This window comes from Helicobacter canis, from assembly GCF_900451095.1.
In the GTDB taxonomy this organism is placed as follows: Bacteria; Campylobacterota; Campylobacteria; order Campylobacterales; family Helicobacteraceae; genus Helicobacter_B; species Helicobacter_B zhangjianzhongii.
The window spans coordinates 918,255-1,148,940 of the sequence record NZ_UGHV01000001.1 but is presented as its reverse complement, the minus strand read 5'-3'; the positions used below and the strand labels follow the sequence as shown (position 1 = coordinate 1,148,940).

The window sequence follows — 230,686 nt, the reverse complement described above, 5'->3', positions numbered from 1 at the left end:
AGCTGTTTTTGCAAAGCCTGCAATCGGCTAGAATCTACTTTATCTTTTGTGTTTTTTGCTTTTTGGCTACGATTATCCCCACTTTCTTTGGCGGGTGCCATCATATCTGGAATTGTTGAAAAAATATCTCTAATACCAGTCCCTTCAAGATGCGTGCCAGAATCCTTTTTATTTTCTTGAGTCATCTCCATTGGAACAATATCAATGCTTACAGCCTGCTCCATTGTTGTAGTAATATGAGATGTGTATTTCGTCGTAAAAATAGAAGAAAATTTCAATAATAAAACAAAAATAACACAGTAAAAAAACAATGCACCTATACCACTCCAAACAAGCAATGCTTTCTTACATTCACCCATTTGTCACCAAAGAAATTTTATTAAATCCTGCTTCTTTGACACTTTTTAAAATATAAATCACACTCTCATAACTCAAATCCTTATCAGCTCGAATAAAAATTGATGTGTCTTTTTTACTATACTGTTTTGCTAGTAGATTGAAACTATCTGGAAACATTTTATATTCATAAGTATTGTTTTTAATATAAATTTTTTTTCTCTTGTCAATACGAATTTCGAGCATATTGTTTTGAGTTTTTTTTGCCGACTTACTACCCTTTGGTAGAGTAATATCTTCTTGATACACTATGGTGGGTGTTGTAACCATAAGAATTGCTAGTAAAACAAGCATAATATCCACAAGTGGGGTAATGTTTAACTCTGGCTTATCCTCCCACAAAAACTGATCATCCATATAGCAAGTCACTTATTTTGCAGATGACAGATAATCAATCTGCATTTGAATATAAACACCTAAATCATACACCTTGCGCTTAAGAATCATAAAAAAAGTATATGCTGGAATTGCCGTTAATATACCAGCTGCCGTAGCAACTAATGCCTTAGAAATTACAGGCGCAATAACATCAAAGGAAACCTGCCCACTATTACCAAGCCTACCAAAAGCATCTAAAATCTCAACAACAGTCCCAAAAAGCCCTATAAAAGGAGAGGTAGAAGCAATGATACTTAAAAAAGCAAGCCCTGTAGTAGAATGCTTAATGGCTTTATTCTTCCACAGAGAAAAAATATTGGGAGAAACATCGCGATGATCCGCACTGATAAAAATTGCATCTCTTGGAAATCTCTGTTCTCCTTGTAAAATAGCCTCTAAAGAATCCTGCTCATCTTTTACCATCTTTGCGAGACTAATATACTTATAAAAGAAGATCCAAAGTGTTGCAAAACAATACGCAGAAAGCCAACACAATGCAAGTAAAGTAATTAGGCTTGACTCTTCAAGAAACTGAAAAACAGAACCCATTAGAATCGGCTTTTTGCGGCGTGCTCAATTCTAGAAACAACAGAATATATGGCAACCTTATCGTTTGATGCACTCTCAAGCAACTCCCTAGCACTTGCGATAGCTTCTGACACCCCACTCTCACTCTGCCCCCCAATTGCAACTGCGCCATTTGCAATAATATCTACTTTCGAGGATGTTACTTCAGCATACCCCCAATCAATGGCAACTAAATCTCTAGATTGTCCTTGAGAAATCTCAATAACACCTGCTTTCAATAAAGAAAGAAGATTGGAATGCCCATGCAAAACACCAAACTCCCCATCCACTCCAGGCATAGTTACGCTATCCACCTCACCAGAAAAAATCTCCCCATAGGGAGTAACAATACTAACAGCAAGCTTTTTCATCACTTTTCTCTCTAAGATTTTTTCATTTTCTCTGCTTTTTCTATAACTTCTTGAATACTTCCAACCATATAAAAAGCATTCTCTGGTATGTGGTCATATTTGCCTTCCAAGATTCCTTTAAAGCCATCTAAAGTCTCTTCAAGCGTAACATATTTTCCGGGACTGCCTGTAAAAACTTCTGCAACAAAAAATGGTTGAGACAAAAACTTCTCAATTTTTCTTGCTCGTTCAACAACTTTCTTATCCTCTTCTGAAAGCTCATCCATACCCAAAATTGCAATGATATCCTGCAGATCTTTGTATTTCTGGAGAATTTGTTGAATTCCTGTTGCAATCTTATAGTGTTCCTCTCCAACAATTTGTGGATCAAGGATTCTCGATGTAGAATCCAATGGATCGACAGCTGGGTAGATACCCTTCTCTGCAATTTTTCTATTCAAAACGGTTGTCGCATCAAGATGTGAAAAAACAGATGCCGGAGCTGGGTCTGTTAAGTCATCGGCTGGCACATAAACTGCCTGAACAGATGTAATAGAACCTTTCTTTGTAGATGTTATACGCTCCTGTAGTTTTCCCATCTCACTAGCAAGCGTAGGTTGATAACCCACAGCAGAAGGAATTCTCCCTAAAAGTGCAGACATTTCCGCACCGGATTGCGCATAACGGAAGATATTGTCAATGAACATAAGAACATCGAGCCCTTTCTCATCGCGGAAATATTCCGCCATAGTAAGTCCTGTAAAAGCAATTCTATTTCTTGCCCCTGGTGGCTCATTCATCTGCCCATAACACAAAGCAACTTTATCCAAGACACCACCTTCTTTCATCTCGTGATACAAGTCATTTCCCTCGCGTGTCCGCTCCCCAACTCCAGCAAATACAGAATAGCCACTATGTTTATATGCAACATTATGGATTAGTTCCATAATAACAACTGTTTTGCCCACGCCAGCACCACCAAACAATCCAACTTTACCACCCTTAGAATACGGAGCCAATAAATCAACAACCTTTATCCCTGTCTCAAACATTTCTGTTTTGGTACTTTGATTTTCAAACTTTGGAGCTTCTCTATGAATTGGCCATTTCAAATCTGTCTCAACGGGATCGCCGCCATCTACGACATCACCAACAACATTAAAAATCCTGCCAAGAACTTGCTCACCAACAGGCACTTCTATCATTTTTCCTCTAGCCATAGCAGACTGCCCTCTCGTTAAGCCTTCAGTCATATCCATAGCAATAGTTCTAACCCTATTGTCCCCTAGATGCGCAGCAACCTCTAAAACTAAACCTTTTTTCTCACCATCAAAATCATATACCACATCAAGTGCTTCATTGATAGAAGGAAGATATGAATCAAAATCCACATCAACCACCGGACCCATTACTTGAACAATTTTACCTTCCATACTCATACTCCTTTTTGGTTTATTTCATCGCTTCAACACCAGCATTAATCTCTACAAGCTCTGTTGTAATAGATTCTTGCCGTGCTTTATTATACGAGATAGTTAAATCCCTTACAAGTTCGCCAGCATTTTTCGTTGCCGCATCCATTGCCTGCATTCTAGCACTATGTTCAGCAGCTAGAGAGTCTATCAATGCATAATACATGTTATACTCAATATATCTCTGTGCTAACTGATCCAATACCACATCTTCTTCTTCATCTGGTTCAATATTCACACTATTATAAGTAGTATGTTGCTGTGCAGCACTACTTGATTCATTAAGATCAAACCCTAGAGGTAATATACTTTTAATCTTAAGCTCTTGGGAAATCTTATTTCTAAAACCATTATGAACCAAAATCACCTCATCAGTCAATCCATCTAGATAATCTTGCGCTACTTTACGGATAAAATCACTCGACTTTTCATAGTCTGGACTCGAACTAAGCCCAATAATCTTATCAAGAATTTCTATCTCATTAAAAGTAAAATAGGCTATGCCTTTTTTCCCAATACCACGCAATCTAACCTTGATGCCCCTACTCTTAAGATCTGCTATAAGCCTAAGAACCTCTTTGATTGTTGTTACATTAAAACCACCGCACAACCCCTTGTCGGCAGTTACAAACACAATATCAACTTTCTTAATCTCTCTATGTTTAGCATCAACAAAAAAACTACTATTGATATTTTCAAGACCTCGCACCTGAATCTTTGAGACAATATCTTCAAAAATCTCATTAAGTTTATTTGCATAAACACGAGAGCGTTTCGCCATTTCTTCAGCTTTTTTCAACTTCGATGTAGAGACCAACTTCATTGCGCGCGTAGTTTTTTGGGTATTCTTCACGCTATCAATTTTTGTCTTTATCTCTTTTAGATTATTTCCCATTTCCTACTCCAAATTATTTAGCTGAAACTAAGCTTATATTCTTCAATAGCCTTCGTTAAAACAGCTTCCAACTCTTTGTCTAAAGCCTTTTTACTACGAATCTCTTCAAAAATCTTAGGATATTTAGCTTCTATAAAGGGGTAAAGATCATTCTCAAACTCCACAACTCGACCCACTGGAATATCGTCTAAGAATCCTTTGGCACCGGCGAAAACTACAACGACCTGCTTCTCAATAGCCAAAGGAGAATATGGCGGTTGCTTAAGAACTTCAACCATTCTTTGCCCGCGCTCTAATTGCTTTCTGCTTGTCTCATCAAGATCCGAAGCAAACTGTGAAAAGGCTTGAAGCTCACGATACTGAGCTAAATCAAGACGCAATGTTCCAGCAACTTGTTTTGTGGCTTTAATTTGCGCAGCACCACCAACACGAGAAACAGAAAGTCCTACATTGATAGCAGGGCGCACCCCAGAATTAAACAGATTTGTCTCTAAAAATATTTGCCCATCAGTAATAGAAATGACATTTGTAGGAATATATGCCGAAATGTCGCCAGCTTGGGTCTCAATAATTGGTAAAGCTGTCAGTGAGCCAGCCCCTTTTTCATCAGACAACTTAGCCGCTCTTTCCAACAAGCGAGAATGAATATAAAACACATCACCAGGAAATGCTTCACGACCAGGAGGTCTGCGCAAAATCAAACTCATCTCACGATATGCAACAGCGTGCTTGCTCAAATCATCATAAATAATAAGAGCGTGCCGTGCATTATCTCTAAAATACTCACCAATAGTTACGCCTGTATAGGGAGCAAGGTATTGCATAGCTGCAGAAGAAGAAGCAGGTGCATTAACAATAACGGTATATTCCATAGCACCGTGCTCCTCAAGTTTGCGCACCACCTGCGCAACAGTTGATTCCTTTTGCCCTATAGCCACATAAATACAAATAACATCCTGTCCCTTTTGATTTATGATAGTATCAATAGCAACAGTTGTCTTACCTGTCTGTCTATCGCCTATAATAAGCTCTCTTTGCCCCCTACCGATTGGCACAAGAGCATCAATCGCTTTGATACCAGTCTGCAATGGTTCATGAACAGACTTTCTATCCATAATCCCAGGTGCTTTTTGCTCAACAAAACGAAATTCACTCGACTCAATAGCACCTTTGCCATCAATAGGATCACCGACCGTATTAATCACGCGACCAACAACACTATCTCCCACAGGCACTTTCATAAGACGCTTGAGACGTTTTACAGACATCCCCTCGCGGATATTATTTCCACCTCCAAGAATAACAACCCCAACATTTCCCTCTTCTAGATTAGATGCTAGTCCAAGATCGCCAGTTTCAAATTCAACCATCTCATACGACATAACATTTTTCAATCCATACACCTTAGCTACACCATCAGCATAGCCAACAACCTTGCCTGTTTCGGATATATCAACACTCACATCAAAACTATTGATCTTATCCTTAATAATTGAGCTAATTTCCTCTGCTTTTAATTTCTGTACCACTTACACTCCTTGCTATTGAATTAAATTATATGGATCTTAAGATATGAGACCTAAGATCATCAAAAAATCTTTCTTTAAGGAAAGACACCTCTATCCCCAAGTCTTGCACAGCCAACCTAATACCATCAACCTTGGTAGAAGACTGCTCAATATGCAGCTTAACTCCAAGCTTGGCAGATAAGCTATCGGTAATATTAGAAATTGTGCTAGAATCCAAATTTTTAGGTGCATACAAAATAGCTTTATAGCTATTGTCAAGCGCACGCAAATATCTCTCTAAAATACTACTCACAAACGGAATAATATCTATGCGCTTGTTCTCTATAAGCAGATCCAAAAACGCACCTACCTGCTCATCATCACTAAATAAAGCAATCAATAATCTCTTTTTTTCCATCTTTGTCATATAGGGCGAATGAATCATATCCCTAAATTTCTCCACACAAAAAGCCTGTGAAGCCTGCAAAAACAGATTAGATAGATCCTCTAGCTCATCTCTCTTGAAACACTGTATAAGTGCGTGGGCATACTTCTTAGCAATAATCTCTTCCATCTACGCCACCTTCTTATTTAAAATTCTCACATATTCCTGCGTGTCAATATCAGCCGCATTACTATTGAATAACTCCTTCAATACTGACTCTACGAGTTCCACACGAGCCTTTCTCTGCTCAAAAAACATCAAAGACTCGCTCGATTTAATAAGATTCTCTATGTCTACACTACACTGCTCTTCATACTTTTGCGCAATCACAACAGCCTCTTTCCTTGCCGTAGCGATAATATCAGCAGCCTTCTTCTGTGCTTCTTCCAATTGCTTCTGTGCCTGCTCTCTACCTCTTTTTGCTTCATTGATCCTATCTTGAGCCTGCTCGAAACGACTACTAATTTCTTGTTGACGACTTTGAAGCAAAGCCTTAAGTCTATGAGCACCCAAATACCACAAAATAGCAAGAAAGATAATAAAATTTATGATCCTTTCACTAAAATCCGTATGAGATATATCCACCGCACCAGATGCATACGAGACCCCAAGCAAACAACCAAATACCACGCCATATCGCACACAATACTTCATACTTTATCTCCCTATATTTGCTGAACTTTAGACTTCAAAGCCGTTTCGAAAACGCCTAAATCCGCCAACAACTCCTGTTTTGCTTGGTTTTTTTGATTCTCAAGATCAACCCGAAAACTATCTATTCTCCCTTGGACTTCATTAGCCTGTTTTTCCATTTTTTCATCATATTCAGCCTTGGCTTCTATAGTTGCACTCTCTATGATACTACTTGCCTGCGCTTTGGCATCAGCAAAAATAGCACGAATCTTTTCTTGAATTTCCTGAACCTCATTATCATCGCTCATTGCAGATTCCATATCCTTGCGTAAGGAATTTTCGCGCTCATCCATAAAGCCAATCAAAGGTTTAAAAAGCCAAGAATTAAGCAAAAGCATTGTGATAATAAACACAACAAAAACCAATAACATCAACCAAGGATCAGGGATTGTAATACTCATTTATGTCCTTTCCAACGATCAGCTGTTTTAATTCTAACAGCCCAAACCTTAAATCAAGATTTTAATTTTTCAATTAACTGCACCACTGCTTCTTTTTGTGGCTGAATAATAATCTTACCTTGAGAAATCCTAGCCTGCACGCCAAGAGCGGCAAAAGCAGCACAAAGCTCACCCAATACTTCATTATCCACACTAGAATCTAGCTTTTTAATGGCAACATTCTGTTTCTTACTAGAATCTTCTTGCTTGAGATCTTTCACCAGCTGCTCTGTCTCTCGAACAGAAAGTTTCTGCCCCACAATAGAATCCGCTAGCACTTTTTGCTCACGCTCCTGCAAGCCTACCATCACCTTAGCGTGCCCTTGTGTAATTTTGTTTTGAACAATGAGATCTTGAACATACTCACACAAATCCAAGATACGCATTGTATTGGTAATTTGTGCGCGGGATTTCTTTAGTTTTGTAGCAAGCTCTTCGTGGGTGATCTTGTATTCATCAATAAGCTCTTGATAAGAATGAGCAAGATCAAGCGGGTTTAGATTCTCTCTTTGGATATTTTCAATAATCGCTAGCTCACGCAATCTACTTCGATCGATGTATTCATTTGCCACAACAGCCTTTATCGTGCTCTTCCCAGCGATTTTACTAGCCCTTAATCTACGCTCTCCAGCAATGAGAAAATAATCGCCCCCATCATCATATACAAGTATAGGCTGCAAAAGTCCGTGCTCGGCAATGGATTCTGCCAAATCATTAAGCGCACTTTCATCGAAATTTTTTCGCGGCTGGAAAGGATTTGGCTTAACGACATCAACACTAAGCTCAATGATGGATTCTGTATATTCACCTAGGTTTTTTTCATACGCATCTTGCACTTCACCTAGAAGCTCTCCAAGTCCGCTGCCAAGGGCATTTTTCTTTGCCAATCTATGCTCCTTGCAAAATCGCTTGAGCGAGATCTTGATATGCTATGCTACCGCTTGATTTGATATCATAAAGCAAGATTGGCTTCCCAAAGCTTGGGGATTCTGCAAGTTTAACATTACGAGGAATGATGATATAAGAATCTTCACCTTTGTCTGCTTTCTTAAACAATTTAGAATCAAAATGCCTTGATAAGTCCGTAAATACTTGCTTAGAGAGATTATTTTGTGCAGAAAACATCGTAGGAAGTAAGCCACGGATTTCAAGCGTTGGATTTATGCCATTATCTTTAAGCAATCGAATCGTATTGATAAGCTGAGCCAACCCCTGTAGCGCATAATACTCACATTGAATAGGGATAATCACAGAATTAGCCGCAGCAAGTGCATTGATCGTAAGCGGTCCCAGAGCAGGAGGAGAATCTATAATGATGAAATCATAGTTATTTTCCACTTCGGCAAGCTTTTTCTTCAAAACTAGCTCGCGCCCACTTTTATTGGTGTAAAAGCTTTTTTCAATCCCTACAAGACCAATATCAGATGGCACAAGATCCATAAATGGGACATCTGTCTTTTTTATCACTTCAGAGATTGTCTTACTTCCCATAAGCACATGATAGACATTAAACTCTATATCCGAGCGGCGCAAGCCCAAGCTTGTTGTCGCGTTTGACTGCGCATCAAAATCAATCAACAACACCTTTTTCTCCGCAAGAGCTAGTGATGCAGCAAGATTTACAGCCGTAGTTGTTTTGCCAACACCACCCTTTTGATTTGCCACGGTAATTACTTCATGCATAGCCTATACCCCACACTCTCGTAAATTATAAACCACCCTCCCTCCAATATTCACGCCGCCATCTTCTAGCAAAAATGCATCGCGCAAGGAAACAAGCTCATCTCCTATATGGAAGGAAAAAGGATAATTCCGCCAAAATTCTAGCTTATAGTTGCTGAAAATTTGCTTCCAGCTTGGAGGATTTTGCAAAACTTCAAATAATCTAGCAAAAAACTTTTCTTCATCAAGCGCAATATCGATCTTACCGAACCTCTCGCTAGCCACATTGATCCCAACACCACAAAGCAAAACCCCTTTCACACGCTCAATGAGAATACCTCCAGCCTTTTTGTCCAAGACATATAAATCATTAGGATATTTTAGCCACGCACTAGAGCCAGACTCTCGCAATATATCCCTTATAATGCAGCCTAGAAATATCGCCACGCTCTGCGCTGGCACATCATCTGGCAAAATGAGTGGGGCATTATAGGCAAATGAAAACATCAAAGCCTGCTCATTTTCCCATACATTGCCCCGCGACCCTCGACCCTTGCTCTGCGACTGCGCCACGACACACAGCGGCTTGTGTAAAAAAGTGGATTCTAGCCGCCGGCGCAGCTCATCTTGAGTAGAATCCACTTTTGTCATTTGTATTACTTTGACACCTGAGAGCATAGCTTATCGCCCTAGCATAGCTTATCGCCCACTTGTAGCCCCCTAGAGCGGAGAAAGACACTAGCATTAACGCGATTTTTACTAGGAGCTTGCAGCTCTCCAATCACCAAACACTCCCCATCGCCACACGCGATCACGCAAGGCTCGATATGGCAAATCTCTCCGGCACCTGCTAGCCCCCCTCTAGTAGCAAGCTCTTTATTGAGATCTTGCGAGATAGCCTCACTATATCTCAATAAATCTATATCAAATAGCTTTAGTCCGCTTGTGAGATATACTCCGGGCCACTCATTAAAGGCAAGCCACTTTTTATACACCAAGCGCGCAGAGCTAAAATCCACCAAGCCATCTTGCTTGCTAATCTTTTTGCAATAAGTCGCTTTGCTGTGATCTTGCGGCACAGGCGTGATCTCGCCAAGCTTTGCCAGCACTTCACACAGCGTATCCCCTCCAAGCCTAGCTAGATTCTGGCTTACAATCGTGTAAGTTGCCCTATCATCTCTAGGCATTGTTTCTATGGCTAAAATCTCTCCGCTATCTAGCCCAGAATCCATACGCATAATGCTTATGCCATACTCTCTATCATCACTCAAAATCATCTGCTGAATAGGACTTGCCCCGCGATATGCTGGGAGAATAGAGGCGTGGAGATTGATACAAGGCGCGATGTGGAGTATAGATTCTGGCAGGATCTTCCCATACGCCACGACGATAATTGTCTCCGCCCCTAATCGCGCGAGCTTCTCACTCACACTAGAATCCAGTTTTTGCGGCTGTAGCACAGGTATGCCACGCGCAAGCGCAGCAAGCTTCACTGGCGGTGGAGTCAAAATCTGCTTGCGTCCTACTGGCTTATCTGGCTGCGTGCAAACCGCCACAATCTCATATTTTTCACAGAGCTGCTCAAACACCACGCGTGCAAACTCCGGTGTCCCCATAAATATCACTCTCATCAGCTCTCCTTGCATTCTAGCTAGAATCCACTTTTTATAGCAAATGCCTCTTTGCCATCTTATCTATCACGATGATCAAAGCACGCGACTCAAGCCACTATTTTTATTTTAAATGCATATAACCAACTATGCACAAAAGTGGATTCTACTTCGCAGAATCACTCTCTTGCTCACTCGCTGCGCTATCTAGGACAGATTTGATCGTTTTTACACTACTTGGCGAGCTAGAGAGAAAAATCTCTACGCGATTGTTTTTCGCGCGATTTTCTAAAGTCGTATTTGGTGCCACAGGGCTGTATTTCCCATACGATGAGTAAGACATTTTCTCCGGATTTACACCATTATCGAGTAATTGACTCATCACCGCATACGCCCTAGCTGAAGCAAGCTCATAGAGATCTTTGTATTTTGCGCTACTTGCTAAAGGCTTATCATCTGTGTAGCCTCTCACATCGATTTTCACCTCAGGCGGAAGCTTATTGATAATTTCAGCAATCCGCCGCACATAGGTGATCATCTCTTCATTATTCAAATCCGCTCTTCCTTCTTCAAAGAGCAAATCTGCTGGCAAGCGCAGTATGATCCCCTGCTCGATTTGCTCTAGCACGCCTCCTTCTTGGATTAGCATTTGGATTTGCGCGATACTATCTTTCACCGCGACAGCTGAAGCAGTGCCATCTGCCGTTTGAGGCTGCTTGCCTTCGGTGTTTTCACGCACCTCGCCCGGATCTGGTGGTCGCTGAAAGATAGGCTGAAATATCGATGATCTAGGAGGATTGGAAAAAGCTGTAACAAGTGCCTGACTCAACGCTTTTGCTTTGGAGCTTTCTGTGCTAGAAATAGCCCAAAGCGCGATAAAAAGTGCGAGCAAAAGTGAGAGAAAGTCCGCATAAGGGACCGCCCACTTCTCACCAGCTGGACACTCTTGCTGTTTTTTCTTAGACATTAGTATCCCCTACTCAAATTGAGAGATCTTAGGCTGATCTGGGCGCAAGAATCCAAGCAGCTTACTCTCAAGATTGCGAGGGTTTTCGCCATTAGCGATCGCCAAAATCCCCTCCATAATGACAACTTTCTCCTGCACAAGGTAGAAAGAGTTGTTTTTGATCTTATTGCCCAATGGTCCAAAGATAACATACGCACACATAATCCCCGTAACAGTCGCGGTAAATGCCCCAGCAATCCCTGCCGCCATAGCAGTGGGATCTTCAAGCAGCTGGAGGGCTAGCATAAGCCCCATAACCGCCCCGACAAGCCCCATAGTCGGCGAAGTCTCCCCAGCTGTGATCCAATAATGCGCCGCGCCGTGATAATAATGCTCTAACTGCTCTATTTTGATCTCTAAATCTTCTTTCACAGATTTTGCATCGCGCCCATCGATCACCATACTAAGCCCATCGCGGAAGAAATCATCCTCTATCTGTGCCGCACGCCCCTCTAGTGCCAAAATCCCATCGCGCCTAGCAAGGGAAGAAAACTCGACAACATCTTTTATTGTCTTAGAGAGATCAAGCTTAGGTCCCATAAATGCCAGCCCAAGCTCCTTATAAGCTGCCTTAATCGCCGCAGAATGCGTAGAAACCATAGCAGCAAACAAAGTAGTGGGAATAATGATAATACAAGAGCTAAGGTGGATAACATGCAGCGGATTCCCACCTTCTAAAATATCCCCAATCGAGATAGAAGTGATCGCTAAAATAATCCCTAGTAATGTAGATAGATCCATAAATACACTCGCTGTGGTGATCTATTGTGTCCAAAATGATCATCTCTAAGATGATCCAAAACACAATGCTTGCCAAGACTTCGAAGCAAAAAATATGCCAAGAAGCAAGCCTTCCATTCTAGCTAGCAAACTACAAGCCAATACTAGAGACTCAAAAAGACTTCAAAATGACTTTGGGAAAATCGGCACTACTTAGGACTTCTTAAAGGACTTCTTAAAGCTTTTTTGAATGCTTTATATGGCTTTATCGCGTAAGGTGGCGACATTAAGCGCGTTATAACAAAGCTCATTTTATACTTCGGCATTTATTCCACATCTAAAGGATAACTATGAAGGGCAAGATTCTAGCAGTAGGCTTAATCAGCGGTGAAGATGGCAATCGCTACACTTTTGAAGCAAGTGATGTGTCAAATCTAGAGGGTAGAAGTATGGAGCATCTCACGGGCTGTGAGGTGGATTTTGAAGTGAGTGAGAATATGGCAAAAAATATTTTCATCACGGGCAGAAGTATCAATATGGCAAATATTCAAGGGCAGCTTATGGCAAATGACACACAAAGCATTCGCTTTAAGTTTTTACTTGGCATTGGACTTTATTTTGGTGGGAGCTTTATTTCTTTGATTCCATTTTTAGGCTGGGTGCTTGGAGGTGTGTTGCTAATTGCTGGGTTTGTGGTTTTTGTGTTGGCTGTGCTTGGGACAAAACGCACAAGCGAAAGTCCAACTTTGTTTAAAAACTTTATTCTCTCTATCGCGATTGCGGTGGTGGCACTTATTTTGGCTATGATTTTTGGTGGAACTGCGTTACTTGGGGGTATGGCTGGGTATAGCTCGGCTGGTGGATTTGGGCTTGTTGTAGCGGTGATATTGCTTATTGTTGGTAGTATTGCGGCACTTGTATATAATCTTTTGTTTTTTAGAGAATTAGCTTTTGTTACCGAGCAGAAATTCTTGCTTTGGGCTTTCTATGCGAATATTCTTGGAAGCATAACAGCAGTTATTTTTATCGGTTGGTTGGTTATTGTTGCGGCTGTTGTGTTGTGGATTATAGGATTCTATCAAATGAAAACTATCCGCAAACGCACAGAAACTGATGTAATGCCTTGGTTTTAAAGACTAGCGAGGTGTTGCCTCGCTGGAGTTAAATCTAGGGTTTTACTAACTTCTTTCTAAATTTCATTCTGCTAGAATCCACACGCAAATTCCTACTCATAAAGGTGTCTATATGCTACATTCTCCGCACACACATAGTGTTGAAATTTTGGTTTTAGATTTTGGCTCACAATACACACAACTCATCGCTAGAAGATTGCGTGAATATGGCGTTTATACGGAGATAGTCCCCTACTTTGAAAAGCTAGATTCTATAAAGAGCAAAAATCCCAAGGGCATTATCCTTAGCGGAGGACCTGCTAGTGTGTATGAAGAGGGGGCGTATAAGCCGGATTCTGGCGTGTTTGACTTGGGTGTGCCTGTGCTTGGGATCTGCTATGGTATGCAGTATATCGCGCATTTTTTTGGCGGAAGCGTGGTGAGAGCTAAGGTGCAGGAGTTTGGCAAAGCGGTGCTAGAAATTAGCGATTTGCACACGCCATTGTTTGAAAATATCAAGCAAGATTCTATCGTGTGGATGAGCCACGCGGATAAAGTGGAGTCTTTACCTAGTGGCTTTGTGGAGTTAGCCAAAAGTGGAAATACGCATTATTGTGCTATTGCGGATTTTAAGCGGCAAATTTATGCGCTTCAGTTTCACCCAGAAGTGGTGCATAGTGAGTGCGGCGGGGAGATTCTAAAAAATTTTGCTGTGAAAATTTGCGGAGCAGATACAAGCTGGAATATGCGGAATTTTGCGGAAAGTGAGATTGAGAGATTGAGAGAAAAGGTCAGCAATGGCGGCAAGGTTTTATGTGCTGTGAGTGGGGGAGTAGATTCTAGCGTGGTGGCAACGCTTTTATATCGTGCCATAGGAGAGAATCTCATCCCTGTTTTTGTGGATACCGGGCTTTTACGCAAAGGCGAGAGAGAAGCAGTAGAAGAAATGTTTAGAGAGAATCTAAAAGTGCCTTTGATTGTAGCAGACGCAAAAGAGCTATTTTTAGGGCGATTAAAGGGGGTAACAGAGCCTGAGCAAAAGCGAAAAATCATCGGTGAATCGTTCATAGAAGTCTTTGAAGCTGAGGCTAAAAAGCATAACACAAAAGGCGAGATAAAGTTTTTAGCACAAGGCACACTTTATCCTGATGTCATAGAATCTGTGAGCGTAAAAGGACCAAGTAAAACGATAAAAAGCCATCATAATGTCGGCGGACTGCCCGAATGGATGAAGTTTGAGTTAATCGAGCCTTTAAGAGAGCTTTTCAAAGATGAGGTAAGGGCATTAGGCAGGGAGCTTGGAATGCCAGAATCTATGCTTATGAGGCACCCTTTCCCCGGACCCGGACTTGCTATACGCATTATGGGCGAGGTGAATGCGGCGGATTTGGAGCTATTAAAGGAGGCAGATTCTATTTTCATAGAAGAGCTACATAAATGGGGCTTGTATGATTCTGTATGGCAGGCATTTTGTGTGCTTTTAAATGTGCGAAGTGTGGGCGTAATGGGCGATAACCGCACTTATGATAATACTATTTGTATCCGGGCAGTGGAGGCAATGGACGGAATGACAGCGAGTTTCTCACACTTACCCCACGCATTTTTAGAATCTGTTTCAAATCGCATAATCAACGAAGTAGCAGGGATTAACCGCGTCGTATATGACATTACCTCAAAACCCCCGGGAACTATTGAGTGGGAGTAGGGAATGACTGCAAAGCAAAATGTATTGCCAAATTTATTAGTAGAAATTGTGGAATTTTTACAACAGCAAAATCTACATTTAAGCCAACAAAGTCGCGATGGGCAAATTAACTCTGCTTTTAATGAAGATGAGATTTTTAATCTTTTAGATTCTAGTTTTGCGATAAATCGTCCTAATATGCAAAGGGATTTTAGTGTTATGGGTGGATTTTAGTTTTTATGAAAATGATGTGTTTTATCCTGTGAATATCAAAGTTAGCACGACAAAAACGACTGATAATCTCAACTGCAAACTTGGAATCTACTATGCTTTAACAGGTAAAATTCCACCTTTTGGCAATGGGGTAAGCTGGGAAACATACTTTAAAACCCTAAAAGAAAACTTAGCACCAAATGATAGGGATTATTATTTTTTAATCATCAATAAAGACAATCCTAGCGATGTGTTTGCCACATCGCTTAAATGCTTAGAATCTATCTTACCAAATGGCAATAATCTGCCCTTTCAAGCAAAATGGGATAATAATCGCCAAATCATACAAAGAGATTTTGTAGAAGTGAAAGAATTTTTATTAGGCGCATTTGAGCAGTCTTTAAAACTTAGAGCTGATGCATATTTGCATTTTAGGACATACTTTTATGAATCTTGATATTGAAAGCTTAGGGCAAGTCTTTACCCCACCACATATTGTAAGCGATATGTTAGCCTTAGTGCAAAATAATGGGCGATTTTTAGAACCAAGCTGTGGAAATGGGGCGTTTTATAAGAATCTGCCTAGTAATAAAGTGGGGATTGAGCTAGATTCTAGCATTGCTTGTGAAGGGGCGTTGCAACTTGATTTTTTTAACTATCCTGTGAGTGAAAAGTTTGATACCATTATTGGCAATCCCCCTTATGTGAGATTCCAAGATATTAGGGCTCACACAAAGGAGCTTTTAACGCCATTTATGTCTATGTTTGATGAAAGAAGTAATTTATATTTGTTTTTTATTTATAAATGTATTTTGCATTTAAATGATGGTGGGGAGCTCGTTTTTATCACACCCAGAGATTTTTTAAAAAGCACTGCGAGTGTAAAGCTTAATGAGTTTTTATTTCGCACAGGAAGTATTACGCATTTTGTAGAGCTAGGGGATAGAAAGATTTTTGCAAAAGCCCAGCCAAACTGCGTAATATGGCGTTTTGTTAAAGGGGATTTCACGCGTAAAACACAATGTTTAAAAGAATTTTCCTGCATAAATGGGCAGATTTTATTTACAAAAAAGGCTTACACGACTCCTTTTAATTCATTATTTTTTGTAAAAGTTGGGGCGGTGAGTGGGGCAGATTCTATCTTTGGAAACGAAAAATGGGGTAATGTAGAATTTGTCGGATCACAAACTTGCAAAAGTGGCAAAACAAAGAAAATGATATATGGTGAGTATGGCAGGGATTGTGCATATTTACAGAGCTTTAAAACGCAATTATTACAGCGAAAAATTAGAAAGTTTAATGAAGCAAATTGGTGGGAATGGGGGAGAGATTATCATAAAAGCGAAATGCCTCGCATTTATGTCAATACCAAAACGCGTAATAAAAAGCCCTTTTTCCTACACCCTTGCAAAGCTTATGATGGCTCGATTCTAGCAATTTTTCCAAAGTTTAAAGTGGATTCTATAATGCTACAAAACTTATGCGATAAGCTAAATGACATAGATTGGGAAGAGCTTAGCTTTGTGTGTGATGGGAGGTTTCTCTTTTCACAAAGAAGTTTAGAAAATGTGATGCTAGATTCTAGCTTTAATGCGTTAAACTCCCTAAGTGTCTAGACTCTATTATGAAAGATTTGTGCTAGAATCCACTACACCCAAACAAAAAGGCTTTATAATGAAAAAATTTGCACTGATTTATGGCGTTATTGCCACACTGCTTTGGCTTTTTTTGTTGGTGTATTTGCTGATAGACTTTAAAGACTTAGCAAAAGATTCACACAAAACCACCACCAACTCTCAAGCCTAGCTCCTTTTGACAAAGCCCTGCAAGCGTGTATCAATAAGCACAATACCTATCTTAAAGAACTCCTGCAACTTGGCAAGGAAGAAAATCTAGAGGTGAGCTTTATGCTCCAAGCTGACACTTGCGAGATTCACTCTCTCACATTTGATAAGCCCAAAAGTGAGTTTGCTCCACATATCACAAATGTGCTTCACAAAGCTAAAGCCTGCATAAAAACGCAATGCCAGAGCATACAAGAAAACACACAATACACTATTCCATTTTTCTATCGTTTATCGCCCGATGAGTAAAGCTTATCCTGCCTCTCTACAAGCTCTATAAGCTACCTTAATCCACTTCTAGTAATAGATTCTACAATCCCACATAGCCTAAAGCGTATTAAATAAATCTGTTGATAAATAACGCTCTGCTGTGTCATTAAGCATTGTCAGCATTTTTTCAAACCACACCAAATCCATTGTAACATAGCTAGTATTTTGCCAAATATCTAGAATCCACAAAGACAGGGATAGCCCAAAATAGCTAGAAGAAGCTGGACTTATGGGGACCAAAACCCCATAGATTATGTTTTAGCAATCCTTTCAATCACTGCATTAAAGCTCTTGCTTGGTCGCATAATGGCTTCTGCTTTACTATCATCAAATTTATAATATCCACCTAGATCTACTTTCACGCCCTGTGTGGAGTTAAACTCCGCTCTAATAGAATCTTGCTTAGATTCCAGCTCATCGGCGATGGGCGTAAAAAACGCCGAGATAGTAGAATCCACTTTTTGCTTACTCAACGCTCTAGCAAAATACATCGCCAAGTAAAAATGGCTTGTGCGGTTGTCATCTTCGCCTACTTTGCGTGAAGGGGCTTTATTATTATCAAGCCATTGTGAAGTAGCCGTGTCTAGTGCGTCTGCTAGCACCTTTGCCTTAGGGCTATTTTGCTTTTGTGCGTAAAACTCTAGGCTTGCTTGCAGGGCTAGAAACTCGCCCAAGCTATCCCAACGCAAATGATTTTCTTCTACGAGTTGCTCTACCTGCTTTGGCGCACTGCCACCAGCCCCTGTCTCAAACATCGCCCCACCATTTAGCATAGGCACGACAGAGAGCATTTTCGCACTTGTGCCAAGCTCTAAAATCGGAAATAAATCAGTCAAATAATCACGCAAAACATTGCCTGTGATAGAGATAGCATTTTTCCCCGCACGGATAAGTCGCAGGGATTCTAAACACGCTTCTTTTGGGGCTAAAATGGCTATGTCTTTGCCCTTTTCTTGTAGTCGCTTCTTAACTAAATCAATCATAATTTTATTACTAGCCCTCTTTTCATCAAGCCAAAAAATCGCCTTATCGCCTGTCAAATCCGCCCTTTCAATCCCTAAATCAATCCAGTTTTGCACCGCATCAAATTTGGCTTGATTAGCACGATAAATATCGCCCTTTTTCACGCTATGAGTAAGCAGCACCTTATCGCTAGAATCCACAATGAGAAACTCTCCATCACTTGGGGCGACAAAGGTTTTATCGTGTGAGCCATACTCTTGTGCTTTTTTCGCCATTAAGCCCACATTGCTGACACTGCCTAAAGTTGCGGGGTTAAGCTCTCCATTTGTGCGTAAATCTTCAATCACAGCTTCATAAATAGTCGCATAAGTCTTATCAGGGATTACAGCATTTGCATCGCATTCCTTGCCATCTTTATCCCATAATCTCGCGCCATTTTTCAGCATAGCAGGCATTGAGGCATCAACGATAACATCACTTGGGATATGCAGATTTGTAATGCCTTTGTCGGAATTTACCATAGAGATTTTGGCACTTTTTTGCAAAATCTCATTGTATTTAGCTAGAATCGCCGCTTTTTTGGGGCTAGATTCTATCTTTGTGAGCAATTCACTCACGCCATTATTGGCATTCACGCCTAAAGATTCTAGCTCGTCTTTAAACTCATCAAAAAGCTCTTTAAAATACGCCTTCACCGCATAGCCAAAAAGGATAGGATCGCTTACCTTCATCATCGTAGCTTTTAAATGCAAGGAAAATAGAATATCTTGTTTTTTACAAGCTTCTATTTGGGCTGCGTAAAATTCACTCAATTTTTGTGCGTCCATAAAGGTGGCGTCCAAAATCTCATTTGCTTCTAGCTTTAGCCCATCTTTTAGCACCTTTTGCCCGCTAGAATCTTTGAATATAATCTTTGCTGTTGTGGGAGATTCTATCAACACTGCCTTTTCATTATCAAAGAAATCGCCCTCTTTCATATAGCTCACACAGCTTTTTGAGTTTTTGTCAAAAGGCGTTACTCGGTAAGGGTTTTTCTGTGCGTAGGATTTGACAGCATTGGTGCTGCGGCGATCAGAATTACCTTGTCGCAAAACAGGATTGACCGCTGATCCTAGCACTTTTTGGTATTTTTCTTTCACTGCTTTTTCTTGCTCATTGCTTGGTTCATCAGGGAAATTTGGCACATTATAGCCCTTTGTTTGTAACTCTTTAATAGCGTTTTTAAGCTGAGGGATTGAAGCGGAGATATTTGGGGTTTTAATGAGATTTGCACTAGGGGTTTTGACAAGCTCACCGAGTTTGCTCAAAGCATCTTCTACGCGTTGATTTGGGGCGAGATTCTCGGGGAATTGAGCCAAGATTCTAGCACTTAGAGAAATGTCTGAAGTCTCTACTTGAATATCTGCGTGGTTTAAAAACGCCTTTGCAATGGGCAAAAACGAGTAGGTCGCTAGGGCTGGAGACTCATCTGTGAGTGTGTAAGTGATTTTCATCGTGTGTCCTTTGTGGTGAAATGATTGCGGAATGGTTTAGTATAGCAAAAACCTTTACATACATTGCTACAAAGTATAAAATTTTTAACCTTTTTACAATATGTCTAGGTAAATTAGGTAGCATAAAAATAGCGGCGACATAAGCAAGCATAGCCAAAGCGGTGGATTCTAGGCTCACACTAGAATCTATCTATCCATTTAGTTAGCATATCCAAATCATCATAGCTTGTCATATCTACAGTAATTGGCGTGATAGAGACATAGCCACTCATCACCGCGCTAAAATCGCTTGCTCGCTCACTGCGCTCCTCCCACTCAAGCTCGTGCGTGCCTAGCCAATAATACTCTTCATTGCGTGGATTGCGTGCTTTGGCGACATCGTTGCCATAGAGCCGCACGCCTAGCTCTGTGATCTTGTAGCCTTTAGATTCTGTGGCGATGGGGATATTGACATTAAGAAATTTGCGCTTGGGTAGGGGATTATGTGTCAAAATCTTTTGCGCTAGGTCAAATGCCACTTTTTTTGCAAGACTAAAATCACACTTCCTATCACTCTCTTTTTTAAGTAGCTGTGAAATCGCCATACTAGGCACCCCCAGAATCGCGCCCTCCATAGCCCCTGCAGCCGTGCCAGAGTAGGTAATATCTTCGCCCATATTGCAGCCGATATTGATCCCAGAGACAATTAAGTCCGGTTTGCGATTTTGCTCTTTATAGAGTGTGTTATATGCAAGATAGATACAATCTGCCGGCGTGCCATCATCAAGCTTGTAAGAATCTTTACCCACAGAGATAAGGGAGAGAGGCTTTGTGATACTAAGTCCGTGTCCGCACGCAGATTTCTCCCTAGCAGGAGCGACTACACACACCCGCCCAAGCGGGCTAAGGGCTTCCTTTAGAGCTAGAATCCCAGCCGCATCAAAGCCATCATCATTGGTGATTAAAATCTCTTTCATACAATCTCCTTAAAATAATCCCCCAAAAGCATTGAGAGATTCTTAGCTATGGGCTTGGGGAACGCTTCTATGCTTGTAGCTAATGCGCTAGATTCTGCTTGCAAAAGCTCTTTAGCCTGTGCTAGTCCTAGCAGATTTACATAGCTGTTTTTCTGCCCATCATTGCGCGTGGGCTTACCTGCTTGAGCTGCTTCTTGCACCGCATCAATGACATCATCTCGTATTTGGAAAAACAGCCCAAGTCGCAAGCCAAAGTCCCATAAATCCTGCGTGAGTGGGTCCGCGGCATTTGCGATGATGGCACCCATCTTTAGGCTTGCAGCGATGAGTTTGGCGGTTTTGTTGCTATGGATTTCTTGGAGCTGCTCTAGCGGCAGGGCTTGATTTTCAAAATGGCAATCAAGTGCCTGCCCAATCACCATACCGCCTATCCCACCAGCATAAGCAAGCTCTTTTACAAGCTGGATTTGCACGCTAGGATCTAGCTTTGCGCAGCTTAGTAGATAGAATGCATAAGTATTTAGCCCATCGCCCACAAGGGTCGCGCTCACTTCATCATAAGTAGTATGTAGCGTGGGCTTACCCCTGCGCAAAGAGGCATTATCCATACAGGGCAGATCATCGTGGATAAGTGAGTAAGTATGCAAGCACTCTAACGCCAGCGCAGGCAAAAAGGCGTTTTTTGTCATTATGGGGCGTAGCCCAGAGACAACAGCTAGCAAAAGATTTGGACGGAAACGCTTGCCCCCATACAAAAGCATCTCCCAAAAAGCCGTGGCAAAATATGGGTGGAAGCTAGGGATTTGCGGTGCGCTTGCTTGCAAAAATTGCTCAAATTCTTTCATACTCTGCTGATATTGCATTATGCTCCTTAATGGTATAAAAGTGGATTCTACAATGCCATCCGCACAGAGTCAAAAAGCGCGTCCATATTCTGCTCTGGGATAAAATACTGCACACCAAGTCGCCTAGCCTCTTCTGCTGTTTCATAATCAGGCATTTTTGCCACAACAAGACAAAAGACAACAGGCTTTGCCGGCTCTTTTTGCGGGAGCTGCTTGGTGTTTTGGATAAAGTCCAGCGCGCTCATCTCACCGATTTGCTCATCAAGCACGACAATATCTTGCTGTGTAGTAGCAAGGAGCTTTAGCGCACTTATGGGGTTTTTATCCACGCTAACTGTGAGAGTAGAATCTATCTTTTCAATAACTTCTTTATATTTCAGTGCATTGACCGCGGAGCTGCGCAGCACAAGCACATTTTTATGACTTACTTCTTCTAGATATTTTAGTAGGCTAAAAAGCTCCTTTGTCTTTGGAGAGGCTTTATTTTTATCAAGTCCGCGGAGAAAATAGCGAAGAAAAGTTTTTGATGAGAAGCCTCCTTCTATACGCGCATCACGGAAAAACTTGCGCACGATTTGAGACTTTTTCGCGCGATCCCATAGCTCAGAATCCAAATCATAAGCCTTAGAATTTAGCAGCCCTACAAAGCGGTTTTTAATATCGCGTAACATCGGCGCATAAACATCAACAAACTCTTGAAAATGCACTTCTCTAAATTTTTTGAGTCTCTCTCTCTCGTGTGCAAGCCACTCTTGGCGCGTGGCGATAAACTGGATAAGATCGACATAGGTCCTACGCATCATTTTGACTTCTTTTTCAAAGCGTAAATATTCTTGCCCGCCACGCCCAGAGCTATTTGCCATACGCTGCAAACGCTTTTCGCTTGCATCAAGATTGTTGCCTAGCACTTGGCATTGTGCTTTGGCATTGTTTAGGGCTAGCTGTGTGGCTTCTATGTCTTTTTCTACTTTGATGTATTCTGCTTGCTTGGAGAGAAAGATTTTTTCAAAGGCATAGGCTGGGGTGTATTGCGCCTTTTTGACATAGTTTTCAAACTCTTTCCATAGGTAGTTTATCTCATTTTTTGCCTTGCGTAAATCTTCGTTTTCGACAAGATTATCCATCTCACACAAATCATTATAAGCCGTGAGCAAAAAGCGTCTCATACGCAAAAAATCTAAACTCAAATGCCCTTCTACAAAGTCTTTATATTCAAGTAGAATTTCATTTTCCCTGGCAAAAAATTCTTCAATACACACATTTGGTAGCTTTGTCATAGGGATTTCATCAGGATCTATGGGCTTTGGCTTGATTTTCGCGCGTGTTACTATACGCATTTCTACCTCAAACTCCACCTCCTCGCCCACAGCCATCTCCCCAGAATCCGCATCCCACACCGAGAAGTCAAAGTCATATACCCGTTGATTTAAATCCTGCTCTATCTTGCCCTTTTGCGCTGCTTCATCAATAACAATCAGCTTCCCTGTCAGCATACACTCTCTCCTACAAACATAAGCACCAAATATCACTATGGTAATTGATCAATGCGATCAATTATAGCAAAATAATTATAGATAGCCCTTGCTTCTTATGGACAATTGGGACAAAATCGACATAAATCACCACACTGCAAGCTTTACGCACTTTCTCTGCTATAATTACCCAAATCCCCAAAATATAAAAGTTGAGCTTATGAAAACATCTCTATCTTTGCGCACTATCCCCATAATCTCCTTGCTTCTTGGATTTATATATAGCGGGGCTTATGGGCTTGACTACTCCGCTTGCAGAGCCTACTATAAGCAAGCAACTAGCGTGGTGGATTCTACTAGAATCTATTCTGTCTTGTATCAAAATAAGCCCCATCTCATCGCCTTTTCGCCAAGTCCGCTACGCTCTTCACGCATTATCAAGCACGACCCTTTCACAGGGCTATATCTCTTCTCTGGCAAGCTAGCTAAAAGCTACCGCCTAAAGCCACTTGATACATTTGCCCATACACTCCCACTTGCTGGAGTCAATGCCACACAAGCTATCGCCGGCAGTATCACAAACTTTGAAAAAGGCATATTTGATCTAGGCAAATTTAGCACCACTTTGCCCAAGGATTCTGTGATTAGCACCATTTGCTATCAAAGCTATGGCATTAGTGCCTATGGGCAATACTTTATCCCAAAAATTCTCATCGATAGATTCTTAAGCCCCAAGGGAGGGCAGTATGGAGATATTGGCGTGCGAGTTAGTGCAAATATCCAAAGTGTGCGCGACCAGCACCCAAAGGGCGTGATCATCGAGCAAGTCGATGTCTTTTTCCCACACAAGCCCCTTTTGCCAAAAGATAGAATCCTATCCATAAATGGACACGCGATCACCTCGCTTGCAGATTTTGAATGGCTTGTCGCTGATCTTGAGCCTAGGTCAAAGGCACAAGTCAAGTTTGTGCGCAATGGCAGAGTGCTTGAAGCCGCTGTGCAAGTAGATAGGCGATATGGTGGCGGGATCTTGCGGGATACATTTTTTGAACGCTATGGCGTGATAATCGACAAAGACTTCGTGATCCGCTCAATTGGCAAGCCCCTGCCCTTTGCGCTATCGCAGCTTAGTGTGGGGGATAAGTTTATTTGGATTGACAAAACACCCATTAAAAAAGACAGCGATTTTTGGCATTTCCGCCAGCTATTTTCTCAAGCAGGGCTAAGAGGGCAAGTCGAGCTACTCTTGCTACACGATGGCGTGGAGATTTTCTTGCGATCTCCTCTGCGCTAGAAAGCCTAGAATCTTAAGCTAGATTCTAGCAATGCTCCATCAATACTCTTTAGCATCGCAAGCTTTACACTTCTTGCGCTAGCAAGTGGCGATCCATAGCACATAAGCCCAGAATCCCAAGCACCCCAAATAGCAACCCTAGAATCCACTTTTACAAAAGTGGATTCTAGGGAGTAAGCCCAAACTCATCATCGTAAGCTTTACTCCCCTTTTTCCATCATCGTAAGCGAGTGTAACGAGACGATTCATAATTTTGCGCTAGCAAAATAACCTTTACTAGAATCCATTTTTTACATATCGCGTTTTATTGTCATTGCGAGCGAGTGAAACGAGCGTGGCAATCCATACTAGAATCCACTTTTTGAAAATGGATTGCCGCGCCGTGTTGGCACACCGCTCGCAATGACGGAAAATAAGCTTGAAAATTAAAACCTAAAAAATTAAGAGAGTCGCGGCGGTAGGATTACAAAAAGTGGATTCTAGGGTAGGTCAAATGTCTTGCAGTGCTTTATGGAGCAAAAATGTAAGCGACTTGGTATTGGTATGTGCCACAGAAGAGATACCTAAGATGAAGTGCGGCAAATGTGGCAGTGATTGCGTGCTTTGCTCGCTAGATTCTAGGAGTATGGGCTTAGATATATCTAAATCCTGCAGGATTGGCTGCGCAAATATCGCTAGCAAAGCAGCAAACTTACTAGAGAGATCTTGCGCGACATCAAGCTTGCTAATAATAATCCCAAATGGACGCGTGCTAAGATCTGCGCTAAAGCTCGCAAGCTCTTTTGCCAAGTGGCTATACTGCGTGCTTGGGTCATTTAGCCCATCTAGCACAAAGAGCAAAAACTTCGTGCGCTCAATATGCTTCAAAAACTCCAGCCCAAGCCCCTTGCCTTGACTCGCGCCATCGATGATCCCGGGTATATCTGCCATCACAAAGGAGTGCAATTCATCAACTTCCACCACGCCCAAATGTGGCGTGAGCGTGGTAAATGCGTAGTTTGCTACTTCTGGTTTAGCGTTGGAGAGTGTGGAGATAAGGCTAGATTTGCCGGCATTTGGGTAGCCCACAAGCCCTACATCAGCGATGAGTTTAAGCTCTAGGCGCAGGTGTAGTGAGGTGCCGGGCAAGCCTTTTTGCGCGTAGGTTGGGGCTTGGTTGCTTGCGTTTTTGAAGCGGGAGTTGCCTAGCCCGCCCTTGCCACCTTTAAGCAGTAGCACTTCTTTGCTAGGAGAGTCTAAGTCTGCAAGCAGCTCGCCGCTATCATAATTAAAAATCTGCGTGCCTAGCGGGACTTTGATGATGAGATTGGCTCCATTTTTGCCTGTGCAGCGGCGTGAGCCTCCCGGCGTGCCGTGCTGGGCTTTGTGGTGTTTTTTGCCACGGAAGTTTGAGAGTGTATCGGCATTGTTATCAACACATAAGACAACATCGCCCCCCTTGCCACCATCGCCCCCATCAGGTCCGCCCTGTATGACAAACTTCTCTCGCCTAAAGCTCACCGCTCCAGCACCGCCATTTCCAGAAGCGACAAAAATATCCGCACTATCGATAAACATCAGCTACCTTTAGCCACTTTACAAGTAGCTATTTTTTGGACTCTGCTAGGATTTGGTGGATTTGGGACTCCATCTTGGGGAAATATTGGATCACCATAGCTTGGACTAGCTCTTGAGAGTCTCTAAGAGTCGCCACTGCATTATTAGCCAGCTTTTTGCCAGCTGGGGTTTGATAGAGCGCGATTAGATCGTTTAAGTCTTGCTCTGTGTAATACTTATGATACAGCAGCAGTATTTGGCTTTCTAGATCTTTTGCTATGCTAGAGAAAGTATCGCGCACAATGCGAGTAACTTTGTCCTTTTGGGCTTTGGTGATATCTTGCCCTTTTGTGATTTGTGCGATGATCTGCTCTGCGGCTTTGCCATCGCTTATGTCTTTTAGCATAGCGTTGCTTTGAGAGATTTCTAGGAACTTCTCAAAGGTTTTTTTATAGGATTTGCTAGGGGCTGCTTGCTCGGCATATAGTGGCGCAGATACGAGAAAAAGTGCGCATACAAAGCAGATGATGCGTGCTGGCGTGGATTTCATAGGCTCTCCTTTGGGGATTGTGAGTGTGAGTAGAGATAGCACTAGCTAGGCTAGCGCGTGGATAAGACTCCTAAAAAGTGGATTCTAGGAGTTAGCAGCTGGGATTACAGAGACTTTCTTGCGCTCTTTGGTCTTCTGTGAGAATTGCACGACCCCATCGATGAGCGCGTAGATCGTGTGGTCTTTGCCGATCCCTACATTATCTCCGGGATGGACTTTTGTCCCTCTTTGGCGGATGATGATATTACCCGCACGGACAAATTGCGAGCCAAATTTCTTAACGCCTAGTCTTCTCCCTGCAGAATCCCTATTATTCTGGGTGCTTCCTTGACCTTTCTTGTGTGCCATTGTTGCTCCTTATTTTGTGATACTTGTGATTCTCACGCGTGTGAAATCTCGGCGAAATCCGCGCTTAGTCTTACTATCTTTTCTTCTGCGTTTTTTAAAGGTTATGACCTTTTTCCCGCGACCTTCGTTGATCACTTCAGCTTCTATCTTCGCGCCTGCGACAAATGGTGTGCCTACTACGATAGACTTGCCATCGTGCAGTGCCAGCACTTCTTCAAAGCTGATTTTTGACTTTGGCTCAAGGCTTAGTTTATCAAGCAGGATAATGCTCCCTTGCTCTACCTTGTATTGCTTGCCTCCATTCTTCAAAATCGCATACATCGTGTTTCCTTGTGGTTTGATACGCCACCTATGCCTTTAGGCTTAGGTATGCAAGGGCGCGATTGTAGCGATAAAATGTTTGTGTTTTGCTTAATTTTGGGGGCTATGAGCTAGAATCCACTTTTTTAGTAGCGATCACTTCTACCTCTACTAGCGCGTCTTTTGGCAGGGATTTGACAGCTATGGTGCTGCGCGCGGGCTTGTGCGTGCCAAATGCCTTGGCATAGATCTCATTAAACACTGCGAAATCCCCCATATCAGCCAAAAAGCAAGTGGTTTTTAGCACATATTCAAGCCCGGATCCGCTTGCTTCAAGCACTGCTTGGAGATTTTGCATAACTTGCTCGCTTTGCTCTTTGATCCCACCTTGGACAAACTCGCCATTAGCTTGCAAGGCGATAGAACCAGAAGTAAAGATCAAATCCCCAAAACATATCGCCTGTGAGTAGGGACCTATGGCTTGAGGGGCGTTTGGCGTGTGGATAGACTTTGGTTTCATAAGGGATCCTTGCGTGATTGAGATTGCGTGAGTTTAGTATATAATACTTTAAAAAAGGATATAGTGATGGGCTTTAAGCGCGTGTTTATGCTGTGGGGTTTATGTGTGTTTGGCGTGAGTGGGCAGGGGCTAGCGCAGCAGGTGGATTCTATCATAGAAGGCAAAGAGAGTAGCAAATCTAGCCCAAAGGCGCAGGCAGATTCTACTTATGATGAAGATAGAGTTGAGATCATCGACTATAAGCGCAACAAAATCCTAGGCTTTATGATCGTGCGTAATGGGCATATCATAAGGCGTATGGTGTATAAAGAGCCTAGAAACCTAGAGAGCCAGCCTAGCCTCGCACCAAATATCCCCCCTAAAGCAGGATCTAGCATACCGCCTGCCCCTAGCCAAGATCGCGCCCAATCGCCCAACGCCCCTAGCCCAACGCCCACGCCCAAAACACCCACACCAAAGCAAGAAGCTCTGCCTCAAAACCTCTATGAGAGACAGATCTCCAATGCCCCAAAAGACACAAAAAGCCCCAAGCAAAGCCACTCACACAAAGGAGAGATCCCGCAAGAAATCGGCGTAGAATCCACTCGAGTCAATCCCATTTACAAAAACCGCCAATGGGAGAAAAGGCACATTATCCACGATATTAGCCAAGAGGTCATCGAGCTTGAAAGATAGGGATTTATGTGGATCTCGTGGCAGCTATTTGGGCAATCCATAGAGATCCTATCGCTAGAATCCTCGTTTGCGCTAGAATCCTCGTTTGACACGCCCTTTTTATAGTCATTGCGAGCCTAATCAACCATTCCCCTGTCATCGCGAGCCGACAACGGCGGCGCGGCGATCCTGTCAAAAAGTGGATTCTAGCTTTGCGTGCTTTCATCTCCCCCGCGCAATCCATCTCCCCCACGCAAGAAGCATAATCATCACCAAAAGTGCGCTAAAGATCACCAAGCAGCATTGCGCCATCGTGCCGATCTCCCACTTAGGCAAGAGATACCACCCATTTGCATAAAGCTCTACAAAAGCCTTGCGCAAACCACTAAGTGCCACGCCACTTGGGATTATAGGCATATCAAACCCACAATCCCCACTTGGAGCAAACCACTCTGGCAGCCAGCGATCTAGCGGCAGCCCAAAGTCAAAGTGTGCTTGCATAGAGCAGCCGCGTATGCCAAACACCACCTCATCGCTATGGATAGCTGTGTGGATTCTATGCAGCTGCCACGCCGCCACCAGCCCCCGCACGCACGCATAGAGCATACACACATACCCCACGCCAAAGGCTACCCTACCGCTCGGGGCAAGCGCGACCAAGCTTGCCCCACAAGCAAACACCACAAAAGCATAGCGGATATACACGCACTGCTCACAAGGGCGCATATAGCCATACACTTGCAGCACATAGTGTGAGAACACCACAAGCCCCAAACTCACCCCCGCTAGTAGAATCCACCCTAAACGCCGCGCTTGCCACTTATGCAACCATAGCGCGACTTGATGTAGCCAGCTCACTCTACCCTACTCACACATAAACTAGCGCGATAAAAGCTCTGTGATTTTCTCCCCTAAATCATCAAGGGATTTTAGCTCACTGATTTTGATGAGATATTTGCCATTGACCACAAATGCCGGGATCCCTTGAATAATAGCTATATCATAGCTTGACTCCCAATCTTTAAGGAGCTTTTTTACCTCTGGTGTGCTAAGGGCTTGGCGGTAATCCTCCTCGCTAATCCCCGCAGCTTTGAGCCCTGTTTCTAGGAAGCTTTGCGGATCTCTGCCATCTCCCCAGCGGTTTTTATGGATATGATATTCCTCAAAATACACATTCAACGCGCGGTGAAAGAGTGATTTGCTATCAAATAGTCTAATGCCTTCTTGCCTATCCTTGGCAATTAGCACTGCAAAAAGCTCATTTGCTAGCTTGCCGTAATCGCCCTTTTGCTCTAAATGATAAGGACGGAACTCCACTCCTTCAGGGATTTTCTCAATGATTTGTGGCAGGATTTTGGCGTATTTGAAGCAAAATGGACACGCATAGCTATATACCTCAATCACAGAATTTTCCGCATTGGGGATAGGATTTTTCAGCACGACATAATCTGTGCCCTCTTTAACCTCTATACCAAATAGCTTCACACTAAGCACACATATAAAAAGCCCTGATAATACCTTGTATCCCACATTTTTCATATAAACTCCTTTGGCAAAGCGTAATTGTAACTAATCTAGCCGCCTAGAATCTAGTGCTACAAGCTCCTAGGCATAAGCAGCACGATCGCAAATGCCGGCAGCGCGAAAAGCGCGGCAAACAGGGCATTAAACTCTATCCCCAAATGCGCGAAAATCGCCCCGCCAAGCGCACTAGCACTCGCGATCCCTACATTAAACGAGCCTTCATTAACGCTAATGGCACTATCTTCAAAGCCCTTAGCATATTTGTGCGACAAAAGAACAGCAAGCGACTTTAGCGGCGCGATAGAAGCGAAGCTCACCATACCCATAACGCATAAATTGATCAGCACAAACACTTGAGAATACGCGCTAATACTCATAAGCGCGTAAGTAATGATCTGTGCGCCAAGCATTAGGCGAAGCGAGATGATAGAGCCTTTTATATCCGTGATTTTCCCGCCTAGTAGATTCCCCACGACCGCACTCCCACCATACAAAAGCAAAATCGAAGCGATAGACTGCTTATCAAAACGCGAAAGCACCAGCAAAAACTCCGCGATATAAGTATAAAGCACAAAGCTCGCCCCGCAAGTGCAGGCAGTTACGATATATGCACGCAAGAGCTTAGGCACACAAAGGGCGCGAAAAAGATTGCGGATAAAGGTCCTTTGCCCTTGTATATTTGGCATAATCAGCCACACACTAGCGATCGCCACACCTGTAAGCACCACAATAAGCCAAAAGATCGCCTGAAAGCCAAAGAGCTGCCCCACAAATGTCCCCAAAGGTATGCCTGTAACAAGCGCAATCGTAAGCCCAGATACCATTAGTGCTAGCGCGGTGTTTTGCTTCCCTTCTTTGGCGATTTTCATCGCGGCAATAGTAGCGATGACAAAAAACACGCCGTGCATACAGCCAGCCACAAAGCGCGCACAAAGCGTGAGATAAAAATGATCACTTATAGCGACAATAAGATTTGCTAGCAAAAAGATAGAGAGATTTAGCATAAGCTGATATTTGCGATCAAGCCTGCTTATGGGGATTGTCAAAATCGGTGCGCCAATCACCACGCCAATGGCATAGATGGTTACAAGCCAGCCAGCCACAGGCTGTGAGATCATAAAATGTGTGGCAATATCAGGCAAAATCCCTGCGACAATAAACTCTGTAACCCCCATACAAAACGCGCTTAAAGCAAGCGCGAAAATGCCCTTTGATGAAGACTTTTGTGTGCTTGTGTGTGTCATATTGTAGATCCCTCAAAATCCCTAGAATCTAGTCAAATTAGGGGAGAAATTGTATGGATTTTTGACTTAAAAATGTTTGAGAATCGCACCAAAACTAACACCACTAGCTAAAACAACAAACCCATATCTAAAATATGCTAGAATCCACAAACAAAACCCACAAGGATTCCAATGCTATCATCTCTCCACCCTAAGGCTATGCTGGCTTGTTTGCTTATGTGCGTAAGCCTTGCTCTAGGCGATACACAAGATTCTCCCAAGCCCCAAGTAAGCAAGCAAGCAAGCAATATAGTAGGCGGGATCGCCATAAAGGTCAATAACGACCCCATCACGCTCTATGAGATACAAAGCCTAAGTGCCAAGCAGCACATCTCCAAGGACAAAGCCCAAGAGATTTTGATCGCCCAAAGACTCAAAGATCAAGAAATCAAGCGACTTAATATCGCCATTGATGATATGCGACTTGAGCAAGAGATAGAATCTATCGCCGCACAAAACAACCTTAGCTACCAGCAGTTTATCCAAGCTCTCTATCAGCAAGGCATATCCACAGAATCCTACAAGCAAAAGCTCAAAGATCAAATCCAAACGCGCGAGCTTATGCGCAATATCTTGCTATCATCAAGCACTTCTAGCGAAGAAACTATGCGCAAGTATTACGACACGCACAAAAGCGAGTTTATAACAGCGACCAAAGTGCAAGCTATCCGCTATAGCTCCAAAGACCCAAAGCTCCTTGAACGCGCCATAGCCAACACAAGCCTAACCCTAAATGGTGTAGAAAAAACCCCAGAAACTCTCACACTAAGTATGCTAAATCCGCAAATCGCACAGATGTTTTCCCAGCTACAAACAGGGCAGTTTAGCCCTATTTTAGACGCGGGTAATGGCAGCTATGTCGCATTTTTGGTGCAGGATAAAAGCGGTGAAAATGCGATGAGCTTTGAAGAAGCCAAAAACTTCATCGCCCAAAAGCTCGCCCAAGACCACCAAGAGCAAATCTTGAGTGAATATTTTGAAAAAATCAAGCAAAAAGCCCATATCGAATATGTCCGCAAATAGCCTAGCCTTAGCAATCCTATCTAGCGCGCTAGAGTCCGCCCACAAAGACATAGGCAAGTTTGTGGCTATGCTAGCACTAGAATCCACTTTTGCACGCCTAGAGGCAATCTATGCTAGAGACACTAGAATCCACTTTTGCATACACCAAGACAGCCCAACCACAAAGGACTATAATGCTTGATTATCTAGCTACTATGTATCGCGATCCTTTGTTTGGGATCACTATTTTAGTGGGCATTATTGTGATTTTGGTATTTGCAGATTATGGGCGCAATCGCTACCGCGCTAAAAAGCGTCAAATCGCCCTAGAAAACTTCACCAAATCCTACGACGGCAGCGCATTAAGCGATGAGCTAGTGGAGTTTCTCCACCTAGCCAAAAACCCCACCCCACCCCTACTACTGCTTGCTAAAACCTACGCCAAAGCCGGCGATAGTGCTATGGCGATCAAAATCTACCTAAGCCTGCTTGATACCACGCGCAATCCACAGGAAAAAATCATTATCCTAGAATCTTTGGGCATTACTTATTTTGATGCAGGCTTTTTGCAAAGGGCGAAAAATATCTTTCTTGAGATTCTAAAAACCCACCCCAGAAACACCCAAATCCTAAGCTATCTAATGCGCGCCCACGAAAATATGGGAGAATATCGCGCAGCCCTTGATACGCTTGAATGCTTAGATGAGCTAAATGCCCAAGAAGAGCGAGAGCTAAGGCAGATGAAGCAATACCTCCACTTTATGATTCTCTCTCAAGACTCCTTGCTGCCATTAGACAAAAAGCATAGAGAGATCATAAGCCTTATGCGATCTAGTGGGCAGATCAATCGCTTGGTGCTAGAATATCTCTTCACCTATGATAGGGAGAGATTTTGGGAGGAGCTTGTGCGCTTCCATACAATCACATTTTGCCTAGATATTTTATGGCGATGCGATAAGGCAGAAGTGCCATTTGAGAGACTTAAATCGCGCCCAGATATTTTGCAAGTCTTTATCGCCAAAGGATTTTATGCACCGGTGGATTCTAGACAGACAAAGACACAAAGCCCAGAATCCACTTTTTCACACAATGCCACACAAACGCACAAAGCGGATTCTAAAGAAAAAATGGATTGCCACGAAAATCCTTGCGGATTTTCTCACAATGACAAAGAAAATAGCTCTTGTGAAAAAGTGGATTCTAGCAATGAAGCTTTTTCATCGTCATTGCGAGCCGACTTGTCGGCGTGGCAATCTACAAGCAACAACGCCCAAAAAATACAAAAAGTGGATTCTAGGGACAATGCTAAAAGTATAAAAAACCTAGAATCCACTTTTGATACAAACGCTCAAAATGTAGAAAAATCGCAGAGCAAACAGGCTGAAGTCGTGCTTGATAGCGGCTCGCAGGCGGCAGAAAAAGTGGATTCTAGGATTTCTACCCACAACGCCCAAATTCCAAACAACCCCGCTAAGGATTCTAGGATTTGCATAGAAATCTTTGAGCTAGAAGTGCTGCGCGTGCTTGCGGAGCACTCTACACAACGGGGTGAATTAAGCTTTGAATATCGATGTCATCATTGTAAAAATCTCTTCCCATTTGACTCCTATCGCTGCCCTATTTGCGCGAAAATGGGAGAAATGGATCTCGTGTATAAAATCATCAAACACCACACACAAAGGCAGAACTTATGAAAGATCTTACAATCTATGCAGATGGCTCATCACTTGGCAATCCGGGAGCTGGCGGCTACTGCGCTATTTTGCTCTATAAAGGTATCAAAAAGATTGTCCAAGGTGGCGAGCCAGATACGACAAACAATCGTATGGAGCTTATGGCAGTGCTACAAGCCCTAAAGGTGCTAAAAGAGCCCTGCCGTATCAAAATCTACACAGACTCTCAATATGTCGCACAAGGCATTAACGAGTGGCTCCCCGGCTGGATACGCAAAAACTTCCGCGAAGTGAAAAATCCCGATTTATGGCGGCGATACATCGCCCTAAAAGAGCAGCACATTATCCAAGCCCAATGGATCAAGGGGCATAATGGTGATTTACTCAATGAAGAATGTGATAGAATTGCACGATCTCAAGCACAGCAGATACAAAACCTAGCACAGCATATTGAAACACCAAAAACACTGCTTGATATGTAAAAGTGGATTCTAGTAAAGGGTGATGATGACTTCTCTTAAACGCTTGCAGCAGCTTTTAGGATATAGCTTTAAAAATGAGTCCTTGCTGCTTGAAGCACTCACACACAAAAGCTACATAAAATCCAGCAATAATGAGCGTTTAGAATTCCTAGGCGATGCGGTTTTAGATTTGCTTGTGGGGGAATATCTCTTTGATCGCTTCCCTAAATACAACGAAGGCAAGCTCTCCAAAATGCGTTCAAGCCTTGTCAATGAAAAAAGCTTCGCCATTTTTGCGCGCGATTATGGTATCGGCTCTTTATTGCGGCTCTCAAGCAGTGAGGAGCAAAACCACGGCAGAGATAAGGACTCTCTGCTCTCCAATGCCTTTGAAGCGATCATTGGAGCTATCTATAAAGAAGCAGGGATTGATTGCGCGCGCAAAATTGTCTATCATATCCTTACCAAGCACTACCCCAATATGAAAATCCAAGATTTAGCCCTTGATTACAAAACCACCTTGCAAGAAATCACACAAGAACGCTTTGGCGTGCTGCCTATATATAAGCTCCTAAGCCAAGAAGGACCCGATCATAAAAAGCGTTTCACAATGCAAATCCTTATTGATAATATCGAATACGGCACGGCTTCTGGCACTTCAAAAAAGCTTGCCGAGCAAGCGTGCGCAAAAATCGCGTATGAAAAGCTCACGCAAGACTCCCCCAAGCAAAGCAAAGCAAAGAAGCAAGGAGCAAAGCTATGAATACATTTGGGCAAGCATTACGCATAAGCACTTTTGGCGAGTCTCACGGCTTAGGCGTAGGCTGTGTGATCGATGGCTTCCCAGCTGGCATAGTGATTGACACCGAGCTGCTAGCGGCGCAAATGCAGCGGCGCAAAGGCGGGCAAACGCCTTATGCCACACCACGCAAAGAAGAAGATAAAGTAGAAATTTTAAGCGGCGTGTTTGATGGCAAAAGCACAGGCGCACCTATCGCGCTTTTTATCCCAAATACCAACACAAAGTCCAAAGACTATGAAGCGATCAAAGATATATTCCGCCCCGGACACGCAGATTTTACCTACCACGAAAAATATGGGGCTAGAGACTATCGCGGTGGTGGCAGAAGCTCTGCCAGAGAGAGTGCTGTGCGCGTGGCTAGTGGGGCGTTTGCTAAAATGCTTTTGCAAGAGCTTGGCATCACTTGTGAGAGTGGGATTTTACACATAGGGACACACAAGGGCGAGAATATCGACTTTGCCTATGCAAAAACAAGCGAGATTTTCGCCCTAGATAAAGCCGTAGAATCCGCCCAAAAGCACGCTATCCTAGAAGCACGCAAAAATGGCGATAGTATCGGTGGCTGCGCGCTTGTGCGAGCCTTTAGCCCAAATGGTGCGCTCAAAGGACTAGGGCAGCCACTTTACTATAAGCTTAGTGGGGCGATTGGGGCTATGATGATGGGGCTAAATGGTGTCAAAGCCCTAGAAATAGGCGATGGCATAGAATCTAGCACAAGACTAGGGAGTCAAAACAATGACAATATGGATTCTAGTGGCTTTACTAGCAATCATTGTGGGGGGATTTTAGGAGGGATTGGGACAGGTGAAGAGATCCGCATAAAGATCTATTTCAAGCCAACGCCTAGCATTTTTCTCCCCCAGCAGACAATCGATACAAGCAAACAGCCCAAAAATCTAAGCCTAAAAGGACGCCACGACCCGTGTATCGCAGTGCGAGGAAGTGTGGTGTGTGAGAGTATGCTAGCTCTCATTCTAGCGGATATGGCACTACTGCACACGCACACAAGGATAGATTCTATCAAGGACTTTTACAATGCGCCCTAGAAGTTTTGCCGTGCTATTTTGCCCTAGAATCCACTTTTCTCGCCTATGCCAGCGCGTAGTGCTTGTGTGCGCACTCTGCGGACTTTGTGTGCCAAGCCTACACGCAAAGCCCGGCGATGCTTTTGAATCGTGGGGCGATGTGTTTCAGTTTCTCCCACTAATGGCTGGGGCGTATGCCCTAGCTAGGCAAGACTACCACGGAGTAGCCCAGCTAGCCCTTGGCACAGGCAGCACACTTGCCATCACCTTTGCAAGCAAATACACCTTTGTAGGCATATCCCGAGCAAACGACAGGCTAGCTGGCATTAGCCAACGCCCCAATAACGGCTCCTTTGATGGCTTCCCAAGCGGGCATACCTCATCAGCCTTTAGCGCAGCAGGCTTTATGCAAAAGCGTTATGGCTGGAAGCTTGGGCTGCCTACTACACTGCTTGCTACTTCTGTCGGTATATCGCGCATAACAAGCGAGCGGCACACGGCGTTGCAAGTCATCGCAGGTGCGCTACTAGGCTATGGGCTAGGCTATCTATGCGCCAAACGGCTCAAAAATGTCGTGCTGCATATAGATGTAAGCACAGCAGCTATCCCCGCTCCACAAGCTATCGCCCAGGGCATTACTTATGAGCAGATCTATAAAGCAAGCGTGCTATATAGATTCTAGTAATACAAAGTGAGATAAATATGGTCAATAAGATTCTATGTGCGACAAGAAATGGTATCGGCGGAGAGATCGTCCAAGTGCAGGCAAATTTCGTGCGTGCTTTGCCTGCCTTTGTCATCACAGGGCTTGCCAATAGCTCAATCCAAGAAAGCAAGCAGAGGATCCAAAGCGCGCTGCACCACATCGGCTTCCATTTCCCCGCGCTAAAAATCGCTATCAACCTAGCCCCTGCCGATCTAGCAAAATCCGGTAGCCACTTTGATTTGCCCATAGCTTTGCTAATTGCCCTGCATAAAAAGGGGATAGATACACAAGAGTGGTTTGCCTTTGGCGAGCTAGCCTTAGATGGCACACTCACTTATAATGACAATATCTATCCACTTTTGCTTGAAATAGCCCTGCGCCACCAAAATGCCAAGGTGATTTTGCCTACTTCTGGGCAAGAGCTTTTCTGCCATTTGCCACATTTGCAAATTTATTATGCAAGCAGCTTGCAAGAAGCATTGCAAATCCTAGAATCCCCAGAATCCACCCCTGCTAAGACACAAACTACACTAAACTTTGATACGATCCATATTGGCGATACAGACTACTACTACGAGCGAGAGTTCCCGCTAGATTTTATCGAAGTAAAGGGGCAGGAGATCGCCAAAAGAGCGGCACTCATCGCCGCAAGTGGATTCCACAATATCCTCTATGAAGGCAGTCCGGGCTGCGGGAAAAGTATGATTGCTAAACGCCTGCGCTATATATTGCCGCCGATGAGTTTAGAAGAGATGATAGAGAGTGTCAAGCTCCAAGCCCTAAGCGCGCAAAAGCCCAGCTACACGCCACTGCGCCCTTTCCGCTCACCACATCAAAGCGCGTCAAAATCCTCTATCCTAGGCTCTGCTACGCAAAATGAAGCCAAGCCCGGCGAGATCGCCCTAGCCCATCAGGGGATATTGTTTTTTGATGAGCTGCCGCATTTTGGCAAAGAGGTGCTAGAATCCTTGCGCGAGCCACTTGAAAACAACGAGCTTGTAGTCTCGCGCGTGCATAGCAAGATCAGCTACCCTACAGCGTTTTTATTTGTAGGAGCGCAAAATCCCTGCCCCTGCGGCAATCTCCTAAGCCCCTCTAAAGAATGCCGCTGCACGCCAAAAGACATTAGCTCCTACAAATCGCGCCTTAGCGAGCCATTTTTAGATCGCATAGATCTCTTTGTGCAAATGCAAGAAAACGAGCAAGACCCCAAGCCCTCACTAGATTCTGCTACGATGCAGCAAATGGTCTTCCACGCTTTTAGCGCGCAAAAGCAGCGCGGACAAAGCAGGCTAAATGGCAAGCTAAGTGAGCGCGAGGTAGAAGAAATCTGTATCCTAGATGATGCTACGCAAAGAATCTTGCTCCAAGCAAGAGAGCGATTCAACCTCTCGCACCGCGCGATCCAAAAGCTTAAAAAGCTCTCGCGCACGATCGCTGATTTGGACAATGCCAAGGACATTGCTAAATCGCACTTTTTAGAAGCTTTAAGCTACCGATATATCTCTTAGATAAATTATGCTAGGATTTTTACTTAGACATCACATAAAGGGGATAGGATTGAAATTTATCACAACGACACTGACTTTTATGCTTGCACTAGGGCTTATGAGCCAAAATCTATTCGCAAAAAGCTCTATCATATCCCCGATCCCACCACCCCAAGAAAAAATCCTTGACATCGATGAGCATAGCTGCAGCGATGGCTGCTTGAAAAAGCTATACACTAATGGCTATATCTTTTCGTTTCTAGCCAAATTCAATACCAATACAACAGATAAAAAAGTCTTGCACTATTTCTCTCAAGCCCTAGCCCAGCTAAGTGGTATAGAGCCACAGGACCCTAGCAATGGCGAGCATTTTAGGATCGCGCTTCTTATCCCTAAGCAAATGGTAGGGCGGTATTCTGTAAGCGTGGCAAATACGATCCTAGCCTATCTTATCGCGCGTAATATCGACTTTGATTTTCAGGTGTTTGATAGCATTGATGAGAGCAAGGCTAACCTAGAATCCACTTATTTGCGCATTATCCAAAGTAATGCAAACTTTGTCATCGCTATGCTTGGACCCACAGGCGTGCAAAATCTCATCGACTATGACAACCTAATCTATCCCACCTATATCCCCACAATCAATAAAGAACGCCTCTCTCAAGATATTATTGATAAATTGCCTGAAAATCTCTACTTTGGCGGGATAAGCTATAAGGAGCAGTTTCAAGCCCTGCAACCGCTTATGCAAGATATGCCGCTTATCGAATATGCTGATGATAGCCAGATAGGAGGCTATCTAACCACGCTATTTACAGAGCTTGATGGCAACATTATCCACCAGCGATCTTTAAGCAACCAAGAAGCCTCGCAATTTAACAAAACACTACAAAAAGAAACTTCTTACTTTCCCGGTGCAGCACTCATTCTCAACACTTCTGCACCAAAGACAGGGCTAATCCTCTCGCAAATTGAACTCAACGAAGACACCCCTAGAATCTATCTCTCCACGCAAATCAACTTTAGCCCCATAATCTTGCAGCTAGCCTCGCCAAAGGCGCGTGAAAATCTCTTTGTCGCAAGCTCCATTGGCACGATCGATACTAATCTTATGGAATATGCCTCTTTGCTCAATACTAATTTGCGTTATGATTGGGTGAGCTATGCTACATCACTTGGCGTAGAATTTGGGCTAAGAACTATCGCAAAAGATTCTAAAACACTCTTTAGCGAATCTATGCGCGATAGACAAATCCAATACCAAAATAGAATCTGGACTACCAAAGAAGCGAATTTTATCCTAGCAAAATAGCCCACCAAATAGCCTACTAGGTAGTCCAAAGTGCTTATATGCGTAACAATGCATTACAAATGTGTTAAGAAATGCAAAATCCCAAAGACATTTTCCAAAATGTTACACTACTTGTTGTATAATCCTTGCCAACCCACATACAAGGAGAAAAAATGGGACAATATATTGAACTTACAGAACTTGATTTCGATGAGAAGACAAAAAGCGGCGTAGCACTTGTGGATTTCTGGGCTACTTGGTGCGGTCCGTGCCGTATGCTAGCCCCTGTGATTGAAGAGCTTGCAAATGAATTTGAGGGCAAAGCTGCAATCTGCAAAGTCAATACCGATGAAGAGCAAAATCTCGCCGCACGATTTGGTATCCGCAGTATTCCTACAATCTTGTTTATGAAAAATGGTGAGGTTATCGATCAAGTTGTAGGTGCTACACCAAAATCTGTCTTGGCTGACAAAATCAACGCTCTTCTTTAGTCTTACCTTATTACATTCTTCCCCCTTGGCAAACAAGGGGCTTATTCTAGGAGTTTTCAATGATCAATATAGCAATTATTGGTGGTGGTCCTGCTGGGCTATCTGCTGGATTATACGCAACCCGCGGTGGCATCAAAGATGTCGTGTTATTTGAAAAAGGTATGCCCGGAGGGCAAATCACAGGAAGTAGTGAGATAGAAAACTACCCCGGTATCAAAGAAGTTAAAAGTGGCTTGGATTTTATGGAGCCTTGGCAGGAGCAGTGCTTCCGCTTTGGTCTCAAACACGAAATGGCTATAGTAAATCAAATCACCAAAAATGGAGCGCATTTCACTATCCACCACGATGGCGGCAAAACCACAGAAGCAAAATCTGTGATCTTAGCCACTGGAGGTAGCCCAAAACGCACAGGTATCATAGGAGAAAGCGAGCTTTGGGGCAAGGGTGTTAGCACTTGTGCCACTTGCGATGGATTTTTCTACAAAGGCAAAGAGGTGGCTGTCATAGGAGGTGGAGACACTGCCGTAGAAGAAGCTATTTATCTCACAAAAATGTGTAGCAAAGTCTATCTTATCCACAGAAGAGATACATTCCGCGCAGCTCCAATCACACTAGAGCACGCCAAAAGCAACGATAAAATCGAGTTTTTAACGCCCTTTTCACCCATAGAGGTCAAAGGCGATCAAAGCGGTGTAACCGGGCTTGTGATCGAGCATTCTCAAACAAAACAACGCCAAGAGCTATCCGTGCCGGGGGTCTTTATCTTCGTGGGCTATGATGTGAATACGCAAGTGTTGCGACAAGATGATGGCTCTATGTTGTGCGCGTGTGATGAGTATAACTCTGTCATTGTGGATTTGTCGATGAAGACAAATGTCCCCGGGCTTTTTGCTGCTGGAGATATACGCATAAACGCACCAAAGCAAGTAGTATGTGCTGCTGGAGATGGAGCTGCTGCCGCATTGCAGGCGATTGCTTATTTAGACTCTCTCCATTAAGATAGGAATATCAATGATAAAAGTAGGGATTTTTGGCGCGAGTGGGCGCGTGGGGCAACTGATTATCCAAGAGGCAAAAGCTCATAGAAATATCGAGATCGGTGCGGTGTTTGTCCGCAAGGAGCTAGATTTTAGCCTGCCAGAAGGTAGCTTTGTAACAAACGATTTTAACGCGTTTATACAATGCTGTGATGTTATCATTGACTTTAGCTCAAAAGAAGCGACTAATGCACTGCTGCAAGCACTAGAATCTAGCAGTTCTCCTGTCCCTTGCGTGATAGGCACTACCGGATTAGATGAGCAAGACTTCGCGCTTATAGATTCTTGCTCCAAACGCGTCCCTATGCTCTATGCTTCTAATATGTCCCTTGGCATAGCGGTGCTAAGGCAAGTGGTCGAGCAAGTAGCAGCCAAACTCACACAAGCAGATATTGAGATAAGCGAGATTCATCATCGACACAAAAAAGATGCCCCAAGTGGCACAGCCCTAAGCCTAGCAGAGTCCTGCGCCAAAGGACGCAATCGCCCCTTAAAGGAGATCCTAGTAACAGATAGAATCTCCCAAGGCGCGCGCAAAGATGGCGAGCTAAGTATCATCTCACTACGGGGCGGCGATGTGGCAGGGAGACATTGCGTAGGGTTTTATTTAGATGGAGAATATCTCGAGCTTACACATAATGCAACCAATCGCTTGACATTTGCCAAAGGTGCGCTAGCGTGCGCTATCTGGCTTGCAAATAAGCCTCCCAAACTCTATGAGATCGATGAAGTTTTTGCATAACTAAGCCAAATGCACGCCATCAAACACGCCTTATTGCAATCTTGCAAAGTCTATTACGCTTATCTTGAAGAGCATAATCTAGGCTGCGAGGAATTACAAGTTGCGCAAGTTGCCTTTGATAATCCATACATTCAGCTCCGTATCAAAGCAAAGGTGCTTAACACCGACTCTTTGATGATCCAAATCAGCTCGCGCGCTCCTATGCCACTTAGTGAAGAGCGTGGATTTTGCGTGCGCTTCTATGATGAAAAAAGCCAAATTCTCTCCATAGAATGCCTAGATCCTAGCTTGTTTAATGAAGTGCAAAAGCATAAAAATCATCTAAAAATCTTTAGCGATTTAAAATTCCTTATACAAAATCTCGCCACATTTTTTGAGCAAAAAGACTCCTTTGCGATCCCAGCGAAAACCCCTATCTTTGCTCGCTTAAAGCCAGAATCCACAAATGCCTATCGCACCATCACCACGCCCTCATATCTAAGCGATGAGCAGGCAAATGCCTTGCGCGACATTCTTAGCAAGCCATTTAGCTATGTGTGGGGCGCACCAGGTAGTGGCAAAACACAGGTGGTGCTTTTTGAAGCACTTTTGCACTATGTCTATAACAACACGCGCGTATGCGTGCTAGCCCCGACAAACTCCGCATTAGAGCAGGTGCTAAAAGCTCTTATCAAAAAGTTTGACTCCCTAAACATCAATCGCGCGATGATTTTGCGGCTTGGCACCCCTAGCAACGCCTTTATGGAGCAATACAGCGAAGTATGCGACCCACAAATCCTGCAAAAAAAGCAGCCCCAAAGTCTCTTTGGCTCTGTGGGCATAAAATCACGCCTGAAAGAATCTTTGGTGATTGGTATGACTATGGATGCTTTCATCAAGCGTTATCCAAGCCTTGATGTAGAGTTTGCGCATTTTTTCTTAGATGAGTGTGCTTTCACCCCGCTTATCAAAGCTCTGCCACTCTGCACGCAAGATACACCCATTACCCTACTAGGCGACCACAAGCAGCTTATGCCTATTTGCGAAATGCCCACATCTCGTATGCACGGCGATAAAGCGTGGGCAAATCTCTTTAACCTATCGGCATTGTTCATAGAAGATTTTTTCACACAAGAGCATTTCTCAAGCAATGCTAGCATTTTTAGCAAATCCCAAACAAGCCCTCTGCAATTCACGCGCACAAGCTTAAATATCCTCCGCAAGACCCACCGCTATGGCGATAATCTCGCCAAAATCCTTGACCACCACATTTATCGCAATAATCTATCAGGCAAGCCAAGCCCGACCGAGCTATACTTCATCGACTGCAAAGCACAAACCCCTATCCCACCAAGCCAAGACAAAAGCAGCCACGCCGAAGCCCAAGTCATCGCGCAGATTTTCCCCACACTCTTGCAGCAATCTAGCTCCACAGCTATCATCACGCCCTTTGTCAATCAGCGCAAGCTACTCTCACAATACCAAATCCCCTATAAACACACTTGGACGATCCACGGCTCGCAAGGGCAGGAGTTTGAGAGCGTGATATTCTCACCCGTTATGCTTCATCATCATCTCACAGATTCTAGGAATCTAAACGCCGCTTACGCGCTTAATGTCGCTATTAGCCGCATTAAACAACGCTTGATCCTTGTGTGTGATTATGCGTATTGGGCAAGGCATAATGAGCAGTTTCTCACGGCAATCTTGCGCAATGCCAAGCCCTTCCCAATGCCAAACAAGCCCCCCACACCGCCACAGACAAATGCCGCGCGGGTTATTGATATTATTACAATTTAGGAGAAGTGTATGTGTAAAATATGTAAATATATGATATTTGTATGTGTGTTTGCTCTCTTTGCCTATGCCGATCAAGGCGCGAGCTTTGTGGGAAAAAGTCCTTTCACAAGCCTGCGTCAATCGCCAAATGGCGAGCAAATCGCCAAGCTTTATAAAAGTGATTTTTTGCTTACAAGTATAGTTGGAGGCACTGATGCTAGCAACCCAAACTGGATCCAAATCACCATAGATGATATGCAAGGCGTAGTCCATAAGCGCGATATAATCGCCCTAGGTGAAGCAGACTATCAAAACTACCTGCGCAGCTTGTTTCTCCAGATATTTGCCAAGCTTAGCACACCCTATCAGCAAGCCCTCCTAGCTGATGACCCAGCAATACAAACAATCCCCAAAAGCGCGCTAGAATCCATTTTTGCCCCAGATTCTAGCGAGATTAGCGAGATCTTTGACAAAAAGCGCAGACTGCTTAATGCCCTAGCAAAAGCCCAATATCAACAAGCCCTGCACTATGCCATAGCACTAGGATTTAGCCACACTACAAAGCAGCTCCTAGAGCAAAAATCTATCACCCTAGATAGCGTGCCAGACCCCAAAGATCAGTCAAGCCTACCGCTACTCATCTATGCTATCCAAGCCAAACCCCCTCGCAAAGAGATCATTGCTGCACTCCTTGATAAAGGCGCAAATATCAATGAGCTTTATGGCAAAGACCCTAAAGAATCCGCCCTAACTCTCGCCTGCCAAAACAGCCTAATCGATATAGCCAAGCTCCTTATCCAAGCAGGAGCAGATCTTGATCCTGCCCAAATGACAAGCCCTCTAATCTATGCCGCACGCAACCACGAAAAAGAGCTTGTAGAGCTACTTTTGGATTCTGGAGCAAATATCCACGCGACATTACTAGAAAACGGCGAGCCAACCGAGCTTAACGCCCTTGATGTCGCGCTTTTATCACCAGCAAAAGAGCAGGAATCTAGCAAAGCAGAAGAAGTCATAGAAACCCTAATCAATCGTGGCGCAAATCTCACGCACGCCCTGCAGAGTGCAAGCACAAGCGGCAGCACACAAATGATAGAATCACTCCTTGCAAAAGGCGCAAATATCAATGGCGATCTCTCCTGCTCACAGCATAAAGGTGCCTTTGCCTGCTCGCCTCTTATCTCTGCTATACAAGCAAGCCAAGTCGAAGTCCTTAAAACGCTAATCCGCAACGGCGCAGATACCACCATAGTAGATGAGGAAGGCAGAAATCTTGTGCAATACACCAAAGACATCGCAAAAGACCCTGACATCAAAGCCCAGCTCCTAGAAGCCCTAGAGGGCATTAAAGAGTAGGGCATTAAAGAATAGGACATTACAGAATGAAGCTATGGATTCTAGCAGGGCTTTTGTCCCTGCTGCTTGCGGTATTTGCACTCTATGCACCACTCACGCGCAGAGACTATCACATCAAGCTCCAAGCCACACTCTGCCCTAAGCTAAAGCAGCCAATCACGATCGCCCTACTTAGTGATTTGCACTCTGGGAGATTCTATCAAGATAGCATTATCCAAGCCTTGCAAGAGCGAGAGGTCGATCTAATCGCCCTAAGCGGTGATATGATCGATGATGAAGAAGATATGCAAGGGGCGTGGGAGTTTTTTGCCAAGCTGGATTCTAGCCTAGAAACTAAACTATCAAAGCCCTTAGCCTCAATCCCCAAATTCTATGTCAGTGGGAATCACGAGTTTTGGAGTGGAGAGATTGCAGCCATTAAGCAAAAGCTTGCAAGCTACAATATCTCTGTGCTAGATTTTAGCCACCCTTGCGCTAGGCTTAGGATCAAGGGGCTAGATATGGCTATTTTTGGCGTTGATGATCCTTACTACAGCACTTATAGTAAGCCTAATAGCCACATAGATAAAGCCGTGTGGGATAAGGCAAAGTGGCAGGGAGGATTCTGGGAGCAAGAGTGGCAAGAGCTTGTTGCAAGCACCATTGCTGCTAATCAATGTCCTAGCCTAGAATCCACTTTTACAAAAGTGGATTCTAGTAAAAGGGCTTGCCAGCACGACCCCACCCCCACAGCGCAAAATGCAATGCCAAATCCAACGCCTAGCATAAATGCGCAAAAAGTGGATTCTAGCACAGAGCCTATGGCGACTAATCAAGCGCAAAAAGTGGATTCTAGGGAGACGGATTCTAGGGCGGATTTTTCTCTCTTGCTCTCTCATCGCCCGGAATTTACCAAGCTTTTTTCCTCACTCCCTATCAATCTAATCCTAAGCGGACACACGCACGGCGGACAAGTGCGCATACCCTACTTGCTCAATGGTCTCTACGCGCCTAATCAAGGGCTTTTCCCCAAATATGCTGGCGGGCTTTATGAGCTAGACTCCAGCAAAAGGCAGTATCTTGTAATCTCGCGTGGTCTTAGCCTAAACTACCGCTTACCGCGCGTGTTTAATCCCCCAGAGATAGTATTTATCACGCTAGAGTGTGGCTAATCCACCATAGCCACCTATGCTTATGCACTATCTTATAAGAGATTAAGTATTTATCCGCTAGAATCCAAGCTTTGATCGCGTAGCTCAGTGGTAGAGCACTACCTTGACATGGTAGGGGTCGTTGGTTCAAGTCCAATCGTGATCACCACTTCACCATCTTTACTCACACAAGGGGTGTTAGCTCAGCTGGGAGAGCGCGACGCTGGCAGCGTCGAGGTCAGGGGTTCGATCCCCCTACACTCCACCATTTTCTTATCTTTCTCTTTTTACAAATCCATCTACCGCTGATATGTCTAGCTTAAATCTACACGAGCAAGCAACTCACTCTTTCTCATCACAAGCTTTGTGCTACACCTACCCACTATCATCGCCAAGCAGATAAAGCCTCATCTCTGTCATCGCCAGCAGATTTATCCGCGTGGTGATCCATAGCCCTAGAATCCACTTTTGGATTCTAAAGAAAGCAACACAAAACCACGAATTTTAAGCTGTTTTTTTTTTTTTTTGATTTAATGCTTGCTTATCTATAAAGGAGCAAGTGATGAAAGCTAGTCAATCCACGATCAATGACTTTTTCTCTATGGGAAGCACGATGTTTTCTATCCCGACATATCAGCGCAACTACACTTGGAAAAAGCACAATTGCACAAAATTGCTAGAAGATATTATTAGCATTTCTAGAAACAAAAAAACGCACTTTATGGGATCTATCACCTATGTGATCCACCTAAAAGATCAAGAAAATAGCCTAATGCAGCTACAAGAATTTGTCATAATCGACGGGCAGCAAAGGATCACTACAATGATGCTTTTGCTTAAAGCCATAGAGACAAAGGCAAGCGATGAGATCAAAGAAGAAATAGCCAAGCTACTAAGTCTCACAAGATGGCAAAAGCTCCGCCTAAAGCCCATAAAAAGCGATAGAGAAGCCTTTGATCTTGTGATGTCAAATAGATTAAGAGATATACAAGGTAGCTCAAAGATTAAGGAGAACTATCAATTTTTCCTAAAAGAGCTTGATAGCTATCTGCAAAAAGGCTATGCCATAGAGGAGATTTATGGGGCATTTCTACGGCTAAAGATTGTCGGCATAGGCTTAGAGCTAGGCGATGATGATCCGCAAGTGGTCTTTGAGAGTATCAATGCGACAGGCGTGCAGCTAACAGGACTAGATCTTATACGCAACTACCTAATGATGGGAGAGGATTCTACTAGGCAGGATTGGCTGTATGAGACATATTGGATCCCTTTAGAAGAGTGGCTTGGTGTAAAAGATCTAAATGAGTTTATCATCACTTATCTAAGGATCTATTATGAAGATAGGCTAAAAGAAGAGGAGCGCGAGATATACTACTTGCTAAAATCCCACCACAGAGAGCATTTCCCCAATGATATAGAAGCTCTTATGGCTGATATGCGCGAGTATGGCAGGATCTATCAAGTCTTTTTAGAAGGGCATCACAATGGGCTAGAACGGAGCGATGTCTCATCGCAAGACTTAGCGCATTTGCGCAAGGCTATTGGCATCTTAGTGCAGATCAAATTCGGCGTGGCAAAGCCCTTTGTCCTGCACTGTGCTAGGGACTTTGAAGAAGGCAGGCTAGGCTATGATGATTTCTATGAAATCTTGCAGATTCTAGTGAGCTACTATGTGCGCAGAAGTGTGTGCAAAGAGCCGACTATGACACTTAATAGGATCCTTTATACTCTATACAATAGCCTAGGAGAGGTCTGTGCTACTAATCTCAAGCAATTTTTAGGCAAGCAATTTGGCAGGGGGATTTTCCCAAATGATGATCGCATAAAAGATGCGTTTGCCACGCGCAATGCGTATTCCCTAAAAAGTGTATGCAAATTTATCCTACTAGAGATAGAAAAGCTAAGTAATGCCGAGCCCCCAAGAGAAGAGGAGCTAGAAGTGGAGCATTTCTACCCGCAAAGCCCCATGCAAGAGTGGCGCGATATGGTGGGAGAAGAGTATGTCGAGTTTGAAGATAAATACCTAAACACCTTTGGAAATCTCACCCTAACAGGACAAAATCAAAAGCTTAGCAATAAATCCTATGATGAAAAAATCCAGCTACTAGATAGCCATAGCTCCTTGCACTTAAACGACTATTTTATCAACAATACAGACTCTTGGGGGATAGGCGAAGTGCTTTCTAGGGCGCAGCATTTGGCGGAGAGTTTTTGTGCGATAGAGATATTTAAAGACTTGCCCAAAGACTACCGCATAAGAGAGCTTAGAAAAAGCCTTGATAGTGATTTGACCTTTGTCAAACTCTCGCGCATAAGTCTCCCCAATGGAGAGAAGCACTACGCGAGAAATGGCAGCTACCTAGCTAAAGCTGTCATAGACTATTTGCTAGAAAATGCCAGAGAAGCCTTTGAGACCTATACAAGTGAGTATCTCCCACGCTATATCTACTGGGATAGCGCACAGGCTGGTGCAAGGAGGAGAGATGGCACGCTTGTCGTGCCTTTTGAAAAGGCTGGATTTTACTTTGTAAGCAATGCTGCTTTAAAATCCGTAGGAAGCAATCTTAAAGACCTTGTGCAAGGCTGCAAGCTAGATCCCAGCGCGTTTGTCATCGAGTAGAATCTGGATTCTACATTTCTGCATTTCTACATTTCTATATGGGGGGGCAGATTCTAGGGGCAAGCCTAGCAAGTGGATTCTAGTAAAAACGCCCCTTTATTGTCATTTGGGTCTGCGATAGCAGCGTGGCAAAGCGTAGCTTCTTGAGTAATTCACTCTCCATACTTTCTATACTAGAATCCACTTTTTGAAAATGGATCGCCACGCTCGTTTCACTCGCTCGCGATGACAGAGTGGGGTAGGAGAGAATGATAAAAAAGCTTGAAAACTAAAACGCCGCTGGCAGTAGCATTACAAAAGTGGATTCTAGGGAATTTTGAAGTATCATACTTAAAAAATTATAAGGCAGAGTATGACCTACACTTACGCACAAAAAGCACGCAAGATCCTGCGCATAGCAGTGCCTTCTGGGGCAAACTCCTTGCTTGATATTATTGTCTTAACGCTTGGGGTGTTTTTTATGGGGAAGTTTGGGGAGTGGCATCTTGTGGCATTGTCTGTGAGTATGCAGTTTATAATGCTCTTTTTTGCGATCAATGCGGTGTTTTATATCGGCACAAATGCGCAAATCTCTAGGCTTTATGGCGCACGCGATAGCCTAGCGGCACAGAGAGTCTTTAGCACACTTATCACGCTCTGTCTTGTGTGCGCGCTGCCTATTGTGGGACTTGCGTATGCGGGGGTTATGCCATTTCTTGCGTGGATGGATATAAGCCAAGAAGCCAGCGCACTTGCCGCGGACTTTTTATACATCGTGATTTGGACAATCCCTGCAATGCTGCTTAAAAACATCATAACCTCTGCCTTTGCTGCTATTGGCGATACGATTAGCGTGTTTATCGTGCGCGTGTTTAGCACGGCATTTTGCGTGGGGGCAAATATCGCGCTGATCTTTGGGGCGGGGCTTGAGATTGTAGGGGCGGGGCTTGCTAGCGTGCTTACAAGTGCGGTGGAGCTTGTGCTTTTTGCGCTTTTGGTATGGAAAAAGGGGAAGTTTTTTTGCATAAAGTGGCAGTTTGCTATGGTGGGTGCGTATGTGCGCAGGGCGTTGCGCATAGGGATCCCAGCTGGACTTGAGCGGCTGCTGACACTTAGCTCATTTGTGCTGACGATAAAATTCATCGCGGGCTTTGGAGATTTAGCAGTAGCTGGGAGTCAAATTGGTGCGCGTATAGAGTCCTTTGCCTTTATGCCCGGATTTGGCTTTATGGTCGCGGCTATGGCTCTCACAGGGCAAAATCTAGGGGCTAATAGAATCCAAACTGCCATAGAGCTGCATAAAACTATCTTGCAGATTTCTTGCGTGATTATGGGAGGGCTTGGGGTGATTATGGCGGTGTTTGCCAAGCCTTTGAGTGCGATTTTTTACCACGATGAAGTGGTCATCACAATTTCTGCGTGGTATTTGCTAGCGGTTGGATTCTCACAGGTGCCGCTGGTGGTGGTGTTTGTGCTTGATGGCGTGCTAAGGGGGGCTGGGATCACAAAGCTAAGCCTGCTTATCAATGCGCTTAGTATCTGGTGCGTGCGTATCGCGCCGATGTGGCTAGGGATCAGGCTTGGGCTGCCTGTGTGGTGGGTGTTTGTGATGATTTTTGTAGAGACTTATATCCGTGCGGGGCTGTTTTATCTCGCGTATAAAAGGGGGGCGTGGCAGCGCAAGAAGCTTGCCTAATGCACTTTCTCGCGCAATCGCTTTGTCTGTGGGGGGACTTTAGATTCTCATAAATAGATAGATTATAATAATATTTTAAGGATTTTTCTCTATAATTCCTAGAATCCACTTAAAAATGAAAAGGAGCCACAATGCTGTCAAAAGAAGTCATCGAGCGTTTAAACGACCAAGTCGCTAAAGAAATGTTTGCTTCAAATTTATATCTAAGTATGAGTTCGTGGTGCTATACACATCGCTTCGATGGGGCGGGGGCGTTTTTGTTCGAGCACGCTGGACAAGAAAGCGACCACGCCAAAAAACTTATCACCTACCTAAATGAGACAGATTCTAAGCTAAAGTTACAGAAAATCAAAGAGCCAGAATCTAGCTTTGAATCTTTGCTTGATGTTTTTACGCGCACTTATGAGCACGAGCTTAGTATCACTAAGTCTATCAATGAGCTTGTGGATTTCACGCTATCGCATAAGGATTTTTCTACCTTTAACTTCTTGCAATGGTATGTCGCCGAGCAGCACGAAGAAGAAGCTCTCTTCCGCGGGATTGTCGATAAAATCAAGCTTGTCGGCAATAGTGGCAATAGCCTATATCTTGTCGATCAATACATAAAAACACTCATAGGCAAAAGCTAGATTCTAGCTTTGCTCTTGCAGGCGGCAAGCCACGCTTGCCCCATCTTGCTTGCTCCATCGCACTTATCTCGCATTATCTCACTGCCCCACCACGCTTGCCCAGCCCACCCAAACTGCGCCTAAACTGCCCTACCCACCAATTTCACGCGATTAGTAAGTTTTACACATCGCTTCTTCTAGCTTGCATTGCTTAGTATTGATGTCAAAATAATCTGTATAAATCATACTTGCACTCACTTCAAGATGAGATTCTATGAAGGACTTTTCATTGCTAGAAAATGCCATTATACACCCACCTTGGGCTAAGTAGCTTTGGGCTAATCGCGCTTTATCTGGGTCTTGTAGCGTGCTTGTGTGCGTGGCTACCATAGGGATTTTTAAGGATTTGGCTAGGGCTATGTCGCTGGTAGAAAGCATAGGGAGCAAGCCTAGCCTTTTGGCTTGATAATAGCCCTTAAGAGAAAAGACCTCGATCAAAATCCTATCAGTAAATGGCAGCTGTGAAGCAATGGCATCAAAGTCATTTAGCTTATCTGTTACAAGATAGATTCTAGGATATGCTAGGAAAATCTCTGTGATAGACTCTGCGGTAAGTGGGGTTAGGTGATTGTGGATTCTAGCTTGCTGGATTTGCTCTTTGCTTGGTGGTGTATCTGGGGCTAAGCTCCCACCCGTGATCCCGGCAAAATGCCTATAATCGTGTGCGGCAAATATCCCCCCACTAGAATCTAGCATCAAATCAAGCTCGATAAAAGAAAAGCCATAGCCTATGTTTGTAGCAGTGCCTCTTTAGAGTTTGTATAGGTTAAGGGCTTGCCATTTTCTATGATCGCTCCGCCTGCGTGGGCGATGAAGTGAGGGTTTTGGACCGGGGTGAAGTTGCGGGATCTGCTATTAAAGGGGCATTGCTCACCCTTGGCATACAAATACATCGCATAAGGCACATCACCTCTAAGCTCTTTTAGATGAAACTTCTTGCTAAGATAGCCTGCAAATGCGGCTGCTAAGATCACTAGCCCTATTATGATAGCTACAATACTACGGCGTTTTGTCATTGTCTCTCCTTGGTTTTGGTTTGGTTTATGAGGCTTGGCTCTAGCTTGGGCTTGATTAGATTGTAGGACTTTTGCCCTATGTCCCAGAAGCTATCATACATACGCGATTTTTGCGCGATAAGGGCGTTTAGCTCTTCTTGGCTAAAAGTGGATTCTAGGAGCGTGGGCTTATACAAAGGATTGCGCCCTAGCCCAAAGGCTTCAGTCCTAATCCCCACAGAATCCAGCAGTAGCGGTGCTATATCAAAGTGGCTAAGTGTGCGGGATTTGGTGGATTCTAGGGTGTAGGGTGCGGTGAATTTGGGATTGATAAAAAGATCAAAAACATAGCGAGAGACATTGGGCGGGAAAAAGCCTGTCTTCATCGATAAATGATCGCCCAAAACCACGATACTCACAGAATCTCCATAAAGACTTTGCACATAGTCAATAAACTCTGCTATGAGCATATCTGTGCAAGTAAAGCTCCCTTGATAATCACTCCTCACACTAGCGCACGCGTGCGGATCGACAAAGCCATCTGGATGGTGGGTATCAATGGTAGAGACATAGAGAGCAAAAGGCTCTTTAAGCGTGGGGAGCATATCTCTAGCTAGGGCAAAAAGCCTAGAATCCTTCAATCCCCAGAATCCTTGCAGCTCTTGTGGCAGGGGGCTTGGGATCGCGCCTGCTTGCTGGAAATACGGCAGATCTAGCACGGATATGGCGTGGGATTGGAGGAAATACTTCATACCGGCAAAGCTAGAATCTAGCCCCGATAGATAGGCTTGCGTGTAGCCGTGATTGGCTAGCACATCGCTCACACAAAGCGCAGAATCTAAAAAGTATTTATTGCTAAAGGAGTTGCCGCCTATTGGCATAGTAAGAGGTATGCCACATAGATGAGCGATCGTGCCAGCCATAGTCCAGCCTGTGCCAGCGACTTGCACTAGCCCGCCGATAGCGTGCGTGGGGCTAAAGTTTATGTGCTTTTGGGCTAGGGAGCTTAAGCGTGGGATAGCCTCGCCAAAAGGTGCTTGACTAGGAGATTCCCCCCCCCCCCCCGTTGCTAAAGGTGGATTCTAGGGATTCGGCTAGGATTATGATGAGATTTTGTGGGCGGCTAGAATGCACTAGCTCACTAGATATGGCATAGTGGCTCTCATATAGCTCTCCGTATTCCTGTGTGCCTTTGGCGATATAGCTTGTGATGTGTAGCTTGTTGTTCATTACATTTGCCCCTACTATAAGCACCGCGCACGCCACCACGCCTTGTGCCACACCCCCAAAAGATAGCCGAAACCCTAAGCTACCAAGAAACCGATATGCCCTAAGCCCATACACCATAGCAAAGCTTGCGGCAATACTAGGCAGTAGCACGCGCTTGCTAAATGATAGCACCACACTGCTAGAGTCGCCAAAGCTAGGCTCTCTCACTAGCACAAACAGCACAAAGCCCACAAAGCTAGCCCCAAAGCCCAGCCACAACCCTAGCCTAGCTTCTTTATGTGCGCGTAAAAATCGCACGAAACTAGGAGCAAAGCTCATAAGCATAGCAAACGATACACTAGGTAGCACAACAGCCTTGATGAAATACCACGCGATCGCAGAATCTGTATCAAGGAGTGGGAAGCGCAAATGGAAGAGGATCTGCTCAAAGCTCTCAATCTCGAAGTTTTGCTTAAGCCACGCACTCCCAAGTAGCAAGAAAAAGCCCAGCACATAGAGCATAAACACCACGCCAAAGCCAAACACTCTCTTCATCTTTTCATCTCTCCTTGTTCAAACGACATAGCGCGATAGCGCAAGAATCTAATTGGTTTTGCCCTTTACATCACAATATCTAAGCACCTCATCATAAAATTTGCATTATATCTCATAATCTACTTTATACACCGATTAAGCTCCATAGGATCTAGTTTAGGCTTTTTAGAGCGTGGGACAGACCCTAGTGCAAAAGTGGATTCTAGGGGTTGGGGCTTGTTTTTTAAATCCTGCAAGCAGACTTATTTCTCTCTCCCCTATCTCACCACAGAGAACACACCCTTGCCATCACGCACGATCTCAAGGAGATTTCCTGCTTTAAACATATTGCACACGATGATAGGTAGGCGATTATCTTTGGCTAGGGCGATTGCTGTATCGTCCATCACTTTGATATTTTCTGCTAAAGCTGCATCATAGGAGATAGTATCAAGTCGCTTGGCATCAGGATATTTCTTAGGATCTTTGTCATAGACACCATCAACCTTTGTAGCCTTGATCACATAGTCTGCTCCTATCTCCACTGCGCGTAGGGTAGCAGTCGTATCTGTGGTGAAAAATGGATTCCCTGTCCCAGCAGCAAAAATCACTACCCGTCCCTTTTCTAAATGCCGAATAGCACGGCGATAAATATAGCTCTCGCAAATCTCTTTAATCTCAATGGCACTTTGCACTCTCACATTAACACCACTATGCTCTAGGGCTTCTTGCATAGCTACCGCATTTATCACTGTGGCTAGCATACCCATATAATCTCCACTTGTGCGGCGGATCACACCACCTTGTGCAGCACTCACACCACGGATAATATTCCCCCCGCCAATGACAATGCCTACTTCTATCTTCGCCTCTAGGAGTGAAGCAATCTCATCAGCAATATAGCTAAGGATCTTTGGCTCAATCCCAAAGCCATTATCCCCTGCTAATGCCTCCCCAGAAAACTTCACTAAAACGCGCTTGTTTTTTTCCATATTTTTGTCCTTTATGTGCTTGTGTATTGTGGTGAGATTATAGGTTTGCGCACAATCACGATAGCAAGCAAGCACGCGATAGCATAGCACTAGCACGCATAAGACTATGTAGATTCTAGGGCATAGCTACTTAAGCGTTATAAAGCCTAGCGCATAGGATTGCTCTGTGCGAGAGAGCTAGCACTAGATCCGCTTCTAGTGCCTACCAAATGAGCGTATCCGCCTAGAATCCACTAGCGTTTAGAGAATTGTGGGCTTCGGCGGGCTTTTCGCTTCCCGTATTTTTTGCGCTCGACAACGCGGGAGTCGCGCGTTAGCAAGCCTTTGGGCTTCAAGATCGCACGGAATGCTCTATCGTATTCATTCAATGCTTTGGAAATCCCGTGTTGCACAGCCTCTGCCTGCGCAGAATACCCACCGCCAAAAGCCTTAGCTACTATATCTACGGATTTTTCTTGCTTGGTTAGCACTAGGGGCTGTAGCACCTTTTTCTTAATGGCTTCGTGTCCTCCGAGCCATTCATTGAGTGTCATATCATTGACCATAAGCTTACCGCTACCATTGCTTAGCCATACCTTTGCGATCGCTGTCTTTCTTTTGCCTGTTGCATACACTTTTTTTGCCATTGTTTATGTCCTTTATTTGCTTTTTGAGATTTGAGCTGTGTGGGGGTGATCACTGCCTTGATAGACTTTGAGCTTTTTGATCATCGCTCTGCCAAGCTTAGTTTTAGGAAGCATACCGCGCACGGCTAGGTGATAGAGCTTCTCTGGCGTTTTGTTTAGCATTTCTTCTAAGGTTTTGGACTTCGTGCTGCCAAAATACCCAGAATGCGTGAAGTATTCTTTATCTTGAAGTTTCACACCGCTGAATTTGACCTTAGTGGCATTGATGATAACCACAAAATCACCGCAATCCACATTGGGCGTGTAGCTGGGCTTATGCTTGCCTCGCAATAGTGTCGCGACCTCTGTGATGAGTCGCCCAAATGTCTTATCTGTCGCATCAATCACATACCACTCTCGTGTAATCTCGCTTGCTTTCATCGATCGTGTCATATTCATAAGATCTCCTTGATATGCCGATATACGCGCTATCAAGCGCACTATATGCGGATAGATTAAAGGCGTGATTCTAGGTAAAATACGCTTAAATAGGGCTTAAATTTTGTGAAGTTTAAGGTTTGATTACCACAAGCTAGAATCCACTTTCAAGCTAGAATCCAATTTTCTAAAAGATCGCCACACCCCCCAAGCCTAGCGATGTCATACAACAATGTGTGTAAAAAGTGGATTCTAGCGTGAAGCCTTGTGCGACTGCCAAGCTCACTTAAGCCAAGCGCGCAAAGACCAAGAGCCTATCCACAAGCTTGCCAATCTAAGCCACTTCTAAGTAAGGCTTGCTTGATGTGGGAGAGATTCTACATAGAGACTTTGACTAGGGAAAGCCAGCGATAGCCCGAGCTTATCGACAATGCGTAAAATCTCTATGATAACCTGCTCTTTTGCCAAAAGATATTCCTCTAAGCTCACTCCTTTGCTAAAGCAATACACCAAAATATTCATCGAGCTATCTGCTAGCTCATCTAGCACGACATAGATAGAGTATTTGTAGCCTAGATAATCATCAAGCGAGACTATGGATCGCTTCAAGTGCAAGCTATACTCCAGCGTATCTTGGGCGGTGGATTCCTTGGCGATTAGGGGGTGGGCTAGTAGCATTGCCTTGATAGATTCTATACATTGCAAAATCTTATCCGGTGGCGTGCCATAGGTAAGCCCTAGTGAGAAGTAGATCCGCCTGCCTGCCTTGCGCCTACTCCAATTGATGATAGATTTATTCGCAAGCTCGGCGTTTGGGATTAGCACAAGGGCATTATCACCGGTGCGGATAGTCGTGCGCCGCAAGCCCATCTCCACCACCACGCCATCAACATCGCCGCATTGTATGCGCTCACCTTGTGAGAAAGAATTATCAAATAGCAACATCACAGAAGCAAAGAAATTTGCCAGCATATCTTTGACCGCAAGGGCTACTGCTAGCCCACCAAGCCCAAGAGAAGCGATAATGGCAGAGATATTAAAGCCTAGTATCTTTAGAATCCACAATAGCGCGATAACCACGATGATAAAATACCCGATTTTCAGCAAGAGATTGATGACTTCGCGGCGGAAGTGATCGCCTCGTTTTTGCGCCAGGCTAGCAAGAAGTGCTGCGACATAGCCTTGTGAAATGATGATAATAAACCAAGTGCCATTGATGACATACACGACTTTAAACCACACTTCAAGCCCCTTAGGTGAAGGGTCTGGGAGATAAAGCACATCAAGCGAGATATTGACACTCATCACAAGCAAAAAGAGCGTGATAGGCTTCATCAACGCCCTTTGGATCTGCCGCCTTGTTTGTGTATCTTGCTTAGATAGGTGCAAGATCATATCAATGCAATAAATCGCAAGCTTTGCCAAAGAAGAGCGACACAGCCATAGCACGATAAAAATCCCTATGCTTAAAAGGATTTTCGCACACATTGGGCTTGCGCAAAATGCTGGCAGGATAGATTCTACAAACCTAACCGCACTTGATAGCATATCGCGGATCTTTTGCTCAAGCAGTGTGCTTTCTGTGGCGAGTGGATTTGCATAGATGAGATAGGGAAATGCGCAAAAAAGCGCGAGAAATAGCTTCATACACCTAGTCCTTTGGGGAGATTTCGGTGGATTGTAGCGTATTTGGCGTGATTTATGCTTGTATTTGTGCTTAATCTATCTTGCGCTATGATGTGGGATTGATTGATTATACTATCTCAAGGGGCAAGCGTGCGATATTATCAGCGATTTTGGCAGTTTGGCAAAAAGATGCGCATAATGCTTGGGCTACTTGGTGTGCTACTGCTTCTAGGGTGTGAAAACTCCCTAGATTCTATCAAAGATCGGCGCATACTACATATCGGCATATCTAAGGCGACACCGCCCTTTGGCTATGTGGATTCTAGGGGGGAGTTTGCTGGGCTTGAAGTGCTGCTTGGCAAAAAGCTTGCCAAAGATCTCTTAGGCGATGAATCGCGCGTGAGTTTTCAGGCGATCACACAAGAGCTAGCCCACAAGCTCCTAGAATCTGGCGAGCTTGACATCGTGCTAGCAAGCTCCTTTGCCATAGCAGAAAATCCGCACGCCCTAATCTCTAGCACGCCCTATATGTATGCAAATATCAGCGTGCTAGGCAAGAGTAGCCAGCCCAAAGGCATACAAGAGCTAGCAGCCTCTGCGGTGCTTGTGCGCCAAGACTCCATAGCTGCGGCGTATTTTGCTAGCAACTACCCCACAATCACCCTGCAAACCTGCCTAGATCTGCGTGAATGCCTTGCTAGCTTTGTGCGAGAGGAAAACACCTACTTCGCCGATAGCGATATGATCATCACAGCACTTGCCCGCCAGAATCCAAGCTTTGTCATAAGTGTGCCAGCCCTAGGCGACCCTTATCCCATAGCACCACTGCTTAAATCATCTAGCACCAGCTTGCATAATTGGCTTGATAAAGAAATCACTATCTTGCATAAAGAAGGATTTCTCAAGCAGGCTTTCTCAAGTGCGCTGCAATCCTATGATGATGAGCAATCCTTGCGCTAGATAGCCTAGTCTTGCACATACCCCAAGCACAGAGTCTAACCAGCCCCAAGCACACACTGCGTAAATCGCTCACTGACTCTTTCACTCTATGGGTGGATTTTGGATTCTAGCTTTTCTATCTAGCTCTTTTGAGATAGAGACCATACGATCTTATAGCCCAAGGATCTCATCTAAGCATTTCATTATAAAATTTGCAATTATACTTCTACTTTTTCCACACTATATGCCCATTGATATTATGCTTTTCATAAATGCTTAAAACCTCTTCTAAAAATGCCACAAGCTCACTCTCACCAGAATCTTTTGCAGATTCTAGCATTTGGATAAACATCTTTTTGCCTGTTTCAGTTTGCTTTAGATTTTTCTTTAAAAAATTATGCCTACTACATAGAGTTTGCCCATTTTCTAAAACCGCTTTTCCACCTAAATCCTTTGGTTTTATATGGTCTATATGCAGCTCCACTCCTTCTTTTTTGCCCATTCCACATATCACACATTTATAATCATCTCACTCTAAAATCTGCTTTTTTAACGCTGGGCTAAAGTCCTCTAAATCTTGCCTTAAATTTACAAAATCTGGGTCATAGTGATAAACTCCCTTTGCAATCTTTTGCAAATAGCCTCTTTGGTGCAAACTCCTAATACCCCTATACGGATCTCTAAAAACTTTTCCTGTGCGTTTTTGCCATTCTTTAACCACCCAATCCACCACTTCAGGGTGTTTAATATCTCGCTTTGGATTTGCCTTAAAAAATTCCATTATTAAATCAAGTTGAGAGCCATTATTTTTCATCAAAAATTCCCCTTTCTTTTTCTATTGCTTCTAAAAATCGTTTTTTGCTTAGTTCGCAATATGCCTTATCTAGCTCAATGCCAATAAAGCACCGATTGTTAAGATAAGATTCTATCATTGTCGTGCCACTGCCACAAAATGGATCAAGCACCACATCACCCACATAGGAAAATAGCTTAATGCACCGCTTCGGCAGCTCTCTAGGAAAAGGGGCTGGGTGTCCTATGCGTTTTTTAGACTCTCCATTAAAGCTCCATAATCCATTCGTCCAAGCCATAAACTCTTCCTTGCTTATATCACTCTCCCCCTTATGTTTTTTCTTCCAAGCTCCCTTATAAAGCACGACTATAAGCTCCACAGGTGCGATGACATAAGGGGCTGATGCACTAAGCCAACTTCCCCAAGCTGTGCGGCGTGAGATATTACCCTCATTCCAAATGATTGTGCTGTGATAATTCCAGCCAATTTGCTTTGCTAAAGTGGTTAAATCCGCCCCCACGCTTTGCTGTCCGCCTTTGTTTTTGTCAAGTGGGATATTTAGGCAAAATCTTGCCCCATCTTTTGCCCAAAAGTAGCAATTTTCTATCCATTTTTGAGAGAATTCTAAATAGCTTTCATAAGAGTTAGAATCTTCATTGGAGTTGTATTCAATACCCACATTATAAGGTGGGGAAGTGATGATTAAATCAAGTGATTTTTCTTGCAAAATTGTTTTATCAAGGCAAGTGTGATTAAACAATATCGCATTCTTGTAGCTAAAGGGCGTGCCGTGTAGTGGCATTGCTACGCCCTATCTCACACGCACGGCAAGTGCGCTTGTTTTGGCGAAAAACTCGCTATCATACATAGCTTCTGCCAAAGCTTGACTTAAGATATACTCCCCAGCAAGCGTGGCGGTGCATTTGATAAAGACTTGGTGCGTGTTGTAGGTGGTCGCACCAGAGCCAAAATCTAGCCACTCATCGAAGAAAAACGACACCCTATCGCGCCCTATATCCATATAGCTTGCGCGGTTGTTTGCCTGCATAAAGGCGCGATCTGGGCTAGCCTTTGAGCCTTGCTCATCATCATTAGTAATGCGCGTGTTTTGGATCTCCCAGCCAGATGGGATAATTTGCGTGAGAGCTAGGTTGCGCACGGGCTTTGCGCCAAGGTTGCTAAGCTTTAGTGCGATGTAAAACTCATCGCCCTTTTTAAGCGTAGCAGGGTCAATACTTACGCGCACGCCATTATCATCAATTTTGAAAAACTCCCTTTGCAGAGCCAAATTCTGCGAGCTAGCTGGGAGTGCAAGCGGGCTAGCACTAGGCACGCCCGTGCTTGCCAAAGAGACATAGAGTGTATCTAGAGCTTGCAAGCTCTCTGTGCCATCTCCTAGCTTGAAGGTGCTAGGCTTGGTGATACTATGCTCCTTGCCATTTAGGATAAAGCGCACTGCCTTAGCCTGCGCCTTTTTGGATTCTAGGCTGGCTGGATCTTGCAGTGTGCTTAGGGCTAGTAAGCTTGTAGCGATATCCTGCGTGCCAAGCCACCGCTCATCTTGGAGAGATTTAGCAAGGGAATTTAGCAGGGCTAAATGCGGCTTCTCATCAATGATAGATAAGAAATACGCGCTTAAAGCCTGATTGCTTAGCGCGCTTCCATAGTAATAATAGCTGCCAAACACGCGATCAAAGTCATCGACATTTTTACGATAGTGGCTTGCTTCAAGCAAGTTCGCTGGGAGCTTGGCGCGGATCTCTTTGCTAATGCTATCTAGCCCGCTAAGCTTATAGCTAGCAGCCAAAGCTAGCTTCTCTCGCACGGAGAGCTGTGTAAAGCTTTGCGTATAGGCTTGATTCATCGCAGCAATATTTGGCGTGCCAGCTAGAGCTAGGACAAAGAGCGGCAAAGTCTTAAGCGGATCGAGCTCGCTTGGTGCTTGCACGCGCCTTGTGGCATAGCGCGCGTAGGATTTTAGGCTAGATTCTGGCACTTCATAGCCCTTAGCTTTTGCGATAGTAAGGAAAAGCGCGGCATAATCACTGCCAAAGGCATTGTCCTCTTTAGAATCTATCCAATACCCAAAGCCCCCGCTGCTATGCTGGAATTTGACAATGCGGTTTATGGACTTTTGCACCTTAGCTTTTCTGCTTTCTTCACTCTCAAATCGCGTGCCATCAAAGCCAAGCAGTAGCGGCATAGTCGCAGAGATACTTTGCTCAATGCAGCCATAAATATATGAGAGTAGATACTCGACCTTATCTTGATATGAGAAAAGCAGCGTAGGCGAGATGGTAAGCTTGCGTGTAAGAGATTCTGGAATATATACTGCGCTTGGCTTAAACTCCTTGCGCTCTTTTGCCTGCAAGCTAAAGAGCTCTTCTTGTGTCTGGGCTGGAGTGGGGGTGGTGGTGTGTAGGATATAGCGGTTGCTTTGGGTGATTTGCTTCTGGCTTATCTTGCTTGGGTCGCTAGAATCTACTTGCACTTTGCTTGTGATTGTAACTTCTGCTTCTCCTAGCTTTTTAGGGCTTATGGCAAGGTATTGCATAAAGCGCGTGCGCTTGTCGTTCATACTAGATTCTAGCTTTTTGATTGCTACTTCACCGCTAGATTCTATCTCCACACTCTTCAGTGCCACGCCATCTTGGGCGATCACCTCAACAGGCGCGATAATGGTGTCATTAAGCTTAATTTCATCAGGGACATTGGAGTAGAGATTGGCAGCTTGGGCGATTTGGACGCTAGATTCTGCGCTGCCTACACTGCCCTGCTCACTTGCTACAAGCATTATACGCGCGCTGCCCACATAGTTTGGCAGCTGGTATTCTATGCTTGCTTTGCCGCTCTCATCACTTAGCCCACTTGTGAAGTAGATGAGATTTTCTCTGCGCCTTTTGCTAAAGTTAGCAGCTTGGGTTAGAGCCTCTTCATCACCGCCGATTAGCACACTTTGATGCACTATGCCGAAGAGTCGCTCCATAAACTCATCAAAATTATCATAATGCATAATGCCGTAGTTAATCTTGGTGTAGAGCTTCATAGGATCTGGCGTGCGGAAGTTGATGATATTTAAGATCCCCCCATCAACGATTGCAAGCGTGTAAGCCATTTTGCGCTTGTTGGGATTGGCGATTTGTATTTGTAGCTTTGAGCCGGGCTTTATGGATTCTGGTGCGTTGATCACTGGGGCAAGCTTAAGGCTAGGGTCTTGCACAGGGATAGTGATCACCCCAAAGCTTCGTTTAATGGCAGCACGCTTTTTATCCGTGCTGGATTCTAGCTCACTAGAATCCAGCGGCGTATCTTTTGCCACAAGGGTTACGCTTGCGTGGATATTTGGGGCATATTGCGCTAGCAGTGGGATTGTGTAGGTGGTCTTAGGCTCTTTGATTGAGATAAGCTCACTTTTTATGATCTCATCGCCATAGCTTAGGGTGATGAGTGCTTGATGAAAGCCTTTGGAGTTAAAGCGTAGCTGCGCACTCTCTCCTGCTTCATACTCTAGCTTATCAAGCTCTAAAGGCAGCTGCATAGGATTTGCCTTAATGGCGGCATCGCCATACATATCTGCCACAAGCCACACGACCTTAGGCGCACTTACTCCATCATCTAGCTCGATAAACACAGAGTCATAGTCTTCTACCAAAGAGCGTAGATCTTCTTCTAGCGCGATAGGCTTAGCAGCAGAAGTAATGCTGCCTTCTTTAATAAGTGTGGTGTTTATATCGCTTTTGATTTTGGCATTAAATCGCTCTTGCACATCATAGTCAAACCACCAGTAGCGATTGTTGCGGTAGATTTTATAGCGGATTGCTCTATTGGCTATGGGACTATCTTTTAGCGGGTCTAGCACGATTATAGGCAGCGACAGGGGCTGGCTTAGATCCACATAGTGCGGGATCTGCCCCACACCTATCACACTACCAGAGCCAAAATACTCCACCGCCGTGCCGTTTATCACAGGGTGTCCGGTGGCTTCAAACACTTGCGCCTTAATCCCTATGCGTAGATTCTGTGAGCTAGCAAGATCACTAAGTGGGAGTGAGAAGCTTGCTTTGCCACTCTCATCTAAAGTGCCTTGCAGGGTTTTGTCATAGCCAGATTGTGTGCTTGGCAGTGTGAAGTCAAAGCTTGGGTAGGCTTTTGATTTGTATTGCAGTGGCGTGGCTTGGAGATTGACCCGATAGGCTAGCCCTGCAGACTTCGCGCCTGTAAGGTAGCTGCTCTCTAGATAGAAATTTAGCACATCTTTGCTGCTGCTAATATGCTTTGGCGCATCAATATCTACGCGGATTTTATTGGGCGTGATGTGCTCGACTTGGAAATTCCTGCTAAAGCTCTCACTCCCTATACTCCAAATCGCGCGATAGCCGCCGGTTAGGGTAGTAGCATCAGTGTCAAACACATAGCTATAAAGTCCATAGCCTATGGGCTTTATAGGCTTATCTTTTAGCACCTTTTGTCCGCGCGGGTTGATTATAGTAAGCAAAATGGGCGCATCTTGTATCCGCTCATCGCGCACTAGGGCATTAAGCTGGATAGACTCTCCCGGATTTGCCAGCCCCCTATCTGTGTAGGTGAAAACCTTGCGCTTCCTGCTCTGCGCACCGCTTGTATCCACACCATCATAAAAGCGTCCATCATAGCGCAGGGGGATATAGGATTTATCATTATTAGATTCTGCGATGATATAGGCTGGGCGCAGGGCATAGTCTTTTGAAGGCTCATTGTCTTTATCTTTTATGATCTTGCCCCCTAGTGCGCTTGATTTGTAGGTGCTAAGTGTGGCAAAGCCTTTAGAATCGCTCGTGGCAGAATCTATCAAGCGATGCGTGCTTGAAAACAAAGAGAGCTTGACACTAGAGAGCGGCTCGCTAGAGCTAGAGTCAAAGGCATAGGCATTGATCTTCTCTCCATCTTGCTCAGCGATTAAAGCGATATTTGAGATGATAAGCAGCTTGCTAGGGCTTTGGGAGTATGCTACCCACTCATCATCTCCCGCCCATTCATCCCATTCATCATCGCCCTCTTTATTTGGATACACAAGATCGCTGCTTTTTGTCCTAAAAGCTAGCATATACGCGCCTTTTTGTGTATCTTGCTTTAGGAGCTCTCTTAGATCAAGCACGCTTTGAGTTTGATCTTTACTAAGGTCAAAGCTAATTTCTTGCTCAAAGATCTTATCACCAAAAGAATCTTGCCCAGACGAATACTGCAGGGCATTGGCTAGGTTTTCATCAGGGATTTTATAGATACTAAGCGTGCTTTTTCTCACTCCTGTGCTAAGCACACCGATTTTCACATCACCATCGCGGCTCATCATCGTGCCTGCTTGGGCAAACTTCAGCTCTGGCTGGAGAGCTGGGAAGCTTAGACTTGTGTCTTTCTCATCGATTGGGTGGCTATATGTGATACTATAAGTGGCATTTGGCTTAAACTCCCCGGTGATGATAAGCTTGCTGCCTTGTGCTAGCACTTTATCAATCATATCTCTACCAGCAGAATTTAGCACTTTTACACTATTTCGCGCCTTTTGTGAATCTAGGTGCAAGTCTTTGTCAAGGTAGATTTCTAGCGTCTTTTGCCTGCTATATGCTTGTATGCCAAGCACTTTGGCACTCTTGCTACTAGAATCTAAAGTGATTGCTTTGCTAAAGTCCTTTGCCACTTGGATTTTATACTCTTTAGACTCTTTGGGCGCGCTAAAGCGCAGCTCCCACTCGTGCGGGCTTTGCTCTGTGAGCTGTGAAGGCGATATAGGATCGGAATCTATGAAGATTTGCTCCGCTAGTGCGAGATCTTGCATAGCGATGCTTGTAAAAAGTGGCAGAGTAACCTCTACACTAGAGTCTTGCGCATTAGGATCTTGTGCCATAAAGGTAGGATACCCAAAGCGCACTTGCAAGGCTTCTTTAGCCTGTGTGGGGCTTTTAGGAGCAAAGATAGCAAATAGCAAAAGAGCTACAAGCACGCAAAAAAGAGCTATGATTAGCGGCTTTTTACGCGCAAGAATACTTGCTATGGATTCTAAGTGTTTCTGGCTAGGGTTTGGGGTATTTGTGGGGCTAGATTCTGGCATTGTGTCTCCTTAAGATGTGTTGCTTAGGCGTTTCCTTAAAGGCTGCTTGTTAGGCTACTTTTGGCTTAAAGCGTGTATTATAGCAAGTAATGCATTATATTTTTACTCAAGGTGCCACTATGCCAAAGCCCCACAAAATCCCTGCAAAACGCTTAAGACTATGGAGTGTGGTGGGGCTTTGTGTGGCTTTTGTGGGTGTATTGTGGATACTTAGCGATACAAGCACGCTTAGCTTTGAGCAAGAGTCTTTAGTAAGCTTTGATAGAGATGATGAGCTACTAAGCTTTTTTGTCAATGAGCAAGATAATTTCAAAATCAGCATAAACACCGATAAAACTCCGCTGCCAGAGCTTGTGCGAAATCTCGTCATACTCTATGAAGATAAGCGGTTTTATGAGCACTATGGGGTAGATTTGCTAGCACTTGCTCGCACGATATGGGGCAATCTCATCTACCACAAACGCCACGGGGCTAGCACTATCACTATGCAAGTGGCAAAGCTTGGCAGCAGAGATAAGCGCACCTTGTGGAACAAATTCACCCAGACCCTCCAAGCCCTGCGCCTAGAATCTAGCACAAGCAAGCAAGAAATCTTGCGCCTCTATCTTGATAATACTCCCTATGGCAGCAATATTGTGGGCATAAAGAGTGCTGCCCTGCTCTACTTCCACCGCCAGCTAGAGAGTCTCACCCCAGCCCAAGCCGCCTTGCTCGCTGTGCTGCCAAACACGCCCAACCTGCTCTTCACCAATCCGCAAAAGCTCCTACAAAAGCGCGATATGCTGCTAAAAAGAGCGTTAGATTCTAGGCTAATTAGCGAGATGGACTACAAGCTAGCTCTACTAGAGCCAGCCCCCACTCTGCAAAAGTCAAACTCCATAGCCCCGCACTTAACGCGCCACCTAGCCAAACACTCAAGCCAAAGGGTCTTGCGCACCACGCTTAGCAAGCCACTCCAGCTACACCTAGAATCTATGCTTAAAGACTACGCCCAAATCACACAAGATAAAGGCGTGGCAAATCTCTCCTGCCTTGTGATAGAAGCAAAAAGTGGCGATGTCTTAGGCTATGTCGGCTCGCAGGATTTTTATGATCTAGCGCAGCTTGGGCAAGTTGATGGCGTGCAAGCAAAGCGCAATGTCGGCTCAACACTTAAACCATTTCTCTACGCACTAGCCCTAGACTCTGGGCTTATAATCCCCCAAACCAAGCTCAAAGATACCAATCAATTCTACGGGAATTTCAACCCCCACAACAATTCGCGCCAATTCTATGGGCAAGCAAGCGCGCTATGGGCACTGCGCAACTCGCTTAATGCGCCTTTTGTCGCACTGCTACAAGAGTATGGTGTGCAGGAGTTTTTCTACTTTTTGCGCGAAAATGCGCCCTTTAGCGACCGCGATTATGCGAAATATGGGCTTTCTCTAATACTTGGGACAAAGGAGCTTAGTCTCTACCAGCTTGCTACACTCTATCTAGGACTGCGCAGAGGCGGGGAGTTTATATCCCCTAGCTTGCTCAAAGGCTCAAAAGCCCCCAACACAAAGCCAAGTATAAGCCTAGGATCTAAAAGCCTAGAATCCACTTTTGAAAATAACGCACAAGACTACATTAAGACCCAAGCCGCCACCGCCGCCCGCTCTACTATCTCCCAAGCAAGCGCGTATTTAGCCCTACAAGCCCTGCTTAATCTGCCCATAAACGCTAGAAGCTCTGTTTTTGCGCATAAAGTAGCGTGGAAAAGCGGCACAAGCTATGGCAATGTCGATAGCTGGGCGATCGGGGTAAGTGATGAGTTTATCGTAGCGGTGTGGGGCGGGAATTTTAATGCAAAATCTAGTGTAAATCTCACAGGCAGGGAGATTGCCGGGGTGGCTATGTTTGATATTTTTGAGCTTTTAGGAGGCAATAGTATGCGTGCATTTGGAGAGTGGCAGCGTGTGGGCAAGTGGAGTAGCACGCCTAGATTCCGCCAAGTGCGTATCGATAGCGATGGCTATCGCACTTTGGAGAAAAATGCTAGGCTTGCTACTATGCCTTATTACGCCAAGCCCTTACGCACAAAAGAGCAGCTAGATAAAGATAGCTCTATCATCATCTACCCTACCCAAGATCTACGCTTCTCGCGCCTATCTCATAGCGATGATGGCATTGTGGCACTAGTGCGCAGCAATGAGCTAGCCTACTTTTTTCTAAACAGCGAGTTTATCGGCACTAGCCACATTGGGCGGCTAAAAATCTCGCCCAAAATTGGCACAAACACGCTCTATGTCATCACACAAGGCGGCGAGCACTCTAGCGTGCGATTTAGAGTCTTGGAATAAGCCTTAGATTAGTCCCTATAATCTCTCTATGATCTCTAGGCTTGCGCGATAGATCTAGCTTGCCGCACGCGGGGCTTTGGTGCTAAGGGCGTGGCAAGCTAGGCGTGGAAAAGAGCGTTAGCAAAGCTAGTGCGCGGAGGCTTGCAAGATTTTTGCAAAAATGGCGTGGTTTTGCGCTACAATTTGCGCCGATCGGTTTGGTCGTGTTATTTGAAAGCTGTGCCAAAGTGTGTCAAACTAAGCTACATACGCAAGCACACCCCAAAAGCCAAAGCCCCAATCGCACCCTTGAATCAAACCCCTAGAATCCACTTTTGACAAACACAAAAAGTGGATTCTAGTTATTAGGCTATGGATTGCCACGAGGTGCAAGCCAATGACAGCAAAACACGCCGCTAGTGAGATTCTAGGGAAAACGCCGAAAATGCAAACCCAGAATCCACTTGTAAAACTTGCGAACAACAAAAGTGGATTCTAGGGGTTGGAGTTTGTTGCCCAATGGGATTCTAAGATTGCGAGACTAGAATCGTAACTTTTCGCAGGTGAGCAAGGAGATAAGACTGATGGTCTATTGACGCAGTGAACCGATGAAATCCACGATTCTAGTCCGCAAGCTGAATCCCTTAGCAAAAGTGGATTCTAGCCACTAGCCCATTGTCATACTAAGCTTTGCAAAGTATCTCATCAAAAGCTTCTTTAGAGAGGGCTAACACACAAAACACAAGGATTGTAATGAAAAATGATGTCTTGCAGCTAGGCAGCTTCCACTTCACCAGCCGCTTTATCCTAGGCTCTGGGAAATACTCCTTAGAGCTTATAGACTCCGCTATCACGCAGGCAAAGGCAGAGATCATCACACTCGCCCTGCGCCGCGCCAACCCACAAGGGCTAGAAAATATCCTAGATCATATCCCCAAGCATATCACCCTGCTGCCCAACACTTCTGGGGCGAGAAACGCACAAGAAGCCCTGCGTATCGCGCGGCTTGCTAGGGAGATCTGTGGGGCAAAACTTATCAAAATCGAAGTGATTGGGGATAGCAAATATCTCTTGCCAAATAATTATGAAACCACAAAAGCTGTGGAGCTGCTAGCAAATGATGGCTTCACGCCACTGCCTTATATGTCAGCTGATCTCTACGCCGCACGCGATATGTGCAATGCCGGGGCAGCGGCGATTATGCCTCTAGCTGCGCCCATTGGGAGCAATAAGGGGCTATGTGCCAAAGAGTTTATCCAAATCCTGCTTGATGAAATCGCCCTGCCCATTATTGTTGATGCAGGGCTTGGCTCGCCAGCCCAAGCGTGCGAAGCTATGCAAATGGGCGCAGCAGCAGTTATGGTAAATACCGCCATAGCAGAATCTAGCCATATCCCGCAGATGGCGCGGGCATTTGCCTTAGCTGTGGAGGCTGGCAGGGCTGCCTATCTCGCAGGGCTAGCTCCCATAAGCGCACCCAAGCCTAGCTCGCCCACGACTGATTCTTTGGGCTTTTTGCGCGATTAGGAGGGGGTATGCGGCGTGATTGTATGACATATCTGCCCTTTATGGAGCAGCTTGATAGCGATATGCTAGAGTGCGTGCTAGAGCAGGTGGCACGCTATGATGAGAGAAGCTTTAGCGCAGATGATGTGAAGCGCGCCTTGCAGGCTACAAGCCTAAAAATAGAGCATTTGCAAGCCCTGCTCTCTCCCGCAGCAGAAGAGTTTATAGAAGAGTTAGCGATAAAAAGTGCTAGCATAAAGCGCAAATATTTTGGCAGCAATATCGCTCTTTTTACGCCTTTGTATCTTAGCAATCACTGCTCGAGTAAGTGCGTGTATTGTGGATTCCAAAAGGGCAATCCAATCGCACGCGCCAAGCTTAGTGAGCGAGAAATCCACCAAGAAATGCAGGCAATCGCACAAAGTGGCTTGCAAGAAGTGCTTATGCTTACAGGAGAGGGCAGGGAGTATGCAAGCGTGGAGTATATCGCTAGGGCTTGTGCCATAGCAAAAGAGTATTTCAAAGTCATAGGCGTAGAAGTCTATCCAATGAATACCGATGAATACGCGCTTTTGCACGAAAATGGCTGTGAGTATGTAACGATTTTCCAAGAGACTTATGATCCTATATGCTACGCTAGAATCCACACTGCTGGGGAGAAATGCGTCTTCCCCTATCGATTTTATGGGCAAGAGAGAGCATTACGCGCTGGGTTTAGGGGGGTGGGATTTGGCGCGCTGCTAGGGATTGGGGACTTCCGCAAAGACGCGCTTGCTACTGCGCTGCACGCGCATTTTTTGCAAGCACGCTACCCCCACGCAGAAATCGCCCTATCAATCCCGCGACTACGCCCTATCATCAACAACCGCAAAATCTCCCCCAAAGATGTGGGCGAGAAGCGGCTGCTACAAGTGCTATGCGCGTATCGGCTCTTTTTGCCATACTCAAGTATCACTATTTCTAGTCGCGAGCGCAAGGGGCTAAGAGATGAGTTTATCAAGCTTGGGGCGAGCAAGATGAGTGCTGGGGTGTCTGTGGGCATTGGGGGAAAAAGCTTTGAGCAAAAGGGTGATGAGCAGTTTGATATAGCGGATTCTAGGGGGGTTGGTGAGATTATGACTATGCTTAAGCAAAGTGCCTTGCAGCCGGTATTAAGCGATAGTATTTATGTGGGCTAATGCGCTACAACAAAGCGGGCAAAGAGATCATCGCCATAACAGATTCTAGGATTTGTAAGGGCGATTTGCTAGAGCGCATAGAGCTGCTAGCTCAAAGTGGGGTAAAAGCCATTATCCTGCGAGAGAAGCAGCTGGAAGCTAGCGCGTATCGCGCTTTAGCAAAGCAAGCCCTAGCGATATGCGCTAGGGCAGGGGCGGCGTGTATTTTGCACTCTTTTATTGAAGTAGCTAGAGAGCTTGGCGTGAGTGCTCTGCACTGCCAAAGCTCACAGATCGCGCATTTGCCGCGCTTGCGGCGGGAGTTTGCCACGCTTGGAGTCTCTGTGCATAGTGTGGAGGAGTATAAGGCTGCTAGGGAATGGGTAGATTATGTCATCATCGGGCATATTTTTGCTAGCTCGTGTAAGGTGGGAGTGGAGGCAAGGGGGCTAAAGCTACTAGAATCTATCATCGCTATTGCTAAGGATTCGGTCTTGGGTAGTCATAGCGGCGATTTTAAGGATTTTAGAGGAACCGCAGACCTCTTGTCTAGCTCCCCCCTAAAATCCTTAAAAAGCACCGCTAGCACCACCGCAACTCCTAGAATCCTAGAAGAAAAACAAGCCGAGTGTGAAAAAGTGGATTCTAGGAAAAAAGCTGAAAATGTAGATAAATTGCCAAACGACCAGGCTGAAGTCGTGTTTGATAAAAAAGCCGCAGGCGGAAGGATTTTTGATGAAAAAGCGGGGTTGTGCAGTGGCGAGCAAGGAGATAAGACTTGCGGTCTATCGACACAGCGAGCCACAAACTCCCCGCTTTTTCGCAAAAAGCCAACGCCAAAACAAAGTCCTGCGCTACAAGGACTCTATGCTATCGGCGGTATCACGCTAGAAACCCTGCCAGCTTTAGCAAATATGCCAATCTCTGGGGTATGTATGCGCCAAGCCCTTATGCAAGCCCCAAATCCAAAGGCTTATATCAAAAATGCCATAACTTTAGGCAAATCTGCCTATATTTTACATAAAATGTAAAATATATATTGACATAATCATATAAAAACAATACAATCGAGCAAAAAATCAAGGCAAGTTAATGACAACAAACAAGAGTAAAAATACCTGCAACAACACACCCCAAACAAGTCAAGCCCCTCCAAAACTACTACGAGAGCGACTCAAAGAGATTGAGATTCGGCTTGTAGATTTGGCAGATTTTTTAGAGATTTCTCGCCCCACAGCATACAAATTCATACAAATGTATGAGACAGGTTATAAGGACAACATAGAATCAAAATTGCTAAAATTTTTTGATTTTGTGATGACTGAAAAAGGACTTGATAAAAGCAAGGCAATGAGCTATATCGTAGAAAATCTCGTGCAGCCAAAGGCAAAAAGCACACAGGATAGAGCCCAAATCATTGCAAATCTTTTAAAAAAGGAAAACAGCGTGAAAATAGAATTCATTGATATGGTGGCACAAACGCAGGTGCTAGACCCCATTTTAGAGTATTTGCTAGAGTGTCAAAAGATCCTAGCAAAAAGCAAAAAGGCATTAAACGAAGAGGAAGTGGCAAAAATCACGCCACTAAATGAGCTTTACAATAAGCTTGGCTTACGACTTGACATTAAGATAAAGGAGCAAAAATGAATACGCGAAGCATAGTATTTGAGAATTTCAGGAATCTAGGTATAGTAGATTCTAAGCAAAAACACCTTAACAATAAGTTGCAACTAGGTTCTATTGATGGAGAGCATATTGGTGGGTTATTGGTCCTACTTGGTGGCAATAATGATGGAAAAAGCAATGTGCTAGATGGGCTAGTAAGCCTTGCAAATTCTAAGTTAAAAGATAGCGATAAGCCAGACTATCGCGGATACAAGGACGAGCCGAAGCTAACTTTGGAGTATAAAATCACAGACCCAAAGATATTGGAAGCAATCACAGAATCCACAAGCGATACACAAAAGCAAAGTATAGATTCTAACTTTGCGGGCAAAACTTTTGGGATATTTTTCACTGAAAGTAGCTTAGAAAAAGGTGTGGAGCGTAGTGAAAGCGATACGCAAGAGGAGTATTGTGAATTTATCCAAAATATGTTTGAAAGCTCTCAAGTGTATGGAATCTATGGCTACGATGAAGTAGGAGATAGGGAAGAAATCCGCCTTATTTTGCCAGAGCGTGATCGTATGTTACTTTGTAGTGCAGATCAAGGTGGTAAGGCGTTAAAGTGTTTTAGTGCGGTTGGAAAAAAATACGATGAGATTAAAGACAAAGATAGGGCGATTAAACTTGCCTGTAAATTTGTGATTGGCGATACTAAAGCTCCTAAAAATTGCGATGACGCAAGTTTATTGCGAAAATTTTTAAAAGAAGATTTTGAGGCAAAAGCTTACATTAAAGATACCCCCCCCCCCCGATAAAGCCACTTTTTGTTTCAGGCACTTTAACGCCACAAGGACTAGAAACAACCTTGCCAAAAAAATTAGAGAAATACAAAGAGTTTGATATTGAAGAGGCAAGGAAGCATATAGAAAAATGTTTAAGTCAAATATATGAAATTTTGGAAAATCGCTATTATAGTCGCAACGCCACAATAGAAGCGATACAGAATCTTCAAGCCTCTCTTTGTCAGCATAAAGAACTAAAAAGCTTGCAGAGATTATATGAGAATTTGAAAAACATTGTTAAAAACATTGTTAAAAACGATTTCTCACTTAGAGATAATGAGAATCTGCAAAAGCTTTTGCAAACGCCGCTTGAAAGCTTCCAAAAAGATATGCAAAGGCAAAAGGATAGAGATGTCATCAAAGAGCATTTTGGCATTGCTTTTAGACCAAAAATTGTGCTTTATACAGAAAATGCCATTGCTAAAAAGGACTTAAAAGTAGAGCCTAGCAAGATAGATACATCAAGCTTTTTTCAAGCACTCTTTACAATCTTACGCAAAGATATAGCAATGATACAGGAGGCTTACGAAAGAGATGATGGCGATTATCTCACCATCACGCAAGATGAGATTAACGAGCTTTTTACAAGCACAATCAACAAACGCTTTAATAACTTGTATTGTTTAGAGCAGCCTGTATATAGCTTTCATATTAAGTTGGATTCTGCGTTTGTGGAGCTAAGTATAAGGAAAAATGGCGATACAATCAATCTAGAGCGACAAAGCACAGGCTTTAAAAAATTTTTCAATCTCTTTTTTAATTTTCTCCACAAAGGCGAGATTAGCAAGGGCGATATTGTCCTAATTGATGAGCCAGAAAATAGCCTAAGCATACCAGCCCAAAGGGATTTGCGTGAATTTCTCAAAGACTATGGCAGGAAAAGTGGGATTTTATTTATCATCGCTACACACTCGCCCTATATGCTAGATATTGCTCACCTTGATGAAGTGCGGATTGTAAAGGCTTTGAACTCTTTGGAATCTAGTAAGATAGAAAATCCAAAAGGCTCACTTATTATTAATGACTTCTCAATGCTAGGCTATGGGGAAAGTGATACGCTGAATGATATATACAAAGCATTGGGTGAGAACATTAGGTTTGATGAAACGAGGCTTATACTTGTAGAGGGCATTATGGATTCTAATATTCTAAACGCATATAGCCAGATTTATGACTACAAAGATTCTAATAAACTTATATTTTTGCCAATTAGCGGACTTGGTGGCAAGGATAATACAGAATCTAGTGATGAAAAAAGCAAGGGCGATGAGCTAGAATTTAGCGATGAACAAAGGCAAAAAGCAGACAATCTCATCGCTTTTGCAAAAAGATTGCGTATCCACCCCATTTTGCTAGTAGATAACGACAAAGCGGGAAGGGCTATGAAAGAAGGTGCTGAAAAAAAATTTAAAAGTAAGCTTTCAGTAACTACACTTAAAGACGCCTTTACTAAGGACAACAAGGAATGCTTCAAGGACAACTTTAAAGACTTAGAAAAACTTAAGAAAATAGAAATAGAATCTTTATTTAGCGAGAAAGATAGAGAAACATTTGGCTTTGATACTTGCAAAGAAAACGGACAAGCAGGTATTGTCTCAAGTGTATTTAAAAACACAAATCTAAAAGACAGGCTTTCAAAAGAGACCACCCAACGATTTGATGAAATCTTTACATATCTTATTGGCTTCAACGACAACAATGTCGCAAGTATTTAACTACACCTAACAAGTATTTTTAAGTGCTTTTATGCTTTAATACCATCAATCAACCAAAGGTAGCAAAGATGTATTCCGCAATCTCGCAAAACCCAAGAGCAAAACCAAGCCTATGTCTGATCGCGCCAGCTTTCAACGAAGAGCAAGTGCTGCTAGATAGCTTGCAAGTGCTAGAATCCAAACTCACGCAAATGATAGAAAATGGCACAATCTCTAGCAAAAGCGCATTACTACTTGTCGATGATGGCAGCAGCGATAGCACTTGGGATATTGCAGAAACGCATTTTTCTAAGCATTTGCTCAATACAAACACAGATTCCCCCCCCCCCCCGTGAAATACCAAAGCCAGCAAGCCCAAGATTTATCGCTATAAAACTTACTAGGAATTTTGGACATCAAGCCGCACTGCTAGCGGGGCTGCAATATGCTCTGAGCAAATATGATTGCACTATAAGTATCGATTGTGATTTGCAGCAAGATGAAGAAAAGCTCAAAGATTTTATAGAGAAGTTTATCAATGGTGCTGATGTCGTGCTTGGCGTGCGCAATGACAGGCAGAGTGATTCTGTGTTTAAAAAATATAGCGCGCTACTTTTCTACAAACTTATGGGGATTTTTGGGGTAAGGATTGTGAAAAATCACGCTGATTATCGCTTGCTTAGTCATAAGGCTATGCAAGCCCTATCACATTATAGAGAATCTAACTTTTTCTTACGCGCGATCGTGCTAGATATGGGACTCAAGCAAGATATTGTGTATTTTGATGTCAAGCCGAGATTTGCTGGGGAGTCGAAATACAGCCTTAGAAAAATGCTCTCTTTCGCGTGGAGTGGGATCACCAGCTTTTCGATTATGCCATTGCGCTTTGTGAGTGCTATGGGGGCTATGCTGTTTATACTCTCTATTTTATTTGGATTCTATACGCTATGGGTGAAGCTTTGCACAGAGCAAGCAGTGCAGGGCTGGACATCTCTAGCGGTGCTTTTATGCTTTTTAAGCGGTGTGCAGCTCCTAAGCCTTGGGATCATTGGCGAATACATTGGCAAAGCCTATCAAGAGATCAAATCGCGCCCAAAATACCATATCGATACGATTTTAGATATAGAGAAAGCTTAACGATACATTGTAGGGTTTAGGTAGTGATTTGGCTATATGAAGACAAGCAATAAGTGGTGCGGAAGAGAGGACTTGAACCTCCATGCCTTGCGGCGCCAGATCCTAAGTCTGGTGCGTCTGCCAGTTTCGCCACTTCCGCAAAGTAAAAAGGGCATTATAATCTATAATTTTTAAAAGTAGCTGAAAATGCGACTTTAAGGGCTGGCAGTGGCGCGTGGCTTGGATTCTAGTGGCGTTAGTTATGACTTGGACTTGGCGTGATTTATCTCTTTGTTATATTAAAAACTTATAATCTCGCCAAAATTTAAAAGGATAAGAATGGAAAAAAACAAGCGCGTTTTAGTGAAGTTTTCTGGGGAGGCATTAGCAGGGGATAATGGCTTTGGGATTGAGCCAAAGATCCTTAGCTATATTGCTGATGAGATTGCTTCACTCCTAGAGGCGAAGATAGAAGTAGGCATTGTCATTGGCGGGGGGAATATTATCCGTGGTGTGAGTGCTGCACAAGGTGGTGTGATCCGCCGCACAAGTGGAGATTATATGGGTATGCTAGCCACAGTGATAAATGCGGTAGCTATGCAAGAAGCCCTAGAGCATAGTGGTGTTAATGTGAGAGTGCAAAGTGCCATTGAGATTAAAGAGATTTGCGAGAGCTATATTTATCGCCGTGCTATTCGGCATTTAGAAAAGGGACGGGTAGTGATTTTTGCTGCTGGGACAGGGAATCCATTTTTCACCACAGATACGACTGCTACCCTACGCGCAGTGGAGATAGGAGCAGACTATGTGATCAAGGCTACAAAGGTTGATGGTGTCTATGACAAAGATCCTAAGAAATATCCTGATGCCAAGCGACTTGATACTATCTCCTATGATGCAGCTTTAGCAGAAAATATCAAAGTGATGGACGATACAGCAATCGCCCTAGCCAAAGATAATCGCCTACCTATCATCGTGTGCAATATGTTTAAAGCAGGAAATCTCCTTGAGATCGTGCGTGATGGCAAGGGTGTGTTCTCTGTGGTGAGATAGGGGGATATGCATGATACGCTTACTTGTATGCTTATGTGGCTTTGTGGGGGCTTTATGCACTCTTTCTATGGCAAATGCCCCAGCTACGCTTGAACACTTTGTGCCACTGGTGCTAGAATCTAAACAGAGCAAAGTAGATGCAACTCACAATGCCAAGCCTCAAGCTACACTACCCCCGCTTAGTAAGACACCCCAAGTGCGGTTGTGGGATCTAAGCGCGCAGTATGTGGAGCAATTTTCTCCTGCGATCGCACATTTACGCAAGCTTGCTACAACACAGGAGCAAAAAGACTTCATCAAAGCGTATGAAGTGTTTTTCCGCGTGGCATTGCTGCGCTTTGCCACAGAGTATGTGCGTGATAATGACGGTTTGACTGCTTTCTTAGATACAGATTCCATAACAGAATCTAAAGTCATTAAGCCAAAAGAAGAGCACGCACGCAAAAAGATAGAGCTTGCTTGGGAGAGCTTTTTGGCAGAGCAAAATGCCTTTATCCTAAGCTTTGGGGGAGAGTTTTTCCACTTCCTTAGCAGCTATAAGCCGACAAAGGTTTGTGTCAGCGGGGGCTGTGGGCACGAGACCGAGCTATTTAATCTTGCCAATACTTTCCGCTCGCTTCAAAGCAAAGATTTGCAGCTACAAGAAGTCTTGCGATATGGCACACAAGGCTTCGCGCTTTTTGCTCTAGTTGCTAGTATCCAAGATTCTGGTGAGCTATTCAAGGACTTGGGATTTGATGGCTTGCGTGCTTATCCTAGCAAGGAGCTTGAGCCGCTTATAAAGGAGCTACAAGGCTTTGAAGATAACGCGTGGCTTGGGGCATTTGTGGGGTATTTTGCGCACGAGTATCTTTCCAGACTCTACCGCGCTAAATACCTCTTGCGCATTTACACACAAAAAAGCAAAACCAAGCAGATCCTAGAATCTATGGCACAAGATGGGCTTGCTCCTTGCCTAGATTCTACCATTTTGCCAAAGCAAGCTCAAAAGCTCTGCGAGCAAAGCGCGCATATAGCACAGAGTGATTTGCCAGATATGGTAATGGGCAATCGAGTCTTTTTCCTGCAAGATAGGCAAAATTGCCTAGAGCTATACTATGAGCAAGATAAGGCACATTTGCGCCTTATCCCAAGCCTCACAAGCACCAGCGCGATATGTCAAACGCTCCAAAAAAGCGCGCAAAAGCTTGTGCAAGAATCGCTAGAAGAATCACTGCAAGACTCTGCGCCGCCTGCTCCCACGCCCATAGATTCTGCCCTATCTCCCAAGCAGCAAGCAATCCTAGAACGCATACAATCTCCAAGCTTCGCGCTTGATTTGCAAGACTTCAGCAAGCTTTCAAATGAAAAAATCAGCGAGCTATGCAAAAAGGGCAGCATAAAAGCGTGCCAAATCACCGCCACTCGCACAAAAGATCTAAGCCTTTTGCTAGCAAACTGCAAGGCAGGGGTGGGGGAGTCTTGCGCGATGTTTAGCGAGCTAGTGCTATCAGGGCAGAGCGGAGGCAAAAGCAAAGAAAAAGACACAAGCAAAGACAAGGCTAAGGGGAGTAAAGTAGGCATTGCCAAAGTGCTAGAAGCTAGCAAAAGAGGCTGTGAGCTAGGGGATAGTGGCTCGTGTGCTATGCTGGGCGAGCTGCTTGCGCTAAAGCAAGAGCAGATCAAGCACTTTACAAGCAGGGGTATTGATACTTCATCAATTACGCGCGATCTGGCTGGCTCACTGCCCCTTTTGCAGAAATCCTGCGCGCGTGGAGAGGAGCTAGGCTGCCTAGGGCTTATCGCTCGCGCTAAAGAGTATGAAGCAGCCAAGCTGACAAGCTCTGCCAAAGAGCTTATAGCAAGCGCGTGTGCGCCGCTAGAATACCTGCTAGGTGGCTGTGATGAAACAAGGGCAAATAAAATCCTAGAAGTGCAAAAGACCTTTATGCTAAAGGTGATTTATAAAGATAGCAAGCTGACAAAGGCGGATTTAGCGCAGTTTGAAAAGGTGTGCAAAGATGGCTCAAATCTCGTGTGCAGGACACTTATGCGCTCTTATGACAAAGTCTATGATAGCCCTAAGCAGTATAGAGATAGCCTGCGTGCGGTAGCTAAGCTTGCGTGTGCGCGTGATGATAGTGAGAGCTGTGCTGTGCTAGCTGGGCTAGAATCTACCAAATCAAAAGGAAGCGTTGAGCAAGCCCAGCTTTATAAAAAGGCGTGTGATTTGCTTGAGATCGAGCGTGCAGACTATATGGATAGATTACGCCTAAATAGCTATGCTAGCTGCTCTAAAGCAGGCGATGCGTTTTGGCTAGGTAAGGGAGCTGGAAAAGATAGGCAAAAAGCGCAGATCTACTACTATCAAGCCTGTGAGAATGGCGAAGATGGCGCGTGCGATAAGCTGCGCTCCACACTTGCCAAATAAGTGCAGAATGCCATTGCTATGCTTGGGCTTTAGCAATGGCGCGATCACTAATCCACCACCTTTGACACTGATGTGGCTTAGAATCTACTTTATTATGTTGTGTGCTTGTGGCTGCTAAAAGTCTTGTCGCGCTTTTTGCCACGCTTCTGCTAGCATAGAATCCGCGATAACACATAAGCTGGATTCTAGGAAAACATTACCAAGCAGTGCTATGGTAAAGCGATGTCTTTTGTGCTGCGCAAAATCTGTCCGGTGCGGCGATTTATGGCTTCGATATACAAAAACACCCTATCGCCGACAATCTCAAATCCGCCCTTATAATCATCATCTAACACAAAATCTCCAGAAGCAATCTGTGCAGCGTGGCAAAGCTTAGCTACTTGCTCAAGGCTTTGCAGATATAAAGCCCCTTGGAATTTTATGTGCGAGTTTGTGAGCCTATCTAGTGTAATGCCTGTGCTTGTGCGAAGGCTTGTGAGAAAAAAGCCAATAAGTAGCAAAAGCATAATGGCATATAGCAAGACATACGCTTTTGATGTGGATTTATAAGATGATCGCAACGCGCCCATAGCTACCGCAGCCAACCTACACGATTGACACAAAATATCTTGTGAGACAGATTTGTGCATATATCTATGCTAAAGGCGTTATTGGGCAAGGATTTCACATCAAATCGTGTAATATCTTGCCCCAGCAGCACGCCATCAAGGAATATTGAATGATCGCGCAAAATGATCGTGTGCGATCCGCTCTGCAGGGTAGAATCCACAAATGTAAAGCTAGATTCTGTCTCTAAATGATTGCGGATAATATCGGCGGTATTGGATAGGGAGATTTGCGCGAGAGCTATACTGCTTTTTGCTATGGATTGTCTTTGGAGTGAGAGAGCTACTTGCACAAGCGTGATAACAATAAGCGATAAAATCACGATACCAAACACTAGCTCTAGTAGCACAAATGCTCGCGCGTGGCTAGCTATGGTGTGCTTGACTTGTCGCATACTTGTGGGATAAAGAGCTTAAAAGTGCTTTGAGACTGCGTAGTGCTAGAAAGCTCACCTTGGCAAGAAAGTCCATCGCTACCGACTATGATATGTGGTGCTGGTGCGATTTTGGATTCTAGCTCTTGGAGTGCTTTTTCTTGCACGACATCTAGCTCAGCTACGGGCAATTCCGCGGTCATTGATCGCTCACGATAAAAATGCGCCAAAATCCCAAACGCCACGCCAATAACCACAAGCGCAAACACAAGCTCCACCATCACAAACGCACAAAGCACCTGCGTGGCAGTTTTGCGCGCTTGCAAGCTAGGGGCTTTAGCGAATCTTTGGGCTAGCATTTAGCGTGCTTTGACTTGGCTGTCGGTATGTATTTGAGGCTTTGGCATACTGAAAAATTCCTTTTCTAGCACGACAAAAAGATCCCTATGCTTCTGCGTATTCCCTTGAGATTGAGTGTTTTGAGTAGTTTGAGCTATCTTACCTGTAATCTGCAAAGCAACAATCCACCGCCCCTCTGCCTCTATCTCAAACGATGGGCTTACAAATACCTGCTCCTTTGGGTCAAAAAGCATTGTGCCAATGAGAATCTGCCCTCCCTTATGCTCTGGCACACTCTTGCTAAATGATCCACTACTAGAATCATAAATATGCACTTCTTGGGCTTTGGGATCGCCTATTTTTTGCATAAAGACCTGAATGTGCAAATCTTGCAGGTCATTAGATTTATGATCTAGTGTATCTGCAAGCAAATAGAGTGTATTGAGCTGTTTGATGAGCAAGATATTTGGCGAGTTATTTTCTACTTTATCACGATGAGAAGCACGAAAATAAGGGGAACTAGGCTTTAGGATACTATCTTTTGTGGGTTTGGTATTTGCTTGGAGATAAAAGTCATAATACTCTTGCAGCGTATCAGTGTCTTCTAAAAGCTGATTGATCGCACTATCTGTGTCGGTATGCTTCTGGAAAAATGAGCGATCATCATAGACTGGATGTTTTACAGAAATATACACAGAAATACAAATCAAAATAATGCCGATAAATATCGCTAGCAAAATACCATAGGGCCATAAATTACGCGCCTTAGTTGTGCTGGAGTCTTGTGGGCTGATGGGATTTGGTTTCATACTCTCTCCTAGGAAGAAGGTTTTTTACGAGAAAATTGAGCAAGCACAAAAAGTCCAAGCAAAATAAGCAACATAGCATAGAGAATAAAGCGCACAAAAAAACGCACGCCTTGCTCATCTGTGCTAATACTATGCTCAAACTTTATGTCATAGTGGCGAGCAATGATGTCTGTGATCTCAGCATAGCCATTGAGCAAAATCGCAGAAAGTCGCTCGGGCGTGATGTCTTGCTCTTTTTCTGGGATAAGTGGTGCCATATAGTCAAAATACACAGAATCCAATACTTTAGCACTAAGAAATGCCTGCAAATCATCACTACTAACAAGATCGAATTTTCTTTCTTGCACAAACAAAGACAAGACAACATACGGCTCTGGCAATCGCGAATAAAATGTCGCTTGATAATCTTTACGCGCTTGTTTTGTTGGATACCTTGGAGAGGTAGAGATCTCATCGATAATATCGATATAGATTTTAATGCCTGTTTTTTGAAAAATTTCTGCCGAGAGAAGCCGTATGATCTCTTGTGTCTTTGGCACGAGAGTTTGATGTGTATTGCCGATGATGTAGCCACTAGATATTGGGCTACCGACATCAGCATATAATAGGGGGGCAACAAACAGCGCAAAGACAATGCGCTTAAAAAAAGGCTTCAAGCTATTCCTTAAACAAGATGCAAAAGCCCATCGGGAATAAAAGCAATAGCAATAGAAACAACACCCAAAACAACCAGCAAAGCACCTAATAATTTTTCTGCTGCAGTAAACATAGATTCTCCTTTATTGTGCATCTTGGAAGAAGTTTTTATTTTCCACGCTTTGTGCCTTGATACCCTTGTAGTCCTTAAACTCATAGTAATTTTGCGCGTTAGCACTTTGCACACTTACAGCAACATAGCCAAAACCAATCGCAAGAACAACGACAAGCACAACAGCCACCAAATATCCCAAAAGCCCATTTATACCAAATAGTCCATTCATCACCTACTCCTTTACTCAGTCATTAACTTGTAGCGAGTTGATATAAGCAGTCAATGCCTCAACTTGTCTTTCGCTAAAGTTTGCGTAATTGAAAGATGGCATCTTGCCTATGAAGCCTTTCTTGCCATTTTTCAAGACTTGCTCTACAAGCACATAGTCTCCATAAGTATTGAGATTTGAAGCAAAGCCTTCTATGCCATTTGCATTACCGCTTCCATCGTTGGCGTGGCAAGTGGCGCAAACATTTTGATACACAACTTTGCCTGCTTCTACATCAGCTTGTGAATACTTTGTAGATTTGCTAGGAGAAAAAGTCTTCATCACATACGCTGCAACTTGTCGTTTTTCATCATCGCTAGTAAGAAGCCCTGGTGGCATCTCTCCAGCGATATAATTAAGCCCTTTACTACCCACATCAATAGTATGGATAATGCCCTCTTCTTTACCCCAAGCGCGAAGGTTTTGTGCTTGACCATTGATGCCTTCTGCATTAAGCCCGTGGCATTGAGAGCACTGCACCAAAAAGATTCCTTCCCCCATATCGATTTTATCTTCAGGGGTTAGATTCTGCCATTGCTGCTCAAACTTCTCGCTGTTAGCTTTGACTTCTTCATTGTATTGCCCAATTTGTGAGAAACTCTTTAGCGGATAACCAAAAAACATATACCAAAATCCCCAAACAATAAGCAGCATAAAAATCACAAGCCAGCCCATAGGGATATTATTTTTAAACTCCTTGATCCCATCCCAATCGTGTTCTGTCAATTCCCCATCGTTTTTGGCTGTTTTCATTTTTTTGACATAAAAACCAACCACATAGATAGTAATCACCAAAATAGCTAACGCACCCAATAAAGCAATAATATTGACACTATCACTCAACCAATTCATCTCTGCTCCTTTTCTGTAATTCTAGGCTCTATAAGATCATCATTTAGATCATCTCGCACAGCCAACTCACCATACTTCTCATAATCGCGGATACCACGCTCTTGGCGTCTCCACATAGAAACTGCATAAGAATACAAAAACACGATAAGAAAGATCGTTACGACAAAATATACGCCTACTCGTAAATATTCTATAGTTTCAGCTTCCATATCAACCCCGCTTATTTTGTCCTACGCGCTTGCCCCAAGCTATTAAGATAAGCGATCAACGCCACAATCTCTTTCACTTCGCCTTTTTCCAAAGCTTCTTTGATTTCTTGAGATTTCATATCATCGACAATTGCTTGGGCTTCTTGCAGGTAGATTTTCTTAGCTTCTTCAATATTTTCCCCAATGGCAACGCCACCTTCTGTGTTATACGGCACAGCAAAAACTTTCATCTGTGTATAAGCCTCAGCATACGCTGTCTCAAAATCCGCATTTTTGGCATAGAGATGCTTATATGCTGGCATTATAGAAGCAGGGACAACACTTTTAGGATCAAGCATATGCTTTTCGTGCCAATCTGTTGTTCTGCTATCACCAATACGATGAAGATCTGGACCCGTGCGCTTAGATCCCCACAAGAATGGGCGATCATAAGCATACTCGCCATTTATGCTTGCCATACCATAACGATCAGTTTCTGCTAAAAATGGGCGAATAAGCTGTGAATGGCAGTTATAACAACCCTCATTAATATAAACTTGTCGCCCTGCAGTCTCTAGCAGAGAGTAAGGCTTAAGCCCAACAAGAGGGCGTGAAGACTTAGAAAAGTCTGGGAGAATCTCCACCAACCCAGCGATAGAAAATACGATCAAAAACGCCACCGTGAAAAAGAATGGATTCTTTTCTAACCAACTAAACATATTTTCTCCTTACACGCTTATGCAGCCATAGGTGAGGCTGATTTAGGCTCACTCTCTAGTTGTCTTGCTGCTGTGATAGTCATTATGACATTGTAGATAAACATCACAAAACCAATAAGATACATTGTCCCACCAATTGCTCGTATCAAATAGTATGGGAATAGCACGCTTACTGTATCGATAAATTGATAAGCAAGATAGCCATTTTGATCCACATCTCTCCACATCATACCCTGTGTGATACCAGCGATCCACATACTTGAGAAGTAGAATACAATACCAATTGTCATAATCCAAAATTGTATATCCATAATCTTGCGTGAGTAAATTTCTCGCTTATACATTCTAGGAAGCATATGATAAGAAGCTGCAATAATGGTGAATCCTACCCAGCCTAGCACGCCATCATGCACATGTCCAACAATCCAATCCGTAAAGTGCGCAAGCGCATTGACAGACTTGATTGATTGGATCGGTCCTTCAAGCGTGGAGAGCATATAGAATGTAGCAGCTAGCATAAGGAATTTTATCAATGGTGATTCTTTAAGCTGATGCCATTGCCCACGCATAGTAAGTAGCATATTAACTGCAGTCCCCCAAGAAGGCAGAATCAAAATCACAGAAAACACCATACCAAGCGTTTGCACCCAATCAGGCACGGTGGAGTAGATCACATGGTGCCCACCCGCCCAAATATAGATAAACATCAAGCTCCAAAATGAGAACAAAGTAAGTTTATAAGAAAATATACTCTGCCCTGATTCTTTTGGCAAGAAATAATACATCACACCAATGATCCCAGATGTGAAAACAAATGCCACGGCATTGTGTCCCCACCACCACTGGATAAGCGCATCATTGCTCCCTGCATAGAGTGAAATTGAGTGCCAAATACTCCCTGTCCCAGCGACAAAATAAGTAGGAATAGCAAGGTTGTTAAAAATAAAAAGCACAGCAATCGCAGTAAAAGTAGCGATGAAATACCACAGAGAAATATAAATCACATTTTCTCTGCGCACACCCATAGAGCCAAACATACTAACGCCCCAAAGCACCCAGACCACAACTACAAGCAAGTCAAGTGGCCACGCTAGCTCCGCATACTCCTTAGACTGCGTAATCCCAGCAAACAATGTAATAACCGCTAGCACAAGTAGTGCGATATAGATCCAAAAATGCGCCAAGCCCACAAATTTCAAAAACGGATGTTGATGATAAGTGATCTTAAGCACCCTTTGCCCCAAATAATACCAAGCTGCCCAAATCCCACTTAGCGTGAAACCATAAATAATCCCATTTGTGTGTAATGGTCGCAATCTACCAAAAATACCATATTCACCAGCAATATAGTTTAGATCTGGAAACGCCAACTGAAACGCAAGAACTACACCAATAAGCATACCGATAAACCCGAACGCCAAGGTGGAGTATAAAAACAATTTTGCTATAGAATAGTCATATTCTAAGACCGCATTGCTCTGCATTTTCTCTCCTTTTTGTAAGAAATTGCGATTATTCTAGCTTATTTTTCCCTTTTGTAGTCTTAAATTTTGCTTTTTGGTTGGGTAAAGTTAATCTTTGATTAACCAAATATCCCTATAGCGTATCAATGCAATCAATATCGACTTCCAAGTCGCCTAAACTCTCTAACACACGCAAAATATCACTATGCTTTTGGGCGTGCAATAAAATATGAAATCGCCACTTGCCCGCTATGCGCTCAATCGCATTTGCCCCATACCCTAGGATTGTAGCCGCACTCTCGCTGCGCTGCTGCAAAGCTTGCAAAATTGCCAGCATATTCTCTTGCGCTTTTGCTTGAGAGCGATGATCGCAATGGATCATAGCAAGCCGCTTAAAGGGCGGATACGCCGTGCTGCGATGCATAAGCTCCCATTGTAAAAACACCTCATAATCGTCCAAAAACCCTTTAAGCCACTCGCTTTGCAAGCTTTGGATAAATACCCTGCCATTATCTTTGCGCCCAGTGCGTCCAGCGATTTGATGTAGCAAGCTCACCCCTCGCTCAAGGCTACGAAAATCCCCACCCTGCAAGATATAATCAATCCCCACCACACCCACAAATGCGACATTGTGATAATCGTGCCCTTTGCTTAACATTTGCGTGCCTACAAGAATATCAATCTCCCTAGACTTAAACGCACTAAGCACATCTGTAAGCTTCTTTGCTGTGGTAATATGATCTCGATCAAATATGCTAATCCTTGCTTGCGGATAGAGCTCTTGCAAATCAGCAGCAACCTGTGCTGTGCCAATGCGTTTGTTTGAAAGATTGTTTCCTTTGCATTCAGGGCAAAGATTAGGCAACACCTCTTTATAATCACAATAATGACAACATAGCATATCACGCGATAAATGCACGCTCATATTCACACTGCAAAATGGACAAACAAAGCCATAGCCACACTCCAAGCATAGCAATGCCTTAAAATTCGCGCGTGTAGGGACAAAGATGATAGCTTGCTTTTGCTGCTTTAGCACAGCTTTTATATGCTGCTGTAAGTTATAGCTTAGTTGTGCAAAAGTGGATTCTAGGATAAATTCTTTTTGCGCGCGGTAGAATCCACCTTTTAAGCGGAAAAGATAGCCGCCATCTTTGGCGCGTTTGTAGCTTGTAAGGCTTGGGGTAGCAGAGCCTAGCACGACTTTAATGCCTGCCTGCCTGCCAAGCAAGATAGCTAGATCCCTAGCATTGTAGCGTGGATTACTCATTGATTTATACGCATCATCGTGCTCTTCATCGACAATGATTACCCCAAGGCGTGCAAGTGGTAAAAATAGCGCGCTTCTGGCTCCGGCGATGATTTTTATCTGCTGATTATGCAAGCCTTGTAGAATCTGCTTTTTCTTACTCGGGGTGATTTTGCTATGCCAGAGTGCCACGCAATCCCCAAACACATTCTGCAGTCTTGCTAAAGTCTGTGGAGTTAGAGCAATTTCTGGCATAAGAAACAAGGCGGCTTTATCGCGACATAAAGCTTGTGCTATGCAGTGGAAGTAAATCTCTGTCTTCCCAGAGCCTGTATCGCCAAAGAGCAGGCTCAAAGGCTTAGATTCTATAAATGCATAGGCTTTTTCTTGCTGGGGATTTAGACTAGGTAGCGCAGATACAATTTGCTGCTTTTGTGCCACAGAGAGCCTAGCGCATAAAGGCAGCTCACAAAATCGCAGCGCATTTGGGGCTGGAGTGTGCTTATAGGGCTTTGGTATAGGGGCAGGCGCGGGCGTGAAAGCAAGAAAGAGCTTATAGGATTCTGGCAGGCTTGCACGATAGTAGTAGGCGATAAAACGCGCTAAAAATCGCTGCACACTGCCAAAATACCCCCGCACATCAAGAATATCTTTACAAGTAAAATCTGGTGCTTGTGTCTGTGTAATCACTACGCCATCATAGATTTTCTTACGCACCTCTATGCCTACAAGCGTGCCGGGTAGAAGCGGTGTCCTAGCCGTGTAGGTGAGCAAAGGCGAGCGCACCCCAAGCGGTGCGATATGGTAGAAAAACATTAGGCTATGGTGTCTTTGTGCGCGAGATGCTCTTGTGTGCTAGGAAGCTCATCAAACAAGCTTATCGCTCTCTGCGTGGATATAGGCATATCGAGCGTTTTGTGAGATTGATAAATATCGCGTGCAGAATCTTGCTTGATTGTTTCTTGCGATACTTGCTCTTGTTTTTCTTGGGCTATTTCTTCTTTGACTATTTCCTCTTGCAATGCTTCTTGTTTGGCTTGCTCTAATAATGCGTGCTTTTGCATACTCATATCAATCCTAGAATCCACTTTTTGGATTCTATACTCTAGCTCGCATTTTTTATGCACGACATCTAAATACGCCCGCAAAAGTGCGAGCAGATCCGTATCGCCCTTGTTGGCAAATAGCTCGCGTATTTCTTTGTTTGCTTGCTCATTGTAGCCTTTAAGCGATATGCCAAAGTCTCTCCCAGAGATCCGCACCTCTAGCTGCTCATTCATCATCTGCCTTTGGAGTTTGCTTGCTTGCAAGCGTGGTGGAGATTTTGTCATACAAGGATTCTACGGCGCGATCGCGATTGCCGATCTCTTCATAAAGTGCAGAGATTTGCAGATCTTTTTGGCTGGACTCTGCTTTGAGTGTGTTTAGCTCCTTGCGCAAGGATTCTAGCTCGATCATCGCGCTATCATAGGCAGCAAGCAGAGCGGAGATTTTTTCTTCAAGTTGGGTGATTGATGGCATTGGTGTTCCTTAAAGAAATGGTATGCATTATAGACACTTAGCTATAATTGTAACCAATTTTTCTCTAAAGGCTATCCCAAATGGCGCAATTTCTCCTACACTCTCCCTACTCTCCAGCAGGCGATCAGCCTCAAGCCATCGCAAAAATTACAGATTCTATCGCACGGGGTGCGAAGTATTCCACGCTTGTGGGCGTTACAGGCAGTGGGAAAACTTACACGATGGCAAATATCATCGCAAAGCTCAATCTCCCCACACTCATTATGACGCATAACAAAACCCTAGCCGCCCAGCTATATAGCGAGTTTAAGGGCTTTTTCCCTAACAATAAAGTGGAGTATTTTATCAGCCACTTTGATTATTATCAGCCAGAAGCCTATATCCCACGCCGAGATTTGTTTATAGAAAAGGATTCTAGTATCAATGATGAGCTAGAGCGACTGCGCCTTTCAGCCACGACTTCACTGCTAGCCTATGATGATGTGATTGTGATAGCTTCAGTATCAGCAAACTATGGGCTAGGCAATCCGCAAGAATATCTCACAATGATAGAAAAAATAGAAGCAAGACAGGAGCGAAGCTACAAAGCCTTGCTGACCAAGCTTGTGGATATGGGATATACCCGTAATGATGTGGTGTTTGAGCGGGGTAACTTCCGCGTAAATGGCGAGAGTATCGATGTGTTTCCTGCGTATAATGAGAGGGAGTTTGTGCGGATAGAGTTTTTTGGCGATGAGGTAGAATCCATTAGTATATGGGACGAGCTAGAGCGAGTCAAAATCCGCGATACACAAAGTATCGTGCTATATGCGGCAAATCAGTTTATCGTAGGAGCAAATCGCTTGCAGCAGGCTTTGAGCAATATTGAAGCAGAGCTGGATTCTAGGCTTGCGGAATTTGAGAGAGCAGATAAAATGGTGGAATACACAAGGCTTAAAGGACGCACGGAGTTTGATTTAGAGATGATTAGAGAATCAGGCATTTGTAAGGGCATTGAAAACTACGCAAGACATCTTACAGGCAAAGCCCCGGGGGAGACGCCCTACTCTTTGCTAGATTATTTTGAGCAAAAGGGCAGACCCTATCTCATCATCGTTGATGAATCTCATGTGAGTTTGCCGCAATTTGGCGGAATGTATGCTGGGGATAGAAGCCGCAAGGAAGTGCTTGTAGAATATGGCTTTAGACTGCCTAGTGCGCTAGATAATCGCCCTTTGCGGTTTGATGAGTTTATCAACAAAGCACCGCATTTTCTCTTTGTCTCCGCTACCCCTGCACAATTAGAGCTAGAGCTTAGTCAAAGTCATATTGCCGAGCAGATTATCCGCCCCACAGGGCTTTTAGATCCGCTCTATGAAGTGCGAGATAGTGATAATCAAGTGCTTGATTTATATGATGAGATACGCTTGCGGGTAGCGAGTAATGAACGCGTGCTTATCACTACACTGACGAAAAAAATGGCAGAAGAATTAAGCAAGTATTATGGGGAGTTAGGCATTAAGGTGCGGTATATGCATAGCGATATTGACGCCATTGAGCGAAATCACCTTATCCGCTCACTGCGATTAGGGGAGTTTGATGTGCTGATTGGGATAAATCTCTTGCGTGAAGGGCTGGATCTGCCGGAAGTGAGCCTTATAGCGATAATGGACGCGGATAAAGAAGGATTCTTACGCAGTGAGACAAGCCTTATACAAACAATGGGGAGAGCAGCTAGGAATGTCAATGGCAAGGTGATTTTATATGCGAAAAAAATCACAGGCTCTATGCAAAGGGCGTTTGAGACCACAGACTATCGCCGAGCTAAACAAGAGGCATTTAACAAAGAGCATAATATCACGCCAAGAAGTGTCGCTCGCGGTGTCGAAGAAGAATTGCGCCTAGAGAGCTCTAGCACACTCTATGAGAAAGCGAGCAAGCTACGCAAGCTCCCCAAGGCTGAAAAAGAAGCAATCATTAAAGACTTACAGCACAAAATGCACCAAGCCGCCAAGGCACTAGAGTTTGAAGAAGCCGCTAGAATCCGCGATGAAATCGCCAAAATCCGCACGATATAGTCATTGCTAGCACTCACTAGAATCTAGCTAGATGGATTTTGCGTGCTTGGTGCAGGGATTAGCGCGCATATCAATGTGATTTTGCTGCAAATATGTATCAATAGGCACGCTACGCCCCTTTGTCTCTATCGTATCGCTAATGGAAAAATACTTGATGATCTCTGCATTATCATTAGTATCTTGCATACAATACGGAGCTTTCCCATCTGTATAGAGAATATAATACGCATTTGTAGAATCTAACGCACTTAGATCAAGCAAATACTTGTGATTAAAATCAATAGCAGTATAATCGCCATTATAGATTGATGAATATAGGCTAATATCATAGTGAGCTAAAAGCTCTTTATCAATGTCTTTCTTGCTTGTTTTTTCATAAAACTGCTCATCATTAAGAGCCTTGCGCAAGGCTAGAATCTGCTTTTGTGTATGTTTGGTCATAAGTGCGCACTTTCCGCATTCAAGATAGAGAGTATCAAGAGTGTTTTCCTGCGGCAATGGAGCCTTAGAGCGCGCTACCAAAGCATATATAACACTTGTTTGTGGGATCGCATCTCGTAATTCATATAGATGAAAATCTAGCGTGATTGTATTGCACTTGTGCGTAGTGATATTAGAAGGCATATAGATGAAAGATAGCCCATCATCACTCATCGCTACATCTGGGCGATATGTGCGAATCAAATCTGGCATAGCTTGGCATTGTGGATTGGATCGCAAAAACTGCTGATATTTGGATTCTAGGATTTGGTGGAGCTTATCAAGTGTCTTGCCCTTGACAAATAGCTCGCTATCTAGGGCTACGGACTTACCCTTTTGGTAATAGAGCAAATGCTTGATATTGTGCGCAAGCGTAGCAGATGATAATCCCACATAGGTGTTTTTATACATTTGCAAAAATCTCTCATCAAAAAAATCCACCCCATAGCCATAATATTGTATCCCACGAGCTTCTCTAGTAAGTTGCTTTAGCATAGCTTGTGTGATTTGCACAAAAGCAGCGTTTGCTTGGGTGCAGGATTTGGGCTCTGGGATACGCAAAAGCTTAAGATAATCCGCCATTGAAGAATTGATGATTTTTTGTATCTGGGGATCTGGCGAGCAAATACTATCAAGTCGTATGCCCCGCGTATTGGTAGAATCGATTTGTATGAAAGTATAAGCACGCGTGCTAAATGATGAGATTAAGCGCAAATTCGCGGTTGTAGGTGTGGTGGCATTGGCAATATCGCTAATGTCTTTTTGAGGCAAAAGGCTTGCTAGATTCTGGGTGATGAGCTTAGGGCTTGTCAGCTCTCCTTGCTCAAGCACTGCGGTAAAAAGCTTTTGACAATCAAGCGTGCCATTAGCCACCCCAAGCTCGTTTGTTTCTAATGTGCTGTGCAAATCGCATAAAAATCGATTGCCATTAGCTAAAAATGCCACGCTAAGGATACGAGAATCCTGCCGTTTGATATAGAGTCTCGCACGATAGGGGCTTGGGCTTTTTGCTTTGGCTTGACGCGTAGTGGGGGAGATTGCGGTCTTAGATGTAACTTCATAGATAAGATATGTAGTGATCTCGCCATTTTGTATGGGAGCTAGTTCTATAAGCTTGCTTTCTGGGGTAGAGAGTGCTTGTGCATCTTTAGGCGTTGCGGTGGGGTTTGACTCTTTGGAGGCACTATCATCACAGCCTAAAAACAGCCCAGCAATCCCTAGCAGCGCACACACAATACCCACGCGTGCGACAGATACTATGTGTGCTTGTGCCATAAATTTACACAACCCCTTGATCAATCATCGCATCTGCCACTTTGCGGAAGCCAGCGATATTTGCACCAAGCACAAGATTTGTAGGATCGCCAAACTCTTTTGCTGTTGCACTAGCATTAGCAAAAATGCTTTCCATAATTCTATGCAAGTGAGAATCCACCACTTCAAAGCTCCACGGATTCATACTTGCATTTTGTGCCATCTCTAGCCCACTTACCGCTACGCCTCCAGCATTTGCCGCCTTGCCCGGTCCATAGCAGATTTTCGCTTGCAAAAATAGCTCGATAGCTTCATTGGTTGAAGGCATATTAGCACCTTCGCTTACACATTTACAGCCATTTTGGAGCAGGATTTTGGCATCTTTTTGGCTTAGCTCATTTTGCGTAGCACTTGGGAATGCCGCAAAACAAGGGATAGCCCACACACCATTGCAGCCCTCTTCATACGCGCTTACAGGTGTGTATTGCGCACTCTTTTTGATCTTAGCATAGGATTCTAGGGACTCTCGCTTGACTTCTTTGATCTCTTTTAGCAATGCCACATCAATGCCTTCTTTATCATAAATCATACCCTTAGAATCGCTCGCTGTTACAGGAAGTGCGCCGACTTGATAGAGTTTTTCAATCGTGTAGATAGCCACATTGCCAGCCCCAGAAATCGTGCAGACTTTACCCTCTAAGCTCTCACCTCGCTCTTTTAGCATCTCTTGGGCGAAATACACACAGCCATAGCCGGTAGCTTCAGGGCGCACAAGTGAGCCACCCCAATTAAGTCCCTTGCCTGTCAGCACACCATCAAAGCGATTTGTCAATTTTTTATACTGCCCAAAGAGATAGCCGATCTCGCGTCCGCCTACGCCAATATCCCCAGCAGGGACATCTGTATGCGCACCGATATGGCGATAGAGCTCATTCATAAAGCTTTGGCAAAAGCGCATTACTTCATTATCACTCTTGCCCTTTGGATCAAAATCACTTCCGCCTTTACCGCCACCCATAGCAAGCGTAGTAAGAGAGTTTTTCAAAATCTGCTCAAAGCCTAGGAATTTGATCACGCCTAGATTGACACTAGGGTGGAATCTAAGCCCGCCTTTGTATGGTCCAATGGCGGTATTAAACTGCACACGATAGCCATAATTTACGCAAATTTTCCCACTATCATCAACCCAAGGCACACGGAAGATGACTTGTCGCTCTGGTATGACAATACGCTCCAAAATCGCGTGCTTCTCGTATTTTTTTTCCTTATCAAATAAAGGAGCAAGCGAAATCAACACCTCCTCCACAGCCTGATGAAATTCATTTTGTGAAGGGTTCTTTTCTTTTAAAGCCGTAAGAATTCGAGTAGAGTAAGACATTGAAAGCTCCTTAAAGTATGAAATTGGAAGGCCGCGTGCATTATGCTATTTCCTAGCTTTTATAATGCTAAAATTTATAATGTAGTAAAAATTATACTTAAGAATCTCTAGGAAGCAGGGTAAGTAAATCGATGAATTTCTGCGGAATCTGGGCTGGATTTTGTGTCGCGACATCGACATAGCCCATACGCACAAGCACATCAAAAACACATCGCTCCTGCATTAAGGTCTGTCCTAAACTCTCGCCAAAGTCTTTGGGCTGTGGGCTAGCTAGATTCTGGAGATTTGGTAGGTCATTAAGCCCTTGTGGGCGATTAGTCTGCGTGGGTAGCACATAAATCCGCTGACGCAAGAGAATTTGCACACGCCCTAGCTTGCGCATTTGTGTTTGCACCCACAAAACATCTCCAAGCCTAGCAAAGCCTAAAAACTTCGCCTCTAGCGCACTTACGACAAAGCCACAAGTCCCACTTGAGGGCAGCTCTCCAACACGGAAAAACACCTCACTTCTCGCACGCTCACAATATTTAATGTAATTTGTATGATAGACAATCCCCCCGCAATCCGTATCTTCGTAGTAGATGCGTATTTGCATAAGTTAGAATCTACTTGAAGCTACCATCTGCGCTGATACAGCGTGTATTGCAGCCGTTTTTATCACAGATACTTTTGCACTCACTCGCGCTAAAGCTCCCTTGTGCGCGAGGCTTTTTCGCACACGCACTAAGCCCAAGCACCACACTTGCCACAAGGGCTAATGCTACAATCTGTCTCATCATCAATCCTTTGACCGCTCAAGCTCTATGTCTTTTTTAAAGACCTTCTTTGCCTCATTGATAGCAGCTTGCACGGCTTGCTCTACAAGCATTTTCTTGTCTTTATTGTCAATCTGCACACTCTCACCAATGTCAAGCACCTTTTTGCCACTAGCTTCTAGCTGCGCTGCGCCTTTAAATGTGTATTCTTGCTCTGGATTAGTGAGCCCAAGTATTACACGCACGATAGCTGTTTTTGTCTCTTTGGCAGTGAGCTTTGTCGTGCTAGTGGCTTCATCAAGCTTTGTTTCATACTGCACGCTAAGTGCATATCGCTTATCAAGCTTGCTACAAATCTCATCGACCTTTGGAAATAGCGCGAGCGCGATGTGATCTGCTGAGATATTTAGCTCATTGACTTCTGGCTTTTCAATGGTAGCACCATTAAGCCTATCACATTGCAAAGTAGCCTTAGCAGATTCTATACTTGCTTCTTTATCAGCAAAGCACCCACTTAGCAACACACCTAGCACGCAACTAGCAGCAAGAGCCACTAAAGAATCTTTCATCACATATCCAAACCGCATATAAACTCCTTGTAAGATGGTAGAATCCAAGCATTATACACTATAAAGCAAACATTCAGGCTACTCGCAAACCACTTGCGCTAAATTCTACTACTTACTTATTGTCATAAACTTTTTTGCACGCTTCATCATCGCCCATTAAGCAAGCCTTTTGCAAGGCTTTAAACGCCTCTTTTCTCTCTAGTCGCTCCTGCTTAATGCCATTAAAATACTGCGTATAGACAAAATAAAAACCCACGCACGCAATCACCATAAACACAACATCACTCAAGCGGAATCTAAATCTCTTGCAAAATCCACAAAGTGCCATTGCCGCTCCTGGATTCTAGGCTTTTAGTGCTTTTTCAAACTCATACGCACTGCGCACAATCACAGCTAGATCATCATATCTAGGCTGCCAATGCGTCTGCTGCTTTAATAACGCATTGCTAGCAATAAGCTCAGCTGGATCACCTGCACGCCTAGGGGCGATCTGCGTGGCGAAATCCACGCCGCTTACACGCTTCACGCACTCAATCACTTCTTTGACACTATATCCGCGATTATAGCCGACATTAAACACCGCGCTATCCCCACCTGCTTGCAAGAATCTAAGCGCGCTTAAGTGCGCGGCTGCCAAGTCATCGATATGGATATAATCACGGATACAAGTGCCATCAGGCGTAGGATAATCATCGCCAAAGATACTCATACCAGCCCTTTTGCCCGTGGCGCACTCTAGGGCTACTTTGATTAAGTGTGTGGCGTTTTTGCTCCGCTGCCCTAGGGCTTGATCTTGGGCGAGCAGGCTTGTGGTATTGCCCATACTAGCCCCTGCGACATTGAAGTAGCGCAAAGCCACATAGCGCATAGAAGAGATTTTGGCAAGATCTTGCAGTATAAGCTCTACCATCATCTTTGAGCTACCATAGGGATTGATAGGAGCTAGCGGTGCGCTCTCACACACAGGGATAAGCCTAGAATCCGGCTCGCCATACACTGCTGCTGTGGAAGAAAATATAAAATACTCCACCCCAAAGCGCACGCATATCTCAAACAGCGCGATAGCATTTGCGACATTATTGTGATAATACGCAAGCGGCTTTTGGACGGATTCTCCTACGATGAGGCTCGCGCCAAAGTGCAGCACACCTGTGATCTCACTGCGCTTAAAGAGTGCCTCAAGCAAAGTGCGATTGCCAAAATCCATCTCCACAAACTCTACCCTATCAGGATAGCGCGCTTGCAAGATAGCGATATTTTGCCTAAATCCTGTGCGTAAATCATCAATGATAATAAGCCTAGAATCTGTCTGCTCCAAAAATGCCATAGCCGTATGTGAGCCGATATAGCCTGCTGCGCCTGTGCATAAAAGTGTCATCAATGTGCCTTTATAAAAAATCAAAGCTTGATTATAACAAAGTATGTTACAATCAGCACTCACCAAATCACAAAGGCTATTATATGGATAATCAATCGCTATCGGATCTTACCGACAATCGCTCTCTTACAATGAATATCTTAGTAACCCCTTCAATGGCAAATTTTAGCGGACTTATGCACGGCGGCGAGCTGCTTAAGATTCTAGATCAAGTGGCTTATGCGTGCGCGACTAGGTATTGCGGAGTGGGTGTAGTAACGCTTAGTGTAGATTCTGTTACATTCCGCCAGCCAATCCCCATCGGCACACTACTGACATTTCTAGCTAGTGTAAATCACACCGGCAAAACAAGCTGCGAGGTGGGGATCAAGGTCATTAGTGAGAATATCAAAGAGCGGTTTGTAATGCATTGCGTGAGCTGCTATTTCACAATGGTAGCTTTCAAAGACGGCAAATCCGTGCCAATCCCACAGCTAGAGCCAAGAAACCAAGTAGAAAAAAGACGCTATGAAGCAGCGATTAAGCGCAGAGAGCTACGCAATACAAGCAGATCATAATTACTAGAATCCACTTTTGCGCAAAAGTGGATTCTAGTGTGCAAGCATTGCCACACAAATTAAGCTACACAGATCGACAATCCGCCTGCAATGAAGCAAACACACAAAAACGCGTGGAGACAAAAGTAGGCAAAGTGGATTCTAGGCATAACCTAGCTAGACAGATCTAGCTAGATCTGTCTGCCTTGCTTAGAGATAGCATCAAGCACAGCATTGACAAGCTTTGGGGCATTATCCTCTCCATAGATTTTGGCTAGCTCGATAGCTTCATTGATGATGATTGGCGCATCTGTCTGGGTATATAGCATCTCATACGCCCCAAGCCGCAAGATATTTTTCTCCATCTGTCCTAGCCTGTCAAAATCCCATTCTTTCAAATGCTTTGCCACCTCGCCACTTAGTGCCTCAAATCGCTCTAGCACTCCACCCAAAAGCCCTAGCGCGAAGTCTTGCTGCTTGTTTTTGATCTTGCGATCTTGCAGGATATGTGGCGCGCTTTGCATAATGGCAGTATTACCGCACTCATACGCATACAACAGCCCCACGACAGCTTCACGCGCTTGTGTCCTAGTCGCCATTACAATACCCTGCACAAATCCATAAGCTCAATGAGTGAATTCATCGCTTCAAAGCCCTTGTTCCCCACTTTTGCCCCTGCTCTATCAATTGCCTGCTCGATATTATCAGTCGTAAGCACGCCAAAGCTCACGGGGACTCCGTGCTGCAAGGTTGTATTAGCGATACCCTTGGTCGTCTCCGCACTCACATAGTCAAAATGCGGCGTCCCACCTCGTATCACCGCTCCTAGCGCGCATATCCCTTGGTAGCCGCCCTTTTTCAGCAAGCGATCAAGCACAAATGGCAGCTCCCACGCCCCCGGAGCTAGCACAATATCAAGCAAATCAGCATTGCCTCCGTGGCGCAAGAAGCTATCTTTGGCACCTTCTACCAAGCGATCTGTAATGATGTGATTAAACCTAGAGCAGATAATCGCCACCTTTTCATCACCTTGTAAAATGATCTTTCCTTCAAGTATTCTCATCATCAATCCTTTCTTATAAATTTGCGTATTTTAGCGCATATTAAGCGCATTTCTAATGGCAAAAATCTCATCAAAAAGCCTAGTCAGCTTATCTAGGGCGATCATATTTGCCCCATCACTTAGCGCATTTGCTGGATCATAATGTGTTTCAATAAAAAATCCATCAACCCCCACAGCCGCTGCTGCTCGCGCAAGATAAGGCGCAAAGGAGCTATCTCCGCTACTTTTCCCATCGCCCATACCGGGCATTTGCACGCTATGGGTTACATCAAAAATCACAGGCGCAAACTCCCGCATAATCACAAGCGAGCGCATATCTACGACCAAATTCCCATAGCCAAAGCTAGATCCTCTCTCTGTAAGACATAGCCCATATTTATTGGATTCTAGGTAGCTAGCCTCTGTGCCACCGCGTGTTTTAATGGCTTTAAGCGCGCTATATCGCATATCTTTTGGGCTCATAAACTGCCCTTTTTTGATATTGATCTGCGCCTTTGTCTTTGCCACAGCTATGATTAAATCTGTCTGCCTGCACAAAAACGCCGGGATCTGGATCACATCGACCACCTCTGCAAGCGCGGCTGCTTGGTGGGACTCGTGTATATCGGTGATAAGCTTATAGCCAAACTCTTTTTTGATAGACTCTAGCATTTTAAGCCCTTCATCAAGCCCCGGACCGCGATAGCTCTCAAGGCTCGTGCGATTTGCCTTATCAAAGCTAGCCTTGAAGTAAAGCTCACAATCATCGCGCTTCTGCAAAAACGCCAGCCCAGCAGCGATACGCTGCAGCTGCTCACGGCTCTCTATCACACAAGGACCGCAAAAAATGCTTAACTTATTTTTTGCTTGATCTTGTTTTTCTCTCTCTTTCATTTTGTATCCTTGATTTAACATAGCTGCAATTATAAGGTCTTTACACTAATGGCACTTCTCAAACTTAATCGCACAGCCCGCAAGCTCACTAGCCATAGAATCTAGCTCCTTAGATCCTATTGTGTCAAAAAACATAGAAGCAAGCGCGCCATACTCTTTGGCAAAACTCGGCGCAAGCCGCATAATCTCCTCTGTCAAAGCCTGCATATCTTGCAAGCTAAATGCATCATTCCAAAAGCCCTCATACTCGGCAAAATGCTGGAATCTACAACTAAACATACTTGTATTTTTGCTAGCAAGCGCATCGCTAAGTTTTCTGCCAGATGGCGTTTGCAGCGCGGCTAAAAGCTCGGCTTTGTAGGGGAGGGTATCTAGCGCGTGCAGCAAGAAGCCTTTGCCATCTTTTTGGACAAATTTTCTCGCCCTTGTCATTGTGCTTTTAAAGGCTTTTTTACTTGCTTGGCTTAAGCAAGTTGATACCTGTGCTTTATGCTGCATATCTTGTAGCTCCATAGCCGTAGTATCAAGCCATACCTGCATATTCATCGCATTAAAAAGCTCTCTAGCTTCACTAGATTTTGCCCAAAGTGTGCAAAAGCCTAACAGCACCAAAGCCACAAAACGCACAAAAAATGGCACATAAGGCTTTGGCACTACTTTTTCTCCTTTTGGACAATGGGCTTAAACTCGCGTTTAATCATATTGTAGTTGAGAATCTCGCCTGTCTCGATGATGTAATACCACCCATACACGCGCAGCTCCCCCCTATCAAACCGCTCCTCCACAAAGGGATAGCTCATAAGATTTTCTAGCTGCTGCTCGATATTGATAAGCTCTGTAAGCCAAGTGCGCTTAGATTTAGAGCTAGGCTTTAGGGCTTGCACTTTGTCTTTCACAGGGTCAAGGAGTCTTAGCCACTTTTTCACATACGGCGTCTCATCAAGCTTTTTGGGCGGCTCATAGACAAACTCGCACGCCCCGCAGTTACTATGCCCACAGATAATGATATTTTGTATCTCTAAAATAGTCAGCGCGTATTCAATCGCCGCTGTCGTAGCCAAAAAGCCCTCGCGCAAAGCTTGTGATTCTTTATAAGGCGGAACGATATTGCCCACATTACGCACGACAAACAAATCCCCGGGCTTTGTATTGGTGATGAGATTAGGCACGACACGAGAATCCACACAAGTGATAAAAAGCGTGTGTGGATCTTGGTGCTGCTTTAGCGACTCATATAAATCTTTATGCGCGGCGAAATCTTCTTCTTGGAACTTAATCGCCCCTTCAAATAGCTCTTTCATATATACCCTTGATGTATCGTAAATATCGCTATTTTAGCATATAGCGGTTAAACATTGCCATAGCCCTAGAATCCACTTTTGAAGGAGTTTGACTTTCAAAGTCTGTTTTACTTCAAAAAGCTTGGTTTGCTTCACAAAGTCCGTTTTACTACCGCACGATTCTAAGGATTGCGGTGGGGCTTTCAAAAGTGGATTCTAGGATTTCGGCTTGTTCTGTAAAGCCGCTGCGGGATTCTAGGATTGTGGAGCTAGAATCGCGGCTTTTACTAAAGAAACCTGCTGCGGCTGCGCCTTGCACCGCTTCGCTTGTTTTCAAGCCGCGCAAGGAGATAAGACTTGATTGTCTATCGATGAAGCGCGGCGAAGAAATCCGCGATTCTAGCCCACAAGCCGAATCCCTTGAAAAGCCTACTTCCCCACCTCCACAAAAGCCCAAGCACACACCAAAGCCACAGCCCCACATCAAGCACGCCATCATATAGCCCCTGAGCGGTGCAAATCTGGTGCCAAAGCCCCACGCAAGCAAGCAGAGCAAAAATGCGTGAAAATACCGCTGATATAGCGATGAACGCCGATATAATCACCACTTGCACCCTAGAATCTATGTGGTAAATATCCACTAAGCCTATGCCCAATGCCCCAAGGTATAGCCACAGCCCAAGCACCGCCCATACTAGCATCACTCCATAAGGCAAGATAGCTAGCCCTGCCACCCTAGCCACAATAGCTCCCATAGAGATTCTATGCTCTAGCGACACGCTAGAATCCACTAACGCGATCTTTGCGCAATACAGCACGCTAAGGGCTACACTAAGCACGCTTGGCTCCCCAAAGCACGAGAGATAATACCCACACGCACTATATCCTAGGATCTCCACACCATAGAGCAGTAAAGCCACGCACACACTTAGCACAAATCCATAGCGCAATGTATGCAACGCCCAAAGTAGCACCGCCAAAAAGCATAGCCCAACGCTAATCATCACACGCCCTTATCCAGCCTGCACTACTAGTAGGGTAGCTAGGATCCAGCACAGCGCGAGCCTTTTGCACAAGGGTAGCTCTAGGGAGCAAGGCAGTGCGGATAAAGGCGCGTTTGTAAGTATAAGCGATATGCACGAGCTCTTCATTATGCGCCACGCTAGGGTAGGAGACTTCGGCATTTTCCACACGATCAAGCAAGCACACAGGCGCAAACTCCACTTGAGAGCCATCTAGGCTCTCTGGCACAAGCACGAAAATATGCAGCTGCTCCCTTGAGTGCGGAAGTGCGCCTTGCAGCATAGAATCTAGGCTAGGAGATTTTGGCGATAGCGCGTAGGGGGGGGGCTATTATGGAGCAAAAACACAAGCCCATCTACGCTAAAAAGCACAGAAGAGCTGTTGTAGTTGATAAGATTGCTAGGCTTTGGGGGCTGGCACGATAAATCACCTTGTAATTGACACAAACTCACTTGCATAGCACTTGGTGTGTAGTTGCGATACACGCCTATGGCTTTTGTCGCGCTTAAGGGGGTGAAGCTTGGCTGCAGCTTAGATAGGGACTTTGCGCCGATATGCGGAAGTGGTAAAAAAGTGGATTCTAGCCTAAGCGCAGAGTCAAAGCGCACAAGCAGGGGATATTTGCGCGCTAGCTCGTGATAAATAGGCAAGATAAATCCGCCATCTTCTAGCAGCAAGGCAGGACTACGCACAAGGAATGAGAGATTGGCAAAGGGGCTTAGGGCAAGCTCCTGCCTAAAGTGCAAATGCTCCAAAGACTCATCAAACTCCAGCCAATACACCCTGCTAGTCGCCCAGCCCCCAAGACTCACCCCCACGACAAACAAATGCACCCTCCCTAGAGTATCCACAAAGCTCACAGGATTGCCAAGCTTGGCGATAAATTTGCCACTAAGGCGGGAGAGGATGGCGGGGGTTAGGATTTCTCTAGGGGTGCTCCAATGTGGTTTGGGCGTTGGCTTTTTTTGTGTTTTTGGCGTTGGCTTTTTGCGATAAATTGTGGATTCTTCGCTAGGGTCTCGGTCATTACCCACTAGGTAACTCCCTTCGCCCCTAGCTTGAAAACCCCGATTTACTAAAGAAACTGCGGCTACGCCTTGTTTTCCCATCTCAAATCCTTCCGCCTGCGACTTGTTTAAATTTTTTGCGTTTTTATCAAACACACTTTCCGCTTTTTTCCTAGAATCCACTTTTAGAAAAATCCTGCCGCCTGCGGCGTTTTTATCAAACACATTTTCAGCTTCTGCGTTTTGCAGCGTGTTTAAAATTTGAGCATTTTTATTAAAATTCTCGTTTTGAAAAAAAGCTTTTTTGTTGTCATTGCGAGACGCTGCGCTAGCAGCGGCGTGGCAATCCATTGCTTCATCACTAGAATCCACTTTTTCTAAAGAAACCTGCTTCGGCTTCGCCTTGCACCGCTGTCGCTTGTTTTCTAAAGAAACATCGGCTAACGCCGAGCGGTATCCCTTGTTTTCTAAAGAAGCTGCGCTTTTTTCACACTCGCCCTGATTGTCTTCTTCAAGGATTCTAGGAGTTGCGGTGGGGCTTTCGTAGCCTTTAGCAAATTTTGGGGCAGAGCTAGACTGATGGTCTGCGGTTGTCCCAAAATTTGCTAAATCTGCGGAATGCCTACCCAAAACAAGCGAAGCGGTCGGCGATAGCCGATGTTTCTTTAGTAAGACCGAATCCCCCTTAGAAAAAGTGGATTCTAGACTCCCCTCCCTAATAAAAAAGCTTTGGTAGATCCCCACATCTCTCGCCCCTTCCCTACTCCCAGCAAAAAACAAAGCCATAAAGCCATAGCTATCGCGCAAATGCGGGGCGACACGCGCTGTATCAAGGGCGATGATCGTGCTTGCGTGCGCGCTTGGCGTGGGGTTTGGTATAGCAAAGTAGCTAGAATCCGCTTTTTCTAAAGAAACATCGGCTAACGGCGAGCGGTATCCCTTGTTTTCTAAAGAAACCTGCTGCGGCTTCGCCTTGCACCGCTGTCGCTTGTTTTCTAAAGAAACTGCGTTTTCACATATCGCGTTTTTTCTGTCATTGCGAGCGGATTGAAAATCCGCGTGGCAATCCATATTTTTTGCAGCAAAAATGGGAGTATTACTAGAATCCACTTTAGAATCTATGGCAAAGACACTAGGGCTAGGAAGCTTGTGCCTAAAGCTCACATACCCCAAAGCCCCCAGCAGCAAGCCCACAATCACGCCCAGGCACAGCCACTCCGCCCGCTTGCTCATCTATGCCATCACCCCTACTTGCTGCGCAGCTCATAGAGTCGCATAAGCTCTAGGTAGAAGTCCTCTTCACTCTTTGGCAGCAGCACGCCTTCATCAAATGGCATAAGATCATAGTAGAGCTTTTGGAGATTGCTAAAGCGATTGGGGAAAAGATGGGCTAAAAGCTTTGCCGCGATACTTGGGCGCACAAGCACGCTAGGAGGCAGCAGTCCCACCTTAAAAAACTCTAAAATCGACTCTGTGTTGTAGCTGATGTGATGGTGCTTGCCGTGCGGGCAAGTCGTGCGATTGATAAGCATTTGACAAGTGTTGCAATACACATACCCACCCTTGATACTCGTGCTAATCCCGCTCACCATATCCAGCACAGAATACAAAGTATTGCGCTCATAAAACACCGAGAGATTAGGGGTATTATCAGAGACGATGAAATGCGTGCAGCCGTAGTTCCTAGCCACCATTGCGTGTAAAAGCACATTATTTGTCCCCATAAAGAGATAGGTATCATCAAGAGGGATAATGCACATTCTATCGCTCACGAGAAAATGCCTCATCGCAAATTCTACGCATTGCTTTTGCATATCATAGTGGATAAGCGTATCGCGATAGGGCTTTAGCAAAAATAGCACGACCAAATCACTCGTTGAAAGCGCATCGCGGATAAAGGCTTCGTGCGCATTGTGGAAGACCTGTCCATCAAGCACAAGCCCTGTGATATGCTTGGCATTATGCGTGGCGATCTGCTCCTGCAAGCTTGCTTTAGCTTCTTTAATATCCGGGAAATCCACTTGATACTCCCCACACACCGCATAATCCCCAAGCCGCGAGTAGATCCTATCAAACTCCGCCCCACCTTGTAGCCCTGTGAGCTGGATCGTGCGTGCGTGCCGATCGATAGGGAACACTTCTTCAACTCTCAAATACCCCACACTCCTTTGCTCAAAGACAATATCAAGCACTTCATTTGGCTTGGTGGATTCTAGGACTTTGCGATTTCTCTTGCCTGCTGGGTTTAGCACAAAGGGCGTGAGGTAGGAATCTTTGCTTAAATCTAGCGTTTTGCTATTGGCAAGGCTTGCTATGGGGGAGAGCAAGCCTTCTTGGACTAGGGCTAGGGAGCTTATGGCTTCCTTGTCAATATAGAGAGCTTTTCTAGGCTTGGGCTTAGTGGATTCGGCTTTTGGGCTAGAATCGTGGATTTCATCGCCGCGCTGCGTCGATAGACGCCCAAGTCTTATCTCCTTGCGCGGCTTGAAAACAAGCGAAGCGGTGCAAGGCGCAGCCGCAGCAGGTTTCTTTAGTAAAAGCCCCGATTCTAGCTCCAAAATCCTAGAATCCTTTGTCTGCTTGGCTTTGGGCGTTTTTTGTGTGTTGGGCGTTGGCTTTTCTAAAGAAACTTGCGACTTGCTTAAAATGTTTGCGCTATCGCTAGAATCCGCTTTTAGAATTTCAGCTTTTTTGTTCTGCGGCTTTTTTATGCTTTGTGTAGTTTTTTTAGAATCCGCTTTTTTGTTTGCGGCTTTTTTTTCTGTCATTGGCAGCACCGCTTGCACCGCGTGGCAATCCATAGATTCTGCGGAAGCAGAATAGTCATCACTAAAATCCACTTGTGCGGATTTATGGATCGCCACGACTTCCTTGCGGAAGTCTCGCGATGACGATAAAAGGACATTATCCCTAGAATCCGCTTTTTGCGTTTTTTGCTCGGTTTTTTCAAAAGTGGATTCTAGGCTTTGTGGCTGTGTGGATTGCCCCGCTTTGTCTTGTGCCAAAGCTCGCGATGACGATAAAAGGGCGTTGCTCCTAGAATCCACTTTTTTACTTTGCGGCTGCTTTTGATTTTCGGTGGATTTTTCAAAACCGCCCTGATTGTCTTTCTCAAGGATTCTAGGAATTCTAAAGAAACTGCGCTGTGCTTGTTTGGAGACAGAGCAAGAGTCTGCGGTTGTCCCAAAACAAGCAACGCGATGTTTCTTTAGAAAATTTGCTAAATCTGCGGAATGCCTACCCAAAACAAGCGAAGCGGTCGGCGATAGCCGATGTTTCTTTAGTAAGACCAAATCCCCCATACACCCCATCGACACACTTTCTCTCATCTCTCCTCCCTACTTCTTGCGCAAAAGCCCATATTTCTTGCGCTTCTCCCACAGGCTCTTCCTGCTCATACCAAGCTTTTTAGCCAGCTCAATATCAGGATAGCGGCTCTCAAACTTTGCGATAATGGTCTTTACATAATCGTGTATAGACATAATATCCCCGCCTAGCTCCTGGGTGTTTGGGATATGGGAGATGTCAATCACCTGCTGGAAGCTCACCTTATCTGTGGAGATAAATGAAATGATCAAAGGATACCTATGTGCCAGCTCTAAAAACTCCTTCCTCTCCTGTCGCTTTAGCTCTTCAAGATTGGTGATATAGTAGATTTTGCGCTTTTGTGGGGGATTTTTGAAGATGTTTTTATACTCCTTGTCCTTTAGTGTAACAAACTCAAACAAGATATTTTTCTCTCTAGCATATTTCATCGCATAAATATCCGCGCTACGCTGGGAGGTGCTTTTGATGATGAAAGGCGGATTATATTGCAAAAGGCTTGGGGTGTTTAGCTCTTTTTGTATGAAGTCAAAATACGCATTATAAAAATCCAGCACTTGCTTATTTTTGGCAAATTCATTGTAATGCCGGATCTTGCGCACAAGCTCATCGATCATAAAGGGCTTTAGCACATAGTCCCTAGCCCCCGCTAGCAGCGGCTTACTCACGGTATCATCGCTGATATAAGAGATCATCATAATGATGATAGAATCACTATGCTGTCTAATGAAAAATTCGCAATTTTGATTATAGATATTTGATGAGATTAAAATCGCGTGATAATCCACGCGCTCTTTGGGGATATTTTGGCTAATGGTGCATTCATAGCCTACATCACTAAGCTTGCCTGCGATACTTTGAGCCAGATAGACTTCATTTTCTAAAATGAGTAATTTCATAACACTATCCTTTATACAATTGATAACTCTGTGCCACTTCTGCAAAAGACACAATCCGCAAGCACACGCTACTCATCGCACACACCCCCTCTGCCCTACCCACAAAGCCTAGCTGCTCTGTCGTGGTGGCTTTGACATTGATCGCGCTCAAAGGCACGCCCAAAATCTCAGCGATCCTAGCGCGTATAGGCTGCTTATATGCGCCAAGGCGGGGCTTTTGAGCGATAATGGTTAGATCAAGATTGCATAGCTCATAGCCCACACTTCTAGCAAAGCCCCACACAATCTCTAGCAATCTCGCAGAGTCCGCCCCCTCCCACGCGCTGCTAGAGTCCGGAAACCACTCGCCAATATCCCCAGCCCCCATAGCCCCCAAAATCGCATCAATCACACTATGCAATGCCACATCGCCATCGCTATGGGCTTTAAACCCAAACTCACTCTCTATCACCACGCCACCTAGCTTCATCACCTTGCCTATCTCAAAGCTATGCACATCAAGCCCATTCCCCACGCGCAAAGTCGGCATAGGCGCAAAGGGCGCGGCGTGCTGCCAGCTTTGCGCCTGCCCTAGAATCTGCTCTAATGCCGCCATATCGCTAGCTAGCGTTAGCTTCTCTAATGCCCTATCCCCTTGTATATAGCGCACGATCCCGCCATTTGCCTTGATGATAGAGCTTTCATCGGTGCCTTGATCCTGCGTGGATTCTAGTGCGGCGCGTAATGCGCTTACACGCGAGAGCTGGGGCGTTTGGACTCTAAAAAGCTTGCTTCTATCGATATAGCTTTCATTATATATGGCAGTGTCAGGGACCGCTAAAATCGGCGCGACACAATCGACTTGTGTGTTTTGGGCGTTGGCTTTTTGCGAAAAAGCGGGGAGTTTATGGCTCGCTGCGTCGATAGACGCCCAAGTCTTATCTCCTTGCTCGCCACTGCACAACCCCGCTTTTTCATCAAAACGAGCGAAGCGATGTTTCTTTAGAAAAATCCTTCCGCCTGCGAGCTGGCTACAAAACACATTTTGAGCTTCTGTATTGTTGCCGCACAATCCTTCCGCCTGCGAGTTGTTTAAATTTTGAGCGTTATCCCTAGAATCCACTTTTTCACTAGTGGCTATTTCTCTGTCATTGCGAGCCGCTGCGTGAGCTGCGGCGTGGCAATCCACATTTCCCCTAGAATCCACTTTTTCTAAAGAAGCTGCGCGTTGCTTGCTTTGCGTTTGAGCCTTATCCCTAGAATCCAAACTTGTTACAATAAGTGCCGAAATGATTTTTCTCGCTACGGCGACAATCCCAGCCCTTGCCACATCACTCACAAGCACCCACTCGCTCTCAATGCCTTGAAGTGCGTTGCGCAAAGACTCTTGACGAGTCTCCCCGCCAATGACAATTTCATAGGAACAAAGCTTTTGCATATAGGAGGCTTCTTGCTCGCTTGCAGTGATACGGATTTGCACAAATGGATACATCGCACTCAGTGTATCTGCGACAAAAAGCCACAATGGCTTCTCGCCTATGCGTAGCCACTGCTTTTTGATAGCGTGTGTTTTAGGCGAGCTTTGCGCAAAGCGGCTTGAGCTGCCAGCTGCCATAAGGATAAGCGCGATAGACGCCCCTTGTGGCACCAAACTCTCGCTAGGGGCGGTCGCTTGCGTAGGGTCTAGTTGAAGTTGTGTTGTGTTTCTATACACCGCAAACCTTTATCGTGAATGTTACAAAATTATACTTACTTTTGCTTAAACTTTTTTTGCTTATGTGATTGCCGATACACAAGCACACCACCATAAATAAGGTGGAATAAATCGTGCTTCAATATAGCATAAAGCCCTATATCAAGGAGTATCTATGCTAGAAGGCAAGAGTATTCTTATCACCGGTGGCACAGGGAGCTTTGGCAAGAGATTTGTCGCTAAGGTGCTAGAGCGGTATAAGCCAGCGCGTGTGATCGTGTATAGTCGCGATGAATTGAAGCAGTATGAAATGAGCCAGAGCTTTAATGACAAAAGAATGCGCTATTTCATCGGCGATGTGCGCGATGAAGCTAGGCTAGAATCCGCTATGGCTGGCGTTGATGTCTGTATCCACGCTGCTGCGCTAAAGCATGTCCCCATAGCAGAATACAACCCCATAGAATGTATCAAGACCAATATCCTAGGGGCTAGCAATGTGATCCAAGCTGCCCTAGCTAATGATGTCTCTCATATCATCGCCCTTTCCACCGACAAAGCTGCCAATCCTATCAATCTCTATGGCGCGACCAAGCTTTGCTCGGATAAGCTTTTCATCAGTGCTAATAATATCAAAGGTAGCAAGAGGGCGCGATTTAGCGTGGTGCGCTATGGCAATGTGCTAGGCTCTAGGGGGAGTGTGCTGCCATTTTTCAAAAAGCTTGTAGAGCAAGGCGCAAAAGAGCTGCCAATCACCGATAAGCGAATGACGCGGTTTTTTATCACGCTGGATTCTGGGGTGGAGTTTGTGCTAAAGAGTTTGGAGCGGATGCACGGGGGCGAAATCTTTGTGCCTAAAATCCCTAGTATGAAAATCACCGATTTAGCGCGCTGCCTAGCCCCGCACCTGCCTATGAAGTTTATAGGAATCCGCCCGGGGGAAAAGCTGCACGAAGTGATGATCCCAGAAGATGACTCTAGGCATTGCTATGAGTTTGAAAGCTTTTATGTGATTGAGCCTAGCATTGTGTTTCAAACGCCTATTGATTATAGTGTGAGTGCTAATGGGCTAAGGGGCGTGCGTGTGCAAGAAGCCTTTGAATACTCAAGTGCTACTAATACGCTCTGGCTTGATGATAGGGAGATTTTAGAAGTATTGCAACGAGGATTTTAGCGGAGCGATTCGGTCTTGGGTAGGCAATGCGGCAGCACGCAAGCAGGTTTCTTTAGCAAACAAGGGATACCGCTCGGTGTTAGCCGATGTTTCTTTAGAAAAGCCAAATCCCCCACGACCGAATCCCTCTCTGCTTACAATCTCTTTGCAACAGCGCGGAAGCAAAGATTAAGCAGCAAAATAAAGGCAAATAGCACCACCCCACAAGCGATAAGCACATCGCGGTGCAAGCCCTCTGCATAGCCTAGCTCCATAACGATATTTGTCGTTAGCGTGCGCACGCCATCGGTTATGGATTCTGGGATTAGGGGTTGATTGCCTGCGACAATGATAACCGCCATAGCCTCGCCAATCGCACGCCCCATACCTAGCACGATACTCGCTAGAATCCCACTTCTAGCCGCCTTTAGCACGACAAAAAACACCGCTCTCTCCTTGCTCGCCCCAAGGGCTATGGCACCTTCATAGTAGGACTTTGGCACGGCTTCTATGCTTGTTTTAGAGATTAAAATAATCGTGGGCAAAATCATAATCGCTAGCAAGAGACTTGCTGTCAGCAAGCCTTTCCCACCATTATCAGCGAAAAAATCCACAAACTCCACCAACACAACAAGCCCAAAAAATCCATACACAATCGATGGTATCCCAGCAAGTAGCTCCACACAAGGAGTGAGAATCCTTAGCATACTTTGCTTACAAAAATACGCGAGATACACCGCACTTAGCACGCCAACAGCCGCCCCCATAATCACTGATAGCACACTTACAAGCAGGCTGCCGATAATCATCGGGAAAATCCCAAAGACTTCACTTGTAGGCATCCACCTATCACCTAGCAAGAAGTCCCACACTCCCACTTCCATAATCGTAGGCACCGCCTTACCAAAGAGAAAAAAGCAAATCGCAAGCACCGCCACCACACACAAAAGCGCGCAAAAGGCAAAAAGCACGCTCATCACAAACTCTAGGCACGCCACACGCGCTTCGTGCTTATAGGGCATCTCTAGCACAACGGCAATCCCACGCAACGCCTTTGCCCTAATTGTGCGCAAAAGCTGCTTGCACGATTGCACAAATGCTTGTGTAGGCGCAAGGTCTTGAGTAGCAGAAGTAGCTGGAGCTTGCGCGGTAGCCTCTATGGGATCAAGGGGATCAAGCAAGCTTGTGCGCATACGCTTAATAATGCGCTTGTAATTGCGCTGGGCTAGGTGGAATTGGACTTGGATTTTTCTGGCTGATGATTTGGCTTTTGGCATAAGGTGCCTTTGTGTGAGCTTTGTGCGATTATAGCCCCGCCGTGTAAAAACTCTAAGCCCTTTTGTAAAGATTCTGTAAAAGCGCAACCCAAACATCACCACACAAAGGCGCATAATAATCCATAAAGTGGATTCTAGGCTTGGTGCTTAGGCTTTGGCTGCTTGCCTCTACGATCCATAATACAAGCGATAGCAAGCCTCAAGTGAATAGGAAGCTAGATAAGCCTATTTCTTTGTGCCAAGCATTTTTGTGCGGCTAATTAGGCAGTTGAAATTATAATAAGACAGCGGCGCGCTATAGCTATAGCTCTCGCCCCTGCTAAAGTCGATCCTAGAGATTGTCTGCTGGATTAGATCTTGATAGATTCCCTCATAAATACACGCGCCATCTTGGATAGAGCCATCGACATATAAAATCCGCTTTTTCATATAGTTATCATACCAATCCATAATGAAGTGATATTCTGTAAAAAGATTGAGCGAGGTGGTATAGCCTGTGATGATAGGATAAGTCTGCTCCCTGCAATAATACATTCCATCATAGTTGAAGCACGCGGAGCGATCGATCATTTTTGAAGGGATATACTGCACACTAGAGCTTGGATAGCTTCTCATCACTTTGACCAAACTCACATAGATGATATTGCGGGCAGATTTTTCTGGGATCTGCCCTTGTGTGTATAGGGAGTTAAATCCGCGCATTTCTAATGCCTGCTTGATAAAGGGTATATACGAAGCAGCGAGTAAATCGCCTTTGTGGGCGGTGATTATCACAGGGGCATTGATAGTAAATCCATAGCCTTGCTGGATTGAAGAAGTATATTTCATCTCTATAAGATTGCTCGCACAGCCCAGCAAAAACACCCCAAATACCACGCTACTTAGCATACTCACTACTCTTTGCACGCAACACTCCCAAGCTTGCTAATTTCTACCAAACTAAGCAAAAGGCATTCCCAAATATAGCCTATATGCACAATACCCATAAAATCCCACCGCCAAACTAAGCAGCGCATAATACCCATAGCGCGTGATCATCGCCAAAGCACTTACCCCCACATACAAGCCCAAAAACCACAGCGGTGTATAAACCTCTATATACGGGATCTGCCACGCAAGCACAACATCTAAAATCCTATCAAACACCCCGCCCAAGCCCACACTATGCAAGCTCACCACAAGCGGGAAAATCACCACAAAAGCAATGCTTATGGGGATTGAGACACATTGATAGAGCGAAAAATATGGGAAAAAGTAATGCACAATAGGCATAATACTCAAAAACACCGCACAATTAAGCCCTAGAATCTGCACACCTAGCCTAAGCCACGAGCCAGAAATATGGACATAGCGCACAAACAAAAAGATATAAAACACCCCAGCCATTGATAAGATAAACCCACGATTAAACGCCACGCTAGGAAATAGCACCACACACGCCACGCCCACAAATGCCAACATAGCAAAGCTTACAATCTGTAAGCCTGAAATATACAGCACATAGCCCATACACGCCATAACAAACGCCCGCAAAAACGAAGGTGTAAAATCTAGCACAAACAAATATCCAAAAAGTGCTAGCAACACAAGCAAGCCTAGGTCATAGATCTCATTACGATAGCTACAATACCGCCTTTGCACCGCGCGATATAGCGGTGCTAGCAAGGCAAAAAGCACAAAGGAAATGATCCCCAAGTGGAATCCACTAATAGCAAAAATATGCGCTAGCCCTAGCTTATTGCTCACTTCACGCCACGATTTATCTAGCGGCGTGGCAAAAAACAGCGTGCTAAATAAGCTTGCGTGCATAGGATTTGTATGCTGCGTATAAATCGCATCGACTAAAGGCTGCGTATTGTGCCTATTGGGCAGAGTCGCTAGAGAAAAGTTTAAGAAAAAGCAGCTTTGTAAATACTGCACAAAGCTACAATCCCTCCCCATTTTGCCATAGATCCGCACGCTGCGCCCTTGCAGGGGCTTTAGATCTTCTTTAGAAGTGGTGTAGAGTGTATGGGCGTTATATCTAAGCTTTAGCACAAAATATGTCGCGTTGTTTTTGGTCTTTGTATATTGGGCTTGCACGATGGCTTCTAGCTCTTTGGGCGCGGCAAAGGGTAGCTGCAAGTATTGATAATACTCAAGCCCCACACGCCCTAGCAGCAGCACAAACAACACAAGATATGCTACCACCCACTGCCTAGGCGAAAAAAGCGCGATGACATAAGGTGAGCCTTTGGTCTTTTGCGCCATTTGGTTGGACTATGCTCAAATCGGCACAACTTGCACAGGAGCTACATCTGGAGACACATCGATTTTGGCTTGCGTAGCCTCATAGGGAAGCTCACGCACCCCACTTGCCACATCTTCAAAGCGGATAAAGGGCTTATTAAATTGGATTCTAATGGTTTTTGTCTCGCCATTGCGGTTTTTAGCGATGATGATTTCTGCTGGCTCGATACTCTTTGTGCGCAGCTCTTCAAGCTTTACTTGGAGCTTTTTTAGACTCTCTCTGTCTTTTTGCTCATCTTTTGGGTTGTTTTGGATTTTTTCTATATTGTTGCGCAGCGTGCTAATGGCATACACATCTTCTCTGTATAAAAACAGCACCACATCGGCATCTTGCTCGATTGATCCTGACTCTCTTAGATCAGAGAGCTGCGGGCGTTTATCCTCCCTAGAATCCACCGCCCTACTCACTTGGGATAGCGCGATGATGGGGATTTCTAAATCCCTTGCAAGCGTCTTTAGCCCGCGCGAGATTTCACTCACCTCCTCGTGTCTTGCACTATCGCTTCTGCCCCCACCACCTCGCATAAGCTGGAGATAATCCACCACCGCTACTTGTAGGCTTGGGACTTGGGATTTAAGCTTGCGCAGCTTGGAGCGTAGCTGGGCTATGGTAAGCGAGCTGCCATCATCGATATAGAGCGATTTTGTAAGGAGCATTTGGGTCGTTTCTGTAAGCTTGCTTAAGCCTATGTCATCGATTTTGCCTTGCCGCAAATCTTGCAAGGGGATAGAAGTGAGAGAAGAGAGCATACGAAACATCAGCTGCGTAGCGGGCATCTCTAGGCTAAAGATTGCTACTGCACCGCCGCGATTAAGTGTATGCTGGATCATATTTAAAAATAGCGTTGTTTTCCCCATAGCAGGGCGTGCGGCGATGATGATAAGCTCGCCTGCGCGAAAGCCTGTGGTATAGTCATTAAGCTTAGAAAAGCCCGTATCCACGCCCACAAGCCCATTAGAATCGCGCCTTTTCATCTCCTCTATTTCTTGGAGTGTGCTATCAATCACATTGCGCACGCTTTGGAACTCTGTGTGCGCACTCTTTGAAGAGATCGCATACATCTCGCGCTCAATCTCATCAAGCAGCACATCACTCTCAATACTCACATCACTTGTGCGTGCGGCGATCTTGCTCGCAAGAGAGGCAAGCTGGCGTTTGATAGAAGCGGTTTTGATCTCTTTGATATAGGCAGAGACATTGGCGATAGGGCTTGTGGCGATGATATGGGCGAAGTCTTCTTCACTGATTTTGCTAGCTTTGATCCTAGAGGCGACAAACTCGGCATTTATGGGGAGATTTTGGAGCTTCAGCTCTAGGGCTATTTCGATGATCTTTTGATGCTGGGCAAACAAAAAGTCCCCCACCACAAGGCTATCTTGCACTTGTGTAAAAATCTCTTCATCAAACAAAAATGCCGCGATAAGCCCTCGCTCGACATTGAGTAGATACACACTTGTATCATCGTGCTTCATACTTGTCCTTAAGAGTCTAATAAAGAGCAGATTGTAACAAAAGCTTTCCTAGCTTTTTCTTTAAAACCGCGCCAAAAATCGCACCGCGCTTTGCTACAATATCGCCTAATACTTGCCTTGTTTATAAGGAGAATTATGGAGCAAGCTGTCTGTAAAAATAAGGATTCTAGGGGGGATTGGGCTTTGCTTGGGAGGGATTGGGCTTTACTAAAGAAACATCGGCTAACGCCGAGCGCGTTGCTTGTTTTGGGTAGGCATTCCGCAGATTTTGGGGATTTGGAGGCAGCCGCAGACTCTTGCTCTGCCCCCAAAACAAGCAAAGCGGTGCAAGGCGGGGGCACGCAAGCAGGTTTCTTTAGTAAATCCCTAAAAAACTCCAAAAGCCCCACCGCAAAGCGAAGCTTCTTTAGAAAACAAGCGACAGCGGTGCAAGGCGAAGCCGCAGCAGGTTTTTTTAGAACTCCTAGAATCCTTGAGAAAGATAATCGTGCCTCGTGTAAAAAATCCACCGAAAATCAAAAGCAGCCACAAAGTAAAAAAGTGGATTCTAGTAAGCAAACCTTTTTTTTGTCATTGCGAGAAAATCCGCAAGGATTTTCGTGGCAATCCACAAAAACAAAGACACAAAACCTAGAATCCACTTTTTTAAACAATGCCGAAAAATCGCAACGCGCAGTTTCTTTAGAAAACAAGGGATACCGCTTAGGCTGTGCCGATGCTTCTTTAGAAAAAGTGGATTCTAGCTTAAACGCGCAAAATCTACACAAGCAAGCCGACTCCACCTTTTTGTCATCGCGAGACTTCCGCAAGGAAGTCGTGGCGATCCATAAATTCGCGAAAGCGGATTCTAGTAATGATTATTCTGCTAACGCAGAATTTATGGATTGCCACGCGGATTTTCAATCCGCTCGCAATGACAGCAAAAACGCCAAAAATGTAAAAACATCGCAAAAAGTGGATTCTAGTAAGCAAACCTTTTTTTTGTCATTGCGAGCCTTGCGACAGCAAGGCGTGGCAATCCATACAAACAACACACAAAAAACGCACAACCTAGAATCCACTTTTTTAAACAATGCCGAAGAATCGCAAAGCGTAGCTTTTTTAGAAAACAAGCGAAGCGCAGTTTCTTTAGAAAACAAGCAACGCGCAGTTTCTTTAGAAAACCAAGCCAAGCACACTGCTCAAAAAAAGTTCAAACTACGACTTAAAGCAGAGTGGGAGCAGCAATCTGCCATCTTACTTGCATTTCCACATACTAGGAGCGATTGGGCAAGCAAGATAGACCAAGCTAGGCAGTGCTTTTTACACATCATAGAATCCATTATCGCCTTTGAGCGCGTGCTTGTGTGCATAGATACGCACGATACGCAAGGGCTAGCGGTGCTATGCCAGCACTTTGGCGCAGATATACCCCCACTCACGCCCTACACCACGCACGCCCTTAGTGCTACAATCACGCTAGCCTTTGTGCCGACAAACGATACTTGGGCGAGAGATTTTGGGGTAATCACCTGTGAAGTAATGGACTCTAAGCAAAATCTCTTGCTAGATTTTCACTTCAACGGCTGGGGGCTAAAATACCCCAGCAATTTTGACAACCAAATCACCAAATCCCTACATCATCTCGGTGCGCTAGGGTCATCTCCGCTAGAGTCGATCCCCTTTATCTTAGAGGGCGGGAGCATTGATACTGATGGCTTAGGCACGATCCTGACTACCACCACCTGCCTGCTAGAGCCAAACCGCAACCCCACCTACACCAAAGCAGAGATACAATCCACCCTCTGCCACACCTTAGGGGCGACGCGCGTGCTATGGCTAGAAAATGGCTTTTTACAAGGCGATGATACTGATAGCCATATCGATATGCTAGCACGCTTCATAGCCCCAGATACGATCGCCTACATTAGCTGCGATGATGAGAGTGACCCTCACTACCACGCCCTGCAAGCAATGGAGCAAGAGATCCTAGCCTTTAGGCAAGCTGATGGTAGCCCTTATACACTCTGCCGCCTGCCTTTTGTGAGCGCGATTTATGATGAGAGTGGCGAGCGGCTGCCTGCTAGCTATGCGAATTTTCTCTTTGTCAATGGTGCGTTGCTTGTGCCACTCTATAATGACCCAAACGACACGCAAGCCTTGCAGCTGCTCCAAGCAGCCTTGCCTGATAGAGCAGTGCTAGGGGTCAATGCTCGCACGCTCATTGAGTGGCACGGCAGCTTGCATTGCGTGAGTATGCAGCTTTACTGATGTAGCTGTGGTGGTTTGCTATGGTAGTTTTGCGATTTTGCGGAGTGGTGCAGGGCGTGGGATTCCGCCCGCTTGTGTATCGCACTGCCACAGAGCTTGGGCTGTGTGGAGGGGTGTATAACGACCATAGCAATGCCATTGTCCTTATAAGCCCAAAAAAACACCTAAAGCTAAGAGCCATTAAGCCTATGCGCCTTGTCCGCTTCTATCCGTGTGCGACTGCCTTGCTAGATCCTAGCGCGCTAGAATCTAGTATGCGCTTGCTTGATAGCTTGCTCCCTAAACTCCCTGCGCTTGCTTCCATTAGCCATATTGCTATCTATCCTTTATATAAGGCTTTTTCAATAATCCCAAGCCTAGCTGCTATTGATCTCTCCGCCTTGCAAGCGCAATTTCACATTTTGCCCTCATATCTATCTACACATCTATCCCCTTGCTCGCCTAATCATTTGCCTAATCACTCGCCCAATTCGCCTAGCATTAGCCCCACACTCCCCACTATCCCCACTGATAGCGCGACTTGCAATGACTGCTTGCAAGAGATTTTCTCCCCCACCTCACGCTTCTACCACTACCACCTCTGCGCTTGCACCAACTGCGGCGCGAGATATAGCATTATCGACTCCCTGCCCTATGACAGAGCGCGCACGAGTATGCGCGGCTTCCCCTTGTGTGCTGCTTGCAAGCAGGACTTCCGCACGCCAAGCAGCCGCTTCTACCACGCCCAGCCCATTTCGTGCAATGCTTGTAGTATCGAGCTTAGGCTGGTGGATTCTAGGACAAATAGCGTGCTTGCTAGGAATTATGCGGGCATTGAGCTATGTGCTAGGCTTTTGGCTCAAGGGGAGATCGTGTGTATCAAGGGGCTTGGGGGGTTTGCGCTTATTTGCGATAGTGCAAATGAGCAAGCCATAGCGCGCCTAAGAGAGCGCAAAAATCGACCACACAAGCCCTTTGCGATAATGTGTAAAAACTTAGCGCAAGCGCGAGAGCTAGCGGACTTGTGCAAGGAGGAAGAAGATGCGCTTACTTCGCTTGCTGCGCCGATTGTGCTAGCACGCATAAAATCCAAAGCAAAGCCAACGCCAAAACCCCAAAAGCCCGAACTAAACACTATCGGTATTGTGCTTGCCAACACCCCCTTACACCACCTCTTGCTCGATATTTTCCCCAATCCCATCATCTACACAAGTGCCAATCTAGAAAGCCAGCCTATCATCACCACCGCCCAAGAAGCCGCAAGCCTAGCGCATATCACGCCTTATGTGCTAGATATTGATAGAGAGATTTTGCACGGCATTGATGATTCTATCGTGCGTTACATCGACTCGCAAATCCGCCCTATCCGCCTAGCAAGAGGGCAGACCCCACATATCACGCCCCTGCCCTGCACAAACACTGCCCCCCTAGATTCTAGAAGTATCATCGCCCTAGGTGCAGGAGAGAAGATCACCCCCACTCTAGCCACTGCCACACACGCTATCCTAACGCCCTATCTGGGCAGCTTGCAAAGCCCTAAATCTCTAGCGCGTTTAGAAGATAATCTCTCTGTCTTCTTGCCCCATATCCCAGCCCCCACGCTTATCATAAGCGATACACACCCCCGCTTTGAGACAACCACCCTAGCCCACAATCTCGCCAAAGAGCATAGTGCCACACATCTTAGTCTCTATCACCACCACGCCCATCACTGCGCGATCTGGGGCGAAATGGCACGCGATGAAACAGAGCGGATTTTGAGCATTGTATGGGACGGGAGCGGGCTTGGGGCAGATGGGAGTATCTGGGGGGGAGAGTTTTTGCTTGGGGATTGTAAGGAGATTGCGCGAGTGGGGCATTTTATGCCCTTTGCTCTGCTTGGCGGAGAGAGAGCTATCACAGAGCCTAAAAGGATCGCCTATATCCTAGCAAAGTGCGCAGGGCATAGCGCGATGATAGCACGCTATGAGCAGATCTTAGAGCCACCGCTCATCGCCCTAGCGGAGCTAAAGCCACCTGTGGGGCATACGACAAGCTCGGTGGGCAGGCTCATCGATGGCGTGGCGCATTTGCTAGGGCTGGTGGATTCTATCACCTATCAAGGGCAAGCAGGCGCACTGCTAGAATCCATAGCGCAAGAAGCACCTACCAAAGACCCCTATCCCTATACAATCACACATTCTGGCATTATCCAATGGCAGGAGATGATCGCTGCAATTTGTGATGATGTCCTTGCCCTAGAATCTAGCTTTGCCACCCAAGAATCTACCCTAGAATCCACTTTTGCCACAAAGGCACATATCGCCTATAAATTTCTCTACACTCTAGCCCATATAGCCAAATCCTTTGCCCTAAGGATCATAGCAGATGGCATACGCGTGGGGCTAAGTGGGGGTGTGTTTCAAAACAAGCTTTTATGCGAGATTTTAGGATCAATGCTAAAAGAAAGCGGCATTACATACAGCTACCACACGCTTGTGCCTTGCAATGATGGGGGCATAGCCTTTGGGCAAGCAATCTTTGCTAGCAGAGTTATGCTACAATATCCCAACCCACGATAAAAAGGCACACCCAATGGCAAAATCAGCAAAACCACAACCCCCACGCAAGATACAAGAAACCCAGCATAATTGGGACTTAAACGCGCTTTTTGCTAGCACCAAGCAAGCACACGATTATCTCGCTGCGACACATAAGCAAGCCAAAGCGTTCCAAAAGCGCTATCAAAACACCCTTGCCACCCTTAGTGCTAAGGATTTTTATAGCGCATTGCTTGCTTATGAGGAGCTTATCGAGCGCATTAGCAAGGTGATGACCTATGCGTTTTTGGTCTTTGCAGAGGATACAAAAAAGGGCGATATTTACGCCCAATACGAGCTTAAAAGCAATGAAGCCCATAGCTTACTTGTGTTTTTCGAGCTAGAGTTTTGCGAGCTAGAATCCACAATCCAGCAGGACTTCATCAAGCAGGCAAAAAGCCATAGCTTCTATCTACAAAGCCTTTTACAGCATAAGCCCTACCAGCTCTCCTTAAGTGCCGAGCAAGCATTGATCGCTACTTCAAGTGTGGGCGTGAGTGCCTTTAGCAGGCTCTTTGATGAGCATTTAAGCGCGCTAAAAATCGGCAAGCACAAGCAAAGCGAAGAAGAAGTGCTAGCAGAGCTGCATAATCCCAAACGCACCAAGCGCAAGAGTGCGCAAAAAGCCTTTACTAAAAGTCTCAAAGACTCTAGCCACCTGCTAGGCTATATCTTAAATATGGTGCGCAAAGATGTAGCCATTACCACAAAATTACGCAACTATCCTAGCAAAGAAGCCCCACGCCACCTAAGCAACCACATCAGCCAAAAGAGCGTGGATTCTATGATTGAGACCACAAATAGCAACTTTGCTATCGTGCAAAATTACTACCGCATAAAAGCCGATCTTATGGGGGTAAAGCTTAAAGACTATGACCGATACGCGCCGCTTTTTTCTCGTGCTACAAGTATGGGCTATAATGAAGCTTTAAGGCTTGTTACACAAACTTACAAAGAGTTTTCTAAAGAATTTGGCGCGATCATTGAAAAAGCCTTAGCTGAAGGCTGGGTAAGCTCCCACCCTATGCCAAACAAACGCGGCGGAGCTTTTAGCCACGGCAGCGTGCCTAGCGCACACCCCTATGTGCTGCTAAATTGGACAGGCAATCGCCGCGATGCTTTCACCATAGCCCACGAATTTGGGCATATGATCCACCAAGAGCTAAGCAAAAAAGTCGGCACACTAAGCCATGATACTCCTCTTACCACCGCAGAGACCGCTTCAGTCTTTGGCGAGATGCTGCTCTTTGACCACCTAAAATCCACTTTAAGCAAAAAGGAGCTTTTAGGGATTTATGCCGGTAAGCTAGAAGATATTTTCTCAACACTCTTTCGCCAAGTGGTGATGACAAATTTCGAGCGAGCGATCCACAATGAAGAGGGCGAGCTGCAAGTAGCAGACTTTGATAGAATCTGGCAGGAAGAAAATGCCAAAATGTTTGGCAAAAGTGTCGAGCTTACCAAAAACTATGCGCGGTGGTGGAGCTATATCCCCCACTTTATCCACTCGCCCTTTTACTGCTATGCTTATAGCTATGGGCAGCTGCTTGTGCTAGCTCTCTTTGGGCTGTATAAAAGTGGGCAATGCCCTGATTTTGTAGAGAGATACACGGCATTTCTTGGTGCTGGGGGGAGCAAGTCTCCAAGTGCGCTTATCAAAAGCTTTGGCTTTGATATACAGAGCGAGACATTTTGGGAGATCGGTATGCAAGAAGTGCGATCTATGCTAGAAGAATTTCACGCGCTTTTATGCTCAAGTGGCTACAAAGTGCGCAAGCTAAAATATAAAGGCTAACTATGCAATACACACCCGCGCAAGCATTTGAAATACTCTATGATCACTACTGCGCACAAATGCTGACATTTTTGCAGCAAAGCGGCAGGCAATTTGGGCTTTTGTGCGATGCAAGCAAAGTGCGATTTGACCCACCGCTCCCTAAAAGCCAAGCAACAAAGCTTGGCAAGAGCTTAGAGTTTCTCATCTCTGGCAGCACCTTTGACTCCTTAGAAATCCGTCAAGATTCCCTAGGGCAAGTCTCGGTGCATTTTGTCGTGGGGCTAGCTCCTAGGGGTGAAGGCGAGCTTGTAAGCGTGCGTGTGCGAGGGATCCGCCAGATATTTATCAAAGATACTGCGCACGATGATTGCGCGCTTTTTACAAGGGTGGATTCTAGGCTTATCTTCCCTACTGATACTCCAAACCACGATGAGCAAGAGTCTTTTGCAGAAGAGTCTTTCAGCAAAGAAGAGCAGCAATCCCTACAAATAATCTTGCAAAACACCCATAATGCCAAAGTGCTAGCCCAGCTCCAAGGCAATAATCACAACAAATGATCCCAAAAGCCACACAAAGCTATAAAAGGATTGCTATAATACCAACTTCATAGGAGTCAATATGCAGACATTAGAATTATCCATCTTCCGCTTTTGTGCGACAAGTAGCTATGAATACTACTTCCAAAAATACCCCTTACTCTATGACAGCAATCTCACGCTATTTAGCGCACTTGCAAGCATAGATGGCTTGGGCTTTGACCCATCAATGGGGCTTAGGGTGCAGGGGCTTTGTGTCTTTGATGATGTGCCACTCTATGAGCTCGTGCGCAGATTTGGCAAAGATTTATGCCTTGAGCCATTAAGCCAGAGATATGTGAGCAAGGATCTAGCCCTTGATAAAGAAGCGATGTTTGCACGCTATGGGTGGTTTTTTGACAAGCATAGCTTCATCACTCCAAGCGATCGCTATGAGCTATATCAATACCTTTGGGCAAACACCATTTCCCTGCAAAGCGATGAATCCTACTTAGGCGATGGATTTTTCCTCTATGTAGATTGGCTGCTTACGCGCTATCCCAAGCACTTTGATACACTTATCCATACTCTAGCCAATGCCCAAAGCGGCGTGATGAGCTACGCACCCGTAGAAGCCCTTATCTATACAAAAAAGCCAAATGCCCCCCATATCACACGCACGATCCACTCTCTTATCAGCAAGGTCGCACGCTTTGGGCAGTGCCCCGGCTGCGGGCGAGCGTGGATCAATGAGCTAGAATCTATGCGCATACCACCTATCCCAGATTCTGCTATCACAGCCCTAAAAGCCCTAGACCAGCAAGATCACAAAGCTTTCATTGTCTTTGACGCTTATGCAAATTATGAAGCAAAATCCCTTGTCTCTAGCACAAAATCCTTGCTACAAGCACTAGGCTATAAAGTCATTACCCCTAGAGGCAAGCTTCTCCCACTTGGCGGGTATTTTGGGCGTATTCTTGAGCCAAAAGACTTAATCAAGCACATAGCCTACAATCTCGCCCTTGCCGATAAAGAAAGGGCGGTTTTGGTCTTTGGCGATTGCGGGAGCTACTATGCCGCGCTTTTTGCACAAGATGCGTTGCTAAGAGATCAAGCCCTGCTTGATGAAGTGTGTGCATTATATGGCAAGATAGATTATGATATAAGCCCGGTGCGACATATAAAAGACATCATCTCAAGCGATCAAAGCGAGCTTTGGGGGAGAGATTCTCTCCTAGAGTCTCTTAAGCTTGCAGCCTACCCTAGCACGCTTGCCTTTGATCGTATCGATAATCAGCAGGCGGTGTATGGGTTTGACCCAAGTATTATGGCACTGCCTAAGAGCGTGTTTAAGCATTTATCAGGACCGAACTTCACGCAAGAAGAGATTATGAACGCAGCCAAAGACCTGCACACACGCTATGTGCCTATCGCAAGCAAACTTGGGGGCAAGTGGCTAGATATTATAGAGAGCAGGCAGGATTTCTCACATTTACAAACTTACAATTATGAGGGGTATTTGAGAGAGTCCGCTAGAATGCGCTTTGCCGGCATTGATGCAGGGGCAGATGTGCTTGTAGTCTCTAGTCTTGGACTCTTTAGGGCATTTAGCACCCTAGCAAAAACAAGTGCCAAAAGCATAGGGCGAGACCCGAGCGAGACACCTACACTTTTGCTTCCGCAAGCAGCCTTGCTAGCACTAGGTGTCCGCGATGGCTTGGGGCTTTCAGGTGCGACTATGCGCGCACTTGATCTAGCACTTGCATAGGGGACTTTGTGAAAATCTTTCTAAAGATCTTGATCGCCTCTCTTATCGCTGGCACTTGGCACCAGATTGATAACGAATCAGCCGGTGTAGCGATCGTGCTATTTCTCTTTGTCCTAGCGGTGCTTTTGATGAATCCTGTCAAATTCCAATCCCCAGAAAAGCGCGAAGAATACATCGAGAAAATCCGCAAGCAAAAGGAGCAAAAGCTCGCCATAATCCAAAAGCAAAAAGAAGAACGCGCACGACTAAAAAAAGAAAAGCAAGACCGAGAAGCCCAAGAGCAAAAAGAATTTCACGCGCGAATGAAAAACCGATCCTAAACCACACCACAAAGGACTATTATGAGTATTTTACTATTGATTCTTGCCGGCGTTGTAGTGTATTATCTATACATTACCCTACAAGATTATCTCAAAAATCCACTACAATCCCCCACCCAAGAGCCAAAGCCCTCTTCCCCCTATCCACTAGAATCCACCCCCTACACCGCCCAAGACCCAGCCCAAAAGCTGCAAGACTCCTATGAGGGTGCTAGCATAACCCTGCTAGCCTACATCTTGCAAGCAGGAGTGCGCAAGCAAGCAAAGCCCACAAGCAAGCAAGACTCTAGCCCACTAGAATCCACTTTTACGCCTTTGCAAATAGGACTTGTAGAAGAGTTTATCCGCTCTTTGTCTCTCCACGCCACGAAGCCAGAATACGAGCAAAATCTACGCGATTTACTCACCCACTATGCCCCTGCCTACCTATCCCACACCCCACCGCTAAGCACCCCAAAGACGCGATCTAGCCTAGATTTTAGCACCCTAGAGCAGCCTAGTATCGCTCATCTTGCCGAAATCTTTTTAGACCATACTTATGGCGAGTATAAGAAGCGGCTGCAGTTTGTGGGATTTATCTTAATGCTTGCGTGGAGTGATAAGGACTTAAACCACGATGAGCAGGACATTATCCTAGATATAGCGGCGTTTTTGGAGATTGATAATACTGATTTTAATGCCCTGTATGAAAGCTTTGAGACCCTAGAATCTAGCAGCGATGAAGCACTAAAGGCTGCAAAAACCCTAGAGCAAGTATTGAGCGAGCAAAAGGAGCAAGATCAAGCAAGCTTGCAGCAAGTCTTCTTCACGCATATCCAAAAGCTCTGTGCCAATGCACGCAAAAAGGACAAGCCTCAAGCCGAGCTGCTGCCGACACTTTGGGCGTGCGAGCAAGCCTATACAGACATATTACAGCAGCTAGAATCTGGCTCAAAATCCCGCACACCCAAAGTCTCCAAACCACCTAAAAGCGGTGATAAAGTGGATTCTAGCCTAGAATCCACATTTGCCCCCAAATCTAGCTCCCAACATTCCGTGGATTCTACGGACTCTGCGGACTCCACACCCCAAAACACCAAAAAGCGCGATAGCAGCTGGGATAACATCTAGCCTAAAGGATCAGTATGGCACATAGTTTTTCTACGATTATTTTGCGTTTGCAGGAGTTCTGGGCGAAGCAGGGCTGCGTGATCGTCCAGCCCTATGATATTCCTGCAGGCGCGGGGACATTCCACCCTGCCACCTTGCTGCGCTCGCTCGATTCTAGTCCGTGGAGTGTGGCGTATGTCGCGCCATCTCGCCGCCCAAGCGATGGACGCTATGGCGAGAATCCAAACCGCCTAGGCAGCTACTATCAATTCCAAGTGCTTATCAAGCCTAGCCCTAGCAATATCCAACGCCTCTACCTTTCTTCACTAGAGCTGCTAGGCATTGATAGTCAAATCCACGATATTCGCTTTGTAGAGGATAATTGGGAGTCGCCGACCCTTGGGGCGTGGGGGCTTGGCTGGGAGGTATGGCTTGATGGTATGGAAGTAACGCAATTTACCTATTTCCAGCAAGTGGGAGGGATTGTGTGCGATCCTGTGGCAGTGGAGATCACCTATGGGCTAGAGCGGCTTGCTATGTATATCCAAGGGGTAGAATCCATTTTTGACATCGCGTGGAATGACAATGGCGTGCGCTATAAAGATGTGCATTTGCAAAGCGAGTATGAATTCTCACGCTATCATTTTGAGATCGCTAGCGTGCCGATGCTTTTTGATCTCTTTGCCAAAGCCCAAGATGAAGCCAGAGTCTGCCTAGAAGCCAAGCTTCCACTGCCTGCCTATGACTGCGTGATGCTCTCCTCACATTATTTTAATATCCTTTTAGCGCGCAAGGCGATTTCTGTAACAGAGCGGCAAAGCTATGTGCTAAAAATCCGCGAGCTTGCTAAAGAATGCGCCCTACTCTACAAAGAGCAAGAAAGCGAGCGTATAGAGAGGCTAGCCAAGTCATAACCCCCTGTCCCAAAGGATTCTAATGCCAAGCCACAATCAAAGCCAAAACCTTAGCGAAGCCGACACCAGAAAGCAGCTTATAGACCCTGCTTTAGAAAAGGCGGGGTGGGATTTTAGGCAGATTAGATTAGAGTATGGGATTGAAGCTAGAGACTATGAATTTAGCGATGGAGAAATGACAAAAAGTGGCATAAGAAAAGCAAAAAAGAAAGCTGACTACGCGCTTTTTTACAACAGCACTTGCCTAGCAGTCATAGAGGCAAAGGCTTATAATTATAACGATAGTGAGGGCTTAGAGCAGGCAAAAGACTATGCCAAAGCTTTGCAAGTGCCTTTTGCCTTTGCTAGTAGCGGCAAGGGCTTTGTGAAATTTAGCTGGAACAAAGATTTTATAGGCTCAAGCGGCACAGAGCCTCTTCCTATAAACGCCTTTCCAAGCCCACAAGAACTCTACCAAGCGTATAAAAAATGGGAGAGTTTAGAGAGTGATTATCTTCTTACTACCAAGTTTGACAATAGCGACATCAAGCACCCCTTACGCTACTATCAAAGAATAGCCGTTACCAAAACTCTAATCGCCGCACAAAAAGGACAGATGAGAATCCTACTCGTCCTTGCCACAGGCACAGGTAAAACCCTAATCGCCTATCAAATCGCCCACCGCCTCTTTAACCAAACCCTGCCAAATGGCAAAAAGATACAAAAGATTCTCTACCTAGCCGATAGAAATGAGCTTATCAATGCCGATACACAAGGCAAATTTAAAAGCTTTCGCAACGATATGTATAAAATAAGAAATCATAATTTTTCACAAGAACACTACAAACTTTACTTTGGAATCTACCAGCAATTTATCAGCGGTAGTGAGAAAAATAAAGATAAAGTAGAGCATTATAAAAATTTAAAACCGGACTTTTTTGACCTTATTTTTATCGATGAGTGCCATAGGGGCAGTGCTAGGGCGGATTCTACTTGGCGGGAGATTTTGGAGTATTTTAGCCCTGCGCTGCAAATTGGTATGACCGCTACGCCCAAATTTCATAAAGAGCAAAGAAAAAGCCAAGAAGCAGGCGAGCTAGAAGCAAGAATCAAAGATAATATAGATTATTTCGGTGAGCCTGTGTATCAATACTCCTTAAAGCAAGGCATAGAAGATGGCTATCTCGCTCCCTTTTCTGTGATAGAAATGCTATCAAACTACGCCAAAGATGGCTATGAGCCACAAGATGGCGAAAAAGACCTAGAAGGCAAGGAAATCAAAACCCCAGAGAGAAAAACAGAAGAAGCGAAGCGTTTTGAAGGCAAAATCGCCCCTTATGAGATGAACCGCTATTGCGGCGATACGACTTATTACATTAAAAGGCAGATTCACTATGTCGCCGAGCAAACTAGCTTTTTTCTAAACGACACGCTTAAAAACCCCTATGCAAAAACCATCATATTTTGCAACGACCAAACCCACGCTGATTTTATGAAGCTAGCCCTTATAGACTGCAACCCAGAGCCGATAAATCGCAATGCCAACTATATAGCGCGCATCACAAGCAACGATGAAGTAGGGAAGCGTTTGCTAGATAGCTTTAAAAGTGTCGAGAATGTCTGCCCCATTATCGTTACGACCTCTGATCTTTTAAGCACAGGCGTAGATACGCAAATGGTGCAAGTCATAGCTATTGATAAAATTGTCAGTAGCAAAAGTTTATTTAAGCAAATGATAGGGCGAGGCACAAGGCTTAATAAAGCCCTAGAAGCAAGGGGCAAAACGCAGTTTTATATCCCTGACTTTAATGGCACGGCAAGGAAGTTTCTAACCGACCCAGACTTTGATGGCGCGATAGAATTTATCGGCAAAGATGAGATAAAGCCCCCCAAACCAAGAGAGAAAAAACCTCCAAAGAGCCGCACTATCATCAAGCATACCCTAGAGGGCGAAGCAGAGATACACACCCATACGCACACCGTAAGCTTGTGGCGTGAAGTTGATGGCAAGATGACCTTAATCACTGATAAAATTGAGGTTTTTTGCGGCACAAGACTAAAGGATAAAAATAAGCTTAATGACTATCTTTTAGCCTTGCGCGATACAGAGGATTTAGGAGAAAACAAAGCAAGGACAGAGTTTTTAAACCAGCTTGAAGAAAATGGTATTTTTATCCACGAGCTAAAAGCCTTAGAGCAGTTTCAAAACTGCGATGAATTTGACATTTTACTCTCCCTTGCTAAAGGCGGTCCCGCCCTAAGCCGCACACAAAGAGCCAAAAAGGCAAACCGCTTTCTAGCAGAGCTTGAGCCAAAGGCTAGAGAGCTTATGGAATTTCTACTTCAGCAATATGAAAAAAACGGCTTTAACGAGCTAAAATTTAGCAATTTTACAAACGAGCCTATCGCTACAAAATACACCCGCGCTAAAGTCAAAAGCATTTTGGATTCTAGTGGGGGCTTTAAGACTCTTTTAGCAGCACTGAAAAACGAGCTTTATGAGGAGGTAGGCTAATGCTAAATATCAATGCAGTAAGAAACATTATGCGTCAAGACGCAGGGGTTAATGGCGATGCCCAAAGGATAGAGCAAATCGCGTGGATTTTATTCCTAAAGCTCTATGATCATTATGAAAATGAGTGGGAAGTAGAAGCCTTAGAAACCGGGCAAGATTACAGCTCCATTATCCCAGAAAATTTACGCTGGAAAACTTGGGCATTAGACAAAGAGAAAGGCGGACAAGAATTTATAGATTTTATCAATAATAAGCTTTTCCCCACGCTAAAAAATCTCAATGTCAATCAATACACCACCTTAAATAAAATCATAGTGCCTAAAGTGTTTAGAGATTTAAATAACTATATGAAAGATGGGAATTTGCTAAGGCTAGTTATCAACGAGATAGAAGAAAGCCTTGTCATAGATGGCTCAAAGGACCTCCAAGAGCTAAGTAGAATCTATGAAACCTTTATCGGTCAATTGCAAAACGAAAAATCCGCCGGGGAGTTCTACACACCACGCGCGATAACAAAATTTGTCGTAGAGTTTTTACGCCCTAAAGCAGGGGAGAGCATAGCGGATTTAGCTTGTGGCACAGGAGGCTTCATCGCCGCAGCAGCAGAATTTTTACTAGATAATCGCTTAACCAACGAAGAAAGAGAGAAAATCCAAAATTCCTTTTATGGTTGTGAGAAAAAGTCCTTGCCCTACCTACTTTGTGCGACAAATTTTTTCATCAAATGCTTGGAGAATCCAAACTTACAGCACGAAAGTGCCTTTGACTTTGAGGGAGGGAGCTGGGAGGATTTAAGCGATGCTAAAAAGTTTGACTTTATCCTGATGAATCCCCCTTATGGTGGCAAGGAGAAAAAAGAAGTTTTTGAGAAATTCCCAGCCCAATACAAAAGCAGTGAAACGGCAGATTTATTTATGGCTCTCATTTTGCACCGACTTTCATACAAAGGCAGAGCCGCAGTCGTGCTACCTGATGGCTTTTTATTTGGTGCTGATAATGCAAAAGTCAATCTCAAAAGAAAGCTTTTAAGTGATTTTAATCTCTATCTTATCTTGCGTTTGCCTAAAAGCGTTTTCGCCCCTTACACTTCTATCCCCACAAATTTACTTTTTTTCAACGCCGACCCACAAGGCACACAGCACACCCACTTTTACCGCCTTGATATGCCAGAGGGTATAAAATCCTTTGGCAAAACAAAGCAAATGAGCCTAGAGCATTTCGCGCCCTTTTTGCAGTGGTGGGAAAGTGATAGACAAAGCTTACAAGATGAAAGTGGGAATTTCAAGGCTAAGTCCTACACCAAAGAGGAGCTAGAAGCTAGAAATTATAATTTTGATCTTTGTGGCTATGTGAGCGAAGAAGAAGAGATTCTAGACCCCCTAGAGCTTATGGAGCAGATCAAAGCCGAGCGAGATAAGCTAAACGCCACGCTAGATTCCATAATGAAGCAAATTTCTACTATAATTAAAGAAAACGAGTAAGGAGAAACTATGCTACTAGAAGTAAGTATTGATAAACGCAACAAAGACGCCATAATTTCAGCGATAAATCTCATCAAAGGTGTGGAGCTTGTAGAAGTGCCAACACAAGCAGAAGACTATGATGACACCATTATGACAAAAGAAGATTATGAAGCGTGGGTAGAAGCGCGTAAAGACTTAGAAAATGGCGAAGCATTAGACCTTGATGACTTAAAAAAGAAATACAATGTATAAAGTCAAAACAAGTAAGCAGTTTGACAAATTTCTAGCCAAGCACCAAGACATACAAGCCAAAGTTTTTGAAAGCTTTGAGACAATCGCGCAAAATCCTTATGAAGCAAAGCTAGATATTAAAAAACTGCAAGGCAAGGCAAATCATTACCGCCTAAGAATTGGCAAATACCGCTTTTTATACGAAGTGCTAGAAAATGAGATTCTAATCTATGCTTATAAGGCAGACTCAAGGGGCGATATTTATAAATGAAAACAGATACCTTAAAAAAGTCCTTGCTAGACTATGCTATTAAAGGCAAACTTACCGCTAAATTCCGCCGTGAAAATAGTGGGCTTAACGCCTTTGATGAGCTTAAAATTTACAACGATGAGATAAAGCAAAAACGCAAAAATTTAGAAAAAGAATTTAAAAAATGTGAAAAAGAATTTAAACTTAAAAAAGCCCCAACCCGTCATTGCGAGACTTCCGCAGAATCCATATCTGTCATTGCGAGCGAGCGAAGCGAGCGTGGCAATCCACAAACCAAACAAGAGCTAAAATCCCAAATCCAAATTCTAAAAAAAGAAATTGCAAAATGCAAAGAAATCACGCCCTTAAACCTTAGCGAAGCACCCTTTGAAATCCCTAGCACTTGGGCGTGGGTAAAACTTGGGGATATTTGTGAGATAGTGAGCGGGACTTCTTATGGTAAAGATGATTTAAGCGATGAGGGCATAAGGATTTTAAGAGGCGGAAATATCAATAAAAACACGCAAAATTTAGATTTATTATCTAATGATGTTATTGTCAAAGAAAAACTACTCAACGAAGAAAAATCCATACAACAAGGTGATATTGTTATAACAGGCACAAATGATATAAGTAATATAGCTAAATGTGCATTTGCAAGTGAAAATTTAGCAAACACGCAAATCGGTGCATTTTTACGCATCATAAGAATTGCAAAAGAGCAAAATGCAAAATATATTTTTTATATTGTGGCAAGTGGATTTTATGAAAAATATATTCAATCTTGCGTGAGTGGCACGGTAAGCAGTCTTCTAAATATAAAAAATGAATATATAGAAAATTTCCTTATCCCCCTGCCGCCGTTAAAGGAACAGCAAGAAATCGTAAAAAAACTTGATTTGCTCGTTACACTCGCAAATGATTTTGCTATCACTAAAGAGAATTTAAAGAGAATTGAAAAGAGAATTGAAAAGCGTTTGCTCAAACTTGCCCTAGAGGGCAGTTTAAGCAAACGCTATCGCCATACACATCAAAGCCTATCTGCCCACACAGAGATACAAAACCACAACAAAGCCATAAAAGAAAAACGCAAAAAGTTAGAAAAAGAGCTTAAAACCCTAGAATCTAAACTTAAAAAAGCCCCAACCCGTAATTGCGAGACTTCCGCAGGAGATCGTGGCAAAACAAAGCACGACCCCCACGCTGTCATTGCGAGCGAGCGAAGCGAGCGTGGCAATCCACAAACCAAACACGAGCTAAAATCTCAAATACAAAGCCTAAAAAAAGAGCTTACAAAATGCAAGGAAATCATACCTCTTATGACTATGGATTCTAAAGAAACATCGGCTAACGCCGAGCGGTATCCCTTGTTTTGCCACGAAGCTGCTAACGCAACTTCTCGCAATGACGACTTAGAATCCACTTTGCCTGTCATTGCGAGGGAGCGAAGCGACCGAAGCAATCCACACACCCCGCCCTTTGAAATCCCTAGCACTTGGGCGTGGGTAAAAGGGTGTGATATATTTTTGCCAATAGACAATACTGAACCACAAGGTGATTTTTTCAAATACATAGATATAGATTCCATAGATAATAAAAACAAAAAAGTTAAGTCGCCAAAAACGATAGAGACAAAAAATGCTTCAAGTCGTGCAAGAAGACCATTAGAATATGGCGATGTCCTATTTTCTATGGTAAGACCTTATTTAGAAAATATCGCCTTGATTGATGAAACATTAGCCGATTGTATTGCCTCAACAGGTTTTTTTGTATGTAGAACCAACATTTTAGATTCTCGCTTTTTATATTATTTGATGACCTCGCCTTATGTAGTTTATGGGCTAAATAGCTTTATGAAAGGCGACAATTCCCCATCAATAGTGAAAGATGATATATTAAACTTTAATTACCCCCTGCCGCCGTTAAAAGAGCAAGAGCATATCACTCAAATTTTAGACACCCTTTTCACACTCAAAAAAGGCTTAAGGGTGGAGTAGCCCTAGAATCCACTTTTTCAAAAAGTGGATTCTAGTATGGATTACTAAAGAAACTGCGCTTTGTATTTTTGTCTGCAATTTAAAAAAGTGGATTCTAGGAGTTCGATATAATGCAAAACGATTCCAAAACGATTCTAAGTAGGCTTGTTTCTCTTGCGGTAGTTTTAGGCTAGAATCCACTTTTGAAAGGTGTTTTCAAAAGCCTGTTTTACTTCACACGATTCTAAGGATTACTAAAGAAGCTTCGCTTTGCGGTGGGGCGTGGTGGGGCGTGGTGGGGCGTGGCTTTTGCTCTCGCGGCAGTATTTTGGAGCTAGAATCGGGGCTTTTCGAGCCGCGCGCGGAGATAAGACTTGGCGGTCTATCGCACAAGCGCGGCGAAGCAATCCACGATTCTAGCCCAAAAGACAACGCGCAGCCCAAGACTGAATCGATAAAACCACAAAAGGAGTTTTCTCAATGTATATCAGCGAAATTTACACCACCCTAGATAGCCTAAGCCCCTTCAGCCTGCAAGCAAGCTGGGATAACTCTGGGCTAAATATCGGCACAATGGGGCAAAAGGTGGATTCTATCGCGCTGGCTTTAGAGCTAGACTCTACTATGGCGCAACATTTAGAGCCAAACACCTTGCTAATCACCCACCACCCGCTACTTTTCTCCCCTCTAAAGTCCCTAGACACCGCCACCTACCCTGCTAATCTCATCGCCACACTTATGCAGAAAAACTGCGCCCTCATCGCTATGCATACAAACTTTGATCACACGCATTTAAACGCGCACTTTGCTAGAGAGATCCTAGGCTTTGCCACCACAGAGCAAGGCATAGCCCAGCACTGCCAGATCGCGCCCACACCGCTGCTAGAGCTTGCTAAATCGTGCAAAAAGGCTCTATCCCTAGAGCATATCCGCTTCGTGCAAGCAGAGCAAAATATAGAGCATATTTATATCGTGTGTGGCTCTGGGGCAAGCTACGCTAGGGAGATCACCACGCCACATAGCTGCCTAATCTGCGGCGATGTGAAATACCACGATGCGATGATTGGCAAAAGCAATGGACTAAGCTTCATCGATGTGGGGCATTATGAGAGCGAGAGAGAATTTGCAAAAATCCTGCAAAGCCTTTTGAAAATTAAGAATCTCAGTGCTACAATACTGCCTAACTTTTCCCCATTTTCTTACCTATAAGGACTTTTATGAATAAACATTTGCAACAGCTCATACAAATCGCGCAGATTGATACAGAATCTGATGCACTTGTGCCTGTAATGCAGGAGAAACGCGCCAATCTCGACAAGCTCCTAGCCCAGAAGCTAGAGCTTATCGCTAGCCAATCTCGCTCCAGTGAAGAAAAGGAAGCCCTAGCCATAGCCATAGAGCGCAACGAAGCCAATATCACAGACAACAACGCCAAGCTAGAAGCTATCTCCCAGCGCATTAAAGATGGCTGCTCCGATAGAGAAGCACGCGGACTTGCCATTGAAGAAGACCTAGCAAAAGAGCAGCTAAAGCACGCAAACAACGAAATAGCGCGTCTAAATAAAGAGCTAGAATCCTACGCGCCAAAAGAGCAAGAGATCGCCCAGCAATTAGTCGAGCTAGAATCACAAATCGCCCAAGAGCAGCAAAAAGTCGATGGAGAGATAGAAGAGATCAAGCAATCCCAGCAAGCTATTTTTGCCAAGAAAGAAAAGTGCATAACTGCTATGGATCAAAATATCATCGCCTTTTATGAAAAGATCCGCAAATGGGCGAAAAACTCCAGTGTCGTGCCTATCAAACGCCACGCCTGTGGCGGCTGCTTCATCAAGCTAAATGACAAGCTTTTAAGCGATATTTCTCATAGTGCTGATATTATCACCTGCCCACATTGTGGCAGGATCCTCTACCTAGAATCCTAAATCGTGCAGACAGCCAAGCCTAAGTGTGCGTATATGGCTATTTGGCTATATCGCGTGCTTTGTGGCGTGGCGTGGATCCTACTTGCTCTGCCACTACTCTACCTTAGCACCAAGCCCAAATACCGCCGCTCTATCCCTGCGCGATTTTTCCCATTTGTGCGCATTTTTGCCCCAAGATCTAGCGGATTTTGCAAGGATTTTTGTCCGCATATTTGGCTGCACGCCTGCTCCTTTGGCGAGATCAAATCCCTAGAGCCAATCATACAAGCCCTAGCAACCCCCACGCGCAATATCTTGCTCACCACCACCACGCAGACAGGCTTTGACCTAGCCCAAAGTAGCTATGCGAGTAAGCCTACAATCCGCGTGGAGTTCCTGCCTTTTGAGATATTTCTGCCCTTTTATGCCCGCCGCCTAAAGCAGCTGCAAGCCCTTGTGGTTACCGAAGCAGAGCTATGGCTAGAGCTTTTTCACACTGCTAGGGCATTAGGCGCACAGACTCTACTCATAAACGCTAGAGTCTCCACGCGCTCCTACCCTAAATACCGCCATTTCCGTGCGTTTTATCGCGTGCTTTTTAGCTATATTGATAGAGTCTTTGCCCAAACTCAAGCCGACTCCACGCGCCTAGCCGAGCTTGGAGCGCGCAATATCCACATCTTTGGGAATCTCAAGCTTCTAAGCCCAATCACCACGAGCAAAACCTACCCTAAGCCCAAAAATCGCCTAGTGATTGTCGCTGCCTCTACGCATAGGGGGGAGGAAGAGCTGGTGCTGCAAGCCTTTAGTGCATTAAAAAAAGTGGATTCTAGGAATAACGCCCTTTTATCGTCATTGCGAGAAAATCCGCAAGGATTTTCGTGGCAATCCACACAAACAAAGACACAAAACCTAGAATCCACTTTTGAAAATAATGCTGAAAAATCGCAAAAAGTGGATTCTAGTAATGGTTATCCCGCTAGCGCGGAATTTATGGATTGCCACGCCGCTAACGCGGCTCGCAATGACAGAAAAATAGCCGCTAGTAAAAAAGTGGATTCTAGCACAATGGATTCTAGCCTACTAATCCTAGCCCCGCGCCACCCCGAACGATTTACTCAAGTAGCCACGCTACTAGCAGACTATCCCCTTGCTAGCGCGCGATTCACACAAGGCGCACAAGTGCTTAATGACACTAGCCTTGATGTCATCTTGCTTGACACCCTAGGGGAGCTAAACAACTGCTATGCCATAGCAGATATAGTGATTTTAGGTGGTGCATTTGTCCCAGCAGGCGGGCACAATCCCCTTGAGCCGGCATTTTTTGGCACTAAGCTTATCAGCGGCGAAGCGATATTTAATCAAGAAGCCCTTTTTGCCTGCATTGATGGCTACACCTTATGCAAGCCAAGCGAGCTAGAATCCACCCTCCTAGCCCACCACAGCCTACCGCACAGCTCCTATAAGCACGCACAAGCGCATCTCTCCACGCTTATCCAAGCAATCACCACGCACAAGGACTAGCCAAATGGAAAAAGCCTACAAACTCCTAAGCCTGCAAAAACACATCTCCCATAAAAAAGCAAAATCCCTCATTGATGATGGGCTTGTAAGTGCCAATGGCAGAAAGCTCACCCTAGCACGCGCCCTGCTAGATCCTAAGACAAACTTCCAGATCCAAGACATCGCGCCAATTAGCATAATCGCGCAAAGGGGGGATTTGCTTGTGGTAAATAAGCCAGCATTTTTAGAAAGCTATGCGATCCAAGCGCGATTTCAAGGCTATGAGCTACTCCATAGACTTGATAGAGAGACAAGCGGCGTGCTGCTGCTAGCTAAGAGCAATAGCCAAAAAGCCCTAGAGATTATCAACGCCTTTAAAGCACGCAAGGTGGAGAAGATCTACTACGCGCTTGTCCAAGGCATTGTCCCAGAGTCTAAAACTATCAATGCCCCAATCCTTACCAAAAAGGGCAAGAGTGCTAAAAGCAAAGTGCATAAAGATGGGCTAGAAGCCCTAACTCACATCGCCCCAGAATCCATTATAGGCAAAAAGACCTTGCTACGCGTGCAGATAGAAACAGGCAGGACACATCAAATCCGCGTGCATTTAGCCCATATAGGACACCCAATCATTGGCGATACACTCTATGGCGGCGCAAATGCTCCTAGGCTTATGCTGCATTCAAGCCGCATTTGTGTGCTTGGAGAGAGCTTTGAAGCCCCGCTGCCCTTTAGCCTTTGCTAGCTTAGAGTCCGCGCTAGAATCCACTATCTCACCCATCGCACCAAAGTGGCGAGATAGCGTGTATCTCCTGCTTTTTGAGCTAGGCACAAATATCCTAAAATACGGGCTATGCGATCTTTATGCCCCCACACTACACACACACAAAACACCCCCAGCCCCACCGCCACACACCCTGCTAATCACCACGCATATTTGCGATCGCCAAAGATTGCATCTAAGCTTTTGCTACTCCGTTACTATCAAGGCATTTTGCTACCCCAAGGGCAAGCCATCTGCCTATATACGCCCTCTTATATGCCTGCATACATCTAAGCAGCCTAGCCCCCTAGGATCCACCCACCACCACAATCTAGGACACAAGCTCATTAAACGATATGCGGAAATTTTCTGCTACAATGCACCACGATTTACGATCATCTCCGCACAATATCGCACTATATCAATGGTAATCAAAGGACAATATCTTGCAATTTAGCACCGCAAAAAGAAATGATATTTTATATCTGTGCTCTCAAGGGCGCGTGAAGACTTATGAAGATTATCTGGAGTTTGCCAACAGGCTTGATAAGCTTATCGCCACACATATAAAAGTGGATTCTAGGGATTTTAGCCAATGGCGCATTATGCTGCTTGATGCCTTTCCTTTCAATACCTATGCCCTAGGGCATTTGCTACGCCTAAAGCTCTATAATAACTATGACTTTAGCCTTGGCACAAACAACTACCATTTGCTTGAGCTACTAGAATCTGTGGAGTTTGACAAGATATTTGCCATTAGTGTCGAGCACGATCCGCGCAACTACAAAAACTCATAAGGACTACAATGGAGATGCAATATAGCCTGTGGAATACAATCTATGCGCATTTTGATCCTGTGGCATTTAGCATATTTGGCGCAAGCGTGCATTGGTATGGGATCGCGTATGTATGCGCGCTTATTTTCGCGCTTTTTGTCGCGCACTTTTTTATCCGCATAAATCCCACGCGCTTCCCCATATCAAAGCAGCTTTTAGATAGCTATTTTATCTGGGCAGAAATTGGCGTGATTTTGGGGGCTAGGCTTGGCTATGTGCTTATCTATGATCCCGATAGATTCTGGTATTTAGCCCACCCGATAGAGATTTTTAACCCCTTTGATCCGTATGGGAATTTTATCGGTATCCGCGGTATGAGCTTCCACGGCGGGGTGGTGGGATTCTTGCTAGCATCATATATCTTTGCCAAAATCAAGCATATATCCCTACTGCCCTTGCTAGATCTAGTCGCTATAAGTGTGCCACTAGCATATGTGTTTGGGCGTGTGGGGAATTTCTTAAACCAAGAGCTTTTTGGGCGAGTGGTGGGAGAAAATGACATCTTTGGGCAAAAAATTGGGATTATAGTCAATGGTGTGCTACGCTACCCTAGCCAGCTACTAGAAGCTATCCTTGAAGGGTTTGTGGTGTTTATAATCATCGTGCTATGCTCTACATACAAGCCTCTTACTAACGCGCTTATTGGCGTCTATGGGGTGAGCTATGGGCTTATGCGCTTTATCGCGGAGTATTGGAGGGAGCCTGATGCGCAGCTAGGGCTTTTTGGCTCTTTGAGTATGGGGCAGATTCTATGCTTGATAATGATTGCCCTAGGGGCGTTAATCATCTTCTACGCGCTAAAAAACAACTCACTAAAAACCAAAGGAGCGTGCAATGCTAGCAACAATCAATCCTAAACTTCTAGCGTGGCTATGGCTGGTGCTTGCTATCATCACAGAGGTGCTAGGCTCTAGCTTTTTGAAACTCGCCCAAAGTATGAGCTATGGCTTTTTGGTTACAGCATTTTTCATCTGTGTGTCTTACTACTTCATTGGGCTTGCCATTAAGCAAATCAGCGTAAGCGTAGCGTATGCGATGTGGGAAGTGCTTGGGGTTATATGTATTGTTTTGATTGGGATTTGGTATTTTGATGAGAATCTAGCTTTGGTGCAGTATGCGGGGATTGTGTGTGCGGTGGTAGGGATCTTGCTCATCAACTTCGGCGAGGTTAGCGATGAGGATTCGGTCTTGGGTGAGCAATGCGGCAGTGTTGCAAACTTTGTGAAAGGCACGACCGACAAGGTCGCTAACCTTCCCCAAAGTTTGCAAAGCTCCCACAGCCCCACCGCAATTCCTAGAATCCTAGAAGAAGAAAAAGGGGCTGAGTGTGAAAACCCCACGCAAATCCTAGAATCCCACAGCAGCTTTACAAAACAGGCTGAAAACCTAGAATCCACTTTTGATAAAAACGCAGAATTACAAAAAGTGGATTCTAAGAAAAACGCCCAAAGTTTAAACACGCCGCAGAACAAAAAAGCTGAAGTTGTGTTTGATAATCACGCCGCAGGCGGCAGGATTTTTGATGAAAAAGCGGGGGTGTGCAGTGGCGAGCAAGGAGATAAGACTTGGTTGTCTATCGACGCCGCGAGCCACAAACTCCCCGCTTTTTCGCAAAAAGCCAACGCCCAAAACCTAGAATCCACTTTTTGCACCTCACATACAAGCAAGCCCTCCGCCCTATCCTTTGTGCTACTTAGCGCAGGGCTTATAGGCGTAGTGGCTCTCTCACTTCTAGGCTATGTGTGGCATAGCACACCTGCTATGCTTGGCTTTGCGTTTGTGTGTATCGCAGCGGTGCTTGATGTGGTGGCAAATCTGCTGCTTAAAGCCTCAAATGGCTTCTCTAAGCTAGGCTATGGGCTAGGCGCGGTGGCAGTGGTGATTGGGGCATTTTATCTGCTTATGCTAGCCCTAGATTCTATGGAGCTTGCAGTGGCGTATTCTAGCTGGGGGGCGATAGGGATTATCGGCACGATCGCTGGGGGTAGAATCCTGTTTGGTGAGCGGCTTAATGCCATAGGCTATGTGGGGGTCGTGCTAGTCATCGCAGCTGTTGGGCTACTGCACGAGATTATTTAGCGATATGGAAGCCTACATAATCCTAACCACCACAAGCAGCAAAAAGGAGGCAAAGTCTATTGCCAAAGCCCTTTTAGAGCACAACCTCATCGCCTGTGCGCAGTGGAGCAAAATTAAAAGTCTCTATCGCTTTAATGGACAAATCCACTGCGACAAAGAATATCTCCTACGGCTTAAAACCACCAAGAGTGCGCTAGAAAAAGCGCGATCTATGCTACTCTCACTCCATAGCTATGAGACTCCGCAATTCTTAGCCCTAGCCATTGATGAGATAAGCCACGAGTATGCAGCGTTTATCTATGCAAACACGCGCCAAACACACATAGTTTAAGCCCGCTTGTATTACAATGCCTCTTGTGCAACTAGAATCCACTTTTGTAAGGAAAAACAATGTTTGATACTCTAAGTAGCTCTCTGCGCTCCATTGCTTCTAAAATCCGCTTTAATGATGATGAAAAGGCTCTTAACCGCGCCCTAGATGAGCTCAAAAAAACCCTACTCAAAAACGATGTCCATCATAAGGTTACCAAATCCCTGCTAGATCACATCGCCCAGCGCACGAAAGAAAAGGGCATAGGCAAGCAAAATTTCTTAGACGCGCTGCAAGCTGCATTGCTAGAGATTCTCACCACAAGCGGGCATTATGGCTTTGTGTATGCGCCAAAGCCCCCTACAATCGTGCTTATGTGCGGTCTGCAAGGAAGCGGGAAGACAACCACTTCCGCCAAGCTTGCCAACTATCTCAAAACGCGCAATAAAAAGGTGTTGCTTGTGGCGTGCGATTTAGCGCGTCTTGCGGCAGTAAAGCAGCTCCAAGTGCTAGGAGAGCAAATCGAGGTAGAAGTCTTTAGCCCAGATTCTATGCCACAAGCAGAATCTAGCCCCCTAGCAGTAGCACAAGCTGCCAAAAAACGCGCAGAGCAAGGGGGCTTTGATGTGATGATTGTGGATTCTGCGGGGCGGCTGGCGATTGATGAAGCACTAATGAGCGAGCTACAAAGCTTGCGCGATTATTTAAAGCCTAATGAGATCTTTTATGTCGCTGACTCTCTTAGCGGGCAAGATGGCATTAGAAGTGCGCAGGGCTTCCACGATCGCATAGGGCTTAGCGGCGTGATACTTACAAAATTTGATAGCGATACAAAAGGCGGTATCGCGCTTAATATCGCTTATCAGCTGCAAATCCCGCTGCGCTTCATCGGTAATGGTGAGAAAATCCCCGATCTTGATATTTTTATCCCAGATCGCATTGTCTCAAGGCTTATGGGAGCTGGGGACATCATCTCCCTTGCAGAAAAGACAGCTACAATCATCGATGAAAAAGAAGCAAAAAATATCAGCAAAAAGCTCAAAAAAGGGCAATTTGGCTTTGAAGACTTTCTAGCGCAAATCGAAAATGTCAAAAAGCTTGGCTCGATGAGCTCGATTATGTCGATGATCCCGGGGCTCTCCCAAGTGGCTGGACAGCTAAAAAATGTAGATTTAGATAATTCCAAGGAGCTAAAAAATATCCGCGCGATGGTCAATTCTATGACAAAAAAAGAGCGCGAGAATCCAGATTTACTCAATGGCTCAAGACGCAAAAGAATCGCACAGGGCGCAGGGCTTGAAGTAGCTGATATTAACCGCATTGTGAAGCAATTTGATATGGCAGCAAAAATGGCTAAGAAATTTAGCCAAAAGGGCAGTATGCAGGATTTGATGGGGCTAATGGGACAGATGAAAGGCAAAGGTGGCATAAGATAAGTCATCTCCCTAGTCTTTAAGGGTAAAAATATATTTTTATGTGTATAATCCGCGTTCTACTAATAATTAAGCAATTAAGGAGCAAGTATGGCAACTGTTATCCGCCTAACTCGTATGGGTCGAAAGAAAAAGCCATTTTATCGCGTGGTAGTTACAGACTCTCGTAAGAGACGCGATGGCGGCTGGATAGAATCTATCGGCTACTACAATCCACTCACCCAGCCTGCAACGATCAAAATCGATACTGATAGGCTTGCATATTGGAAAGGTGTGGGAGCTAAGATGAGTGAGCGTGTAGAAAAGCTCGCAGCCGGAAAATAAACCCAATAAACTCTGCTAAGGTTTTGGCTCAATGGTTGAGAAGTTTTTAGAAACCTATGTGAAAAAAATAGTCGCTTCCCCAGACAAAGTCTCCATACGCTCAAGTCAAGGAGATGGCGTGCGACTTTTAGATGTGTTTGTCTCAGTCGATGATATGGGACGCGTCATAGGCAAAGATGGCAGGATGATCGTCTCTTTAAAAACTTTTGTCTCTGGCTGCAAGGCAAAAGATGGAATGACCTACAAAATCACCGTTCATCCTTGTGAATAATTCTCCACAAACAGCCACAAATCACGGCTCTAAACAATCCCCAAACACACAAGATACCACCCCAAGTGAAAAAGTGGATTCTAGGCTAGAATCCACTTTTTTGGATTATGCTGATTATGTCATAGAAGTAGGTAAAATCGGCAGGGCTGTGGGGCTTAAAGGCGCGCTAGTCTTTCACCTAACAAGCGATTTTGAAGAATTTTTGCAAGCAGGCACAAGGCTTTTTGCCGATAGACTGCAACGCTTCCTTACCATACAATCCATCACAAAAAGGCGCAGCGATTTACTGCTGACATTCACACATATAGATTCTAGGGAGAAGGCACAAGAGCTTGTTAATATGCGCCTATTCACAAGCAAGCAAGAGACACGCGCAAAATGCCCGCTTACAAAAGATGAGTTTTTTTATTTTGATATTATTGGTTTAGAGGTCATAGAAAATGATGAAGTGCTAGGCAAGGTCATCGAGATAGAGCGCATAGGCAGCACAGACTATCTCCTAATCGCCCAAACCACCCCAGCAAGCCCCGATCAACCCCAGCCACAAAAATCCACCAAAGCCAAAAAGCCAAAGATCTTTTATCTCCCATATATCGATGCGTATGTGCTACATATCTCCCTTGCGACTCCTACGCAAAATGGCGGCATCTTCACGCAAAATGCCAAATCACTCTGCGAGTAGCGATATGACCTTTAGCTTTATCACGCTTTTTCCCACGCTTATTGAGAGCTACTTCCAAGAATCTATCCTAAAAATCGCTAGAGAAAAGGGCTTGATCACCATTGACACAATCCAGCTACGCGATTTTGCGCGTGATTCTTACAAAAGTGTCGATGCCCCTCAAATTGGTGGCGGAGCAGGACAGGTGCTTTTGCCTTGTGTGCTAGAAGGGGCGATCCAACACACCATAGCCAAACCTTCACAGCCCCCAGAATCTAAAAAAGCTCATATTATCTTCCTTACACCTTGCGCCAAGCAATTTACCCAGCACGATGCAATGCGCCTAGCCCAAAAAGAGCATATTGTCTTTGTGTGTGGGCGATATGAGGGATTTGATGAGCGTGCCATTGAAGCTTATGCTGATGAGGTGTTTAGTGTGGGGGATTTTATTGTAACAGGTGGGGAGCTAGCGGCACTTTGCCTATGTGATAGCATCGCACGCCAGATCCCCGAAGTGCTGGGCAATAGCGAATCCCTGCAAGGTGAAAGCTTTGAAGGCTTTTTGCTTGAAGCACCTGTCTTTGCGCGGACAAATGATGGTGTTAAGGATTTTGCCCCAATTTCAGAGTATTCAAAGGGAAATCACAATAGAATAGCCGTTTTGAAAAACCATTTAGCTCTATGCAAGACGCGCTATTTTCGACCAGATTTATTTGAGCGATGGAAAACTACACAAAGGGTGTGCGATGAAAAACCGATACATAGAAAGCTTTGAAAAAGCCCAAATCAAAGACAAACAAGTGCCTACTTTTAAGGCTGGCGATACCATTAAGCTAGGGGTTCGCATTGTAGAAGGAGATAAAACTAGAATCCAAAATTTTGAAGGTGTGTGTATTTGCATTCGTGGTAATGGCGTGGATAAAACTTTCACCGTGCGCAAAATAGGTGCAAATAACATCGGTGTAGAGAAGACTTTCCCTCTATATAGCGAGAGTCTTGAGAGCATTAGTGTGCTTCGTGTAGGGCGTGTGAGACGAGCTAGACTCTATTATCTCCGCGACCGCAAAGGAAAAGCTGCTAGAATCAAAGAAGATAGAAGCTAGCTTTTACGCGCGAGCCACTCGCGAGCTTGCTACTATGTGCTAAATCTTAAAATGCGCATAACTTCCGCGTGTTTGCTAAGTAATCCAATCCTACAAAAAGTGCTGTGTCTTGTCTCTTGCTATTTGCTCCTTACGCGATAATCCACACTTGCTACATCAAGCGCAAAGATTTTTACTCCAAGCATGGGCAGATGAAAAATCATCGAAGTTCTACGAAGAAGTCTTGCAATGTAGCGTAGATACAAAGGGCTTTATCCCACACTTCCTTTTTGCCTTACTAGAGAAAAAAATTGTAGGCTGTGTGGGCGTGGCATTACAGGATTTTGTCTCTTGTGCAGATCTATATCCATTTTTGATCGCACTCTATGTCGCAGAATCTCATCGCAAAAAAGGCATAGCACAACGCCTTATCCGCCACGCTAAAAATGACTGCCAAGCTCAAGGCTTTGCTAGCTTATATCTCTGCACTGATTTGCGTGGATTCTATGAGCGATTTGGATTTACACTCTACACGCAGGCACACGACATCTTCGGCTACAATAACCGCATATACCGCTGCAGACTAGACAAAGCCCTAGATAGCTAGCTTATGATCATTGGGTATTTTAGGAATTAATCTCTATGAATTTTTTTGCCGCTTTGATTTGGAGCATTTGGATTCTAATGTGGTTTTTCTCTTCTTCAAGTAAATCAAGCACTTGAGCGATAAGCTCCCTTGCTTGTAGCATTGTCTCTATATCATCAAAGCTTTCAGGAAGTGTTTGTATAAGAGCAAACGCCCTTTGCGCATCTTTTTGAAGAATGGCTACTTTTAAACTATCAAGCCAGCTCATTTTGGTGAATCTCTCTCCACGCTTCAAGCAAGCCTCTTGCTACATTGATGACAATGTCAATCTTCTCTGTATTGTCCTCCACATTTGCCTGCGTGAGTAGCTTGATTTGATGAGTATAAAGCCCTGTGAGATATGTAGCTACCTCGCCGCCTCTCTCATAATCCAATACATTAAGCAACTCTGTGAAAATATCTGTTACGCGATTGATGTAGTAGATCTTTTTCTCAATATCCCCTAGCTCCATGTGTCGCTTTGCCTGTCCGCAAAAGCGCAATATCCCTTCATAAAGCATCTCAATCAGCTTGGCTGGAGATTCTACGGAGACTTCATTGTGTTGGTAGAGATTGTAGGCGTTGCTTCTCATAAATATCCTTTCCTAAGTAAAGCTACTTCTTCAAGCTACTTTTTGGCGACAGATTGATCAATCATCATCTGCACTGAACCAAAGGCATTTTTCGTCTTTGCGATTTGGCTATCGTAAGCCGCAAATCGACTCGCCATTGTCTCATAGCGCGTATCAAGCAATTCTGTGGCACTTTTCTTGTCTTTTTGCAAAGCCTTGGCATCTCGCTCTAGTGATGAGCCAAATGCTTCAAGCCTTGAATTACTACCATCGGCTAAAGTGGCTAAAAATTTATCAATTTTTGCAAAAACACCATCGATATGTGTGTCTCTCCCAGAAACCTCTTGCTTATCCTTGCCGTAAAAAAACTCCTCTGCAGCCTTAGGATCAGCACTTATAGCACTTGTGAGCATAGACTCATCTAAGAACATCACGCCTTTATCATTGAGCGTGATACCATAATTCACAAGGCTTGCAAGCTTGCCATCCACAAGCTCCGAATAACTAATCAACGAATTAAGTGAAGATCGTATTGTGCGTATATCACTCACGCCATTAAACACTCCTGCAATACTTGTATCCTCATCATAGCGCGTGGTTTCATTAAGCTTTGGGACTAGCTCATTGTAAGCTTTCACAAATTCTTTCACTTGCTCGATGATATTAGCATCATCTCTGCCTATGCTAATGATCGCTGGCTTACCCGGCTCGGTGGTGGATTGCAAGCTCATTGACACACCACCCACCACATCGTTAATCTCATTAGTTGGGCGTGAAATTTGCGCTCCATTGTAGGAGATAAGAGAATCTTGCCCTCGTTGGATATTTTTGATTTTAAACAAACTATCCTGCAGTTTCGCATAGCTTTGGATTGTCCCAGATTTTAAGCCAATGCTCTCTATCGCCTGCTTGCCCGCTTCATCTTGCGCACTAATTTTAATCTCCCCGACCTCAGAGCTTAGCGTAAGCTTGCCCGATCCATCGGTGCTTGCGTGCATACCAGCGATATTTTCTATGGCTTGGGCGATGATTTGAGCGTTTTGCTCGCTAGTATTTTTATCTTTAGTCATCTTGGCAAGATCAAGTGGCACACTCCCAATCATCACCACCCCACTAAGCTTACCCTCTTTCACCATCTGTCCAGATTCTATCAATGGTTCCTGCTTGGCTTGCCCACTACCAAAGCCTAGAGAGCTAGCCTGCGCACCAGTAGCACTAATGCCATATCCGCGCAAATCATTGATCACAAGCCCCTTGCCATCTTTATCAAGCCCTACATTGATCTCTGTATCAAGCAAATCTTTTAGCTCGCTATTAGATTCTATGGCTTCTCTTATGGCTTCTTTAAGAGCCAAGGCACTATCCCCAGAGCCATCGGTCTTTAGCTTGATACTCAAGCTTTGCTCATTGCCATTTTTGTCTGTCAGCTGCAAAGTGAGATCATCATCGCCTAAATCCATCGCGCTTGATGGGATATTTGCTGATAGCACCGTGCCAAAGTAGATTCTACTTTGATCTCCCATTCCTTTGGAGTTTAGCATAAGCTGATAGGGCTTTGAGCCACCTGTCTTCATAATAATGCCCGTTACCTCGCCATTTGTCTCATCAGTAACAAGCTGAGCGACATCTCCCACACTCATACCGCCTTTAATATCAATCTTATAAGTTCTCCCCTGTGTGTAAAAGCTAAGACTTACATCATTTTCACTAAACACACTATCGCGACTCTCAAACTTCCCCCCCACTTCATTGATGTCGCCCTGAGCTAGCTGATGCACATCAACTTTAATATCTTGCATTGGCACACCGCTTGCGACAGTTGCTTTGATCGCATCGCTATTGACATTAGTTGTGCGCCCCAAGTATGAAGAATAATCCGCTAGAATCTTAGTGGGTGTGCGGATCGCTGATACCAAAGTCTTGATCTCGGCAAGAGCGGTTTGCTTCTCGACATTTTGCTCCATCTTCCGCTCTATAGGGCGGATCATTGATTTTTCATCTGCTTCTCGTAGCTTATCGATGACATCATAACTCAACACGCCACTACCGACCCCTAATGAGTTGATCCTACCTACTGCCATACCCAATCTCCCGCAATCAGCCCTTTGATCCTAGTTGGATTCTACACTTCCTTATCAAAGATAAGCCCAACTACTTCGTGCATTTTCTTTGTCAGCTCAATGGCTTCTTTGCTAGGGATTTCGCGAATCACCTTGCCACCATTACTTGGATCTTTCACAGTTACAACAAGTCCGCCAATATCATCGTTATAGCTGAAGTTAATGTCAGCACCAATATGCTCCATTTTCTTGTTGATTTCTTTTGCTGTATGTATAAGCTCGCCACGAGTATGCATCTCATCGCGCTGGACTTGAGCAGAATTCGCCGCTCTTGTATTTGAAGCCTGTATAGAATCTTGCTTGTAGGCTTGTCCTGCGCTATTTACCATACCATAAAGCGTATTTTTGATAGAAGAAAACTGATTTGTATGCACCTCTGCCATAGCAACCTCCTTGTGATTTTAGCTTAGGTAACACTACTATCGACTATTTTGTAAAATGTTTTAATAATTTTTATTTACTTTTTGCGATAACTTCTATAGGGTCAATATGTTTGTCTTTTTGTGTGATTTCAAGTCCTAGTCGTTGCGAAACTCGCCCAATCGTATAGCCCTTTTTGACAACAAATCCGGGCTTTACGGTTGGGGCGATTTTATCAAGCTGAGAATAGATCGTATAAGTCTCATTGCTATGCTCAACAATCACGACCTTCTTAAGCACAGGGGCTTCTTTGGCATAGACCACCTTGCCATCAAGGATGTTATATACAACAGCATTTGGCACTTTTGACAGCAGTGTAATAGACTCATTAAACACTTTGAGATTATACACAGGATCAAAATACGGACCAAAGTTTTGCTCAATCGTATAATACTCCAAAGGCGCGATAGTCTTTGCCCCAGTGTATTTGATAACAGAGACATTCTTATAGCTATTTGCTACTTGCACGATATTGAGATTATCTTTCTTGGGCTCTGGTGCAGAGGTGCTAGTGGCAGCAGATTCAGCACGCGCTCTAGCTTCTCTCTCCTCTTTTTCTCTTTGTGCCTTTTGTGCTGCAAGCACAGCTTGTCTTTGTCTCTCCAGCTCTTTTTGTCTGTCGGCTTTAATGATATTGAGATTTTGCAAGATAGAATCCAGCCCTTCGCGCTCTTTGGTGATTTGCACGAGTTTTTGATTATAGTCGTTTAGCTCGGCTTGTAGCTTATCATTGAGTAGATTTTGCTCATTGATCATTTTCTGCAGCTGCTCTTTTTTATTTTGTTGTGTGCCTATTAAAGTAGTAATTGCATTGATATTATTTGTGATAAGCCCAATTTGATCGGTAATCTTTTTTTGCTTTTCGCTTAGAGATAGGATTTTACTTTGACTTTGTTTTGTCAAAAGCTCAAAAGCCTCTTCAAGCATAACATCATCAGGAGAAAGCACACTTTGCTTGTCTAAAACAAGCAAAAATGATAAATCCTTGATAATAATGTTGGCGATATAAGCTTGTATGGCACTTTTTTCACCCTCTAGTGATTGCAAAGTCGTGCGCAAGGATTCTAGTCTCTTTGCTTGGGCTTGGCTTTGATTTTGGTTTTGATTGATGCTTTTTTGCAAAAATACAATTTGCTCGCGTAAATTTGCAATTTGCTTCTTGCGCGCATTGATGGTATTCCCAAGCGAACTTAGGCGCGATGAGATTTTGCGCTCTTCTTGCGCCTTTGCTTCTAGCTTTTGCTTGTTGGTGTGAATGTCTTTTTCTATATCTTCAAGCTTTTTAGGCGTAGCACTAAGACACAATGGCACGACAATACACACACCACAAAGCATAGATACAAGACGCATTCTATACCTTTCTTTGCAAGCTAATTGCCACAAACACGCAAAACAAACAAGCACCAATTGAAGCCCCTAGCAAAATCCCCAAATCATACACAAACCTAAATACTTCCGCCCCCACCTCTAAAGCATTTAACATATCTTTAGCCATCTCTGTTGTAGAAAAATACAAAAACCCAACACTCACCAAAATAGTCGCAATCACTGCATCATTGATCGCACCTTTTAGCAAAAAGCTATTGCGCATCCACACGCTCGCCCCTAAATAATGCATAATCTGCATTCGTTTGCTATGCTCAAAATGCCAAATCCGTATTTGATCAATCATCAAAAGCACGCTAAGCACTGCCAAAATAAGCGCGAAAGTCTGTATGCTAAACTTGATCAAAAATAGCAAACGATAGGCTTGATTGTGTGTTTTGGCAAAGGATTCTGTCTTGATGATATTTGGGATTTTGTTTAAAGTGGATTCTATGTCGTGCAAACGCCGCTGGCTAGGAAAAGAATCAAGCTTTAGCGTATAGTAGAGTGAAAGCTCTTTTTTGATGTTTTCAAAATCTTCATTATTCATATTGGCGCGGATTTTTTCTAAGATGAAGCTAGGATCAACCGGCTCAAGAGACAAGGCTTCTGGGATATTTTGCTGGATAATCTCAAGGGAAAGCTTCTTTTTACTAGCAATCACAATAGAATAATTCTGCAAAAGTTTATCTTCTTTACTCACAATAGCGCGATTGATAAGCAAAAAGCTCTCAAGGCTAAACAGCAATGCAAGCAGCGGTAGAAGTAAAAAAAAGTGTTGTTTAATGTTGCTCATAAATACTATTCCTTTCTCGATCGATAAATAAATGCCTATAAGAGATATTTGTGCGCACAGGGACGCGATGAGTAACGACAACAATCGTAATATCAAGCTGCTCATTGGCACTTTTTAGCAAGCTCCAAATCATATCACTAGAGAAATCATCAAGATTGCCCGTAGGCTCATCAGCTAGAATCAAAGCTGGGCGATGCGCGATAGCACGCGCCATAGCCACGCGCTGCTGCTCCCCACCACTAAGCTCTAGGGGGTATTTTGTCGCCTTGTGCAAAAGCCCTATATGTGAAAGTAGCTTTTCTGTCTGCGCCTCGCACGCATCTTTTTTATAGCCATTGATCACCATAGGAAGTGTGATATTTTTCTCGACATTCCATTCTTCTATGAGTTTATAGTCTTGAAAGACAATGCCGATTTTTTGACGCAAGCGAGTGATATTGCTATCTTTATGCTTAGTGAGATTTATATCACATACGCTAAGAGTCCCACTCATCGGGGTCAATGCCCCATAAAGCGAGCTAAGAAGAGTGCTTTTCCCGCTACCGCTTGGTCCTGATATGAAGACAAAATCCTTATTATTGATAGTAAAGCTCGCATCGATGATGACAGGCTCTTCTCTCTGGTAGCCTAGTGTAAGATTGTTTGCTGTGATGATACTCATATACTCTCCAATATTGTAGTAAATAGCTCGTGTGCCTGCATATTTGCGGGGTTTTGAAGTGGTGGCTCTGGGAGATACTGCCCCACATAGCCATCTACACTATTTGATTCAAACACAATCAAACGCGTGCAAGGATACTGAAAGTCCCCAAAATGCACCAAAAACGCCACTCTATCGCGCGTGGCTGAAACATACACATCTTGCACGCACAAAAACCCTTGCTCAAAACAACGCTTCTCCCACAGATAAGCAAATATCTCTCTATGCTTTTGATTAGGCTGCAAAACATCTTGTGTAGATACTTTTGCCAAAGTGGATTTTACCAATTTTTTATCAAACCCAAACGCACATTTTTGCCAGCTCTCCCTAGAATCCACTTTTGAAGGTCTTGCCTTTGGCGTAATGGTAATGGTGAAAATATCCTTATCCTGTGCTAGCCACCTTGCTTCATATTTGCTTGTTATGCTTTGTTTAGTGTTGATTGTATAAGTCGCTCTAGCACAAGCATTATCTTTGGCTAAACTTAGCACATCATCAAAATACTCCCTATCATCTGTGCGAAATTCTAGATAGCCATCATCTCCTAGCACGCGTAGCACTTCTTGCAAGGGCTTGGCATTTAGCACGCGGCGATTTTTCACGCTATTCCAAGGCACGGGAAAATGGATAAATATCTCACTCACACTCCCGCTGCTAGCACAGCACAGAAATTGCCTTGCATCAAGGCGTGATACATAGAGATTGTCCAAGCCTAGAATCTCAATTTGGCGTAGCACCTGCTCGATGGAGGGCGTATGGATCTCTAGCCCTATCACTAAAGCATCTTTATGCTCTTTAGCTAAATGCAAAATATGCCTACCACTGCCAAAGCCAATTTCCAAAATTACGCGCTTATGTGGTGCTGTGGATTGTGTGGATTCTACTATGGCTAGCACTTCTGTATCGCCTAGTAAAAATGGGCTATCAACCTGCTGCTTTAAGGCAGTGAGCGCGAGATTGTCTTGCACGATTTCATAATGCTTGCTTAGTATCTGCAAGGACATTTTTAATATGCCACTTGGGATAGGACGCAGGCTTTTTACGCCCTTTAGTAGCACATCATTTGCGCGTGTGATTTCATAGACAAAACACAATCTTGACTTATTTTGATACATATAGGGCATAGCTATAAGGGCAAGATTGCTAGATTTTAGGCTATGGAGCTTATAGGCATAAGGCATAGAATCCACCTGTGCGCTATCTAAGCTTTGGGGTTTTGGGACTTTAGCGATGAAGTGTGGCATTATTGGAGAAGTAGCTCGACTTCTTTGCTTGGGAGTGATTCATTCCCCTCTTCATCAACAGAGACGACTTTATAGATATACCGCTTGCCTTTTTGCATTTCTTTATCTGTGAAGCTATTTTTTATCGTGTTGCCAAAGCGCAATGGACTCCCCAAACGCCCTTCATAGCGATATACCGCATAGGCTTTTACACGCGCATTGTTGATAATCTCCCATTCTATCAAAGCGTGGCTATTTTGGATTTGTCCTTTAGTGATGATTGGCGTAGGCGGTGGGGGGAGGGTCGCGCCCTTTGTCGCGCCATTTGGCAAATCGCTTGCGACATCATTATCATCAATCGCACGCACTTTGTAAAATAGCTCCACGCCATCTTTGCCAATCTTATGGGTATAGTAAGTCTTATTGACCTGCACAAGTGGCTTATAAGTGCCATCAATAGTGCTAGAAGTATAAATCTCATAGCGGGCAATATCAGGGACAGCCTCCCAGCTTAGCTGGATATTTTTGGCTAGATTTTGGCTCGCTTGCATTGCAGTAATTGTCTTTGGCTTTTGCCTTGTAAAGCCTTGCGTCTCTGCGCTTGGACGAGATTTGATCCCATTAAGATCTTGCGCGATAATGCGATAAATGTAGTCTTGCGCATCAGCTAGATTCTCATCAAAATACTCTACAAGCAAGCGATTTTTGATCGTAGCGATATTGAGAAATGCGCCATTTGGATTCTTGCGCTGGATAATGTAGCGCGTAATGCTAGGATTTGGGTGGGGACTCCAAATGAGCTTGATTTTTTTGGCATAGTCTTTTGAAGCAAAGACCTTTTCAACAGGATCGATAAATGATGTTTTCACAGAGATTGCTTGAGATTTTTGCGAGATAGCATTATCAGCCCCAAGCGTGGCGATTTGGAAAGAGTAGGAAGTCTCTGGCAAGAGAGAATCCACAACATAATGCGTGGCATAGGGGTTTTTGATCGTGGCGATTTTTTTGCTCGTGTTGGCGTTATTTTGGAAGATGACAAAGCCCTTTATCGCATTGGGGTTTGGCACGCGATCCCACTCTAGCGCGATAGAGCTTACATCAGCTATGGTGCGCACTTGAGCGATTATTGGGAGATTTGGATCAAGCTTATCTTGCGCGCTTAAAAATCCTAAGGAAGTGCTTTTGCCCCCACAACTACTTAGCCCTATAAGCACTATCCCAGTGATTAAAAGCCTGCACAATCTCATCTTGCCTAATTGCCTCATCAAATTCCTTTACCCCAAAAATCTCTTGCGCGCATTGTAGCATATCTCCAAAGATCCCAGCACGGAAAACCATCTGCTTATGCGTAGCTGGGTGCGTGAGATAGAGCAAATATGCGTGCAGCATTACGCGGCACTCTAGCGCACCGCTATAACCATACAGCCTATCCCCCACAATGTGGCGATTGATACTCTCTAAATGTGCGCGGATTTGGTGCGTGCGCCCGGTATAGAGCTTAATGGCAAGTAGTGAAGTCTCTTGCGTGTTGATAAGTGGGATAAAGACACTTTGCGAAAATCTAGCTGCAGTGCTATGCTGCCCCATAGCATCGATATTTGCCATTTTTAGGCGATTATTTGGGTGGCGAGCGAGATTGCAAGCAATCATTCGCGGCTCTTTAAGTGGCTTATCAATGAGTGCTACATAATACCGCCCCATAGCCCGATCTTTGAGCTGCTGGCTTAAATATGCGTGTGCGGCATTTGTCTTAGCAATGGCGATCGCCCCGCTTGTCTGCTTATCTAGCCTATGCACAATTCCAGCGCGATGCGCTCCGCTTAGGGTGGAGAGCATTACTCCTTGTGCTTGTAGCCAATCTACTAGAGTCGCTTCTCTCACACTTGGCGCACTATGGACTACGAGATGTGGGGGCTTGTTTAAAATCAACAGCTCTTCATCTTCATAGATTCTAGTGATTGCCATCTCTGGGACTTGTGTAGTGGGCTTTGCCTGCGTGCTGGGGGGCAGCGCGATCGATATGCTCGTATCTGCGGTGAGCCTTAGCCCACATTTTTGACACAATGTGCCATTTAGCGTGATTGCCCCTTGCTTAATCAATGCTTGGGCTTGATTGCGCGAAGTTTCTATCCCCAAAGCCACGCACTCATCAAGCCGTGTGCTAGAATCCACTTCAAGTGTCCGCGTGCTTGCCCCACAAATGACGCGTATCTTCACATAGCCTCTATACTTGCACACACATAAAATCCGCTCGCGTAGCTATGCGGTCTTTAGGCACAAAGTGGCAGATACATTTGGATTGTGGGATCAATGACACAAGCTCATCATACACACTATCATCGACAAACACGCCCTGCGCCTTTGCTAGCACGGCGGATTTTATGTCTTTTAGTGTCTTAATCATATAAAAGCCCATACAATTTAGCCTAAAGGCAAATTCTAGTAGCTCCTTATGCCCCTTACTATCGCGATCAAGCACAATCCCATCTGCACCATATACCACTGCTTGTAGGATTTGATAGGGGGTAATGAAGCTATCTTTTAGCACAATAAGTGCGTTTGTATAATGGCGCAAATACCCTATACACTCTAAGCCCTCCCCGCTGGGATTAGCTTCACTATCTCTAGCGAGATCTAGCACGATGATATTTGCTCTTTGTGCTTGCAAAGTAGCTATAATGGATTCTAGCTCATCAAACACAAAGCCTTTCACAAGCACGCCACGCGGAGAATCTAGCGTGGGAAACATCTCCTTAAACCGCGGTGGATAGGGATTATAAGAGAGCGATCGCCCAAGTAAATCAAAGGGCAAAAGCTCTTGCTCAAAGTGGATTCTAGCAGCAAGCGCGGAGGTGGATTCTAGGGCTTTGGGCGAAGAAAATCGCTGGAAAAGTCGCATAAGCGCATTCATTGCTTGACTCTTTTTTGACTCATATCTTGCTTGCCGCACACGCCTTCTATCTGGTAGCTATGGGCGCGCAAGTCTGGGTTGTTTGCGATCTGGTCTTTTGGGATTTGAGAAAATGCCTTTATCGCACGCTCACAATCTCCAAGCTTATAATACCCCCACGCCAGAGAATCCACATACGCAATCGCATAAGGCTCGATCGCCAAAGCCTTTTGCACATACTCCATACCGCGCTTAATATCAATCTCATAATCAATAAGCAAATACCCATAAAAATTGTAGAAAAACGCATCTTGCGGGGTTTCTGGCTGGCTTTCTTGCCGCCCCTTAGCCTGAAGTAGGGCAATGGCTTCACCAAGCTTTTTGGCAATAGATTCTGCTTGCTTGTGCGTAGGCTGCTCTTGCGCGCTAAACTCATATACCGCCTCTAAAGCTAGGAATTTAGGATTCTGGCTTTGCTCATACGCTTGCCTAGCTTCTTTTTGCGCCCTTGCATAATCCCCTTGCATCACATATAAATCCAAAAGCAGCCCCTTATCAAAAGGAAAAGACTTAGCTATGCCTTGGGCTTCTTGAAATTGCTTGAGTGCGATAAGCACGCGCATAAAATTCATAGCCGCGGGGATTGTGGGGTTTTTGACATAGAGTTTTTCAAAGACATCTTTGGCAAAATCCAGCCCCCGCAAATCCGTATATATGCCAATTGCCTCCTCGCAGAATCTCTCTTCACACCCATAATGCAATAAATGTTGCGATAAGACGCCAAGGGCTTTTTGCTCCTGCTTTTGTGCGACAAATGCCAAAAGGAGCTTTTTTAGCATATCTATATGATGTGTGGTGTCATAGATTTGTTGAAATATGGGCTGGGCGTTTTGGGGCATAGAGCGGAGCATATACATATTGCCTAGCACTTCGCCCACTTCATTGCCAGGCTCTTGCTTGTAAATTTTCTCTAGCACCTTGATAGCCTGATCTATTTGCCCATTTTGCGCATACACATCAGCGAGAATTTTGTTGATAATAAGATCTTCATCATTACCACTAAGCTTGATATATAGCTCTGCAAGCAGCAAAGCACTTTTAGTATCACGCTTCCCCATAGCTGCTTGGGCTGCAAGCTTGGCATAATAAGGCTCTTTGGTCTCTTCAAACAGCGAGATAAACTCATCAAATGAAGTGGCAAAATCACCGCGATACAAGCTATCAGCCCCATTGAGCAGTGCTGCATCCTCCTTGCTATCAGCGCACAAAAGAGACAATATCACAACAAAGCTGCATAGATATGCTCTCACTCTCATCTCCTGTGATCTTCTGGCTTGCTTTGCGTGCGCACAATTCCCGGGCAAAGCGTGCAAAGCTCTGCAAACTGCTCTCTTGCCCTAAGTCCCTGCCAAAAGGGAAACGCCCTGCACTGCGCTGGACGCTTCTCATAGATCCCGCACTGCTTTTTTGTGGTGTCAAAAAACACGCACGCAAAGCCATCTTCATAGGGCTTTTCAATCAGTGAAAAGCGGTAGCCGACCTTTTTGACATAGCGCAAGACAAAGTCCTCAAACGCCACTCTCAGCGATGTGGCGATGGATTCTGCTTCTTTGAGCGTGAGAAAGATATAGCCACTCTCCCCCACACAGCACCGCCCTCCGCAGCTACCGCACGCCGAGCTATCAAAGCTAAACTCAAAGCCCTCTTTACTCTCTATACTCATAGCCTCGCCTATGGAGTGATATTGTGAGATCTAAGCTTGCTAAGCACGCGCTCAAGCAACGCCTGCTCGCTAAGCCCCACCGAGTGCTCGACACTCTTTGTATCGCCGTGCGGGACAAAAGTGGATTCTAGCTCAAGGCTATAAAGTGGCAGCAGCACCTCCCACGCGCTTGCCTGCTCCAATATCGCACTGCCCACGCCACCATCTCTATAACTATCGCTAAAGACAAAGGCGATTTTATGCGTGCGTAAAGTGGATTCTAGCTCTTTGGGCAGTGGCTTACAAAAGCGCAGATCAATAAGACTAGGAGCAAAGCCCAAATCACACAAAGCACGATAGACTTTATCCGCCCTACCCACGCCATTGCCATAGCCGATAAGTGCGATTTGCCTGCCCTGTCGCAAAACTTCTAGCTCACCTAGCACAAATTCGCTTGCTTTATAACTGCCCTCTTCTAGGCAAAAAGCATTGCGCGGATAGCGGTAAGCACAAGGTGCGCTAGAAAATTTATAGGCAAACTCTATGGCAAGTCTAAGCGTGGCATTATCGCGCGGGGCAAAAAGCACAAAGCCCGGGATCATACGCAAATACGCAATATCAAAAAGCCCTTGATGCGTCTCGCCATCTTCGCCCACAATGCCCGCTCTATCGATACTAAAGCGCACCGGCAGCCCCATAATCCCCACATCGTGGACAATTTGATCAAAGGCTCGCTGCAAAAATGTCGAGTAGATACTCACAAAGGGGATAAAGCCCTCCTTTGCCATAGCTGCCATAGAGGTTACACTATGCTGCTCGGCAATGCCTGTATCCCAGAATCTATCTGGATATATGTCAATCAGCTCGCCAAGCCCTGTGCCACCAGGCATCGCTGCTGTAACGCCCGCGACTCTTTCATCATCTCTAGCAAGCTCGCCTAGCACGCGTGCATACACTTGTGTGGGCGTGGGGACTTGCGCGGATTTTTTCAAGGCTTGCCCGGTTGCAAGATCAAACGCCCCTACGCCGTGCCACTTCTCATAAGGACCTTCAGCGATCTCATAGCCCTTGCCCTTAATGGTCTGTGTATGCACGACTATTGGGCGTCCCAAATCCTGCGCCCTTTTGAAGCAAAAGATTAAATCACTAAGATTATGCCCATCAATTGGACCGATATAGTCAATCCCCATTTCTTCAAACAAAATCCCGGGTGTGATGAGCTTTAGGGATTCTTCAAAGCGTTTAGCAAGATAAGTCGCAGAATCTGGCATTTTCTCTAGCCATTTTTTTGTAAAGTTGCGGAAAGATTGATACATCGGGTGGGAGATGATTTGCGATAAATGCCTAGAAATCGCGCCTATGGGCTTGGCGATACTCATTTCATTGTCATTCAAAATAATAAGCATAGGGTATTTTCTATCGCCTAGCTCATTTAACGCCTCATACACAAGCCCAGCACTCATACTGCCATCGCCAATCAGCACGATGGGCATTGCTTTTTCACCGCGCAAAGCCATAGCCTTTGCCGCGCCTACACCTAGTGAGATAGAAGTCGAGCTATGTCCAGCGACAAAATAATCCGCGCTTGACTCACTTGGCTTGCAGAATCCACTCACCCCACCAAACTTCCGCAAGCTTGCAAACTCATCATATCGCCCTGTAAGCAGCTTATGCGCATAGGCTTGGTGGGATACATCAAAGATAAAGGGGGATTTTGTGTAATCAAAGACATAGTGCATAGCCACAATTAGCTCTACTGCACCAAGTGTGGAGCTTAAATGCCCGCCATTTTGGCTTACGACTTCAAGGATTCTAGCGCGAATATCAGCACAGAGATTCTCTAGCTCTGCTAGCTCCATTTGCTTAAGTGGCTTAGGTGGGAAAACTGCCATAACAACGCCTTAATCTTTCAAATTATCCAAAACACTTTGCTTCAAAGTTTTATAGCGATTTGCGATACTCCCATCAATGATCCCGCCGCCATTTGCGATGATCACGCCACCTTTGGTGATAGCATTATCCGCTTCTATCTTTAGCTTTGCGTAGTCCTTTAGCTCTTTTGTCAAAGTATGGTAGTCTAGGGGATTTACGCGCATTTGCACATCAGTAGCATCAGCGATTGATCCTAGCAGCTCCTTTGCCAAGGCTAATGCCACAGCCGCGCTATCTTTCTCCACTTCTTTAGCGATCACCTCTCTTGCAATATCCACAGCAATGGCACTTAGCTCCTTTTCTAGCTCGCGTAAATGTGTCTCAGAATTTTGCATAGCTTTGCCAAGATTGATAGCAGATTCTACAAGTGCAGTGCGCTCCTTTTGCACATCGGCTTCTAGGGCTTGGCGCGTTTTCTCCTCGCCCTCTTTTAGCCCATCTTTGTAGGCATCATTGCGTGCGGTATTGACCCTCTCCTCCATTTCAAGCTGCTGCTTTTCAAATTGGATTTGCAGCTTTGCTAGAGAGCTGGAGAGCTCATCGGTCTTTTGCAGCAGCTTTTCTATCAGCTCTTTTTCTATACTCTCATCTCCTATGCTCTGTGCTGGGGGCAAGCTGGGGACTTGAGCGGATTCTGGCTGGGGAGTTTTGGGCTTAGAATCCACTTCATCTGCTACAATCGGGCGGAATTCATACTTGCTGATTCTGTGCTTTTCTATATGATTTTTGGTGATGAGATTATCTTCTTCAAAACTACTCAACGACATCCTCCTCTTCGCCTACTTGGATAAGCCCTTGCTCAGATAGTGTCTGCACTGCTTCTACGATCTTGCGCTGTGCGGCTTCGACATCGCGCATACGCACCGCACCCAAGAACTGCATTTCTTCTATGAATTGCTCGCTAGCCCTAGTGCTCATTTGATCAAGGAATTTTTGCTTCAAGTTATCATTTGCCGCTTTCAACGCCATTGTGAGATCCTTTTTATCCGCGACTTTGAGAATCTCTCTAATAGCGTTTTTATCAAGATTGACAATATCTTCAAAGGTAAACATCATCTCTTTGATCTCATTTGCTAGCTGCTCGTCAATTTGCTCGATATAGGAGAGCGTGGATTTTGCAGCCTTTTGCCCAAGGCGGTTGAACATCTCGGCAACCGCTCTTGGTCCGCCCACCTCGACTTTGTAGCTTGTTAAGGATTCTAGCTTGTTTTCTAGCACGGTGGAGACGCGTTTGACGACATTTGGTGAAATATCGCCGAGATTTGCCATACGGATAGCGATTTCTGCGCGCATATTATCATCGCTAAAATGCCCTAAAGTCTCTGCCGCGCTGCTTGCATCCATATGTGCTAGGATAAGGGCTATTGTCTGTGGATGCTCATTGACGATAAAGTCTGCAAGCTGCTGGGGGCGGATTTTACTAAGATAGGCAAAGTTTTTGGCAGATTGCATAGTTTTGGCAAGCTTGTCCAACACTCTCTTTGCCTCTTCTGGTCCAAGAGCTTTGTTGAGCAATTCTCTAGCATAGTCAAGCCCTCCGCTATTGATGTATTGATTAGACTGAAAAATCGCATAAAACTCTTCTAGCACCGCCCCACCGATAGCTTTATCCGTGCCTTTTAGCTGCATAATTTGCTTAGAAATCTCTGTAATCCCATCAATATCAAGATTTTTAAAAATCTCGCTAGTAAGCTCCTCGCCTACTTGGATTAGCAAGATAGCAATTTTCTCCGACATTGAGAGTTCATCATATTGTGCGCGTTGGCGTTGGTTTAATTGTAAGCTCATAATGCCTCCTAGCTAGATTTCTCCACACCGATCTCATCGTGGATAAGCTTTTGGAAAAGCGAAGCAATTTCTTCTGGTTTTTCCTGAATGACAGCCTTGATCTTTTCAAGTAGCACTTCGTATTTCACCTCATCTTCGCTAAATCCAGCACCGCTAATGCCAAGCTGCTCTTCCACGCGTTTGCGTAGCTCACCAAAGCGTGAGCTAGCCTCATCGTCATCATCATCGATCTCAAAGAGCGATTCGATCTTGTCATCTTCTGCATCTTGGACTTCAAGCATTCGCTCAGCAAATGGCGCGATGACTTTCTTATAAAAGATGAAGATAATAATGGCGATGATGACATATTTTAGCAATGGGACATATTGCATCATAAAGCTTGTGGCTTTTTCTACAAATGTCTTTGGTGCTTTGGGTGCCTCGCCTTTGGAGAAATCCCAATCCGAGACCGTTACAGAATCCCCTCTTGTCTCATCAAAACCTATGGCATTTTTGACAAGATTTTCAAGCTTGGTGATTTCTTCTGGAGTAAATGGCACATACTCCATCACCTCTTGCCCATCATCTTTGGCTACAAGCCTGTGCTCGCCATTGACAAGCACAGAAGCAGTTAGGCGCAAGGGCTTACCGCTTGCGAACTTTGTCTTAATCGTTTCATTGCCAATTTCATTATTAACAATAGATTCCGTCTCGTGCTCTTTAATCATTTGATTACTAGAATCCAGATTTTGCACCGGACCAACATTACTCTCCACGCCCGGTATCCCGCCGATAGTCCTATCTGGTGGTCCTTGCTTTTCTTTCTCATAATCTTTGGTCGATCGTGGGACAACTTGAGAGGGATCGAAAGTTTGCTTCACAGATTCTTGCTGGCTCCAATCATATTGGAGATTAACAATAGCTACGACTTTGTTTGCTCCACCCGCGCGAGGGGAAAGCAAGCGCACAATATCATCTGCCTTTTTCTGCTCCTCTTTATGGACAAAGGCGTAGCGTTGCTTTAACACCTCATTGATCCCTGCTAGCTCATTATCCTCTCCCAAAGGCATACCATTGCCATCGACAATCTTGACATTTTCAGGCGTGAGCTTTGGGATAGCGGCAGAAACGAGATTTTTAATCCCTGTGATTTGGAATGATGAAAGCGCGCTGCCGGGCTGTAACTGCACCATAACAGCGGCTGTTGGCGGAATGCTTGTTGAGACAAAAAGGCTTTCTTTGGGATTGGCGATTTGCACATTTGCCTTGAAAATCGGCTCTAGTGCTTCAATGGTGCGTGTAAGCTCGCCTTCAGTCGCGCGTAAAAACTTCACTTGCTGCGTGAAATCTGTCTCGGCAATATTGTTCGTATCAAATACTTCAAATCCTACCTTAGAAGTTTTGGGGATACCTTGGGCTGCTAGAGCGATACGCTCTTCTGCTACACGCTCGCTAGGGATTTCTATGACATTGCTGCGAGGGATTTTATAGGGGATTTGATTGTCTTTAAGATATTGCAAAATCAGCGCGTTATCGGCTTCATTCATACCTTCAAACAGCACGCCATAAGAGCTTTGCACTTGTTTATTTGAAAACACAAGCAAAAATACAAAAAACCCTATAAGCACGACAATGGTCGCTGTGATGACAACCTTTTGCCTACCGGTGAGATTGTTATAAATTTTTGTTATGCGTTCAAAGAGCGTTTTAGTATCCACTAAATATCCTTGCAAAAAATTTCCATTGATCTAGCCATAGCCACTATACCAACTCTTGAAGAGCTAGCAGCACTCTTGAATTTTGCTCTTGCGTGCCGATAGTTATGCGAATAGCGTTGATACCATAGGAAGCGAGATTGCGGACTATAATCCCTTGTCGCAAAAGTGTATCGCAAATCACAGAAGAATTATAAGGATTTTCCAAAACAAAGGTGATGAAATTGGTATAAGATGGGATATACTCTATCCCTTTAGATTCTGCAAATTCTTCATATCGGCGCATTTGTGCAAAATTTTCTTTCAATGTGTGCTGCATAAACTCTGTATCTTCAAGTGCCACACACGCAGCCGCTAGACTTAGTGTCGTGATATTAAAAGGTGCGCGGAGCTTAAAGAGTGCTTGGATAATCTCCTCTCTAGCGATCCCATAGCCCACGCGCATACCACCTAGCCCATATACCTTAGAAAATGTGCCAAGATAGATTACATTTGCAAAGTGTTGTATAAGATCGCGCGGATCAATATGCTTGCTAGAATCCTTATATGAAGCAAACTCCTGATACGCCCCATCAATGACCACAAGTGTCTCACCGCAGCTCTCTTGCTCTATGTGCGCTAGAAGCTCATACACTTCTTTTGCCCCCACGCATTCTCCTAAAGGATTATTTGGCACACATAGAAATACAATATCAGGCTTATGCTGCCTAAATAGCTCGTAAAACTCTGTGAGATTATGCTCTTTGCTAGGCGTTTTGATCACTTGCGCACCGATGTGTTTGGCATAGATTTCATACATCGCAAAAGTGATGCCCGCCATAAGAATCTTGCTTGATTTTGTGGCTTTAGCGTGGAGACAGAGCTCGATGATTTGATCACTCCCAGCCCCGATGATACACTGCTCATATCCAATACCATAATGTCTCTGCAAGCGCGAAATAAGAGCACACATAGAATCATCTGGATATAGCGCAGCTTTATGGGCATTAGCCTTGATACACTCCACAACACTAGGCGAAGTGCCATAAGGATTCTCATTGCTCGCCAGCTTGATAACTTCCTTTTCATCTAAGCCAAATGTGCGCACAACCTCTTCAATAGGCTTGCCAGCTTGATAAGTGGCAATATGTGCTAACTCTTCATTAAATCGCATAGCAACTCCGCTTTTCAATACACATCAATCACACCTAATCGTAATGCGTGCCTTTAAATACAATGGGGCAGATTTTTCTAAAGGCAATGTAATATCCGCAGATATAGGTGAAGTCTCACCGGAGAAAATATCCCTATCCAGCAATCCACCACCATCAAGCACACGCTTAATAACGCTATTTGGGCTATAAGCACTTCTCTCATTACTATCAAGCAATAAGCAGTGCTGCGTAGTCTGTGCTGCGTAGAATGCAGCACTCTTGTGTGCTTTATCCAGCAAAAGCTTGCGCAAATCTTGCTTAGCATTTTCAACTTGCGCAAAATCTACAATAGGCTGCAAGCTTGAAATCTCAATCCGTAAGCCACCACTCTTCAAAGCAAGATAATCAATCTCTTTTAGCAATGTCTTATACTCTGCAATATCTTGCTCTGTGATAATGCACTCAATCGCCCTAGGCGCACTGCCCAATCCACTAGAATCCACTTCCGCTCTCTTAGGCAGAGACTGCACAGAACACGCGCCACTTTTATATAATGGCGACTTAGCGATATGATCTGTGATCTCCCCAAAAATACGCGAAAATCTACTAGCAAGCTCCTCTACATTACTAGAGCTTGCCTTAGGTGCATTAAGGACAATCCAACTCTCATACCGCTCATAAGGGATCTGCACCACATCGGCAACATCTAGTGTATAGTGGCGCGAGCGTTCCCCTATGTGAAGCAGCTCTTTTATATCACCGATAAAATGCGAGAATAATGCGCCCCCAACAAAGACAACAAGACTCAAAAGACAAATCAGCAAATATTTCAACCAGCGCATTTTTCTCTCCACAATGTTTTCAAACATTATAGCATTATTAACATCTTTTTAATACGCTAAAACATTGCAAAATTTGGATTTACACCCTATCTTGCGCATACTTTAAGCCCAAAGCACATCACAAAATCCTAACAAAAATAGATTTTTATTTGGTATAATCACTCCTTGCTTGGGCTGACACATCAATCTACTCAATCTACAACTCCGCCTTGGAGATTTAAAGATTATGTCTTGGCTCTAGCACTGATAAACAACACATAAAACAGAACAACAAAGGAAGTCCAAATGGCAAAGAAAACTATCCCTGCCAAAGAGCTAAGAAGAGTGTTTCAAACTCTCCCAAACATCGATGAAAAGCAGCTAAAAACTCTGCGCCCCTATGTATCCAAAGACACATACAAGAAGCTACGAAAGCTTTCTGGCTTTATCAATCAAGACATTATTAACGATTTGAAAAAAGAAACACAATCCCTTATGCAAATGGCAGCAGATCTCACAAGTGATATAAGCTTCAGCGATCTTGTTGAACAATAATCCATCAATGCCACTTCTTATTGCATCGCCCCATAGAGTTTAAGGGTTGGTCGCTATGATCAAAAGACTCCCAAATATCCTAACAATCACTCGCATATTCCTTGCGGTGTTTTTGCTTTTTTTTCTCTTGCATAGCGATCTTATCTTGCCTAGCTGGGTGGATCCTAGCTGGGTCAATTACTTTTCTTGCCTGATTTTTTGCCTTGCGTCTTTGACAGATTTTTTTGATGGCTATATCGCTAGGCATTGCAAAGTAGAATCCACTTTTGGCGAGGTCTTTGACCCTTTGGCAGATAAAATGCTTATCCTTAGTGCGTTTATCGCCTTGCTGCTCCTAGGGCGTGCAAATGCGTGGGCAGTGTTTATTATCCTTAGTCGCGAGTTTTTCATCACAGGATTGCGCGTGGTGGTAGCAAGCTCTGGCAAATCCATAGCCGCTAGCTACCTTGGCAAATACAAAACAGGCTTTCAAATCGCGGCTATTGCCTTTTTGCTCGCAGATTTTTTCCCGGGGGGTGATGTGCTATTGTGGCTAGCGACTTTTATGACCTTTTATTCCGGGGTTGATTACACGATCAAATACTACAAAAGCGCGAGTTAATGGGTATCCTTAGCGCGTTTTTAGCCCTTTGTTTTTTGGTATTTTTCCACGAGCTTGGGCATTTTTGCGCGGCGAGACTTTTTGGCGTAAAGGTAGAAGTCTTTAGCATAGGCTTTGGCAAAAAGCTCTTAAGCAAGCATATAGGCGGCACGCAATATGCCCTATCTCTTATCCCCCTAGGTGGCTATGTCAAGCTAAAAGGACAAGATGATCTTAACCCCACTAGTCGAGAAATCGCGCCTGATAGCTACACCACAAAGCCCCCTTTGGTGAAAATCACAATCCTATCAGCCGGCGTGATGTTTAATCTCCTGCTAGCATTTTTGCTCTATGTCGCCATAGGCATATCGGGCGTGAAAATCCTTTTGCCAATCATCGGCGATGTGCAAAATAATAGCCCAGCCCAAAAAGCCGGACTTCTCCCAAATGACCGCATTGTAAAAGTGGATTCTAGCCCTATTGCTTCGTGGGAGCAGTTAAGCGCGATGATCGCGCAAGCCACGCCTAGCCACAGCTCCTTTGCCCCACTTACGCTTACCATACAAAGAGAGGGCAAGCTAGAATCCATTTTCATCACACCAGAATCTAGCAGCTACCGCAATGTCTTTGGCGATACGCTTTATCGCCCTATGATTGGCATAGTGGCTAAGGGTGAAATAGGCATAGAGCATTTGGGGCTAGTTGCTAGCGTGCAATTTGCCGCACAAGAAGTAGCAAAGGCTAGCGTGCTTATTTTTGAATCGCTAAAGCGGCTTATTGTAGGGCTTATCCCGCTTGGCGAGCTAAGCGGGGTGATAGGGATTGTTGATGTGATGGCAGAAGTTGCCCCAAGTGGATTCTATGCCTTTGCTATGCTTATGGCACTAATCTCCGTCAATCTTGCCATCATCAATCTCCTGCCTATCCCAGCCCTTGATGGCGGGCAGATCGTCTTTGTATGCTATGAAGCCTTGATGAAAAGGCAGATGAGCGATAAAGTGCTTTATGCGCTGACACTTCTTGGGTGGGGGGTGCTTTTAGGACTTTTGGCACTTGGGGTGTATAATGATATTGTGCGCATTGCTACAAGGACTATGCAGTGAATACGCTAGCGACACCACTAGAGCCACTAAGTGTAAGCGCGCTTACCGCACAGATCAAATCCCTACTTGAAGCCACTTTCCTAGAAGTCTATCTCCAAGGCGAGATTAGCAACTTTACCTTGCACAAAGCCAGCGGGCATTTGTATTTTAGCCTTAAAGATGCAAGCAGCTCGATCCGCTGCGTGATGTTTAAAGGCAATGCAAAATCCCTAACCTTTACCCCAGAAAATGGCTTGCAAGTCATCATTAAAGGCGCGCTTAGTCTCTACGCTCCGCGCGGAGAATACCAAATCATCTGCCACTCCCTCACACAAAGCGGCAAAGGCTCTTTAAGTGCGCAGTATGAAGCCTTGAAAAAATCCTTAGAATCTAAAGGCTACTTCGCACAAAGCCGCAAAAAGCCCCTGCCCCCATTTCCTAAAAAAATCGCCCTACTCACCTCGCTCTCTGGCGCAGCCTTGCAAGATATGAAGCGCGTAGCTAGCACGCGCTGGAATCTCACCAAGCTTGTGTGCTTTGACACACTCACCCAAGGCGAGCAAGCCGGAGCGCATATCGCGCACAATATCGCCTATGCCGATAGCTTTTTTGGCACAGACAATGCCTTTGATATTATCGTCATCGGCAGAGGTGGGGGCAGTATGGAGGATTTATGGGGGTTTAATGAAGAAATTGTCGCAAATGCGATCTTTTACGCACGCACGCCCATTGTCTCTGCTGTGGGACACGAGATAGATTTTGTCATTAGCGATTTTGTCGCAGATCTTCGCGCAGCCACGCCATCGGCGTGTATGGAGATAATCTTGCCAGATAAAAAGGAGTGGCTTTTGCGACTTGATGAAATCCGCGCACAATATGACACAAGCGCACAGCACTCCCTAGCCAAAGCCCAAAAGCTCTGTGATCATCTCCTAGAGCTATACCAGCAAAAAAGCTATGCAAACACCCTATCCTTTGCCAGCGAGCAGCTAGGGCAGCTGCGCACAGGGCTTAATGCCACTATGGCGCAAATCCTGCAAGCAAAGGGCGCGATATATGCCACACAAGCCTTGCAATATGAGCAGCTTCCTCTTTTGCGCGAGAGAGAATACGCCCTGCTCACTTTGGCAAAAGAGCTGCAAGCCCTTGATCCCAAACGCCTTGTGCGCGAGAATTTTGCCCAGATTTTGCGCAATGGCAAGCCGGTGCAGGTGGGGGAGTTGCGCGGAGATGATGAGATAGAGCTGTGTGATGGGGTGAATTTAGCGCGAGCTAGAGTCCTCTCTCTATGAGAATTTGGCTTTGTTTGGCGTGGGGAGATTCGGCTTGCGGGCTAGAATCGCGGATTGCTTCGCCTAGCTCACGCGATAGACACTCTAGTCTTATCTCCTTGCGCGACTTGAAAACCCCGATTCTATCTCCACGATCCTAGAATCCCAAGGTGGCGTTGAAAAACAAGTTGGAAAACAAAACCGCCCAACCCCTAGAATCCACTTTTGAAAGCCCCACTGCAATTCCTAGAATCCTTGAAGAAGAAAAATGCGCTTTGTGTGAAATCCGCCGCAAATAAAAAAGTGGATTCTAGCAATAAAGCCTTTTTATCGTCATTGCGAGCTTTGTGAAGCAAAGCGTGGCAAAGCAAGGCGAAGCCGCAGCTTCTTTAGTAATCCATATCCTCGCAAGTGGATTCTAGGATTTTACTCAAAACACCCAAAGTGAGCGACTCACAGGCGGCAGATTGTGCGACAAAAACGCAGGGGCTGAAAATGTGTTAGATAACCACGCCGCAGGTGGTAGGATTTTGATGAAAAAGCTAAAATTCTAAAAGTGGATTCTAGGAAAAACACTGAAAGTGTAAAAACGCCAAAGACGGAAGGATTTGAGATGAGACAACAAACGACAGCGGTGCAAGGTGGGGGCACACAAGCAGGTTTCTTTAGTAAAAAGCCAACGCCACAGCATATAAGCCAAGGTCAAAAATGAAAAACACCATCTTACTTGCCTACAAACCCCCCTTCATCTCTAGCAACCACTTTTTGACACAGATCAAAAGGCGTTACAACATCACTAAAGCGGGCTTTTCTGGGACGCTTGATCCATTTGCGCAAGGCTCATTGCTGATTGCCACAGGGGCTTATACCAAGCTGCTGCCCTTTATCAAAACAGAGCCTAAGGTCTATGAAGCCACTCTATGGCTAGGTGCGAGCTCCAAAAGCCTTGATATAGAAAACATCGAAAAAGTGGATTCTACCCCACCACTAGAATCCACTTTTGTGCGTGAAGTGGTGGAGAGCTTTGTGGGCGAGATTTCCTACACACCCCCAGCCTTTAGCGCGAAGAAGATAAAAGGCAAGCGCGCATATCAGCTAGCGCGATCTGGGCAGGAGGCAGCCCTTATGCCCACCACAATGCGTGTCTATGCCCTAGATTTTCTCTGCTATGCCCATCCTTTTATCTCTTTCCGCGCGTGCGTGAGCAAAGGCTCATATATCCGCTCACTAGGCAGTCTAATCGCCCACAAGCTAGGCAGCTATGGCACACTTAGCGCACTCAAACGCGTAAGCGAGGGCGATTTAGCCGCCCAAAAAGGCAAGATCATAGAGCTAGATCCTTTGGCGATTTTGCCCTACCCTATCTTGCCTATTGATCCTTGCTATAAGGAGCATTTCTACCACGGCAAAAAACTCACGCAAAATGACTTAGATTCTAGTGTGCAAGCTAGGGTGGATTTGGATAAAAATCCGCTCTATATAGTGAAATTTGATGAATTTTTTTCTATAATACAGCTTCACCAAGACGGCAGTGTCTCATATCTTCTCAATAGGATTGATTATGCTCATACTCTCTAGAAAACAAGATGAAAGTATCGTCATAGGCGATAATGTCATCATCAAGGTCGTATCCATTGATCGAGGGAGTGTGAAGCTAGGCTTTGAAGCCCCGCCCAAGACCTTAATCCTACGCGCAGAGCTTAAAGAAGCTATCGCTAGCGAAAACAAAAAAGCCATAGGCGACTCCTCCAATGAAGCCTTGCTTGATCTAGGCAAGCATATCAAACGCTAATGCTCTATAAATCCTACCCCAAAATCAATCTCTATCTCCATATCCTAGGCAAAACAGCGAGCAGCTACCATCTCCTGCGCTCGCGTTTTGTGCGTGTGGTGGGGGATTTGTATGATGAGATCACTATCTCCCAAGCCCCAAAAGATAGCGTGCTAGGCAACTTTCCTTGCGCGGTAGAAGACTCTAGTGTGTATCGCGCATTGCGTGCGTTGCGTAGCATTGATGGCGTGTGCTTCCCGCCGGTGCGCATAGAAGTGTGTAAGCATATCCCAAGCGGTGCTGGGCTAGGTGGGGGCAGCTCTAATGCAGGAGTCGTGCTAGCCGCGCTTATCTCGCGCTATGGCGCGGAGTTTAAAGGCGAAGCAAAGCAAATGCACACATATTTTACAAGCCCCAAATCCCCCAAATCCCCCCTGCCCACTGCGCTTAGCGATCTTGCCAAAAGTATCGGCGCAGATGTGGCGTTTTTTGTCTCGCAAGTGGATTGCGCGGAAGTTTCTGGGATTGGCGAGTGTATTGAGCCTTGTGATACCGCGCTAAGTGATATTGCACGCTTTCATATCTATACGCCTAAAATCGCTTGTGATACCGCCCAAGTCTATCGCCACTATGCCGCCACAAGCACGCCAAATCCCCACGCAAGAGATTTATCCACCCTAAACAATGCCGCCATCCTTGCTAGCGGCGATATGGCTAGCTTAAATGACCTCTTTGCGCCTGCTTGCTCTCTCTACAAAGAGCTAGAATCTGTGGCAAAGGAGCTGGGGAGTGGGTGGTATTTCTCCGGGAGTGGTAGTAGCTTTTTCCGCATAGATTCTAGGGGGGATTCGGCTTTGGGTGAGCAATGCGGCAGTGTTGCAAACTTTGTGAAAGGCACGATCGCCAAGATCGCTAACCTTCCCCAAAGTTTGCAAAGCTCCCACAGCCCCACCGCAAAACAAGCGACAGCGGTGCAAGGCGAAGCCGCAGCAGGTTTCTTTAGAAATCCTAGAATCCTAGAAGAAGAAAAACAAGCCGAGTGTGAAAAATCCACCGCAAATAAAAAAGTGGATTCTAGGATTTTTGACAAAAACGCTGAATTTCTAAAAGTGGATTCTAGGAAACAAGCTCAAAAAGTAGAAACCTCGCAAAACACAAGGGCTGAAAGTGTGTTTGATAACAAGCCACAGGGCACACTATGAAACTCATCGCACAAAACAAAAAAGCCCTATTTGACTACGAAGTCCTAGAAAAGCTTGAGTGTGGCATAGTCCTACTAGGCTCTGAGGTGAAGTCTTTGCGCCTTAGTCGCTGCAATCTTAAAGACAGCTTTGCGCGATTTGTCAAGGGCGAGCTATTTGTCTTTGGTATGCATATCTCCTTCCTCCAAAGCACCAACCCTCACTTCCGCCCCGATGAAAAGCGCGCTAGAAAGCTTCTGCTCCATAGATCCCAGCTGGATAAGTGGTTTGGCAAAATCTCACAAGATGGGCTTACGATCGTGCCGCTCTCTATTTACTTTAATGCACACAATAAAGTCAAGCTTCAGCTAGCCCTAGCGCGCGGCAAGCAGCTCCACGATAAGCGCGAAAGTATTAAGAAAAAGATCCTTGATAGAGAAGCACGCGCAAGTCTTAAAAACTATGGCAAAAGCTTGTAGATCCACCTTTACGCTCCGCAAAGGACGCCACAACTCCACAAAAGGACATAAATGAAAGAGCTTGTTGATTATTCTGTTTTAGGATTTTTGGGATCGCTCTGTGTTTTGGTGATCGCTATTGGGATTGAGCGGGCGTGGTTTTATGCCACTGTGCGTGTTGATGACTATCTTGATAAGCGGCTTTTAGAGCTAGATTTACACAAGCGGCTCACGCTTATTGCGACCATTGGCTCAAATGCGCCATATGTGGGGCTGCTTGGCACAGTAGCTGGGATAATGATCACTTTTCTTGATATTGGCAATAGTGCGCAAATTGATACCCAAAGCATAATGACAGGGCTAGCCCTAGCCCTAAAGGCTACGGCTATGGGGCTTATCGTGGCGATCCCTAGCATTGTGCTGTATAATCTCTTGGTGCGTAAGGCAGAGGTAGTGCTAACAAAATGGGATATTTATCACAATCCCACCGCAACGAGCAAAGCCTCTATGCGCCTTGATACATAATGCTACAACCTAGCGAGATCTAAATCATAAAGGACAAAAATGCTTACGATGTTTTTTTCATACTTTGATTGGTGGCAGATTCTAGGCTTTGTAGCTCTTGGGCTAGTCTCTGGCGTGGCGGCGGGGTTTTTTGGCATAGGGGGTGGGATCATCATCGTGCCTTGTATGCTGCTTGTAGGCTTTCCTATCCAGCACGCTATTGGGATCTCCATTGTGCAAATGGTCTTTGCTAGTGTCTTTGGCTCACTACTAAACTACAAAAAAGGCTTGCTTGATCTTAGAGAGGGTATCTTCATAGGGATTGGAGGGATATTTGGGGCAAGCCTTAGCGGCGTGGTGCTACACTTTTTTAGCGAGCTATTTCTTAGCCTAGCTTTTTTGCTCCTTACAATCATCTCTCTCTATCGGTTTGCTACTAAATCCAAGGTCGCCCCTAGCGCAAATCTCATCACAAATCCTTACAAAAAGCGTGCGATCCTTGTCCTAGCTGGCGCATTTACCGGGATTTTTGCTATTTCTTTAGGTATTGGCGGAGGGCTGCTTATCGCGCCTATACTAGGCTACTATTTGGGCTATGATTCTAAGAAGGTCGTGCCCTTATCGCTCTTTTTTGTGGTGTTTTCATCAGTGGCTGGGAGCATATCTTTGCACCAAATGGATATTGTCGATAGTAGGCTCTTTAGCGCGGCTGTGCTTATTGGACTTGCTTCCATCATAGGCGTGAGCCTTGGGATAAAACTCATTGCAAAAGCAAGTGCAAACACCCATAGAGTAGCACTCTTATGGATTTACTGCTTTGCTATCATTGCCACAAGCATAAAAATCTTTGAAAAAGCTCTGTTATAATGCCCCCACTCTCACACAAAGGCACAATATGCTTGTAGAAATCTCTAACCTAAGCAAACGCTACGACTCCACCCTAGCCCTAAACAATCTCTCCCTAACCCTCCAAAGCGGCAGAATCATCGGGCTGCTTGGTCCAAATGGCAGCGGGAAAACAACGCTTATCAAAGTGCTTTTAGGACTTTTGCGACAATATGAGGGGAGTGTGAAGATTCTAGGTGAGCCTATTGGCGATACCACCAAAGCCCATATCTCCTATCTCCCAGATAAACCACATATACCACTACATTGGAAGATTGATTATGCGTGTAGATTTTTTGCGGACTTTTTTGAAGATTTTGATATACACAAAGCCCATAGTCTTATGGAGCAATTACAGCTTGATCGATCTAGAAAGATCAAAACCCTATCCAAAGGCAATAAAGAAAAGCTCTCCCTAGCCCTTATGCTCGCGCGCCAAGCTAGGCTTTATATCTTTGATGAGCCAATCGCCGGTGTTGATCCTGTGGCAAGGGATTTTGTCTTTAAGCTCATCTTAGACAACTACAATCCAAGTGCCAGCATACTCATCGCCACGCATTTGATCTATGATGTAGAAAAAATCCTTAATGAAGCCATATTTCTAGCAAATGGCAGCGTGCTAGCCCACGATAGTATCGCCGCTCTAACTGCCAATACCGCAAACCTAGAATCCGCTTTTAAACACGCATTTGCCAAATCTATGCAGCTAGATTCTAGCCTCTCTAGCCTAGAATCCACTTTTGTATCGCACGCGCTAGAATCCACTTCCGCACGAGTCGCCGACTCCGCACAAGACTCCGCCCTAGAATCCACTTCTACCCTAGAATCCACTTTTGCCCACAAATCCACAAAGGACGCACGATGAGACGACTTCTCCGCTATGAATTACAAGAGCATTACCTACCGCTTGTGGTGCTTGGTGCTGTGTTTGCTGCCTGTGTGTTTGGGTGTGTGGGATTTAGCAAGCTTGATGTCGCCACAATCACAAACCCCACTTTGCACGATCTGCTTGGTATAACATTTGGGCTTTGTATCATTGGGGCTTTTAGCGCGATGTTTTTGCTTGTGGTGGCTCATATATTTCTTATGATTTCTACTTTTGGGAAAAGTCTCTTTGGGGAGTATGGATATTTGCTCTTTTGCCTGCCTTTGGGGATTGATACGATCCTTTTGGCAAAAGTGCTTAGCTGCTTTATCTTAATCGGTGCTTCAGTGTGCTTTTATAGCTTTGTAGGTGTGCAAGCCTTGATTTTAATCTCAAATGTCGAAATCTTAGAGATATTTGGAGGGCTTGGCACGCTTGCGCGAGAGCTTCTTACAAGCTTTGATGAGCGCAGTGTGTTTATCATACTTCTTAGCATTACTTATATCCTAGGCGAGATACTCACTTGGCTTATGTATATCTTGCTGACATTAGCCCTGCTTAATGTATGGCGCATTACAAGCTATCGCTTGGTGCTAGGATTGCTGCTATTTTTGGGGATTTGCCTGTGTGGAAGTGTCATTAGCACGCTACTTGGGCTGCTTTTTGGCGTATTTTTCCATATCAATATCGACTCTCTTTCCATAATCACACAGAGCAAAGTCGGCATAGATGGCTGGCTGCTTTATACACAAAAGCTTATCACATACTTGCTGCTAAGTGGTATAAGCTACTTGCTAGCAAGGCACTGCATTATTAAGAAAATGGAGTTAGAGTAGCAGCTACAAGAAACAGAAAATGCAAAAGATGTGAAAAGTGGATTCTAGGAGTGGTGTCAAGGGGGGGACTTGAACCCCCGACCTCCGGCTTATGAGACCAGCGCTCTAAACCAGCTGAGCTACCCTGACACAAAGGCGCGATTATACGCCAAAAGCCCTAAAAAGTCAAGCACATACGATAGCCCACTCGCCCAAAATCAGCCTATGACCACCCGCTAAAGCACATAGCTTGCTAGGTGATTTAGATACAATACATACTTCCAATCTGCAAAGGAGATAGTATGCATAATCGCAAGAATCCAGACTTTGAAGGCTTTATCGCCGAAGCAAAGGGAACATTTAAGGATAGAATCTATACAGATTATCTCCGCCGCTTTGCTTATGGAATCGATGCTTCTTGCTATGCGTATGTGCCACGCGTTGTGGTAAGAGCGGTAAATGAGAGTGAGATTATCACGCTTTTTGCATTAAGTCAAAAATACAACACCCCGCTTACCTTTAGAGCAGCAGGGACTAGTTTAAGCGGGCAGGCGTGTAGTGACTCTGTGCTTGTATTAGCCAATGCGTTTTGGCAGGATATTGAGATTATAGGCAATGCAGAGAGTATCAAATGTGGCTGTGGGGTGATTGGGGTAGAAGCAAATGAAGCCTTAAAGCCCTATGGCAAAAAGATAGGACCAGACCCCGCGACAATCAATAATGCAATGATTGGTGGAATCTTTTCAAACAACTCTAGTGGTATGTGCTGTGGGGTGAAGCAAAATAGCTACAACACTATACAATCCGCGCGATTTATCCTGCATAATGGCACGATCCTTGATACAAGCAAGAATGCTAAGCCAAATGAAAACATAGAATCCTTTTTGCAAAAGCATAAAGATAAGGCAGATTCACTTCTAGCCCTAAGGGAAGAGATTCTGCAAGATAAAGAATTATGTGAGCTTATCAAGCGAAAGTTTGCTATCAAAAATACAACCGGTTATAGTATCAATGCCCTGCTAGATTTTAGCGAGATAAAAGATATTGTAAATCATCTTTTTATCGGCGCGGAGGGGACTTTGGGCTTTGTCTCTCAAGTAGAATATGAATGCGTGGAAGACTATGCCTTTAAAGCGTGTGCGTTGCTTTTCTACAAAGATTTAGCTCTTGGGGCGAAGGCAGTAGAGATTCTAGCGCATAATGAAAGCCTTGTGAGTGCGGCGGAGATTATGGACTATGCGTGTTTGGATTCTGCTAAAAGTTTAGAAAACGCCCCTAGTGAGCTAGAGAAAATACAAAGCAGGGCTTGTGCGATTTTGGTGCAGTTAGAATCTAGCACACAAAAGGAGCTAGATTCTAAAATCGCTTATATAAGTAAAGAGCTAGAATCTGTGCCAAGCCTTTTTGGCGTGCATTTTAGCAGCGATGAAAAGCTTATGGCGTCCTGGTGGAAAATCCGCAAAGCCCTTTTGCCTTTAGCGGCTGGGACTCGCCCAAGTGGGAGCATTGTCATCACTGAAGATATTTGCTTCCCTATCCACACTTTCGCACAAGGTATAGAATCCATTACTAAGCTTTTTGATAGATTTAACTTTCAAGGCATTATCTTTGGACACGCATTGAGTGGGAATGTGCATTTTATCATCACGCCAAATCTCAATGATGAAAAGGAGAGTCAAGCGTTTGGGGAATTTATGGAAGCGATGGTAGATTCTGTTATCTCCTTGCAAGGCAGCACAAAGGCAGAGCACGGCACAGGGCGTATGATCGCCCCCTTTGTAGAAAAAGAGTGGGGAGCTAAGGCATATAGTATAAATCGCAGGATAAAAGAGATTTTTGACCCACACGCCCTTATAAACCCTGATGTCATCATTAGCGATAATCCCCAAATCCACACGCAAAATCTCAAACAAAGCAGCGAGGTAGAGGACTTTATCAATCAATGTATGGAATGTGGATTTTGTGAAAAAGTCTGCCCTAGCAGAGAGCTAACACTCACGCCAAGACAGAGAATAGCGGTGCGAAAAGAAATCGCAAGGCTAGAGGCTTTGCTTAATGGGGCGGATTCTAAGGGTGTTATAGAATCTAATGCGAAGGCAGTAAGCACACAGAAAATAGGGCAGGGCAAAACAATCGCCGATTTTAGCCAAAGAGACAATGCGCAGAAACTAGAGGAGTTGAAGCGAGGTTATCAATATTTTGGCATCGAAACCTGTGCCACCTGCTCTATGTGCTCTCTCTCCTGTCCGCTAGAAATTGATAGTGCTAAAATCGCACAAAAGCTAAATCCTAGCACAAAGGGTGCAGTCTCTCGCTTCATAGCCACTCAAAGTGCCAAGCACTTTAGCCCCACACTTAGCCTTGCTAAAGGGGGCTTACATATTGCAAACTTTGGCTTTGCAATCTTTGGCAAAAACACGCTAAATACCCTAAGCAAAAAGATGAGATTCCTGCCCTATATCCCACGCTCACTGCCTAGGGCAAATGCCTACAGACTAGAATCTAAAAACTTTAGCCACTCTCATCACGCTTGTCGTGATGAAGCTTTAGGCGCACGCGTGGCTTTGCCGCAGCGGGCAAGACCCACGCCTTTGCGTGAGCAAAGCAATGCGTGGGATAATGGCGCACAATCTAGCCAAGTATCTGTCATATACTTTAGCACCTGTATCAATCGCTCCTTTGCTCCGCCATCACATCTACAAGACACAAGAGCTTTGCAAGAAGTCTTTGAATCTTTGTGTAAAAAGGCTAGTGTGAGCGTAGTGTATCCGCAAAATCTTAGTAATCTTTGCTGCGGCAAGGCGTATAAAGACTATCCGCAAAGTGCGGAAGCCAAACGCAAAGAAGTGTATAAGGCATTAGATTCTAGTGTGGAAGAGCTGCAAGGCAAGGGTGTAGAGCAAATCCACATCGTATGCGATCATAGCGCGTGTAGCTATGAGCTAAAAAGCGGATTACAAGAGCTAGATTCTACTCTCACCATTTTAGATATGCCAGAGTTTATAGAATCCACTCTTTTGCCAAGGCTTACTATCACGCCTTTAGATGAGGATATTGCGCTTTATGCGATGTGTGCGACAAGAAAGGGTAAATGGGATAAGTCTCTAGAATCCATTGCCAAAACCTGCACGAATGGCGAAGTCATTATCCATTCTAAAACGCAGTGTTGCGGCTTTGCAGGGAATAAGGGCTTTATTTGCAGTGAGCTTAATGCTTCAGCATTGCGGGAGCTAAGTGAGTTTTATAAAGATAGAAAATTACGCCTTGGCTTTTCAAGCTCTAGCACTTGTGAAATAGGGCTAAATGACAAAACAAATATCACTTGGCAGAATCTACTCTATCTTGTGGATTCTGTGAGCGCAAGCGGAGATAAGTAAGCACTCATAGATTCTACACGCAGATTCTATGAAGCTTGTAGAATCTATACGACTTTGAACTCTTCTGGGTGATCAAGCGCATAGAGGAAACGCTCCTTGTCTATACGCTTATCCCAAATGCTCACCATCACACAAGCAATCACATTGCCACATAGATTCCCAACCGCACGCATCTCGCTCAAAAATTTATCAATCCCAAGTATCGCTGCCACACTCACTGCTGGGATAAGCTGGCTACCATCGGCTGTCGTTAGTGCCGCAAGCGTGCCCGCTAGGACGATAAAGCCACTGCCTGTAACACCAACCGCACCCTTTGATGAAATCATCAAAATAAGTATAAGCGTCATCGTCTGCACAAAGCTAATGTGAATATCAAAGGCTTGAGAGAGAAATATCACCGCTAGACTTAGATAAATATTTGTCGCATCAAGATTGAAGCTATAGCCTGTTGGCATAATCAGCCCTACACTTGCTTTCTGCACCCCAGCACGCTCAAGCTTACGCATAAGCGGGGCTAGAGCCGTCTCGCTACTAGAGGTGGCAAATACCACAAGCACTTCTGCATAAATAAAGCGCATAAGCTTAAAGATATTGATCCCACCGATTTTGCAAATGATCCCAAGCACCACAAAAATAAACGCCAAAATCGATAATGCCATAGTCAGCAGCAGCATAATCATTCCGCCAATGGAGCTAAACCCAAAATGCGCGATAAGATATGCCATAGCCCCAAAGGTCGCTAGCGGGCTATACCAGATCAAAATCGTTAGCACTTTGAAAAATGTCTCTTGCATACTCTCAAAATATTTCAAGCATTTTTCTTTAAAGCTAGGTGCTGCAAAAGAGAGCAAGATAGCCACGATCAATGCCATTACTAGCACCTGCAATGTCTTCCCCTCGACAAATGGCGTGATAGGGTCGTGTGGAATCGCGCTTAATAGAATGTGATAGATTTCTTCACCTACACTCTGGGCTTGATTGCTCGCACCTTGAGCGATATAGCCCTCTACACTCTGGGCATCAAGGCTGGCTACATCAAGGTGCATTCCGTGTCCTGGCTTTAGCACCTCGCCAAACACCACGCCAATCACAAGCGCAAATGTGCTAACAACTTCAAAATAAATAAGTGTCTTTAGCCCAAGCCCACCTAGTGTCTTCAAGTCTTCAAGGCGGATGATCCCTGTAATAATGGTCAAAAATATAATAGGACCCATAAGAAGCTTTAGCCCTTTGATAAACGGGTCAAAGGTGTAGGATTTAGACTCTATACAGAAGTGATAGAAAAATGTTACCACAGCATTTGGGTGGCTATGGTGTAAATTCCCGATGATCCCAAATACCACGCCAAGCACAAGCCCAAGCAACACCCAAAACACAAGACTCTTTAAAAACCTATGATGTATAGGAGAGTGGCGATGTTTTCTCATAATACACCTTGTAGCAATAAGATTAGTAGGCTAAATTATACACTAGAAAAAAGATTAGAATATAGAGAAATAAAAGAAAGAAGCAGGGCTTGCGCCCTGTAAGAATCTATGCAAGCTTACCTTTAATATCAGCAACCCACGCTTTGATTCTCTCAGCTGTTTTGTCATCTTGATTATCTTCATCAAGAGCCAAGCCCACAAACTTGCCATCAACAACAGATTGAGAATCAGAGAATTCATATCCATCTGTTGCAGTTTGCCCTACGATTGTAGCACTATCTTTTGCTTTGTTGTAGATATGAGAGATCCCATCACAGAATGTATCAGAGTAAGTGTCTTGATCACCAAGCCCTACAAGCCCTACAACTTTTCCGGCAAAATCACCGCCACTTAGAGAATCTAAGAAGTCTTCCCAATCAGTTTGCAAATCACCACTACCATAAGTAGGTGTAACAAGGATAAGATTCTTAAATGATGCAAGCTGATCTTTGCTCGCACTTGCTACATCGATAAGCTCTGCATTGCCAAGCTCTGCTGCGACTTGCTCTGCTGCGTTTTTTGAATTACCGCCATCGCTACCATAAAAAATTCCAACCTTTTCCATTACTATGTCCTTTCTTAAGAAATTGAAAGCTAAATATGCCAAATTTGTTTAAACAGCGCAATAAGAATCCACACTAGATTCTAGGCTTGCTTGTAAAAATCTTTTGCGTATCTAGCGTGAGAGTGAGCATTTGAGATAGCGCGAATTGCCTATCAAAGTGATAAAATGCAAACCCCACATTAAGCCGCAAAAAATCATTTCTATACTCATAGTAGGCATTGATACGATTCAATGATCGCGCGTGGTAAAAGGGCAGCCCATTATACACGCTCTCCCCATACTCCGCGAAATACTGCATTTGTGGCTTGCCAAAGTAGTAGCTCTCTTCTAGCCCAAAGCCCTTATACTGCAATCTTGCCCGAAGCTCTCCTCCACTGCCATTGTAGAAATCCCCAAGTCCGCTAGCCTGTCTCTTGCGCTCTAAGCTCCCCAAAGCTGCTAGAGCTATCTCGGCTTTTTGCAAGCTCTCTTTTTGCACGATCTTAGCAAAATCCACCCCCAAAGCCACTTCATACAAAATCTTGTCTAAAAGCTGCGTATTAGGCAGGAGTGGATTGGCTGGATTTTTACTCCCATCAGCACTAAGTAGCTCTTCATTTTTGATGTGATAGAGTGCCACATTTGCACGCAAGCTCACAGCACTAAAGGCTGCAATGGATGCGTGTGCTAGGGCGTAAAACTCATCATACCGCTTGCTTAAATCCCCTCCATACCAATCAAACACAAACTCCCCATTTAACGCCAGCACCACGCCTTTTGTGTGTGCGCTTAGGGCTAGCCCATTGATATTTGGCGAGAAAAACAAAAAATCCGGACGAAAAAAGCTAAGCGGATAAGTGCCGATCAAATTTTTACGCGGGAAAATCCCCATAAATGCGCTAAAATCCTGATCCCTGTAAGCATAATACGCGCTGATATGTGCCTTTGTAGGGAAAGTAGCTGCGCCCATATTTTGCAGCACAAAGCCCCCAAACATCACCGCGTGCTTGGCATTGATCCCAACTCCTATCTCTGGGCTAAGTCGCAGAGCATAGAGTGTGCGCGTAGCCCAAAGCGCATTCTCGCCCTCTAAGTTATCAAGATAGGAGTCAAAGCCCAAGGAAGCACGCAGATCAAACATCGATCGCGTGGGGCTTTTGTGCGTAATGATAATGAGCTGCTCTGGGGCTACTTGCCCCTTAGACTCTAAGGCTACGCTATCTATGGGATCATCTTTAGGCACATTCACACCAAAGCACACGCTAATAGCACACAACAGCCCCAAACATACTCGCATACAATCTCCTATATCTTTGTGAGTATTGTAGCGCATTTGCCAGCTATGATAAATGTGGATTCTAGATTCTAATTTCACAAATTGATATGCTTAACAAGGAGATATATCAAGCATATTGTGGATTTGCTATAATGCAATAGGCTGGTTTGGTGGTGGCTGCTCTCTAGCCTTAGAGAGAGGAAAGTCCGAGCTACAAAGACAGGATTCCATTTAACAAATGGCTAGGGCGACCTAAGGGAAAGTGCAACAGAAAAGAACCGCCAAAAGTGGATTCTAGTCCCTAGAATCCACTTTTGGTAAGGGTGAAAAGGTGGGGTAAGAGCCCACCGGATTCTAAGTAATTAGACTCGCTATGCAAACCCAATCCGTAGCAAAAAGAGCGTGGTAAATGTCTTAATCTTTGCTCTTTGCTTGAGGTATATTGTGAAATATATCCCAGATAAATAGCCACCCTTGACAGAACTCGGCTTATACTAAGCCAGCCTTACGCAAACATTACCTTTACGCGCTACACTTCGCTAAATCACATCTAGGTATCATCTATGCAACAATTTCATTTAGACAATCTTGACTGCCCAAATTGCGCGGCTAAACTAGAATCCACTTTGCACAAGAGCCAAGGCATAGCACACGCACAGATCAACTTCGCCACAAGCACGCTACTAACTGATTGTGCCAATATGCAAAAGCTCCAAGACATCATCGCGCAAGTAGAGCCACAAGTGCGCATATCGCGCCAAGAAGACAGGCAGCCTAAGCGCAAAATTTGGACCAAAGAGCTAGCATTACTACTAGGGCTAATCATCATATTCCTTAGCTCTCTTGCCCTAGAATATCTCCTGCAAACACGCGCTGAATCACTTAGCAGCGCACTATCACTGCTACATATCGCGCTCTATGTGATCGCAGGCAAAGAAGTATTCAAACGCGCCTATGCCAATGCCAAGCGCAAGGAGTTTTTTGATGAAAATGTGCTGATGATCGTGGCATCAATCGCGGCATTTATCATCGGCGCGAGTGAAGAGGCAGTCGGGATTATGCTATTTTTTTCCGTAGGGGAGTATTTGCAAAATGCAAGCTTGCGCAAGGGTATGGACTCTATCAATGCCCTAGCCAATCTCACCCCACCACAAGCCCATAAAATCCACAATGGAAAAACTATTGACATCGCAGCTAAAGATCTTGTAGTGGGCGATGAAATCATCGTGCTAGCTGGAGAAGTCGTGCCGGTGGATTGCGTGCTACTTGATGAGATAGCTAGCTTTGATACAAGTGCCATTAGCGGAGAGTCTCTACCGCTTACAATCACACAAAATACACAGATCCTAGCAGGATCTATCACGCTAAGTAGCCCAGCGACAATGCGTGCGATCCGCCCTTATGCGACAAGCCAGATCGCTAAAATCACCGAGCTTATCGAAAATGCCACGGCAAAAAAGGCAAAGACAGAGAGCTTTATCACCTCTTTTGCGAGATATTACACACCTATTGTGTTTTTTGCCGCTTTGTGCATTGCTCTTGTGCCACCACTTTTTGCAAGCGGTGGATATAGTGCAAATCTTTATGATTGGGTGTATCGCGCAATTGTAGTGCTTATGGTAAGCTGCCCTTGCGCGCTTGTGATCTCTGTGCCGCTTGGGTATTTTGGGGGGATTGTGGCAAGCTCTAAGGTAGGTGTCTTGCTAAAAGGCTCAAGCTACCTAGAAGCCCTAAGTCAGCTTAGTATGCTAGGCTTTGACAAGACAGGCACGCTTACAGAAGGTAGCTTTAAGGTAGTGGATATTGTCCCAGAAAATGGCGTAAGCAAAGAGCGGATTCTAGGCTTTGCTGCTTGTGCGCAAGACCTATCCACTCACCCCATAGCCCAATCTATCAAGCAAGCCTATATGGATTTAGCCCACACGCATCATATCAGCGAGTTTGAAGAATTCTCCGGGCTTGGCGTGCGTGCTGTATGCGATCATAGGGAGATTATCGCTGGTAATGACAAAATCTTGCATAAATTTTCTATCCCGCATAACCATTGCGATATTGATGGCACAATCGTGCATATCAGCGTAGATAAGGACTATCTAGGCTATATCATCATCGCCGATACGCTTAAGGTAGAATCTAAACGCGTGATAGATGAGCTAAAGCAGCTGCACATCACGCCTATTATGCTAAGTGGCGATGGCGAGTATCCTTGCAAAATCGTAGGAGAGCAGCTTGGTATCGCTTATCACAGCCAGCTACTTCCACAAGATAAAGCAGCGTATTTTGAAAAGCTAAAAGCAGAACAAAAAGGCAAGGTCGGCTTTGTGGGCGATGGGATCAATGATGCCCCCACACTAGCCCTTGCTGATGTGGGGATCGCTATGGGTGGGGGGAGCGATCTCTCACGGCAAAAGGCTGATATGATCGTGCTAAATAACTCGCTAGATTCTCTCTTGCAAGCTATCAAAATCGCCAAAAAGACAAAAATAATCATTTATGAAAATATCATAATGGCACTTGGGATAAAGGGATTATTTATCATTTTAGGGATTTTGGGGGTGGCAAGTATCTGGGAAGCGGTCTTTGGCGATGTGGGAGTAGCCCTACTTGCCCTAGCAAATGCTATGCGCACAATGAAAGGCTCACACATAAAAAGATCCCAAAGCACCATAGAATCCAAATCCCACTAGAGTGAGATCTAGCGGAAATCTAGTGAAGAATCAAAGCTTTTAGGCAGTTATCTTGTGCTAGTCTTTTTCTAATCTTTTTTGGCTCGAGTTATGGCTGGCTGCTCATAATCCACATTTTCATCTCCACTAGCGCGCAAAAGCTCACCCATATCGATCAAAGAATCTTGCTTTGGCTTAGGGGCTGGCTGCTTGATCTCTTGTTGCGCTTGATTTGGAGTAATGATATTTTTCTCAAATCCTGTGGCAATGACTGTTACACGCATAAAATCCATTGGATTGCTTTCGCTAGTATTTGTCCCCCAAATAATATCCCCATCATCAGTGTCAGCAACTTCACTGATATAATTCAATGCTTCTGTTATTTGCACCATAGGATAATCAGGATGCATTTCAAAATTTAGCACCACGCCCTTAGCCCCACTGATAGAGAGATTGTCAAAAAGTGGAGATTCCACAGCATTGCGCAAGGCATCGATACAAGCATTTTCTCCAGATCCTTCACCTATACCCATAAGTGCCAAGCCCTTATGCTGCATAGCCTTAGTCAAATCGGCAAAATCCACATTTATATCACCGGCACCATACTCTAAAATCACACTTGATATACCCCTAGCCGCACGAGCCAACACATCATCAATATGGCGAAAACTCTCCCGTAGTCCAGTGTTTTTACCAATAATAGACAAAACTTTATCATTTGGGACAATGATGATAGAATCAGTGATTTTATTAAGCTCCTCAAATCCTCTTTGCGCAGTTTTTACACGCCTGCCACCTTCCATAGTAAATGGTTTAGTCGCAACAGCAACAGTCAATGCACCCAAATCCTTAGCGATCTGCGCCACCACAGGAGCCGCCCCCGTGCCTGTCCCACCACCAAGACCAACACATACAATCACCATATCCGCGCCACTAAGATACTGCTTAATCTCATCAGCACTCTCTAGTGCGGCTTTCTTGCCTACTTCATCATCTGCCCCAGCACCCAAGCCACTTGTGAGTCGCTCGCCTAGCTGGATTTTATTTGGCACGGGACTCACACTAAGATGCTGATAGTCAGTATTTGCCACAATAAGCGTAAGAGCTTGGTGCTGATTGTTGGCGTGAAGATGCGCTACCATATTTGAGCCACCACCACCAACACCAATCACAACAATCCTAGCTCCCTTTACCTGTCGTATTTCTTGAACTTCTATGTGAGTATCTTGCATCGCATTTCCTTTCTAAAATAATTTCTCTGCAGTTTTTGTGAAAATCTGCTTTAGTTTGTCAAGAGGAGACTCGCTCTTATGATCCACCCTTGATGCACTCATCTGGTTTCTTACTCCTTGTGTGAGATCTTCCTTGAGATTTGACAAATCTGTATCTAAAATATTTTGATAATCTCGATTTGGCGTATGTGGGAGCGAGTGCGAAAATGATGGCAAAGCTTCTTGGCTTTTTGTCTCTTTATGGCAGATTTTCTGCATAGAGTCTCGTTCATAGTTTGCGCATTTTCCTGCCCCATACCACACAAGCCCAAGCACCGTTGAATACGAAGGATCTCGCAGCTCATCATACAGCCCGGGCATCTCGATAGTTTTTGAAATCCTTACAGGCATATTATGAAAAAACATTTTCGCAATATCGCGGATACCCTGCATATTCATCATTCCACCTGTTAGAACAATCCCTGCGCCAAGCCTATCTTTAAGCCCACTTTGATCAATATAGCGGGCAAGCACATTAAAAGTCTCCAAAACACGCGCCCTAATCACATCTTGCACTTTAGGTAATTTCACAAAATGCACGCCATTATCCCCAAATGATGGCACTTCTATAAGCTTTTCATCCATCTGACTAGAATCATCATCGCCCCCCATACTCAAATCCCCATAGCGGATCTTCACTTCTTCAGCGGCAGAAGGGTTGGTATTAAGCGTTAGGGACAGATCTTTTGTAATATGATGCGATCCAACACCAAAAAAAGTGTTATATCGCATAGCATTGCCATCGTGGATCATAATCTCACAAGTGCTTCCGCCAATATCAATACACGCCACGCCTAGATTCTTCTCATCATCACTAAGCACTGCAATCGAAGAAGCATACGAAGCAAGCACGATATTTTGTATCTCCACACCAGCAAGCTGGATCGTCCTACGCAGATTCTCTAAGCTTGAGCGTTGGGCTGTAACAATATGTGTAAATACCTCTAATCTACGCCCCACCATACCCATAGGGTCTTCTATATGATCCTGATCATCAAGTCGAAACTTATAGGGAAGCACATGGATCACATCAAAATCCTCAGGGACCGATGCATTATAAACAGCATTATTCAACGCCTGACCTATCTCCCTAATGGTAATTTCATCTCCTTGGACATTATATACTCCAGAGCTCGCCTTGCTTTTAGTATATGCCCCAGATATAGAAACAATCGCTTTGTTTATAGACTCCGCCCCCTTAGCCTCTCTCTTTGCCTCTGCGACTGCAGCTTTAATAGCCTTGCTCGCACTATCGATATTGGTAACCACGCCCTTTGTAAGCCCTTGCGATTGATACCTGCCCACACCGATGATATGCGGCACACCATCAACCACATTAGCAATCACGACACAGATTTTGCTAGAGCCTATATCGATACCCAAAATCGTTTGATCCAAACTTTCCTCCTAACCCTAAATAAACTTCTTTATCTTGTAGCGTTGCTCTAAGAAATCAAACACAACCCTTGTCATTAACTCCATTTTCACCTGATTGACTAAAGCATCTATATAGCTATCTTTAGAATCCATAGGCGACACCGACTGCGAAACAATCCTAAACAAAAATGCGTTTTCGCCCATTATAGCATAATTTGTGCTTTTGTGGCTATCAAAGATATGCTGCAACAAGCCCATAGATGTGTAAAAATCAAGCCCACCTAGCGTATATCTCTGTGTAGAAATCTCTGCTTGCGTAGGAAATCGCGCGATAATCTTCTGCCCATTAAAAGTCTCAAGCCGAGCAGTCGCTAGCTTATGAAGCTGCTTTAATCTCTCGCTTTTAATGTATTCTTCTTGGATTTGTATGCGCACCTCATCAAAGCCGCGAGACTTTGGAGCATTTTTCTCCACAATCTTTAAAGTGATAAAATCATCGCCAAAAGGCATAGGCTTAAGTGTCGTGCCTTTTGCGCTAGATTCTAGTGCCTGAAGAATCTCTTGGCTATACTCGGTAGAATCTTGCGTGATCACCTGCACTTTGGCGTGTGTCTGCTCTGATTTTTGAAGTTTAGAATACTCTTTAAGTGCCTCTACACGAGCCTTTTGCTGCTGAAAGGCTAAAACCACTTGATCTTTTATGGATTCTGGGATCTCCTTGCTCTCTTGAGTAATGTAATTTTGCTCATAGAATTTTTGCAGCTCATCATCTTGATATGTTTGATCCTTTGTCGGCACGACAATCATCTGGACTTGATAGCTTGCTGGAGTTTGGTAGCTATCCTTATGTTCTTCCCAATAGCTTTTAAGCTCATCTTGTGTCGGCGCAATGGCTATGCTAGCCCCCTTGATCACACTAAGCTCTACAACATCTTGCAGTGCAAAACCAAAGCTCAAAGACTCTCGCTCAAGGGGCGTTATAGGCAGCGGAGCTTGCGTGATAATTTGCGGAAATATGAGTGATAAGATCTTTTGTGTGAGAAGCTGCTGCTGCACTTGCTCTTCAAAATACTGCTTGCTTATCCCATTAGAAGCGATAAACTGATCATACTTCTTGAGATCAAACACCCCATCTGTGCGCAAAGCTTCATACTCTCTCCCCGTGCTAATCTCTCTAGCGATCTCTTCATCACTTACACGCAAGCCCAGATCTAACGCGTAGTTGCGGATAAGCGCATTAGAGATAAGACCTCTTAGCACTTGCTCATCAAGCCCCATTTCCTTAGCTTGCGCTTCATCTAGCGTGCCGCCTTGCTGATAATTGCGCCGATCAAATTCGTTTTGATATGCTTGGGCAAACTCTGCTTTGCTAATGCTTATCTGCCCCACTTTAGCGACAGAATTCCCAGATAAAGAATAATCATATACCCCCCAAGCAAAGCCACCAGCACCAATAAACGCTATCGCACTAATCCAAATTGTAACCACAAGCCATTTTTTATGCTTTTGCATCCATTCAATCATCAAAAAATCCTACACACAAATATCCAAATCTCCAATAAACGCGCGATTGTAGCATAGATTAGCATTATCCACAATACACAATCCACCTAGGCGCGCCATAGCACACCTAAACACAACGCATAGGCAAGTTAGATCTACTGCAAGCGATAGATGATATTTTTGCCATTGTGATAAGACAGGATACTCACCATTCCAGAATCCACCATCAAAGCACGAGCATTGCTAATCTCACTAGGGAAGCCCAACACCCGCACTACCTCTTCGCTTACGAGATTTATCTCTACAATGACATTGTAATTTTTACTAAGGGCAAAGATATTGCCATTGTGCATTGCCAGTGCAGTAACATACAGCTCGCCTAGGTTGCGATTGTCCTTTAGCTGTGCTTTTGGTGTAAATTCACCAGATAGGATTCTATCGCTAAGGGCATATTTACTGATGACAAAGCTCTTTTTGTCAAGATTATTAGGCAGTGTAGCCATATAGAAATACCTAGAATCTGCCGTAATGCTTCCGGTGTGGTGGAACTTAGAGCGCACAGTATCAATCCTACCTCGCCCAAGCCCCTCACCCTGCCCTTCAAATCTATCGCCACCGCGCACAAAATCCGCAAACTGCAAGGCTTCATCTGCTTTATCATTTTTCCCAAATCGCAAATAAGTTTTATTTGATCCCATAAGGATATATTTGCCGTTGAGATAGGGGATCACGCCGATGATTGGATCAATAGTAGCAGAGAAAAATGGGTCGATTTCAAAGCTATCTGTAATGCGATACGCACTATCCATAAACATCACCTCAAATTTAGAGCTACCGACAAACTCGCCATTGATATATGCAAGTGAGTTTAAAGGCTGCGTAATGGGCAGCTCTTGCATAGATTGTATATGTAGCACTTTATCAATGTGAGCAAATGGCGAGTTTGCACTCTCATTATCAAATGTAATGCCAAGCTTTTTTTCATTAGGTGCAAACGCATAATCAGGTGCCTTGACATCACGCTTACCCAAAAAAGAAAAATCTTTATAGATCTTTGTTGTGCCTTCACTTGACCAAATGATATATTTTGGATTTAGTGAGAAGCGCACAGGATCGCTCTGCCCGCTAAATGGTGGCACTCCCGTGGCAACAAATGCTTGAAAGACATTAGAAGCAATCACCACCGCACTAATGACAAACGCCCCCATAGCAAAGCCTCCAAGCCTGCGGACTTTCTGCTCTCCCATCTCTTGCTCAAATGCCCCAAACCTAGGCGCGAGATAAAACATCACTCCAAGCAGCACAACCACCGCCCAGAACACCACTTCTGCCCAGAAATATGTATGCACCCCAAATACCTGCAAGCTAAAGCCTTGATCCAAATCCCTATGCGCGTGATTACCATAATGAGCAAAGCTTTGATACAAGCCAAATGCCGCCATAATGAGCAGCCAAGCGATGTATTTGCCCTTGATACCATAGCGCACGATAAAAAAGGCTATCACACCGATAAAAATCATCGACTCTCTCTGCGCCCAGCACAGCGTGCAAGGACTATCACCAAGCATATACCCAAAGACAAAATTTGCAATCCCCACAGGTAGCAGGATAATCAAAAACCCCGCCCAGCACATAAGTGTGTAAAAATTTTTTGCTTTTACAATTTCTTTTTCTTCCATAACACCCTCCTAAAGATTCATAATTGTCAAAAATGCGCCGGATTTATGCCCAATAAACATAAACGCCATAATTGCCCACGAAGCGATCACAAGCCTAAAAGCAAGCTGCTCTTTTTGCGGCTTTTTGATGAGCAACACCACTGCGACAAACACCAAGAGTAACTCCAAAAACTCCATACCACATCCTTTACAAAAAGATAAAGCACAATTATAGTCAATCTCTATTCCATTATAAAACTATTTTTACAAAACTATTGTTTTAGCATAGTGACAAAGGGTGTAACATCATAGTGCGCGATTTTGCTCTCCATTGTTTGCAAATAAGTAGAGAGATTAGCTTGATTGATGATATGCGTAGAATTGCGCAAGGCTTGGATAAAAATTCTATTCATATCGATATTATAATGCTCTGGGTCCATATAGTTGGCAATTTGCGCACTATAAGGCAAATCATCAAAACCATAAATACTGACATTGGGCAAATGCTCTGTTGCTTGCACAAGATAGGTGATAGACTCTTGCCATTTAGCAAGCTTATCGCCTCCGTGTATCCGCCAATGCAGAAGTGAGTAAGGCGGAATAATGAGAGAAAAATGCGTATCTGGGTGATCTTTGATAAAGGATAGCAGATAAGTTTGCAGATAGATTCTAGTCTCTTTGGCATCAGTGCTAGAGGTATTATCAATCTTTACAAAAGGCGCAAAATCAAAGCTCCTTAGACTCTCCATCATCGATGCCACTCTATCATTTTCGTGTGCTATCCAATTATCAAACCCACCAAAAAGATCAGTTACCCCACTTTCATTGACCAAAGCCCACGGCAGAAGCATATTAAGATCCTTTACCCCCTGTGCAGATTCTAGCACTAGAGAAGCTAAGCGCGCAAAGAAGAAATTTGTTATTCATATAGATCTTTATATCATCATAAGGATTGCTATCATAGAGATAATCAAAAGAATCTGTCTTGCTAGGGCGTGGAGATATGAGAGAAAAATCATCTAGAGAATACACAATATGCTTTGGCTTCTTATGCTCTAGCAAATAGCGCAAGATCACCGCCCTTGTATCAAAGGAGCTTCCCGCCATAGAAATATTGACCCATTTGCCACCGAGATTTTGCTCAACTTCACTTGCTAGATTGTTTTGCAGCATACAAGAGCCTAGGATATAGTGGCTAAAGTCATAATGTGTGATGATGCCTTTGTTTTGCACTCGTGTATCATCTGTGAAGGCTATATCGCGGAAATATGGTTTGTGATAGAGCTGCAAAGGATCATACACATACAGCAAGCACAAAAGAGCCGCCGCACACACGATCATCTGGACAAACACTAAAGCAGCAAAAACTCTATGCGACATACAAACTCCTAGAAATTAAAGTATAAAAACGCACTATACGCATTGCCACCTATGTAAAACAAAGAAATAGTGAGCAAAAGTGCGCAAATCGTGGTGTTGTAGAATCTCATCGTAAGATTTGTGGTGATGGCATAACTATTGCGTAAAAATAATGTAACAACAAAGCCAGCGACAAGGAAAATAGCCATAAAAATAGAGCTTTCAAATTTCACGACATTTTCAATCCACAGCACACTAAAATCCACCCCCCAATCGCGCAAAACCCCAAGTCTAGATTCTAGGCTTTTGGGTAGCACCACCTCTCCACCAAACATTCCTTTAAGCAGGTTGATTGCTCCTTGCACATTTTCAGCTCTAAAAAACACCCAAGCGATATTGACAAAATTAAAAGTAAGCAGCCAGCACAGAAGGATATAGGCTTTGCTTTGCATAAAGCGAGCATATACCACCCTAGAATCCAGCTTTTTATACAAAAGCATATAACCCCTATGCACTACCATTGCTAGCCCGTGCAAGCTCCCCCATATCACAAACCCCCACCCAGCTCCGTGCCACACTCCGCTTAAAAACGCCACGATAAACAGATTTCTTAATGTAAGCAGATTATTAAGCCACGATTCTTTTTTCTGTGGTGCAGGCTCGCGGCAGTATCTTTGAGCTAAAAATGGGGCTTTACAAGGCGATTCAAGGGATTTACCTTGAATGCTAATGAGTGCAGAATCGCCGCTGTAATCGCCATTTTGAGTCAAAGAGACAACGCGTTTAATATTTTGATTGCCCCCTAGTGGGATATAGAGATACTCTTTCAAAAATCTCCCTAAAGTGATATGCCACTTTCTCCAAAACTCCGCGATATTTAATGCCTTATAAGGTGAGCTAAAATTGATAGGCAAAATGATCCCAAAAAGCAGCCCCAGCCCTATTGCCATATCGCAATACCCGCTAAAATCAAAGTAAAGCTCAAAGGTATAGCTTAAGCTTGTCGCCCACGATTCTAAGCAATTTAAAACAGCTCCATTTTCTACCGCGCTAAATCCAGCATTTGCCCATTTGGCAAAGCTATCGGCGATGACTACTTTTTTAAAAAGACCGATGGAGAAGATGAAGAGACCTTTGGCGATGTATTCCCAATTTATAATACTAGGCGTTGGCTTTTGCATTTGGAGCGATTCAGTTTTTTTGGAGGATTCGGCTTTACTAAAGAAACCTGCTTCGGCTTCGCCTTGCACCGCTTCGCTTGTTTTGCGCGATAAATCTTTGATTGCATCGCCTAGCTCACGCGATAGACACTCAAGTCTTATCTCCTTGCGCGGCTCGCAAAGCAAAGATTTCTCATAGCAAATCCTAGAATCCTGTGCGGTGTTTTTTACATTTTCAGCTTCAAGGTTAGAATCCACTTTTCCAAAAGTGGCGTTATTTCTGTCATTGCGAGCAAGCGCGGCAGCGGTTGCGTGGCAATCCATTTGCGTTTTATCAAAAGTGGATTCTAGGTTTTGTGTCTGTGTTTGTGTGGATTGCCGCGCCGACAAGTCGGCTCGCAATGACAAGAAGGGCGATTTTTCACACTCGGCTTGTTTTTCTTCAAGGATTTTAGGAATTGCGGTGGGGCTATGGGAGCTTTTTGTGGAATGCTCGCCCAAGATCAAAGCCCTCCTGCCCATTGCGTGAAACTGCGGCATCATCTCTTTATGATGCACAATCGGTCCGGCAATTAGCTGAGGGAAGAAAGTGATAAACAAGCAGTAATCCAAAAAATTCGTATATGGGATTTCTTGTGTTGGATTGCTGGATTCTGGGGCTGATTCTCTCTCTGTGGCTTGCTTATAACAATCCACAAGAAAAGCGATTTGCTGGAATGTTACAAACGATAAGGCTAAGGGCAGGAGAATATGCGGCAGCGGGATAGCAAAGTCTAAAGCTAAAAGCTTGGTAAAAAGATTGAAATTCTCTAAGAAAAAATCAGTGTATTTAAAGATACCTAGCAAGCAGAGATTGAAGGCAATGCCAAGGATTAAAAGGGCTTTGGCAGAGAGCTTATTGTAAAACACATTTTGTGTTGTAAATGATTTGGCTTGTGGGCTAGAATCGTGGCTTTGTGAAAAAGTGGATTCTAGGGGTTGAGTGGTTTTTGTGATTTGTGTTTCAGTGCCGCTTTTGGATTCTAAGATTTTTGAGCTAGAATCGGCGTTTTGTGAGTTTTGTGGTGCAAAGTCGCTCGCGGTTGGATTTGTAATTTCAGTGCCGCTTTTGGATTCTAGGATTGTAGATGAGAAATCGCCGCTTTCAAGGCGTGGGCGAAGGGATTTATCTAGGCGATAATGAGCAAGCCCACGCCGCAGAATCGGTGATTTATCGCTACAAGCCGAATCCCTCCGCAAAAAGCCTACGCGCCTAAGTTCCCCCCCCCCCCCCGTTTCTACCACGCAAAATCCCCCTAACCACACCATAATTCACAAGCATTGAGCCTAGTAGTATAGGCAGATAGATAAGCTTCCAATAGGCGTAGAAAAACAAGCTTGCTAGCACTAAGAAGCCTTTAGCAAGGGTCATATACACGCTAGAGTTTTGTGTGATACTAAGGGCTTTAAGGAGATGAAAGATAGCCCACACTATGGGCAAAAAGCAAAAGATAAAAAGATAGGAGTTAAAGAGCATAGGGGTCCTTTGGGGGGTTAGTTATTTGCGAGCATAGTCATCTGCTAGGCGCACGATGTCATCTTCGCCAAGGTATTCACCCATTTGCACCTCAATCACCACAAGGGGGATTTTCCCGGGGTTTTCTAGCCTGTGGGGCTGCCCCATAGGAATATAGGTGGATTGATTAGTTTGTAAAAATATCTCTTTATCCCCTAGCTGCACCACTGCGCTGCCATTGACAATGATCCAATGCTCATTGCGATGAAAATGCTTCTGCAAGCTTAGGCGAGATTTTGGCTTGACGATGATTTGCTTGATTTTATAAAAACTAGATTCTAGCAAGATCGTGTAGCTCCCCCACGGGCGATAGGTCGTGCGATGTGTGCGTGCAAGCTCGGGGTAAGATTCACGCAAATGCGGCAGCACCTCTTTAATACGCGCCGACTCGCCCATCTTGCTAACAAGCAAGCAATCATCACTATCGACAATTATCATATCCTCCACGCCTACGCCTACAACAGGTCGAGAAGATAAGATAAAGTTATTCCTAGAATCCTTGGCGATGAAGTGGGTATTTGTGGCGTTGTTTTGCGCATCTTTTGGGTATTCTTCACTCAAGGATTCAAAGCTCCCCACATCACTCCAGCGCAGCTGGCTTGTGATACAAGCAATATTATCTGCCTTTTCCATTAGGGCATAATCAATACTCTCTTCCCTAAGCCCTTGACTTAGCTCCCTGTCTAGCCGCACGCATTCTTGCTCATCGATTATTTGGCTTTGACTTTGGGCAAAGATCTCTTCACAAAGAGTGTAGATGTCATTAGCGTGGTGTTTTAGCCCATCAAGCAGCACACTAGCCTTGAAGCAAAACATACCGCTATTCCAAAAATACTCCCCAGAATCCACATATTTCTGCGCGGTTTTGGATTCTGGCTTTTCATAGAAGCCTAGCACACGCCCGCTGCCCTGCTCCACGCGGATATAGCCATAGCCTGTGTGCGGACTTGTAGGCGTGATCCCAAAAGTTACGATTTGATTATGTCTAGCTTGCTCTAAAGCCTGCTCTATGCAGGATTGATAATTGTCTTTGGCGATTAAATGATCGCTTGGCAGTGCTAGGATAATCTCATCGCCTCCATAGTGCTTTTGCGTATGCAAAGCAGCCATAGCTAGAGCTGGGGCGGTGTTTTTCCCATAGGATTCTAGGATAAAGTGATCAATCTGCACGCCTAGATCGTGGGCTTGATCTTTAGCAAGAAAATAGAGCGATTCATTGGTGATGATTTGTATCTTTGGCTCTCTGCCCTGCTCTGCGCACAATGCCACATTGCGCGCTAAAGTCTCTTGAAAAAGTGAAGTAGCGTATTTGTCTGTTTTGGGGAGAATGTGGGCAAACTGCTTGGGCAAAAGCTCGCGAGAAAGTGGAAAAAGCCTAGTCCCAGAGCCACCACATAAAATACTAACAACCATACCACACTCCAAAGTTACGCAAAAAAGGGGCCTGACACCTAGCCCCTAAGTATTAGTAAGAGAATTTAGCAAACACTTTTAGTGCATTGTCGCTGAAGTTTGAGCTGCTGCCTGTGATGTTATTTTTGATATACGCGTAGCCTACACCAAGGTCAAGCCCCATATTTTTCTGCTGCCATACATGGAAATTCGACATAAGAGAGTATTCTTGATATGTCCCAAATGCTGCCATCGCATCAAGTCGCACCCACTTAAAGTCAAATCCACCAAACACATAGCCATAGAATGAGCCATTAGCGAAATATGGCGCGATATTGGCACTTGAGCCAGCAAAGCTTCTACCATAGAATTTAGAAGAATCACTAAGCGCGTAGATATGGCTTCCTGCTCCACCTAGCACACCCACGATCCCCGCACCAAAGAGAAACTGCTTCTTATAGCGGAATGACTGATCCCCCCATACAAGCCCAGAGATAGAGTCTTTTGGGCGGTCCCAGTATTGAAACATACCTTGTAGCACTGTGGTCCCCTCTAAGCCCTTGAAGTCAAAGGCATAGCCAGCTTTCAAACCACCTTGCAGTAAGAGTGCGTTTGCTGTGCCAGCACCGCTGTGGAAAAGCACGAAAGGCTTAAGCAAAAAGCCCTTATAAGTAAAATCCACACCCCCAGCGACTAACTCACCTTTGCCAAAAAGAGGGTTTTTGCTTGTGCCATTCATATAGGCAGTTAGGCTTGAGAGATCACCTGCGATCCTATCACCTTGCAAATAGTTGTGCTGCTTGCCATTGTAGAGATAGGAGTTGGCATAAGTAAGCCAATAGACCATTTTATCTTCATAGGTTGTAAAGCGCAGTGAAAGCCCTTGCACATTGCCTTGTAGCCAATCAAACTTCATAAAGTCGTTTTTAAATCGCCCAGCATAGAAAGAAATCAAGCGGTTTTTATACCCAATGTAAGCTTCTGAAGCATCGCCAGCACTCCCATAAGGCTTCGCCTTACTATCGCTATCATAAGGTGTCCAAGCACCAATTGCCCCAAGCCCCCAGCGGAAGCCATTTGTCAGCGAGAAATCCGCCCCAGCATTTGCCAACACACCAGCAAAATGCTTGCCGCCGCCGCTAAAGTCAATGGAGCCTAGCGCACCGAGCTTGCCATAAGTGCTTACATTGATATCCACCGCATTTGCAGCACTAAGGGCTAGCAGTGAGCCTAGAGCCACACTCTTAAAACCTACGAAGTTCTTCATCACATTTCCTTTTTGTCAAAATAAGCGCGGATTATAGCTAAAGTTTTCTTAAACCAATCAGCTACTTCTGCGGTAGCTCATAGACATAAAAATGCGCAGGTAGATTCCAGATATTGCCTGAAAAGACAAGATTGCTAGAGTCTTTTGCTAAGGCATATTTTATCAGTGTTTTTATGCCTACAAAGCCAAGATTTAGCCCAAAATCTGCGTGGTATATGCGCTTGTAGGTAGAATCTAAATGCGCGATATACTCACTATTGACAAAATTACTGCTATAAGGCGTTAGGATTAGGTATTGCGGCTGTGGCGCGGCTTTTGTGCTGTCGCTTTGGCTAGAATCCACTTTTTCAAAAGTGGATTCTAGGCTCTTGCGCAATGGATTATACATATCTCTATCAGGGACAATAGTCGCTTTGACTCCAGCATATTCAAGCCATTTTTCAAAGCTATAGCACACTTCGCTTTTTTCTATCAATGTGCAATCCACGCCTTCAAGCATTATGCTAACAGGCTTATTTTGGCTAGAGAAAAATGCTAGAGTGGATTGGAGATTTTGCCCAGAGGCTTTGTAGTGGGCAATTGTATGAGCGGAGTAAAAAAGTGAGTTGCTTACAAAAATCCCCACACAAAGCGCGATCACCACTGCAAAAACCTTGCGCACAAAGCCACTTAAATGCGTCCATAAAGCAGAGATAGCACTTAATGCCACAAGCCCAAAAATATAGCCCGGAAGCGGATAATGCGCGCTAGAGATATTAAGCACCAAATACGCCCCCATAAATGCCGCACACGCACAAAGACTAGAATCCAGTATTGGTATAAATGGCGTGCTTTTAGGGCTTGCTCTATAAGTGCGCACAATCACAAACACTCGGTAGAAACATAGCAGCGGCACAAGCACGAACAAAAACGGCTCATTCATAATGTAAGTGAAAAGATTTTTAGCAAAGACTATAAGCGGATTATGCAGTGTATCGCCATATCTACCGCTAGTAGTTTTCTGCGCGATAACAAAGACATAATACGCTACCACCCATACCACACAAGCACATAGTAGTAGCACATCAAAGACCATAAGCTTGCGGTTTGGCAAGGCGCGATGATTGACAGAATGCTTGTTGAGAAAAGTTAGCAGCAAGTGCGTGAAAGCAAAGCTACCAATTAAGATAAAAGCCGTTTCTTTATAAAAGCAAGCGATCATCGCACTAAGCGCACCTATAATAAGCACAATCACACTTAGCACGCCCCTATTGTTTGCGACAAAAGCATAGCTTGCAAGCACAATGCTTAAAAACACAAACTCCATTCGTTCAGGCACAAAAAGCCGAAACCACGAGCCACAAAATGCCGGTGTGAGCAAAAGCAAAGCCACGAGTATGTAGGCGATTGTTTTAGGGGCTTTGGTGTGTGGGGCAATGAAGGGCAAAAGCGTGGCGATAGCATAGCTAAGGCACAATCCCACCACTAGCACACAAAGGGCATTAAAGCCATAAAACACAGAAGCAGAAGCACCAAAAATCGCGCTTAAGACATTGAGATCCTGCCCATCTAGTGGGTAAAATCTGCCAATTTCTGGGATAATGTGATGAGTTAGCGGGATATTTTGCCCTATAAGAAGCGTTTGTATCAGCGTGTGGTCATCAATCACAGCAAAGGCACTATCGTAAAACACGATAAACGCATAGCAGCATAAAAAAGCGAAAAATACAAAAGTAGCGACAGGAGATGAGCTAGAATCTAAATTCTTTGCCCCCCCCCCCCCCGTTTTATACGAAGTTGCGGTGTGGTGTAGCATTGCACTATCCTTTATAAACACTTATTTGAGATAAACAAAAGCGCGATTATAGCAAATGTTTGTTGTAGGCATTGTTTGACTTGCGTATATTTATGGTAGAATTGCGCCTTTAATTTTCAAGCATTCTTAAGCAGGAGTTATTATGAGCGTGCTTTTTATCACAATTGAGATTCTCTTAGCACTTGCCATTGTTGGTGTCGTGCTACTACAAAAATCAAGCTCGCTTGGGCTTGGGGCATATAGCGGGAGTAATGAATCGCTCTTTGGGGCTAAAGGACCAGCAAGCTTTCTGGCGAAATTTACCATTATCCTAGCACTGCTATTTCTAGCAAATACGATTTTCCTAGGCTATCAGCTTAACACCCAAAGGCAAAAGAGTGTATTTGACACAGCTAAATCGGTAGAATCCGCACCGCTTAATGCCCCATTAAATGCGCCACTAGACTCTGGGCTTAATCAACCCTTGCAAGGCACGCTAACCCAGCCAGAGCAATAGCACCCTATCATCAAAGGACAAACAATGACACAAGAGATTATGACTCATACTAAATCCTATATGGAAAAATCCCTAGAATCTTTGCGTAAAGATTTTAGCACCTTGCGCAGTGGCAAGGTATCTGTAAGCGTGCTTGATAATATCCGTGTGAGTTATTATGACACCCCCACCCCACTCAATCAAGTAGGCTCTGTCATCGCCCAAGATGCAAGCACCATTGTCATCACGCCGTGGGAAAAGTCTTTGCTAAAAGATATAGAAAAAGCGATCCAAGAAGCCAATATCGGTGTCAATCCAAATTCTGATAGCGAATGTATCAAGCTATTTTTCCCACCGATGACCCAAGAGCAGCGCAAAGACATCGCCAAAGAGGCAAAGGCTATGGGCGAAAAGGCAAAAATCGCTGTGCGCAATATCCGCCAAGATGGCAACAACCACATCAAAAAGCTTGAAAAAGATAAGCAAATCACCGAAGACATTAGCAAAAAAGCTCAAGATGATGTGCAAAAGCTCACCGATGAGTTTGTCAAAAAGATTGATGAAATGGTCAAACACAAAGAAGAAGAGGTTATGAAAATCTAATGCAAGCACTTAATATCGAACAAATCTACAAAGATGCAAACGCCCTTTTAGAAGGGCATTTTCTCCTAAGCAGTGGGAATCACTCCACCCACTATCTCCAATCCGCCAAAGTGCTTGAAAATCCACAAATCGCTAGCCAGCTAGGCTGTGCATTAGCAGCACAAATCATAGCTGCTGGCATACAAGCAGATACCATTTGCTCCCCTGCGCTTGGGGGGATTCTAGCAGGCTATGAGCTTGCGCGAGCACTTGGCGTGCGGTTTATTTTCACAGAGCGAGTCGATGGGGCAATGCAGCTGCGGCGTGGATTTGATGTAAGAATGGGCGAAAAGGTCATTATATGCGAAGACATCATCACCACAGGCGGCTCTGCACTAGAATCCGCGCGGTGTGTGGAGTTTCTTGGAGCAGAGGTAGTGGCGTATGCTGGGCTTGCTAATCGCGGATTTTGCGTGCGTGCAAATGGAGAGCAGACAAGCAAAAAGCCCGAGTGTCGCCTGCCAGATTCTATCCCGCTCTTTGCCTTAGAGGATTTCATCTTCACAATGTATGATCCCAAAGACTGCCCACTTTGTGCGCAAAACCACAAAGCCATAAAGCCCGGCTCTAGGGGAAATTAGCCCTACTATGCCAAGCAAATCGCCAAGCAAATCCGCACCACCAAGCTCTACGCCACTAAGCAAATCTACATCAAAAAAGCCGCGCTTCCGCACGATAAAAAAACAGCATAAAAGTGTCAATACGCCAAATGTCCGCACACACACTCTCTCTGCCATAGCTAGAGAGATATTTTTAGTCCGTAGGCTCAAGGCATTGCTTGTTGATATGTTTATGATTTATACACCTATTTTGTATTGTGCGTATTGGATTCTAGGCGGTGCGCAAGGCTTTAGAGATAGTCAGCTTGCGATTTTTGTATGCTTTGTCTCCTATGCAAGCATTTGCGCGCTATTTATCGCTAAAAGTGGGCAGACACCGGGGCTGCGCTATGTATGCTTGCAACTTGTGGATACAAGCTACACACCAGAATCTACACAATCCCCGCATAGGCAAGTTGGTTTTATGCGTGCTTTTGTGCGTGTGTTTGTGTGGGCATTTACTTGTGCGATTGTGGTTGGATTTGTCGCGCCATTTGTATCCCAAAGCCGCCAATGCCTACACGATCGCTGGCTCAAAACAAAGCTAATCGATAGAGATACGCCTATGCCAAATGCCCCAAAAGCATAGCCATATGGAGAATCCATTAGGAAGATCCACGAAGTTGGCACATATTTTGCTTTATGCTTACTAACTTTCAAAAAAAGGATGTTTGATGACAAGTATCACACAGAGAATCAAGATGATGTCAGTTGCGACAATTACAGCCCTAAGCCTTGTCGCGTGCGTTGGGACACAAGAGGGTGTTGGGCTCACTCCGCCAAGTGCTGATTTTCACCCAACAGGCATTGAAAATCCAAGCTTTGGTGGTGTCAATCCCCCAATGATCAATCCACCCTTGGCAAATCCGGGACCTATCATTGGCAGTAACCCTATGGTAGAAGAAGATGATGACATCGCTCCATCAAAAGGGGGTAGTGAGCCTATCATCCAAAACAATCCAAATCTAACCCCAAGCAATGTGATTGAGCTACAAGTAACAGGCACAGGAGTCGCACCGCAAAACTCCATATCCCCAGCGCAATCAACAGCCCTAGCCAAACGCGCAGCAATGATTGATGCCTATAAGCTCCTTGGTGAAAAAATGTATGGCGTGAAATTAAATGGTCAAGACACAGTGGAAAATATGGCGATCACAAGCTCAACGGTAAAATCCAAAGTCCAAGCTCTCGTGCGTGGTGCAGATGTCGTGAATGTCGATTGTAAGTCTGGATTATGCCAAGTAACAATGGAGCTTAAACTTGATGGTCGCGTGTGGTATCGCGCGCTTGGTGGGCGATAACTAGCGTGAAATCTCTTGCATCTCTATGTGGCATTGCGCTGCTTGCCCTATTGCCTATCTTTGTGGGCGGCTGCGCAAACTTGGGGGTCTTAGATCTCTTTTCTGACAAACCCGTAAGCAAGGACGCTCTCTCTCAATACAATCAACAAAAGCAAGAAAACGCGCCCAAAAAGGCTACCGGCAAGCGCGTGCTATACATAAAATCCCGTATTTTTAACTACTATGACTATGCGACATTTGCTGTCAATAAAAAGCAAGAGATTTTTATCGAGCTTTTTGCTGGGGGCAAAACCATTGGGACACTAGAAGTCAATAAACGCAGAATCTGCATTCTAAAGGACTGCGCACGCAAGTGGCCTGTGGCTAAGGAGTTTTTCGGCAAGGTGAGTTATGGGGATTTGTTTGATGATATATTTTTCCAGCGCGATATTTTTGGTGGAGTGGGAAAAGTCATCGAGAGAGATGGCGCGTTGGTGCAGCGATTTCAAAAAAATGGCGAGATCATCTACTATCGGCGCACAAAAGATGGCGTGCTGTTTAAAAATATGAGCAATGGTGTGATTGTGTCATTGCACAAATACCAAGAGCCAAGAGTGCCAAAAGAGCTAGAAGAAGAAGCCTAACAAGCCCAACATCTCCCAACAATCTTTTGCTATCTTTTACCCCTGCCTAGAATCCACTTTTATCACCACCCCAACCGCACAGATCAAATCAAAGCTCCATAGCACAAGCTAGATTCTAGGGCTTTCTCACTACACACACGATCGCTCAAAACTAGATTCTAGTCAATTAGCGATCGATTAAGCCATAATTGATAGGAATACTTAGTAAAACAATCTTGCTTGGCTTGGGGAAAGACTTATGCGCTGCTTGGATCGTCTGTATTGCTTGCTTATTTAAAATATCTCCTGTATTGGAACGCACGACCCGCAGTCCTTCAAGACTCCCATCAGGCTTTAGGCAAAACTCCACGACCACAGTGCCTTGCATACCGCGGATTCTAGCGAGCTGTGGATAATCGTGCTTGCGTGCTATGGCAGCTTGCACCTTGGCATAAAACTCATCGCTTATGCCCTCATTATGCGCTAAAAGCTCTTGTGTAGAGCCTTGGGAGTCTTGATTAGACGCGCTCTCTTGTATCTCCTCGCCATCTTTATGCGTAGTCTGCTTGGATTCTAGTGGCGAGTCGTGTCTTTGCTCTTGGTCTTGCAGGATCTCTTGAGTTGGGATTGGGTGCTTTGTCTTATGCTTTTGCTTATGGTGCTGATTTTGTGCGTGCTTGGGCTTTGTGGGCTTAGAGTAGGTCTTTTGCGGGGCATTTGTGTTAATACTTGCTAGGCTCATTGTGATCGGTGCGCTCCCTACTTGAGCGATTGTATCTTGGCTAAACACCCCCACAACCCACGACAAACCAAGCAAATGCACGCCAAGTGAGATTGCAAAGCCTATAAACGATGGGGTTTTAAGGTGTTTGTGCAGTGATGGAAAAATTCTCATGCCCTTTGTCCTTAATAATACTAATGATTTGCACAAAGCTTTCAAACCTCGCGTCTTTGTCGCTTTTGACCTCAATCATCGTTGCATTATCAATAGCATTGATCGCCTCGCGCAACGCACTAGAATCTAGCTCCTTATCATCGATATAGATATGATTGTCCGCGTTAATAAGAATCTGCACGACCTTATCATCTGCCTTTTTTTCGACATTGTCGGCTTGGGGGAGATTGATGGGGATTTTACCTTGAGCGATAAATGTCGAGACACTTAGCACAATAGCTAGCAAAACAAGCATCACATCGATAAAAGGCACGATATTTAGCCCCTCCGCACGCCTAGGCTTCATCGCTATCCTTTCTCTCTTTTCTATATTGTGCAGTGGATTGTGATTTTTGCGCTTTGTAGCGGTTGCTTAGCACATCACAACGGCGCAAGAGAATATTATAAACCATAAGCGTAGGGATAGCCACGCACAGCCCAAGTGCGGTTGCTTTTAGCGCGAGTGAAAGCCCCACCATAATTGTCTTAGCATCCATTCCGCCGCTCATACCCATATCATAAAATGTAATCATTATCCCACACACCGTCCCAAGCAGCCCGACATAAGGGGCATTTGAATAGATGATATATAAAGCAGTGAGATTTTTGCTAAGAGATTCTTCTAGCGCATCAAGACTTGCAAAGACACCTACATCAACACGCGCATAGAAAATAATCCGCTCAACACTAAACCACAAGGCAAAAAAGCTCATCGCCCCAAGCACCGCAAACACGATAAAATCAATATTTTCTCGCAGAAAATCCATACCCAACCCCTTGCAAGCTAAATGTCAGCTAGATTCCCATATTTCCTAGAATCTAAGAATCATTTTTATTTTAGTGTGATAGTAATATGTGTTTAATAAAAATAAGATAAAACAACAAACCCACCACAAAGCGCGGATTTTAGTATATAATCGCGCCTTGTGATTATGCCCTAGCCATCACGCTAGCCAGCCCTAAGTCCCGAACGCTACCACTCCATACACGAGCATTGCAATGAGATCACAAGTATCCAAAGACTACAACAAAGACCGCTTAAAGCAAAATCTTAATGCCTTTATCAGCCACGAATCTTTCAGCGGCGTGCTGCTGTTTTTCTGCGTGGTGTTTGCTATGCTTGTGGCAAATTCCAAATTCTCTGTGCTGTATTTCGCGCTAAAAGAGCTTGAGCTAGGCGCGTTTTTGGGTCCTTATCACACAGGAATGAGTATGGAGCATTTTGTCAATGATGTAGCGATGAGCTTATTTTTCTTAATGATGGGGCTTGAGATGAAGCGCGAGATCCTCTATGGCGAGCTTGCTGGGTTTAAAAAGATCATTTTCCCAATGCTTGCTGCCATTGGCGGGATCATCGTGCCTATAGGGATTTATCTCTTCTTCAACCACGGCACCCCAAGTGCCAATGGCTTTGGTGTGGCAATGAGCACAGATACGGCATTTGCGCTAGGGGCGATTTTGTTTCTAGGCAAGAGAGTGCCGCTAAGCTGCAAGGTGTTTTTGGTAACTTTGGCAGTTGTTGATGATTTGGGGGCGATTTTAGTTATCGTGCTGTTTTATACAAGCACTCTGCATATCGGCTGGCTACTTGTGGCAGGGGCGATATTTGCCCTACTTGTGTATATCAACCACAAGGACACCTACAAGCTCCCGATCTTTTTGCTACTTGGGGTGGGCTTATGGATCGCAGTCTTTAATAGTGGCGTGCATGCCACTGTGGCAGCGGTGATTTTGGCATTTTGTATCCCGGGGCGATCCAATGTCTCTGATACTTGCTTGCTAAATCTTAAAAAGGAGCTAGAGGGGATTTATACAATGGTGCAAAGTGGGAGAAATTTCTTTGAGACCAGCATAGAGCACGCCAAATTTAGCCTACGCGGGATCTGGGAGAGTCTCACGCGCTTTTTTATCGATAATAGCCCTAGAAGACAATTTGACTTGCAAGAGCAAAGCAAGCGCGTGCAGATTCTAGACTCTATCTCGCGCTACTCCTTGCAAGCCCAGAATCCACTTTTGCGCTTACAGAGTGTCTTGCACCCGCTTTGCTCGTATTTCATCGTGCCTTTGTTTGCCTTCATCAATGCAGGCGTGCAGATAGATTCTAGTGTCAATCTTAATATTGATGCGATATTTTTAGGCACGGTTGTGGGGCTTGTGGTAGGCAAGCCGCTAGGGATTTTTGCCTTTGCCTATCTTGGAGTCAAGCTCAAAATCGCCACAAAGCCCCCTACACTTAGCTTCACACAAGTGTTTGCCGTAGGCACACTTGCGGGGATTGGCTTTACGATGTCGATTTTTGTCGCAAATATCGCATATATCAATCTCGAATACGGCAGAGAGGCTGTTATGGTCTCTAAGCTTGCGATTTTATATGCTTCATCATTGGCATTATTGCTTGGGATCGCTATGCTCTGGCTTAGCACAAGGGCAAAGCCAGAGACCAAATCCCCTTAGCTACCCGCGCATTTGGTGTGTAGTTTTGGATACTCTCTTGTAAAATCTGCGTAAATTTATAACTCTTTTGCATAAAGTTGGCTAGAATCGCGTAATTTTACAAAAAGGACATCTATGCAAGCAAATGCACAAATGCTAAAGAATATGATTGGCTTGGGGCTAGCTGGGAACTTTGCCAATCACCTAGAGCAAGCAGGAGAGGCAAAGGATTTTGCTTGCATTATATGTGATGATGAGAATGCCCCTAAGGGAATGTTCCCTTTCTATGTGCCGCAAGATTCTGGGATTTTGGGGCGATTTTGCTTCAATGATGAAGCTATTATCCTGCCGCAAGATTCTACTTTGCGCATACAAGCAGAGCCAGAAGTCGCCTTGGAGTGTGAGATCATTTATGAAGGTGATTCATCAAAAGTCATAGCCGTAGAGCCTAGATTTTTTATGGCGTGCAATGACACTTCCGTGCGCAACGACCCAAACGCCACCAAACTCTCCCAAAAGAAAAATTTCTCCCTAGGCTCTAAAGGACTTGGCAGGAAGCTATGCATTGATAACTTTACAAAATCTGGAGTCTGCCAGCAGTATTCACTCGCATCATTTATCCGCAAGCAAGGCGCAGAGCTTGAGCCTTATGGCGAGTGCAGCACACTCTGCTCATATAGCTATTTTTATCGCACGCTTACAGATTGGATCGCTTGCAAGCTCAATACGCAAAAAGACCTAAGCGTGCTAGAAAATCTACAAGACATCTTGGCGCGCTCACACTATCCGCGGCAAGCCATCATCTCTGTGGGAGCTACGCGCTATATGCCACAATACGAAAACTACTTCCTACAAGAAAATGATGAAATCGCCATTGTAGTCTTTAACCACAACACCCACACCTATGAGCAGATCCAAGCCCTAGTCGCTTCCAAATCCCTTGACCCCCACATATCTGCGCTATACCAACGCGTGCAAAGACACGCCTAGGCTTCAAGCCCCAATCGCGCGGGACTCTGCTCTTTGGCGCGGAGACAGATTAAAAGTGGATTCTAAGAAAACGCCCAAAAGGCAGAAAGACTAGAATCTCTAGCACGCCATTATCATTGCGAGCGAAATTATTTTCTCATCGTAAGCCACGCGCTAGCAAAGCGGGCGATCCACAAAATCACGCCCAAAATCGCCCCTTTCATCAACCCCCCCAGAATCCACTTTTGACATTAAAGCCCTTTTCCGTCATTGCGAGACTTCCGCTAGGAAGTCGTGGCGATCCATAAAAACACATAATCACAAAAAGTGGATTCTAGTGCAAAAGTGGATTCTAGGCGTTAGGCTTCTCTAAGTAGTGCAAAAGCTCATCAGAGGTCTCTTCAAGTGCCTTGACATTATCGATAATAGCACTAGAAGAATCGATCGTGATAGGCTCTGTGATACGCGTGATCGCATCGCTTGCGTGGTGCAAGATCTTATCTGTGATCATCTCGCACTCACTTTGCGGGCAGTTTTTGTATAGTCTATCTACCACGCTCTCATCATTGATAAGCCTAGAGATAGGCTGGGCAGAGTCTAAGTCCATTGGGGCTTGGGTATTGAGCGAGTCATATACACGCGTCTTGAAAGAAATGTGATCAAGCTTTGCCACGGATAAAATCAAGCCCTCCGCAAGCTTGGCAAAAATACTATCAAGCGATGAGCTACTCTCATCAACCCTGCTAAACACTTCGTTAAATTCTGTGATTTTAGATTCTGAATCTTGCGCGATTTGCGAGACTCGCTCGCTTCCGCTTTGGATTGTCTCCATTTCTTGCTGCATTGTTTGGATAGAGACAGAGATTTGGTTTGTAGCTTGCTGGGTTTTCTCCGCGAGCTTTCTTACCTCATCTGCCACCACGGCAAAGCCCCGTCCGTGCTCCCCTGCTCTTGCGGCTTCGATAGCGGCATTTAGGGCTAGGAGATTTGTTTGATCGGCGATGTCTGAAATGATCCCAACTACATTGCCAATGTCTTTGGACTTTTCTGCAAAGCTCTCCACAGAGCTATTGTTAGCTTCGATCAATTCTAAAAGATTGTTGATTGACTGCGTTAGGACAATGATGTCTTGCTTGCTCTCTTTAGAAGAGTTGCTGATTTCTTGGATATTAGAATCCACTTTTTTCATATAGGATATATCTTGATTTAGCCCATTGGCGATTTCGCTTAAATCTCTGGTTTGATGAGAGAGGCTGAGATTCATTAGATTTTTGCTTAGGGCATTTTTCACACTCTCTTTGGCGTTTTGCTCGATTTGTGTTAGGGCGTGATTGATACCTTGGATATTTTGGGCAAATGTCCCATCAAGCCCACCACTCAAAGCGTGGCGATAATACTCGCCCTTTTGCGAGCAGGCGATAGCTGTTTGCACCTCGCGCAAAAACGCTTCTAAGTGATCGATAAGGTTATTGAGATTCTCACAAATGTGTGCCACAGGGGTATTGCCCCTAATATGCACTATGCGCCCCTCAAACTTCCCATCTGCATATTGCTTGCTCACTTGCAAAAGTGATTTGAGCAAATACTCATCTTTGCGACCTAGCACAAGAGCAAGCACCGCACCAATGCCCACAAGCACAAGCGCGACACACGCATACCAGATAGAATCTAGCGCGATACCTAGCCCCACCCCAAGCACACTTAAAGCAATAAGAGCGATATTGATTGTTTTTGCATTCATCACGCACCCCTTTGTAGCTCAAAGATAAATTCATTATACTCTTTTCCTGCTAAGGCGGCTTCTAAAATCGCTATGCTAGATTCTATGGAGCCATTTCTCTCAGCTTCTACCATAGCGCGATAGAGTGGCTCAATGCTTTCAAGCGCACGAGGATTTGGCTTCCTGCGCACAGAGTAGTAGCCTACGATGTTTTTGTTTATATCAATTGATGGCGTAACATTAGCAAACACCCAATAGTGCGAATTATCTTTGGTGCGGTTTTTCACAAAGGCAAAGACCTCTTTGCCCTGCTTGATATACTCCCAAAGTAGCTTAAACACTGCCTTTGGCATATCTCTATGGCGGACGATGTTGTGAGGCTTGCCTAGCACCTCATCTTCGCAAAAGCCACTATAAGTGTAGAAGTCGTGATTGCAGTAAGTAATGGCACTTTTTAGGTTTGTCTTTGAAGTGATGAGCGTATCTGTATGTAGCTCTAAGCCTAGGTCTATCATTATTATTCCTTATGTGTATGATTGCTTCTTGCCTTGTAAAAATGGCGTAAAATTGTATCCAACTCACAATAACAATGTGTATAGAAAATCACCTAGAATCTCCCGCCATACCAAACTTTGCCAAAATATAGCCCCTGTGGGCTTGCTGGGATAGAGTAGTGGCGGCGCACTGCATCGCGCTGGGCTAGAAAATCATCTTTAGTGATGATGCCTTTAGATACAGCAAGGCACGCTCCAAGCAGCAGTCGCACCTGCGCACGCAAAAAGGCATTCCCCACGATACGCACGACATAGCACTGCTGCCCTGCATAGATTCTAGGACTTAGGTGCGTGCTATAAATGGTGCGTATGGTGGATTTTGGGCTTGAGCCTGTCTTTGAAAAAAGCGCGAAATTATGCTCCCCCACGCAAAGCCTTAAGCACTCTTGCAAGGCACGATAATCCCCTAGCGACTCTCTTGCGATAAAGGGTGTGAAAAATGGCAGCATAGAATGCGGACTAAACACATAGAGATATGATCTAGCACGGGCACTAAATCGCGGGTGGAAGCTAGAATCCACCTCCCATACTGCGCGAAGCTTGATGTGGGGATAGAGCTTTGGGGCTAGAATCTCACAAAGTCGCCCACTATCCCAGCAGTCTTTAGCACAAATGCGCACGACCATACCTAGAGAATGCACGCCCTTATCCGTGCGCCCTGCGCCAATCACAGGAGAATCAATATCGAGTGTTAATAAAGTGGATTCTAGTGTCTCACTCACGCTTTGTATGCCCGCCGTGCGCTGGGGGGCAAACCCACTAAAGCTCGCTCCATTATAAGCGATCTTTAGCGCGAAGTATTTCATAAATCTTAGAAGATAAGTCCTAAAGTCAAAGCGACTTGGTGCTGTGATTGGCGGACATCTGTGCCAAGGATTTTAGGCTTTTGCCAGCTTGCATCAATACCAATGCTTAATGGCAAGATAGGAATATCAAAGTAAATCCCATAATTTAGCGCGGTCGTATCTGCATAGCCAGCATCTTTAAACCCAGAGTAGCTCGCCCCGATATATGGCGTAAAGCGGAAGATCCTATACCCCATAAGTCCGCCTGCTTGGATATTAGCAAAGCCTTTTTGCTCATCTACTCCAAAGATATAGTTATACTTCACCATAGGCGCGACTGTGAAGCCATTGCCACCAAGCCAGATTCTAGCATAGCCACCTAGATCGCTTGTCTTGCTCGGTGTAGCCATACCATAGCTTACACCTGCTTCTGGGTTGATCTTAAACTTCCCTATACCAATCGCAAAGCTTGATGACACAAGCCCACACAACAATGCCAATGCTACTAATCTTTTCATAGCTTTCTCCTTTGTAAGTAAATAAAAGTCGCCACTATAACACAAAATAATATACGCCTGATAAATATGGCAAATCTAGATTCTAGCGATTGCACATATCTGCATACGCACAATGCACACAGCTTGTCGTATCTTGTGTCTTTTCAAAGCACACTTCGCCACTTGTTTGCTTAAACAGCTCTATAATGCGCTCCTTTTGGGCGTGAAAGTCTTCTTGAGATAAGAGAAGTGCGCGGTCTTTTTGCGGCTTTGCGTCTTTGAGATAATAGACCATAGATTCTATGCGTGCGGGCTTTGTGCCAGCAAGCGCACTAGTATCACTAAAGACAAGCGCGCTAGACTCTAACGCCAAGCGGTAGAATGCTAGCTGCAATAAGTGCTTATCTCTGCTTGCTTTGCTAGGCTTAGAGAGCTTGTAGTCAATCACGCGCCACTTGCCATCTGCTAGCTTATCTATGCGATCGATTTTGCCTGTGATTTTATACTGCTTAGAATCAATCGCAACACTTGAGATAAACCCCTGCTCACACGCCAAAACAAAAAATCCACTCCCAGCAAGTCTCCTTTCTAGCTGCCAAAACCCGCGCAAATCTTGGCGGATTAGCTCATAGCTAAAGCCTTGCGTTTGGGTATGCTGAAGCTGCGTGCGCAAATACTCCTGACACTCTTGCTCAATCATCTGCATACACGCTTTATCACACGCCACACCCACGCGCGCACCATAGGAATGCTCAAGAGCCTTATGCACAAGCTCGCCCAATGCTAGGGAGTCAAAAGTGGATTCTAGTGGCTCTGGCTCTTTAAGCCTAGCGATATAGCGGCAGTAAAACTTGCGCTTGCACTCTGCAAATACCGCCAAGCTTGTAGGCGAAAAGACAAAATCCCCCACTTTTGCCACAATCTCTTCTTCTACATAGGGCTTAGGCTCATTCACAGCAAAAAGCGCATAGAGATTATCGCCATTATCGCGCGTGATAGACACACCTTGTAGCTCTAGCTCATTGAGTAGGCTAGATTCTCTGGCTTCTTCATTGTGCGTGAAAGTTACAAACACACCTTTACGCGCACGCATAAAAAGCTGGTAGTAATAATGCTTTTGGAGGTTTTCTCTATCTTGCAAAGTGGGCATTTGTAGCTTTTCTCTAATGGCGGTGTTTAAAAACACATCGCTCTCTTTGATCCTAGGCAGAAAGCTACTATTGCAATCCACCATAATCACATAATCACACGCAATCCCCCTAGTCTCCAAAACCCCCATAACACGGACTTTCCCGCCAAAGACATCATCAACGCCTAGCTCCTGTATGCGCAAGAAAAGCAGCTCCAAAAGCTGCCCATAGCCAAACTCTTCTAGCGCACTCTCCACACGCAAATAATCCCCTATAATCCCCAGAATCTTTGCCTGCAAGCGTGTAGTAAGCGGACAAGGCGGCAGAGTATCAAGGAGTGCGATATGGCTAGAATCTAAACTAGAATGCGCTTGATAAATAGGGGCATTGGTAGGATCTAGGCTTGTTTGGGTGTTTGCCTTGGCGTTTGCTTGGGTAAAAATATAAGTAAAAATGGATTCTACAAATGCCAAATCACTCATCGCATTTGGTCGCTGCGTGATCGCTTCTAGCACAGAGCGCAGCTCATCACACCACGCGCGGATTTTGGGCGATGAGAGCAGATCCCTCCCCATAGCGTAGTTGAGATTATGCGCAGAATCTAGCAGGGCAAAATACTCGCTAAAGCTCTCATCTGGCGTGATGATAATGATCTCATCGCCACTAACGCCACTTGCCAGCAGCTCGCGCACTTTCTCTAGCACAAAGCTACATTGAGCTATGCGTAGCTCAAAATATAATGCGTGGATATGAATCTGCTTGGGATCAGGCAGGGCGTGCTTGCGTGCAAGTGTAGTGCTGGGGGTAGATCCCATAGCCACGCCACTAGAATCCACTTTTCTACAATCAGCCCCCTTAGAATCCACCTCCCTAGAATCCAAAATAATCGTATAGCTAAACCCCGGCTCTATCTCTGCATACAACCACCGAAAATACGCATAATTATAGCTATCTGTGTCAATGTGAATATATAGCGGAGTATAGGCACTTAGGGCATAGAGCTTGTCTTGCTCAATGGGGTTTAATAGCCCATCAAGATAGATTTCTATCTGGCTAAATCCTTGGACAAATTCCTTAATCACTTCTTGCTTATCATCAAGCCGCTCTAAGCCTAGCTCATCAAGCCTAGCCACAAAGCGCGTATAAATCTCCTCCAAAATCGCCAAATGCTCTTCATAATCCGCATAAATATCGCGCAAAGGGATCTCACTCATCGCAACTTTGTGCCGTGCGATCTCGCGGAAAAATGGCAGGAGAAACTCACTCCCTTGCAAATATCCTAAGAAGCTTTGCTCAAAGACAAGCAGCTTTGTAAGCGCAGGTCTTTGATCTAGTAAGGTGCGCAAAATCGTATGCAGTAAAATCCTATAAATATGCGTAGAAGCCGCGCTTTTGCTAGGGGTAAAAAATGCGCGAGAAAATAGCTCATCAATCCCCATAGCCTTAGGCATAAGCCCCTCTTGCTGGCTGGCATAAAAACTCGTTATAGCCCTTTGTGTCGAAAAGACAAAGAGCCTAGAATCTAGCGTATGCATCACCTATGGTCGAAAAAGCGTGCGCGCACTCCACCATCCAAGTAAAGATGCGATACCAAAAAGCACGATAAACAAAGACACCATAATCCCTATGGTGATCCCACCAATGGCTGGGAATGCTATGAAAATCATCGCAACGGCAATATTTAGCACACCAAGCAATAGCACCACCCAAAATGCACCCGTGTGGAGCTGCCTAAGATCAAACGCATAGACAAATGCCAGCATCCCACGAAACATCGCTAAAAACGCGACAAAATACACAATCGTAGCAGAAGTGGATTCTACTCCCATACTAAAGAAAATAATCGCTAATAGGAGATTAAAAATCCCAGAAAAGAGCAATGCCCTAGCCCCGGCAAACTCTCTCACACGAAAATAGTATAAAATATCTGCCACACCACCTACGCACAAAAATATCGGTAGCAAAAATGCCAAGCTTGCTACAACCTCTAAAGGCGTGAAGCACCCTACCACGCCACCAACAATAATCATCACGCTAAAAAGCACCCAAATAATTGAGCCAAACACTTGCATTTGTATCCTTTCTTCAATGAGATAAATTGTCTAGATTCTACCTAAATGCCTAGAATCTAGCACACCCTAGCTGCACACCCCCTACAACTGCATATCTTGGACAAAGGAGATTTTGGCATTGCACTTTTTGCAGTGATAAGTCTGCCCACTTAGAATCTTTTGATGGATAGTCTCAAGCACCCGAAACGAATCCCTACAATCGCATTTATAAAAATGCCCGATCTCCATTTTTGCCTGCGATATGGCGTCTTCTTGCGCACCGCCTTCAAGCAACTGCGAATTTTTATACTCCTCATACCACCGCTCGATTTTCATATCTTCTTTCATAATATGCTCAACCAGCCAATCGCGCGTGATTATGGCAAGCTTTTGCTTGAAGTCGTATTTGATATTTTGGATAAGATCTGTTACGCGCTCGATCATATCCTTGTGTATTTCTCTGTGTGCGGGGAGATTTGGGTAGCCGATTTGCTCCATATAGGCTTCTTCATCGCGGAAGTGGAATTTCATATAGTCAAAAAGCTCCATCAAAATCGCTTTGATCTCACTAGAATCCACTTGTTTATGGATAAGTATCGCCGCTTGTTTAGCAAGCTTGAAAAGCTGCTGATGCTGCTTATCAATGTGTCCATTATGGACACTATACTGATCATCCCACTCCGGAATAAACATCACAACCCCTAAGCATTTTTGCTAATTATACTAAATAAAACACAAAATCAATCAAGTAAAACCCCCAACAAGCAAAAACCTAAAACTTCGCTATAATGCGCGATTTTACTTGCTAGTTTAAGGAGCAGTGATGTCCTACACTTTTGAAGAAGCCAAAGAAATCTTCTATCAGCCCTTTATGGAGCTACTTGCCAAAGCCCATAGCGTGCATACCAAGCACTTCTGTCCAAACACAATCCAAACAAGCACCCTGCTTAGTATCAAAACCGGATCCTGCACAGAAAACTGCAGCTACTGCGCACAAAGCGCGCATTATGCCACAGGCACAAAGCCACAAAAAATGCTCGATAAAAACAGCATTCTCGCCCTAGCCAAACAGGCAAAAGACGCTGGGAGCTCTAGGTTTTGTATGGGGGCTTCTGGGCGTAGCCCTAGTGAAAAGGAGCTAGAAGAGATTTGTGAAAGTATAAAAGAAGTCAAAAAGCTAGGGCTAGAGACTTGTGTAACGCTGGGGCTTCTCTCTAAAGACAATGCCCTAAAGCTTAAAGACGCAGGGCTAGATTTTTATAATCACAATATCGATACTTCAAAAGAGCATTACGGGCAAGTGATTTCTACGCGCACCTTTGAAGATCGGCTTGATACTATCGCTAATGTGCGCGATGCAGGGCTTAAAATCTGTGTAGGTGGGATCTTGGGTATGGGCGAAAGCAATGATGATAGGATCAATATGCTCTTGTTGCTTGCCAATCTCCCCACCCCACCAGAATCCGTGCCTATCAATCAGCTTGTAAAAATCCCGGGCACGCCGCTAAGTGAAGCCCCTGAAGTGGATAAATTTGACTTCGTGCGCACAATAGCCCTTGCTAGAATCCTTATGCCAACTTCTTATATCCGCTTATCTGCTGGGAGAAAGGCGATGAGTGAAGAGCTGCAAGCTTTGTGCTTTTTTGCCGGGGCGAATTCTGTCTTTTATGGTGATAAATTGCTTACCACAAGCAACGCTGCCCCTACAAGCGATGAAGTATTGTTTAGCAAGCTCAATCTCCAAAAAGAGCCATTTTTAGAAATGAAAGCATAATCCCTAACCACAATCATCACCCTAGCAGCAAACTAGATTCTAGGCTTTGTGTCTTTGGATTAGAATCCATTTTGTGCTGTGGATCGCCACGCCGCTAGTGCAAGGCTCGCGATGACGGGAAAAGCGTTTGCCTAGAATCCACTTTTGCTAAGAGGGATTCAGCTTGCGGGCTAGAATCGCGGATTTCATCAGCCCGCTCGCTCGATAGACCTCTAGTCTTATCTCACTCGCTCGCTTTGAAAAACCACGATTCTAGCTCCACAATCCTAGAATCCCAAAGCAAAAATCTTAGAGTCCTAGGAGAAGAAAACAAGCAGATGAAAAATCCACCCCACCCCTAGAATCCTCGTTTTACATTTTTGGCGTTTTGCATTTTTTACTTAATCCTAGAATCCATTTTTTGTAATCCTACCGCCTGTGAGTTGTTTAATTTTTCAAGCTTTTATTGTCATTGCGAGCGGTGCTTGCACCGCTCGCAATGACAATAAAAGGTGTTTTCACAAAGCCTGTTTTACTTCAAAAAGCTTGGTTTGCTTTACAAAGCCTGCTTTACTGCCGCACGATTCTAAGGATTGCGGTGGGGCTTTGCGTGCTTTGGAAAAATTTAGGGTAGGAGCTATCTTGGCGATAGTGACTGCCCTAAATTTTTTCAATGGCGTGAATTGCTCGCCCAAGACTGGATCGCCTACCCCTAGAATCCACTTTTCTTGTCATTGCGAGCGAGTGTGGCAATCCATAATCAAAAGTGGATTCTAGAGTGTCCTTTGCTTGTGCTTTGGTCGCTATGCTTATTGCGCCTGCTTAGAATCTAGCATTGCTATGGGCATTGATATGCCTTAAGACATCTTGTGTTAAAATCACGCCATTTATCGCAAGGCTTATCAATATGGCACAACTCACAACTCTCATCATACGCACACCTTTGGTGCTTATGGTGTATGCGTGCCTATTTGGCTTGGCACTTGCTAAACAACAAAAACCCGCCATAGATCAAGTAGCCTGTGATGATCTATGTCAAGCTATCACAAATCGCACCGCCATAAGCCGCCAAAAAAGTGGTAAATACATCGGCGTTGGGGCTGGAGTAAGCCTGCTTAATGGCAACACCGGCAATGATGGCATTAGCATTAACAACGACATCGCTAGCCCGTATGATAATATTATCCCTATCCCTTCATTTGGGCTACGCATAGGCACGATAAGCTTTTTTAATCAATACATAGGGGTGCGCGGATCTTTTGGGTTTGATATGGGGTTTGGCAAGCATTCTGGTATGCTAACTATGATTTCTCTAGGGCTTGATGCCATAGCAGAGTTCCCTATCTCTAGAGATCATAGTGCGTTTTTAGGGGGGATTTTGGGGATTGGAGCTGATGCGTATCTCTACTATGACAAGCAGGACTACAATCGATGGAGCAGAATGAAAAAAGCCGGAGAAGTGTATATGCAAGCAGGCATTACCGCTATGCTAGGCAAGCATAATCGAGTCAATCTCATCTACCGCTTCTTGCCAGCACGCAGAGCATCGCACTTTAGCCCAACAGGCGTTGTCTCACTAGAATATGGGTTTAAATTCTAGCCATTCATCAAATCGCGCATTGATAGATAACTATTGAGTGCAGAGATATACGCCTTTGCCGTAGCACTCATTGTATCTACATCAATGCCGTGTCCAATGACTGCCCTATGCGCAGATGAAAACTCTGCTTTGACAACCACCTTTGCCAGCGCATCTTTGCCACTTGTAACAGACTCGACTTTATAGTCTTTTAGCGTGCCTGCGATCCCACTAACCCTATCAATACTCTTTAGCACACAATCCACCGCGCCATTGCCAAGCGCAGAATCACTTAGCTCTATCCCATCACGGATAATACTCACCGCCGCGCAATATTTGGCATTAGAGCAGACACTTACTTGCACCAAAGAGAGTGTGAAAATCTGTGGGATATGTGTGGTCTCCTCACCGATAATCGCGCGAATATCATCATCAAATACTTCCTTTTTACTATCGCATAAATGCTTAAAACGCACAAACGCTGCTTGCAGCTCATCATCACTAAGACTAAAGCCAAGACTTGCGATTTTATCCTTAAAGGCAGCGCGCCCAGAATGCTTACCTAGCACGAGATTTGTGGATTCTGGCATACCTATATCGCTTGGGGATATGATCTCATAGGTCTCTCTGTGCTTTAGCACACCATCTTGGTGTATGCCACTCTCGTGGGCAAAGGCATTTTTGCCCACGATTGCTTTATTGGGCTGGGGACAGATCCCTGTAATATCAGCGACAAGCTTGCTTGTGGGGTAAATCTCTTTTGTATTGATATGTGTATCAATGGCAAAAAGCTCCTTGCGTGTTTTGATAATCATCACAAGCTCTTCTAATGCCGTATTGCCCGCGCGCTCGCCAAGCCCATTGATCGTGCATTCTACTTGCCTAACACCAGCGTTAATAGCGGCGATAGAATTTGCCACCGCTAGCCCCAAGTCATTATGGCAATGCATAGAAAGCAGCGCGGAATCTTGCACAAAGCTATGCACTTCAGTGATAAATGCCCCAATTTCTGCAGGCAAGCGATACCCCACGGTATCAGGGAGATTGATCGTGCTAGCACCTGCTTCAATCACAGCTGGGATAATCTCGCGCAAAAACCCCATATCACTGCGCAAAGCATCTTCACAGCTAAACTCCACATCATCGCACAAGCTCTTAGCATATCGCACGGCTTCAACCGCCTTTTGTATCACCTGACTAGGAGAGAGCTTGAGCTTATACTGCATATGGATCGGGCTTGTAGCGATAAAGGTATGGATTCTACGGTGCTTTGCTTTTTGCGTAGCTTTTGCTGCTTGCTCAATATCGCTAGGGATAGCACGCGCTAGGGAGCAGATTTTCGTGCGTTCCAGCACTTCAGCGATCCTAGAGATAGCTTCAAAATCCCCTTTGCTAGAAGCCGCAAACCCTGCTTCAATCACATCAACTCCAAGCTTTTCAAGCTGCAAGGCGATTTTGATTTTTTCCTCTATATTCATAGAAGCCCCGGGGCTTTGCTCACCATCTCGCAATGTCGTATCAAAAATCACAATGTCATCTAGCATCATTTATCCTTATACCGCGATCTACACTCGCTTTATCATCATTTTGCCAAGCAAAAAACACCACCGAATAATCCCATACAGCACATACGCACTCATAAGCGCACATAGCACTTCCACATAGAATTTAGAGCTAATAATCGCCGCGATGGCTATGAGCATTATGACAAATACTTTTAGATTCCAAGTAATTTTCTTAAAACTTGGATAGCGGATATTGCTCACCATAAGGATACTAACCACAAAAGCAATGACAAGCAGCACATAGCCATAATGAGGCGCGAGAAGATTGTAGCGCAGATCTACTAGAATCCACAGCACCACGATCACCGCTGCCGATGGGATAGGCAAGCCGATAAAGGTATTTGGCTCGGTATTTGAGGTGGTGATATTAAACCTAGCAAGTCGAATCGCACCAAATATCACAAACAGCGCACAGACAAAGACACGATACAAACCATAAATCCCTTCAAGCCCGTAGTTTGCCCCTGTTGTAGGGAGATAATAATACACAAGCATAGCAGGGGCTACGCCAAATGCCACAATATCTGCCAAAGAGTCAAACTCCACGCCAAATTTACTCTGGGTATTTGTAAGCCGTGCTACGCGTCCATCAAGCCCATCAAAAATCATAGACGCCACGATGAGCCACGCTGCTTGCTCAAACAGCGAGTTTGATGCAAGCATAATACTCACAATGCCAAAAAATATGCTCCCCGCGGTAAAAAAATTAGGCAAAGCATACAAAGGATTGATATTCATTTCATATATCCTAGCACATTGACACCGCCCCTTAACTTATCGCCAATATGCGCGCGTATCTCCACAGATTTTGGTAGCTCTAAGACAAGTGTGCCAAGCTTCATAAAGCCCATTCTCTCGCCTAAGCGATAGGCTATTGGCGCGTAGAATCTTGTATTTTTAAATACTTTGGGATAGAGAGAAATTTTGCAAGACATTTTGCCCTGAATGTTTGCGTGCATTGCTTCATTAAGCTCTTTGTGCAACGGAGAAAAATACGCCACAAGCCCCGATCTCTTCTGCAATGTAATACTCTGGGCTTCTTGGGGGGAGCGCACAAGTCCCACATCAAAAAACGATACATCAATGCTAAGGCGCACAGCATCTTCACACTGCTCGATATTACTGATTGTCCCATCAATGGGTGCTAGCACTATATCATCACCTCTATCAAGGGAGGTGCGCTCTGGATTTCTAAATGCCCATAACCAAGCAAGCAGTAGCACCACACCAAGTAAAATCCCTAAAGAAAAATCCACAATCTGGCAAAACACTATCCACAAAACAAACCACACAATACCAAAAAACGACTCTCTTGTAATGATTTGGATACCACTCATCTATGCCTCCTCTTCTTGCTCCTTGATGATGCGTGATGGCATATTGTTTTCTTGCTCATATATCTCAATGATCTCGCGCACTTTCTCGCCATCTATGACTTCTTTGTCAAAAAGCTCTTTGACCATAGATTCTATCGCACCATTGTAGTCTTGCAAAAGCTGCTTTACAGCTTTAAACCGCTCATCAAGTGTCCTGCGCACAAAGCTATCGACATATTCAGCTGTCTTCTCGCTAAATTCTCTAGCATTACCTATACCCCCGCCTAAAAACGCGTTGCGCTGCTTCTCTAGCACCATAAGTCCATTTTCATCTGTCATTCCATAGTAGCTAATCATCGCTTTTAATATATCAGTAGCGCGTTCTAGATCGTTGCTAGCCCCGGTAGAAATCTCACCTAAAAACACATCTTCAGCCGCCCTACCTCCAAGCAAGACATCAACTTCTGCAAGTAATTCGTGCTTTTGCATAAGGTATTTATTTTCCTCTGGGGTATTGAGCGTATAGCCAAGAGCTGCCATACCGCGTGGGATTATAGAGACTTTATTTACCTTAGAAGCACCCTTTGTCATCTCCGCTACTAGCGCGTGTCCGCTCTCGTGGTAGGCGACAATCTTTTTCTCCTTGGGGGAGATTCTGCGCGATTTTTTCTCTAGCCCAGCGATCCCTCGCTCAACTGCTTCTTTAAGATTTGCTTGGGAGACTTGCTTTTGATTATTGCGCCCTGCAAGCAAGGCAGCTTCGTTGATGATATTTGCTAGATCTGCCCCTGCTAGTCCAGCTGTGAGCTTGGCAATCTCCTCTAAATCCACATCGCGTGCTAATTTGACAGATTTAATATGCACTTTAAGAATCTGCACGCGCCCATTGAAATCCGGCTTATCTACAAGCACCTGCCGATCAAATCGCCCCGGACGCAAAAGAGCAGGGTCAAGCACTTCAGGGCGGTTGGTCGCTGCTAGCACGATCACAGGGGCATTTTCGCTACCAAAGCCATCCATTTCTGCCAAAAGTTGGTTAAGCGTCTGCTCTCTTTCATCGTTGCCACTAATCATTCCCCCAGCAGCGCGGGATTTGCCTATGGCATCAATCTCATCGATAAAGATAATGCTAGGAGCTTCTTTCTTTGCCATTTCAAACAAATCGCGCACACGACTTGCCCCAAGCCCCACAAACATTTCAATAAAACTACTCCCACTCATTGAGAAAAACGGCACATTTGCCTCCCCTGCCACAGCTTTAGCAAGGAGTGTTTTCCCCGTGCCCGGAGGTCCTACAAGCAGCACGCCTTTGGGGATTTTCGCCCCCACAGCCGCGTAGCGGTCAGGGTATTTGAGAAAATCTACAATCTCTACCACCTCTTCTTTTGCCTCTTCATTGCCTGCCATATCATCAAACTTCACCTTTGGCTTTTCGGCATTGACAAGCTTCTTGCTACTCCCCATACCAAAGATCCCTCCGCCCATACTCTTTTGCATCCTACTTGCCAAAAACATCCATAAGCCCAAAAACACAAAAATAGGCAGTAGCCAGCCAAGTGTCTCTGTGAAGAAATTCGACTCACTAAAGCCACCATAGTTAATCTTATGTTCTTCCAATAGCGGCACAAGCGATGGATCAGCGACTTTGCGCGCGACATACACGACTTTCGCCCCGCTTGCGTCAATCCCACTTGCCTTGATGATACTCTGTCCGATACTGACATTTTGCACTTGCTTGGTTGCGATGAGCTGCTTAAGCTCGTAATACTCGATATTTCTACTACTACTTGCCCCAAATCCACCCAAGCCAGAATCTGCGCTTGTAAATTTCACAACAAGCATTGCCACAATCGCAAAGACAACAAAGAGCAAAATAGGATTTTGCTTCATTGGTGGCTTTTTATCGTTGTTTGGATTCTCGTTTGTCATTATTTCCTCTTTGCATTAGCTTGATAAATCGTGCATTATAATATATTTTGTGTAATGTTTATGTTACCCGCGCTAACTTCAAGCTCACCCACTCATCTTTTTGCTCTTTTTGCAAAAGCTGCATATCGCTAAATATATCTAGAATCCACTCGCATTTTTCTGCAAGAATCCCAGAGAGTATCAGCACGCCACTAGGCTTTAGTGCTTTGATAAAATCCCTATGCATACACGCAAGCACATCAGCCACGATATTAGCACAAATCACATCATAGCCACTCTCTTGCAGCAACTCAGCTCGCGCATTATAAGAGCTAGAATCTGTGTTTGATTCTGTGGATTCTAGGCTATTGGCTAAAGAGCCTAGCCAAATAGCACGAGGGGCAACACCATTTTGCGCAAAATTTTTACCCGTCTCCTCCACAGCTAGCATATCCACATCACACGCCGATACAATCCCACCTTGCTTTGCCATAATAATGCCCAAAATCCCACTCCCACAGCCTACATCTAGGCAGTGTTTCCCGCGCAAATCCATAACAGAGAGCAGCGATATACACATAAAAGTGCTTGCGTGATGTCCAGAGCCAAAGGCTAGGGCTGGATCAATGATGATATTTTGCTTATCATTTTTCGGGGCGTGCCACGATGGGTGGATATAGTATTTGCCACACTCTAAGGGCATAACGCCAGCTTGATAGAGTGCGATCCAATCTTGATTGTGTTTATGGGATAGCGTATAAGCAAAGCCCACTTCACGCCCAAGACGCTTTGATAGCACAGAAGCAAAAGACTTTAATGCTTGCAAAAGGGTCATATCGCTAATGGGGCTAGAATCCACTCCGTTGCTATAAGCACTATCTATCTGCATATCTGCATTATCTACCCCCACATATTCACACAACAATGTCACGCTAGGATCATAGCGGATAATACACGCTTGAGTGGCAAAATCCCTTACCACACTTGTGATATTTGCCCTATCGCTAGAGACATTGACAAATTGCAGCTGCTCATCTAGCGCAGCATTAGACAATGTGCTTGTGGCGACCTCTTCGATCGCTAAACCGGTGATTTGTATAATAAAATCCACAAACACTTCATAACAATCTGTAGGAATACATAGTATTTCTGTGTAAGTTTGGGGGAGATTTGAATTGGGAGAGTGAGAAGACATTGTCCAAATAGATGTAAATCTAAGATTCTAGTGCGCTAGGGCTAGTCATTCACCCCAAGCACAACTTCAAGCTTTTCTTTCAAAACCTGTGGTGTAAATGGCTTAACGATATAGTTATTTACCCCAGCCTTTAATGCCGTGATGACTTCCGCCTTACCGCCCTCAGTTGTAACCATAATAATAGGGATTTCTTTATATCGATCATCAGCGCGCACCTTTTTCACCAAATCAAGCCCATTCATCTCAGGCATATTCCAATCCGTGATCAGCACGCCTATACCTTCTTTGGTATCCATAATATCCCACGCTTCTACGCCGTGTTCAGCTTCTAAAATATCCTCATACCCCAATCGCTGCAAGGTATTTTTAATGATTCTGCGCATAGTCGAACTATCATCTACAACTAACAACTTCAAAGCACAACTCCTTATAGATCATCTAGAATCTCTGCAAACACGAGCTTTACAAAGACACCATAGTGATAATTGATTGGCTAGTAATAATTTGGAATCATAGCATAAAACTATAAAATTTACTTCATTTTATTTGTGTCTGGACAAAAGCTTCTTGCAAATCGATTTTTTTCTCATACAATGCCTTGCCGATAATCACTCCGCCTTGCACACTATGCTCCCTAAACGCCCGTGCTAACTGCGCGATATCCTGCGCATCTTTAAGCCCACCACTTGCGATGATAGGTAGCCCACTTGCTTGCCCCATAGCCACGCTAAAGCCCACATTTACCCCACTTAGCGCACCATCTCGCCCAATATCCGTGCAAATGAGTGCTTGCACCTTGCTTCCGGCATAGAATCTAGCCAAATCTAGCGCATCCACACTGCTGGATTCTACCCAGCCATTAGTAGCGACTTTGCCTTCTCGTGCATCAATCCCCACCGCTATGGGGTATCGCTCCGCAAGCGATCGAGCAAGCTCTGGGGAATGCGCAGCCAAAGACCCCAATATCACGCGATCAATCCCTAAATCAAGATAGCGTTTAATGCTCTCCTCATCGCGTATCCCACCGCCTAGCTGGATTCGTAGCTGCGTGCTTTTGCGGATAGATTCTATGGCAGCTAGATTCTCACTCCTACCGCTTAATGCCCCGTCAAGATCGACTATATGTATCCATTTTGCGCCTGCTTGCTCAAACTCTCGCGCGAATGCACACGGATCGCCATAAATCGTGGCATTTTGCATATCGCCTTTGTATAATCGCACCGCCTGCCCATTTTGCAAATCAATTGCTGGAAAAATCTCTAGCATAGCACCCCTTTTGGATTGTTTGATAAATTATAGTCTTTTTATGGTCTTTGTATTACAATTCCTAGCATATTTCTTGCCACACTATCGCCATTAGGAGAATCTATGCAGAATCTACTCAAGTGTTTTGAGTATCTTAAGCCCTATCACATCGATATGCTTGATGCCATAGCGGTGATGATGGAGCTTTTTACCCTGCAGTCCAAAACCCCAGAATCCATCACCACAATCCTAAAGCTCGATAAGCCCAAAGCAAGCGCGATGCTTTTGCAAAAATTACGCGAGATCATAGAGCCAGAGTTGTTTATAGAGCCAAACCCTAAAATCAACCCACGCAAGATCTTAAAGCTCCTAGCTAGCACCCCCATATCCCACAGCATTATCGAGCAGTTTCTCCACACCATCACACAGAAAAAAACCACCAACAAACTCTACTTCTACTCCACACCCTATGAAATCAATCAGCTTTTAGTAGGGATTTTAGACATTCAAGCAGGGGAGAGTATCTATAATCCCTGCTATGGTATGGGAAGTGTGTTTTTGAGTCTTTCTCACATCGCACCACATATCACTCTCTATGGCGAAGAGCTAGACCCTAAGCTCTCTCTCATCGCACGCCTTATTGCCAATCTTAGCAAGCTGGATTCTAGCAATCTCTATGTCAATGATATTTTAGCAAGTCCCATATTTAGGCAAGGGACAAGCTATAAAAAGTTTGATAAAATCCTGTGCAACCCTCCGCTAAACGCCCACCTAGGCACAGAGCTGCTCAAAGATGATGAGCGATTCAGCACTGCTGGCAATCTTATCAAAACCTATCCCGAGCTAGTGTTTTTGCTCCACTCTCTAGCACATCTTGGGCAAAAGGGTGTCTTCATCGTGCGCAATCAAACCTTGATGAAATCCTCCTTAGAAAAGCGACTGCGCGACAAGCTCTGTGAAGATGAAATGATAGAAGCCATCATCGAGCTGCCTAAAAATATCTTCCCTCACCAGAGCTATGATTTTTCCCTACTTGTCATCTCTAGTAGCAATAAGCAGATTCTACACATTGATGCAAGTAGCGAGCATTTCTACACCAAAGATGGCAAGTATAATCGCCTAATCAACACCCAAGAGATCTTGCAGCTCTATCGCACCAAAGATAAAAGCCCCTACTCAAGCCTAACGCCCATTGCCTCCATAAATCCACAAGACCTGCGTGCGCATAGCTATGTCAAAGACAGCCACGCTAGAGTCAAAGCCACCCCGGTCAAATCCACCACCCAGAGCCTTGAGACACTAGGGGTAGAGATTTTTCGCGGACAAAGAATCTATGGCACACAAAAAGATGAGGAAATCGAGTTTTTTGACATAGGGATAGCTGATTTTGCGCCCTGTGGCTATACAGAGAGCTTTCAAACCAAAAAACAGCTAGGCAACAAAAGTAAAATCCATAAATACCAAGTGCGCTCCTATGATATTTTGCTTTCACTCCGCGGTATCACACCAAAGCTCACAATCCTAGGAGACATCACACACACAAGTGTCGTAAATGCCGGGATCATCGTGCTTCGCGCCCCTAGCAAAGCAATCGCGCAAGGCTTATACTGCTATCTTTTCTCGCAAAGTGGCGAGCAAGCCCTAGCACACTTATACAAGACAAGTGCCGATGGCACCATTAGCACCGAGAATCTAGCCAAGCTCCCTATCCCAAGCACTTATCTACACAATACCAAAGACACGCTACAAAAGCTAAATGCCCTGCGCGATCAGCTCTATGCCACACACGCCCAAATCCACGCAATCAAAGCACGCCCCTATGCAAAAAGCTAGCCAAAATCTCTCCCATTCTACCACCCAAGCCGCTATCACCACACAAGCTTCTTGTATCCGTGATATTACACACGGAGAAAATCTTCATATCATCACACCTGTCAATCTCTATGAATGCACCTTTGGTGATAATGTCTTCATCGGTCCATTTGTCGAAATCCAAAGCGATGTGTATATCGGGGATAACTGCAGGATCCAAAGCCATAGCTTCATCTGCTCTCTCACGCGCATAGGCGATCACTGCTTCATAGGACACGGCGTGATGTTTATCAACGATACCTTTGCCACCGGCGCACCAGCAGCACACAAAAGCCAATGGAAAGGTGCGCACATAGGCAGCAATGTCAGCATAGGCAGCAATGCGACCATTTTGCCTGTCCATATCTGTGATAATGTCGTCATCGGCGCAGGCGCAGTGGTAACACGCGATATTACAAAAAGTGGATTCTACGCGGGCAGCCCAGCAAAAAAGCTCCGCCCTTACACCCAAGCGATACGCACTAGCACGCCATTATAATCTCTGCCACAGGCGCGCTAGCACTTGTCTTGTTTTTTTTTTTTTTTTTTTTTGATAGAGTCGTGCTTCATTTTCATAGAGATTGAGATAAGCACAATGCAAGGACACATAACCCTAGAAGAATTTAAGCAGGAGTATTTACGCACAGATTATGCGCAAATGAAAAAGGAGCTAGAGCAGATAGAGCAAGCGCAAGTATCTGCCAGCGACTCTATACAAGCCCTTAGAATTCAAATTGATAATGAGCTAGAATCCACTATCAATGAGCTAGGTGAGCTGCAAGCACAGCTGCCAAAAGAGCAGAGTGCCTCTCTCTTCCAGCAGTGTGCGGATAATGCGCTTAATGCGGTGGTGGGGCATTTTGGACTAGCGGCTGCGGTGCTAGATTCTAAAGATGGCGGGAATGTAACAACAACGCATAATTTTGAGCAAGGTATTACCGCCACAAAAGATGATGCAGCAAAATATGAGCACTATAAATCAAACCAAGAGGGTGTATGGAGAGAAGTGAGAAAGCAAGAAGGGTATGATAGTCCGCTACCAGCAATGCGGAAAGAAACATTTAAAACACAAGACAAAGTATATGATGAATATACAGGCAAAGAGTTGCCAAAAGATGGGCGTGCTCAAATTGATCATATTGTGTCGGCAAAAGAAATTGATAGTGATCCTAGAACACATTTATTCTTAAGTCAGGAAGAAAGAGCCAAACTTGCGACAAATGAAAAAAATCTCGCTTGGACAGATGGTGGGCTTAATAATTCAAAAGATAAACACAAAATGGGTGAATGGCTTGAGAGAGCTGATAAAAAAGGCGGAACCAAAGCAGATAGGTTTGGTGTAGATAGGGAAAAAGCTTTAGCAAAAGATAAAGAAGCAAGAGACCATAAAGACTCCACACTTATGAAAGCACAAATCAAAAAGCAAGGCACGGAAATCCTTGCAACAGGGGCAAAGGACGCGGGGAAAATGGCGTTGCACTCTGTGATAGGCATTGTGCTGCACGATTTGATTAAAGGAATGATGATTGAGATAAAAGTGCTTGTGAAAGAATTTGGCAATGAGAGTTTTAAAGAGATTTTTACGCGTTTTAAAAATCGCTTACAAAAAATTTGGGAAGACTTAAAGGTAAAATGGAAAGACATTATTGCTGGCTCACTAGAATCCGCTATCCTTAGCTTTTTTTCAAACATCATTGTCTTTGTCATCAATACAATTTTTACAACCTTGAAAAAGATAGTGCAGATTATCCGCGCTGGGTTTAACTCACTCTATAAAGCGGTAAAGATTCTAGTAAATCCTCCCAAAGATATGCCTAAAGATGAAGTGATGAGAGAAGCGGCAAAGGTGCTTGTCTCTGGGCTAATTGCTGCTACTACAATGCTTGGGGCAGCAGCATTAACTGAAATGCTAGAAGGGTTGTGTCCAGCCTTGAAAACTGTGCGACTGCCTTTTGCAGAAAACGAGACAATTCTAGGTGCTGTTGCATTATGCCTTACAGCAGCACTTGGCGCGGTTCTTGGCACCATTGCGATTTATTATATTGATAAATGGGCGAGTGATAGCAAAGAAAGCCGTTTGCAGCTGCAAATTATGGGTAAAAGTGGCGAACTCGTGCAACTCAAAGTCGCTCAAAGCTGGTTTGTCTTGCACGATGCGTGGCAACTTACATTGGGCATTACAGAATCCACAATCAACAAGCTCAATGAAGCGCAAGCCGCTATCGCAAAAAGTTCGCAAGAAACAAAAGAGTCTTTTGATGATCTCAATTCTACTATGGCACAACTTCGCGCATTTAGGGCGCAACATAACTAACACAAAGGAGAAAAAATGTTTGGATTTTTAATCAAACCTCAACAAGAAGAGCCCAAAGAAAATGAAGTAGAAGTGCTACAAAAGCAAATCGCCACGCTAAAGCCTGAAAATTTGAAAGTCCTAGCCGAAGAAAAAGCGGTAGAGATTTTTAGCAATATCCAAAGAGTAAGCAGCAAGATTGATGAAGCAAAATACCTGACAAGGCAGGCAAATAATGTCAAGCGCAGCTGGAATCCATTTGGAGAAAGCAAGGCAGAAAAACGCAGCAAGCTTAACACCCAAGCAAACGCTATGCAAAATGAAGCAATGGCAGAGATGAATACGCTGATACAAGAGAGTATAAAGCTTACCACCATATCCTATGGCTTTGCCCAAGCGATGACGCAAACGATTGCCGCAATGCTAGAAAATGGCTTTAAGAATAAAGATGGCGACATACAGCAGCTACACGGAGTAGCCAAAGAGCAAGCACTGGTTATGCTTGATGAAGCACAAAAGTTTGTCAAACATCAGCAAGAGTATGAAACAAGACAAGAGAAGCAAGAAGAGCAAATCTCCGCATTACAAAGTGGTATTGCTGAGCATAAAGAAGAATACGAAAAACGCCAAGAAAAACAAGAGCAAGACATAAGCACACAAGGACAAAAGCTACAAGAATTACAAGGGCAGCTAGAATCTAAACGCACAAAGATTGAAGAGTTAGAATCCACTTTGAAATCTAAAGATTCCCTTGATGACAAGCAAAGCCAAGATATAAAAAATCTCCAAAATGAGCTAGAAAAAAAGCGTCAAAAAATCCAAGAGCTAGAATCCACTTTAGAAGCAAAACGACTCATTGATGAAAACCAAGAAGCCGCTATCAATGCGCTACAAGCACAAATCCTATCCCTTAGCACGAAAAATGGCACGCTAAATCTCTCCCTAACAATCATCGCATTAGCAGTGGCTCTCATAAGCTTGGGGCTGCATTTTTTCTAAGTTAAGTAGCCCTAGCCTAGAGGCTCATAGGGATCAAGATGCGTGATCACCACCCACTGCCCCTGCCACTGCTCTTGTAGATTTTGGATTTTACACTCTAGCATATCCGCCACAGCGTGCGCGTCCTTTAGCAAAATATCTGGGCTAAATACCAAATGCACTTCCACAAAATGCGTATCCCCACTTTGCCTAGTTTTTAGATCGTGATAGCTTTTGACCTCTGTTGCAGAGTCCAAAATCTCCTTAATCGCTGTAAGCTTCTCATCATCTAGTGCGCGATCTAGCAAGACTAGCACGCCTTGCTTTAGCAGCCCAAAAGCAGAATACCCCACATACAGCCCAATAGCAATCCCAAAAAGCGCGTCAATAATCTCAAAGCCTGTAAGCTTGACAAGCACCAATGCCACAAGCACCGCGCCATTGCTTAAAAGATCTGTTTTATAATGCAAAGCATCAGCTTGTATCACAAGATTATTGCTCATCTTTGCGACATAGTTTAGATACAGCACAAGGCAGGCTGTTACAATCAATGAAAAGATCATCACAAACACAGACAAATCAAGCCTTGCTAGCTCACTTCCTAGCGCGATTTTTTTAAACGATTGATAGAGGATAAAAATCCCAGAGACTACAATCACGCTTCCTTCAATCACAGCTGCAAGTGATTCTATCTTGCCGCGCCCATAGTTAAACTTCACGCAAGCAGGCTGCTCTGCTTTGGTGATGGCATAGAGATTAAAGAGTGAAGCAGATAAATCAAGCAACGAATCAATCGCGCTTGCAAGAATCGCCACAGACCCACTAATAATCCCAGCCACAAACTTCACTACAATCAGCACGCACGCCACACAGCTTGAGATCATAGTCGCTCTGCGCTGGGGGCTTATCTTTTTGGCTTGCGTGCTTGGGCTGGATTCTAGCTCTTTGGGATCTTTGGTAGGATCCATAGAATCCACTACGCTAGAATCCATAGCATTGGGCGGTGCTTTTATCCCCATCGCTAATCTCTAAGGGCGTGGATATGAGCTATAGATTCTTGAGCTTTCATAAACCACTCGCCTATAAGCACGCTATCTACCCTAGCTTCTTGGAGCTTGCGCAAGTCCTGCACACTGCTTATCCCGCTCTCACTTACAAAGACTTTGGATTCTGGCACAAGAGGGCGCAGCTCTAAGCTTCTTTGCACATCTACACTAAAGGTGTGCAAATCCCTATTATTTACCCCGATGATACGCGCATCAATGCTCAAGGCTTGCTCGATCTCTTTGCCTGTGTGTGTCTCTACCAAAACACATAGCCCAAGCGACTCTGCAAGCGCGTAAAACTCCCTAAGCTGCACAACATCTAGCGCGCTTACAATAAGCAGCAGCGCGTCTGCTCCCATCACCTTTGCCTGATAGATCATATAAGGATCGATTGTGAAATCCTTACGCAGCATAGGGATAGAGCAAATCTCTCTTACTTGTGTGAAAATCTCATCACTCCCTAAGAAATACTGCGGCTCACTTAAGCAAGAAATCGCATTTGCCCCGGCTTTTTCATAAGCTCTAGCGATGTCAAGATAGGGAAATGTCTCGTTGATAACGCCCTTTGATGGGGAAGCCTTTTTAATCTCGCAAATAAAACTTAGTCGATTTTCTACGCGCAAGGCATTTTCAAAGCTTCTTGTATAGGGCTTTGCCTTGTGAAGATTCTCGGCTTGCTCGCGCAAGACACTTAGCGGCAGCTCTTTTTGGCACTTGGCTACGCGCTCTTTGGTGCTTTGTATAATTTGTGTAAGTATCATAAAGTATCCTTAAGAGAAGTAATTAGCTTTAGCATAAATTGGCTTGAATCTTATTTTGCCCTGCATTTTGCAAATAGGATTCTAGCAAAATCTCACGCCCCCACCGCCCAAAAGTAAAAAATCTTTTAATTTAATTATAAAAATTTTTGGGCTACTATGGTAGCACTTCTTCTCTAGGAGCGCATAATGCAAGAGACACAATCACACCCCACACCCAAGGTGCTTATCATCGGCGGTGGCTACGGCGGACTTAAAGCCGCGCTAGGCTTGCAGCGCAAGCTCAAAACACCAGCAGACATTACGCTTATTAGCAAGCACGATTATCACTACCAAACCACACTTTTACACAAAGTCGCCATAGGCACACTAAGCTCACGCAAAGCCAGAATCTTCTACCGCAAGATCCTAGACCCAAAGAAAATCCGCTTCATCAAGGACAAAATCCTAGAAATCTGCCCAGAAGAAAACAAAGTCATAGGCAATGGCGGTGCATATAAATATGACTATCTCATCATCGCCCTTGGATTCCGCCCTGATCATTTAGGCATCAAAGGCGTGGGGAAAAACACCTACCGCCTATCCTCGCTCAATGCCGCCCTAAAGCTTATGAAAAACATCGAAAATAAATTCAAAGAATACACCCACACAAAAAATGCCCAAGATCTCTCTGTGATCGTGTGTGGCACAGGCTTTACCGGGATAGAATTTACCGCAGAGCTAGCCACACAGCTTGATGAGCTATGCCTTATTTGCGGGATTGATCGATCCTTGCCTAAAATCACTTGCATAGGGCGTTCAGAGCATATATTACCTGTCTTTAATGACAAGCTTGCCACAGCAGCAGAATCCAAGCTTAAAAAGCTTGGCGTGCGTATCGTCTCAAATGCTACCATTGAAGAAGTGCGCGATGATCGCGTGATCGCCCGCTATAAGGGGCAAGATGAGCCGCTAGAGATTTTGGGCAATACAATCATCTGGAGTGCGGGGGTTAAAGGTAGTGAAGTCATCGAGCGTTCAACCCTGCCCAACAAAAAAGGCAGGATCCCTGTCAATGCCCAGCTGCAATGCGAAGCCTACCCCAATATCTATGTCGTGGGTGATAGCGCACAAGCTAGGGATAAAGACATTATCCACGCCCCCACCGCCCAGCTCTCTGCGCAAATGGGCGATTACATCGCAGAGCTTTTTTGCGCCAAGCTTGCTGATAAGCCATTTCATCGCCCCTTTGTCTTCCACCACAAAGGCACGGTTTGCTCCATAGGGCATACTGATGGCGTGGGTATGGTGCTTGGCAGGGGGATTAAGGGCGAGTTTGCGGCATTTATCAAAAACACCATAGAAAATAAATGGCTCTATAGTCTTGGGGGATTTGAAATAGTCTTCAAAAAGGGGCAATTCCGCTACCGCACAAGCAATTAGCCTAGAATCCTCGTTTGCTAAGAGAGATTCAGCTTGCGGGCTAGAATTGTGGCTTTCTAAAGAAACAATCGCACAACGCCGAGCGGTGCCCCTTGTTTTCTAAAGAAACATCGGCTTGCGCCGAGCGGTGTCCCTTGTTTTCAAGGCGAAGGGATTTATCTAGGCGATAATGAGTAAGCCTCCGCCGCTGAATCCACGATTCTAGCCCACAAGCTGAATCCCTAGAATCCACTTTTTGTGATTATGCGTTTTATTGTCTATGGATTACTAAAGAAGCGCGATTGCGCCTTGCTTATGGATTGCCACGCGACTCACGCCGCTCGCAATGACGATAAAAGGCGTTTGCCTAGAATCCACTTTTTACACTTTTGGCGTTTTGCATTTTTTACTTAATCCTAGAATCCATTTTTTGTAATCCTACCGCTTGTGAGTTGTTTAATTTTTCAAGCTTTTATCGTCATCGCGAGCGGTGCTTGCACCGCGCGGCAAAGCGTAGCTTCTTTAGTAATCCACTTTCACACTAGAATCCACTTTTTGAAATTAGATTCTAGGGCTGTGTTATGGATCGCCACGCCTTGCTAGCACAAGGCTCGCAATGACAGATTGGGGCGTTTTTACAAAGCCTGTTTTACTTCAAAAAGCTTGGTTTGCTTTACAAAACCTGTTTTACTTCAACACGATTCTAAGGATTGCGGTGGGGGCTGTGGTAGCTTTGGCGTTTTTGGGGAAGGTTAGCGAACTTGGCGTTCGTGCCTTCCGCAAAAACGCCAACACTGCCGCATTGCTCACCCAAGACTGAATCGCCCACCCCCTAGAATCCACTTTTTTAGAATCCAAGCGTAAGCTTGACATAATAACTTCGTCCGGGCTCATAAATCCTACTCACAGGGGCTAGATCGTCTATCATCACGCCAGCTTTAGAGAGATGATAGCTATATAGCGTATTAGTTAGATTCTCAATCCCACAAAGCAGGCTAAAATTCTTGCGCTTATAGCCACCATAAATGCTTAAAGTAGCAAAGCCCAAGCTCGCCCCAAAATCCTTGCCAATCACATTGCCATAGTCTTTAGCATAGCGGCTTTGTGCGGCATTGGCAAAGACATCTGCCCGCGCCAAAAACCCTCTATATTCAAGCCACAAAGACACTTGTGCTTGCAGTGGAGCTACTTGGGGTAGCGGTGCGCCTGCTAGTAGC

General features: G+C 44.7%; 238 protein-coding genes, 4 tRNA genes, 1 other RNA gene and 3 pseudogenes (2 of these 246 only partly in view). 107 read left to right on the top strand and 139 right to left on the bottom strand.

The features are described from left to right. From DX060_RS05405 to motA, 16 genes are all read right to left on the bottom strand, one after another. Positions 1-359, bottom strand: partial view of a TonB C-terminal domain-containing protein gene (locus tag DX060_RS05405; RefSeq protein ID WP_115011506.1) — the 5' portion only. Its footprint begins 349 nt before the window's first position; only the first 359 of its 708 coding nucleotides appear in the window; its start codon is at positions 357-359; its stop codon lies off the left edge, out of view. Next, a complete protein-coding gene (locus tag DX060_RS05400; protein ID WP_115011505.1) occupies positions 352-753 on the bottom strand; it encodes an ExbD/TolR family protein in 402 nt (133 codons plus the stop codon). The genes DX060_RS05405 and DX060_RS05400 overlap by 8 nt, the downstream gene beginning before the upstream one ends. A gap of 12 nt (positions 754-765) precedes the next feature. Then, positions 766-1,323 (bottom strand): MotA/TolQ/ExbB proton channel family protein, encoded by a 558-nt coding sequence (locus DX060_RS05395; RefSeq protein ID WP_115011504.1) that lies wholly within the window; start codon positions 1,321-1,323, stop codon positions 766-768. Continuing rightward, entirely contained in the window at positions 1,323-1,712 is a 390-nt protein-coding gene (gene atpC / locus DX060_RS05390) for an ATP synthase F1 subunit epsilon (protein WP_115011503.1), read from the bottom strand. Before atpC ends, DX060_RS05395 begins: the two co-directional genes overlap by 1 nt. An 11-nt stretch (positions 1,713-1,723) precedes the next feature. Continuing rightward, positions 1,724-3,124, bottom strand: a complete 1,401-nt coding sequence (gene atpD / locus DX060_RS05385; RefSeq protein ID WP_115011502.1) for a F0F1 ATP synthase subunit beta — start codon at positions 3,122-3,124, stop codon at positions 1,724-1,726. 19 nt (positions 3,125-3,143) lie between these two features. After that, entirely contained in the window at positions 3,144-4,058 is a 915-nt protein-coding gene (gene atpG, locus DX060_RS05380; protein WP_115011501.1) for an ATP synthase F1 subunit gamma, read from the bottom strand. Between the two features lie 17 nt (positions 4,059-4,075). Then, on the bottom strand, positions 4,076-5,587 hold the full coding sequence (atpA, locus tag DX060_RS05375) for a F0F1 ATP synthase subunit alpha (protein ID WP_115011500.1): 1,512 nt from the start codon (positions 5,585-5,587) through the stop codon (positions 4,076-4,078). A 25-nt stretch (positions 5,588-5,612) separates the two neighbouring features. Continuing rightward, complete coding sequence (locus tag DX060_RS05370; protein ID WP_115011499.1) at positions 5,613-6,140, bottom strand: F0F1 ATP synthase subunit delta; 528 nt, start codon at positions 6,138-6,140, stop codon at positions 5,613-5,615. Further along, a complete protein-coding gene (locus DX060_RS05365) occupies positions 6,141-6,665 on the bottom strand; it encodes a F0F1 ATP synthase subunit B (protein WP_115011498.1) in 525 nt (174 codons plus the stop codon). 11 nt (positions 6,666-6,676) lie between these two features. Then, entirely contained in the window at positions 6,677-7,105 is a 429-nt protein-coding gene (locus DX060_RS05360) for a F0F1 ATP synthase subunit B family protein (RefSeq protein WP_115011497.1), read from the bottom strand. Positions 7,106-7,158: 53 nt separating this feature from the next. Then, the gene (locus tag DX060_RS05355; RefSeq protein WP_115011496.1) at positions 7,159-8,031 is read right to left on the bottom strand and encodes a ParB/RepB/Spo0J family partition protein; all 873 of its coding nucleotides are present in this window, start codon (positions 8,029-8,031) and stop codon (positions 7,159-7,161) included. Position 8,032: 1 nt separating this feature from the next. Beyond that, entirely contained in the window at positions 8,033-8,827 is a 795-nt protein-coding gene (locus DX060_RS05350; protein WP_115011495.1) for a ParA family protein, read from the bottom strand. Between the two features lie 3 nt (positions 8,828-8,830). Further along, positions 8,831-9,484 carry a biotin--[acetyl-CoA-carboxylase] ligase gene (locus DX060_RS05345; protein WP_115011494.1) on the bottom strand — a complete coding sequence of 218 codons (654 nt, stop codon included), beginning with the start codon at positions 9,482-9,484 and terminating at the stop codon, positions 8,831-8,833. An 11-nt stretch (positions 9,485-9,495) separates the two neighbouring features. Then, on the bottom strand, positions 9,496-10,437 hold the full coding sequence (gene fmt, locus DX060_RS05340) for a methionyl-tRNA formyltransferase (RefSeq protein ID WP_181814200.1): 942 nt from the start codon (positions 10,435-10,437) through the stop codon (positions 9,496-9,498). A gap of 145 nt (positions 10,438-10,582) precedes the next feature. Beyond that, on the bottom strand, positions 10,583-11,383 hold the full coding sequence (motB, locus tag DX060_RS05335) for a flagellar motor protein MotB (RefSeq protein ID WP_115011492.1): 801 nt from the start codon (positions 11,381-11,383) through the stop codon (positions 10,583-10,585). A 9-nt stretch (positions 11,384-11,392) separates the two neighbouring features. After that, positions 11,393-12,163 carry a flagellar motor stator protein MotA gene (gene motA / locus DX060_RS05330; RefSeq protein WP_115011491.1) on the bottom strand — a complete coding sequence of 257 codons (771 nt, stop codon included), beginning with the start codon at positions 12,161-12,163 and terminating at the stop codon, positions 11,393-11,395. Positions 12,164-12,492: 329 nt separating this feature from the next. On the opposite strand from motA, the gene DX060_RS05325 reads away from it, so the two are divergent. From DX060_RS05325 to DX060_RS11960, 6 genes and pseudogenes are all read left to right on the top strand, one after another. Beyond that, positions 12,493-13,275, top strand: a complete 783-nt coding sequence (locus DX060_RS05325; protein ID WP_115011490.1) for a 2-amino-4-hydroxy-6-hydroxymethyldihydropteridine pyrophosphokinase — start codon at positions 12,493-12,495, stop codon at positions 13,273-13,275. A 112-nt stretch (positions 13,276-13,387) separates the two neighbouring features. Beyond that, entirely contained in the window at positions 13,388-14,959 is a 1,572-nt protein-coding gene (gene guaA, locus DX060_RS05320) for a glutamine-hydrolyzing GMP synthase (protein WP_115011489.1), read from the top strand. Positions 14,960-14,962: 3 nt separating this feature from the next. Beyond that, positions 14,963-15,608 (top strand): annotated as a pseudogene (locus DX060_RS05315) (restriction endonuclease). Further along, complete coding sequence (locus tag DX060_RS05310; protein WP_115011488.1) at positions 15,598-16,767, top strand: Eco57I restriction-modification methylase domain-containing protein; 1,170 nt, start codon at positions 15,598-15,600, stop codon at positions 16,765-16,767. Before DX060_RS05315 ends, DX060_RS05310 begins: the two are co-directional and overlap by 11 nt. Before the next feature lie 58 nt (positions 16,768-16,825). Continuing rightward, positions 16,826-16,957 carry a hypothetical protein gene (locus DX060_RS11965; protein WP_258552209.1) on the top strand — a complete coding sequence of 44 codons (132 nt, stop codon included), beginning with the start codon at positions 16,826-16,828 and terminating at the stop codon, positions 16,955-16,957. A gap of 101 nt (positions 16,958-17,058) precedes the next feature. Beyond that, entirely contained in the window at positions 17,059-17,244 is a 186-nt protein-coding gene (locus DX060_RS11960) for a hypothetical protein (protein WP_258552208.1), read from the top strand. A gap of 78 nt (positions 17,245-17,322) precedes the next feature. Here DX060_RS11960 and DX060_RS05300 read toward each other — a convergent pair whose 3' ends face one another. The 5 genes from DX060_RS05300 to DX060_RS05280 form a co-directional block, all read right to left on the bottom strand. After that, positions 17,323-17,505, bottom strand: coding sequence for a hypothetical protein (locus DX060_RS05300; protein WP_115011487.1), 183 nt, complete (start codon positions 17,503-17,505; stop codon positions 17,323-17,325). 11 nt (positions 17,506-17,516) lie between these two features. Further along, entirely contained in the window at positions 17,517-19,721 is a 2,205-nt protein-coding gene (locus DX060_RS05295) for an NADP-dependent isocitrate dehydrogenase (RefSeq protein ID WP_115011486.1), read from the bottom strand. A 179-nt stretch (positions 19,722-19,900) separates the two neighbouring features. Then, positions 19,901-20,677 carry a 5'/3'-nucleotidase SurE gene (gene surE, locus DX060_RS05290; RefSeq protein WP_115011485.1) on the bottom strand — a complete coding sequence of 259 codons (777 nt, stop codon included), beginning with the start codon at positions 20,675-20,677 and terminating at the stop codon, positions 19,901-19,903. Beyond that, positions 20,674-21,540, bottom strand: coding sequence for a polyprenyl synthetase family protein (locus DX060_RS05285; protein WP_115011484.1), 867 nt, complete (start codon positions 21,538-21,540; stop codon positions 20,674-20,676). The genes surE and DX060_RS05285 overlap by 4 nt, the downstream gene beginning before the upstream one ends. 29 nt (positions 21,541-21,569) lie before the next feature. After that, positions 21,570-23,015, bottom strand: a complete 1,446-nt coding sequence (locus DX060_RS05280; protein WP_115011483.1) for a DNA-binding transcriptional response regulator — start codon at positions 23,013-23,015, stop codon at positions 21,570-21,572. 199 nt (positions 23,016-23,214) lie between these two features. Between DX060_RS05280 and DX060_RS05275 the strand changes: the two genes are divergently transcribed. Next, positions 23,215-24,288 carry a DUF7488 domain-containing protein gene (locus DX060_RS05275; RefSeq protein ID WP_181814199.1) on the top strand — a complete coding sequence of 358 codons (1,074 nt, stop codon included), beginning with the start codon at positions 23,215-23,217 and terminating at the stop codon, positions 24,286-24,288. Positions 24,289-24,293: 5 nt separating this feature from the next. Here the strand turns inward: DX060_RS05275 and DX060_RS11320 are convergent, their stop codons facing one another. The 6 genes from DX060_RS11320 to DX060_RS05250 all read right to left on the bottom strand — a co-directional run bounded on the left by DX060_RS11320 (position 24,294) and on the right by DX060_RS05250 (position 27,542). Next, entirely contained in the window at positions 24,294-24,437 is a 144-nt protein-coding gene (locus DX060_RS11320; RefSeq protein WP_181814198.1) for a hypothetical protein, read from the bottom strand. Between the two features lie 340 nt (positions 24,438-24,777). Then, the gene (gene obgE, locus DX060_RS05270) at positions 24,778-25,845 is read right to left on the bottom strand and encodes a GTPase ObgE (protein ID WP_115011481.1); all 1,068 of its coding nucleotides are present in this window, start codon (positions 25,843-25,845) and stop codon (positions 24,778-24,780) included. Between the two features lie 28 nt (positions 25,846-25,873). Next, a complete protein-coding gene (locus tag DX060_RS05265; protein WP_115011480.1) occupies positions 25,874-26,374 on the bottom strand; it encodes a DUF2059 domain-containing protein in 501 nt (166 codons plus the stop codon). 84 nt (positions 26,375-26,458) lie between these two features. After that, positions 26,459-26,722, bottom strand: coding sequence for a 50S ribosomal protein L27 (gene rpmA / locus DX060_RS05260; protein WP_023930407.1), 264 nt, complete (start codon positions 26,720-26,722; stop codon positions 26,459-26,461). A gap of 9 nt (positions 26,723-26,731) precedes the next feature. Continuing rightward, entirely contained in the window at positions 26,732-27,043 is a 312-nt protein-coding gene (gene rplU / locus DX060_RS05255; RefSeq protein WP_115011479.1) for a 50S ribosomal protein L21, read from the bottom strand. 103 nt (positions 27,044-27,146) lie between these two features. Then, complete coding sequence (locus tag DX060_RS05250; RefSeq protein ID WP_115011478.1) at positions 27,147-27,542, bottom strand: RidA family protein; 396 nt, start codon at positions 27,540-27,542, stop codon at positions 27,147-27,149. A 66-nt stretch (positions 27,543-27,608) separates the two neighbouring features. On the opposite strand from DX060_RS05250, the gene DX060_RS05245 reads away from it, so the two are divergent. Continuing rightward, a complete protein-coding gene (locus DX060_RS05245; RefSeq protein ID WP_115011477.1) occupies positions 27,609-28,217 on the top strand; it encodes a hypothetical protein in 609 nt (202 codons plus the stop codon). A 201-nt stretch (positions 28,218-28,418) separates the two neighbouring features. On the opposite strand, the gene dsbI (DX060_RS05240) is transcribed toward DX060_RS05245, so the two are convergent. From dsbI (DX060_RS05240) to DX060_RS05230, 3 genes are read right to left on the bottom strand one after another with little or no spacing between them, the layout of a single operon-like run. Beyond that, positions 28,419-29,054 carry a protein-disulfide oxidoreductase DsbI gene (gene dsbI / locus DX060_RS05240; RefSeq protein WP_115011476.1) on the bottom strand — a complete coding sequence of 212 codons (636 nt, stop codon included), beginning with the start codon at positions 29,052-29,054 and terminating at the stop codon, positions 28,419-28,421. A 21-nt stretch (positions 29,055-29,075) separates the two neighbouring features. After that, positions 29,076-29,735: a thiol:disulfide interchange protein DsbA/DsbL gene (locus DX060_RS05235; protein WP_115011475.1), complete on the bottom strand. Its 660-nt coding sequence runs from the start codon at positions 29,733-29,735 to the stop codon at positions 29,076-29,078. A 56-nt stretch (positions 29,736-29,791) separates the two neighbouring features. Next, positions 29,792-30,964, bottom strand: coding sequence for an MFS transporter (locus DX060_RS05230; RefSeq protein WP_115011474.1), 1,173 nt, complete (start codon positions 30,962-30,964; stop codon positions 29,792-29,794). A gap of 171 nt (positions 30,965-31,135) precedes the next feature. On the opposite strand from DX060_RS05230, the gene DX060_RS05225 reads away from it, so the two are divergent. From DX060_RS05225 to DX060_RS05140, 18 genes are all read left to right on the top strand, one after another. Further along, positions 31,136-32,026, top strand: a complete 891-nt coding sequence (locus DX060_RS05225; protein WP_115011473.1) for a peptidyl-prolyl cis-trans isomerase — start codon at positions 31,136-31,138, stop codon at positions 32,024-32,026. Next, positions 32,013-32,207 (top strand): hypothetical protein, encoded by a 195-nt coding sequence (locus tag DX060_RS05220; RefSeq protein ID WP_115011472.1) that lies wholly within the window; start codon positions 32,013-32,015, stop codon positions 32,205-32,207. Before DX060_RS05225 ends, DX060_RS05220 begins: the two co-directional genes overlap by 14 nt. Continuing rightward, positions 32,200-33,699: a tetratricopeptide repeat protein gene (locus tag DX060_RS05215; protein ID WP_115011471.1), complete on the top strand. Its 1,500-nt coding sequence runs from the start codon at positions 32,200-32,202 to the stop codon at positions 33,697-33,699. The genes DX060_RS05220 and DX060_RS05215 overlap by 8 nt, the downstream gene beginning before the upstream one ends. After that, positions 33,696-34,160: a ribonuclease HI gene (rnhA, locus tag DX060_RS05210; RefSeq protein WP_115011470.1), complete on the top strand. Its 465-nt coding sequence runs from the start codon at positions 33,696-33,698 to the stop codon at positions 34,158-34,160. The genes DX060_RS05215 and rnhA overlap by 4 nt, the downstream gene beginning before the upstream one ends. Positions 34,161-34,185: 25 nt before the next feature. Next, positions 34,186-34,902, top strand: coding sequence for a ribonuclease III (gene rnc / locus DX060_RS05205; protein ID WP_115011469.1), 717 nt, complete (start codon positions 34,186-34,188; stop codon positions 34,900-34,902). After that, positions 34,899-35,987: a chorismate synthase gene (aroC, locus tag DX060_RS05200; RefSeq protein WP_115011468.1), complete on the top strand. Its 1,089-nt coding sequence runs from the start codon at positions 34,899-34,901 to the stop codon at positions 35,985-35,987. The genes rnc and aroC overlap by 4 nt, the downstream gene beginning before the upstream one ends. After that, positions 35,977-36,648, top strand: coding sequence for a phosphatase PAP2 family protein (locus DX060_RS05195; protein WP_115011467.1), 672 nt, complete (start codon positions 35,977-35,979; stop codon positions 36,646-36,648). Before aroC ends, DX060_RS05195 begins: the two co-directional genes overlap by 11 nt. Before the next feature lie 20 nt (positions 36,649-36,668). Beyond that, positions 36,669-38,183, top strand: a complete 1,515-nt coding sequence (locus tag DX060_RS05190) for a YifB family Mg chelatase-like AAA ATPase (RefSeq protein ID WP_115011466.1) — start codon at positions 36,669-36,671, stop codon at positions 38,181-38,183. A gap of 49 nt (positions 38,184-38,232) precedes the next feature. Further along, on the top strand, positions 38,233-39,474 hold the full coding sequence (locus DX060_RS05185; protein ID WP_115011465.1) for a hypothetical protein: 1,242 nt from the start codon (positions 38,233-38,235) through the stop codon (positions 39,472-39,474). 152 nt (positions 39,475-39,626) lie between these two features. Next, the gene (gene trxA, locus DX060_RS05180) at positions 39,627-39,944 is read left to right on the top strand and encodes a thioredoxin (protein WP_115011464.1); all 318 of its coding nucleotides are present in this window, start codon (positions 39,627-39,629) and stop codon (positions 39,942-39,944) included. A gap of 59 nt (positions 39,945-40,003) precedes the next feature. After that, a complete protein-coding gene (trxB, locus tag DX060_RS05175) occupies positions 40,004-40,942 on the top strand; it encodes a thioredoxin-disulfide reductase (protein ID WP_115011463.1) in 939 nt (312 codons plus the stop codon). Between the two features lie 13 nt (positions 40,943-40,955). Beyond that, positions 40,956-41,723 (top strand): 4-hydroxy-tetrahydrodipicolinate reductase, encoded by a 768-nt coding sequence (gene dapB, locus DX060_RS05170; RefSeq protein WP_115011462.1) that lies wholly within the window; start codon positions 40,956-40,958, stop codon positions 41,721-41,723. Positions 41,724-41,732: 9 nt separating this feature from the next. Continuing rightward, positions 41,733-43,502 (top strand): AAA domain-containing protein, encoded by a 1,770-nt coding sequence (locus tag DX060_RS05165; protein WP_115011461.1) that lies wholly within the window; start codon positions 41,733-41,735, stop codon positions 43,500-43,502. A 9-nt stretch (positions 43,503-43,511) separates the two neighbouring features. Continuing rightward, complete coding sequence (locus DX060_RS05160; protein ID WP_115011460.1) at positions 43,512-44,837, top strand: ankyrin repeat domain-containing protein; 1,326 nt, start codon at positions 43,512-43,514, stop codon at positions 44,835-44,837. A 26-nt stretch (positions 44,838-44,863) separates the two neighbouring features. After that, positions 44,864-45,988, top strand: coding sequence for a metallophosphoesterase (locus DX060_RS05155; protein WP_115011459.1), 1,125 nt, complete (start codon positions 44,864-44,866; stop codon positions 45,986-45,988). A gap of 73 nt (positions 45,989-46,061) precedes the next feature. Continuing rightward, a tRNA-Val gene (locus DX060_RS05150) sits at positions 46,062-46,136 on the top strand. A gap of 23 nt (positions 46,137-46,159) precedes the next feature. After that, a tRNA-Ala gene (locus DX060_RS05145) sits at positions 46,160-46,235 on the top strand. Positions 46,236-46,529: 294 nt separating this feature from the next. After that, a complete protein-coding gene (locus DX060_RS05140; protein ID WP_115011458.1) occupies positions 46,530-48,587 on the top strand; it encodes a DUF262 domain-containing protein in 2,058 nt (685 codons plus the stop codon). Positions 48,588-48,666: 79 nt separating this feature from the next. On the opposite strand, the gene DX060_RS11955 is transcribed toward DX060_RS05140, so the two are convergent. Next, positions 48,667-48,792: a hypothetical protein gene (locus DX060_RS11955; RefSeq protein WP_258552207.1), complete on the bottom strand. Its 126-nt coding sequence runs from the start codon at positions 48,790-48,792 to the stop codon at positions 48,667-48,669. A 147-nt stretch (positions 48,793-48,939) separates the two neighbouring features. Between DX060_RS11955 and DX060_RS05135 the strand changes: the two genes are divergently transcribed. Both DX060_RS05135 and DX060_RS05130 read left to right on the top strand, forming a co-directional pair. Then, a complete protein-coding gene (locus DX060_RS05135) occupies positions 48,940-50,262 on the top strand; it encodes an MATE family efflux transporter (RefSeq protein ID WP_115011457.1) in 1,323 nt (440 codons plus the stop codon). 131 nt (positions 50,263-50,393) lie between these two features. Then, entirely contained in the window at positions 50,394-50,891 is a 498-nt protein-coding gene (locus DX060_RS05130; protein ID WP_115011456.1) for a ferritin, read from the top strand. 150 nt (positions 50,892-51,041) lie between these two features. Here DX060_RS05130 and DX060_RS05125 read toward each other — a convergent pair whose 3' ends face one another. The 8 genes from DX060_RS05125 to DX060_RS05090 all read right to left on the bottom strand — a co-directional run bounded on the left by DX060_RS05125 (position 51,042) and on the right by DX060_RS05090 (position 57,350). Next, positions 51,042-51,629, bottom strand: a complete 588-nt coding sequence (locus tag DX060_RS05125) for a hypothetical protein (protein WP_147278779.1) — start codon at positions 51,627-51,629, stop codon at positions 51,042-51,044. A gap of 29 nt (positions 51,630-51,658) precedes the next feature. Beyond that, entirely contained in the window at positions 51,659-51,946 is a 288-nt protein-coding gene (locus DX060_RS05120) for a hypothetical protein (protein ID WP_115011454.1), read from the bottom strand. After that, positions 51,943-52,944: a sulfatase-like hydrolase/transferase gene (locus tag DX060_RS05115; RefSeq protein ID WP_115011453.1), complete on the bottom strand. Its 1,002-nt coding sequence runs from the start codon at positions 52,942-52,944 to the stop codon at positions 51,943-51,945. The genes DX060_RS05120 and DX060_RS05115 overlap by 4 nt, the downstream gene beginning before the upstream one ends. Positions 52,945-52,966: 22 nt before the next feature. Further along, positions 52,967-53,689 carry a hypothetical protein gene (locus tag DX060_RS05110; protein WP_115011452.1) on the bottom strand — a complete coding sequence of 241 codons (723 nt, stop codon included), beginning with the start codon at positions 53,687-53,689 and terminating at the stop codon, positions 52,967-52,969. A gap of 257 nt (positions 53,690-53,946) precedes the next feature. Continuing rightward, positions 53,947-54,660 (bottom strand): UMP kinase, encoded by a 714-nt coding sequence (pyrH, locus tag DX060_RS05105; protein WP_115011440.1) that lies wholly within the window; start codon positions 54,658-54,660, stop codon positions 53,947-53,949. A gap of 233 nt (positions 54,661-54,893) precedes the next feature. Beyond that, positions 54,894-55,286 carry a 30S ribosomal protein S9 gene (rpsI, locus tag DX060_RS05100; RefSeq protein ID WP_115011451.1) on the bottom strand — a complete coding sequence of 131 codons (393 nt, stop codon included), beginning with the start codon at positions 55,284-55,286 and terminating at the stop codon, positions 54,894-54,896. Between the two features lie 12 nt (positions 55,287-55,298). After that, a complete protein-coding gene (gene rplM / locus DX060_RS05095; RefSeq protein WP_115012314.1) occupies positions 55,299-55,718 on the bottom strand; it encodes a 50S ribosomal protein L13 in 420 nt (139 codons plus the stop codon). 330 nt (positions 55,719-56,048) lie between these two features. Continuing rightward, positions 56,049-57,350: a mechanosensitive ion channel family protein gene (locus DX060_RS05090; RefSeq protein WP_115011450.1), complete on the bottom strand. Its 1,302-nt coding sequence runs from the start codon at positions 57,348-57,350 to the stop codon at positions 56,049-56,051. A gap of 129 nt (positions 57,351-57,479) precedes the next feature. On the opposite strand from DX060_RS05090, the gene DX060_RS05085 reads away from it, so the two are divergent. Further along, positions 57,480-58,289: a transporter substrate-binding domain-containing protein gene (locus DX060_RS05085; protein WP_115011449.1), complete on the top strand. Its 810-nt coding sequence runs from the start codon at positions 57,480-57,482 to the stop codon at positions 58,287-58,289. Positions 58,290-58,494: 205 nt separating this feature from the next. Here the strand turns inward: DX060_RS05085 and DX060_RS11950 are convergent, their stop codons facing one another. Genes DX060_RS11950 through DX060_RS05070 form a run of 4 tightly spaced genes read right to left on the bottom strand, consistent with a single transcriptional unit; the run spans position 58,495 to position 65,146 of the window. Further along, positions 58,495-58,782 (bottom strand): HNH endonuclease, encoded by a 288-nt coding sequence (locus DX060_RS11950; RefSeq protein ID WP_258552206.1) that lies wholly within the window; start codon positions 58,780-58,782, stop codon positions 58,495-58,497. 15 nt (positions 58,783-58,797) lie between these two features. After that, entirely contained in the window at positions 58,798-59,082 is a 285-nt protein-coding gene (locus DX060_RS11945) for an HNH endonuclease (RefSeq protein ID WP_258552315.1), read from the bottom strand. Further along, positions 59,072-59,863, bottom strand: coding sequence for a DNA-methyltransferase (locus DX060_RS05075; protein WP_115011448.1), 792 nt, complete (start codon positions 59,861-59,863; stop codon positions 59,072-59,074). The genes DX060_RS11945 and DX060_RS05075 overlap by 11 nt, the downstream gene beginning before the upstream one ends. Positions 59,864-59,872: 9 nt before the next feature. Continuing rightward, the gene (locus DX060_RS05070) at positions 59,873-65,146 is read right to left on the bottom strand and encodes an alpha-2-macroglobulin family protein (protein WP_115011447.1); all 5,274 of its coding nucleotides are present in this window, start codon (positions 65,144-65,146) and stop codon (positions 59,873-59,875) included. A 119-nt stretch (positions 65,147-65,265) separates the two neighbouring features. On the opposite strand from DX060_RS05070, the gene pbpC reads away from it, so the two are divergent. The 9 genes from pbpC to DX060_RS05030 all read left to right on the top strand — a co-directional run bounded on the left by pbpC (position 65,266) and on the right by DX060_RS05030 (position 75,390). Then, a complete protein-coding gene (gene pbpC / locus DX060_RS05065; protein WP_181814197.1) occupies positions 65,266-67,470 on the top strand; it encodes a penicillin-binding protein 1C in 2,205 nt (734 codons plus the stop codon). A 732-nt stretch (positions 67,471-68,202) separates the two neighbouring features. Then, positions 68,203-68,976 (top strand): thiazole synthase, encoded by a 774-nt coding sequence (locus DX060_RS05055; RefSeq protein WP_115011444.1) that lies wholly within the window; start codon positions 68,203-68,205, stop codon positions 68,974-68,976. Between the two features lie 8 nt (positions 68,977-68,984). Further along, positions 68,985-70,133, top strand: a complete 1,149-nt coding sequence (thiH, locus tag DX060_RS05050) for a 2-iminoacetate synthase ThiH (protein WP_115011443.1) — start codon at positions 68,985-68,987, stop codon at positions 70,131-70,133. Then, on the top strand, positions 70,133-71,143 hold the full coding sequence (locus tag DX060_RS05045) for a thiamine phosphate synthase (RefSeq protein ID WP_115011442.1): 1,011 nt from the start codon (positions 70,133-70,135) through the stop codon (positions 71,141-71,143). The genes thiH and DX060_RS05045 overlap by 1 nt, the downstream gene beginning before the upstream one ends. A gap of 61 nt (positions 71,144-71,204) precedes the next feature. Further along, positions 71,205-71,759: a hypothetical protein gene (locus DX060_RS05040; protein ID WP_115011441.1), complete on the top strand. Its 555-nt coding sequence runs from the start codon at positions 71,205-71,207 to the stop codon at positions 71,757-71,759. Further along, the gene (locus DX060_RS11940; protein ID WP_258552205.1) at positions 71,756-72,532 is read left to right on the top strand and encodes a hypothetical protein; all 777 of its coding nucleotides are present in this window, start codon (positions 71,756-71,758) and stop codon (positions 72,530-72,532) included. The genes DX060_RS05040 and DX060_RS11940 overlap by 4 nt, the downstream gene beginning before the upstream one ends. 50 nt (positions 72,533-72,582) lie before the next feature. After that, positions 72,583-74,274, top strand: coding sequence for an ATP-dependent nuclease (locus DX060_RS11935; protein WP_258552204.1), 1,692 nt, complete (start codon positions 72,583-72,585; stop codon positions 74,272-74,274). A gap of 68 nt (positions 74,275-74,342) precedes the next feature. After that, positions 74,343-74,609: a glycosyltransferase family 2 protein gene (locus DX060_RS11930; RefSeq protein WP_258552203.1), complete on the top strand. Its 267-nt coding sequence runs from the start codon at positions 74,343-74,345 to the stop codon at positions 74,607-74,609. Beyond that, entirely contained in the window at positions 74,515-75,390 is an 876-nt protein-coding gene (locus DX060_RS05030; protein WP_309473196.1) for a glycosyltransferase, read from the top strand. The genes DX060_RS11930 and DX060_RS05030 overlap by 95 nt, the downstream gene beginning before the upstream one ends. Before the next feature lie 54 nt (positions 75,391-75,444). Here the strand turns inward: DX060_RS05030 and DX060_RS05025 are convergent. Beyond that, positions 75,445-75,529 (bottom strand) — tRNA-Leu (locus tag DX060_RS05025). Positions 75,530-75,708: 179 nt separating this feature from the next. Here DX060_RS05025 and pyrH (DX060_RS05020) point away from each other — a divergent pair. Further along, positions 75,709-76,422 carry a UMP kinase gene (gene pyrH, locus DX060_RS05020; protein WP_115011440.1) on the top strand — a complete coding sequence of 238 codons (714 nt, stop codon included), beginning with the start codon at positions 75,709-75,711 and terminating at the stop codon, positions 76,420-76,422. Between the two features lie 10 nt (positions 76,423-76,432). Further along, positions 76,433-78,832 carry an SEL1-like repeat protein gene (locus tag DX060_RS05015; RefSeq protein WP_115011439.1) on the top strand — a complete coding sequence of 800 codons (2,400 nt, stop codon included), beginning with the start codon at positions 76,433-76,435 and terminating at the stop codon, positions 78,830-78,832. A gap of 16 nt (positions 78,833-78,848) precedes the next feature. Here DX060_RS05015 and DX060_RS11315 read toward each other — a convergent pair whose 3' ends face one another. The 14 genes from DX060_RS11315 to DX060_RS04950 all read right to left on the bottom strand — a co-directional run bounded on the left by DX060_RS11315 (position 78,849) and on the right by DX060_RS04950 (position 87,970). Next, a complete protein-coding gene (locus tag DX060_RS11315; RefSeq protein ID WP_181814196.1) occupies positions 78,849-79,007 on the bottom strand; it encodes a hypothetical protein in 159 nt (52 codons plus the stop codon). A gap of 34 nt (positions 79,008-79,041) precedes the next feature. Next, a complete protein-coding gene (locus DX060_RS05010) occupies positions 79,042-79,401 on the bottom strand; it encodes a hypothetical protein (protein ID WP_115011438.1) in 360 nt (119 codons plus the stop codon). Positions 79,402-79,403: 2 nt separating this feature from the next. Next, a complete protein-coding gene (locus DX060_RS05005; RefSeq protein ID WP_115011437.1) occupies positions 79,404-79,832 on the bottom strand; it encodes a hypothetical protein in 429 nt (142 codons plus the stop codon). Further along, on the bottom strand, positions 79,808-80,170 hold the full coding sequence (locus DX060_RS05000) for a hypothetical protein (protein WP_115011436.1): 363 nt from the start codon (positions 80,168-80,170) through the stop codon (positions 79,808-79,810). Before DX060_RS05000 ends, DX060_RS05005 begins: the two co-directional genes overlap by 25 nt. After that, positions 80,171-80,959, bottom strand: a complete 789-nt coding sequence (locus DX060_RS04995; RefSeq protein ID WP_115011435.1) for a hypothetical protein — start codon at positions 80,957-80,959, stop codon at positions 80,171-80,173. It abuts the gene before it with no gap. Between the two features lie 8 nt (positions 80,960-80,967). Next, on the bottom strand, positions 80,968-81,615 hold the full coding sequence (locus DX060_RS04990) for a hypothetical protein (RefSeq protein ID WP_115011434.1): 648 nt from the start codon (positions 81,613-81,615) through the stop codon (positions 80,968-80,970). A 123-nt stretch (positions 81,616-81,738) separates the two neighbouring features. Further along, the gene (locus DX060_RS04985) at positions 81,739-81,939 is read right to left on the bottom strand and encodes a DUF4006 family protein (RefSeq protein ID WP_115011433.1); all 201 of its coding nucleotides are present in this window, start codon (positions 81,937-81,939) and stop codon (positions 81,739-81,741) included. Positions 81,940-81,954: 15 nt separating this feature from the next. Continuing rightward, the gene (gene ccoP / locus DX060_RS04980; protein WP_115011432.1) at positions 81,955-82,830 is read right to left on the bottom strand and encodes a cytochrome-c oxidase, cbb3-type subunit III; all 876 of its coding nucleotides are present in this window, start codon (positions 82,828-82,830) and stop codon (positions 81,955-81,957) included. Further along, complete coding sequence (locus DX060_RS04975) at positions 82,827-83,039, bottom strand: cytochrome c oxidase, cbb3-type, CcoQ subunit (protein ID WP_115011431.1); 213 nt, start codon at positions 83,037-83,039, stop codon at positions 82,827-82,829. Before DX060_RS04975 ends, ccoP begins: the two co-directional genes overlap by 4 nt. 11 nt (positions 83,040-83,050) lie before the next feature. Beyond that, complete coding sequence (gene ccoO / locus DX060_RS04970) at positions 83,051-83,737, bottom strand: cytochrome-c oxidase, cbb3-type subunit II (RefSeq protein WP_115011430.1); 687 nt, start codon at positions 83,735-83,737, stop codon at positions 83,051-83,053. Between the two features lie 17 nt (positions 83,738-83,754). Beyond that, positions 83,755-85,221: a cytochrome-c oxidase, cbb3-type subunit I gene (ccoN, locus tag DX060_RS04965; RefSeq protein WP_115011429.1), complete on the bottom strand. Its 1,467-nt coding sequence runs from the start codon at positions 85,219-85,221 to the stop codon at positions 83,755-83,757. 112 nt (positions 85,222-85,333) lie between these two features. Then, a complete protein-coding gene (locus DX060_RS04960) occupies positions 85,334-87,265 on the bottom strand; it encodes a primosomal protein N' (protein WP_115011428.1) in 1,932 nt (643 codons plus the stop codon). Continuing rightward, a complete protein-coding gene (locus DX060_RS04955; protein ID WP_147278778.1) occupies positions 87,265-87,780 on the bottom strand; it encodes a hypothetical protein in 516 nt (171 codons plus the stop codon). Before DX060_RS04955 ends, DX060_RS04960 begins: the two co-directional genes overlap by 1 nt. Further along, positions 87,722-87,970, bottom strand: coding sequence for a DUF904 domain-containing protein (locus DX060_RS04950; protein ID WP_115011426.1), 249 nt, complete (start codon positions 87,968-87,970; stop codon positions 87,722-87,724). Before DX060_RS04950 ends, DX060_RS04955 begins: the two co-directional genes overlap by 59 nt. An 80-nt stretch (positions 87,971-88,050) precedes the next feature. Between DX060_RS04950 and uvrB the strand changes: the two genes are divergently transcribed. Beyond that, positions 88,051-90,027 carry an excinuclease ABC subunit UvrB gene (uvrB, locus tag DX060_RS04945; RefSeq protein WP_115011425.1) on the top strand — a complete coding sequence of 659 codons (1,977 nt, stop codon included), beginning with the start codon at positions 88,051-88,053 and terminating at the stop codon, positions 90,025-90,027. 27 nt (positions 90,028-90,054) lie between these two features. Here uvrB and DX060_RS04940 read toward each other — a convergent pair whose 3' ends face one another. The 7 genes from DX060_RS04940 to galE form a co-directional block, all read right to left on the bottom strand. Beyond that, complete coding sequence (locus tag DX060_RS04940) at positions 90,055-91,782, bottom strand: hypothetical protein (RefSeq protein ID WP_115011424.1); 1,728 nt, start codon at positions 91,780-91,782, stop codon at positions 90,055-90,057. Positions 91,783-91,786: 4 nt separating this feature from the next. Next, complete coding sequence (gene gdhA, locus DX060_RS04935; protein ID WP_115011423.1) at positions 91,787-93,139, bottom strand: NADP-specific glutamate dehydrogenase; 1,353 nt, start codon at positions 93,137-93,139, stop codon at positions 91,787-91,789. Positions 93,140-93,236: 97 nt separating this feature from the next. Continuing rightward, complete coding sequence (locus DX060_RS04930) at positions 93,237-93,734, bottom strand: YbgC/FadM family acyl-CoA thioesterase (RefSeq protein WP_115011422.1); 498 nt, start codon at positions 93,732-93,734, stop codon at positions 93,237-93,239. A gap of 10 nt (positions 93,735-93,744) precedes the next feature. Then, positions 93,745-93,915 (bottom strand): hypothetical protein, encoded by a 171-nt coding sequence (locus DX060_RS11310; protein WP_181814195.1) that lies wholly within the window; start codon positions 93,913-93,915, stop codon positions 93,745-93,747. Positions 93,916-93,917: 2 nt separating this feature from the next. After that, on the bottom strand, positions 93,918-94,481 hold the full coding sequence (locus DX060_RS04925) for a hypothetical protein (protein ID WP_115011421.1): 564 nt from the start codon (positions 94,479-94,481) through the stop codon (positions 93,918-93,920). 94 nt (positions 94,482-94,575) lie between these two features. Then, entirely contained in the window at positions 94,576-94,791 is a 216-nt protein-coding gene (locus DX060_RS04920) for a hypothetical protein (RefSeq protein WP_115011420.1), read from the bottom strand. 15 nt (positions 94,792-94,806) lie between these two features. Further along, on the bottom strand, positions 94,807-95,841 hold the full coding sequence (galE, locus tag DX060_RS04915; RefSeq protein WP_181814194.1) for a UDP-glucose 4-epimerase GalE: 1,035 nt from the start codon (positions 95,839-95,841) through the stop codon (positions 94,807-94,809). An 83-nt stretch (positions 95,842-95,924) separates the two neighbouring features. Between galE and DX060_RS04910 the strand changes: the two genes are divergently transcribed. Together DX060_RS04910 and DX060_RS11305 are read left to right on the top strand one after the other, a co-directional pair. Continuing rightward, a complete protein-coding gene (locus tag DX060_RS04910) occupies positions 95,925-96,398 on the top strand; it encodes an acyl-CoA thioesterase (protein WP_115012313.1) in 474 nt (157 codons plus the stop codon). A 26-nt stretch (positions 96,399-96,424) separates the two neighbouring features. Then, the gene (locus DX060_RS11305) at positions 96,425-96,568 is read left to right on the top strand and encodes a hypothetical protein (RefSeq protein ID WP_181814193.1); all 144 of its coding nucleotides are present in this window, start codon (positions 96,425-96,427) and stop codon (positions 96,566-96,568) included. On the opposite strand, the gene nusB is transcribed toward DX060_RS11305, so the two are convergent. The 12 genes from nusB to ispF all read right to left on the bottom strand — a co-directional run bounded on the left by nusB (position 96,569) and on the right by ispF (position 107,539). Then, complete coding sequence (gene nusB / locus DX060_RS04905; RefSeq protein ID WP_115011418.1) at positions 96,569-96,976, bottom strand: transcription antitermination factor NusB; 408 nt, start codon at positions 96,974-96,976, stop codon at positions 96,569-96,571. It lies immediately after the preceding gene. Further along, positions 96,976-97,440 carry a 6,7-dimethyl-8-ribityllumazine synthase gene (ribH, locus tag DX060_RS04900; protein WP_115011417.1) on the bottom strand — a complete coding sequence of 155 codons (465 nt, stop codon included), beginning with the start codon at positions 97,438-97,440 and terminating at the stop codon, positions 96,976-96,978. Before ribH ends, nusB begins: the two co-directional genes overlap by 1 nt. Before the next feature lie 30 nt (positions 97,441-97,470). Further along, complete coding sequence (kdsA, locus tag DX060_RS04895) at positions 97,471-98,313, bottom strand: 3-deoxy-8-phosphooctulonate synthase (protein WP_115011416.1); 843 nt, start codon at positions 98,311-98,313, stop codon at positions 97,471-97,473. Positions 98,314-98,358: 45 nt separating this feature from the next. Continuing rightward, a complete protein-coding gene (locus tag DX060_RS04890; protein WP_115011415.1) occupies positions 98,359-98,967 on the bottom strand; it encodes a hypothetical protein in 609 nt (202 codons plus the stop codon). Further along, positions 98,967-99,614 carry a carbonic anhydrase gene (locus tag DX060_RS04885; protein WP_115011414.1) on the bottom strand — a complete coding sequence of 216 codons (648 nt, stop codon included), beginning with the start codon at positions 99,612-99,614 and terminating at the stop codon, positions 98,967-98,969. Before DX060_RS04885 ends, DX060_RS04890 begins: the two co-directional genes overlap by 1 nt. Positions 99,615-99,762: 148 nt before the next feature. After that, positions 99,763-99,939, bottom strand: a complete 177-nt coding sequence (locus DX060_RS11300) for a hypothetical protein (protein ID WP_181814192.1) — start codon at positions 99,937-99,939, stop codon at positions 99,763-99,765. 19 nt (positions 99,940-99,958) lie between these two features. Further along, on the bottom strand, positions 99,959-100,600 hold the full coding sequence (locus DX060_RS04880) for a hypothetical protein (protein WP_147278777.1): 642 nt from the start codon (positions 100,598-100,600) through the stop codon (positions 99,959-99,961). Then, complete coding sequence (locus DX060_RS04875) at positions 100,590-100,898, bottom strand: hypothetical protein (protein ID WP_115011412.1); 309 nt, start codon at positions 100,896-100,898, stop codon at positions 100,590-100,592. The genes DX060_RS04880 and DX060_RS04875 overlap by 11 nt, the downstream gene beginning before the upstream one ends. A gap of 5 nt (positions 100,899-100,903) precedes the next feature. Further along, positions 100,904-102,856: an exo-alpha-sialidase gene (locus DX060_RS04870; RefSeq protein ID WP_115011411.1), complete on the bottom strand. Its 1,953-nt coding sequence runs from the start codon at positions 102,854-102,856 to the stop codon at positions 100,904-100,906. Between the two features lie 14 nt (positions 102,857-102,870). Continuing rightward, positions 102,871-104,952 (bottom strand): hypothetical protein, encoded by a 2,082-nt coding sequence (locus DX060_RS04865; RefSeq protein WP_115011410.1) that lies wholly within the window; start codon positions 104,950-104,952, stop codon positions 102,871-102,873. 9 nt (positions 104,953-104,961) lie between these two features. Then, positions 104,962-105,846: a response regulator gene (locus DX060_RS04860; RefSeq protein ID WP_115011409.1), complete on the bottom strand. Its 885-nt coding sequence runs from the start codon at positions 105,844-105,846 to the stop codon at positions 104,962-104,964. A gap of 4 nt (positions 105,847-105,850) precedes the next feature. Beyond that, entirely contained in the window at positions 105,851-107,539 is a 1,689-nt protein-coding gene (gene ispF / locus DX060_RS04855) for a 2-C-methyl-D-erythritol 2,4-cyclodiphosphate synthase (protein ID WP_115011408.1), read from the bottom strand. A gap of 154 nt (positions 107,540-107,693) precedes the next feature. Here ispF and pseB point away from each other — a divergent pair, with 154 nt between their 5' ends. Beyond that, entirely contained in the window at positions 107,694-108,689 is a 996-nt protein-coding gene (gene pseB, locus DX060_RS04850; RefSeq protein ID WP_115011407.1) for a UDP-N-acetylglucosamine 4,6-dehydratase (inverting), read from the top strand. A gap of 134 nt (positions 108,690-108,823) precedes the next feature. Here pseB and pstC read toward each other — a convergent pair whose 3' ends face one another. The 4 genes from pstC to dnaB form a co-directional block, all read right to left on the bottom strand. Then, positions 108,824-109,945 carry a phosphate ABC transporter permease subunit PstC gene (gene pstC / locus DX060_RS04845; RefSeq protein WP_258552202.1) on the bottom strand — a complete coding sequence of 374 codons (1,122 nt, stop codon included), beginning with the start codon at positions 109,943-109,945 and terminating at the stop codon, positions 108,824-108,826. 225 nt (positions 109,946-110,170) lie between these two features. Continuing rightward, positions 110,171-110,839: a hypothetical protein gene (locus tag DX060_RS04840; RefSeq protein ID WP_181814191.1), complete on the bottom strand. Its 669-nt coding sequence runs from the start codon at positions 110,837-110,839 to the stop codon at positions 110,171-110,173. 45 nt (positions 110,840-110,884) lie between these two features. After that, entirely contained in the window at positions 110,885-112,195 is a 1,311-nt protein-coding gene (locus DX060_RS04835) for a ComEC/Rec2 family competence protein (protein WP_115011405.1), read from the bottom strand. 15 nt (positions 112,196-112,210) lie between these two features. Continuing rightward, positions 112,211-113,707: a replicative DNA helicase gene (gene dnaB, locus DX060_RS04830; protein WP_115011404.1), complete on the bottom strand. Its 1,497-nt coding sequence runs from the start codon at positions 113,705-113,707 to the stop codon at positions 112,211-112,213. A 1,200-nt stretch (positions 113,708-114,907) separates the two neighbouring features. Between dnaB and DX060_RS04825 the strand changes: the two are divergent. The 13 genes and pseudogenes from DX060_RS04825 to DX060_RS04765 form a co-directional block, all read left to right on the top strand. Continuing rightward, a pseudogene (locus tag DX060_RS04825) lies at positions 114,908-115,957 on the top strand (agmatine deiminase family protein); the annotation flags it as partial. 20 nt (positions 115,958-115,977) lie between these two features. Further along, positions 115,978-118,497 carry a carbamoyltransferase HypF gene (gene hypF, locus DX060_RS04820; protein WP_115011403.1) on the top strand — a complete coding sequence of 840 codons (2,520 nt, stop codon included), beginning with the start codon at positions 115,978-115,980 and terminating at the stop codon, positions 118,495-118,497. A gap of 13 nt (positions 118,498-118,510) precedes the next feature. Beyond that, on the top strand, positions 118,511-120,310 hold the full coding sequence (locus DX060_RS04815; RefSeq protein WP_115011402.1) for a M3 family oligoendopeptidase: 1,800 nt from the start codon (positions 118,511-118,513) through the stop codon (positions 120,308-120,310). Between the two features lie 2 nt (positions 120,311-120,312). Next, the gene (locus tag DX060_RS04810) at positions 120,313-120,849 is read left to right on the top strand and encodes a hypothetical protein (protein ID WP_115011401.1); all 537 of its coding nucleotides are present in this window, start codon (positions 120,313-120,315) and stop codon (positions 120,847-120,849) included. Positions 120,850-120,910: 61 nt separating this feature from the next. After that, a complete protein-coding gene (locus tag DX060_RS04805; protein WP_115011400.1) occupies positions 120,911-122,575 on the top strand; it encodes a DUF5644 domain-containing protein in 1,665 nt (554 codons plus the stop codon). A gap of 8 nt (positions 122,576-122,583) precedes the next feature. Next, positions 122,584-122,895, top strand: a complete 312-nt coding sequence (locus DX060_RS04800; RefSeq protein WP_115011399.1) for a hypothetical protein — start codon at positions 122,584-122,586, stop codon at positions 122,893-122,895. Between the two features lie 21 nt (positions 122,896-122,916). Continuing rightward, complete coding sequence (locus DX060_RS04795; RefSeq protein WP_115011398.1) at positions 122,917-124,005, top strand: tellurite resistance TerB family protein; 1,089 nt, start codon at positions 122,917-122,919, stop codon at positions 124,003-124,005. Positions 124,006-124,019: 14 nt separating this feature from the next. Next, the gene (glyQ, locus tag DX060_RS04790) at positions 124,020-124,898 is read left to right on the top strand and encodes a glycine--tRNA ligase subunit alpha (protein ID WP_115011397.1); all 879 of its coding nucleotides are present in this window, start codon (positions 124,020-124,022) and stop codon (positions 124,896-124,898) included. A gap of 22 nt (positions 124,899-124,920) precedes the next feature. Next, the gene (hsdR, locus tag DX060_RS04785; protein ID WP_115011396.1) at positions 124,921-127,392 is read left to right on the top strand and encodes an EcoAI/FtnUII family type I restriction enzme subunit R; all 2,472 of its coding nucleotides are present in this window, start codon (positions 124,921-124,923) and stop codon (positions 127,390-127,392) included. Continuing rightward, a complete protein-coding gene (locus DX060_RS04780; RefSeq protein WP_115011395.1) occupies positions 127,392-128,873 on the top strand; it encodes a class I SAM-dependent DNA methyltransferase in 1,482 nt (493 codons plus the stop codon). Before hsdR ends, DX060_RS04780 begins: the two co-directional genes overlap by 1 nt. A 9-nt stretch (positions 128,874-128,882) precedes the next feature. After that, a complete protein-coding gene (locus DX060_RS04775) occupies positions 128,883-129,107 on the top strand; it encodes a hypothetical protein (protein WP_115011394.1) in 225 nt (74 codons plus the stop codon). Continuing rightward, positions 129,100-129,357: a type II toxin-antitoxin system RelE family toxin gene (locus DX060_RS04770; RefSeq protein ID WP_115011393.1), complete on the top strand. Its 258-nt coding sequence runs from the start codon at positions 129,100-129,102 to the stop codon at positions 129,355-129,357. The genes DX060_RS04775 and DX060_RS04770 overlap by 8 nt, the downstream gene beginning before the upstream one ends. Further along, on the top strand, positions 129,354-131,333 hold the full coding sequence (locus DX060_RS04765) for a restriction endonuclease subunit S (RefSeq protein ID WP_115011392.1): 1,980 nt from the start codon (positions 129,354-129,356) through the stop codon (positions 131,331-131,333). Before DX060_RS04770 ends, DX060_RS04765 begins: the two co-directional genes overlap by 4 nt. On the opposite strand, the gene DX060_RS10845 is transcribed toward DX060_RS04765, so the two are convergent. Together DX060_RS10845 and DX060_RS04760 are read right to left on the bottom strand one after the other, a co-directional pair. Further along, a complete protein-coding gene (locus DX060_RS10845; protein ID WP_147278775.1) occupies positions 131,319-131,513 on the bottom strand; it encodes a hypothetical protein in 195 nt (64 codons plus the stop codon). The two genes, DX060_RS04765 and DX060_RS10845, sit on opposite strands and share 15 nt — an antisense overlap. Before the next feature lie 33 nt (positions 131,514-131,546). After that, a complete protein-coding gene (locus DX060_RS04760) occupies positions 131,547-131,756 on the bottom strand; it encodes a hypothetical protein (protein WP_147278774.1) in 210 nt (69 codons plus the stop codon). Positions 131,757-131,792: 36 nt separating this feature from the next. On the opposite strand from DX060_RS04760, the gene DX060_RS04755 reads away from it, so the two are divergent. The 17 genes and pseudogenes from DX060_RS04755 (at position 131,793) to DX060_RS04675 (ending at position 143,082) form a co-directional block, all read left to right on the top strand. Beyond that, complete coding sequence (locus tag DX060_RS04755; RefSeq protein WP_115011390.1) at positions 131,793-132,521, top strand: Nif3-like dinuclear metal center hexameric protein; 729 nt, start codon at positions 131,793-131,795, stop codon at positions 132,519-132,521. A gap of 8 nt (positions 132,522-132,529) precedes the next feature. Further along, complete coding sequence (locus tag DX060_RS04750; protein ID WP_115011389.1) at positions 132,530-133,234, top strand: zinc ribbon domain-containing protein; 705 nt, start codon at positions 132,530-132,532, stop codon at positions 133,232-133,234. A 33-nt stretch (positions 133,235-133,267) separates the two neighbouring features. After that, entirely contained in the window at positions 133,268-134,737 is a 1,470-nt protein-coding gene (locus DX060_RS04745; protein WP_115011388.1) for a 3-deoxy-D-manno-octulosonic acid transferase, read from the top strand. Between the two features lie 4 nt (positions 134,738-134,741). Next, positions 134,742-135,461, top strand: a complete 720-nt coding sequence (locus DX060_RS04740; RefSeq protein WP_115011387.1) for an RluA family pseudouridine synthase — start codon at positions 134,742-134,744, stop codon at positions 135,459-135,461. Then, positions 135,430-135,936 carry a hypothetical protein gene (locus tag DX060_RS04735; RefSeq protein WP_115011386.1) on the top strand — a complete coding sequence of 169 codons (507 nt, stop codon included), beginning with the start codon at positions 135,430-135,432 and terminating at the stop codon, positions 135,934-135,936. Before DX060_RS04740 ends, DX060_RS04735 begins: the two co-directional genes overlap by 32 nt. After that, the gene (locus DX060_RS04730; RefSeq protein ID WP_115011385.1) at positions 135,926-136,276 is read left to right on the top strand and encodes a hypothetical protein; all 351 of its coding nucleotides are present in this window, start codon (positions 135,926-135,928) and stop codon (positions 136,274-136,276) included. The genes DX060_RS04735 and DX060_RS04730 overlap by 11 nt, the downstream gene beginning before the upstream one ends. A 14-nt stretch (positions 136,277-136,290) precedes the next feature. Continuing rightward, the gene (lgt, locus tag DX060_RS04725) at positions 136,291-137,172 is read left to right on the top strand and encodes a prolipoprotein diacylglyceryl transferase (protein ID WP_115012310.1); all 882 of its coding nucleotides are present in this window, start codon (positions 136,291-136,293) and stop codon (positions 137,170-137,172) included. Then, positions 137,150-137,431: pseudogene (locus DX060_RS04720) on the top strand (DMT family transporter); the annotation flags it as partial. The gene lgt and the pseudogene DX060_RS04720, both read left to right, overlap by 23 nt. A 645-nt stretch (positions 137,432-138,076) precedes the next feature. Beyond that, positions 138,077-138,394 carry an SMR family transporter gene (locus tag DX060_RS04715; RefSeq protein WP_115012309.1) on the top strand — a complete coding sequence of 106 codons (318 nt, stop codon included), beginning with the start codon at positions 138,077-138,079 and terminating at the stop codon, positions 138,392-138,394. Between the two features lie 4 nt (positions 138,395-138,398). Continuing rightward, positions 138,399-138,725: a divalent-cation tolerance protein CutA gene (gene cutA / locus DX060_RS04710; RefSeq protein WP_147278773.1), complete on the top strand. Its 327-nt coding sequence runs from the start codon at positions 138,399-138,401 to the stop codon at positions 138,723-138,725. 59 nt (positions 138,726-138,784) lie between these two features. Continuing rightward, positions 138,785-140,140, top strand: a complete 1,356-nt coding sequence (gene ffh / locus DX060_RS04705; RefSeq protein ID WP_115011383.1) for a signal recognition particle protein — start codon at positions 138,785-138,787, stop codon at positions 140,138-140,140. Between the two features lie 87 nt (positions 140,141-140,227). Next, positions 140,228-140,461: a 30S ribosomal protein S16 gene (gene rpsP / locus DX060_RS04700; protein ID WP_115011382.1), complete on the top strand. Its 234-nt coding sequence runs from the start codon at positions 140,228-140,230 to the stop codon at positions 140,459-140,461. A gap of 31 nt (positions 140,462-140,492) precedes the next feature. Further along, positions 140,493-140,732 (top strand): KH domain-containing protein, encoded by a 240-nt coding sequence (locus DX060_RS04695; RefSeq protein ID WP_115011381.1) that lies wholly within the window; start codon positions 140,493-140,495, stop codon positions 140,730-140,732. Then, the gene (gene rimM, locus DX060_RS04690; protein ID WP_181814190.1) at positions 140,725-141,414 is read left to right on the top strand and encodes a ribosome maturation factor RimM; all 690 of its coding nucleotides are present in this window, start codon (positions 140,725-140,727) and stop codon (positions 141,412-141,414) included. The genes DX060_RS04695 and rimM overlap by 8 nt, the downstream gene beginning before the upstream one ends. Positions 141,415-141,418: 4 nt before the next feature. Then, entirely contained in the window at positions 141,419-142,168 is a 750-nt protein-coding gene (trmD, locus tag DX060_RS04685; protein WP_115012308.1) for a tRNA (guanosine(37)-N1)-methyltransferase TrmD, read from the top strand. Continuing rightward, positions 142,140-142,496 (top strand): 50S ribosomal protein L19, encoded by a 357-nt coding sequence (rplS, locus tag DX060_RS04680; protein WP_115011379.1) that lies wholly within the window; start codon positions 142,140-142,142, stop codon positions 142,494-142,496. Before trmD ends, rplS begins: the two co-directional genes overlap by 29 nt. A gap of 109 nt (positions 142,497-142,605) precedes the next feature. Then, positions 142,606-143,082: a GNAT family N-acetyltransferase gene (locus DX060_RS04675; RefSeq protein WP_258552201.1), complete on the top strand. Its 477-nt coding sequence runs from the start codon at positions 142,606-142,608 to the stop codon at positions 143,080-143,082. A gap of 19 nt (positions 143,083-143,101) precedes the next feature. Here the strand turns inward: DX060_RS04675 and DX060_RS04670 are convergent, their stop codons facing one another. The 19 genes from DX060_RS04670 to DX060_RS04580 form a co-directional block, all read right to left on the bottom strand. Next, positions 143,102-143,329 (bottom strand): hypothetical protein, encoded by a 228-nt coding sequence (locus DX060_RS04670; protein ID WP_115011377.1) that lies wholly within the window; start codon positions 143,327-143,329, stop codon positions 143,102-143,104. Continuing rightward, on the bottom strand, positions 143,316-143,693 hold the full coding sequence (gene fliS, locus DX060_RS04665; protein WP_115011376.1) for a flagellar export chaperone FliS: 378 nt from the start codon (positions 143,691-143,693) through the stop codon (positions 143,316-143,318). Before fliS ends, DX060_RS04670 begins: the two co-directional genes overlap by 14 nt. A gap of 35 nt (positions 143,694-143,728) precedes the next feature. Continuing rightward, entirely contained in the window at positions 143,729-145,753 is a 2,025-nt protein-coding gene (fliD, locus tag DX060_RS04660; RefSeq protein ID WP_115011375.1) for a flagellar filament capping protein FliD, read from the bottom strand. A 41-nt stretch (positions 145,754-145,794) separates the two neighbouring features. Further along, complete coding sequence (locus tag DX060_RS04655; RefSeq protein ID WP_115012307.1) at positions 145,795-146,121, bottom strand: flagellar protein FlaG; 327 nt, start codon at positions 146,119-146,121, stop codon at positions 145,795-145,797. A 124-nt stretch (positions 146,122-146,245) separates the two neighbouring features. Further along, positions 146,246-147,562, bottom strand: coding sequence for a murein hydrolase activator EnvC family protein (locus DX060_RS04650; protein WP_258552200.1), 1,317 nt, complete (start codon positions 147,560-147,562; stop codon positions 146,246-146,248). Between the two features lies 1 nt (position 147,563). Next, positions 147,564-148,373: an FtsX-like permease family protein gene (locus tag DX060_RS04645; protein WP_115011374.1), complete on the bottom strand. Its 810-nt coding sequence runs from the start codon at positions 148,371-148,373 to the stop codon at positions 147,564-147,566. Further along, the gene (locus tag DX060_RS04640) at positions 148,360-149,034 is read right to left on the bottom strand and encodes a cell division ATP-binding protein FtsE (RefSeq protein WP_115011373.1); all 675 of its coding nucleotides are present in this window, start codon (positions 149,032-149,034) and stop codon (positions 148,360-148,362) included. Before DX060_RS04640 ends, DX060_RS04645 begins: the two co-directional genes overlap by 14 nt. Beyond that, positions 149,031-150,317 (bottom strand): tRNA (guanosine(46)-N7)-methyltransferase TrmB, encoded by a 1,287-nt coding sequence (gene trmB / locus DX060_RS04635; RefSeq protein WP_115011372.1) that lies wholly within the window; start codon positions 150,315-150,317, stop codon positions 149,031-149,033. The genes DX060_RS04640 and trmB overlap by 4 nt, the downstream gene beginning before the upstream one ends. Further along, complete coding sequence (locus tag DX060_RS04630) at positions 150,317-151,561, bottom strand: fibronectin type III domain-containing protein (RefSeq protein WP_115011371.1); 1,245 nt, start codon at positions 151,559-151,561, stop codon at positions 150,317-150,319. Before DX060_RS04630 ends, trmB begins: the two co-directional genes overlap by 1 nt. Continuing rightward, positions 151,491-152,513 carry an RluA family pseudouridine synthase gene (locus tag DX060_RS04625; protein ID WP_181814189.1) on the bottom strand — a complete coding sequence of 341 codons (1,023 nt, stop codon included), beginning with the start codon at positions 152,511-152,513 and terminating at the stop codon, positions 151,491-151,493. Before DX060_RS04625 ends, DX060_RS04630 begins: the two co-directional genes overlap by 71 nt. Positions 152,514-152,520: 7 nt before the next feature. Then, positions 152,521-153,246 (bottom strand): beta/alpha barrel domain-containing protein, encoded by a 726-nt coding sequence (locus DX060_RS04620; protein WP_147278772.1) that lies wholly within the window; start codon positions 153,244-153,246, stop codon positions 152,521-152,523. Then, positions 153,204-154,496 (bottom strand): tetratricopeptide repeat protein, encoded by a 1,293-nt coding sequence (locus tag DX060_RS04615; protein WP_115011368.1) that lies wholly within the window; start codon positions 154,494-154,496, stop codon positions 153,204-153,206. Before DX060_RS04615 ends, DX060_RS04620 begins: the two co-directional genes overlap by 43 nt. Positions 154,497-154,498: 2 nt before the next feature. Further along, entirely contained in the window at positions 154,499-154,909 is a 411-nt protein-coding gene (locus DX060_RS04610; RefSeq protein WP_115011367.1) for a YkgJ family cysteine cluster protein, read from the bottom strand. 8 nt (positions 154,910-154,917) lie between these two features. Next, a complete protein-coding gene (gene dxs, locus DX060_RS04605) occupies positions 154,918-156,780 on the bottom strand; it encodes a 1-deoxy-D-xylulose-5-phosphate synthase (protein ID WP_115011366.1) in 1,863 nt (620 codons plus the stop codon). A gap of 9 nt (positions 156,781-156,789) precedes the next feature. Next, positions 156,790-157,587, bottom strand: a complete 798-nt coding sequence (gene fliH, locus DX060_RS04600; protein ID WP_115011365.1) for a flagellar assembly protein FliH — start codon at positions 157,585-157,587, stop codon at positions 156,790-156,792. After that, positions 157,574-158,608 (bottom strand): flagellar motor switch protein FliG, encoded by a 1,035-nt coding sequence (gene fliG / locus DX060_RS04595; protein WP_115011364.1) that lies wholly within the window; start codon positions 158,606-158,608, stop codon positions 157,574-157,576. Before fliG ends, fliH begins: the two co-directional genes overlap by 14 nt. A gap of 8 nt (positions 158,609-158,616) precedes the next feature. Beyond that, complete coding sequence (fliF, locus tag DX060_RS04590; protein WP_115011363.1) at positions 158,617-160,305, bottom strand: flagellar basal-body MS-ring/collar protein FliF; 1,689 nt, start codon at positions 160,303-160,305, stop codon at positions 158,617-158,619. A 43-nt stretch (positions 160,306-160,348) separates the two neighbouring features. Further along, a complete protein-coding gene (gene hisC / locus DX060_RS04585) occupies positions 160,349-161,455 on the bottom strand; it encodes a histidinol-phosphate transaminase (protein ID WP_115011362.1) in 1,107 nt (368 codons plus the stop codon). A 24-nt stretch (positions 161,456-161,479) separates the two neighbouring features. Further along, positions 161,480-162,277 carry a hypothetical protein gene (locus tag DX060_RS04580; RefSeq protein ID WP_147278771.1) on the bottom strand — a complete coding sequence of 266 codons (798 nt, stop codon included), beginning with the start codon at positions 162,275-162,277 and terminating at the stop codon, positions 161,480-161,482. Positions 162,278-162,562: 285 nt separating this feature from the next. On the opposite strand from DX060_RS04580, the gene DX060_RS04575 reads away from it, so the two are divergent. The 13 genes from DX060_RS04575 to DX060_RS04520 all read left to right on the top strand — a co-directional run bounded on the left by DX060_RS04575 (position 162,563) and on the right by DX060_RS04520 (position 172,244). Further along, positions 162,563-162,811, top strand: a complete 249-nt coding sequence (locus tag DX060_RS04575; protein ID WP_115011360.1) for a hypothetical protein — start codon at positions 162,563-162,565, stop codon at positions 162,809-162,811. 58 nt (positions 162,812-162,869) lie between these two features. Then, complete coding sequence (gene pgsA, locus DX060_RS04570; RefSeq protein ID WP_115012305.1) at positions 162,870-163,412, top strand: CDP-diacylglycerol--glycerol-3-phosphate 3-phosphatidyltransferase; 543 nt, start codon at positions 162,870-162,872, stop codon at positions 163,410-163,412. Continuing rightward, positions 163,412-164,494 (top strand): RIP metalloprotease RseP, encoded by a 1,083-nt coding sequence (gene rseP, locus DX060_RS04565; protein WP_115011359.1) that lies wholly within the window; start codon positions 163,412-163,414, stop codon positions 164,492-164,494. The genes pgsA and rseP overlap by 1 nt, the downstream gene beginning before the upstream one ends. After that, positions 164,491-165,765: an exodeoxyribonuclease VII large subunit gene (gene xseA / locus DX060_RS04560; RefSeq protein WP_115011358.1), complete on the top strand. Its 1,275-nt coding sequence runs from the start codon at positions 164,491-164,493 to the stop codon at positions 165,763-165,765. Before rseP ends, xseA begins: the two co-directional genes overlap by 4 nt. Positions 165,766-165,920: 155 nt before the next feature. Further along, positions 165,921-166,043 carry a hypothetical protein gene (locus DX060_RS11925; RefSeq protein ID WP_258552199.1) on the top strand — a complete coding sequence of 41 codons (123 nt, stop codon included), beginning with the start codon at positions 165,921-165,923 and terminating at the stop codon, positions 166,041-166,043. A gap of 409 nt (positions 166,044-166,452) precedes the next feature. After that, entirely contained in the window at positions 166,453-167,322 is an 870-nt protein-coding gene (locus DX060_RS04555; protein WP_115011357.1) for a pseudouridine synthase family protein, read from the top strand. Beyond that, positions 167,306-167,536, top strand: coding sequence for a carbon storage regulator (locus DX060_RS04550; protein ID WP_115011356.1), 231 nt, complete (start codon positions 167,306-167,308; stop codon positions 167,534-167,536). The genes DX060_RS04555 and DX060_RS04550 overlap by 17 nt, the downstream gene beginning before the upstream one ends. Further along, positions 167,536-168,717, top strand: coding sequence for a GHMP family kinase ATP-binding protein (locus DX060_RS04545; protein WP_115011355.1), 1,182 nt, complete (start codon positions 167,536-167,538; stop codon positions 168,715-168,717). The genes DX060_RS04550 and DX060_RS04545 overlap by 1 nt, the downstream gene beginning before the upstream one ends. Further along, a complete protein-coding gene (smpB, locus tag DX060_RS04540; protein ID WP_115011354.1) occupies positions 168,714-169,175 on the top strand; it encodes an SsrA-binding protein SmpB in 462 nt (153 codons plus the stop codon). The genes DX060_RS04545 and smpB overlap by 4 nt, the downstream gene beginning before the upstream one ends. A 51-nt stretch (positions 169,176-169,226) precedes the next feature. Beyond that, on the top strand, positions 169,227-169,679 hold the full coding sequence (gene exbB / locus DX060_RS04535) for a TonB-system energizer ExbB (RefSeq protein WP_115011353.1): 453 nt from the start codon (positions 169,227-169,229) through the stop codon (positions 169,677-169,679). Between the two features lie 48 nt (positions 169,680-169,727). Beyond that, positions 169,728-170,525, top strand: a complete 798-nt coding sequence (locus DX060_RS04530; RefSeq protein ID WP_115012304.1) for a sulfite exporter TauE/SafE family protein — start codon at positions 169,728-169,730, stop codon at positions 170,523-170,525. Continuing rightward, the gene (locus DX060_RS04525; RefSeq protein ID WP_115011352.1) at positions 170,506-171,408 is read left to right on the top strand and encodes an ABC transporter ATP-binding protein; all 903 of its coding nucleotides are present in this window, start codon (positions 170,506-170,508) and stop codon (positions 171,406-171,408) included. Before DX060_RS04530 ends, DX060_RS04525 begins: the two co-directional genes overlap by 20 nt. Beyond that, positions 171,405-172,244: a hypothetical protein gene (locus tag DX060_RS04520; protein ID WP_115011351.1), complete on the top strand. Its 840-nt coding sequence runs from the start codon at positions 171,405-171,407 to the stop codon at positions 172,242-172,244. Before DX060_RS04525 ends, DX060_RS04520 begins: the two co-directional genes overlap by 4 nt. Positions 172,245-172,295: 51 nt before the next feature. Here DX060_RS04520 and DX060_RS04515 read toward each other — a convergent pair. After that, positions 172,296-172,373 (bottom strand) — tRNA-Met (locus DX060_RS04515). A gap of 152 nt (positions 172,374-172,525) precedes the next feature. On the opposite strand from DX060_RS04515, the gene DX060_RS04510 reads away from it, so the two are divergent. Continuing rightward, positions 172,526-175,600, top strand: a complete 3,075-nt coding sequence (locus DX060_RS04510) for an FAD-binding and (Fe-S)-binding domain-containing protein (protein WP_258552198.1) — start codon at positions 172,526-172,528, stop codon at positions 175,598-175,600. 44 nt (positions 175,601-175,644) lie between these two features. On the opposite strand, the gene DX060_RS04500 is transcribed toward DX060_RS04510, so the two are convergent. From DX060_RS04500 to DX060_RS04490, 3 genes are all read right to left on the bottom strand, one after another. Then, positions 175,645-177,027 carry a cation:dicarboxylate symporter family transporter gene (locus DX060_RS04500; RefSeq protein ID WP_115011350.1) on the bottom strand — a complete coding sequence of 461 codons (1,383 nt, stop codon included), beginning with the start codon at positions 177,025-177,027 and terminating at the stop codon, positions 175,645-175,647. Positions 177,028-177,133: 106 nt separating this feature from the next. Next, positions 177,134-177,631, bottom strand: a complete 498-nt coding sequence (locus DX060_RS04495; RefSeq protein WP_115011349.1) for a flavodoxin — start codon at positions 177,629-177,631, stop codon at positions 177,134-177,136. Positions 177,632-177,704: 73 nt separating this feature from the next. Continuing rightward, complete coding sequence (locus DX060_RS04490; protein ID WP_115011348.1) at positions 177,705-178,907, bottom strand: hypothetical protein; 1,203 nt, start codon at positions 178,905-178,907, stop codon at positions 177,705-177,707. A 140-nt stretch (positions 178,908-179,047) separates the two neighbouring features. Here DX060_RS04490 and rnpB point away from each other — a divergent pair. Together rnpB and DX060_RS04480 are read left to right on the top strand one after the other, a co-directional pair. Then, positions 179,048-179,394, top strand: an RNA gene (gene rnpB, locus DX060_RS04485) — RNase P RNA component class A. A 55-nt stretch (positions 179,395-179,449) separates the two neighbouring features. Next, a complete protein-coding gene (locus tag DX060_RS04480; RefSeq protein ID WP_115011347.1) occupies positions 179,450-181,573 on the top strand; it encodes a heavy metal translocating P-type ATPase in 2,124 nt (707 codons plus the stop codon). A gap of 68 nt (positions 181,574-181,641) precedes the next feature. Here the strand turns inward: DX060_RS04480 and ftsZ are convergent, their stop codons facing one another. The 12 genes from ftsZ to DX060_RS04410 form a co-directional block, all read right to left on the bottom strand. After that, the gene (gene ftsZ, locus DX060_RS04475; RefSeq protein WP_115011346.1) at positions 181,642-182,784 is read right to left on the bottom strand and encodes a cell division protein FtsZ; all 1,143 of its coding nucleotides are present in this window, start codon (positions 182,782-182,784) and stop codon (positions 181,642-181,644) included. 12 nt (positions 182,785-182,796) lie between these two features. Continuing rightward, complete coding sequence (gene ftsA / locus DX060_RS04470) at positions 182,797-184,221, bottom strand: cell division protein FtsA (protein ID WP_115011345.1); 1,425 nt, start codon at positions 184,219-184,221, stop codon at positions 182,797-182,799. Positions 184,222-184,236: 15 nt separating this feature from the next. After that, a complete protein-coding gene (locus tag DX060_RS04465) occupies positions 184,237-185,724 on the bottom strand; it encodes a peptidylprolyl isomerase (RefSeq protein ID WP_115011344.1) in 1,488 nt (495 codons plus the stop codon). A gap of 134 nt (positions 185,725-185,858) precedes the next feature. Next, on the bottom strand, positions 185,859-187,382 hold the full coding sequence (gene dsbI, locus DX060_RS04460) for a disulfide bond formation protein DsbI (RefSeq protein WP_115011343.1): 1,524 nt from the start codon (positions 187,380-187,382) through the stop codon (positions 185,859-185,861). 9 nt (positions 187,383-187,391) lie between these two features. Continuing rightward, the gene (dba, locus tag DX060_RS04455) at positions 187,392-187,559 is read right to left on the bottom strand and encodes a disulfide bond formation protein Dba (RefSeq protein WP_115011342.1); all 168 of its coding nucleotides are present in this window, start codon (positions 187,557-187,559) and stop codon (positions 187,392-187,394) included. 74 nt (positions 187,560-187,633) lie between these two features. Next, positions 187,634-188,212 carry a hypothetical protein gene (locus tag DX060_RS04450; protein WP_115011341.1) on the bottom strand — a complete coding sequence of 193 codons (579 nt, stop codon included), beginning with the start codon at positions 188,210-188,212 and terminating at the stop codon, positions 187,634-187,636. 1 nt (position 188,213) lies between these two features. Beyond that, on the bottom strand, positions 188,214-188,741 hold the full coding sequence (locus DX060_RS04445; RefSeq protein ID WP_115011340.1) for a hypothetical protein: 528 nt from the start codon (positions 188,739-188,741) through the stop codon (positions 188,214-188,216). Positions 188,742-188,749: 8 nt separating this feature from the next. Further along, entirely contained in the window at positions 188,750-190,789 is a 2,040-nt protein-coding gene (locus DX060_RS11920; protein ID WP_258552313.1) for an MBOAT family O-acyltransferase, read from the bottom strand. Positions 190,790-191,132: 343 nt separating this feature from the next. Next, on the bottom strand, positions 191,133-191,396 hold the full coding sequence (locus tag DX060_RS04425; RefSeq protein WP_115011339.1) for a hypothetical protein: 264 nt from the start codon (positions 191,394-191,396) through the stop codon (positions 191,133-191,135). Positions 191,397-191,417: 21 nt separating this feature from the next. Beyond that, positions 191,418-192,848, bottom strand: a complete 1,431-nt coding sequence (locus tag DX060_RS04420; protein ID WP_115011338.1) for a mannose-1-phosphate guanylyltransferase/mannose-6-phosphate isomerase — start codon at positions 192,846-192,848, stop codon at positions 191,418-191,420. Between the two features lie 52 nt (positions 192,849-192,900). After that, positions 192,901-194,094 carry a hypothetical protein gene (locus tag DX060_RS04415; RefSeq protein ID WP_115011337.1) on the bottom strand — a complete coding sequence of 398 codons (1,194 nt, stop codon included), beginning with the start codon at positions 194,092-194,094 and terminating at the stop codon, positions 192,901-192,903. A 61-nt stretch (positions 194,095-194,155) separates the two neighbouring features. Next, positions 194,156-195,889, bottom strand: coding sequence for a hypothetical protein (locus tag DX060_RS04410; RefSeq protein ID WP_115011336.1), 1,734 nt, complete (start codon positions 195,887-195,889; stop codon positions 194,156-194,158). Positions 195,890-196,031: 142 nt separating this feature from the next. On the opposite strand from DX060_RS04410, the gene secG reads away from it, so the two are divergent. The 6 genes from secG (at position 196,032) to DX060_RS04380 (ending at position 199,529) form a co-directional block, all read left to right on the top strand. Continuing rightward, complete coding sequence (secG, locus tag DX060_RS04405) at positions 196,032-196,385, top strand: preprotein translocase subunit SecG (protein ID WP_115011335.1); 354 nt, start codon at positions 196,032-196,034, stop codon at positions 196,383-196,385. A 24-nt stretch (positions 196,386-196,409) separates the two neighbouring features. Then, positions 196,410-196,967: a ribosome recycling factor gene (gene frr, locus DX060_RS04400; protein WP_115011334.1), complete on the top strand. Its 558-nt coding sequence runs from the start codon at positions 196,410-196,412 to the stop codon at positions 196,965-196,967. After that, a complete protein-coding gene (pyrE, locus tag DX060_RS04395) occupies positions 196,967-197,587 on the top strand; it encodes an orotate phosphoribosyltransferase (protein WP_115011333.1) in 621 nt (206 codons plus the stop codon). Before frr ends, pyrE begins: the two co-directional genes overlap by 1 nt. Positions 197,588-197,594: 7 nt before the next feature. Further along, positions 197,595-198,194 carry an RDD family protein gene (locus DX060_RS04390; protein ID WP_115011332.1) on the top strand — a complete coding sequence of 200 codons (600 nt, stop codon included), beginning with the start codon at positions 197,595-197,597 and terminating at the stop codon, positions 198,192-198,194. 85 nt (positions 198,195-198,279) lie between these two features. Then, positions 198,280-198,906: an LPP20 family lipoprotein gene (locus DX060_RS04385; protein WP_115011331.1), complete on the top strand. Its 627-nt coding sequence runs from the start codon at positions 198,280-198,282 to the stop codon at positions 198,904-198,906. Positions 198,907-198,911: 5 nt separating this feature from the next. Continuing rightward, positions 198,912-199,529, top strand: a complete 618-nt coding sequence (locus tag DX060_RS04380) for an HP0838 family lipoprotein (RefSeq protein WP_147278770.1) — start codon at positions 198,912-198,914, stop codon at positions 199,527-199,529. Positions 199,530-199,695: 166 nt separating this feature from the next. Here the strand turns inward: DX060_RS04380 and DX060_RS04375 are convergent, their stop codons facing one another. Genes DX060_RS04375 through exbB (DX060_RS04365) form a run of 3 tightly spaced genes read right to left on the bottom strand, consistent with a single transcriptional unit; the run spans position 199,696 to position 201,209 of the window. After that, positions 199,696-200,403 (bottom strand): energy transducer TonB, encoded by a 708-nt coding sequence (locus DX060_RS04375; RefSeq protein ID WP_115011329.1) that lies wholly within the window; start codon positions 200,401-200,403, stop codon positions 199,696-199,698. Beyond that, a complete protein-coding gene (exbD, locus tag DX060_RS04370) occupies positions 200,369-200,749 on the bottom strand; it encodes a TonB system transport protein ExbD (protein WP_115011328.1) in 381 nt (126 codons plus the stop codon). The genes DX060_RS04375 and exbD overlap by 35 nt, the downstream gene beginning before the upstream one ends. Then, positions 200,739-201,209, bottom strand: a complete 471-nt coding sequence (gene exbB / locus DX060_RS04365) for a TonB-system energizer ExbB (RefSeq protein WP_115011327.1) — start codon at positions 201,207-201,209, stop codon at positions 200,739-200,741. The genes exbD and exbB (DX060_RS04365) overlap by 11 nt, the downstream gene beginning before the upstream one ends. Positions 201,210-201,441: 232 nt before the next feature. Here exbB (DX060_RS04365) and nhaA point away from each other — a divergent pair, with 232 nt between their 5' ends. Beyond that, positions 201,442-202,896, top strand: a complete 1,455-nt coding sequence (gene nhaA / locus DX060_RS04360; protein WP_115011326.1) for a Na+/H+ antiporter NhaA — start codon at positions 201,442-201,444, stop codon at positions 202,894-202,896. A gap of 114 nt (positions 202,897-203,010) precedes the next feature. Next, positions 203,011-203,865, top strand: a complete 855-nt coding sequence (locus DX060_RS04355; protein ID WP_258552197.1) for a DUF5718 family protein — start codon at positions 203,011-203,013, stop codon at positions 203,863-203,865. A 331-nt stretch (positions 203,866-204,196) separates the two neighbouring features. Here the strand turns inward: DX060_RS04355 and DX060_RS04350 are convergent, their stop codons facing one another. The 7 genes from DX060_RS04350 to DX060_RS04320 form a co-directional block, all read right to left on the bottom strand. After that, entirely contained in the window at positions 204,197-205,585 is a 1,389-nt protein-coding gene (locus DX060_RS04350) for a methyl-accepting chemotaxis protein (RefSeq protein WP_115011325.1), read from the bottom strand. Next, positions 205,585-206,079 (bottom strand): PAS domain-containing protein, encoded by a 495-nt coding sequence (locus DX060_RS04345; RefSeq protein ID WP_115011324.1) that lies wholly within the window; start codon positions 206,077-206,079, stop codon positions 205,585-205,587. The genes DX060_RS04350 and DX060_RS04345 overlap by 1 nt, the downstream gene beginning before the upstream one ends. Positions 206,080-206,171: 92 nt before the next feature. Continuing rightward, positions 206,172-206,924 (bottom strand): tRNA pseudouridine(38-40) synthase TruA, encoded by a 753-nt coding sequence (gene truA / locus DX060_RS04340; RefSeq protein WP_115011323.1) that lies wholly within the window; start codon positions 206,922-206,924, stop codon positions 206,172-206,174. A gap of 5 nt (positions 206,925-206,929) precedes the next feature. Further along, on the bottom strand, positions 206,930-207,421 hold the full coding sequence (locus tag DX060_RS04335) for a hypothetical protein (RefSeq protein ID WP_115011322.1): 492 nt from the start codon (positions 207,419-207,421) through the stop codon (positions 206,930-206,932). Positions 207,422-207,503: 82 nt separating this feature from the next. Further along, positions 207,504-210,065, bottom strand: coding sequence for a PD-(D/E)XK nuclease family protein (locus DX060_RS04330; protein WP_115011321.1), 2,562 nt, complete (start codon positions 210,063-210,065; stop codon positions 207,504-207,506). Positions 210,066-210,068: 3 nt separating this feature from the next. Beyond that, a complete protein-coding gene (locus tag DX060_RS04325) occupies positions 210,069-210,602 on the bottom strand; it encodes an HdeD family acid-resistance protein (RefSeq protein ID WP_115011320.1) in 534 nt (177 codons plus the stop codon). 81 nt (positions 210,603-210,683) lie between these two features. Beyond that, positions 210,684-211,274 (bottom strand): bacteriohemerythrin, encoded by a 591-nt coding sequence (locus tag DX060_RS04320; protein WP_115011319.1) that lies wholly within the window; start codon positions 211,272-211,274, stop codon positions 210,684-210,686. A gap of 130 nt (positions 211,275-211,404) precedes the next feature. Between DX060_RS04320 and bioB the strand changes: the two genes are divergently transcribed. The 3 genes from bioB to DX060_RS04310 all read left to right on the top strand — a co-directional run bounded on the left by bioB (position 211,405) and on the right by DX060_RS04310 (position 213,934). Continuing rightward, positions 211,405-212,355, top strand: coding sequence for a biotin synthase BioB (gene bioB, locus DX060_RS04315; protein ID WP_115011318.1), 951 nt, complete (start codon positions 211,405-211,407; stop codon positions 212,353-212,355). 630 nt (positions 212,356-212,985) lie between these two features. Then, on the top strand, positions 212,986-213,111 hold the full coding sequence (locus DX060_RS11915; RefSeq protein ID WP_258552195.1) for a hypothetical protein: 126 nt from the start codon (positions 212,986-212,988) through the stop codon (positions 213,109-213,111). Positions 213,112-213,241: 130 nt separating this feature from the next. Next, entirely contained in the window at positions 213,242-213,934 is a 693-nt protein-coding gene (locus DX060_RS04310; RefSeq protein ID WP_115011317.1) for an outer membrane beta-barrel protein, read from the top strand. Here DX060_RS04310 and DX060_RS04305 read toward each other — a convergent pair. The 7 genes from DX060_RS04305 to hisA form a co-directional block, all read right to left on the bottom strand. Continuing rightward, positions 213,931-215,460, bottom strand: coding sequence for a 2-isopropylmalate synthase (locus DX060_RS04305; RefSeq protein WP_115011316.1), 1,530 nt, complete (start codon positions 215,458-215,460; stop codon positions 213,931-213,933). The genes DX060_RS04310 and DX060_RS04305 overlap by 4 nt on opposite strands. 18 nt (positions 215,461-215,478) lie before the next feature. Further along, positions 215,479-216,216 carry a CDP-diacylglycerol--serine O-phosphatidyltransferase gene (gene pssA, locus DX060_RS04300; protein ID WP_115011315.1) on the bottom strand — a complete coding sequence of 246 codons (738 nt, stop codon included), beginning with the start codon at positions 216,214-216,216 and terminating at the stop codon, positions 215,479-215,481. After that, positions 216,213-216,815, bottom strand: a complete 603-nt coding sequence (locus DX060_RS04295; RefSeq protein ID WP_115011314.1) for a phosphatidylserine decarboxylase — start codon at positions 216,813-216,815, stop codon at positions 216,213-216,215. The genes pssA and DX060_RS04295 overlap by 4 nt, the downstream gene beginning before the upstream one ends. Further along, the gene (gene ftsH, locus DX060_RS04290; protein ID WP_408938843.1) at positions 216,816-218,636 is read right to left on the bottom strand and encodes an ATP-dependent zinc metalloprotease FtsH; all 1,821 of its coding nucleotides are present in this window, start codon (positions 218,634-218,636) and stop codon (positions 216,816-216,818) included. It abuts the gene before it with no gap. Between the two features lie 145 nt (positions 218,637-218,781). Continuing rightward, positions 218,782-219,813 (bottom strand): 50S ribosomal protein L11 methyltransferase, encoded by a 1,032-nt coding sequence (locus DX060_RS04285; RefSeq protein WP_181814188.1) that lies wholly within the window; start codon positions 219,811-219,813, stop codon positions 218,782-218,784. Between the two features lie 125 nt (positions 219,814-219,938). After that, on the bottom strand, positions 219,939-220,313 hold the full coding sequence (locus tag DX060_RS04280; RefSeq protein WP_115011311.1) for a chemotaxis response regulator CheY: 375 nt from the start codon (positions 220,311-220,313) through the stop codon (positions 219,939-219,941). Between the two features lie 121 nt (positions 220,314-220,434). Further along, a complete protein-coding gene (gene hisA / locus DX060_RS04275) occupies positions 220,435-221,163 on the bottom strand; it encodes a 1-(5-phosphoribosyl)-5-[(5-phosphoribosylamino)methylideneamino]imidazole-4-carboxamide isomerase (protein ID WP_115011310.1) in 729 nt (242 codons plus the stop codon). A gap of 102 nt (positions 221,164-221,265) precedes the next feature. Between hisA and DX060_RS04270 the strand changes: the two genes are divergently transcribed. From DX060_RS04270 to DX060_RS04255, 4 genes are all read left to right on the top strand, one after another. Further along, positions 221,266-222,975: an N-6 DNA methylase gene (locus tag DX060_RS04270; RefSeq protein ID WP_115011309.1), complete on the top strand. Its 1,710-nt coding sequence runs from the start codon at positions 221,266-221,268 to the stop codon at positions 222,973-222,975. After that, entirely contained in the window at positions 222,962-223,492 is a 531-nt protein-coding gene (locus tag DX060_RS04265; RefSeq protein ID WP_115011308.1) for an acyltransferase, read from the top strand. The genes DX060_RS04270 and DX060_RS04265 overlap by 14 nt, the downstream gene beginning before the upstream one ends. A 96-nt stretch (positions 223,493-223,588) precedes the next feature. Then, positions 223,589-225,307, top strand: coding sequence for a hypothetical protein (locus DX060_RS11295; RefSeq protein WP_181814187.1), 1,719 nt, complete (start codon positions 223,589-223,591; stop codon positions 225,305-225,307). Positions 225,308-225,322: 15 nt separating this feature from the next. Further along, the gene (locus DX060_RS04255; RefSeq protein ID WP_115011307.1) at positions 225,323-226,285 is read left to right on the top strand and encodes a coiled-coil domain-containing protein; all 963 of its coding nucleotides are present in this window, start codon (positions 225,323-225,325) and stop codon (positions 226,283-226,285) included. Between the two features lie 11 nt (positions 226,286-226,296). On the opposite strand, the gene DX060_RS04250 is transcribed toward DX060_RS04255, so the two are convergent. Together DX060_RS04250 and trpC are read right to left on the bottom strand one after the other, a co-directional pair. After that, positions 226,297-227,172: a cation diffusion facilitator family transporter gene (locus DX060_RS04250; RefSeq protein WP_115012301.1), complete on the bottom strand. Its 876-nt coding sequence runs from the start codon at positions 227,170-227,172 to the stop codon at positions 226,297-226,299. Between the two features lie 113 nt (positions 227,173-227,285). Further along, positions 227,286-228,071 (bottom strand): indole-3-glycerol phosphate synthase TrpC, encoded by a 786-nt coding sequence (gene trpC, locus DX060_RS04245; protein ID WP_115011306.1) that lies wholly within the window; start codon positions 228,069-228,071, stop codon positions 227,286-227,288. Between the two features lie 186 nt (positions 228,072-228,257). Between trpC and DX060_RS04240 the strand changes: the two genes are divergently transcribed. Continuing rightward, the gene (locus tag DX060_RS04240) at positions 228,258-229,490 is read left to right on the top strand and encodes an NAD(P)/FAD-dependent oxidoreductase (RefSeq protein WP_115011305.1); all 1,233 of its coding nucleotides are present in this window, start codon (positions 228,258-228,260) and stop codon (positions 229,488-229,490) included. A gap of 40 nt (positions 229,491-229,530) precedes the next feature. On the opposite strand, the gene DX060_RS10840 is transcribed toward DX060_RS04240, so the two are convergent. After that, entirely contained in the window at positions 229,531-229,722 is a 192-nt protein-coding gene (locus DX060_RS10840) for a hypothetical protein (RefSeq protein ID WP_147278768.1), read from the bottom strand. Positions 229,723-230,085: 363 nt separating this feature from the next. On the opposite strand from DX060_RS10840, the gene DX060_RS11290 reads away from it, so the two are divergent. Next, the gene (locus DX060_RS11290; RefSeq protein WP_181814186.1) at positions 230,086-230,289 is read left to right on the top strand and encodes a hypothetical protein; all 204 of its coding nucleotides are present in this window, start codon (positions 230,086-230,088) and stop codon (positions 230,287-230,289) included. A gap of 27 nt (positions 230,290-230,316) precedes the next feature. Here DX060_RS11290 and DX060_RS04235 read toward each other — a convergent pair whose 3' ends face one another. Then, positions 230,317-230,686 carry the 3' end of a TonB-dependent receptor plug domain-containing protein gene (locus DX060_RS04235; RefSeq protein WP_115011304.1) on the bottom strand. 1,724 nt of this gene lie beyond the right edge of the window, so only the last 370 of its 2,094 coding nucleotides appear in the window; its start codon lies off the right edge, out of view; its stop codon occupies positions 230,317-230,319.

What these genes read in the sequence shown, in the direction of transcription:
- DX060_RS05400 (WP_115011505.1), bottom strand. Translation starts at nt 753, where the DNA reads ATGGATGATCAGTTTTTGTGGGAGGATAAGCCAGAGTTAAACATTACC.
- DX060_RS05395 (WP_115011504.1), bottom strand. Translation starts at nt 1,323, where the DNA reads ATGGGTTCTGTTTTTCAGTTTCTTGAAGAGTCAAGCCTAATTACTTTA.
- atpC (WP_115011503.1), bottom strand. Translation starts at nt 1,712, where the DNA reads ATGAAAAAGCTTGCTGTTAGTATTGTTACTCCCTATGGGGAGATTTTT.
- atpD (WP_115011502.1), bottom strand. Translation starts at nt 3,124, where the DNA reads ATGGAAGGTAAAATTGTTCAAGTAATGGGTCCGGTGGTTGATGTGGAT.
- atpG (WP_115011501.1), bottom strand. Translation starts at nt 4,058, where the DNA reads ATGGGAAATAATCTAAAAGAGATAAAGACAAAAATTGATAGCGTGAAG.
- DX060_RS05370 (WP_115011499.1), bottom strand. Translation starts at nt 6,140, where the DNA reads ATGGAAGAGATTATTGCTAAGAAGTATGCCCACGCACTTATACAGTGT.
- DX060_RS05365 (WP_115011498.1), bottom strand. Translation starts at nt 6,665, where the DNA reads ATGAAGTATTGTGTGCGATATGGCGTGGTATTTGGTTGTTTGCTTGGG.
- DX060_RS05360 (WP_115011497.1), bottom strand. Translation starts at nt 7,105, where the DNA reads ATGAGTATTACAATCCCTGATCCTTGGTTGATGTTATTGGTTTTTGTT.
- DX060_RS05350 (WP_115011495.1), bottom strand. Translation starts at nt 8,827, where the DNA reads ATGCATGAAGTAATTACCGTGGCAAATCAAAAGGGTGGTGTTGGCAAA.
- DX060_RS05345 (WP_115011494.1), bottom strand. Translation starts at nt 9,484, where the DNA reads ATGCTCTCAGGTGTCAAAGTAATACAAATGACAAAAGTGGATTCTACT.
- fmt (WP_181814200.1), bottom strand. Translation starts at nt 10,437, where the DNA reads ATGAGAGTGATATTTATGGGGACACCGGAGTTTGCACGCGTGGTGTTT.
- motB (WP_115011492.1), bottom strand. Translation starts at nt 11,383, where the DNA reads ATGTCTAAGAAAAAACAGCAAGAGTGTCCAGCTGGTGAGAAGTGGGCG.
- motA (WP_115011491.1), bottom strand. Translation starts at nt 12,163, where the DNA reads ATGGATCTATCTACATTACTAGGGATTATTTTAGCGATCACTTCTATC.
- DX060_RS05325 (WP_115011490.1), top strand. Translation starts at nt 12,493, where the DNA reads ATGAAGGGCAAGATTCTAGCAGTAGGCTTAATCAGCGGTGAAGATGGC.
- guaA (WP_115011489.1), top strand. Translation starts at nt 13,388, where the DNA reads ATGCTACATTCTCCGCACACACATAGTGTTGAAATTTTGGTTTTAGAT.
- DX060_RS05310 (WP_115011488.1), top strand. Translation starts at nt 15,598, where the DNA reads ATGAATCTTGATATTGAAAGCTTAGGGCAAGTCTTTACCCCACCACAT.
- DX060_RS11965 (WP_258552209.1), top strand. Translation starts at nt 16,826, where the DNA reads ATGAAAAAATTTGCACTGATTTATGGCGTTATTGCCACACTGCTTTGG.
- DX060_RS11960 (WP_258552208.1), top strand. Translation starts at nt 17,059, where the DNA reads ATGCTCCAAGCTGACACTTGCGAGATTCACTCTCTCACATTTGATAAG.
- DX060_RS05295 (WP_115011486.1), bottom strand. Translation starts at nt 19,721, where the DNA reads ATGAAAATCACTTACACACTCACAGATGAGTCTCCAGCCCTAGCGACC.
- surE (WP_115011485.1), bottom strand. Translation starts at nt 20,677, where the DNA reads ATGAAAGAGATTTTAATCACCAATGATGATGGCTTTGATGCGGCTGGG.
- DX060_RS05285 (WP_115011484.1), bottom strand. Translation starts at nt 21,540, where the DNA reads ATGCAATATCAGCAGAGTATGAAAGAATTTGAGCAATTTTTGCAAGCA.
- DX060_RS05280 (WP_115011483.1), bottom strand. Translation starts at nt 23,015, where the DNA reads ATGCTGACAGGGAAGCTGATTGTTATTGATGAAGCAGCGCAAAAGGGC.
- DX060_RS05275 (WP_181814199.1), top strand. Translation starts at nt 23,215, where the DNA reads ATGAAAACATCTCTATCTTTGCGCACTATCCCCATAATCTCCTTGCTT.
- obgE (WP_115011481.1), bottom strand. Translation starts at nt 25,845, where the DNA reads ATGTTTATCGATAGTGCGGATATTTTTGTCGCTTCTGGAAATGGCGGT.
- DX060_RS05265 (WP_115011480.1), bottom strand. Translation starts at nt 26,374, where the DNA reads ATGAAATCCACGCCAGCACGCATCATCTGCTTTGTATGCGCACTTTTT.
- rpmA (WP_023930407.1), bottom strand. Translation starts at nt 26,722, where the DNA reads ATGGCACACAAGAAAGGTCAAGGAAGCACCCAGAATAATAGGGATTCT.
- rplU (WP_115011479.1), bottom strand. Translation starts at nt 27,043, where the DNA reads ATGTATGCGATTTTGAAGAATGGAGGCAAGCAATACAAGGTAGAGCAA.
- DX060_RS05250 (WP_115011478.1), bottom strand. Translation starts at nt 27,542, where the DNA reads ATGAAACCAAAGTCTATCCACACGCCAAACGCCCCTCAAGCCATAGGT.
- DX060_RS05245 (WP_115011477.1), top strand. Translation starts at nt 27,609, where the DNA reads ATGGGCTTTAAGCGCGTGTTTATGCTGTGGGGTTTATGTGTGTTTGGC.
- DX060_RS05235 (WP_115011475.1), bottom strand. Translation starts at nt 29,735, where the DNA reads ATGAAAAATGTGGGATACAAGGTATTATCAGGGCTTTTTATATGTGTG.
- DX060_RS05230 (WP_115011474.1), bottom strand. Translation starts at nt 30,964, where the DNA reads ATGACACACACAAGCACACAAAAGTCTTCATCAAAGGGCATTTTCGCG.
- DX060_RS05225 (WP_115011473.1), top strand. Translation starts at nt 31,136, where the DNA reads ATGCTATCATCTCTCCACCCTAAGGCTATGCTGGCTTGTTTGCTTATG.
- DX060_RS05220 (WP_115011472.1), top strand. Translation starts at nt 32,013, where the DNA reads ATGTCCGCAAATAGCCTAGCCTTAGCAATCCTATCTAGCGCGCTAGAG.
- DX060_RS05215 (WP_115011471.1), top strand. Translation starts at nt 32,200, where the DNA reads ATGCTTGATTATCTAGCTACTATGTATCGCGATCCTTTGTTTGGGATC.
- rnhA (WP_115011470.1), top strand. Translation starts at nt 33,696, where the DNA reads ATGAAAGATCTTACAATCTATGCAGATGGCTCATCACTTGGCAATCCG.
- rnc (WP_115011469.1), top strand. Translation starts at nt 34,186, where the DNA reads ATGACTTCTCTTAAACGCTTGCAGCAGCTTTTAGGATATAGCTTTAAA.
- aroC (WP_115011468.1), top strand. Translation starts at nt 34,899, where the DNA reads ATGAATACATTTGGGCAAGCATTACGCATAAGCACTTTTGGCGAGTCT.
- DX060_RS05195 (WP_115011467.1), top strand. Translation starts at nt 35,977, where the DNA reads ATGCGCCCTAGAAGTTTTGCCGTGCTATTTTGCCCTAGAATCCACTTT.
- DX060_RS05190 (WP_115011466.1), top strand. Translation starts at nt 36,669, where the DNA reads ATGGTCAATAAGATTCTATGTGCGACAAGAAATGGTATCGGCGGAGAG.
- trxA (WP_115011464.1), top strand. Translation starts at nt 39,627, where the DNA reads ATGGGACAATATATTGAACTTACAGAACTTGATTTCGATGAGAAGACA.
- trxB (WP_115011463.1), top strand. Translation starts at nt 40,004, where the DNA reads ATGATCAATATAGCAATTATTGGTGGTGGTCCTGCTGGGCTATCTGCT.
- dapB (WP_115011462.1), top strand. Translation starts at nt 40,956, where the DNA reads ATGATAAAAGTAGGGATTTTTGGCGCGAGTGGGCGCGTGGGGCAACTG.
- DX060_RS05165 (WP_115011461.1), top strand. Translation starts at nt 41,733, where the DNA reads ATGCACGCCATCAAACACGCCTTATTGCAATCTTGCAAAGTCTATTAC.
- DX060_RS05160 (WP_115011460.1), top strand. Translation starts at nt 43,512, where the DNA reads ATGTGTAAAATATGTAAATATATGATATTTGTATGTGTGTTTGCTCTC.
- DX060_RS05155 (WP_115011459.1), top strand. Translation starts at nt 44,864, where the DNA reads ATGAAGCTATGGATTCTAGCAGGGCTTTTGTCCCTGCTGCTTGCGGTA.
- DX060_RS05140 (WP_115011458.1), top strand. Translation starts at nt 46,530, where the DNA reads ATGAAAGCTAGTCAATCCACGATCAATGACTTTTTCTCTATGGGAAGC.
- DX060_RS05135 (WP_115011457.1), top strand. Translation starts at nt 48,940, where the DNA reads ATGACCTACACTTACGCACAAAAAGCACGCAAGATCCTGCGCATAGCA.
- DX060_RS05130 (WP_115011456.1), top strand. Translation starts at nt 50,394, where the DNA reads ATGCTGTCAAAAGAAGTCATCGAGCGTTTAAACGACCAAGTCGCTAAA.
- DX060_RS05120 (WP_115011454.1), bottom strand. Translation starts at nt 51,946, where the DNA reads ATGACAAAACGCCGTAGTATTGTAGCTATCATAATAGGGCTAGTGATC.
- DX060_RS05110 (WP_115011452.1), bottom strand. Translation starts at nt 53,689, where the DNA reads ATGAAGAGAGTGTTTGGCTTTGGCGTGGTGTTTATGCTCTATGTGCTG.
- pyrH (WP_115011440.1), bottom strand. Translation starts at nt 54,660, where the DNA reads ATGGAAAAAAACAAGCGCGTTTTAGTGAAGTTTTCTGGGGAGGCATTA.
- rpsI (WP_115011451.1), bottom strand. Translation starts at nt 55,286, where the DNA reads ATGGCAAAAAAAGTGTATGCAACAGGCAAAAGAAAGACAGCGATCGCA.
- rplM (WP_115012314.1), bottom strand. Translation starts at nt 55,718, where the DNA reads ATGACACGATCGATGAAAGCAAGCGAGATTACACGAGAGTGGTATGTG.
- DX060_RS05090 (WP_115011450.1), bottom strand. Translation starts at nt 57,350, where the DNA reads ATGAAGCTATTTCTCGCGCTTTTTTGCGCATTTCCCTATCTCATCTAT.
- DX060_RS11945 (WP_258552315.1), bottom strand. Translation starts at nt 59,082, where the DNA reads ATGAAAAATAATGGCTCTCAACTTGATTTAATAATGGAATTTTTTAAG.
- DX060_RS05075 (WP_115011448.1), bottom strand. Translation starts at nt 59,863, where the DNA reads ATGCCACTACACGGCACGCCCTTTAGCTACAAGAATGCGATATTGTTT.
- DX060_RS05070 (WP_115011447.1), bottom strand. Translation starts at nt 65,146, where the DNA reads ATGCCAGAATCTAGCCCCACAAATACCCCAAACCCTAGCCAGAAACAC.
- pbpC (WP_181814197.1), top strand. Translation starts at nt 65,266, where the DNA reads ATGCCAAAGCCCCACAAAATCCCTGCAAAACGCTTAAGACTATGGAGT.
- DX060_RS05055 (WP_115011444.1), top strand. Translation starts at nt 68,203, where the DNA reads ATGAAAAATGATGTCTTGCAGCTAGGCAGCTTCCACTTCACCAGCCGC.
- thiH (WP_115011443.1), top strand. Translation starts at nt 68,985, where the DNA reads ATGCGGCGTGATTGTATGACATATCTGCCCTTTATGGAGCAGCTTGAT.
- DX060_RS05045 (WP_115011442.1), top strand. Translation starts at nt 70,133, where the DNA reads ATGCGCTACAACAAAGCGGGCAAAGAGATCATCGCCATAACAGATTCT.
- DX060_RS05040 (WP_115011441.1), top strand. Translation starts at nt 71,205, where the DNA reads ATGACAACAAACAAGAGTAAAAATACCTGCAACAACACACCCCAAACA.
- DX060_RS11940 (WP_258552205.1), top strand. Translation starts at nt 71,756, where the DNA reads ATGAATACGCGAAGCATAGTATTTGAGAATTTCAGGAATCTAGGTATA.
- DX060_RS11930 (WP_258552203.1), top strand. Translation starts at nt 74,343, where the DNA reads ATGTATTCCGCAATCTCGCAAAACCCAAGAGCAAAACCAAGCCTATGT.
- DX060_RS05030 (WP_309473196.1), top strand. Translation starts at nt 74,515, where the DNA reads ATGATGGCAGCAGCGATAGCACTTGGGATATTGCAGAAACGCATTTTT.
- pyrH (WP_115011440.1), top strand. Translation starts at nt 75,709, where the DNA reads ATGGAAAAAAACAAGCGCGTTTTAGTGAAGTTTTCTGGGGAGGCATTA.
- DX060_RS05015 (WP_115011439.1), top strand. Translation starts at nt 76,433, where the DNA reads ATGATACGCTTACTTGTATGCTTATGTGGCTTTGTGGGGGCTTTATGC.
- DX060_RS11315 (WP_181814196.1), bottom strand. Translation starts at nt 79,007, where the DNA reads ATGTGTTATCGCGGATTCTATGCTAGCAGAAGCGTGGCAAAAAGCGCG.
- DX060_RS05010 (WP_115011438.1), bottom strand. Translation starts at nt 79,401, where the DNA reads ATGGGCGCGTTGCGATCATCTTATAAATCCACATCAAAAGCGTATGTC.
- DX060_RS05005 (WP_115011437.1), bottom strand. Translation starts at nt 79,832, where the DNA reads ATGCGACAAGTCAAGCACACCATAGCTAGCCACGCGCGAGCATTTGTG.
- DX060_RS05000 (WP_115011436.1), bottom strand. Translation starts at nt 80,170, where the DNA reads ATGCTAGCCCAAAGATTCGCTAAAGCCCCTAGCTTGCAAGCGCGCAAA.
- DX060_RS04995 (WP_115011435.1), bottom strand. Translation starts at nt 80,959, where the DNA reads ATGAAACCAAATCCCATCAGCCCACAAGACTCCAGCACAACTAAGGCG.
- DX060_RS04985 (WP_115011433.1), bottom strand. Translation starts at nt 81,939, where the DNA reads ATGAATGGACTATTTGGTATAAATGGGCTTTTGGGATATTTGGTGGCT.
- ccoP (WP_115011432.1), bottom strand. Translation starts at nt 82,830, where the DNA reads ATGAATTGGTTGAGTGATAGTGTCAATATTATTGCTTTATTGGGTGCG.
- DX060_RS04975 (WP_115011431.1), bottom strand. Translation starts at nt 83,039, where the DNA reads ATGGAAGCTGAAACTATAGAATATTTACGAGTAGGCGTATATTTTGTC.
- ccoO (WP_115011430.1), bottom strand. Translation starts at nt 83,737, where the DNA reads ATGTTTAGTTGGTTAGAAAAGAATCCATTCTTTTTCACGGTGGCGTTT.
- ccoN (WP_115011429.1), bottom strand. Translation starts at nt 85,221, where the DNA reads ATGCAGAGCAATGCGGTCTTAGAATATGACTATTCTATAGCAAAATTG.
- DX060_RS04960 (WP_115011428.1), bottom strand. Translation starts at nt 87,265, where the DNA reads ATGTTTTTCTACCATATCGCACCGCTTGGGGTGCGCTCGCCTTTGCTC.
- DX060_RS04955 (WP_147278778.1), bottom strand. Translation starts at nt 87,780, where the DNA reads ATGACAAAATCTCCACCACGCTTGCAAGCAAGCAAACTCCAAAGGCAG.
- DX060_RS04950 (WP_115011426.1), bottom strand. Translation starts at nt 87,970, where the DNA reads ATGCCATCAATCACCCAACTTGAAGAAAAAATCTCCGCTCTGCTTGCT.
- uvrB (WP_115011425.1), top strand. Translation starts at nt 88,051, where the DNA reads ATGGCGCAATTTCTCCTACACTCTCCCTACTCTCCAGCAGGCGATCAG.
- DX060_RS04940 (WP_115011424.1), bottom strand. Translation starts at nt 91,782, where the DNA reads ATGGCACAAGCACACATAGTATCTGTCGCACGCGTGGGTATTGTGTGT.
- gdhA (WP_115011423.1), bottom strand. Translation starts at nt 93,139, where the DNA reads ATGTCTTACTCTACTCGAATTCTTACGGCTTTAAAAGAAAAGAACCCT.
- DX060_RS04930 (WP_115011422.1), bottom strand. Translation starts at nt 93,734, where the DNA reads ATGCAAATACGCATCTACTACGAAGATACGGATTGCGGGGGGATTGTC.
- DX060_RS11310 (WP_181814195.1), bottom strand. Translation starts at nt 93,915, where the DNA reads ATGAGACAGATTGTAGCATTAGCCCTTGTGGCAAGTGTGGTGCTTGGG.
- DX060_RS04925 (WP_115011421.1), bottom strand. Translation starts at nt 94,481, where the DNA reads ATGCGGTTTGGATATGTGATGAAAGATTCTTTAGTGGCTCTTGCTGCT.
- DX060_RS04920 (WP_115011420.1), bottom strand. Translation starts at nt 94,791, where the DNA reads ATGGCACTTTGTGGATTTTGCAAGAGATTTAGATTCCGCTTGAGTGAT.
- galE (WP_181814194.1), bottom strand. Translation starts at nt 95,841, where the DNA reads ATGACACTTTTATGCACAGGCGCAGCAGGCTATATCGGCTCACATACG.
- DX060_RS04910 (WP_115012313.1), top strand. Translation starts at nt 95,925, where the DNA reads ATGGATAATCAATCGCTATCGGATCTTACCGACAATCGCTCTCTTACA.
- nusB (WP_115011418.1), bottom strand. Translation starts at nt 96,976, where the DNA reads ATGGCGACTAGGACACAAGCGCGTGAAGCTGTCGTGGGGCTGTTGTAT.
- ribH (WP_115011417.1), bottom strand. Translation starts at nt 97,440, where the DNA reads ATGAGAATACTTGAAGGAAAGATCATTTTACAAGGTGATGAAAAGGTG.
- kdsA (WP_115011416.1), bottom strand. Translation starts at nt 98,313, where the DNA reads ATGAAAGAGAGAGAAAAACAAGATCAAGCAAAAAATAAGTTAAGCATT.
- DX060_RS04885 (WP_115011414.1), bottom strand. Translation starts at nt 99,614, where the DNA reads ATGAAAGAGCTATTTGAAGGGGCGATTAAGTTCCAAGAAGAAGATTTC.
- DX060_RS04875 (WP_115011412.1), bottom strand. Translation starts at nt 100,898, where the DNA reads ATGCTGCAAGGCGCACTTCCGCACTCAAGGGAGCAGCTGCATATTTTC.
- DX060_RS04870 (WP_115011411.1), bottom strand. Translation starts at nt 102,856, where the DNA reads ATGAGCAAGCGGGCGGAGTGGCTGTGCCTGGGCGTGATTGTGGGCTTG.
- DX060_RS04865 (WP_115011410.1), bottom strand. Translation starts at nt 104,952, where the DNA reads ATGAGAGAAAGTGTGTCGATGGGGTGTATGGGGGATTTGGTCTTACTA.
- DX060_RS04860 (WP_115011409.1), bottom strand. Translation starts at nt 105,846, where the DNA reads ATGAAATTACTCATTTTAGAAAATGAAGTCTATCTGGCTCAAAGTATC.
- pseB (WP_115011407.1), top strand. Translation starts at nt 107,694, where the DNA reads ATGCTAGAAGGCAAGAGTATTCTTATCACCGGTGGCACAGGGAGCTTT.
- pstC (WP_258552202.1), bottom strand. Translation starts at nt 109,945, where the DNA reads ATGCCAAAAGCCAAATCATCAGCCAGAAAAATCCAAGTCCAATTCCAC.
- DX060_RS04835 (WP_115011405.1), bottom strand. Translation starts at nt 112,195, where the DNA reads ATGGCGCAAAAGACCAAAGGCTCACCTTATGTCATCGCGCTTTTTTCG.
- dnaB (WP_115011404.1), bottom strand. Translation starts at nt 113,707, where the DNA reads ATGAAGCACGATGATACAAGTGTGTATCTACTCAATGTCGAGCGAGGG.
- hypF (WP_115011403.1), top strand. Translation starts at nt 115,978, where the DNA reads ATGGTAGTTTTGCGATTTTGCGGAGTGGTGCAGGGCGTGGGATTCCGC.
- DX060_RS04815 (WP_115011402.1), top strand. Translation starts at nt 118,511, where the DNA reads ATGGCAAAATCAGCAAAACCACAACCCCCACGCAAGATACAAGAAACC.
- DX060_RS04810 (WP_115011401.1), top strand. Translation starts at nt 120,313, where the DNA reads ATGCAATACACACCCGCGCAAGCATTTGAAATACTCTATGATCACTAC.
- DX060_RS04805 (WP_115011400.1), top strand. Translation starts at nt 120,911, where the DNA reads ATGCAGACATTAGAATTATCCATCTTCCGCTTTTGTGCGACAAGTAGC.
- DX060_RS04795 (WP_115011398.1), top strand. Translation starts at nt 122,917, where the DNA reads ATGAGTATTTTACTATTGATTCTTGCCGGCGTTGTAGTGTATTATCTA.
- glyQ (WP_115011397.1), top strand. Translation starts at nt 124,020, where the DNA reads ATGGCACATAGTTTTTCTACGATTATTTTGCGTTTGCAGGAGTTCTGG.
- hsdR (WP_115011396.1), top strand. Translation starts at nt 124,921, where the DNA reads ATGCCAAGCCACAATCAAAGCCAAAACCTTAGCGAAGCCGACACCAGA.
- DX060_RS04780 (WP_115011395.1), top strand. Translation starts at nt 127,392, where the DNA reads ATGCTAAATATCAATGCAGTAAGAAACATTATGCGTCAAGACGCAGGG.
- DX060_RS04775 (WP_115011394.1), top strand. Translation starts at nt 128,883, where the DNA reads ATGCTACTAGAAGTAAGTATTGATAAACGCAACAAAGACGCCATAATT.
- DX060_RS04770 (WP_115011393.1), top strand. Translation starts at nt 129,100, where the DNA reads ATGTATAAAGTCAAAACAAGTAAGCAGTTTGACAAATTTCTAGCCAAG.
- DX060_RS04765 (WP_115011392.1), top strand. Translation starts at nt 129,354, where the DNA reads ATGAAAACAGATACCTTAAAAAAGTCCTTGCTAGACTATGCTATTAAA.
- DX060_RS04755 (WP_115011390.1), top strand. Translation starts at nt 131,793, where the DNA reads ATGTATATCAGCGAAATTTACACCACCCTAGATAGCCTAAGCCCCTTC.
- DX060_RS04750 (WP_115011389.1), top strand. Translation starts at nt 132,530, where the DNA reads ATGAATAAACATTTGCAACAGCTCATACAAATCGCGCAGATTGATACA.
- DX060_RS04745 (WP_115011388.1), top strand. Translation starts at nt 133,268, where the DNA reads ATGGCTATTTGGCTATATCGCGTGCTTTGTGGCGTGGCGTGGATCCTA.
- DX060_RS04740 (WP_115011387.1), top strand. Translation starts at nt 134,742, where the DNA reads ATGGAAAAAGCCTACAAACTCCTAAGCCTGCAAAAACACATCTCCCAT.
- lgt (WP_115012310.1), top strand. Translation starts at nt 136,291, where the DNA reads ATGCAATATAGCCTGTGGAATACAATCTATGCGCATTTTGATCCTGTG.
- DX060_RS04715 (WP_115012309.1), top strand. Translation starts at nt 138,077, where the DNA reads ATGCTTGGCTTTGCGTTTGTGTGTATCGCAGCGGTGCTTGATGTGGTG.
- cutA (WP_147278773.1), top strand. Translation starts at nt 138,399, where the DNA reads ATGGAAGCCTACATAATCCTAACCACCACAAGCAGCAAAAAGGAGGCA.
- ffh (WP_115011383.1), top strand. Translation starts at nt 138,785, where the DNA reads ATGTTTGATACTCTAAGTAGCTCTCTGCGCTCCATTGCTTCTAAAATC.
- rpsP (WP_115011382.1), top strand. Translation starts at nt 140,228, where the DNA reads ATGGCAACTGTTATCCGCCTAACTCGTATGGGTCGAAAGAAAAAGCCA.
- DX060_RS04695 (WP_115011381.1), top strand. Translation starts at nt 140,493, where the DNA reads ATGGTTGAGAAGTTTTTAGAAACCTATGTGAAAAAAATAGTCGCTTCC.
- trmD (WP_115012308.1), top strand. Translation starts at nt 141,419, where the DNA reads ATGACCTTTAGCTTTATCACGCTTTTTCCCACGCTTATTGAGAGCTAC.
- rplS (WP_115011379.1), top strand. Translation starts at nt 142,140, where the DNA reads ATGAAAAACCGATACATAGAAAGCTTTGAAAAAGCCCAAATCAAAGAC.
- DX060_RS04670 (WP_115011377.1), bottom strand. Translation starts at nt 143,329, where the DNA reads ATGAGCTGGCTTGATAGTTTAAAAGTAGCCATTCTTCAAAAAGATGCG.
- fliS (WP_115011376.1), bottom strand. Translation starts at nt 143,693, where the DNA reads ATGAGAAGCAACGCCTACAATCTCTACCAACACAATGAAGTCTCCGTA.
- fliD (WP_115011375.1), bottom strand. Translation starts at nt 145,753, where the DNA reads ATGGCAGTAGGTAGGATCAACTCATTAGGGGTCGGTAGTGGCGTGTTG.
- DX060_RS04655 (WP_115012307.1), bottom strand. Translation starts at nt 146,121, where the DNA reads ATGGTAAATAGCGCAGGACAAGCCTACAAGCAAGATTCTATACAGGCT.
- DX060_RS04650 (WP_258552200.1), bottom strand. Translation starts at nt 147,562, where the DNA reads ATGCGTCTTGTATCTATGCTTTGTGGTGTGTGTATTGTCGTGCCATTG.
- DX060_RS04645 (WP_115011374.1), bottom strand. Translation starts at nt 148,373, where the DNA reads ATGAGCAACATTAAACAACACTTTTTTTTACTTCTACCGCTGCTTGCA.
- DX060_RS04640 (WP_115011373.1), bottom strand. Translation starts at nt 149,034, where the DNA reads ATGAGTATCATCACAGCAAACAATCTTACACTAGGCTACCAGAGAGAA.
- trmB (WP_115011372.1), bottom strand. Translation starts at nt 150,317, where the DNA reads ATGCCACACTTCATCGCTAAAGTCCCAAAACCCCAAAGCTTAGATAGC.
- DX060_RS04630 (WP_115011371.1), bottom strand. Translation starts at nt 151,561, where the DNA reads ATGAGGCAATTAGGCAAGATGAGATTGTGCAGGCTTTTAATCACTGGG.
- DX060_RS04610 (WP_115011367.1), bottom strand. Translation starts at nt 154,909, where the DNA reads ATGAGTATAGAGAGTAAAGAGGGCTTTGAGTTTAGCTTTGATAGCTCG.
- dxs (WP_115011366.1), bottom strand. Translation starts at nt 156,780, where the DNA reads ATGGCAGTTTTCCCACCTAAGCCACTTAAGCAAATGGAGCTAGCAGAG.
- fliH (WP_115011365.1), bottom strand. Translation starts at nt 157,587, where the DNA reads ATGTCGTTGAGTAGTTTTGAAGAAGATAATCTCATCACCAAAAATCAT.
- fliG (WP_115011364.1), bottom strand. Translation starts at nt 158,608, where the DNA reads ATGAGCTTACAATTAAACCAACGCCAACGCGCACAATATGATGAACTC.
- hisC (WP_115011362.1), bottom strand. Translation starts at nt 161,455, where the DNA reads ATGCGATTTAATGAAGAGTTAGCACATATTGCCACTTATCAAGCTGGC.
- DX060_RS04580 (WP_147278771.1), bottom strand. Translation starts at nt 162,277, where the DNA reads ATGCGCTGGTTGAAATATTTGCTGATTTGTCTTTTGAGTCTTGTTGTC.
- DX060_RS04575 (WP_115011360.1), top strand. Translation starts at nt 162,563, where the DNA reads ATGGCAAAGAAAACTATCCCTGCCAAAGAGCTAAGAAGAGTGTTTCAA.
- rseP (WP_115011359.1), top strand. Translation starts at nt 163,412, where the DNA reads ATGGGTATCCTTAGCGCGTTTTTAGCCCTTTGTTTTTTGGTATTTTTC.
- DX060_RS04555 (WP_115011357.1), top strand. Translation starts at nt 166,453, where the DNA reads ATGAAAAACACCATCTTACTTGCCTACAAACCCCCCTTCATCTCTAGC.
- DX060_RS04550 (WP_115011356.1), top strand. Translation starts at nt 167,306, where the DNA reads ATGCTCATACTCTCTAGAAAACAAGATGAAAGTATCGTCATAGGCGAT.
- DX060_RS04545 (WP_115011355.1), top strand. Translation starts at nt 167,536, where the DNA reads ATGCTCTATAAATCCTACCCCAAAATCAATCTCTATCTCCATATCCTA.
- smpB (WP_115011354.1), top strand. Translation starts at nt 168,714, where the DNA reads ATGAAACTCATCGCACAAAACAAAAAAGCCCTATTTGACTACGAAGTC.
- exbB (WP_115011353.1), top strand. Translation starts at nt 169,227, where the DNA reads ATGAAAGAGCTTGTTGATTATTCTGTTTTAGGATTTTTGGGATCGCTC.
- DX060_RS04530 (WP_115012304.1), top strand. Translation starts at nt 169,728, where the DNA reads ATGTTTTTTTCATACTTTGATTGGTGGCAGATTCTAGGCTTTGTAGCT.
- DX060_RS04520 (WP_115011351.1), top strand. Translation starts at nt 171,405, where the DNA reads ATGAGACGACTTCTCCGCTATGAATTACAAGAGCATTACCTACCGCTT.
- DX060_RS04510 (WP_258552198.1), top strand. Translation starts at nt 172,526, where the DNA reads ATGCATAATCGCAAGAATCCAGACTTTGAAGGCTTTATCGCCGAAGCA.
- DX060_RS04500 (WP_115011350.1), bottom strand. Translation starts at nt 177,027, where the DNA reads ATGAGAAAACATCGCCACTCTCCTATACATCATAGGTTTTTAAAGAGT.
- DX060_RS04495 (WP_115011349.1), bottom strand. Translation starts at nt 177,631, where the DNA reads ATGGAAAAGGTTGGAATTTTTTATGGTAGCGATGGCGGTAATTCAAAA.
- DX060_RS04490 (WP_115011348.1), bottom strand. Translation starts at nt 178,907, where the DNA reads ATGCGAGTATGTTTGGGGCTGTTGTGTGCTATTAGCGTGTGCTTTGGT.
- DX060_RS04480 (WP_115011347.1), top strand. Translation starts at nt 179,450, where the DNA reads ATGCAACAATTTCATTTAGACAATCTTGACTGCCCAAATTGCGCGGCT.
- ftsZ (WP_115011346.1), bottom strand. Translation starts at nt 182,784, where the DNA reads ATGCAAGATACTCACATAGAAGTTCAAGAAATACGACAGGTAAAGGGA.
- DX060_RS04465 (WP_115011344.1), bottom strand. Translation starts at nt 185,724, where the DNA reads ATGATTGAATGGATGCAAAAGCATAAAAAATGGCTTGTGGTTACAATT.
- dsbI (WP_115011343.1), bottom strand. Translation starts at nt 187,382, where the DNA reads ATGGAAGAAAAAGAAATTGTAAAAGCAAAAAATTTTTACACACTTATG.
- dba (WP_115011342.1), bottom strand. Translation starts at nt 187,559, where the DNA reads ATGGAGTTTTTGGAGTTACTCTTGGTGTTTGTCGCAGTGGTGTTGCTC.
- DX060_RS04450 (WP_115011341.1), bottom strand. Translation starts at nt 188,212, where the DNA reads ATGCTTCTGCCGTGGGCTTTGGTCAATGAAAGTGGGGTAACTGATCTT.
- DX060_RS04445 (WP_115011340.1), bottom strand. Translation starts at nt 188,741, where the DNA reads ATGTCGCATAGAGTTTTTGCTGCTTTAGTGTTTGTCCAGATGATCGTG.
- DX060_RS04425 (WP_115011339.1), bottom strand. Translation starts at nt 191,396, where the DNA reads ATGCTCTTTAACTCCTATCTTTTTATCTTTTGCTTTTTGCCCATAGTG.
- DX060_RS04420 (WP_115011338.1), bottom strand. Translation starts at nt 192,848, where the DNA reads ATGGTTGTTAGTATTTTATGTGGTGGCTCTGGGACTAGGCTTTTTCCA.
- DX060_RS04415 (WP_115011337.1), bottom strand. Translation starts at nt 194,094, where the DNA reads ATGAAGAACTTCGTAGGTTTTAAGAGTGTGGCTCTAGGCTCACTGCTA.
- DX060_RS04410 (WP_115011336.1), bottom strand. Translation starts at nt 195,889, where the DNA reads ATGCTACACCACACCGCAACTTCGTATAAAACGGGGGGGGGGGGGGCA.
- secG (WP_115011335.1), top strand. Translation starts at nt 196,032, where the DNA reads ATGAGCGTGCTTTTTATCACAATTGAGATTCTCTTAGCACTTGCCATT.
- frr (WP_115011334.1), top strand. Translation starts at nt 196,410, where the DNA reads ATGACACAAGAGATTATGACTCATACTAAATCCTATATGGAAAAATCC.
- pyrE (WP_115011333.1), top strand. Translation starts at nt 196,967, where the DNA reads ATGCAAGCACTTAATATCGAACAAATCTACAAAGATGCAAACGCCCTT.
- DX060_RS04390 (WP_115011332.1), top strand. Translation starts at nt 197,595, where the DNA reads ATGCCAAGCAAATCGCCAAGCAAATCCGCACCACCAAGCTCTACGCCA.
- DX060_RS04385 (WP_115011331.1), top strand. Translation starts at nt 198,280, where the DNA reads ATGACAAGTATCACACAGAGAATCAAGATGATGTCAGTTGCGACAATT.
- DX060_RS04375 (WP_115011329.1), bottom strand. Translation starts at nt 200,403, where the DNA reads ATGAGAATTTTTCCATCACTGCACAAACACCTTAAAACCCCATCGTTT.
- exbD (WP_115011328.1), bottom strand. Translation starts at nt 200,749, where the DNA reads ATGAAGCCTAGGCGTGCGGAGGGGCTAAATATCGTGCCTTTTATCGAT.
- exbB (WP_115011327.1), bottom strand. Translation starts at nt 201,209, where the DNA reads ATGGATTTTCTGCGAGAAAATATTGATTTTATCGTGTTTGCGGTGCTT.
- nhaA (WP_115011326.1), top strand. Translation starts at nt 201,442, where the DNA reads ATGAGATCACAAGTATCCAAAGACTACAACAAAGACCGCTTAAAGCAA.
- DX060_RS04355 (WP_258552197.1), top strand. Translation starts at nt 203,011, where the DNA reads ATGCAAGCAAATGCACAAATGCTAAAGAATATGATTGGCTTGGGGCTA.
- DX060_RS04350 (WP_115011325.1), bottom strand. Translation starts at nt 205,585, where the DNA reads ATGAATGCAAAAACAATCAATATCGCTCTTATTGCTTTAAGTGTGCTT.
- DX060_RS04345 (WP_115011324.1), bottom strand. Translation starts at nt 206,079, where the DNA reads ATGATAGACCTAGGCTTAGAGCTACATACAGATACGCTCATCACTTCA.
- truA (WP_115011323.1), bottom strand. Translation starts at nt 206,924, where the DNA reads ATGAAATACTTCGCGCTAAAGATCGCTTATAATGGAGCGAGCTTTAGT.
- DX060_RS04335 (WP_115011322.1), bottom strand. Translation starts at nt 207,421, where the DNA reads ATGAAAAGATTAGTAGCATTGGCATTGTTGTGTGGGCTTGTGTCATCA.
- DX060_RS04330 (WP_115011321.1), bottom strand. Translation starts at nt 210,065, where the DNA reads ATGCATACGCTAGATTCTAGGCTCTTTGTCTTTTCGACACAAAGGGCT.
- DX060_RS04325 (WP_115011320.1), bottom strand. Translation starts at nt 210,602, where the DNA reads ATGCAAGTGTTTGGCTCAATTATTTGGGTGCTTTTTAGCGTGATGATT.
- DX060_RS04320 (WP_115011319.1), bottom strand. Translation starts at nt 211,274, where the DNA reads ATGTTTATTCCGGAGTGGGATGATCAGTATAGTGTCCATAATGGACAC.
- bioB (WP_115011318.1), top strand. Translation starts at nt 211,405, where the DNA reads ATGTCCTACACTTTTGAAGAAGCCAAAGAAATCTTCTATCAGCCCTTT.
- DX060_RS04310 (WP_115011317.1), top strand. Translation starts at nt 213,242, where the DNA reads ATGGCACAACTCACAACTCTCATCATACGCACACCTTTGGTGCTTATG.
- DX060_RS04305 (WP_115011316.1), bottom strand. Translation starts at nt 215,460, where the DNA reads ATGATGCTAGATGACATTGTGATTTTTGATACGACATTGCGAGATGGT.
- pssA (WP_115011315.1), bottom strand. Translation starts at nt 216,216, where the DNA reads ATGAATATCAATCCTTTGTATGCTTTGCCTAATTTTTTTACCGCGGGG.
- DX060_RS04295 (WP_115011314.1), bottom strand. Translation starts at nt 216,815, where the DNA reads ATGAGTGGTATCCAAATCATTACAAGAGAGTCGTTTTTTGGTATTGTG.
- ftsH (WP_408938843.1), bottom strand. Translation starts at nt 218,636, where the DNA reads ATGCTTGTTGTGAAATTTACAAGCGCAGATTCTGGCTTGGGTGGATTT.
- hisA (WP_115011310.1), bottom strand. Translation starts at nt 221,163, where the DNA reads ATGCTAGAGATTTTTCCAGCAATTGATTTGCAAAATGGGCAGGCGGTG.
- DX060_RS04270 (WP_115011309.1), top strand. Translation starts at nt 221,266, where the DNA reads ATGCAGAATCTACTCAAGTGTTTTGAGTATCTTAAGCCCTATCACATC.
- DX060_RS04265 (WP_115011308.1), top strand. Translation starts at nt 222,962, where the DNA reads ATGCAAAAAGCTAGCCAAAATCTCTCCCATTCTACCACCCAAGCCGCT.
- DX060_RS11295 (WP_181814187.1), top strand. Translation starts at nt 223,589, where the DNA reads ATGCAAGGACACATAACCCTAGAAGAATTTAAGCAGGAGTATTTACGC.
- DX060_RS04255 (WP_115011307.1), top strand. Translation starts at nt 225,323, where the DNA reads ATGTTTGGATTTTTAATCAAACCTCAACAAGAAGAGCCCAAAGAAAAT.
- trpC (WP_115011306.1), bottom strand. Translation starts at nt 228,071, where the DNA reads ATGATACTTACACAAATTATACAAAGCACCAAAGAGCGCGTAGCCAAG.
- DX060_RS04240 (WP_115011305.1), top strand. Translation starts at nt 228,258, where the DNA reads ATGCAAGAGACACAATCACACCCCACACCCAAGGTGCTTATCATCGGC.
- DX060_RS11290 (WP_181814186.1), top strand. Translation starts at nt 230,086, where the DNA reads ATGACAGATTGGGGCGTTTTTACAAAGCCTGTTTTACTTCAAAAAGCT.